Here is a 229317-nt window from a genome sequence, read left to right as displayed (position 1 = left end):
TGATGTATGCTACTGACCTAAATTCCTGCCACAAAGGTTCCTTTGCTGATCAGGTTATCGCTAAGTCTGAAAATATATCTTCACCACCCAATTCCGATGCCAGTTTTTTATTTTAGGGTTCATGTCGACGTGTGCCCTTTTTCCTCATCATGCGTAACTGCAAGTACCCAAAATTTACCTGCTTTGTTGAGAGGATGCTTGTTGGCTGAACTAGCTATAACTCAACAAATAACACAGCGATCGCAGTGACTGTTATAGGCTGTGTAGCCTATGATTTTTTTCTGGAAATAGAGGCATGTCAGAACGTTCATGCTTACATTAACGCCGTTAACGTAGAAATGACCGAGTACTGGAATCACGGGTACAACATCCTTAGTAAAAGCGGGTGGTAATCAGCCTGCAATTTGATTCCAAATCTGATGACGGTTTCGGACCCCTATGCGGCGGCGATTTACAGAAACAGCCATTATTATGTATGTAATGCTGGTTCATTATCTGTTTGCGGCCTTAACCACGTCTTCTTTCTCACACCGTCTGTTAGAGTTACCAGGCAGACTTTCATCACAAGAAGCTTGCAGCACAATCCATCTCAGTTGTAAAGATTGTAAAACGTTAATTCATCGCTATAATTGCGTAAAATCTACCGATGGATAAAAAATCAATGCAGAGTAGGAAGCTAGACTCTATACAGTTCCTCCGTGGAATAGCTGTGCTATTAGTGGTTGCTTTCCATTTTAGGCAGTACATAAACTCGATTTATGCGCAGTCTGATCTCGGAGACAGATTGTTTGGCCTTGGAGAGGTTGGTGTAGACATCTTTTTCGTTATTAGTGGATTTATAATTGTCTACTCTTCAAAAAATAAAGAGAATAATACTGTTTCTGAGTTTTGCATAAAGAGATTTTTTAGATTATACCCTGTGTATTTTCTCGTTTTGATGCTTCTTGTTTACCTAGATTCTGCGCAGTCATATTCATTTTCTAAAATAGCAAAGAGTTTGTTCTTAATCCCAAATGACTACAATTCTATTGGTCCGTGGTATGGATTTAGTATTAACTTACCGGCATGGACGCTTACATATGAAGTGATGTTTTATACTCTCTTTGCTGTTTCTATAGGAATCAGCCATAAGTATAGAACTTTACTATGTGTATTTCTGATGGTAGCTATCGTCAGCGCAAGTCAGCTTTACTTCCGTGGGCATCTGCAGATAGACCCGATTACAAGGGATGCTGGCCCAGACGCTTTGTTGCGAAATCTTACGTTTCTTTCCAGCCCGATTGTTTATGACTTCATATTTGGTATGTTTATTGCTGAATTTTACATGCGGGTAAACGATAAGTTAACAGGAAATAAAGCATTTATCATGTTTATGGTATGCATATTCTGGATTTCTGTTGCGTTGATAATCTCTGGGTATAACAGAGGCGGCGGCATTGAACGGTGGGGGCTTTATTCTTTCGCTCTGGTCGGCTCGCTTGTCATGTTAAGCAAGCACATTGATATCAGATTTGGCGGTTTCTGGATTATGGTGGGAGAGATGTCCTACTCTATTTATATAAACCATATGGTTGTGAAGAAACTGTCTGGTATTTATTTAAGAGGTTTTGGAATATATAAGGCTAACGGCGGTATAACCTTGTTCCTGATTCTTTTTATTTTAACTTTTGTGATGTCATACCTTACTTATAGCCTTATTGAAAAACCAAGCGTAAGCATTGGGCATAAACTCGCAGAAAGCATAAAGCGCAATAGATTACGCAAGATGAAATCTGCCAGCACGGCATGATTTATAATAAATCCACGGCTATGGGGCACCCTGTACCACGCGGGCTACAGGGTGAGGGATTAAGGTTGATTGAGTGACCTTTAATATGAGCATTGAGACATGAAATGGTGGGCTGAAAAATTATATTAGCTCTGTTGAGGCTAACATTCTGTTTAGTGAGTTGCACATCGCAGGTGAATCTAATTATATGGTTAAAGCCCCTAGTGGGGCTTTAATCAACGCCTACGAAAATAAATAAAAGAAAAAGAAAAAAGGCTTGCCAAAGATAAAATAAACGGTGCTAGCGTGAGCAGTTTGCTATAGCTTAACTCTATAGTACCCTGCGCAGGACCATCAATAGTAACTATTCCATTATCAGAGGTGCCAACAGAAACATCCCTGCCATTATACTTAGCATTATATCCAGGATAATACATCACTGGGAGTTTTATTTTTCCATTTTCAGGGTGACTAATATCAAAATTCAATGATGACCAAGACGGTTTTATTGATTTTATATAATCCATTTTTTTAATGGATTGAATCTCTTTTATATTATCGTGTTTAGCATCTTCGAAAGATGTATTCATATAATCGTGAAACTCGTGATGCTGGATTTCGCTTGCTCTTTTTTGAATGGCCGCCTGCATAGGCGAAAATGAAAATATAAATGAAAATATCAAAGCGAAATAGTTTATTAATGAAAGGTTAATGCTTTTTAAATATGAAACAGATAGCAGTACTATGGCTGGGACGGCCATTAACATAAGTCGCCAGGGAAACTGTATAAACCTCAGTACAGGAGTCTTTTCACTTATCATATACCATGGAAATAGCTGAGTAGATGCAATCAAAAATAGTGTCGCAATAATGAATATTGAAGTGGTCTCTAAAGAATCAAGTATGACCCTTTTTNAAAGAAAAAGTATATTTAAAACTACTCCTGATGAAATAACTAGTCCTTTTGTAGTCATTCCCGAGGTCAATAACTCCGCAAATAACATCTCATTCAAACTGACGCCAAATTTCCCTATGGTATTATAGGATACAGCCAATGCTTGGAAAGCAAAAACCTCGCCTTTAATAAAATGATAGATTAATGGGATTGTGAAGAAAAGTGAAGATAAAACTACGAAAATGATGCTTTTAGCTAAAAGTATCAGGACTCTCTTCGTTAATGATTTTTTAATGTTTATGAGGAAGTAAAGCACTGCATATATTAAGCAAACAATAAAAGACGGTATATTTGAGAGAAGAATGAAAAGAACGCCGGCAGGGAATAACGCCTTGCCTGGTCGGTCTATTAGGATAGCTCGCGCCCCAACTATAACCATTGGGGCGAATGCCATTGCCATCAACTCGCCAATATCAATGCGTATATACGCATCATTTAGAAAATAGCCAGAAAATATAAATAGTATTGATGCTATTGAAGCATAGTATCTCGACTCAAGCAGCTTAAGTGATGCGAAATACATAGAGATGAATGCGATTATAATTATTATGCCAACAGTAGCTTTGAATTGGTTTGCATCACTTATTGAATATAGTGTTATCAACTTCACTACTCCCGTTAAGTAAGCACTTAAGGGTGGGTAGAAAAGGTTCCATGAGTACCCATACCAATTGTCACTATAGTAATCGAACAAAGGCAGTACGTTGAAATGGGAGATTTGATTGTTGATATCTTTCATTCTCTGATAGTGAGCCATAGCATCATAGCTGTAAAAGGTCCCCTCCATAAAGCAAGGGTATAAAATAATAGCTATTGCTATCCCAGCCAACAAAAAAACATGACTTCTACTTTCCATTTTGAAACGCCCTCCGAAATTATGTGTTTATGCCTATCTTTTCAAGTGAACTTATTGGCTTGATAAATATCTCAGGTGTCATTTTAAATTTATTGCGTTAGTTTTACCTGAAGATATAGTAAAGTATTTGCTTTCTTTTAAAGTAATTAATTCTTTTTCATTTTGACGGCTTCCCATCTCAGCTTTGACGCCATAATGGCTAAGCATTATCATTCCCGACCAACTATACAGAGGTATTACCATCCATTTAAGGGAGGGGAACCTTTTAAACTCCATCTCTGTGGCTGCGTTTGTAGATAGTTGACCATTAATATATATCTTTTCTCCACCCCATGATTCTGGAATTGAAGAAGCTATGTCATAAAAGACTTTATCTTCAAGTGTCCTTTGCGCCTTGCTAGCGTTTCCGTAAGCCGAAGCATAAGATAAAGAGAAGACTACTGGAATAATGCAAGTAATAGCCGTTATATTTTTGAGGTTTGTCATTGTCGCAAGATAGCCAATAAGCAGCATCAGTCCAGGAATTCCCATCATTACACGAGGTGCAACGACTGTTTTATCGACTAGTATAAATGGCCCAGTTACAGAAAAAACAGCAATCAGAACACCGATAGCAATAACCAAAACCCCAGTAATTTTAGAAGATGGCGCTTCTTCGGTTTTGAAGATCTTTATAACGAGGATGACTAATCCAATAATGGCTACAATTAAAGCCAAAATCCAAGCCATAAAAAAAGACTGATTTATTAGGCTATCGGCAATGCTCCAAAATCTGTCAAGGTTATACATCAGACTTTTAGTAGGATTTTCAGCTTTAGTTATTAAATCTGAATGAACATTCTTTGAAAGATAAAAAGGGGTTACACCCTTCATGTAAATCAACATTGATATGGCTGCGGATAAAGCCCTTTCAATGGAGAGCTTTAACACTTTGATGCCATTATAAGACGAAGAAAGTAAATAGATTATTTCGATGGAACAGAGAGATAAGAAAACATTTATGGTCGCCTGATAGAGACTCAAGGCCATCACCAGACAAGCTGCGCTAGTTGCTATGCGTAGCCAAGCGCGCATAGACGTTACTAGAATAGAGTAGGGCAATGTTGCAAGAAAAACACCCAACATCATAGGAAAACAGTCAAAATGGTAAGATAAGTTTTGCAGGAAAAAAGGGCTAAGGGAGAATAGAGAAAATACGATCCCCGAGGATATACCTCTTTTTAAAGCAAATCGTGAATATAAAGTTAATGAAGAAGCGCCAAGTAATGCACCAGCAATGATCAGTGATAAAGGGAAAGCATCAATAACATAGTGACTTCCAAATCCCAGCGCCATTATTACAAAATCTGAAAGCGGACGACCTAGCGCACCCCAATACGGCTCACCATTGGCAGAACGCAGAATATCATCCTGATAAAGGATTCCGGAGAGCATTATCGGTAAAATAAACAATGCGGTAACAGTCACAATGACCCAACTACCGTTATCAAACTTATTAATTTTGAACATTCCCATTCCCTTGCTTAAGTATAAATCGTGGCCTTTGCTTTGTTTCCACGTAAATTCTTCCAATGTATTCACCCAACACCCCTATCCCAATAAGCTGCACGCCCCCAAGGAACAGAATGGAAACCAGGATAGATGGATATCCCCTTACCGGGTTACCAAAAAATACTGTGTCAAATATCATCCACGCGCCATACAGAAATGATACTGCTGCGACAAACAAGCCGATATAAGTCCACATACGCAGCGGGAAGGTTGAAAAGCTTGTAATGCCCTCCAGAGCCAGATTCCACAGCTTCCAGCCATTAAACTTTGATGTGCCGGCCACGCGCTCAGCCCGGGTGTATTCAACCACATCTACACGGCCGCCTACCCAGGACAGGATACCTTTCATAAACAAGTTGCGCTCCGGAAGGAGTTTGATGTGCTCGACCGTTTCACGCGACATGAGGCGGAAGTCACCAACATTCTCTTCAATCGTTGGCGAGCTGATTTTGTTATGCAGGCGATAGAACCACTCCGCTGTTTTCCGCTTCATATGCCCGTCTGTACTGCGATCTGCACGCTTCGCCAGTACCACATCAGCCCCTGCCTGCCAGCGTTCAATCAGCTGCGGAATGACATTGATGGGATCCTGCAGATCAACATCAATCGGGATAACCGCATCACCAGTTGCATGCTCCAGGCCAGCGAACAGTGCTGGTTCCTTACCAAAATTGCGCGTAAATGAGAGCGCTTTAACCAGAGGATCTGACACCGCCAGGGCATTGATAATTGCCTCAGTTCCGTCTTTGCTGCCGTCATTAATAAACACGATTTCTATCTCATGCGCGGTGAGTTCCCGGCGTACTTCCTGATAGAAAATAGGTATCGCGTCTTCTTCATTAAAAACGGGGACTACAAGGGATATCTTCATTTTGCTTCCCTGAAAACGATGTATTTTGAATAGATGAAGCCACAGAACAGGCTTATCGCGGAGAAAACTACCAGGGTAATCAGTGGCGACAATCCCGACTTATCCGCCGCCCAGCCGACAGCAGAGGCCAGAGAGCCCATAAAGGCGACATAAATCATGTAGCGGAGGGTTGTTGTCTCAGAGTTGAACGTCCAGCGGGCATTTGCAAAAAATGAGAACGTTACTGCCACGCAAAAGGCGCCGAAGTTAGCAAGCGACTGAGTAGCATCAGAGGTGCAGAGGATCAGATAAAAGACTGCCCAGTGGATAGCGGTGTTCAGTACGCCGATACTGAGATAGCGCGAAAATAGTTTGAGCATAACGTTTAGCTTAAGTTAAGAGTTGCACGATCTTATACATCGTGAAACAGACTGCAACCCTTTAGGAACAATCGCATAAAAAAAGCTTTGGTAACAGGGTAATCACAACAGCGCCACTAAGCGTGAACCATCAGGCCTGCCCAGTGGCTACGCCTGCTACACAGAAGCGTTGAAGCGCGTTAACTGACACGTCGCATCCAGAACGGTGAAGCAGCTACTCAGGCCGGGTAGCATGAATCACCGCAGCCTGACAACAGAAAAACGAAAGAGAGTGCGCCATTAAATTTGGCCGTTGCACTACAGAAAATAATCAGCGGGATATGATACGTATATAAGATAAACAGTGTCTTTCTTTTCGATATATAGAACAGCGTGATGTGACTTTTATGGAAAGCAGGATAGCGAACAATTAAAAAATAATGCCTGCACATCTTTAAGCCAATAGCCTGTGCTGGACATGGATTTTAAAGCTGAGACTCATCCTTTCTGATTACACAATAAAAAGCTTAACGTTACCGCTGTTTCTTCAGGAAAACACAATGCACTGTAGATTAAAACCCGCCGGTAAGCGGGTTTTCAGGCTTTGCCATTACGCGGCCATCTGACGGCACAGTTCTGCACAGTGATGACACGCTTTCGCGCATGCCTGGCAGTGATCGTGCTGATGCTGGCCGCACTCATCGCCGCATTTCTGGCAGATCTCAGCACACAGCTGGCAGAGCGCGGGTGCAAATTCGCTCTTCAGCGTCATAAATTGTGCCGCGAGACGACAGATATTCGCGCACTGCATATCCATGCGAATGCACTCGCGCATCATCTCCAGGTTTTCCTCTTCAAGGCATGAAGCGGCACAGTTATCACAGGCGGCTGCACACAGGTAGCAGGCTTCAAGGCACTGTTTGTATTGATCCAGCATATCTTCTCCTTAGTCAGGGTTACCTGTTAAGCCTGGAAAAAATATTCGATTATGCAAATTGCGAATACGTTAATAATTTTTTCAGCACTGCGCTTATTTTATGATTCTGCCCGCGCGCCAGATAGCCAGCTGCGTGAACATTCATCGATTAACGCCTGTAATTCACTCAATTTGTCTTATCCGCTCAGGCTTTACAAAAACATCAGGCGTATTTGCTTGATCGTTTACGGGATCTGCTATTACTGTATTTATATACAGTAATCATTTTGAGACCATGGATATGGAGCTTTTACACCCGGCGGACATCCGCGCCATCCTTGAATTACCGCTTTACGTCAGCCGCGTTCCGTGCGGTTTTCCTTCGCCGGCTCAGGATTACGTCGAGCAGCGAATCGACCTGAACAGGCTGCTGGTGCAGCATCCCAGCGCGACATATTTCATTAAGGTCAGCGGTGACTCAATGATTGAAGGGGGCATCAACGACGGCGATATGCTGGTGGTAGACAGCTCAATCAACGCCGGACACGGTGATGTGGTAGTTGCTTCAGTTTGTGGCGAATTTACGGTTAAGCAGCTTATGCTGCGCCCGTTCCTGCATCTCAGGCCCATGAATGCGGCGCACGCGATCATTGCGATTGAGGACGCCGATCAGTTTGAGATTTTTGGTGTGGTCAGACACGCCATCAAGACGATAGGCCCGTAAATGTTTGCGCTGGTGGACGTTAACGCGTTCTATGCGTCGTGTGAAAAGATATTCCGGCCAGATTTGAAAGACGAGCCGGTTGTGGTGCTGAGTAACAACGATGGCTGCGTGATCGCCCGGTCGGCTGAGGCCAGAAAGCTGGGTATCAAAATGGGCGCGCCCTATTTTAAAATGAAAGATGAACTGACGCGGCACAATGTGCGGGTGTTCAGCTCGAACTATGCGCTCTATGCCGATATGAGTGACCGGGTCATGACCACGCTGGAGGAGATGGCAACCGCCGTTGAAATCTACTCGATTGATGAAGCGTTCATGGATCTGACCGGTTTCGGACGTTATAAGCCGCTGGAAGCGTATGGCAGAGAGATCCAGCAGCGGATATACCGGGAAATGCATCTGCTGACCGGAGTGGGTATTGCTCAGACTAAAACGCTGGCAAAACTGGCTAACTATGCGGCCAAAAAGTGGACCAAAACCGGCGGGGTGGTGGATCTGTCGGATGCAGAGCGACAGCGCAAGCTTATGGCGCTGGTGCCGGTAGAGGAGGTATGGGGCGTGGGCGGCCGGATCAGTAAAAAGCTGAACGCCATGGGCGTGATGACGGCTAAAGATCTGGCTGACCAGAGTCCCTGGGTTATCCGCAAACACTTCAGCGTGGTGCTGGAGCGGACGGTCAGGGAGCTGCGTGGTGAATCCTGCCTGGAGCTGGAAGCGTTAGCGCCTGACAAACAGCAGATAGTGTGCTCGCGCTCTTTCGGCTCACGCATCACTGATTATCGCGATATGCGCGAGGCTATCTGCAACTTTGCGGTGCGGGCCGCAGAGAAGCTGAGAGCAGAGCGCCAGTACTGCCGGCAGATAGCGGTGTTTATCCGTACCAGTCCGCACGCCGGCGATGAGATATTTTACGGCAATCAGGCGCTCGGCAGGCTGGCGATCCCGACCAGCGACAGCCGGGATATTATCCGTGTCGCGACAGACGCACTGGATCGTATCTGGCTGGATGGCCGGAGATATATGAAAGCGGGCGTGATGCTGGGCGATTTTTTCAGTCAGGGCGTAGCGCAGCTCAACCTATTTGATGAGTTTCAGCCGCGTGCAAATAGCGCAGCCCTGATGCAGGTGATGGATAAGGTAAACCAGGAAGGCAGGGGGCAGCTGTGGTTTGCAGGGCAGGGGGTCGCGAAACCCTGGGCGATGAAGCGGGAAATGCTGTCTCCGTTTTACACGACGCGCTATGCCGATCTGCCGGTCGCGAAATAACGTCCCTGTTCATCTGTCCTGCGCTGGCTTTCAGTTGCCCATATCTTCAGGCGTACGCTGGATCACAATCTCCAGCGCGTTGCGGTAGATATCCTGCTTCACAATATCCTGTTCCGCCTCAAGCCGCATGATCAGTGCCAGAATGATATCTTTGTTGGTCACGCGGATTTTGCGCGTGGTCAGTTCAAGCCGGATTTCAGAGATGATAACGCGTTCACTCAGATACTGTTCACCGGTAGTTTTAAAGTAGTCGCTGAGCTGAGACTCCGGGGTAGCAAGCTGTTTCATATTAAGCCTCACAAAAAAGGGGAAATCGTCTGTGTTATTGTCTGGCAGTGGAAGCAATGCATGACCACCGCGTTGCAATAAACTTATACAAGATTTCTATAGTTGTACAACTAACTCGCCGCCCTTTTGTGTGGTCGTACGTGTAGATGATATGCATCAAAACAGTTGCGCTATTTTTTAGAACGATCATTTCCTTTATAAGCAGCAGGTTAGCCAGGGGCAAATCAAAACGTGCAGCCTGCACGCGAGCGCGGCTGAAAGAGAAATTTTACGAGCTGGTCACCAGGCAGGAGCGGGCAACGATTATGCGCTCATTTTATTTTGCTAAACGCAGCGCGAAATCTGCAAGTCAGGCTACTTTTAATGCTCAGACCAATAATCAACAGAGGTGCGCATGCACTCACAACAGGTCAGTATCAACGTGTACGCTTTGGCAATCCGTAAACTTGCTGCTGCTCACCAGACAGGGGAAGATCTTAGCGACGTAAAACATCAGGTCGATGCAGTTATCCAGGCGATGAAGGAGGAGATGGCCGTTGATAAAATGGTGCAAATCGAAATGTGGGGTGAGCTGCTGACGATCCTCGATAGCTGCAGCCGCAATACGGCTCATCCTTCGTGGATCACGGTGATCAACCACGCGCGTTACCGGGTAAAGAGCAGAAAAAACACCGCAGTACAGTATTACCGGCAAATCAGCGCCTGATAAAACACTGCCGATCGTTGCGATCGGCAGTTATTTTTCAGCCTGGTATCAGGGTTCATCAATGCGGGCGACTTTCAGGTGCGCGCTGTCGCCTTTGCCATAGACTTTACCGCTGACGCGGATTTTGTCCGTGGCGTCATAGGTTTTACCTTTGAAGGTTTCAGCAGGGGCATCGATACGTACGGTGCCTGAGCTGTCGCGGAACTGATAGCTGTGATCGCCCACTTTTTTGATAATATAACCTTCAAGCGTTACATATCCGCCCTGACGGAAATCGCGGATCAGCGACACGCGCGTCTGACCGGTATCTTCCGATCCTTTATAGCCTGCATCTTCTTTATGCTGCGGCGGTGGCGTTTCACCCGCTTCAAATCCCCCTTTTTCAGCGTAAGCGCCAAAGCTCAGACACAGCATCACAGCAGCCCATGTAGTTTTGTTCATGTCACTCTCCTTGAAGTCAATCGACCCGTTAAGCCTGGCACAGGTTTCGCCAGGGAGCAGGGGCGCAGTCAAATTAATAGAGCAGCAGAACAAAAGGTATACAGCAGAGGGGAAGCGTTACAGGGCTGCTTTTGCGCGGCCATAAAAAAGCCAGCACCCGGTCTGGCTTTTTTATGGCGCTGAGCAGCCGTCTGGTTATGCTCAGCGCATTCAGGTCAGCGAGAGCCGGTTACTGATAACCCGATAACCTGAACCGGCAAAGGCATCAGCATCGAGCGGCTCTTTTTTGCCTGGCCCAAACCACTGCCGGTTATGTTCTCCCGCGTAATACCACACTTCCGGTTCCGTTGTGGCTGACTCCACCCAGTAATAGCCTTCCTGCATCGTCTTATCCTCCTGCGAGGAATATAGTCCAGCTGCGCTGCGCTTAAAAGTATTGCGCGCCGTTCTGCACAGAAAAATGTGCCGTCAGCGCTCTTCAGGAGGCGTCAGTTTCTCGCTGAGAAGGACAAAGCCCGCAGATTTAAAGCGCGCCAGAGAGAGAGGTATCGGCTCCATAGGCCGGTAAAAGCCGCGCCCCGCATCCCAGAACCAGACCTCTGGCTCAGTTGTTCTGCTACCCACCCAGTAAAAACCCGTTTCCATTAGTGCTCTCCAGAAATGAATGAAGGCACGCCTTCTTAAATTTCCGCAAAATGATGTATCAGGTAAAGTCGATAATCAATCTTGTTTACCGCTTCGCTTATTTTACAACTTACCTTTTGAGGCGCCGAATATCCTCTGCCTCTGCGCAACATACGTATCTGCATTAATCGAAACCGGGCTCCTGTTCATTATGAATCTGAATTTCATTTATCAGACACGGCACAGCAGAAACCTGTTATCCGGCTTTTACGGCCACTCTGTACAGGCTGCCCGATTAACGGCAACGCAGCACCAGAACAGCGCAAGCGTTATCCGGCAGACCTGAATTTAGCGGCCGAAATCGATTTCACACTTTACACAAAGTCAGGCTAAGTTGTACAGTTTTTCAAAGTTGTACAGGTTTGCGCTGGCTGTATAGAAGCGTCTGACATCCTGCTTCTCTCAGCCTAAATGCATTGTCTTTCGTCTTATTTTTATACAAAAGAGAAAGGTCTGAGCAGAGTAAGCTCATGACGGGCAGAACAAATTCGGGATTCCTGAAAACAGATGGGGTTAAAGTAAAAATGCAGAATCTCATCCGACCACATAAAATGTCAAAATATAACTTATACAGATAGAAGGCTCCTGTATAAGTTAGAGGGTCAGGCGTGACGCTATCCCAGACGTATTGTTATCGTGCGGGCTCAGCCTGAGCAGGGCGCTGAATCAATGAATAAGCGATGCAGCTAAATAATTAACAGCGTAATAATGTATGAAGAACTGCAGCAATAAAACGTTGCAGGGTTGAAGGTAATTTATAACAGCTTATTGCCGCAGCAGATTATTCTCTGCGCTTTAAAATTAAATGTATTTTGCAGATAGCTGACAGGACGACGAGCAGAATATCAATATATCCCGTCCGGAGTGACAGCTGCTACACTTAATGATGTCGCGAACGGCGGCGGTGAATGTCAGTTCTGCAACAGAGGCGACAGGCTTATGAAAGATGGATATTACTGGGTGAAAGATGGCGAACGCTATCCGGAAGTATGGTTCTATCAGCGGCAGTTTGGCTGGTTTCGTCCCTGCAGCGCGGTGCCGATGACGCAGCGCACCTTTGAAATGATGAAATATGTCATTCTGAGCGAGCGGCTTGATGCGCCTGCAAAGCAGCTGCAGGCGCAGTAAATCGTCGTCAGAGATACGCTTCTGACTGAGGCTATCTGATTTCAGGCCACGCAATTGACGGGAATCCATTCAGCGCCGGTCGCGCAAACAGGTAGCCCTGGAACTGATTAATGCCGGCTGCCTCAAGCCACATCCACTCTTCCGCTTTTTCCACGCCCTCGGCAACCACGGCAATTTCCAGTGAGGCGCAGCATTTAATAATCGCGTGGACGATTGCCTGCTTTGGTCCGCTTTTATGGACGTCGCAGATAATTTCACGATCGATTTTTATTTTATCAGGCTGAAACTTTGCCAGCAGGGAGAGGCCGGCAAAGCCGGCACCGAAATCATCCAGCGCCAGACTGATACCGGCCGCTTTTAACTTCCGCACCTCTGCTGTAAACGCATCAGCGCGTGAAATAATTTCATTCTCCGTGACTTCAACCACGATCTGTTCAGGAATAAGGCCGCTGGCATGGATCTCTGCGAGCAGAAAATCCACGGCATCAGGCACGGTGACCAGCGACATCGGCAGCAGATTGATGGTAAGCGTATGCTGCCCCAGGCCGAGTTTACTGGCGAGATTAAAAGCCAGGCTTTTTGACTGAATATCTGCCCGGTAAATAGCATCACCGCCGAAAGCAGCAAAATACTCCTCCGGCGCACCGCCGGTGGGGGTGCGGATTAGCGCTTCATAGGCAGCAATGCGGCGTGAAAAAGGATCAACAATAGGCTGGAAAGCAAAGCGGCAATCCTGAATCGAGTGCTGAAAGTCATCCAGTTCACACTGCGTCGACTCATCCGCGACAAACTCCCACGTGTTCGCCGGCGGGATTTCAAAATAGTTCTCTTTTTCACGCGCTTCCACAAAGGTGCGTAAAAACTGCAGCGCACGATCGTCGTAGGTCAGCTGGTGACGCGAGGTGCCTTTATCCAGTACGGCCTGCAGCACGCGGCTTCTCTCATGCTGACGCAGATCAAACAGCTCCATACCGGTATTACCAAAGCGGCGCGCTGGCGCGAAATCATGCATCAGCTCGACCAGATTATGATGACGGGCATCCTGGCGAATACGATCATAGATATGTCTGACAGCGCGATCGGGTCCTTCCAGAAGCTGAAAGAAATGCCGGCCGTCAAATAACAGAATGCCGGTGATGTCCGACAGCGCATTTTTGGTGTTGGCGCGGGCCACGATATCTTCAAGAACTCTGACGGGAACGTGTTCATCGAGATGGCTGCGATAAAGAATAGTGGTCAGCATGCAATTGTCCTGCCGGAACGTTATTTAAGCTCTTACATTAACCGTCGAACAGACCAGGATGTCCAGTGCACAGAAGCTAAATCAGCATAATATTTACCGATTTATCTGGTAAGCGTAGCGGCAAGACAGGGGTCAATTCAATTTATCAATCGGTCGAAATGAATCTGCATCAACGATAAATATTTTCGATTGAATGGATTAACAAAAAGCGTATCTTAAGCCGCTTTAGCCGGAGGAATAAAATGTTACGTGATTACCTGAAACTGGAAGCAGAAGATCGTCTTGTTGAGCAGGAGAAACAGGCAGCCCGGGACGATCGGGAAGCCATTACCCGCTGGCAGATCACAGACAGCCAGGGCAGGGCAAAAGGGAGCGTTGTGCTGAGCGACAAGTTCAACACCCGCCGCTCATGGAACGTGAACTACCGTATTACCCAGATGGATGCAGCCGGCCGCATCGTTATCGATCGCCTGACCGATACGCTGTAGCGGGCCGGTGCGGGGTTTTACTGGCCGCCAGCGTAATAGTGCCGGCGCATTTCAGCCAGTACGCCAATAATCTGCACCTCATGTTTGTCCGTGCTGAGTACAGGATAATCTTCATTCACCGGGCGCAATAAAAAATTCTCTTCATTCTGCGAAGGGGAACGCACGCGCAGTGTTCTGACCAGCGCCTGCCCGGCATACAGCGCCAGCACCACCTCACCGGGCGCTGCAGAGCGCTGTGGTTCAAATATCAGCAGATCGCCGGGCAGAAAAGCTGGCTGCATGGAACGATCGTCCAGCTGAACGGCGACGGCGCTGTCGCTTACCGCACTGTCACAGTAGAGAAAGCGATCGGCTTCCCGCTGCAGCTGCAGGCGGGTTTCATCCAGCCAGCCGGTAACCTGCTGCAGCGTCAGCAGTGGCACAGCCCGCACGCTGCTGTGGCTGCTGACAACCGCAAAGGGTTCCCCCTCACCATCAAACAGCCATGCCGCCGGACACTGCAGCAGCTCTGCCAGCCGGAGCAGATGTTCGCCGCGCGGCAGCGTCTCATTTTTTTCCCATTGTGAAATAGCCACGTGCGAGACGCCGACGTCTGCCGCCAGCTGCTGCTGGGTCAGTTTCAGCATTTTACGGCGTTCGCGAATGCGCTGGCCTGGCGTTTCCTGATTCTGCATCTTGACAACTCCTGAAAGGTTTACTTAAGTATACTTAAATTAAATGGTTAAAGTAAACTTAAAATACACTGATCGTATGACTGGCAAGGGGAGGTCAGTGTATTCCGGGCGGAGCCCTTGCCAGTACTGAGAGGTAAGGCATGGAGAGTAGTCTCATCACCAGCGTTGGCGCACTGCTTCTCGGCGGTGGTGCAGCAGCGGTGTTCTGGAAACCATTACTGGCCGGCATTGCAACCATCGTAACCAGCAATCGTGCAGGCGGGGAGATTATCACCAGTTACAAAGAGCAGGTGATGTTACTGAAAGAGAGTCATGCGCTGATGCGGCAGGAGAATGATGAGTTGCGCATTCGCCACGATCGCAATTTGCGCCGCATCTCTTCGCTGGAGACCGATCTGCGCCTGATAAAAAATGCGCTGGGCATTTTGCTGGCAACGACTGAAACCGATCACAGCGATAAATTTCGCAGTCAGATCAATCAACTGATTACCACGCTTGAGGAGAACCGTGATGGTGCAGATAAACAGTGAATTCACGATCAGAAATCACCGGCGTCAGCTGCTGCTGGGGGGAATGATGCTGCTGTTATCGCTGATATGCATTGCCATGACCGCGATGTTTATCTACGTCAGCAACGAGGCCAACCAGCGCGTTGAAAATATCCGGGAAGAGTACCGGCAAATCTCTGACCGCCGCGAAGCGCGGGTGGCCGAACTGACAGAACAGCTCTCAGAGCTGCAGCTGAAACTCGACGGCATACTGGTGCGCGAAAAGGCCAGACCGGCTAAACGCAGCAGCTAGCGGCAGGGAGGCAGTGATGAGTATTACCCGTCAGATCGCAGTATGGCTACGGCAGCGGCGATCGTTAACCCGAAAGAAGGAGAGTACCATGAGCGAACAACAGAGCATTAACCCGGCAGCAGCAGTGGATCCACACGATGTTTCTCCGCTGGAGAACTTTGCTAACGAGACGGCACCGGCCAGCCCGGCGGTAACGGAAGAGGTGGCGACGAGCGCAGAGGCTTCCGCGACAACAGAGGAGAGCGTACCGGCTGACGCAACGGCACAGCCTGTGGCAGACGCTCCCCTGACAACGGCATCCGCCAGCGCTGATGCTGCGCCGGCAGAGGTGGCAGCACCTGCTCAGACAGAGAGTGCGTCACCAGCCGCGGCGGCGCTGGATGCCGGGGTGAAAGATTTTGTCCAGGCGTTTACGTTTGTTGAACATGGCGTGAGCCAGCTGGGAGAGGCAGCCAAAGCGGAACTGATGACGCTGGCGCGCAAATACCTCTGATGCGCAGCCATCTGTACTGACAGGGATGTCAGCCCCGGCCTGAAACCCACTTCCGACTATTCTTAATGCGGCTTCGCTATTATCGACTATCTTTAATCACTCAGACGTTATTTTAACGGGCAAAACAAGCAAAAAGGAAAATAGCATGAGCGATTCAGAAGCGATTAAAACCAAACCTGAGTACCTGCGCGATGTTACCTCACAGCTTAAAGAGATGCGTCACTACGCGCAGACCAATACTGAAACGCTCTCTGCACACTGGCTGGCGTTTGATGCCGGCGAGTACAAAGATAAAGTGTATGCGGGGCGATTTGAGCAGCTGATCAATGAGCAGAGCAAACTGCTGGAGAATATCGATCAGACTATTCAGGATTTAGAGATTGCGGTTAACCATATTGAGCAGGAGAGCTAACCGCACACGGCAGGGTGGCCTAGTCGGCCACCAGCCACATATCCGCCTCATCAAACATCTCTTCGACAATGCGCGCAACGGTCGCTTTATCGTTTTTGCTTAAATCGGTATCGATTCCGTTGCGCTCCATCGGTTTTACCCGCACTTCAGCCTCCGGAAATACGCGCTGTACCCGCTTTTCGAGCTCAGCCTGAATCATCTCGCGCGCGCCGGGCAGGCCAGCGACATTACGCTTGTCATAAATCAGCTCTACAAACATCAGAACCATCCATCAAATAAGGTCAGGGCATCATATTACTGTAAATAAAAACAGTAGCAAGGGGTGCGGGTGGTGCAGGCGGAAAAAAGTGTACGCATCGGCGAAGTGAGGAAAAGCGCTGGAAAAAGCCGGGGAAAAAATGAACCTCTGGAAGTGGAAAACCAGCACCACTTCCAGAGGTGGCGCAAACGCACCATTCGTTAAGGGACAATCCTTGACGGTTGTCATGCTGCGTAACTTATACAAAAACGGGTCTTTGTACAACTATATTCTTCGGTTTGTACAACTTTTTGGGCTATAACTCAGCGTTACAGCTCATTCTTTATACAAAACTCTTCCCACGTCATACCCAGCGCCTCAGCGTGCGTCTTCAGATAGGCTTCAATCGCCTCTGCGGCAACCGCTTTATCCGGCTCGGCGAGCTGAATAGAGAACAGAATACCATCCAGTTTTTTCTGCCGGATAAAGGCCGCGTAGATTCGTTCGGCGTGCCAGTCGCGCAGTTCACGCAGTGACATATTCGCCGCGCGGGCGTCGCTTTCGCTCAGCTCATCCAGCGCGACCTGAAAGGTGGGGTGGGCGGTGAAAAACAGGCTGCGCGCCAGGCTATAGTACTCTTCAGGGGTTTTCATGCTCGGTTCCGGGTCGTTAACTCGGCGCATAGTGTAACTGCAACCTGCCGCGTTGTCAGGCGCGCCGGGTTTTGCTGCAGATCGCTTGCCTTACGCCTGAGAAAAATTATACCGTAGCCGCCATTAACGCGAGGACAGGGAATCAAAATGAAAAAGTGGATCGTGCTGGCCGCCGTCGCACTCAGCGGATGTGCGCAGATTAACAGCTACAGTGATGCGGTAAAAACCCCGGCGCCGGCCGCGCTGCAGGGCAACTGGCAGACCGTCGGGTCGCAGAGCAAGCTGATCAGCGGCCAGGCGCTGGGGAGTCTGATTATCACTGCCGACGGCGATACGCTGGATTGTCGTCAGTGGCAGCGCGTCATTGCGAAACCGGGCAAGCTGACCCGTCTGAGCGACAACTGGGTCAACGTCAATCGCCAGTCGCGCGTGATGCCGCTGGTGCTGGAAAACGGTGAGCTGCAGTATGATGGTCTGCGCCTGCGCAAAGTGGAACAGCCTACCGTGGAGTGTCAGCAGGCGCTGGAGGAAGTGGCGCAGCGGCCCGATGAGGCGGTGATTCAGGATATTGAGCCAGAGCTGATGAAACCGGTTGCGGCGCACACCGCGCAGTAACGCAGTAAGAGACCCTCTCCCGGCGGGAGAGGGCAGGCATTCAGCCCTGCGGCAGCCAGACGTCGCCCTGCTGACCGTAAGCGCGCATCACCGATTTTTGTACTGATGACTGGCTGACCAGCCGCGTCAGCTCATCCATCCGCGCCTGCAGCAGGCGTTTAACTTCGCTCTCATTATCCAGAATATGACGCAGGACCGGACGCAGCTGCTCCTGCAGCTGGCCTGACGGCGGCGTGGTTTCCGTACTCTGCGCCAGACGCTCCACCGCACTGACGTAATCCATTTCGTGAGTAATTAAATCGTCCCACTCGCCGCGGCTGGCGTGGCGCAGCATGCCGTGGCTGAGGGTGAGGATCTGCTGATAGGCCAGCATCAGGTGCGGTGCAGTATTCATAACATAGCGTCCTAAGAATTAAGATTAAGCGACTTCTTTCCAGGCATCAGCGATATTGCGCAGTAGCGTTTCAACCTCTTCCAGCGCTGGCACGTCGTTGCGGATGTTTGCCTCAACCAGACGGCGGACCATATAGGAGTAGAGGCCGATAAGGTTCAGCGTCAGCTCATCGCCTGAGGCTTCGTCCAGGCCCTGTTTCAGGCCCGCTTCAATAATATTGATCGCTTTCGAGATGGCGCTGCCTTTGCCCGCAATGTTGCCCTCCTGCATAAACAGACGCGCGCGCACCACGGCGCTGATAGCGCCATCAAACAGCAGCGTCAGCAGCTGCGGCTGAGTGGCGCTCATTACGGCGCTCTCAACGCCAATTTTTGCATAGGCCTGCGTGCCATTTGCTCCGTACATGGTCACTCCTTATTTTTTCGAGCTGCTGGTCATGCTGTCAAACTGCTGCGTCAGGTAGTCGCTGGTGCTGTTGAGCTTGCTGACGGCGAGATCCAGCTGGGTAAACTGGGTTTTATAACGCGCAATCTGATCGTTGATGCGCGTGTTCATATCGTTGTACTTCTGCGTCAGCTCATTCAGCGTTTTGCTGACGCCATCTTTGGCGGTCTGGATCGGACCTTTGGTGGCGAGCCAGCTGGTAAGGTTTTCAGCGAGGCGCGTGGTGATGCCGGTTTTTTTGCCATCACCAATAATCATCTCTTTAATGCCGTCCGGATCTTTCGCCAGCTCGGTTTTGAGTTTGTTTGCGTCCAGCGTCAGCGCCCCGGAGGTGGGATCGGAGGTAATACCAATCTGCGCCAGCGTTTTATAGGCGGAGCTGCTGGCGGAGTTGGTCAGCAGCCCCTTGATCTGCGTCTGAATGCTGCGCAGGGTGCTGTCACCGACCAGCGCGCCGTTGCTGCTGTCCTGCGCGTCGGCCCCTTTTTCCACCGCGGTGTATTTGGTCAGCGAACTGAACTGATCGAGCAGCGTGTTATAGGCGTTAACAAAATTGGTTACCGCAGTGGTGGCTTTTGATGTGTCCTGCGCCACGGTGAGCGTCTGGCTGCCGCTGGTGGTCGCGGTCAGATTCAGGGTGATCCCTTCCAGCGCGTCGCTGATGCTGTTGCTGCTATTGACGATCGGAATATTGTTCACGGTGAGCTGCGCGTTTTGCGCCGCGACGCTGACGCTGAGCTTGTTGTTCGCTGCGATATCATTTTCATCAAAGCCGACCACTGCCTGCAGCGTGTCGTCGCCGCTGACGCTGACCGCCGAGACGGCGTTTGCCTCACCGGTTTTGGTCGCGGTCAGCGACAGGCGGTACTCGCCCTCGTTGCTCTTAATGATGCTGGCAGAGACGTCAGCGTTCGCTTTATTGATCGCATCGCGCATGCCGGTGAGCGAGGTCTGGTCGCTGGTGAGCGCAATATCTTTGCTGCTGCCGTCGGCAAGCTTAATGGTCAGGGTGCGGCTGGCGGCGCTGTCGCCGAGCGCGCTGCTGTTGCTGCTCTGCGCCGCGGAGGTCAGCGTCTGCGCCTGCGCCAGCTGCGTCACGTTGATACTGTATTTACCTGCCACCACGCTGCCGGAGGTCGTGGCGCTGAACGCCGTGCTGCTGCTGGTTGCGGTGGTGGCGCTGAAGACATCGGCACTGTTAAGCGCGCTATTGGCGGTCTGGAACGCGGTCAGCGCGCTCGAGAGCGTGCCGTAGGCGCTGAGTTTCGCGGTATAGGCGCTCTGCTGGGTGGTAATCGGCTTTAAGCTCGCTTTTTCTGCGCTGGTTAAGCTATCGAGAATATCGCCAAGCTGCAGGCCTGAGCCGACGCCGAGTGAAGAGATGCTGGCCATGTAGTGTCCTTTTCCTGTCGGTGCGGAGAGTGAATAGCGCAATTATCGGCGTCAACGCGGCAAAGTTTAGAATTAATAACCGGTGAGTGATAAACGGAATAGAGGGGCGTAAAGGAGGTAATTCGGGCGCTAAAAAAAAGGTAAGCGGGGCTAAAGAAGTGCAAACGGGTGGCGATAACCAGAAGCATGGCAGGTGAAGCGAAAAAATTCACCCGGTCCTAAAAAAAATCTAAAGGTTGTTCAGGGGCAGACGATAACAACTTTGACGGCGATGAAGCCGACGGGTTGAAGCCCACACCTTAACCGAAAGACTTGATTAAACAGGAAACTTTATCATGGCCCAGGTCATTAACACTAACAGCCTCTCGCTGATCACTCAGAACAACATCAACAAAAACCAGTCTGCTCTCTCTACCTCTATGGAGCGTCTGTCATCTGGTCTGCGTATCAACAGCGCGAAAGATGACGCAGCAGGCCAGGCTATCGCTAACCGTTTCACGTCTAACATCAAAGGCCTGACTCAGGCAGCCCGTAACGCCAATGACGGTATCTCAGCTGCGCAGACCACTGAAGGCGCGCTGTCTGAAATCAACAACAACCTGCAGCGTGTACGTGAACTGACCGTACAGGCACAGAACGGCACCAACTCAAACTCAGACCTCTCTTCAATCCAGGACGAAATCAAATCCCGTTTGGGCGAAATTGACCGCGTATCGGGTCAGACCCAGTTCAACGGCGTAAACGTGCTGGCGAAAGATGGCAGCATGAAGATTCAGGTTGGCGCGAACGATGGCGAAACTATCTCTATCGACCTGAAAAAAATCGACTCATCTACTCTGGGCCTGAGCGGTTTCTCTGTATCAAACAACAAGCTGGAAACAAGCGCACCAATCACTCAGATCCCAAGCGGCGCTGGTGCACCAATCGCAGTGAAGATGGATGCTTCAGTAGCAACCGACCTGGGCGTTACTGATGCCAGCGCACTTACCCTGCGCAACGTCACTAAAGATGGCGCAGCGACTTCAACTTACGTGGTACAGAATGGTGATAAGAGCTATGCGGCTTCTGTTGCTCAGGACGGTACCGTTAAGCTGAACAAAGCAGACGTCACTTATAACGACAAAGCGAACGGCGTTGCCGACGCTACTCAGACTGGTAGCCTGGTACAGGTTGGCGCTGATAAAGATGGTAACGCGGTTGGTTTCGTTACCGTACAGGGCAAAAACTTTGCCGCAACCGGTTCACTGGTAAACGCTAACGGTGCAACCAGTGCAGCGGCGGCCACCAAAGTCACTATTGATGGTGATACTGGTAACCAGGCTAAAATCGAGCTGAGCCAGAACGGCGCTACTGCGGCAACGGCTGAATTCGCTGGTGCAGCAAGCAACGATCCACTTGCGCTGCTGGACAAAGCTATCTCATCTGTAGATAAATTCCGTTCAAGCCTGGGTGCGGTGCAGAACCGTCTGAACTCTGCTATCACCAACCTGAACAACACCACTACTAACCTGACCTCAGCGCAGTCTCGTATCCAGGATGCGGACTACGCAACTGAAGTGTCAAACATGTCTAAAGCGCAGATCGTTCAGCAGGCGGGTAACTCCGTGCTGGGCAAAGCGAACCAGGTTCCACAGCAGGTTCTCTCTCTGCTGCAGGGCTAATCGCTCTCCGCGTAAGCAGCAAAACCCCGCTCCGGCGGGGTTTTTTTTGCCTGTAAAACCGGTATCACCTGCTACAGCCTGCCGCCGCGCGGCCGATAATCTGTTACAGAACCATTCCGTTATCGATCACGTTTTCCACTCAGGGAGGGGCGATGCGCTTCAACTACGATCTGCTACCGGGTGAGCTGCTCTCATTTGAGGAGATCGCGCTGCGTTATGCGCAGCAGCATCCCGGCGAAAAAACGCTTACCGCACGCGGTCTGCTGAGCCCCCCGGTGAGCTATCGGCAGCTGACGATCCGCGCGCTGTTTGCGCAGCAGGCGCTGAACAGTCCGCTCGACGAACTGCTTTTCATCAGCGACGACAACGAGCACAAAAACTACCTGCGCCGCTTTGAGCACTACCTGAAAACGCAGCAGGCGTTTCTCTATTTTCGCCGCAGCGACGACGCCAGCCAGGCGGGACGCTGGAAAGTGATGGGCGAGAGCCGGGTCTATGCGATGCTCGATCCGCACTCGGCGGCGGCGCAGAACCTGCTCACCAGCCGGGGCTACCGGCTGGTGCTGATGCGTCAGCAGGGGGAGGAGGCGTACTGGCAGCTGTTTGACGCGCAGGCGCACCCCTGTTTTCCGCTGTCGCGCGCGGTGCAGTTTATCGTGGTGCTGAGCACGCCACAGCAGCCGGCGCCCGCCGCCGTGATGCCCGGCACCGAAGTCGGGCGGCGGGTGAAAACCCGCGTGCTGCAGCACGCCAGCCAGGCGGCGTTTCTGGCGGCGGTAAAAGCGCGCTACGGCGCCTGCGTCATCACCGGCACGCCGCTTACAGAACCACACGGCTGGCCGTGGGTGGAGGCGTGCCATATCAATACCGACGAGAGCGAGGCGGGGCTGCTGGCGGATAACAGCGTCGATAACGGCCTGTTTTTACGCAGCGATCTGCAGCGCCTGTTCCGCAATAAACTGATTAGCATTGATGGTGAAACCGGGCAGGTGATGCTCAGCGCGGCGCTGGAGAGTGAAGCGGAAGACGGCTTCGCTTATCAGCCGCTGGCGGGCAAAATCTGCGCGCTGTGGCCCGCGGTGCCGCCTGCCACAAGGCAGCGGTTGCAGCAGCGCAACAGATAGCGTCCGCAACGGCGGTGCACGCCACCGCCATCCATCACTAATTTGAAATAACCTCGCTTTTGCCCGCCTATTCTGCCAATCGAAACCGCTACAGAATTGGATAATCATGCCGATAACTTAATTAACGCAGGGTAGTCAACGTGAACGATCTCTATACCGCCGGCGGCGTGATGGATAAACATTCGCTCTGGCAGCGCTACGTTCCCCTCGTGCGGCATGAAGCGCTGCGTCTGCAGGTGCGCCTGCCGGCCAGCGTGGAGCTTGACGATCTGCTGCAGGCTGGGGGCATCGGACTGCTGAATGCCGTGGAGCGCTACGACGCGCTGCAGGGCACCGCCTTTACCACCTACGCCGTGCAGCGTATTCGCGGCGCCATGCTGGACGAACTGCGCAGCCGCGACTGGGCACCGCGCAGCGTGCGGCGCAACGCGCGCGAGGTAGCCGGTGCCATGCACCAGGTGGAGCAGGCGCTCGGCCGCTCAGCCTCGGAGCAGGAGGTGGCGCAGCAGCTGAACGTGTCGCTGGAGGAGTACCGGCAGATCCTGCTGGATACCAACAATAGCCAGCTCTTCTCCTATGACGAGTATCGGGAAGAGCACGGTGACAGCGCAGAGCTGGTGACAGAGGGCCATGAAGAGGCGAATCCGCTGCATCAGCTGATGGAAGGGAATCTGCGTGAACGCGTGATTGACGCAATCGAGGCGCTGCCCGAACGCGAAAAGCTCGTGCTCACACTGTACTACCAGGAAGAACTGAACCTGAAAGAGATTGGCGCGGTGCTGGAGGTGGGAGAATCCCGCGTCAGTCAGCTGCACAGTCAGGCGATTAAACGCCTGCGTGCCCGGTTAGCGGGAGCGCGCTGACAGACTCAGTCCTGGGGAAACAAAAATAAAAAACCGGGGACTCAGCGATGGGAGCCAAAATTAAAGTCAGGCCATTAAGTCGTTATCTTAAAGACTATAAACATAGCCAAAGCAACTGTTCACACTGTGGCAAAGTATTAGATCGTATGGCGCTGGTATTTCGTGGCCAGATTATCAATAAAGAGGCGATAGCCCGCATGGACCAGATGATTGACGATCAGGTCTGGATGAAGCTGCAGCCCGAACTGACAGCGCTATGCCGTTTCTGCAGCGATATTTTTTGTAATACCCATCCGAACTACTTCGACATCATGGCGTTTAAACAGTATCTGTTTGAACAGACCGAGATGAACCACAGTACGATTCGGGAGTATGTGGTGCGCCTGCGTCGACTTGATGACATGCTGAAAGCGAGAAATTTCCCGGCAGAAAATCTATCCGGCAACAGCTGGCATGAGTGCCTGCAGCACGATCTGCCCGATGCCGGTAATAACAACTACCGTATTGCGCTGCGCAAATACGATCAGTTCCTCGGCTGGCAGCGCGGCTGATCAATGATTCATGTCCGCTGCGGCGATCGGTGCCGCAGCGGGCTGCTGCTATCCCGCAATTCCGGATGCGCCTCAGCGCATCTTCTGCAACACTACAGGGACATCTGCACACTGCCCTGGAGGCCTGTATTGTCCCTACATCTTCTGCATCAGTTCCCGCGTCTTGAACTGCTTGGCGCACCTACGCCGCTGGAGCATCTGCCGCGTCTGTCCGATTACCTTGGCCGCGATATTTTTATCAAACGCGATGACGTTACGCCGGTCGCGCTGGGCGGCAACAAGCTGCGCAAGCTGGAGTTTCTGGCCGCGGACGCACTCCGCCAGGGGGCGGATGTGCTGCTGACCGCCGGCGCGATCCAGTCCAATCACGTACGCCAGACGGCCGCAGTGGCGGCGCGACTCGGCCTGAAGTGCGTGGCGCTGCTGGAAAACCCGATTAGCACTACGGCGGAAAATTATCTCTCCAACGGCAACCGCCTGCTGCTGGATCTGATGGACGTGGAAATTGAGATGGTGGCGGCGCTGGATAATCCGCCGCAGCAGCTCAGCGACTACGCAGAGCGTCTCGAAGCGCAGGGGTATCGCCCCTATATCGTGCCGGTCGGCGGCTCAAATGCGCTGGGGGCGCTGGGATATGTAGAGTGTGCTCAGGAGATCGCCCATCAGAGCGAGGGCGTGGTGGATTTCGCGGCGGTGGTGGTGGCATCCGGCAGCGCCGGTACCCATGCCGGTCTGGCGATAGGCCTGGAGCAACTTTTACCGGAGAGTGAGCTGGTTGGCGTGACAGTGTCACGTAGCGTGGCCGCGCAGCTGCCGGTGGTGGAGCGGCTGCGCAGCGCGCTGGCAGAGGAGCTGGAGCTGAAGCCGCAGGCGGCGATCACGCTCTGGGATGAGTACTACGCGCCGCGCTATGGCGAACCCAGCGAAGAGGGCATGGAAGCAGTGCGCCTGCTGGCACGGCTGGAGGGTATCATGCTGGATCCGGTCTATTACCGGTAAAGCGATGGCCGGTCTGATTGACGGTATCAGCCAGAAGCGCTTCCGGCGCGAAGGGCCGCTGCTGTTTGTGCATACCGGCGGCGCACCGGCGTTATTTGCTTATCATCCTTCGGTATGAGACAGGCTGACGAAACGCTTTATAATCGCTGCCACAGAGAGGCGTAACGTCACCACGGAGATGCAATTTCTGTGGCGTTCATAATAAGACTACGCTATCTGTTACAGGGTGCGTCACGCGACGCACCTGCACTGACACACACAACAGATAATAACGGGGTAAACATGGCTTTCTCTCTGATTCGTCGCCCGCTGGCGATGGGAATGATGGCGGTGGCGCTGCTCGCAGGCATCAACGCAAAAACCTTTGCCGCTGAAGATTTGCTGGCACAGATTAAAAATAAAGGCGAGCTGCGCGTGGGCCTTGAAGGCACCTATCCGCCGTTCAGTTTTCAGGATGAGCGCGGCAAACTGACCGGCTTTGAGGTGGAGTTTGCGCAGGAGCTGGCGCAGCATCTCGGCGTAAAAGCAGCGCTGAAGCCGACCAAGTGGGACGGCATGCTGGGGTCGCTCGATTCAAAACGTATCGACGTGGTGATAAACCAGGTCACTATCTCCGATGAGCGTAAAAAGAAGTATGACTTCTCCACGCCGTACACCATCTCGGGCGTGCAGGCGCTGACGCTGAAGAAAAACGCCGGCACCATTACCAAACCTGAGGACCTGGCGGGGAAAAAAGTGGGCGTCGGCCTCGGCTCCAACTATGAGCAGTGGCTGCGTGATAACGTCAAAGGCGTCGATATCCGCACCTATGATGACGACCCGACAAAATATCAGGATCTGCGCTCCGGCCGCCTGAACGCCATTCTGGTCGATCGCCTGGCCGCGCTCGATCTGGTGAAGAAAACCGGTGACACCATGGCCGTCGCAGGTCCGGCGTTCTCGCGCCTGGAAGCAGGCGTGGCGGTGCGTAAGGGTAACGACGATCTGCTGAAAGCGATCGATCAGGCGATGGCAGAGATGCAGAAAGATGGCTCGCTGAAAAAACTCTCTGATAAATGGTTTGGCACGGACGTGACGAAATAATGCTGGAGAGCGTACATCTGGTGCTGGATTCAGCACCTTTTTTACTTAAAGGGGCACTGTTTACGCTGCAGCTCAGCATCGGCGGGATGTTCTTTGGTCTGCTGCTGGGCTTTATCCTTGCCCTGATGCGCCTGTCGCGCTTCTGGCCGGTGAACTGGCTGGCGCGCATCTATGTCTCGGTGTTCCGCGGCACGCCGCTGATCGCCCAGCTGTTTATGATCTACTACGGCCTGCCGCAGTTTGGCATCGAACTCGATCCCATTCCCTCTGCGATGATTGGCCTGTCGCTGAACACGGCGGCCTATGCGTCAGAGTCGCTGCGCGGTGCTATCGCCTCTATCGAGCGCGGGCAGTGGGAAGCGGCAGCCAGCATTGGCATGACCCCGTGGCAGACGCTGCGCCGGGTGATCCTGCCGCAGGCGGCGCGGACTGCGCTGCCGCCGCTCGGTAACAGCTTTATCAGCCTGGTCAAGGATACCTCGCTGGCGGCCACTATCCAGGTGCCGGAGCTGTTTCGTCAGGCGCAGTTAATCACCTCACGCACGCTGGAGGTGTTTACTATGTATCTGGCCGCCTCGCTGATCTACTGGATCATGGCGACCGTGCTCTCCGCGCTGCAGAACCGTCTTGAAGCGCACGTTAATCGTCAGGATCGGGAGGAGAAATGAGTGCAATTGAAGTCCGCCAGCTGGTGAAAAAATTTCACGGGCAGACGGTGCTGCACGGCATCGATCTCAACGTGGCTGCCGGAGAGGTGGTGGCGATTATCGGCCCCAGCGGCTCGGGAAAAACCACGCTGCTGCGTAGTATCAATCTGCTGGAAGTACCGGATCAGGGCAGCGTGACGGTAGGCGGCATCACCATTGACGCCAGCCTGAGTCTTAACAAGCAGAAAGAGAAGGTGCGTCAGCTGCGCCAGCAGGTCGGGTTTGTGTTTCAGAACTTCAATCTGTTCCCGCATCGTTCGGTGCTGGAAAACATTATTGAAGGACCGGTGATCGTTAAAGGTGAGCCGAAAGCAGAAGCGCAGGCGCAGGCACGTCAGCTGCTGGAGAAGGTCGGGCTGACGGGTAAAGAGGCGAGCTTCCCACGCCGGCTTTCCGGCGGACAGCAGCAGCGGGTGGCCATTGCCCGCGCGCTGGCGATGCGCCCGGAGGTGATTCTGTTTGATGAACCGACCTCTGCGCTCGATCCGGAGCTGGTCGGCGAGGTGCTGAACACCATTCGCGCCCTGGCGCAGGAGAAACGGACCATGGTGATCGTCACGCATGAGATGAGTTTTGCGCGTGACGTGGCTGACCGCGCTATCTTCATGGATCAGGGGCGCATTGTGGAGCAGGGGGAAGCCAGAACCCTGTTCAGCAATCCGCAGCAGGCTCGTACCCGACAATTCCTGGATAAATTTCTTAATCAGTAATATTCAGGGCCGGTTCGCTGGCCCTTATTTATTACGCTGTTATCATATCCTTCCGCGTTTCTCTTATCCTTTTGGTGCATCGTCATATAATTGTCTTATTGCTAAATTATTAACTGGCTTCTCTGTTTACAGATTGCTCTTAATTAAACAGCAGCTTTTCTTACTGATTATTTTTCCTGAATCACAGTTTACAACTCCCGACGCTGCTTCAGGCAGATGTAAATGCATTTTGATTAACGTAAAGTCTTGTTGCATCAGGGCCAGGAAAGACAATTTAGGACTTTCGCCAGATACACTCCCCGCAGTGCTGTTGAATAATCGTTTAATAACCATAACTCACGAACTGATTATTAATGCGTTTACCTCTTACAGACCTACACAGCTTTAGGAGTCAACCTGATGAAAGATAACGGGAAAAATGATATAGGCTGGATAAATACACTGAAAGGTGCCTGTATTTTGCTGGTGGTTCTCTATCACACCGTATTACCGGGATTTGAAACAACAATAAAATATTTGAGTGCCGGATGGTTTCCGGCGGAAATATGGGTGCAGTTTAATACGGTACTGTCGCCATTACGTATGCCGGCATTCTTTTTTGTTTCCGGCCTGCTGGCGACTAATGGTATTTTAAATCGTTCATGGAAACAGGTATTTACCAGCCGCATTACCAATCTGTTTTATCTCTATATTTTGTGGGGCTTTATTCAGTGGTGGTCAATTGTCGGCATTTCCACCGAGATTACCGGGCAGCGCATTTCGCAAAATCTTAATGCCGCCTACGCCGGTTCACTGCTGGAGTTTCTCAAGCTGACGTTTATGGCGATGAGTACCTCCTGGTATCTGTATGGCCTGGCGATCTACTTCCTGTGTGCAAAAATTTTCCATCAGCAGAAAATCGCGCTGCTGGTTGTGGCGGTGGTACTGAATTATCTGGCAGTGGAAAAAATCATTCCTTACTGGGGGCCGCAGAGCGTCGCGCAATATTTCCTGTTCTTCCTGCTGGGCGCATTCTGGAGTCCGGTGATGCTGCGCCTGAGCGAGCTGCGCCGTGAAAACCTGCTGCCGTGGGCGGCACTGGCGGCGCTGACGGGACTTCACGTGATTATGGGCCTCGATAAGAGCCTGTTTATGTGCGTCATCGCCGTGCTGGTAAGCGTGGCGGCCTGCCGCTGGCTTAATCAGCATTTCAGTATGCGTTTTTTCAACTGGGTAGGGCGTAATACGCTGCAAATCTACGTTATTCACCGCATCTTTATTGAGTTTTTCGGGATGTCGGCGATTCTGTTTGCCCAGCGTCATCACCTGTTTGAGCAGGCGTGGTTCTCCGTGCTATGGGCCTGTTTCTATCCGCTGGCAATCGTCGGGATCTGCTCGCTCTGTTCAGTAGCGCTCTGGTCACTGACCAACCGCGGCCTGGGTCAGTCGCTGTTCCTGTTCCCGACGCTGATCGGCATGAAGCGTCGCAAAGCAGCGTAGGTAAATACAGGCGCAACAATTCCAACCGCAGGGGACGCATTCATGCGTCCCCTGCTTATTTATGCGCCGACGGTGGTGTTTGGGCGCCATTAATGGCGCCCCTGTGGGTACAATAATTCCCGTCGTAGGGGACGCATTCGTGCGTCGATGCTGGTTTCCGGGCGCCATTAATGGCGCCCCTACGGGTACAGTAATTCCCGTCATAGGGGACGCATTAATGCGTCCCTGGCCACATTGATGCGTCGATGCTGGTTTCCGGGCGCCATTAATGGCGCCCCTACGGGTACAATAATTCCCATCGTAGGGGACGCATTGATGCGTCCCTGGCCACATTGATGCGTCGATGCTGGTTTCCGGGCGCCATTAATGGCGCTCCTGCGGGTACAGTAATTCCCGTCATAGGGGACGCATTAATGCGTCCCTGGTGATGTTCGGGCGCCATTAATGGCGCCCCTGTGGGTACAATAATTCCCACCGTAGGGGACGCATTAATGCGTCCCTGGCCACATTGATGCGTCGATGCTGGTTTCCGGGCGCCATTAATGGCGCCCCTACGGGATAACAGTTCCCATCGTAGGGGACGCATTAATGCGTCCCTGGCCACATTCGTGCGCCGATGCTGGTTTCCGGGCACCATTAATGGCGCTCCTGCGGGATAACAGTTCCCATCGTAGGGGACGCATTCATGCGTCCCTGGCNCGATGCTGGTTTCCGGGCACCATTAATGGCGCTCCTGCGGGATAACAGTTCCCATCGTAGGGGACGCATTCATGCGTCCCTGGCTACATTCATGCGTCCCTGGCAAACCCGCAATAAAAAAGGGCCCGCAGGGGGCCCTTTACTGTGATGAAACGGGGATTAACCGATGGTCATCAGGCTGGCGTTGCCGCCCGCTGCTGCGGTGTTGACGCTCAGCGAGCGTTCAATCAGCAACCGCTCCAGCAGCAGATTGGTTTCTCCGCGGGCAAAGCCCTGGACGGAAACAATCGCGCCCTCGCGTGCCGCGATATCGGCACACAGCGTACGCAGCTGATCGGCATCACCGTGGTAGATCACCGCATCAAACTCACCGGACAGGGCATCTTTGGCCAGCCGGATGCGCTGCTGTACTGCCGGCGGCAGCGCTTTCAGCAGGGCGCGATGCAGCTCATCATCCTGCCACAGCGCCTGACTGCCGACGCTGGTTACCGCGGCCAGCTGGATCAGTGCATCCTGCTCATTATCGGCCAGGCAGAGCACGCGTTCGCGCGGCAGCAGGCTGAAGGTGTTACGTTCGCCCGTCGGGCCCGGCAGCAGACGCACCGTGCCCGCCTGCGACAGCTCATCGTAACGCTGGCACAGCGCCTGCAATGCTGGCTTATCCTGCGCCCAGTGCTGCAGTGCCTGGTGTGCGCCCATCAGCGTTGTACGCACGCTGCTGTCGACCGGCTGCTCCGCATCCTGACGATCGAAGGTCAGGCGCAGCGCGCCATCCGGACGATGTGCCAGCAGGCGATAAAGATAGAGCGGGCCACCCGCTTTCGGGCCGGTACCGGAGAGGCCTTCGCCGCCAAACGGCTGCACGCCTACTACGGCACCGACCATATTACGGTTCACATAGAGGTTGCCGACGTGCGCGTTTGCAGTAACCTGAGCGATGGTTTCATCAATACGCGTATGTACGCCAAGCGTCAGGCCATAGCCGGTGGCGTTGATCTGCTCAATCAGCTGCGGCAGGCTGCTGCGTGAGAAGCGCACCACGTGCAGCACCGGTCCGAAGATCTCTTTATCGAGATCGCTGACCTGATCCAGCTCAATCAGCGTGGGTTTGATAAAGGTGCCGCTCTCCCACTCTTTACGGTCCTGCGCATTCTCCTGCACCGCCTGATAAACGGTAAAGCCTTTGTTACGCATCGCCTGAATGTGACGCTCAATGCCCGCTTTCGCTTCCTGGTCGATAACCGGACCGATATCAGTTGAAAGACGCTCCGGGTTGCCCATGCGGCACTCCGCCATCGCGCCGCGCAGCATTTTAATGGTGTGATCGGCGGCATCTTCCTGAATACAGAGCAGACGCAGCGCCGAGCAGCGCTGGCCGGCGCTGTCAAACGCGGAGGCAACGATATCCACCACCACCTGTTCGGTGAGGGCCGAGGAGTCAACGATCATGGCGTTCATGCCGCCGGTTTCAGCGATCAGCGGCGTTGGACGCCCCTGCGGATCGAGACGACCGGCAAGATTACGCTGCAGCAGCGTCGCCACGGCGGTTGAGCCGGTGAACATAACGCCGCGCACGCGCTCATCGCTGGTGAGCTGTGCGCCCACGGTTTCACCCTGGCCGGGCAGCAGCTGCAGCACGCCGGCGGGAACGCCTGCATCCAGCAGGATCTGCACCGCCTGCGCGGCGATAAGTGGCGTCTGCTCGGCTGGTTTTGCCAGCACGCTGTTGCCGGCGGCAAGCGCGGCGGCAATCTGGCCGGTAAAGATCGCCAGCGGGAAGTTCCACGGGCTGATACAGACTACCGGACCCAGCGGACGATGCGTTTCATTGTCAAAATCATCGCGTACCATGCCCGCATAGTAGTAGAGGAAATCGACCGCTTCGCGCACTTCGGCGATGGCGTTATTGTACGTTTTGCCCGCTTCACGCACCAGCAGACCAATCAGCTGCTGCATCTGCGCTTCCATCGCCTGACCGGCACGATCGAGGATCGCCGCGCGTTCGGCTGGCGGAGTCGCGAACCAGATTGGCCCGGCGCTGACCGCCGCATCCAGCGCAGCAGAGACTTCGGTTTCGGTGGCTTCACGCACGCTGCCGACCACGTCAGCCGGCGCCGCCGGGTTCAGTACCGGCTGGCTGACACCTGTTTCCAGGGTGCCCTCGATCATCGGCTGAGCCACCCACGGCTGGCTGGCGCTGTTCAGCAGGGCGCTGGAGAGTGAGGCGAGGCGATGTTCATTGGCGAGGTCGAGACCCGCTGAGTTCGGACGCTTGTCGCCATAGAGATCGCGCGGCAGCGGGATTTTCGGATGTGGCAGACCCACGGCGCCTTCGGCTGCGCCCATTTTTTCAACCGCTACCACCGGGTCGGCAACCAGCTCATCTATCGGCAGGCTCTTATCGGCGATCCGGTTAACAAAGGAGGTGTTGGCGCCGTTTTCCAGCAGACGACGTACCAGGTAAGCCAGCAGCGTTTCGTGCGTGCCTACCGGCGCGTAAATACGGCAGGGGCGGCTGAGTTTGCCATCGGCCACTTTGCCCACCACCTGTTCATAGAGCGGCTCGCCCATGCCGTGCAGGCACTGGAACTCATACTGACCCGGATAGTAATTATTACCCGCCAGGTTGTAGATAGCGGCCAGCGTGTGGGCGTTATGGGTGGCAAACTGCGGGTAGATCTGGCTCGGTACCGCCAGCAGTTTGCGGGCGCAGGCGAGATAGGAGATATCGGTGTATACCTTGCGGGTATAGACCGGATAGCCTTCAAGGCCTTCCATCTGCGCGCGCTTGATTTCGCTATCCCAGTAAGCGCCTTTCACCAGACGGATCATCAGGCGGCGACGGCTGCGCTGTGCCAGATCGACCAGCGAGTCGATCAGCATCGGGCAGCGTTTCTGGTAAGCCTGAATCACAAAGCCAATCCCGTTCCAGCCTTCCAGCTCAGGCTCAAAGCAGAGTTTTTCCAGCAGATCCAGCGACAGCTCAAGGCGATCGGCTTCTTCGGCATCGATATTGATGCCGATATCATATGAACGCGCCAGCAGCGTCAGCGATTTCAGGATCGGATAGAGCTCTTCCATAACGCGATCGTACTGGGCGCGGCTGTAGCGCGGATGCAGCGCAGAGAGCTTGATCGAGATCCCCGGGCCTTCATAGATGCCACGGCCGTTAGAGGCTTTACCAATCGCATGGATCGCCTGCTGATAAGAGAGCAGATAGGCTTTAGCATCAGCGGCGGTCAGAGCCGCTTCACCGAGCATATCGTAGGAGTAGCGGAAGCCTTTCTCTTCCAGCTTACGGGCGTTGGCCAGCGCCTCAGCGATGGTCTCGCCGGTAACGAACTGCTCGCCCATCAGGCGCATGGCCATATCCACGCCTTTGCGCACCAGCGGCTCGCCGCTTTTGCCGATAATACGGTTCAGCGAGCGGGACATGCTCGCTTCGTTATGGGTTGAGACCAGGCGTCCGGTAAACAGCAGGCCCCAGGTCGCGGCGTTAACAAACATCGATGAGCTGCGGCCCAGGTGCGACTGCCAGTTACCGTTACTGATTTTGTCGCGGATCAGCGCGTCACGGGTCGGTTTATCCGGAATACGCAGCAGCGCTTCTGCCAGGCACATCAGCGCCACGCCCTCCTGCGAGGAGAGGGAGAACTCCTGCAGCAGGCTTTGCACCATTCCGGCGCGTCCGGTTGCACCTTTCTGGTGCCGCAGCTTGTCAGCGAGGCTATAAGCCAGCTGATGAGTTTTCTCTGCCAGCGGAGCGGGCAGGCGCGCCTGCTCCAGCAGCATCGGCACCGCTTCTGTCTCAGGCCGGCGCCATGCGGCGGTAATCGCGGAGCGGGTAACCGACTGCGGCAGAATATGTTCAGCAAAGTCGAGGAACGGCTGCAGACTCTCTTCAGGCAGGTTCTCTTCCGCCGTGGTTTCACTGGTCTGCAGGGGAATTTCCGGCAGGGTTTCGCCCGCTTCAAGCTGGGTTAAGTAATTGAAAATAGCCTGCTTAATCAGCCAGTGAGATGTGCGGTCAACCTTCTGTGCTGCCAGCTTAATGCGCTCGCGGGTGGCTTCATCCAGCTTCACCCCCATGGTAGTTGTTCCCATGAATTCCTCGTCTTGAAAAATAAATCAACATCAGCGTGGGCTGCACTATCACTCATGTTGCAACTTTGTGCAACCGTGTTAAATGTGACCCAGGTGGCATGCCTGAAAGCCGTTTGTTTGTTAACTGTAAAGAAACGGCACGTTTCTTGCTGCAAGAATCTCGCCAGAGTTGCAACCAGGTTCACTAAACTGCAAAAAATGGCGTTTCTGGTGCAACCAAAAGTTTGAACGGGCGCAACCTTTGAGCAAAGAAATGAGAAAGAGAGGTGAAACTCAGGTAACAGCTGTGTTAAATCCATTGTGCGCATCGCACCTTTGCGGCAGGATACCGCGCCTTAAGAGAAATTTGCTTCTCTGGCGGCGGTAACGCGCAGTGGCCACCCCGTTCCGGTGCTGCCGTGTGTTTGATTGCCGTCACAAAGATGGGTAAGTGATACGTCGTGCCAGGGAGACGTCCGGCTACCGCTTTAAGGCAGGACGGGCAAACAATTTCTCTTAAGCAATTACATAATAAGTGGAGAGAGTATGAGTATAAGTACACCAATGCTGGTGACCTTTGTTGTTTATATCCTTGGGATGGTGCTGATAGGGTTTATCGCTTACCGGTCAACAAAAAACTTTGATGATTATATTCTGGGCGGCCGCAGCCTGGGCAGTTTTGTTACGGCTCTCTCAGCCGGTGCCTCCGACATGAGCGGCTGGCTGCTGATGGGCCTGCCTGGTGCCATCTTCCTGTCCGGTATCTCTGAAAGCTGGATCGCTATCGGCCTGACAATTGGCGCCTGGCTGAACTGGAAAATTGTGGCGGGTCGTCTGCGCGTGCAGACCGAGCATCACGATAATGCGCTGACGCTGCCTGACTTCTTTACCAGCCGCTTCGAAGACAAAAGCAAACTGCTGCGCGTGATCTCCGCGGTGGTTATCCTGATTTTCTTCACCATTTACTGCGCTTCAGGCGTGGTGGCCGGTGCGCGCCTGTTTGAAAGCACCTTTGGTATGGATTACCAGACCGCTATCTGGGCGGGCGCAGCGGCCACCATTCTCTATACGCTGGTGGGCGGCTTCCTGGCCGTAAGCTGGACCGATACGGTGCAGGCGACGCTGATGATTTTTGCGCTGATCCTGACGCCGGTGATTGTCATTATCGCCGTGGGCGGCTTTGATGATTCACTGACGGTGATCCGCGAAAAGAGCATCGAAAACCTCGATATGCTCAAGGGGCTCAATTTTGTCGCGGTCATCTCGCTGCTGGGCTGGGGGCTGGGCTATTTCGGCCAGCCGCATATCCTGGCACGCTTTATGGCGGCAGACTCCCATCGCTCTATCCGCACTGCGCGTCGCATCGGCATGGCGTGGATGATCTTCTGCCTGGCGGGCGCGGTGGCCGTAGGCTTCTTTGGTATCGCTTACTTCCAGAATAACCCGGCGCAGGCCGCGGGCGTCACAGAGAATGGAGAACGTATCTTTATTGAGCTGACGCGTATTCTGTTTAACCCGTGGATCGCCGGTATTCTGCTTTCGGCCATTCTTGCTGCGGTCATGTCCACTCTGAGCTGCCAGCTGCTGGTCTGTTCAAGTGCGCTGACGGAAGATCTCTATAAGGGCTTCCTGCGTAAAAATGCCGGCCAGCAGGAGCTGGTATGGGTCGGACGTGCCATGGTGCTGCTGATTGCACTGATTGCTATTGCGCTGGCATCCAATCCGGATAACCGGGTGCTGGGCCTGGTGAGCTACGCCTGGGCTGGCTTTGGCGCGGCGTTTGGTCCGGTAGTACTGTTTGGTGTCTGCTGGAAACGCATGACGCGTAACGGCGCGCTGGCGGGAATGGTCATTGGTGCCGCGACGGTGCTGCTGTGGAAACAGTACGGTTACGCTGAGCTGTATGAAATTATTCCAGGCTTCATCTTTGCCAGCATCGCGATTGTGGTCTTCAGCCTGATGGGCAAAGCTCCTTCTGCCGCCGCGCAGCAGCGGTTTGCCGCTGCGGAAGCGGAATACCAGGCAGATTAAGGTATTCGCGCGGTGCGTTGCGGCACCGCTATCAAAAAGGAGGCACATTACTGTGCCTCCTTTTTACGTTGAGGCGTCAGGCAACGCGAGCCCGACGACTTTTCTGAACCGTAATCCTCTGGCTTCTCCCCCGTGCAGCAAAATAATTTCCCGCAGTGACTTGTTTTTTTTACGGCGATAATGATAATCGATATCGTTCGCACTTTACGTTTTTTTACGACGGATTTACCCTGCTAAACACTTAAGAGGCAAACGATGTTTGTTCCGTTTCTCATTATGCTCCGGGAAGGCCTGGAAGCGGCGCTGATTGTCAGCCTGATCGCCAGCTATCTGAAGCGCACCGGACGCACCCGGTGGTTCCCGGCGATGTGGGGCGGGGTAATAGCGGCCATTGTGCTCTGCGCGGGACTGGGTATCGCCATCAATGCCACGACCGGTGAGTTTCCGCAGAAGCAGCAGGAGCTGTTTGAAGGTGTGGTAGCGCTGATTGCGGTTGTGATGCTGACCACCATGGTGTTCTGGATGCGCAAAGTTGCGCGCAGCATGCGCCTGACGCTGGAGAAGTCAGTAGATCAGGCTCTGGCAAAGCGGGGCGGCAGCGGCCTGCCGCTGGTGATTATGGTGTTTCTCGCCGTAGCGCGCGAGGGGCTGGAGTCAGTGTTCTTTCTGCTGGCAGCGTTTACGCAGGATGTGGGCTACGCCCCGCCCGCGGGCGCGCTGCTCGGCCTGCTGACCGCAGCGCTGCTCGGTACGCTGATCTACTACGGCGGCGTCCGGCTTAATCTGGCCCATTTTTTCCGCTGGAGCAGCCTGTTCATTCTGTTTGTTGCCGCCGGGCTTGCGGCCGGCGCAATCCGCGCTTTCCATGAGGCGGGATTGTGGAACCACTTCCAGGCAACGGCGTTTGATATAAGCAGCGTGCTCTCTGTGCACTCTCTGGCCGGTACGCTGCTTGAAGGCCTGCTCGGCTATCAGGAAGCGCCCAGCGTCAGTGAGGTTGCAGCCTGGCTGCTCTACCTGGTGCCGGCACTGCTGCTGTTTTTTTTCCCGGCGCCTCCTGCTCCGGCTGCCGCACGCAGCCTGCGCTAATCCCTGTTTTTTTAATCTGACTCTTTAACACGGATACCATCATGAATACCACGTTACGCGCTACCGCCTCTGTCGTCGCGCTGCTGCTTTCCGGGGCTGCAGCCGCTGCAGAGATCCCGCAGTTCACCGTCACCGTTACGGATAAACAGTGTGAGCCTATGACGCTGAACGTGCCGGCGGGTAAAAGCCAGTTCATTATCAAAAACCATAGTCAGAAAGCGCTGGAGTGGGAGATCCTGAAAGGGGTGATGGTGGTCGAGGAGCGGGAAAATATCGCGCCGGGCTTTACGCAGAAGCTGACGGCAAATCTGGAAGCGGGTGAGTATGAGATGACCTGCGGTCTGCTGAGTAATCCGAAAGGCAAACTGACGGTGGCCGGATCGGGGCAGTCATCAACGCCAGAGCAGAAAGCGCTGCTGCAGCTGGCTCAGCCTATCGCCGACTACAAAGCGTATGTTCTGAATGAAGTTAACGCGCTGGTAAGCAGCACCAAAGCGTTTACGGCAGCGATTAATGCAGGCGACGGTGATAAGGCGAGAGCGCTCTATGCGCCGACCCGCGCCCACTACGAGCGTATTGAGCCTGTTGCTGAACTCTTCTCCGATCTGGATGGCAGTATCGACGCGCGCGAAGATGATTTTGAGCAGAAGGCGGCGGATCCTAAATTTACCGGTTTCCACCGGCTGGAGAAGCTGCTGTTTGCCGATCGCACAACGACCGGTGCCGCGCCATTCGCCAGTCAGCTGAATGACGATGTTAAAGCGCTGCAGGCGCGGATCAGCGCACTGGCATTTGCGCCGGTTAAAGTCGTGGGCGGCGCAGCGGGTCTGATTGAAGAGGTGGCTTCGAGCAAAATTTCCGGCGAGGAAGATCGTTACAGCCGCACTGACCTGTCTGATTTCCGGGCAAACGTCGACGGCGCGCAGAAAATTGTGTCGCTGCTGCGCCCGCTGTTGCAGCAGCGAAATCCGCAGCTTCTGGCGAAAATCGATACTAATTTCAGCAAAGTTGACGCAATACTGGATAAATACCGTACGGCTGAGGGTTATGCATCCTATGAGAAGCTGACCGCGGCCGATCGCAATGCGTTAAAAGCACCGATTACCGTGCTGGCTGAAGATCTCTCTCTGCTGCGCGGCACGCTGGGCCTCGATTAACCATGGCTAAACAGCATGATGCCATGCAGCCGGCACGTCGTCGGTTACTGCAGGGACTGGGTGTGCTGGGCGGTGCGGCTGCGCTCGGGGGCAGCTGTCCGTTTCACGCTGGCGCAGCAGCAGAGCATTTTTCTCCGGGCACGGTTGCACCTGATGCGCGTCAGCAAGTGCAACCATTTTACGGTAAGCACCAGGCGGGTATCCTGACGCCGCAGCAGGCCGCCATGATGCTGGTGGCGTTTGACGTGCTGGCCGACGGTAAAGCGGAGCTGACGCGCCTGTTACGGCTGCTGACGGAGAGATTCGCGTTTCTGACGCAGGGCGGACCCGCACCTGCGGTGACTAATGCGCAGCTGCCGCCGGCTGATTCCGGTATTCTCGGTACCACTATTGCACCAGATAACCTGACGCTGACGCTGTCCGTGGGCAGTTCGCTGTTTGACGAACGCTTTGGGCTGGGCGCGCACAAGCCTGCACAGCTGCAGGCCATGACGCGCTTTCCCAATGACTCGCTTGACGCCAGCCAGTGCCACGGGGATTTACTGATTCAGATCTGCGCCAATAGTCAGGACACCGTGATCCACGCACTGCGCGATATCATCAAACAGACCCCCGATCTGCTGGCAGTACGCTGGCGGCGCGAAGGGTTTATTCCTGAGCACGCAGCGCGCAGTAACGGGCAGGAAACCCCGATTAATCTGCTGGGTTTTAAAGACGGCACGGCGAATCCGGATGCGCAAAACGGCGCGCTGATGAATAAAATGCTGTGGGTCACGGCCGACCAGCAGGAGCCCGCATGGACATACGGCGGCAGCTATCAGGCGGTGCGGATTATTCGTTTCCGCGTTGAGCAGTGGGATCGCACGCCGCTGGGTGAGCAGCAGACTATTTTTGGCCGGGAAAAGCTCAGCGGAGCGCCGCTTGGCGGGCATCATGAACATGATGAGCCGGATTACGCCAGCGATCCGGATGGAGATGTGATAGCGCTGGATGCCCATATCCGGCTCGCTAACCCGCGTACGCCTGAGACGGCGGACAGCCTGATGCTGCGGCGCGGCTACAGCTACTCCGCCGGGATCACCGGGGCAGGGCAGCTTGATATGGGGCTGCTGTTTATCTGCTATCAGCACGATCTCACTAAAGGTTTTATCACCGTGCAGCAGCGACTTAACGGCGAGGCGCTGGAGGAGTATGTCCGGCCCACCGGCGGCGGCTACTTTTTTGCGCTGCCGGGCGTCGCCAATGCCACGCACTACCTTGGCCAATCGCTGATTGAAGCCTGAACCTGCTCTCTGGCAACGCTGATTACGCCTGATAAGCGTTCCGCGTCATAAAAGGATCCGCCAGGGATCCTTTTTTATTTTGTATACCACATTGTTTTGTATGCAGTTTTTACGGGATGCGCCTGATGCGATCGCCGCAACAAATCTTAATTTGCATCGAAAAGTAAAAATAGTGTTGCAAATTTTCGGCGCTATGTTTCACTTTACTCATAAGCGTTGTCAGTTTTGTGGCATCAGCCACTGGAGTTCGCGCATGAGGCGTTCCATTCCGGAACCAGCAGGTGTAACACAGCAAGCGCAGTTCTCTGCGGGAGAGAGCCTCCTGTCAGCGTTTTACTCTTCTTTCATCCACTATCTACATTATCCAGTTTGTTTTTATCCGGTGCGCTGCGGCGTTTCGGCGCTGTTGTACACCCCGTTTTGTGTATCAGTACGGCTAAAAGGAAGCCAACGTAACCTCTAAAGCGTTCAAGTCATCGCCGCGGGTGATCCGTCGCGATTCATGAAACCAACTGTAAGGTGCCACTATGGGAAGACAGAAAGCAGTGATCAAAGCGCGTCGTGAAGCTCGTCGTGTGCTTCGTAATGACTCCCGGAGTCATCGTCAGCGCGAAGAAGAATCGGTCACTTCGCTGGTGCAGATGGGCGGGTTAGATGCTATTGGCATGGCGCGCGATGTGCGCGATCGGGCACCAATTGCAGCCCGGAATGAAGCTCAGGCGCACTATCTCAACGCCATAGAAACGAAACAGCTGATATTCGCAACCGGCGAGGCTGGCTGCGGTAAAACCTGGATTAGCGCTGCAAAAGCAGCTGAGGCCCTGATCAATAAGGATATCGAAAGGATTATCGTGACGCGCCCGGTACTGCAGGCGGATGAAGATCTCGGTTTCCTGCCCGGAGACATTTCCGAGAAATTCGCCCCCTATTTTCGTCCGGTTTATGACGTTCTGGTTAAACGTCTCGGCGCTTCCTTTATGCAGTACTGCCTGCGGCCTGAAATCGCCAAGGTAGAGATTGCGCCCTTCGCCTATATGCGTGGACGTACTTTTGAGAACGCAGTGGTTATCCTCGACGAGGCACAAAACGTCACCGCTGCGCAGATGAAGATGTTTCTGACCCGCCTGGGGGAAAACGTCACGGTTATCGTTAACGGTGACATTACCCAGTGCGATCTGCCCGCCAGCGTCCAGTCCGGTCTTGCCGATGCGCTGGCACGCTTCGAAGAGGATGAGATGGTGGGCGTGGTGCGCTTTGCGAAAGAGGACTGCGTTCGTTCAGCACTCTGCCAGCGCACGCTGCACGCCTACGGCTGATAGCGTCCCACTCCGTTGACAAACCCGGCTCCGGCCGGGTTTTTTTCTGTCCGTGACTTTACCGGCAGAGCCTGATGACCTTTCAGAGTGATGAGAGTTGCAGCGGTTCGCTAACGCGGTAAAATTGATCTTTTTTCAGGGAGCACAACCAGTGAAAAACGTCGTCCTGAGTATGCTGGCAAAAATATCGCACATTGATGCGGACATGAAACAGCTGACCGCCCGGGTTGAAGCACAGTCGCTGCTGATTAGTGCGCTGGTCCTGGCCGTCAGCAGGCAGGGTGGAGTGACGGAGATGATTGATGCGGCTAATAAAGCGATCAATACGGTTATCGACTCTGCTGAAAACGATGAGGTACTGAGGTCCGATGCCGCTATTCTGCTAAGCGAACTGCAGAATCTGCTGACTATCTCTCAGGCTGTGGATAAGGCAGATGACGAAATTAACCATGAAGGATTAAGTGGACTGACCGGCGTTACGGCTGCTGAACCCGCTTTACCCGCTAAAAAGTAACGCAATCAGATACAGCAAATAATCAAGCCTGAACGCGCGTTCAGGCTTGTTTTAGCAGACATTTCCCGCCCCGGCTGGCTTATTCGCCGTTGATACGCTGTTTCATTTCACGCTGGTGCTTGTGATAGTCCTCTCCGCACTCTGCAGAGCAAAATGCAGTATCGGCCACAACGCTTTCATCCCTGCACCAGATACAGTTGCCCGTTGTGCTCACCAGGCGTGGTTTGCGGGCAAACAGGGCGCTCTCAAGATGAGCGGCTTCCCGTTCCTGTGCCAGATCTACATCATCCATAATTTTTTCCTTAATAAAACATATGTTTCTTCAGGCCTTACGGCTCTGAGCATTTTGGTCACAATATAAAAGGCGTTCGCAAAGCGGCATCGCTTTCAGCAGGGTTAAACGAAAGAGGTAGCTGTTACCCGCATCCGGTTTATGCCCGCTGAATGTTGCTGTCAGGTCAGTTTAGCAGAGGTGAAGCAGGGCTGCGGCCTGAGTTTACTGATGATGGTTCATGGCGGTCAGGAGTGGGCACCTGAATCCAATAATATGCATTGCACAAATCTGCCAGGGACGCATAAATGCGTCCCCTACAGGCAACACCGGGGGTGTGTCGTTTAACGTGTTTGGGCACAAATCTGTAGGGGCGCCATTTATGGCGCCCTGACAATCGGGTATGGGGCATAAACGAGGCCAGGGACGCATAAATGCGTCCCCTGCGAGTGGTGCCGGAGGTGTGTCCTTTAACGTATTTAGATACGAATCTGTAGGGGCGCCATTCATGGCGCCCTGACAATCGGGTATGGGGCATAAACGAGGCCAGGGACGCATAAATGCGTCCCCTGCGAGTGGTGCCGGAGGTGTGTCCTTTAACGTATTTAGATACGAATCTGTAGGGGCGCCATTCATGGCGCCCTGGCAATCGGATGCGGGGCATAAATGATGTCTGGAATGCATAAATACGTCCGGAAACTATGAAAGACACTATACCCGTGCGTTTTACGCCGCAATAACGTAAGGAAAGCTCTTTAAGAGCCCTCAGCTGATGAATTTTTTCGGCAAGAGATAACGGTTAGCCACATAGTGAACCCCGATAAAAGCTGCTAACGCGGCATTATCTATCTTTTCAAAGGAGATGATGTACCAGCTATAGATTTGTGGCGGTGAAAGGGGGATTGATTCGCTTCGCTCACCCTGCGGGCAGCGTCGCAGGCTCCGCTGTCCGGTGAACAGGGTTCACCGCCGAACCCGGTCGGGGGTTCTCATACCCTCTCACTGTGCAATTTGCAAAAAAAAGCCTGAACGCGGGTTCAGGCTCTTCTTCAAATTTGTGGCGGTGAGAGGGGGATTCGAACCCCCGATACGTTGCCGTATACACACTTTCCAGGCGTGCTCCTTCAGCCACTCGGACACCTCACCACATATTTTTTTTGCTAACCGCACTGGGTCAACGGGGCGCTACTATAGGGAGTTAGCTGAAAAGGGTCAAGCGCTATTTTCTCCTTTTTTTCTATCTGCTTAAGCTCTGCGCAGATTGTATTAACCCTGTTCGCTTCGCGGCGATTGTCATCGAAACGTTGCACGTCTGACACAAAAATGTCATCCCTCTGACGCAGACTTGGCAGCGAAAATAACCGGGTTGTCTCACTGATAAGGATGCTGAAGAATGAAACACTTACCTCTGCTGACGGTTTCACTGCTGGCTTCGCTGATCGCTACCGCTGCGGTGGCTGATGTTACAACATACAATAGAGCAGCAGCTGGCGATTTGACGCAGCATGGTGGCGCACGTCGGCTGAGCAGCGATCAGACTGAGGCGCTGAAAGCCTCGCTGAGTAATCAGACGGCGAAAAATGTCATTTTGCTGATTGGCGACGGCATGGGTGACTCTGAGATCACCGCGGCACGTAATCTTGCGATGGGTGCGGGCGGCTTTTTTGCCGGTATTGATGCGCTTCCGCTTATCGGGCAGTACACGCACTATTCGCTGGATAAAAAAACGCATAAACCCTCTTACGTCACTGACTCTGCCGCGTCCGCCACCGCGTGGGCCACAGGCACCAAATCCTATAACGGGGCGATTGGCGTCGACGTTAATGGGCAGGATCAAACCACGCTGCTTGAGCTGGCCAAAGCGGCCGGCAAAGCAACCGGCAATGTCTCTACCGCCGAACTGCAGGATGCTACGCCAGCGGCGCTAATGGCACATGTCACCTCGCGCAAATGCTATGGCCCGGAGAAAACCAGCGAACTCTGCCCGGGCAACGCCTTAGAGCAGGGCGGCCGCGGCTCAATTACCGAGCAAATGCTGCTGACCCGGCCGGATGTGGTCCTGGGCGGCGGTGCAAAAAGCTTTAACGAGGTGGCTAAAGCAGGCGACTATAAAGGCAGAACGCTGTATGAACAGGCGCAGGCGCGCGGCTATCAGCTGGTAGAAAACCTGGACGCAATGAACGCGGTCCGGCAGGCCACCCAGCAGCAGCCGCTGCTGGGGCTGTTTGCGCCGGGCAATATGCCGGTGCGCTGGCAGGGTCCCAAAGCCAGTTATCATGGCAACATCGATAAACCGGTGGTGACCTGTGAGGTTAATCAGGATCGTCCGGCATCGGTGCCGACGCTGGCGCAGATGACGACAAAAGCGATCGACCTGCTGAGCAAAAATGAGAAAGGGTTCTTCCTGCAGGTTGAGGGCGCGTCAATCGATAAACAGGATCACGCGGCTAACCCGTGCGGCCAGATTGGCGAAACGGTGGATCTCGACGAAGCGGTCCAGGTGGCGCTGGCTTATGCCCGCGAACATGGCGATACGCTGGTGGTGGTCACCGCCGACCACGCGCACAGCAGTCAGATTGTTGAGAACGGCACCAAAGCGCCGGGCCTGACCCAGGCGCTGAACACGAAAGATGGTGCGGTAATGACCATCAGCTACGGCAACTCGGAAGAGGATTCGCAGGAGCATACCGGTGCTCAGCTGCGCATTGCTGCTTACGGACCGCACGCGGCAAACGTGGTAGGGCTGACCGATCAGACCGATCTGTTCTTCACGCTGAAAAATGCGATGGCGCTTAAATAAGCGGATAGCAGACAGAAAAAATCCACGCTGCGGCGTGGATTTTTGTTTTTACCGGAGCAGTCTCACCCCAGCACTTTGCTGAGAAACGCCTGAGTACGCGGATTTTGCGGCCGGGTGAACAGCACATCCGGCGTGTCCAGCTCCTGAATGATCCCCTGATCCATAAACATCACGCGATCTGCCACTTCGCGTGCAAACCCCATTTCATGTGTGACAATCACCATGGTCATGCCTTCCTGCGCCAGCATTTTCATGACGCTCAGCACTTCGCCGACCAGCTCAGGATCGAGCGCGGAGGTCGGCTCATCGAACAGCATGATCTCCGGCTCCATCGCCAGCGCCCGTGCAATAGCAACGCGCTGCTGCTGGCCGCCGGATAAGCTGTTTGGCCAGGCGTGTATCTTATCGGTTAGGCCCACCTTCTCCAGCAGCGCTTTAGCCTGCTCAGCGGCCTGCTGGCGCGACAGTTTGCGCACATCCATCGGCGCCATAATCAGGTTTTCCAGCACGGTCATATGCGGGAACAGATTAAAGCGCTGAAACACCATACCCACGTGTTGACGCAGCGTATTGATGCGGGTTTTGGGATCCTGTACCTCAAATCCGTTCACCACCACGCGACCGCCGTCAATGCTTTCAAGCCCGTTCAGGCAGCGCAGGAAGGTGCTTTTACCTGAGCCGGACGGACCGATAACGCACAATACTTCCTGCGCCGGAATGTCACAGCTGATGCCGTTCAGGACCTGGTTTTCACCAAAGTTTTTCTGCAAGTTTTCAACGTGGATCACTTTTGCCAAACCTCATTTCCATGTAACGAACCAGCAGCGACAGCAGGAAGGTAAATACCCAGTACACCAGCGAAATCACCAGATAGGGTTCCCAGTAAGTTGCATAGGCGCCTGAAACCGTACGGGCAGCATACGCCAGATCGGCGAGGCCGATCGCTGACGCCAGCGATGAATCCTTAACAATAGCGATCGCGTTGTTGCCGAGCGGCGGCAGCATGCGGCGAAACGCCTGCGGCAGGATCACTCTGCGCATGGTGCGACCATATGGCATGCCGAGCGATCGCGACGCTTCCATCTGGCCGCGATCGATCGACTGGATCCCGGCGCGAAAAATCTCCGATACGTAAGCGCCTGCATTAAGAGTGATGGCCACAACGCAGGAAAGAAAAGCGCCATAGTTAGCGCGCAGCTCGCGGGCAAACTCTGCCGGCATAATGCCGTTCGCCACCAGCACGCCGTCGCGCGGATTGATAAATAGCGGGATTAGCGCAAAGTGCACGACCATAATCTGCACGAACAGCGGCGTGCCGCGAAAAGCGCTGATATAGATGCGCACCGGCCACTGAATGCCGTAATGCAGTAGATATTTCCACGGGCCGTGCGGCGCCGACGCCAGGCGGCCTAAGCCGAGCGTCAGGCCCCACAGGGTACCCGTGATCACACAGATAAGCGTGCATTTGAGGGTCATCATCGCGCCGTCGATAAACAGCGGCATATATTCCCCGATGATTTCCCAGCGGAAGCCAGTCATAAAAACGTCCTTATTGTGCCGCGCGAGCGCGCGGCGACGGGAAAATTACTGCGCGGGAAGAGCAGGAACGTTGCTGTCGAACCAGGTCGCGTAAATTTTCGCATAGGTGCCGTCGGCAATGATTTTCTGCAGGCCGGCGTTGATCTTGCTGCGTAATTCATCGTTGCCTTTCGCTACCGCGATGCCGAAATACTGGCGCTCAAACTTATTATCAGAAACCAGTTTAAACTGCTTCTCCGGATGCGTTTTTATGTAATATTTCACCACGCCGACATCTCCCACGGCGGCGCCAATACCATCTTCATACAGCTCCTGCAGCATCAGCGGCGTATTATCAAAACGTTTAATCGCCGTGCTGTTTTTGCCCAGCACATCGGAGACCACAATGTCGCCGGTACTGGAGTTCACCACGCCTACGTTCAGGTTTTTCAGCGACGCCAGTGATGATACGCTGGCGTTTTCCGGCACCACAATAGCCTGTTCAGCCGGGAAGTAGGGCGCGGAAAAATCCACCATCTGTTTGCGCTTATCGGTGATGGTAATGCCGGAGATAATGATGTCGCGATCGCCCGAATTGAGTGTGGCAAAGATGCCCTCCCACGGGGTATTGACCAGCTTAATATCAAAATTTTCCGCTTTGGCGACGGCCTTGATAATGTCGATATCAAACCCTTCCAGCTGCTTCTGCGCGTTTTCAAATTCGAACGGACGGTAAGTGCCGCCAGAGCCGACAACATAGGTAACGGCCTGCGCCGCCGTGGCTGACAGCGCCAGCACTAAGCCCAGCAGGGCTGAACGGATAAACATAGTGATTCTCCTGGAGAGGGAACAAGATGCGTAATTTATGCAAATTTAATGCATAAAAATACACATTGCCGTATGCTCTGGCAAGCGGAATAGTCAGCGCTGAGGACAATATTCATCAAAGCGTGAAGGGGGCATCCGGCCGTTGTGGCACAGTGCGGAACGCAGGAGAGCAGCGCGTCCGGCCGCAGGTTACGCTTTGCGCAATGGCGCACAGATAATGCGCATGGCAATTGCGCTGGCGAGAGGAAACAGCGCCAGCAGCAGCCACGGCAGCCGTGCTGCTTCTGAAGGTTCGCGCGCCTGTTCCAGCACGCCTCCCAGCAGGACGTTACCCAGCAACACAGCCACGCCACCGGCAGTGGCCAGGGCGCCATAGTGCGCGCCGAGCGATGACGGCTCCGCAAACCGCGGCACCAGGTCTTTTGCAGCGGGCACCAGCAGCATCTGTCCCAGCGTCAGCAGCGTAACAAAAGCTGCCGCAGGCAGCAGGCGCAGCCAGCCCGCAGCGGGAGCAGCGTCAGCGCACAGCGCCACGCTGAGAAATGCCACGGCAATCAGCGCAAAGCCCCACGGTACAACTCGTGCCGCGCCGGTGCGGCGGGCGAGACGCGCCAGCGGCAGCTGCAGCGTAATAATCAGCAGCGAGGCCAGCATAAACAGCGGTGCCAGATCGCTCTCCTGACCGCCGGCGCGCTGGATCTCCACCGGCAACGCCAGATAGAGCTGGTTATAGCTGAGCAGCCAGCTGCTGTAAGCGATAATAAATGCCACAAAGCGCGGCTGGTGAAAGGTGCGCCACCACGGCGCGATCTGCAGCGCGGCGCGGCGCACTGGCGCGGCGGGCAGGGTGAAAAACAGCACAATCATCGCCAGCACAAATACCACCGCGCCGGCAAAGGCGATCTGGCGAAAACCGTAGCCGGTCAGCAGCGCCCCCGCTGCCGGACCGATAACGGCACCCAGTTCACCGCAGACGGCAAACAGGGCAAACCACTCCGCCCGGCTGCGTTTACCTTCAGCTTCACTCTGCGTACCCGCCTTCGCCAGCAGCGCTTCAATCGAGGGTGAAAACAGCGCGCCGCCAATACCGGTCAGGCAGGCACCTATGATAACCGGCGTTAAAGATTCGCCGCCTGCCAGCAGCAGATAGCCGCTGATACGCACCATGCAGCCTGCCAGCACCACGCGTCGGGCGCCAAAGCGATCGGAGAGCGCGCCGCCGAGCAAAAACATACCCTGTTGACAGAAGGTGCGCAGCCCCAGTATCAGCCCGACCAGCGTGCCGGAGAGCGCCAGATCGTCGCGCAAAAAAATGGCCAGGAAAGGCACTACGGCGTAAAAGCCGAGGTTGAAAATAAACTGGCAGCCCGGCAGCAGAGGCAGCCAGAGCCGCGGGCCGGGCCGGGGCACAGACATGAATGGTTCCGTCAGGCTATATAGTGTATGTGTTTACCGCTGTGGTAAGGGGAGTTGTCGATTTTTGCCCGCACGCGGAATACATCCCACAGCAGATCCTCATTCAGAATCGCCTGCGGCGTGCCGGTGGCAACAATCTCTCCCTGCTGCATGACAATCAGCGTATCGCAAAACATCGAGGCGTGATTGAGATCGTGTATTGCGACGATGCTGGTCACCGGCAGTTCGCTGATCAGTTTCATTAGCTGCATCTGGTGGTGAATATCGAGATGGTTGGTTGGCTCGTCCAGCAGGATTTCGCTCGGCATCTGCGCCAGCGCCCGCGCAATATGCACCCGCTGCCGCTCACCCCCGGAGAGGCTCTGCCAGCCCTGTTCGCTTTTCTCCACCATATCCACGCGCTGCAGCGCCGCCAGCACCGCCGCGTCATCCTGCGCGCTCCAGCTGGAGAAAGGGGAGTGATGCGGGATACGTCCCAGCTTCACCACGTCGCGCACGCGCATATTGGCATCCGTCATCCCGTGCTGCTCAACAAAGGCCACCCGGCGCGCCAGCGCTTTTTTGGCGATAAAGCGGATATCGTTGCCATCCAGCGTGACCTGTCCTGCATGCGGACGCCGCAGGCCCGCCAGCACGCGCAGCAGCGACGATTTACCGGAGCCGTTTGGCCCCAGCAGGCCCACGGTCTCTCCGCGCGCGACGTTCAGCGAGACATCATTAACAATGACCTTCCTGCCCACTTTCCACGTAATATTTTCAGCGCAAATACTCATGATTTATTTCCTGAGCGGTAAATGATGATAGCGAAGAAAGGAACGCCGACCAGCGCAGTAACCACGCCCACCGGCAGGCTTTGCGGCGCAATCAGCAGGCGCGAGGCGATATCCGCCAGCACCATCAGAATCGCCCCCGCCAGCGCGCACGCAAGCAGCAGGGTGCGATGCAGCGGACCGAAGAAAAAGCGCATCACGTGCGGCACGACCAGGCCGACAAAGCCAATTGAGCCGGCCATGCTGACAATGGTGGCGGTGATCAGTGCGGTAGTGGTAAACAGGATCAGGCGCACCCGCGGTACGGCGATACCCAGCGACGCGGCGGCATCATCACCAAAGGTAAACGCATCCAGCGCGCGCGCGTACCAGAGACAGATCGCCAGCCCCAGCAGCACCACAATCAGCACCAGCTGAAATTCCGGCCAGCGTACGCCGCTGAAACTGCCCAGTAACCAGAACATCACGTCACGCGCCTGCTGGGCGCTGGCTGACGTGCTGATGGTGTAGGCGGTGACGGCATTAAACAGCTGAGAGGCCGCGACGCCGGCGAGGATGGTGCGTTCATTGCCGCTGCGCGCGCCCTTAGTGAGAAAAGCGACAAACGCAAACGCGGCAAAGGCGCCGGCAAACGCCCCTGCCGAGAGCGAAACGGCGCCGGTGCCGAGACCCAGAATCACAATAGCCACCGCGCCGGTAGAGGCGCCCGCCGATACGCCCAGCACGTAAGGCTCCGCCAGCGCATTTTTCAGCAGGCTCTGCAGCACCGCGCCGCAAATGGCGAGACCCGCGCCGCAGCAGGCGGCAACCAGCGCCCGGCTGAGCCGGAAATCCCAGATCACGCTCTCATAGATTCGATTGAGCGGCTCCGCCGTCAGGCCCAGACGGTTGCTGAACGCGTAAAACACGCTTCTGAGCGGCACCGGGAGTTCACCCACGCTGATCCCCAGCGCAATGACCAGCGTCAGAAGCAGCAGCGCCGCTGCAGTGGTCATGCTGAGCATCAGCCTCTGCCGCACGGCGGTAACAGCGGTGGTCATTAATTCAGCCCTAGCTTACGCAGCTGCTCTGCCACCTGCTCAGCACCGTAGATGGTGCGGATAGTCGGGTTCATCGCCTGGCCATCCATGACCACGATATGTCCTTTTTTCACCGCATCAAGCTGGCTCACCGCCGGGTCGCTCTTCAGAAATTTAATCTTCTCTGCGGCGCTGTCCAGCGTCCAGCGGTTACGATCGAGGCTGGAGACAACAATCACATCCGGGTTGGCAGCGATAATGCTCTCCCAGCCCACGGTAGGCCACTCAGTCTCGGTAGTAATGGCGTTATGCCCGCCCAGCACGCTGGCAATAAAACCGGACGCGCTGTTTTTGCCGCCAACATAGGCGTCTGCCGCAGGAGAGGCGCTGGAGAACCAGAAGACAAAAGAGAGGTTACGTTTATTTTTACTGAAGGCCTCGCGCAGTGCGGCTTCACGCTGTCTGAAATCCGCAATCAGCGCCTGACCGCGATCTTCCACATTGAAGATGCGTGAGAAATCGTCAATCTCCTGATACAGATAAGTCATGTCCCACAATTTCTGACGACTGCCGTACATATCGCCCGCGCCTTTTTTGGTAGCGCACATGCCGGGAGACATATAGCTGTTCAGCCCCAGCGTGGCAAAGTCTTCACGCTTTGCGACCTTGCTTTCCGGACCGAGCAGCAGCGGCGCCTGCGCCGGTACAAAGTCCGGGTTCTGCGCCAGGATTGATTCCAGCGTCGGGATCTCCACGGTCAGCGTTTTGATTCCGGCATTCTGCTTCGCCAGCTGCGGCAGCACTTTTGTCGGCCAGAAAGCGCTGGCAACAATCTTATCCTGCAGCCCGAGCAGCAGCAGGATCTCTGTGGTGTTCTGCCCCAGCGCGACCACGCGCTCTGGCGCTTTAGTAAACGTCTCTTTATAGCCACAGTTTTCGATGGTCAGCGGGTAGGGGGCAGCAGCGGCGTGACTGGCGGCAGTAAACAGTAAAGCAAATGCACAAATGACGTTTTTCATCTAACCCTTTCTCGTTTAAAAAGCGCTGATCCATAAAAAATTCCTGCCCGCGATAATAATGATAATGAATTACATTATCAACGGTTGCCTGTCGCCGGTAACTGCCTTCTGGCAGGCATAAGCCGCCATAAAAAAATCCACGCCGGAGCGTGGATTCTAAAGCGTTTGCTTAGCTTCGCGAGATTAACGGTGATCCCGCGAACCAGCCGCGGTCATCAGACGTTGAACAGGAAGTTCATCACATCGCCATCTTTAACGATGTACTCTTTGCCTTCAGAACGCATTTTGCCTGCTTCTTTGGCACCCTGTTCGCCTTTATAGGTGATGAAGTCATCAAAGGCGATGGTCTGCGCGCGGATAAACCCTTTTTCAAAATCGGTGTGAATTTTACCGGCGGCCTGCGGTGCAGTAGCGCCCACCGGGATGGTCCAGGCGCGCACTTCTTTAACGCCAGCGGTGAAGTAAGTCTGCAGGTTCAGCAGCGCGTAACCTGCGCGGATCACGCGGTTCAGGCCCGGCTCTTCCAGACCCAGCTCAGCCATAAACTCATCGCGCTCTTCATCATCCAGCTCCGCGATGTCAGATTCAACGGCAGCACACACCGGCACCACTACCGAGCCTTCTGCTTCAGCAATAGCGCGTACCTGGTCAAGGTACGGGTTGTTCTCAAAGCCATCTTCATTGACGTTGGCAATGTACATAGTAGGCTTCAGCGTCAGGAAGCTCAGGTAGCGGATAGCGGCTTTTTCATCGGCATCCAGTTTCAGGGCACGCAGCATACCGGCATTTTCCAGATGCGGCAGGCACTTCTCCAGCGCAGCCAGCTCCGCTTTCGCGTCTTTATCACCGCCTTTGGCTTTTTTCTGGCAGCGCTGAATGGCGCGCTCACAGGTATCGAGGTCAGAAAGCGCCAGCTCAGTATTGATGATATCAATATCCTCCGCCGGGTTAACTTTGCCTGAGACGTGAATAATGTTCTCATTCTCAAAGCAGCGCACTACGTGACCAATCGCTTCAGTTTCACGGATGTTGGTCAGGAACTGGTTGCCGAGGCCTTCGCCTTTCGATGCGCCTTTAACCAGTCCGGCGATATCCACGAACTCCATGGTGGTAGGCACCACGCGCTGGGGTTTAACAATCTCGCTCAGCTGATCAAGGCGCAGATCGGGCATCGGTACTACGCCAGTGTTTGGCTCGATGGTGCAGAACGGAAAGTTCGCTGCTTCGATACCCGCTTTGGTCAGCGCGTTAAACAGGGTAGATTTACCAACGTTTGGCAGACCCACGATACCGCATTTAAATCCCATGATCTGATTACCTTTCTCACTGAGGGTGGCGCACCGCCGGGCGGTACGCCTGATTCAAAAAATTTCGCGCATTATACACAGAATTGCCCGGCGCGGCGCGGGAATTGCCTTAGCCCGCTTTGAAAGCGTGCAGACGATTCATCGCTTTAATTTTATCCTCTTTCAGCCACAGCTCCGTGCAGCGCACCGCTTCATCAACCGCGTCATCAATCAGCTTCTGCTCGCTGGCAGGCGGTTTCCCCAGCACAAATCCGGTTACCTTGTTGCGATCGCCCGGATGACCGATGCCTACGCGTAAACGGTGAAAGTTATTGTTGTTACCCAGTTTGCTGATAATGTCTTTCAGGCCGTTATGCCCGCCGTGCCCGCCGCCCTGTTTAAATTTGGCGACGCCCGGCGGCAGATCCATCTCATCATGCGCCACCAGGATCTCTTCAGGCGTAATGCGGTAAAACGTCGCCATTGCCGCCACCGCTTTACCACTGAGATTCATATAGGTGGTCGGCACCAGCAGCCGCACATCATTCCCGGCCAGAGCCAGGCGCGCCGTATAGCCAAAGAATTTGGGCTCCTCTTTTAGCGCCTGATTATGGCGGCTGGCCAGCAGATCCAGATACCACGCGCCGGCGTTATGACGCGTTGCCGCATATTCGGCGCCGGGATTTGCCAGTCCCACAATCAGTTTAATGCTGCTCACAATAGTTATCCTGTTCTCCTGCAGAAAGGTGGCTAGTTTACTGTCTGCTGGCAGGGATGACAAAGATTGTCAGGTGAAAGTAGTGTCAGGCTGTGATTAGTCAATTTCTATATAAAACAAGATGCTGCAGGTAAATTTTTGTCATTTGTACATCGAGTTGTGTGATCCTGGACGCAAAATGTCCCGCTATCATTGCCTAAACTTATGACAGGTTAACGTTATGTGCGGTTTTTTCTTTGCTCATAAGGATGGAGGTGATTCATGAAACGTCATCAATGCCGCGTTATCGGTAATAGCCTGATGTGTCTGGGACTGCTGACCATGGTTGCGGGCGTCGCCTCATCCGTGGTCAATCAGCTGCCGTCAGTGAATATGCCACCTCTGCTGGCCAGCGGGGCCATGTTTGGCATCTTTATCGGGGCGCTGTTGTGGCTGGCGGGTGCCCGCGTCAGCGGTCGCGAGAAGATTGAAGATCGCTATTACTGGCATCGTCACCATGGCGACGTCCGCTGTCGTCGCAATCATACGCCACATTAAATCGCCAGCTCAGCAACCGGCTCTGGCCGGGCAGTGTAGCACTCTGTCCGGTTGCGGCCGTGGGCTTTGGCACGATAAAGGGCTTCATCAGCCAGCGCCAGCAGCGTCGGAAACTGGCTGACAGCCGGATCGGCCGGGGCATAGCCAATGCTGACGGTATAACCGATGCCAGCCGGCTGTGACCGCTGCGTTGCCACGCGAATAGCTTCGCATACGCGCTGCACCTGCGCACTGTCGCCTGTCACCAGCGCGGCAAACTCCTCGCCGCCGAGCCGGGCGAAATAGCTCTCTGCCGGCATTTGCGCTTCAGCTATCTGACAAAAGTCGATTAACACCCGGTCACCCTGCAGGTGGCCGTAGCGATCGTTAATACTTTTAAAGTGGTCAAGATCAAACAGCACCGCGCTAAACCCGGCGGCAGAGGAGACTCTGGCCCGCCGCCGCAGCACGTTATCCGCCTGCTCAAACAGCGCGCGCCGGTTCCATGCGCCGGTCAGCGGATCGCGCAGCGACGCCAGACGGTGTGCCACCTGCGACCGTTCATTAACCATCGCCAGCAGGGTAAAGGTCAGGCCAATCACAAACAGAATCGACTCAAGGATAACGTAGATCGAGAAACCCGATCCGCCGATAGCGCCCGGCAGGCGACTGGCGACGGCATCATCAAGAAAAATCCGCGCGAGATGAAAGCCGAGATGGATCCACAGCAGCGTCTGCGCAGGCCAGAAGGTCACTTTCAGCATGCCGCGCGCGCGCCACAGCAGGGTGATAAAGGCTGCGGTGTAGAGTATGCAGAGCAGGCAGAGCACCAGCACCCGCAGTGGCTGACCGTGATAAAAATCGGGCAGCAGACAAAGCAGCGCCCAGAGCAGCGCGCCACCGGGCCACAGCAGGCCAGTAGGGCGTTTACAGAAAGTACGAAATGCGCACAGCAGCGTACCGTAAGCCAGCATAACCATGACGTTGCCCAGCGCAACCGGAAGAAACTGCAGGCCGGCACTGCGCAGGCTGCTGAGAAACACCGCACACAGCGTCAGTATCAGGGTCAGCGTGGTAAAGCCCAGCACGCGATCGTACTGAGCGCCAACCCAGGCAAATATCATAATGATGCTCAGGAACCCCAGCACATAAAGCTCGCAAACAAACAGCGTATAAATATCGAGCGTCATGGCGGTGGGCGTTCCCGGAAAAAAGTGGAGCTGAAAATAGCACTATTTCCGGGGCTGCTGAAGCGCCGGACAGCGCGAAAGTGAAAAAGAGCAGAAGGCAGGGGAAATAGTGCACAGACTGAAAATTTATCGGGCGAAGCGCGCGGAAAAAAGCAGCTTCAGCAAGGCAGGAGGAAGCGGATAAGCATAAAAAACCGGGCGCAAGGCCCGGTTAAGTGTGAACAATTAATGTTCAAACATAGCAGAGATAGATTCTTCGTTACTGATACGACGAATAGCTTCAGCCAGCATGCCGGAAAGCGTCAGCGTGCGCACGTTTGGCAGCGCTTTCATCTCTTCCGAGAGCGGGATGGTATCGCAAACAATCACTTCATCAATCACGGACTTGCGCAGGTTTTCAACCGCGTTGCCCGAGAAGATAGGGTGAGTCGCATATGCAAATACGCGCCTGGCGCCACGCTCTTTCAGTGCTTCAGCCGCTTTGCACAGCGTACCGCCGGTGTCGATCATATCGTCGACCAGCACGCAGTCACGGCCTGCGACATCACCAATAATATGCATAACCTGAGAAACATTCGCGCGCGGGCGACGTTTGTCGATGATAGCCATATCCGTGTCATTAAGCAGTTTGGCAATCGCGCGGGCGCGCACCACACCACCAATGTCCGGGGAAACCACGATAGGGTTTTCCAGACCAAGCTGCAGCATATCTTCCAGCAGAATCGGGCTGCCGAAGACGTTGTCTACCGGCACATCAAAGAAGCCCTGAATCTGTTCGGCATGCAGATCAACGGTCAGCACGCGATCCACGCCGACGCTGGAGAGGAAGTCAGCCACTACTTTAGCGGTGATCGGCACACGCGCTGAGCGCACACGGCGATCCTGACGGGCATAACCGAAATAGGGGATAACAGCGGTAATTCGACCAGCAGAAGCCCGACGCAGCGCGTCGACCATCACAACCAGCTCCATCAGATTATCGTTGGTGGGGGCACAGGTGGACTGGATGATGAAAATATCGCCACCGCGTACATTTTCGTTAATCTGTACACTTACTTCGCCGTCGCTGAAACGACCGACAGCGGCGTCTCCGAGGCTGGTGTAAAGGCGGTTGGCAATACGTTGTGCTAGTTCCGGGGTGGCGTTACCAGCAAATAGCTTCATATCAGGCACGAGAAGAACCTCAGGCTTGGACGTCCAGAGAATGAACCGCTCAAACATAACCGGCGAATATGTTTGAGCCTGTTCATACGGTGTGTTAATGCGCAACGTGCCGTATCTGGAACGGGTAATACGGTCACGTAAACGCTTAAAGCCCGGAAAGGGTTTGCTGCAACGGCGAGAGGTTAAGCCCGCGCGCCACAAATCCGCGAATCCATTTCGGGGCAAGCTCCAGCACCTGACGAGCGTCGGACTCGGTGTCAAATTCAGCAAACACGCAAGCGCCGGTCCCGGTCAGGCGCGACGGCGCGTATTCTAGCAGCCAGGAAAGCAGCGCATCAACCTCACGAAAACGTTTTCTTGCCACAGCTTCACAATCATTGTGAAAAGGCAGGCTCAACAGTTCATCTAATGTGCGTATCGGTGAATTGCGCGTCAGATCGGGATCGCGGAAGATGTCGGGCGTGGCGATACTTACGCCCGGATGCGCCACCAGATACCACTTTTCTGGCGGCGAGGCGGGCTGCAGCTGCTCCCCGACGCCTTCGGCAAACGCAGCGTGGCCGCGCACAAATACCGGGACATCGGCGCCCAGCGTGACGCCCAGCGCAGCCAGTTCATCTGTGCTCAGCCTGCACTGCCACAGGTGGTTCAGCGCCACCAGCACCGTGGCGGCATCTGAGGAGCCGCCGCCCAGCCCGCCGCCCATCGGCAGCTTTTTTTCCAGCGCAATCTGCGCGCCCGCGCGCTCGTCAAGCGTGCCTTTTGCCATCGCCGCCTGCTTCAGCGCCCGCGCCGCGCGTACAATCAGATTGTCAGCGTCCGCCACGCCTGCCAGCGGCGTCAGCAGGCTGATACGCCCGCTGCGATCCGGCGCCATCTCCAGCGTGTCGCCGGCATCGAGAAACTGAAACAGCGTTTGCAGATTGTGATAGCCGTCAGCGCGCTGGCCGGTAATGTAGAGAAACAGATTAAGTTTTGCCGGAGCGGGCCAGGTGGTCATCATTGCAGGGTCCAGCTATCCATACGCAGTTTGATACGCTGGTCACCTTCGGTCAGCTCCAGATTAGCGGGCAGAGAGGGCGTGACTTTCGTGTCGTAGTCACCGATAGCGACGTGCCACTGCTGGCCGTTGCGGCTGTAGCTCAGGCTTTTCAGCTGGTAGCTATTATTGAGCTGGTAATCGGTGGCATCACCCGGCAGGCCCATCATCCACTGCCGCAGGTTGGCCAGCGGAATATCCATGCCGGTGAGCTGCGAAATCATTTTCTCAGCATCATTGCTGGTATAGCGCTTGCCCTTGTTGTCAACAATCTGCACCACGGAGCCCTGCGCATCCAGCTGGAGTTCGGTGCTGCCCAGCGGGTTGGTCAGCAGCAGACGATAGCGGTCAGGGGCGGTCTGCTGCCAGTTGAAGCGGGCGTAGACCTTCTGTTTATCGGACAGATAAGCAAAGGCGCCGCGCGTCTGATAATGGCTGATACCGGCTACCTGCTGCTGGTGCTGTTGCCACTGCGGTGCGGTGGTAGCGGGCCCCGCACCCTGCTGCGGTTTGTTGACGCTACAGGCTGCCAGCAGAACGCTGGCAAGGGGTAAAAGGCGCAACAGTTTGCGCGTGGGCAATGGCATCACGTGGTCATCTCCTCAGACACGTTTTTAATTCGTAACCGATAACGCTAACTGCCCGCCTGAGAACCGTCAATGCCGGCCAGCGGAAAATTGCGCACGATCAGTTTAATCTTATCACTGTCATAGCCTTTGTATGGCTTTCCATGATCTGCCGCATCTTGTAGAATGCGCTTCACAAAACCAGACAATCAATGGGACTTCCCAGCCGCAATCACATGACGCTCCTGGCACTCGGAATCAATCACAAAACCGCTCCTGTCGCTCTGCGTGAACGCGTGTCGTTTACGCCGGACACGCTTGACCAGGCGCTGAACAGCCTGCTGTCTCAGCCAATGGTACAGAGCGGGGTGGTACTCTCTACCTGTAACCGCACCGAACTCTACCTCAGTGTAGAGCAGCAGGCGGATTTGCAGGAGAAGCTGGTGCGCTGGCTATGTGATTACCATGATTTGCCGGAAGCGGACGTGCGCAACAGCCTTTACTGGCACCAGGATAACGCTGCGGTCAGCCATCTGATGCGCGTAGCCAGCGGTCTCGATTCGCTGGTACTGGGTGAGCCGCAAATCCTCGGTCAGGTGAAAAAGGCGCATGCCGACTCCTCACGCGACCGGGCGCTGACCAGCGAGCTGGAGCGTATGTTTCAGAAAACCTTCTCCGTGGCCAAGCGCGTGCGGACCGAAACCGAAATCGGTGCCAGCGCGGTTTCCGTTGCGTTTGCCGCCTGTTCGCTGGCGCGGCAGATATTTGAGTCGCTCAGCACCGTTAATGTGCTGCTGGTCGGGGCGGGCGAAACCATTGAGCTGGTCGCACGCCATTTGCGCGAGCACAGCGTAAAAAAACTGATGATCGCGAACCGCACCCGCGAACGTGCTCAGCTGCTGGCTGACGAGGTGGGGGCCGAGGTGATCAACCTCGCTGAGATTGAAACCCGTCTTTCTGAAGCTGATATCATTATCTCCTCTACCGCCAGCCAGCTGCCAATTATTGGTAAAGGCATGGTGGAGCGTGCGCTGAAGGCGCGACGTAATCAGCCGATGCTGCTGGTGGATATCGCCGTACCGCGCGACGTTGAGCCTGAAGTGGGCAAGCTGCCGAACGCTTACCTCTACAGCGTCGACGATCTGCAGGCGATCATTGAGCAGAATATGGCGCAGCGTAAAGCGGCAGCTCTGCAGGCGGAAAGCATTGTTGTGCAGGAGAGCGGGGAGTTTATGGCGTGGCTGCGCGCGCAAAGCGCCGGCGAATCGATCCGTGAATACCGCATGCAGGCAGAGCAGGTGCGCGCTGAACTGCAGGAGCGCGCGCTGGCTGCGCTGCGGCAGGGAGCAGACGCAGAAAAAGTGCTGCAGGAGCTGGCACATAAACTTACCAACCGCCTGATCCATGCGCCAACCAAATCACTTCAGCAGGCCGCCCGCGATGGCGATGGCGAACGCCTGCAGATCTTACGCGACAGCCTCGGTTTAGAGTAATCTCCGCTGTCACGACCTACCACCGGGATACCTACAATTAGATGAAAAGCTCGATTATTGCCAAGCTGGAAGCGTTACAGGAACGCCATGAAGAAGTGGAAGCGTTACTGGGCGATGCCGGCGTGATTGGCAATCAGGAACGTTTCCGCGCGCTGTCACGCGAATATGCCCAGCTGAGCGATGTGACCCGCTGCTTCCGCGACTGGCAGCAGGTGCAGGATGATGTGGATACCGCTGAAATGCTGCTTGAGGACCCGGAAATGCGCGAAATGGCGCAGGACGAACTCAGACTGGCGCGCGACAAACGCGAGGTGCTGGAGCAGCAGCTGCAGGTGCTGCTGCTGCCGAAAGATCCGGATGACGAACGCCCCTGCTTTATTGAGGTGCGTGCCGGAACCGGCGGCGACGAAGCGGCGATTTTTGCCGGCGATCTGTTCCGCATGTACAGCCGTTACGCTGAAGGGCGGCGCTGGCAGGTAGAGATCATGAGCGCCAATGAAGGCGAGCATGGCGGCTATAAAGAGGTGATCGCGCGGGTGACGGGCGAGGGCGCTTACGGGCGGATGAAGTTTGAGTCAGGTGGTCATCGCGTTCAGCGCGTGCCGGAAACTGAATCGCAGGGGCGCATCCACACCTCGGCCTGTACCGTGGCCGTTATGCCGGAGCTGCCGGAAGCGGAGCTGCCGGATATAAATCCATCCGATCTGAAAATAGATACCTTCCGCTCCTCAGGTGCGGGCGGACAGCACGTCAACACCACCGACTCCGCTATCCGCATCACCCACCTGCCTACCGGCATTGTGGTTGAGTGTCAGGATGAGCGTTCACAGCATAAAAACAAGGCCAAAGCGCTGGCGGTGCTCGGTGCGCGTATTCACGCAGCTGAGATGGCAAAACGCCACGCGGCTGAGGCATCAACCCGGCGCAACCTGCTTGGCAGCGGCGATCGCTCTGACCGTATCCGCACCTATAATTTCCCGCAGGGACGCGTGACCGATCACCGCATCAACCTCACGCTTTACCGGCTGGATGAAACCATGGAAGGCAAGCTGGATACGCTGATCGAGCCGATCGTTCAGGAGTATCAGGCCGATCAGCTCGCCGCGCTGGCCGGACAGGATTGATGGAGATCCGCCGCTGGCGTCAGCTGGCTATGACGGCGCTGAGCGGAGGCGAAAGTCCGAAGCGGGACGCTGAGATCCTGCTCAGCTTTGTGACCGGCAAAACGCGCAGCTGGCTGCTGGCTTTTGATGAGCACGCGCTGAGCGACGCGCAGCTGACACAGCTGGAGCAGCTGCTGGCGCGCCGTCAGCAGGGTGAACCGATCGCTCACCTGACGGGCGAGCGGGAGTTCTGGTCGCTGCCCCTGCGCGTCAGTGACGCCACGCTGATCCCGCGTCCGGATACTGAAGTACTGGTGGAACAGGCGCTGCTGCGCCTGCCTGCAGGGCCCTGTCACGTGCTTGACCTGGGCACCGGCACCGGTGCTATTGCGCTGGCGCTCGCCAGTGAACGACCTGACGCGCAGATCACCGGCTGCGATCGCATTCCCGCTGCCGTTGCGCTGGCGCAGGAGAATGCGGCACGGCTGGGTCTCACCAACGCCCGCTTCCAGCTCAGCCACTGGTTTGACAGCCTGCCTGCGACCCGTTATCACCTCATCGCCAGCAACCCGCCCTATATCGACATGGACGATGCGCATCTGCTGCAGGGTGACGTGCGTTTTGAGCCGCGCAGCGCGCTGGTAGCCGATGACGCCGGACTGGCCGATATTCGTTTTATTATCCACAGCGCCCCGGCGTGGCTCCAGCCGCAGGGCTGGCTGCTGCTGGAGCACGGCTGGCAGCAGGATGCCGACGTGCGTACCCTGATGCATGAGCAGGGCTATCAGCAGGTTACTACTCTCAACGACTACGGCGGCAATCCGCGCGTGACGCTTGGGCAATATGCATAAAAAAGGGGCACAGGATGGCCAGCTGGTATCCGCAGATTAAGCAGTTTCATATTTTTATCGTGGTAGTCAGCGTCAGCCTGTTTCTGCTGCGCTTTTACTGGCTGACGACCGCTTCAGGCCTGCTGCAGCAGCGCTGGGTGCGGATTGTGCCGCACCTGTGTGACACGTTTTTACTGCTGAGCGGCGCGCTGCTGGTGATAATTACTCACTTTTATCCCTTCACACCACAAGGAAGCTGGCTGACGGAGAAGCTGTTAGCGGTTATTATCTACGTCGCCTTGGGTTTTGTGGCACTGAGTCGTCGTCCGCGGAAGCTGAGCACGCGCTGGATCGCCTGCCTGCTTGCGCTGGTTGCTCTGCTGTTTGCAGGCAAACTGGCGATGACCAAAATGCCGATTTTGGGGATAGTATGACCTCATCAGTAGAATTTGATTTTAATGAATCACCGTTAAGTGAAGCGGTCATCGGCGCAACCTGCGCCATCCGCGACGATTTTTCCGCGCCTTCGGTTCAGCAGCAGCTGTCAAAACTGGTGGAAGAAGCGCGCGACTATATCAGCAGCGCCACAGATGCCGATCTGCGGCTGGAAAAGCTGCTGGAGCTCTTCTATCGCGAATGGGGCTTTGGCGGCGCCAGCGGTGTCTACAACCTTTCAGATGCGCTCTGGATTGATAAGGTGCTGAAAAGCCGTCAGGGGACGGCGGTGTCGCTCGGCGTGATACTGCTGCATATCGCCGAGCAGCTGGAGCTGCCGCTGATGCCGGTGATTTTTCCGACTCAGCTGATTCTGCGCGCAGACTGGCTGGATGGCGAAATGTGGCTGATCAATCCGTTTAACGGTGAAACGCTCGATACCCATACGCTTGAGGTCTGGCTGAAGGGTAATATCAGCCCCACGGCCAAACTCTATACCGACGATCTGGACGAAGCCAAAACGCTCAGCGTAATGCGGAAAATGCTCGACACGCTGAAAGCGGCGCTGATGGAAGAGAAGCAGATGGAGCTGGCGCTGAATGTCAGTAAAGTACTGCTGGAGATCGATCCTGACGACCCCTATGAAATCCGCGATCGCGGGCTCATCTACGCCCAGCTGGAGTGTGAGCATATTGCGCTCACTGACTTAACCTATTTTGTTGAGCAGTGCCCGGAAGATCCGGTGAGTGAAATGATTAAAGTTCAGATCCACGCAATCGAACAGAAACAGGTCACGCTACATTAAGCGTTGCCGGCATAAGGAAAGGTCATGACAGAGAAAGTAGTTAAAATTGGCGATATCGATGTCGCAAACGATCTGCCGTTTGTGCTGTTTGGCGGCATGAACGTACTGGAATCACGCGAGCTGGCGATGCGCATCTGTGAGCACTACGTGAAGGTTACCGACAAGCTGGGCATCCCTTACGTTTTCAAAGCCTCTTTTGACAAGGCAAACCGCTCCTCGATTAAATCGTATCGCGGTCCGGGTCTGGATGAGGGGATGAAGATTTTTCAGGAGCTGAAGCAGACGTTCGGCGTGAAGATCATCACCGACGTGCATGAATCCTGGCAGGCGCAGCCGGTTGCCGATGTGGTTGATGTTATTCAATTGCCGGCGTTTCTGGCACGCCAGACGGACCTGGTAGAGGCGATGGCAAAAACCGGCGCGGTAATTAACGTTAAAAAACCACAGTTTGTCAGCCCGGGCCAGATGGGCAATATCGTGGATAAGTTTGCAGAAGGCGGTAACGATAAAGTTATCCTGTGCGATCGCGGCAGCAACTTCGGTTATGACAACCTGGTTGTGGATATGCTGGGCTTTAACGTGATGAAGAAAGTCACTAACAACAGCCCGGTCATTTTTGACGTGACGCATGCGCTGCAGACGCGCGATCCGTTTGGTGCCGCATCGGGCGGTCGCCGTGCTCAGGTCGCTGAGCTGGCGCGTGCCGGCATGGCCGTGGGTATTGCCGGCCTCTTCATCGAGGCGCATCCGGAGCCAAACAGCGCAAAATGCGACGGTCCTTCCGCGCTGCCGCTGGATAAGCTGGAGCCGTTCCTGGCGCAGATGAAAGCGATTGACGATCTGGTCAAGAGCTTCCCGGCGCTGGACACCAGCAACTGATAGCTTCTGGCAAATAAAAAGGCACCCGTGAGGGTGCCTTTTTTGTTTTCGCGGTGTATCCGGTCAGAGCATGATTGTCAGCAGATAACCGGCGAACAGCGCCAGATGTGCCGCACCGTTAAGCACATTCGTTCGGCCGGTTGAAAACGAAATATGACACAGGATCAGAACGGCGATCAGCATGACCATATGCGGTGGCTCCAGGCCAAAAATCAGCGTCTGGCCCGTCAGTGTGGCGATGATACTGACCGCGGGCACGGTAAGTGAGATTGTCGCCAGCACGGAGCCAAAAAACAGGTTCATGGCGCGCTGCACCTGGTTGGTCAGTACCGCCCGGATGGCACCCAGCCCTTCCGGTGAGAGGATCAGCAGCGCGACGAGGAAGCCGGTAAACTGTTCCGGAGCGTTAAGTTCTGTGAGCAGCAGCTCAAGCGGGTTAGCGTTCATTTTTGTCACGCTGATAACCGCAATCAGATGAACGATCAGCCAGAACGTATGCCACATTGAGCTGTGCGCAGAGGGTTTACCGTGGTGCGGATCGTCCCCCTCATCCTCATGCTCATAGACAAACAGGCTCTGGTGCGTTTTGGTCTGGATCAGCAGGAAAACGCCATACATCGCCGCAGAGATAGCTGCGATAATCAGTGCCTGAGCGGTGGTGAAGTTGCCGCCCGGCAGGGCGTTGGGGAATACCAGTACCAGAATGGCAAGCGGGAAGATGGCAATCATATACTGTTTGACGCCAGCCAGATTGACATACTGAGTAGCGAACTTTCTGCCTCCCAGCAGCAGCGCGCAGCCTACCAGCCCGGATGTGACGATCATAATGATGGAATAGAGCGTGTCGCGCATCAGTGCCGGTGCGGCGTCGCCCGTTGCCATCAGCGCAGAGATCAGGCTTACCTCTAGAATCACTACAGAGAGGCTGAGGATCAGCGAGCCGTAAGGTTCGCCCAGCCGGTGAGCCAGCACGTCAGCATGGCGCACAACGCTGAAGGCGCTGCTCAGAATAGCCACCAGTGCCAGCAGGTTAATACCGATAACCGGCAGAAGCGCTGTCTGATTACCAAAAAAGGCCAGCACCGTCAGCGCAGCAACCGGAAGAATCAGCGAAAATTCGCTGTGTCGGGTTTTCTCATGTCCAGGCATTCACCATCCCCATTAGCAAAATGTTTAAAAACCGGCGTCATTGCCTGTTAACTATACGCATTAATTACACTGGCGCAGTGTAGCTTTTCATCACTCGCTGAACAGATTTTTTACGCGACTTTACTTTTTGTAGTTTATTGCTCCTGGTGGCTTAAACAGAGGGTTATTGGGATATTTATATTTCAATTCAGTTAAATATAAACTTATAATAAGCAGGAAGAGAGCAGAAAATGTTGTTTAACGGCTGCGATGTCAGGCGGTTTTTTNATTCGATTTAACCATGAGCGGCAAAAGAGAGGGTTTGCATTTTAGCTAAGCTGTTCCAGACTTTAAGAGATAACTGCCACCGGAGGAGCTATGCCTTATTCATCAACCAGTGAACTGCCGGACAGCGTGCGTCATGTGCTGCCGGCTCATGCTCAAACCATTTACCAGAACGCGTTTAACAGCGCCTGGGATCAGTACAAAGATAAAGAGGATCGGCGGGGCGATGCCTCACGGGAAGAGGTCGCACACAAGGTCGCCTGGGCGGCAGTGAAGCATGACTACGTGAAAGGTGACGACGACAAGTGGCATCCGAAAAAGTAGTTTCCGCTGCGGGCCTGAACAGCCCGCATCATCCCCGGTTTTAATCCTCTCATTATTTTTTCCCGCCAGCCGATACTCTGAAACAGTTCTTTATGTGAAAAGCGTCAGGACAATCTTGAAACCGCAGCAATGAATGCATTACTGTTTCTGACTGTGCCGAGGCGCGTCGTTTTCAGGATACCGGTTCGGGATCCAGGCGTGCGGGATGCCAGGGCAGTAGAGGAGATCGCAGTGTTAACCCGGGAATTCTTACTTAAAGCCGATTGCAAAACATCCTTTGGTGATATCGATGAGGCGCTACTGTGGAGCTGTGAAAAGCGCGCCGCTTCGCTTTCTGCTACGCTCGCCTGCCGGCCCGATCAAAGTCCGGTGTGGATTTTTGGTTATGGTTCGCTGATGTGGAACCCGGTGTTTGACGCGGAGGAGGTGGCTTCAGGGCGCCTGGAAGGGTGGCATCGCGCGTTCTGTCTGCGGCTCACCGCCGGACGGGGCACCGAGGCCGCGCCTGGACGCATGCTGGCGCTGAAAGAGGGCGGCAGCACCAGCGGCCTGGCCTTTCGTCTGCCGGAGGCGCGCCTGCATGAAGAGCTGGAGCTGCTCTGGAAGCGTGAGATGATCACCGGCTGCTATCTGCCCACCTGGTGTGAGCTGCAGCTGGAGGATGAACGCCGCGTTACGGCGTTAGTGTTCATCATGGATCCGCGTCATCCGCTGTATGAGGATGACTCCTGCCGAAGTACCATTGCACCGCTGATTGCGCAGGCGAGCGGGCCGCTCGGCACCAATGCGCAGTACCTTTTCTCACTTGAGCAGGAGCTGGTCAGACGCGGCATGCAGGAAGCCGCGCTGACGCGTCTTGCCGCTGAGGTAAGGGCGCTGCAGCAGCGCACCGCACCTCAGGCTTAATTGCCGGGGTTAATGAGCCAGGTACCAGGCTGCTTGATCGTCAGGGCCTGGCTGCGCACCTGATCACCATGCCGCACCTCAAGACGATAGCTGCCGGCAGCGAGATTGAGTGACGCAAAACCGCTGCTGGCGGCTTTCACATCCTGTACTTCACCATTCAGCACGACGCTTTCGCCTGCCTGCAGCTGCAGATAGAGCGTGGCAATGGCAGGCGCACTGGCCGCCGCCGGTACCTTCGTCGCTGCCGGCGCAGCGGCTTCCGGCGCGGCTGCGACAGGCGGCGTCTCACTGTGACGCACTGTCTGCCACACGACCAGACCCACAGCCAGCAGCGCCACAGCAGCCAGCGCCACTATACCCGGCGAGACGCGCCGGCCTGCTGCACCGCCAGCGATCGGCTCAGCGGCGGCAGCGGCGGGATTAATCGCCACCAGCGGAGGTTCCGGTTCTGCGGCGGTATCCGGCAGCCCGGCGGGCAGGGCTACAACCGGCAGCGGCGTGCTGAGCGCTTCGGCATCGCTCACCGGCAGATCGATTAGCTGCGCAAAGGCGTCGATGGTCTGCGGACGCTCCTGAGGCTTCATCGCCAGCGCACAGTCGATGGCGTGCAGCAGCGGCAGGGAATAGCCTTCAGGCCGGGTGACGGCAAGCGGCTGATAATTATCCTCAATGCAGCGCACTACGCTGACCGGCGGCGCATGGCCGGTAATCAGCGTGTGTAATACTGCACCCAGCGCGTAGATATCGGTCCACGGACCCTGTTCGACTTCACCCTCTTCGCTATATTGCTCAATGGGTGCAAAGCCCGGTTTCAGCATGATTTCAGTTTCATCTGACAGATTGCCGATCTCTTTGCGCGCTGAACCAAAATCGAGCAGTACCGGCAGCTGGTTATCCTGAATCTGAATATTATCCAGCGAGATGTCGCGATGCAGATAGCCGGCAGTATGGATGGTGTTGATGGCTCCAAACAGCGGCGGAAGCAGGCGACGGATCCAGGCTTCATCAACGGCGTCAGACTGGCTTGCCTGCCACGCTTTCAGCGTCATGCCGCTATAGAACAGCGTGCCCATATAGGCGGTGCCGTTCTCTTCCCAGAAGCGCAGCACGTGCAGCAGCCCCGGATGATTGAAGCGTGCCAGCAGGCGTGCTTCCTGGATAAAGCTGTTGCGGCCCGCGTTGAATAATTTCTGAAAGCGCTCACCACGCAGTTCAAGCGACATGTCGGCAGCACGTACGGCCAGCGACTGCGGCATATACTCCTTAATGGCGATAAACCGTTCCAGCTGGTGATCCCAGGCGCGATAGACGATACCAAAGCCGCCCCCGCCCACGACGTCCCTGATTTCAAACTCGTTAAACCGGTAGCCCGCAGGCAGGGCATTAGGGATATGATTTTCGTTTGCCGACATAGTGAGTTCTCTGAACACATCCTGTAGTGCCTGTTGCCGCAGGGCAGCAGGCAGCGATCGCTGATTAATTAATGTTACGCCAGGCACCGATAGCCGGATCGGCGAGATCCGCATGCAGGGTGTCAATGAGTAACACTGTCACTTTTTGCTGTGGCATAAACTGCGGCGACCAGATGCCGCGTAAACGATCGACCTGTGCTTTTACCGTGCTGCTGTCACTGCCAGCTTTTTTATCCATCTGAATCAGCAGGGTACCGCCAAAGCGCCAGACATGCTCTCGCGCATCAAACGGCAACACCAGCCAACTCCCGGCAGCATCCGGCCGGGTCACAATCATTCGCTGTTTATTGACCGCGACAATCTCCAGCGGTTTGGTGCCAGCTGCGAGGCTGGCGACCGGATATCCCTGATAAAAGGTCACCGGCAGCGTCGCAGGTTCGCCTTTACTCAGCAGGGTTATGCTGGCTGCGCCTTCCAGCCAGCCTTCCGTTGAGCAGCGCTGTGCCGGCGCATCAGGAATAAACAGCGAAGCGCCTTTGTCATCCCACCAGGTGCGGAAATGACAGCCTCCGGGCAGCGCAAAGTGCTGCAGCGGCGTGTTGTCCGCCGGTCGGGAGAGATCCAGCGGTGCGGCGGTGGTACTGCTGGCGCTGGCGGTTGCGTCATTCAAAATAATCGGGCGCCAGTTCTGCAGTTTTGCTGCGCTGCCGTTCGCCAGCACGCTGCCTTCTTTGGTCGTCATCTGCCACGGCAGCTCGTCAAGGCTGCCGCACTGGTTCGCCAGTAGTGTGCCTACCCGGGGCAGAAAGCTGGCAAGAATGCGCGTGTCGCTGCTTTTACCCGATACAATCCGCAACGGCAGCGTCTCTTTGCACCAGTCGTCGGGCGCTTTACTGGCAACATTGTCGATCCAGACCTCCAGCGCCAGGCTGGGCGAATAGACCACACGATAATCTTCTGCCTGTGCATTCTGGGCCAGCAGCAGGGCGGCAATACCCGACAACCACACTTTCATAGGGATCCTTGCAAATCAATAGTGAGGCGGCACAAAGCGCGCCGCATCAGCCTGAGAGTAAAGCAGCGTGGCATCCTGCGGTTCGCCAATCCAGATCGCCAGCGCGCTCAGGTTATCCTGCTTCTCGCTGCGATTGACCGCCTGTTCCATCAGCGTCAGCCACTCTTCACAGGCGTTAACCATGCGTAACGCCTGTTCCATCTCCTGCGTGGTCAGGTTGAGCCAGAAGCCATCCGTGCAGACCAGAAACGCATCGCCGTCGTTCAGGTCAATCGCGCTGCTGAAGGTCACCGGGCGTACCGGCTCAGTGCCGAGGGCATTATAAAGTAAATTACTGTTAATGCCGGAATTTTCATAGCCTGCCTCTTGCAGATGCTGGGCCAGACTATGGTCCCGGGTTACCTCACATAGCGTGCCATGACGAAAGTGATAAACCCGGCTGTCACCAGCGTGCGCCCACCATGCACGCTGTTTTTTCCGGTCAATAAACAGCGCCGCGAGCGTGGTGCTCATGCGGGAAAATTTCGGATTCTTCCCCTGCTCTGTCGCCAGCGTTTGCTGACAAAGGGTGACAGCTGCCTGGGTGGTGGCAGGCGTAAAGCTGCGGCTGTTTTGCACCGCGCTGAGAAGCGTATCGCGCACCAGCTGCGCTGCATAGTCGCCACCGGGTAATCCGGCTACGCCATCACACACCAGAAAGCAGGCGCGCTCGTCGTCGAGTTGCGCACCGGTGCGATCCTGATTTTCGTCACGCCGGCCCTGCTGACAGCGGCTGGCAAACATCATTTTCATGTCTCATCCGTCCGCGTCTGTGAATCTTTGTACTGATTAACTTCCATGTCATACGCGTTGAGAAACGCTTCGCCAAACAGCGTATGGAAGTCATCCTCGATTTCGCCGGCGGTGCGCTGATAGTGTCGCGTAAAGGCGTCCCACAGGGCAGCCTTGCGCCCGCTGCTGAAGGCGATTTTAGGCAGAGCGCCATCCTCACGCGCGCGATCTTCCAGCCGCTGCGGATTAAACGATTGCAGCATGGCAGCAATGATCGCCCGGATACCGGCGATCATGCCCAGCTGATGCGCCTGCAAATCTACCAGCGCATCGCGCACTGCGGCTTCAGGCGGCATAAAACCCGGCATCTGGCTCTGATACATCTGCATCAGCACGGTTTTGCCGGACGGCAGGATCTTAAACGGATTGTTGGCTTCGTTCAGAATCATGGTCATATCCGCTTTCACGCCGCGCTTAAGAATTGAACGCGAGGAGAGCAGGGCAACGGTTCCCTGAGAAAACAGGCTGAGCATACGGCCGGTAACGCGCATCTGCTCTTCACCGAGCGATGTCTGATGACCATTATTGAGCCCCATTCCCTCCAGCAGAGCGGCGATAAGCTTCTCCTCTCCGGCTTCTGCAGGCAGACGGGTTTGCGGTGCGCTGTCGCGGGCAGGATCGATAGCCAGCCGCGGATCGGGCCGCCGCTCCGGACGTACCGGGGCAGGGGATTCGGGCATCAGCTCAGCGCTCAGGACCGCCTCCTGCTGCATGCCAAGCGGATCGCTGGCGTCCTCGCTAAAAAACGCCAGCGGATCGTCCTGTAGCGCGGGCTGATGCGCAGGATCGGTAATTTCCAGCCTGTATTGACCAATCTGCAGCCGATCGCCATGCTGCAGCAGGGCCTGGGCACCCCGCTGCACCACCTGACCATTCAGCTCAATCGCCGTCACGCTGCCCTGTGCGGTCAGACGGCATTCCCCTTCGGCAGAGAGATGAATAAGCGCCTGCAGGCGTGAGATGGCGCGCGTCTCATCAGGCAGGATCAGATCGTTATCCTGACTGCGGCCAATGGTGCCGCCAGGCGGCATAAAGGTGACGCTTCTGGCGGGCACATCCGTATCGCACTGCACAAAGGTAAATTGCATGAGTCATCCCGTTAACAAGGCAAACGCGCCGGCTTATTCAAACATGGGTGGATAGAGGCCATTACGTCCCGGCTGCGCACCCGCCGCCGGGTTAAATAACAGTGAAAAAAGCTCTGCGGTCAGCGGGCCGCTGTGTTTATGGGTGGCGTGGGCAAAGCCGTCACTGCGGTTGCTCCACCAGTAGCTGATATGCTGCTGCGGTTCAAACCGCTCTGCCACTTCCTGCCAGCTCAAAGTGCAGGGAAGATCCGCAAACCCGATGACATCCATAATATCGCTGCGCTGATTGCCGGGCACCAGCAGGGGTGAGAGCTGCTGCATCTCTGCTTCCAGGCTCTCCGGCAGAGTGCAATCGCGTACCGCTGACCAGAGCAGCCCGCCCAGTTCGCGAAACCAGTCGCCGGAGATAGTCAGCTGCGCCGGATGCCACTCGTTCAGCGTAAACGTGCGCAGAGCCAGCAGCGGCCAGGCGCGTCCCACGCGATCGCACGAGGGCAGCAGGCAGCCCATCTGCACCTGCTGACGCAGCGGCGACAGCGGCAGAACAAAGTTCCACACCGGCGCGCGCAAAAAGAGCTGCGTGCTGGCGTGCTGCTGCTGATGCCAGTGGGTGAGCCCCTGCTGAAACCAGTGACTCCAGGGGGAGACCGTGGCCTCGCTCAGGCGCTGCCGCAAAAAATCACCGGTAGCAGGAAGTTTGCCATACCAGCCCGGCACGCTGTGGTTCGCCATGATTACCTCACCGTCATTCACTATAGCGGGTGCTGTCCGGCAGAGGCCTCTGGCGCGGTCGCCAGCACGCTGCTCTCCTGACCCGCCCGTTTCAGGTTTTCTGCAAGCTTGCGCATCATCAGCGCGTTATCACGTGCATAGGGTGAAGATTGTATCTGCTGATCGAGCAGCTGACTGAGATGCCAGTCGAGCTGCTGCAGATCGCGCACGCTGACATCGGCCGGCAGCGTCCGCTGCAGATTTTCGATTAGCCAGCTGCGCAGAAACGTGCCGTCGTAATTACGTGGCTGATAAAGCATCTGATAGGCGCGCAGCGCGTTGCGGCTGTAAGCGTTATCGGTGCCGGGATCGTCGCGCAGCAAATGCGTGATCTGCTGCGCTACCCGCGGCAGCAGCAGAGACTTAAGCGCATTTTGATAAAGCACCCAGGCCGCGTCGCTGACCTGCGTGCCGCGATAGAGTCCGGCGCGCATAGTAAGCGGCGGATTGTCCAGCGAAAAGCGTTCGGACAGCGGCAGCTTTACCAGGTTATTTAAGAAGGGTAGCAGATCAAAAATATTATCAACGGGCTGATGTGTAACCTGCTGACTCTGCTGCGTCAGGGGCGCAATACGGCTTGCCACCTGATCAAGATAGCGCTGATTTTGCACATAGCTGGTAAGCCACAAGCCGCACAGCAGGATCAGCGCACCCGCCAGCGCGCCATAGCCGATCCAGTGCAGCAGACGATTGCGGTATTCCCAGTGGCGGTTGCTGCCGGCAAGGCCGCTTTCGCGAAAAACCAGTTCGCTGAGCAGATCGCGGATAAAGTAGCTCTGGCCTTTATTGCCCGGAATAGGATTACTGCGGTTAACGCTGTCCCAGGCTGCCAGGGTGTGGTCACCGCTCTGCGGCAGCTGAAGCTTGCGATTGAGGGCGCCCATAATGCGGTCAAACGGCAGGCCTTCCTGAGTCCCGCTGGTAAAAAACAGCCCGCGGGCGGACCAGGCAATATCCTCTTCATGACGGGAAAAGATCACGTCCAGATACTCATTAAGCAGCGGGCGCAGGGAACCAAACTCCTGCGGAAAGAGAAAGCTGTCAGCGCGCTGCGTCAGATCGCGGTCGGCCGCCATGCGCTCCGCCAGCTGCTGCCTGAGCTGCTGCTCAAGCCGCTGAAAACGTGCCGTAAAACTGCTCTGCCACTCATCTTTGTGAGGTTTGCCCGGCTCCCAGGGAAAAGTAAATCCCCAGATGGCATCCCGCTGCGGCTTACTGAGGCCCGCATGAAAGCTCAGAAATCCCTTCAGCAGATCCGTTTTGGTGACCATGATATAGACCGGAAAATGGATACCGGTTTGCTGATGCAGCTCAGCCATGCGGCAGCGCAGCGCCGTGGCCTGCGCATGACGCGCCTCTGCGGTGTCGGTCAGCAGGTCAGCCACGCTGATGGTCAGGATCACACCATTAATTGGCTGACGCGTGCGGTAGCGCTTCAGCAGGTTAATAAAGCTCTGCCACTCGGCGCTGTCGCGCGCGCGCTGGCTCTCCTGCAGCGCATAGCGCCCGGCGGTGTCGATTAGTACAGCACTGTCGGTAAACCACCAGTCGCAGTGACGGGTGCCGCCTACGCCACGCACCGCGCTATTGCCGTGCGTATCCGTAAGGGGAAAAGCGAGGCCGGCGTTCAGCAGCGCGGTGGTTTTGCCTGCGCCCGGCGCGCCGACAATCAGATACCACGGAAGCTCATAAAGGTAGTGACTCTGAAAACGCGCCAGCCAGCTTTTCTGATGATGGCGACCAAACTGCGTGCGTTTCAGACGCAGCGCGGCTTCGCTGAAGCGCTGTGCCAGCACCTGTTCGGTGGAGTGACGATCGGAGAGCTCTTCCTGACTCATGCTCTGCAGGCGATTCAGCAGCTTGCTATTGAACCAGCCGCGCCATATTGCCGGAATAAGCTGAAACAGCGTCCAGCAAAAAAAGAGCAGGGCCACGGCCAGCTGCCGGGAGAAGATCGGCTCCAGCGGGCGGGCCTCACCCCAGACCCAGAGCGGGCCAAGCATCCACACCAGGCAGCTGAGGGCGGTAACACCAATCAGACTCCAGAGCAGGCGATGAGTCAGCAGGTGACGAACAGATGTGCGCATCAGCGTTTGCCCTCCGGGGTAGCCGCAGCTTCCGGCGCGGCAAAGAGTGTGATCTCAACCCGGCGGTTGCGGGCGCGGTTTTCACTGCTGTCGTTAGGCAGCAGCGGATTGCTGTCACCGCGCCCCTCAGCTTTAACGCTCTGCCCCGACGCCAGCTGCGTTGTCAGCAGCTGCGTAATGGCGCGCGCGCGGGTCAGTGAAAATTCATAGCTGGAGGCGAAACGGCCATCGACGGCACGGTTATCGGTATAGACCGAAACCAGAACGGTTCCCTTGACGCTTTTCATGGCGCTGGCGACGTGTGCCAGCAGCGCGCGGCCGACCGGGTTTACAACGGTGCCGTCCGGAACAAAAAGTTTGTCGGCGGGGATAATGACTTTGCTGCCAAAAGCGCCATCGCTGACTTCCAGCTGGCCGGCGGCAATCACATCATTCAGGCGCTGGCGCAGATCGAGCAGCGCCTGCGGTGAAGCGGGGCGTCGTCCGGGCATGATCTGCGGCAGGGGAGTCTGATAGATATCGCGCAGCAGCGGTTCAGCCGCATTGCCGAGCCGCCAGTTGAGCATGCTGTAAACCATGCAGGCGATAAGCGCCGCCACGGTGGCGCAGGCCCAGAGCGGAACCATCGGGCGCGTCAGGCTGTTCACTAACGGATGCACTTCGACCAGCGGCGTTGCGGAGCTACTCTCTGCAGCGCGCGCGTCGTGGATCAGCTGCGCCAGACGTTTGCGGATCCCTTCACACTGCGTACGGCCGCTTTCGCTGCCGCGGTAGCGACCCTCATATCCCAGCAGCAGACAGTAGTGAATAACTTCCAGCAGCCAGAGATGCTGCTGCGGGCTTTGTGAAACGCGGGAAAGAAGCTGAAAGAATTTTTCACCCCCCCAGCTCTCATTGTGAAAGCTCACCAGCATGCCGTTGCCTGACCAGACGCCGCGCGTCCCCCATGGCGTCTGTGCCGCCGCTTCATCCAGCACGCTGCAAAGACAGTAGCGCGCGCCGATGATCATCTCAAACGGCAGGCCAGCCTGCTTGCAGCGCTGTTCAAACAGCCGGATCTCATCAATCAGCAGCTGGCGCAACCCGGCCGGATCGTCATGCGTGGCAGCCTGCCGGATGCGGACAACAGCATTCAGCACCGGGGCGGCGGCGTTCAGCAAAAGGTTATCGTTGCCCGCGCTGATATCCTCGCGGGCAATGGGATCCTGCATCATTAACTCTCGTTTTTCCTGGCGATGACGGCGCTATTTTGCCATAAACTGCGGTATGACTGTCGCCAATATGCGCCAGATTGTTGACTCAATCCAGGATCCAGGTCGCGGTATCAGTGGTGCGGCACGCCTTACTGGCACCGCCTACTGCCACGCACACCTGTTTAGCACGACGCGGTTTCGGGCGATCGCTGCGCAGCGTGGCGTCATAGCGGCTGGTCTCAACGGCCGCTTTGGGGGGGATATAGCCTATCAGCTGGCCTTCAGGCTCTTCAGCAATCGCCAGCCAGTTATGCTCAACCCGGCCAAGCACTTCAAAGCGCTGGGCGTTATCAAGGTAGCGCACAACTTTACCGCCGTAGTCAGGGGTGGTCATAACGGAAGCGGCGTAGAGTGCGCGCCAGGATGCGTTGACGGGGGTGAACTCTGCCGGCGCGGCAACCGCATAACGATGCGTCAGGGTAACGCCGTTAACCGTACTGGTTACCAGCGTATCCTCTGTCACTGCCGGCGGCGGGGTTTTGCACCCGGCCAGCGTCAGGGTCGCCAGCAGCGTAAGCATAAGCGTTTTTTTCACCATCATCCTTATCATTCCATCAGATTAATTGCAGAGTAACAGTGGGCGTACCCGGCGAATATGAACACAGTGTGTTGCGAAAAAACCACGAAAAACAGCCAGATCTCTTCAGGACAACGTGCGTCTCAGTCTACCTAAGACTTTTGAGAATTCAAACTATTGCATCGTGGTAAATTGCGTGTTAGCGCGATGACATCGCGCCTGAAGCCGCAAAGGTGGTCTGCAAAGGGCTGTAACAGTTAAGCGACCTTTACGCTTCATCCGGTATCGTGCAGGACGGGTGGCGAAGAATCTTTTGGGATAAAAGCGTGTCCGGGATAAATAATTAGGAAAATTTATGTTTTGCGGTGAGATTAATAATGTGAAGCCTTTGCAGAAAATTCTCATTTTAAGATTTTCCGCGCCTGTTCAGATCCCTAAAACGCCGATCGCGTCACGTCTTTTATACGCCGTTTCTGCAGATAAAACAGACAGGACACAACAACGATTTTACTTATGACGCAATAAGCAGGTTATTTCGTCGTTTAATCCGCGCTTCACTCCCGGGTAAGTTTGTCATCCTGTACTCAGAATTTATGCCGGCTGAGGTGTGCTGTGTCTGAAGAGAGTAGCAGCGAGGACAAAACAGAATCGCCCACCCCCCACCGACTTGAGAAAGCGCGGGAAGAGGGGCAGATCCCGCGATCGCGCGAGCTGACATCGGTGCTGATGCTGCTGACCGGGCTGATGATCCTCTGGCTTGGCGGTTCCCACATGGCCACGCAGCTTGCCCGTATGGTGGCAACCGGCTTTCGCTTCGATCACGGTATGGTGAACGATGACAAAATTATCGTGGCGCATATCGGCAATCTGGTCATGCAGGCGGTGGTTGCGCTGCTGCCGCTGATGGGCGGGCTGGTGATTGTTGCCATGGCGGCTCCAATGGCGCTGGGCGGCATTCATATCAGCGGTAAGTCGATCAAACTCGATTTTAAGAAGCTCAACCCGCTGCCAGGCATAAAACGCCTCTTTTCCGGCCAGAGCGCGGCTGAACTGGTTAAGGCGATCCTCAAGGCGGTGCTGGTAGGGGTGGTAGCGGGCTGGTATCTCTGGAGCCACTGGCAGGAGATGCTGCGGCTGATCGCGGAATCGCCCGTTAACGCGCTGCATCACGGCCTGAGCATGGTCGCCACCAGCTGCGGGCTGGTGATGCTGGGTCTGTTTCCGATGGTCGGTTTTGATGTGTTCTGGCAGCTCTACAGCTATTTCAAAAAGCTGCGCATGACGCGTCAGGAGATCCGCGACGAACATAAACAGAATGAGGGCGACCCGCACGTGAAGGGGCGGATCCGCCAGGCGATGCGCGCGGCGGCCCGTCGCCGCATGATGGCTGATGTACCGAAAGCTGACGTGATTGTGACGAACCCGACGCACTACTCGGTGGCGCTGCAGTATCAGGAAGGCAAGATGAATGCGCCAAAAGTGGTGGCGAAAGGCGCAGGTGACATTGCGCTGCGCATCCGTGAAGTCGCAAAAGAGCACCGTGTGCCGATCCTTGAAGCGCCGCCGCTGGCACGAGCGCTCTATCGGCATACTGAAATTGGTCAGTTTATCCCCGGTGCGCTTTACGCTGCCGTAGCGGAAGTGCTGGCCTGGGTCTGGCAGCTGCGGCGCTGGAAGCGCGAAGGCGGCCTGATCCCGACCAAACCTAAGCATCTGCCGGTCCCGGCAGAGATGGACTTTGCAGGAGAGAACAGAGACGATGGCTAATCTGGCCGAAAAGCTGCGTTTACCGGGCAGTTTTAAAGAGACGCAATGGCAGGTGCTGGCAGGACCGGTGCTGATAATGTTGATCCTGTCGATGATGGTGCTGCCGCTGCCCGCTTTCATCCTCGATCTGCTGTTTACCTTTAATATCGCGCTATCGATCATGGTGCTGCTGGTGGCGATGTTCACCCAGCGCACCCTGGAGTTTGCGGCGTTCCCCACCATACTGCTGTTCTCAACGCTATTACGCCTGGCGCTGAACGTCGCCTCCACCCGTATCATTCTGCTGGAAGGGCATACCGGGGCCGACGCAGCGGGGCGCGTCGTGGAAGCGTTTGGCCACTTTCTGGTCGGTGGTAACTTTGCCATCGGTATCGTGGTCTTTATCATTCTGGTGATCATCAACTTCATGGTCATCACCAAAGGCGCCGGACGTATTGCGGAAGTTGGCGCCCGCTTTGTACTGGACGGAATGCCCGGCAAGCAGATGGCGATTGATGCCGATCTTAACGCCGGTCTGATTGGCGAAGATGAGGCCAAGCGTCGCCGTTCAGAGGTGACGCAGGAGGCCGATTTCTACGGTTCAATGGATGGTGCCAGCAAGTTTGTGCGCGGGGATGCCGTCGCCGGTATTCTCATCATGGTGATCAACGTCATCGGCGGCCTGCTGGTGGGCGTTGTGCAGCATGGAATGGATGTTGGCCACGCCGGTGAGACCTATACGCTGCTGACCATCGGTGATGGCCTGGTGGCGCAGATCCCGGCGCTGGTGATCTCGACGGCGGCAGGTGTCATCGTCACCCGCGTCGCCACTGACCAGGATGTTGGCGAGCAGATGGTCGGGCAGCTGTTTAATAATCCGCGCGTGCTGATGCTCAGCGCCGGAGTAATCGGCCTGCTTGGTCTGGTGCCCGGTATGCCTAACTTTGTCTTTCTGCTGTTTACCGGCGCGCTGCTCGGGCTTGCCTGGTGGCTGCGCGGCCGCGAGATGCAGCCGAAGAAGCAGCCTGAATCAGCCAGCCTGATGAAAACCCAGGAGACGCCCGCCACGGTTGAGGCCTCCTGGACCGACGTTCAGCTGGAGGATTCGCTGGGAATGGAAGTGGGCTATCGCCTCATTCCGATGGTTGACCATACCCAGAATGGCGAGCTGTTGGGCCGTATCCGCAGCATCCGTAAAAAAGTGGCGCAGGAGGTTGGCTTTCTGCCGCCGGTGGTACATATCCGCGACAATATGGAGCTGCCGCCTGCACGCTATCGCATTCTGATGAAAGGCGTGGAGATTGGCAGCGGTGACGCCTACCCTGGCCGCTGGATGGCCATCAACCCCGGCACCGCGGCCGGCAGCCTGCCGGGCGAGCCTACCGTTGACCCGGCATTTGGCCTGGCGGCGATCTGGATCGACAGCGCCCTGAAAGAGCAGGCGCAGATTCAGGGTTATACCGTGGTCGAGGCAAGCACCGTGGTGGCAACGCACCTCAACCATCTGATTGGGCAGTACGCCAGCGAGCTGTTTGGCCGGCAGGAAGCGCAGCAGCTGCTGGATCGCGTTACCCAGGAGATGCCGAAGCTGACGGAAGATCTGGTGCCGGGGGTAATCAGCCTGACCACGCTGCATAAAGTGCTGCAGAACCTGCTGACCGAGCGGGTATCAATCAGGGATATGCGCACCATCATCGAAACGCTGGCGGAGCATGCGCCGGTGCAGAGCGACCCACAGGAGCTGACCAGCGTAGTGCGCGTGGCGCTGGGGCGAGCGATCACCCAGCAGTGGTTCCCGGGCAGCGGAGAGGTGCAGGTTATCGGCCTGGATGCCATGCTGGAGCGTCTGCTGCTGCAGGCGCTGCAGGGCGGCGGTGGCCTGGAGCCAGGGCTGGCCGATCGTCTGCTGATGCAGGCACAGGCGGCGCTGCAGCAGCAGGAGATGAGCGGTGCGCCGCCGGTCCTGCTGGTGAACCATCCGCTGCGTGCGCTGCTGGCGCGCTTCCTGCGGCGTAACCTGCCGCAGCTGGTGGTGCTCTCCAATCTGGAGCTGAGTGACAATCGCCAGATCCGTATGACCGCCACGATTGGAGGCAAATAATGCGGCGCTGCTATCCGTTAATGCTGCTGCTGCTGCTGCTGCTCACACCGCTGGCGGGCATAGCCGCTACCGGTGCGTGGAGCGCCAGCGTCAGCGGTCCCGGACTCGGGGCACGCGGCAGCTGGCTGTTATCGCCAGCGCTCAGGGCGCCTTCTGCGGCACCCGGCAACATCGCCGTGGTGAACTGGCGCTATCAGCTCAGTCGTCCGGCACCGTCCGGGCTGGTGGTGCGCCTCTGCGCCAGCCAGCGCTGCGTGGAGCTGGATGGCGCCAGCGGATCCACGCGCGGTCTGGCGCTGATCCCGGCCGAAGAGCCGCTCTATCTGGCGTTTGGCTTTCAGGGGCAGGGAGCGCTGCCGCCGGGTCTGCGGGTGCTCAGCAGTGAAGTGACCGTAAACTATCGGTAATAACAAAAAACCCGCACAAGGCGGGTTTTTTATCAGCTGCCGTCATTACATCCGTTCGACGGTTTTGATCCCCAGCGTATCCAGCCCCTGTTTCAGGGTCTTCGCAGTGAGAGCCGCCAGCTGCAGGCGGCTATTGCGTACGGACGCCTCTTCAGCCGCCAGAATCTGGCAGTGCTCATAGAAGCCGGAGAAGAGTCCGGCCAGGTCATACAGATAAGCACACATAACATGCGGCGTACCATCACGCGCAACCTGCGTGATCACCTCTTCAAACTGCAGCAGGCGCGTGGCCAGCAGCGCTTCGCGCTCATCCGTCAGCGTAATCTCACCGCTCAGAGTCTCTGCATCCAGACCCGCTTTACGGAACACCGACAGGACGCGGGTATAGGCATACTGCATATAAGGCGCGGTATTGCCCTCAAATGCTAGCATGTTGTCCCAGTCGAAAATGTAATCTGTGGTACGGCTCTTGGAGAGATCGGCATATTTAACCGCGCCGATGCCAACAATTTCCGCCAGATCGGCCAGTTCCTGCGGCGACATCTCCGGATTTTTAGCGCTGACCAGCGTGTGGGCGCGTTCAACGGCTTCATCCAGCAGATCCGCCAGCTTGATGGTGCCACCGCTGCGGGTTTTGAACGGACGGCCATCTTTGCCCAGCATCATGCCGAAGGCGTGGTGCTCAAGCGGCACCGAAGCTGGCACATAGCCCGCTTTACGCACGATGGTCCATGCCTGCTGCAGGTGCTGATGCTGGCGCGAGTCGATATAGTAGAGCACGCGATCGGCGTGCAGCGTTTCATAGCGATATTTCGCGCAGGCGATATCGGTAGTGGTATAGAGATAGCCGCCATCCTTTTTCTGGATGATAACGCCCATCGGTTCGCCTTCCTTGTTTTTATACTCATCAAGGAAAACCACCGTCGCGCCTTCGCTGGTGACTGCCAGACCCTTTTCACGCAGGTCAGCGACAATGCCTGGCAGCATATCGTTGTAGAGGCTCTCTCCCATGACATCATTACGCGTCAGGGTGACATTCAGACGGTCATAAACCAGCTGATTCTGACTCATGGTGATATCAACCAGCTTTTTCCACATGGCGCGACAATACTCATCGCCGCCCTGCAGCTTGACGACATAGCTGCGCGCGCGCGCGGCGAACGCTTCATCCTCATCGTAAGTACGCTTTGCTTCGCGATAAAATGCTTCCAGATCGGCGAGAGCAATATCAGCATGATCTTCATTCTGCTGCTTTTCCAGATAGGCGATAAGCATGCCAAATTGCGTACCCCAGTCGCCGACGTGGTTAGCCCGGATCACATTGTGACCCAGAAACTCCAGCGTCCGCACCGCCGCATCGCCGATGATGGTGGAGCGCACGTGGCCCACGTGCATCTCTTTCGCCACGTTGGGTGCCGAATAGTCAATAACAATGGTTTGCGGTTCAGGTTTGCTGACGCCGAGATCGGGCTGCTGCAGCGCCTGCGCGGCCTGCTGTGCCAGCCACTGGCGATCAAGGAAAATATTGATAAAGCCAGGCCCTGCAATCTCGGTATGGCTGGCAATGCCGGTCAGATCCAGATGCTTCACCACCTGTTCAGCCAGCTGACGCGGTGCCTGGCCCAGCCGTTTTGCCGCGCCCATGATGCCGTTCGCCTGATAATCACCAAACTGGACTTTAGCTGACTGACGAACCAGCGGTTCGCAATCGTCGGGCGCACCCGCTGCACGCATCGCCTGACTGACTTTATCGGAAAGAAGAGCCTGAATATTCACCGCGTTACCTTCATATGCTGAAAAGGCCCGTCAGCAGAGGACGAGCCGATACCATCATCCCGCGCTTGTGTCGGGACGGAAAAAAAGAGAGGGGAAGTATACGTGAAATGTTAGGATGCGTCAGCAACAGCAGTCGGCCCGGACCGGTCGGCTGACGGCAAAACCGCGCGCCGATTAACGGCGGCGCGGGTGACGACGAGGGTTTTTGACGCTTTTGTCTTCACGCACCTTCCAGTGGCGGGAAATAGCGAATCCCGTTAAGGCGATGAGAACCGCGACAACAATGAGCATAGACATAGAGCCGTTCCTTGTGAGGTAGAAACTCAAATTTATAAGAAAGGGGGGTTATCTGCAATTCATTGGCGGCCAAATAAGAGTTATCTCATTGTGTAAAGATTCGTCAATTTAATCATAAGCTTAGCTTGTTTTTATAAAGTTAAGCCTGGCCCTGATTGAGCGAATAATCTGAATGTAAGCCTGTTTTTATCCGGTTTTGACGGTTTTTATTGGCTAAATCGGATGAATCCGAAGGTTTTGCCTGGCTGAAAAAGCTGGCATATTGATTTTAATGATTAATTTCACTGAACAGACATAGAGGTTTCAGGTAATGAAGCTGGACTTTCCCCCGGAGCTGGACGACTTAACAGAAGATTTTTGCCGTTTTGAGCAGGCGCTGCAGGCTTTTTCTGCGCGACTCGGACTTTCACTGCAGGCAAAGGAGATTGATCATCTGGCCGTGCGCTGTCATCAGTTCGCTACCGCCGAACGCTGGAAGCGCGGTTTTTTGCAGATTGGTGAACTCTTTTCAGAAGCGATGATTAACGGTCGCCCGATCTGTCTGTTTAAACTGCGGCAGCCGGTTACGCTGGCAGGGCAGCAGATTGATGTGATTGAGTTGCCCTGGCCGGGCGCGAAGCTTTACCGGCACGAGGGCTGGGAACATATCGAAATCGTGCTGCGCGGTGAGCCGGAAACGCTGGGCATGCGCGCGATGGCACTGCTTTCTGATGCGGCATTGACGCAGCCCGATATCTCTTTTAAAACCAGCGCGCCGCAGGGCGAGAATGAACGCCTGCCTAATCCTGTGCTGGCCGTCACCGATGGTGAAACCACGATTAAATTTCACCCCTGGCGACTTGAAGAGATTGTCGCCAGCGAGCGCGATTAACGCCGGGCTTCCACCGCCTGTTTCAGACGCGCTGCCGCTTCCTGCAGGGTGGCGCGCGTACAGCCAAAATTGAAGCGGACAAAGCGGTCATCGCCAAAATCGCCTCCGGGCGAGAAGCCGAGCCCGTACTGCTCAAAATAGCGCGCCGGGTTTTCACTCTGCAGGCCGCTGGCGTCAATCCAGCCGAGATAGGTCGCGTCCGGCACAACCATATCGAGGCCGGGCAGAGCATCAATGCGGCTCGCCAGCCAGTCGCGGTTTGCGCGCAGATAGGCAATTTGCGCCTGCAGCCACGCATCACCCTCGCGCCACGCCGCTTCGGCGGCAACCAGTGCCAGAATATCCACGCCCGGCACGATCCCCTCACGCACCTGCTTAAAACGCCGGCGTAACGTATCATCGGGAATAATGGCCATAGAGGCTCCCAGACCGGCGATGTTGAAACTTTTAGAGGGGGAGATAAGCGTTATGCTGCGCTGTGCGGCATCCTCACTCAGCGCGGCAAACGGCGTATGCTGCACGCCCGGCGTAAGCACCAGATCGGCGTGGATCTCATCTGAACAGACGATAAGATCGTGGCGCTGTGCAAACGCGAGCTGGCGGGAGAGTTCATCGCGCCGGTACACCGTGCCGCCGGGATTTTGTGGGTTGCACAGCATCAGCAGTCGCTCGTTGCCCGTCATCTCCGCCCGATCGATGTCCATGACCCAGCGATCTTCTGTCCGCTGCAGCGGCAGACTGAGCTGCGCACGATCGGCCAGTCGGGAAGCGCCGCGAAACGGCGGATAAATAGGCGCAGGCGCCACGGTACGTTCTCCGGCAGCGGTAAAAGCACGCACGGCAATGTTAAGCCCGCTTACGACACCCGGCAATATCACTATCCATTCCGGCCTGATACTCCAGTTATAGCGCTCTGCCATACGCTGCACGATAATCTCTGTCAGTCCGGCAGGCGTGACACCGTAACCGAATACGCCGTGTGCTACTCGCTTTTGAATGGCCTCAATAATACAGGGTGGCGAGCGAAAATCGGTATCTGCAATCCAGAGTGGCAGCACATCACGGTCACGATATTTGTGCCATTTAAGACTATCACTGTGACCGCGGTCTATCCGTTGATCAAAATCGAATACCATAGTGCGCTTTCCACGTAAAATGAGTGAGTAACAGGTTAACCTAAGCTACCCCCTCTGAGCCAGCAGTCGTGATAAGGAGAGACCGATGACGAAATTGGAAATTTGTTGCTACGGCATTGATTGCGCAGTGACCGCCCAGCGCGCCGGTGCCGATCGCGTAGAGCTTTGCAGCGCCCCGCGCGAGGGCGGGTTGACGCCGTCAGCGGGCATGCTGCAGGCCGCGCTGCGCGAGCTGACTATTCCGGTACATCCCATCATCCGGCCACGCGGCGGCGATTTCTGCTACTCCCGTCTGGAGTTTGACATTATGAAATCGGATATCGCGCAGATACGCGAATGGGGCTTTCCCGGCGTCGTTGTGGGCATTCTGGATGAAGATGCGCATATCGATGTGCCGCGTATGCAGCAGATTATGCAACTGTGCGATGGCCTGGCCGTGACGTTTCACCGGGCGTTTGATCTGTGCCACAGCCCCAGGCGGGCGCTGGAGGTGCTGACCGATCTGGGTGTCGCGCGCATCCTTACGTCAGGCCAGCAGCAGAGTGCAGAAACAGGAATTGCACTACTCAGGGAACTTAATCAATTAAGCACGGGTCCAATCATTATGGCCGGTGCTGGTGTACGCCTGAGCAATCTGCAGAAGTTTCTGGATTGCGGCTTGCAGGAGGTGCACAGCTCAGCCAGTCGCGCTGTCGCTTCGCCTATGCGCTACCGCAAAGCAGGCGTTTCAATGTGCGCCGAAGCAGAAACCGATGAATTCAGCCGTTCCTGCGTTGATGGTGATGTAATAGAAGCCATGAAAAGCATGATGCAGATGAACGTCAACCGGGTCGCCTGATCCGCTATCGATTTTGCCGCACAGCACGCCACCAACCCTGACGTGATGTTTGCAAGTACCACGCCCCAGTCATTTGCTGGGGTTTTTTTTATGCCGTTAAGAACGCGCAGGTGAGCCGGCTGCCGGCAAACCTGGCCTGTTCTGCGGTTGATTCACTCCCTTTATATTTGCTACACCCGGCATAATTTTCTCCTCCGCCCGCCATCACCATAGCGATCTGGCGGAAAAGGTGCTTTGCTTAACAGATGGCTCCATGCGGATAACCCTATGAAATGCCACCTTTGTGCCACGCTGTTGCTGACATATTTAGCTGCCTGCCCGACGCAGGCGGCCACCGCTCCCTGTCCGCCGCTCAGCCACAACATCAGCAGCAGCAACCTCTGGATCCTGCTTGGCGGCGCGGCAAAAGGGGCGGTGCGGCAGGTTATTGCCGGGGAATTTGGTAAAGACGTTGACTCCCAGAAACGCGTGCTGGGCCAGTTTGACCGCTGCGGCGACCTGATGGTGGCTGATATCAGCTACGATAAGCGCGAGGGGAATATTGTGCTGAGCATGGAGCAGCATATTGCCCGCGTGCAGCGCGGCTGGGTAGCGGATTACGCCTGGCGGGTTACTGCGATTAAGGCGGGGCGTGAAGAAGTGGTGGATCAGCGACAGGGTACGCTAAGCTGGCGTAAAGGGCCGCAGGGAAACATCATCAGCGCCACCGACAAATTTGTGAATATGGGCAGTAAGGGTTCCGCAGCGATCGCCTATCATTACGACCCGCGACTGCGGGTGCAGAAGAGCGTCACGCGCGGCAGCGATAAACAGAATAACGGTGAAAACCGCTGGCGCTGGAATGCGCAGGATCGGGTGGTTGAGACGCAAAGCGCGCGCAGTCGGGAGATCTGGCGTTACGATAAGCAGTGGCGCGAGCTGGGATTAAGCGGGCTGGCGACCACATCGGTCAGTACGCTTCACTCCACTGACACCTGTCAGCTCTGGGATGAAGCCGGCAACTGTACGCTGAGTTTTTTGCACGAAAAAGAGGTGTTTGCTAAAGGCACTATCGAGCGTCATCTTACCTCCGCCTATAAATATCAGTACTGGGATCGGTCAGCGAACGAGCAGTAGCAGGATAATGTCTGACGCGCCGCTTTGTAGGGGCGGCATTTATGCCGCCCTGGTTTCAGGCGCATCGAAACGTATAACCGCGATATATGATTCGGTCAGGGGCGCATGAATACGTATAGCCGCGGTATAAGGTTCGGCCAGGGGCGCATGAATGCGCCCCCTACGTCATGTNTTTGTAGGGGCGGCATTTATGCCGCCCTGGTTTCAGGCGCATCGAAACGTATAACCGCGATATATGATTCGGTCAGGGGCGCATGAATACGTATAGCCGCGGTATAAGGTTCGGCCAGGGGCGCATGAATGCGCCCCCTACGTCATGTTGATGCCGTCGCGGCGCGGATTTTCAGGGCTTGCGGGCCACCAGCACGGCGCGCAGCGGCGCAGGGTATCCCTCAACCGTTTTGCTGCTATCGGCCGGATCGAGAAACTCTGCCAGCGACTCGCTGGTCATCCAGCTGGTGCGGCGCTGCTCTTCCACAGACGTGACCGCGTAGTCGGCAATGCGTACATCAACAAAACCGCACTTCTCCAGCCAGCCTTTCAGCGCTGCCGCAGAAGGAATAAAGTAGACGTTGCGCATCTGCGCATAGCGCTCACCCGGGACCAGGACAGCGTTTTCATCGCCCTCAATTACCAGCGTCTCCAGCACCAGCTCACCCTCGCTCACCAGCTGATTTTTCAGCTGCAGCAGATGATCGAGCGGTGAACGGCGGTGGTAGAGCACGCCCATTGAGAATACGGTATCAAACGCCTGCAGCGCGGGCAGCTGTTCAATGCCGAGCGGCAGCAGATGCGCGCGGCGATCGTCACCCAGCAGCTTGCGTACCGCTTCAAACTGGCAGAGAAACAGCTGCATCGGGTCGATGCCCACTACCATCTGCGCGCCAGCGCCCAGCATACGCCACATGTGATAGCCGCTGCCGCAGCCAACGTCCAGAATCGTCCGCCCGGCAAGCGGAGAGATATGGGGTAACACCCGGTCCCACTTCCAGTCAGAGCGCCATTCAGTATCGATCGCCGTGCCGTAAAGCGCATAGGGGCCTTTACGCCACGGCATCAGATTACGCAGCAGCTTTTCGATACCGGCGCGCTGACGATCGGTCAGATCGTCACGCTGCGCGCTGACGCTGTGCACCAGATCCAGCGTTTGCGGCGTCAGCAGCGGCAGATACTCCACCGCTTTTTCCCAGTTGCGAAAATGTCCGTGCAGATTGTCACGCTGCCAGGCCGCGATTTGCGCCGGCAGCACTTCCAGCCAGCTCGCCAGCGGGCCGGTGGCGATTTGCTGATAAAAACGGCCAAAGTCGATCATTTCAGCGCCACCAGTGAACCGAAGTTGAAGCACTGGAACCAGAGCTCTGCATGCGCAAAGCCCGCCGCTTTAAGACGGGCTTTATGCGTTTCCACGCTGTCGGTCAGCATGACATTCTCCAGCATGCTGCGCTTCTGGCTAATCTCCAGTTCACTGTAGCCGTTGGCGCGCTTGAAATCGTGATGCATGTTAAACAGCAGTTCGCCAACCTCAGCATCTTCAAAGCTGAATTTTTCTGACAGCACCAGGGCGCCACCGGGATTCAGGCCGCGGGCAATTTTTTCCAGCAGCGCAATGCGGGCGTCAGGCGCCAGAAACTGCAGCGTAAAGTTGAGCACCACCAGCGAAGCGTTCTCAATTTCGATATCGCGGATATCAGCCTCCAGCACCTGTACCGGCGTATCGGCACGAAAGGCGTCGATATGGCGGCGGCAGCGCTCAACCATCGCCGGCGAATTATCCACGGCAATAATCTGGCAGCCGGGTACGCGGATGTTACGGCGCACCGAAAGAGTGGCGGCCCCCAGTGAACATCCGAGGTCATACACCTGGCTGTCGGGCTGTACAAAGCGTTCTGCCAGCATACCAATCATCGAAATAATGTTGGAGTAGCCGGGCACCGAGCGCTGAATCATATCGGGGAAGACTTCAGCCACGCGCTCGTCAAAGGTCCAGTCACCCAGCTTATCGATAGGTGCGGAAAATAGCGTATCGCGGTCAGACATAATGGAAAATCCGAAGAGAAAAACGGAAAGGGCGCTATTCTGGCAGAAAGTCGCCTCTGCTGCACCCGTTTCCCTGCTCAGAATAGCGCGCTCTGCTGCGGCCACGCTGGCAGGTCGCACAGACCGGGTTCCAGCGCCTGCAGCTGTGGCCAGAGCGCCTGCACCAGCGGAAACACCTCTCCCATATCCGGCGTATGAATAAACAGCAGCGGATCGCTCTCTGTCTGCCACGCTGCCAGCTTGCTGCGCCACGGCGGAAAGAGGGCTTCGCTCTCAGCCACGCTATCGCTGCCGATAAACCGGACCATCGGCTGAGTGCCGGTGCGCACCGCATGCGGCGGCACGCGCGGTTTTTTCGCCCGCGCGTCGATAGCGGCAGCCGATTGTGAGGCAGAAGCGTGCACCGGCCGGCTGTCGAGCACCACGCGGTTAACGCCGCGCGCGTGCAGGCCGCGGTTTAACTGGCGCTCCGCCTCGCCACGGGCAAAAAATGCCTGATGACGCACTTCAACGCCATAGCTGAAGCTGCGCGGCAGGCTATCCAGAAAGCGCCACAGATCGTCAAGCTGCGCCGGCGAAAAACTGGCGGGCAGCTGCAGCCAGTATTGCCCCAGGCGCGTGCTGAGCGGATCCAGCAGGCGAAAAAAATCGCTGGCTAAATCATCACAATTGCGCAGCGCCGCCTGATGGGAGATGGTGGCGGGAAATTTAAAGCAGAAGCGGAAATCGTCATGCGTCATGTCGCGCCAGCGCTGCACCACCTCAGGTTTCGGCAGCGCATATAGCGTCGTATTTCCTTCTACGCAGCTAAACAGACGCGCATAATCTTCCAGCGTGTGCAGACCAAACTGTTTCCACTGCGGGTGATGCCATTGCGGTAAACCTATACGAAGCGTCAAAACGGACTCCGGATGCCGGTTAAAAGAGAAAGCGGGCAGAGGATAGCGCATAAATGCCGATGAATTAGCTGCTTTGCAGCAGCTCTACTTATCCTGCCTGGCTTTTTCCATTATAATAGCTGCCTTTTTTGCGGCAGCATCTTCAGAGGTTATGCGCCCTGATGCTGCCTGGCAGCAGCGGCGAAGTTAAAAGGATACGTTATGCGTACAGAATATTGCGGACAGCTCAACCTGTCTCATGTGGGTCAGCAAGTTACTCTCTGCGGCTGGGTTAATCGCCGTCGCGATCTCGGCAGCCTGATTTTTATCGATATGCGTGACCGCGAAGGGATCGCTCAGGTGTTTTTTGATGCCGACTATCAGGAGGCTTTCCAGCTGGCGTCTGAGCTGCGCAACGAATTCTGCATCCAGATCACCGGTACGGTGCGCGCACGCGAAGAGAAAAACCGCAACAGCGATATGGCGACCGGCGATATCGAAGTGTTTGCGCACGCGCTGACCATCATTAATCGCGCGGAGCCGCTGCCGCTGGACTCCAACCAGGTCAATAGCGAAGAAGCGCGTCTGACCTATCGTTACCTCGATCTGCGTCGTCCGGAGATGGCACAGCGCCTGAAAACGCGCGCCAGAATCACCAGCTTTGTCCGCCGCTTTATGGACAGTGAAGGTTTCCTGGATATTGAAACGCCGATGCTGACCAAAGCAACGCCGGAAGGCGCGCGCGACTATCTGGTGCCAAGCCGCGTACATAAGGGTAAGTTCTATGCGCTGCCGCAGTCGCCACAGCTGTTTAAGCAGCTGCTGATGATGTCCGGCTTCGATCGCTACTATCAGATTGTAAAATGCTTCCGTGATGAAGATCTGCGTGCCGATCGCCAGCCTGAATTTACGCAAATCGACGTTGAAACCTCCTTTATGAGCGCGGAAGAGGTGCGGGAGAAGATGGAACGCCTGATCCGCGAGCTCTGGCTTGAGATCAAAGGCGTTGACCTCGGTGATTTCCCGCTGATGACGTTTGCAGAAGCGATGAACCGCTACGGCTCTGATAAGCCCGATCTGCGTAACCCGATGGAACTGGTAGACGTTGCCGACCTGCTGAAGAACGTCGAGTTTCAGGTCTTCGCCGGACCGGCCAATGACGCCAAAGGACGGGTTGCTGCGCTGCGCGTGCCGGGCGGTGCGACGCTGACGCGTAAGCAGATTGATGAATATACAAAGTTTGTTGAGATTTATGGCGCACGTGGCCTGGCATGGATGAAAATCAACGCCCGCGCCAGTGGCGCTGAAGGCGTGCAGAGCCCGGTGGCTAAATTCCTGACGCCTGAGATCGTGGAAGCGATTCTGGATCGCACCGGCGCGCAGGATGGCGATCTGATCTTCTTTGGTGCCGATCGCGCTAAAGTTGTGGCGGATGCGCTGGGTGCACTGCGCCTGAAAGCTGGCCGCGACCTGCAGATCACCGACGAGAAAGCCTGGGCGCCGCTCTGGGTCATCGACTTTCCGATGTTTGAAGAGGATGACGAAGGCGGGCTGGCAGCAATGCACCATCCGTTTACCTCGCCTAAATCGCTTACGGCGGAGCAGCTGGCAGCGGAGCCGACGCAGGCAGTGGCTAACGCCTACGATATGGTGATCAACGGCTATGAAGTGGGTGGCGGCTCTGTGCGTATCCACAACGGGACGATGCAGCAGACCGTGTTCAGCATTCTCGGCATTACGGCCGAAGAACAGCAGGAGAAGTTTGGCTTCCTGCTGAACGCGCTCAAATATGGTACGCCGCCGCACGCCGGTCTGGCGTTTGGCCTTGATCGTCTGACGATGCTGCTCACCGGCACCGATAATATTCGTGACGTGATCGCTTTCCCGAAAACCACGGCGGCAGCCTGTATGATGACGGAAGCACCAAGCCTGGCAAATCCAGCTGCGCTGAGCGATCTGGGCATTCAGATTGTCGCGAAGAAAGAAAAGCCAGAGCAGCAGTAATGGGCTTTAAACATCCGGTATCGGTGCTGGTGGTGATCTTTGCGCGAGATACCGGCCGGGTGTTGATGCTGCAGCGGCGCGATGATCCCTGCTTCTGGCAGTCGGTTACCGGCAGTCTGGAGCCGGGTGAAACGCCGGCTCAGGCTGCTGCACGCGAGGTGGCGGAAGAGCTGGCGATCGATATCTGTGCCGAAGGGCTGCAGCTTGAAGATTGCCAGCGGCAGATTGAATTTGAGATCTTCCCGCATTTTCGTCACCGCTATGCGCCAGGCATAACGCATAATCGCGAGCACTGGTTCCGGCTGGCGCTGCCGGCTGAACGGATGCCGCCGCTGAGTGAGCATCTGGCTGCCCGCTGGCTGATCGCTGAAGAGGCTGCGGCGTTAACCAAATCCTGGAGCAATCGCCAGGCGATTGAAGAGTTTATCTGAGCGAGCGTCGCCGCGTGTTTTCCGGTGGCGACCAGGGTAAATTCCACACATTCGACGAAGCGTATTCCCTTCGTCCAACTATCGTGTGCTGTTTTATCAAACCGCACCGCTAACATTAGGCAGTCAGGCGTTATCGGCGCAGCGCAATTGTTCACCGTCAGCGCTGCCACCGCCGCGCAGATCTCTGCGTGCGGATAGTGCGGATGCTGCCGGGGATAAGAGCGCAGGCAAGATAGCCTGCACCCGTAAAAGATCGGAGAAAATGTAAGATGGCTGGTCACAGTAAATGGGCGAACACAAAACATCGTAAGGCGGCACAGGACGCCAAGCGCGGCAAGATCTTCACTAAAATCATTCGCGAGCTGGTCACTGCCGCGAAGCTGGGCGGCGGCGATGCGGGTTCCAACCCGCGTCTGCGCGCAGCGATGGATAAAGCGCTCTCAAATAACATGACGCGCGACACCATGAACCGCGCCATTGCACGCGGCGTCGGCGGCGAAGATGATTCCAATATGGAAACCATCATTTATGAAGGCTACGGTCCGGGCGGCTCTGCGGTAATGATCGAATGCCTGAGTGACAACCGTAACCGTACCGTCGGGGAAGTGCGCCACGCCTTTACCAAAACCGGCGGTAATCTGGGCACTGACGGATCTGTCTCCTANAAAAAAGGGGTGATCTCCTTTGCACCGGGTCATGATGAAGACGCGGTGATGGAAGCGGCACTGGAAGCGGGTGCGGAAGATGTGGTGAGCTATGATGACGGCGCCATCGATGTCTTCACGGCGTGGGAAGAGCTGGGCAACGTGCGCGATACGCTGGAAGCGGGCGGCCTGAAGGCTGACAGCGCTGAAGTCTCCATGATCCCGTCAACCAAAGCGGAACTGGATGCGGAAACGGCACCAAAACTGCTGCGGCTGATCGATATGCTGGAAGATTGCGACGACGTGCAGGAGGTTTATCACAACGGTGAGATCTCTGACGAGGTGGCGGAAACGCTGTAATGGCGTGGCTATCTTTCCGGCAACCGGGGGCGTGCTGTGGCGATTATTCTCGGGATTGACCCCGGCTCGCGCATTACCGGCTACGGCGTGATCCGTCAGACCGGCCGTCAGCTGAGCTACCTGGGCAGCGGCTGTATCCGCACCAACGTGACTGATTTACCGGGACGCTTAAAGCTGATTTACGCCGGCGTCTGCGAAATCATTACGCAGTTTTCGCCTGACTACTTTGCGATTGAGCAGGTGTTTATGGCGAAAAATGCCGATTCGGCACTGAAGCTTGGCCAGGCGCGCGGCGCAGCGATTGTGGCCGCGGTCAATGCTGATTTGCCGGTGTTTGAATATGCGGCGCGGCAGGTCAAACAGACGGTTACCGGCACCGGCGGGGCGGAGAAGAGTCAGGTGCAGCATATGGTTCGCACGCTGCTGAAACTGCCGGCCAACCCGCAGGCGGATGCGGCGGATGCGCTGGCTATCGCTATTACCCACTGCCACGTGAGCCAGAATGCGGCGCGCATGAGTGACAGTAAACTGGTCATGACGCGCGGACGACTGCGCTCGGGTTAATCTGCCATCAGACGCGCTAACAGGCTGGATATGCATCCAGCCTTTTTTATGTTATACATAGCCGCTATCACACCGCCAGCGGCTGCGCTGGCCACAGGGAATACCCTGCACCGCTTACTCACAGATTAAGGAATTGCTCAGGTGATTGGTCGTTTACGAGGCAACATTCTGGAAAAACAGCCGCCGCTGGTGCTGCTTGAAGCGCACGGCGTCGGTTATGAAGTGCATATGCCAATGACCTGCTTCTACGAGCTGCCGGAGATCGCCCAGGAGGCGGTCATTTTTACCCATTTCGTGGTGCGTGAAGATGCCCAGCTGCTGTTTGGTTTCAACAGCAAACAGGAGCGCGCGCTCTTTCGCGAGCTGATCAAAGTCAACGGCGTTGGCCCCAAGCTGGCGCTGGCGATCCTTTCGGGCATGTCAGCACAGCAGTTTGTGACCGCCGTTGAGCGTGAAGAGGTCGCCTCGCTGGTGAAGCTGCCGGGTGTCGGCAAAAAAACCGCTGAGCGCCTGGTGGTTGAGATGAAAGATCGCTTTAAAGGCATGCATGGCGATCTCTTTGGCGGCGACTCAGCCTTTACGCTGACAACGCCAGCGGCCGCGCCGGAGAGCAACGACGCTGAAGCAGAAGCGGCTGCTGCGCTGGTGGCGCTGGGATATAAACCGCAGGAAGCCAGCCGCATGATCAGCAAAGTGGGCAAACCTGACGCAGACTGCGAAACCCTGATCCGCGAAGCGCTGCGTGCAGCTATCTGAGGTAACACATGATTGAAGCCGATCGCCTGGTCTCGGGCAGTTCATATAATGAAGAAGAGAGCCTGGATCGCGCTATTCGCCCGAAGCTGCTCGCGGAGTATGTTGGTCAGCCGCAGGTGCGCGAACAGATGGAGATCTTTATCCAGGCGGCAAAGCTGCGCGGCGATGCACTTGACCATTTGCTGATTTTCGGCCCGCCGGGGCTGGGAAAAACCACGCTGGCGAATATCGTGGCGAATGAGATGGGCGTCAATCTGCGCACGACGTCAGGGCCGGTGCTGGAGAAAGCGGGCGATCTGGCGGCGATGCTCACCAATCTCGAACCGCACGACGTCCTGTTTATTGATGAGATCCACCGTCTCTCCCCGGTAGTGGAAGAGGTGCTCTATCCGGCGATGGAAGATTATCAGCTGGATATCATGATCGGTGAAGGGCCGGCCGCCCGCTCAATCAAGCTTGATCTGCCGCCGTTTACCCTGATTGGTGCGACGACGCGCGCCGGGTCGCTGACTTCACCGCTGCGCGACCGTTTCGGCATTGTCCAGCGGCTTGAGTTCTATAACGTGCCGGATCTGCAGCACATTGTCAGCCGCAGCGCGGCCTGTCTCGGCCTGACGCTGAGTGAAGAGGGGGCGCTGGAAGTGGCCCGTCGCGCACGCGGCACCCCGCGTATCGCCAATCGCCTGCTGCGCCGCGTGCGTGATTTTGCCGATGTCCGTGCCGCAGGCAACATGAGCGGTGACGTGGCGGCCAGCGCGCTGGATATGCTGAATGTCGATACCCAGGGCTTTGATTACATGGACCGCAAGCTGCTGCTGGCGATTATCGATAAGTTTATGGGTGGCCCGGTAGGGCTGGATAACCTGGCGGCGGCAATAGGCGAAGAGCGCGAAACGATCGAGGATGTCATCGAGCCTTTCCTGATCCAGCAGGGGTTTATTCAGCGTACGCCGCGCGGCCGTATGGCAACGCAGCACGCTTACCGGCACTTTGATATCGTACGTGAAGAGTAGTGTACAGCACGCGGGCAGACTAAAAACGGGCACCTCAGGTGCCCGTTTTGCATAGCTGAACGGATAACTCAGACAGCCGGTTTTTTTATCATGCTGAGTATAAACAGCACGGCGGCGCAGAGCACCACAGAAGGTCCGGCAGGGGTATCATAGGTGGCGGAGAACGTCAGGCCACCGGTCACGGCGATCAGTCCGGCGAGTGTTGCACAGCCCGCCATTTGTTCCGGAGAGCGCGAAAAGCGGCGCGCCGTTGCGGCAGGGATAATCAGCAGTGAGGTAATAATCAGCGCGCCGACAAACTTCATTGCAACGCCAATCGTCAGGGCGGTCACCAGCATCAGCATCAGCCGGGTACGCTGAATATTCACGCCGTCAACCTGCGCCAGCTCCGGACTGATGGTCATAGAGAGCAGGGCGCGCCACTGCCACGCCATCACCGCCAGTACAATGGCAACGCCGCCGCCCATCAGCCAGAGATCGTCTGGCGTAATCGCCAGCAGGTCACCAAACAGGTAGGCCATAAGATCAACGCGGACCCCCTGCATCAGGCTGACCACGACCAGCCCAAGCGAAAGCGCGCTGTGCGCCATGATCCCTAACAGCGTATCAATGGCCAGATGCGGGCGACGTTCCAGCCATACCAGGCCGAGCGCCAGACAGATTGTCACCAGGATAACCGCGTAGTAAGGGTTAACGTTCAGCAGCAGGCCAAAAGCCACGCCCAGCAGCGAGGCGTGCGCCAGGGTATCGCCAAAATAGGACATGCGGCGCCAGACCACAAATGAGCCGAGCGGTCCGGCCGCCAGCGCCAGCAGCGCGCCGCCGAGCCAGCCGGGAAGTAATAATTCAATCATGACGGGCTGTTTCCTTTGCGTAAAACGATGCGTCCCTGTAAGTCGTGACGATGGTTGTGCTGATGCCGGTAAATGGCCAGCTGCTGCGCGCCGCGCGGACCAAACATGGCGATAAACTCAGGATGCTGTGACACCGCTTCCGGCGTACCGGAGCAGCAAATATGGTGGTTAAGGCACAGCACTTCGTCGGTTTTCGCCATCACCAGATGCAGATCGTGCGAAACCATCAGCACGCCGCAGTTAAGTTCGCGCCGCAGCTGATCGATCAAATCGTAAAGTGCCACCTGACCGTTTACATCAACGCCCTGGGTCGGTTCATCCAGCACCAGCAGCTGCGGCTGGTTCAGCAGGGCGCGCGCCAGCAATACGCGCTGCGTTTCACCACCGGAGAGTTTCTGCAGCGGCGCCTGCAGCAGATGCCCGGCCTGTACCCGCTTCAGCGCCGGCAGAATATCGGCACGCCTGCTGCCGCCTGTCAGACGCATAAAGCGTTCTACGGTAACCGGCAGCGTAGGATCAATATGCAATTTTTGCGGCACGTAGCCAATACGCAGCCCCGGCGCGCGCTGTACGCTGCCGCGGTCCGGCGTCAGCAGACCTAAAACCGTTCGCACCAGCGTTGACTTGCCGGCGCCGTTAGGGCCCAGCAGGGTCAGAATCTTACCAGGCTGAAGCGTCAGCGAGATACCAGCCAGCACACGGCGCTGAGCAAAGGTCACTGAAATATCGTCAAGTGTAACAAGTGAAGACATATAATTTACGGGTTGCATTGAAATTAGAATGTTATAATATCACATTCCATCACCCTGTCACGATGGAATGACGCATTATGTTACACAATAAGCAGCGCCTGTTTTTTAGCCTTTCTGCCACCGCCGTTTTAGCCGCGCTTGCGCTTCCGGCCCACTCAGCGGTCGTCGCATCAATCAAACCGTTAGGATTTATCGCAGCGGCGATTTCAGAAGGCATTACGCCGGTTGAAGTATTGCTGCCGGATGGCGCCTCGGAACACGATTACGCACTCCGTCCTTCTGATGTAAAACGCATTAAAAACGCGGACTTAGTTGTCTGGGTCGGGCCTGAAATGGAGGCTTTCCTGACCAAACCTGCCGCCGCTCTGCCCGCCAGCAAGAACCTGGAAATTGCCGCGCTGCCGGCGGTGAAATCTCAGCTGATTCGGGGCGGAGAAGAGGAGGATGAGCACGAAGAAGGACACGCCTCAGATAAGTCTGAAGATCAGGACTCCTCTCATACTCACCATCATCATGGTGAATATAACATGCACCTGTGGATGTCACCGAAGATTGCACAAGAATCCGCTGTTGCAATCCACGGAAAATTATTGGAACTTATGCCCGAAAGCAAAGCCAAACTTGACGCCAATCTGCAGCAGTTTGAAGCAGCACTGGCCGAGACGGACAAACACATTGGCGCGCAGCTTGCGCCGGTGCGGAACAAGGGTTATTTCGTTTTTCACGACGCGTATAGCTATTTTGAGAAACAGTACGGTTTGTCCCCCGCGGGACATTTTACCGTCAATCCTGAAATCCAGCCTGGCGCTCAGCGTTTACATCAAATACGAACACAGTTGGTTGAGCAAAAAGCCGTATGCGTTTTTGCTGAGCCACAATTCAGGCCGGCGGTCATCGATGCCGTGTCACGTGGCACCAGCGTACGCAAAGGCACGCTGGATCCATTAGGCATGGGGATCAGCTTAACCAAAGACAGTTATGTGAAATTCCTCTCACAGCTGTCAAGCCAGTATGCGAGCTGCCTGAATGGAGCATAGAGGAAAAGATAAAAGTGCAGCAGATAGCCCGCTCTGTCGCCCTCGCATTTAATAATTTGCCGCGCCCCCACCGCGTTATGCTGGGGTCATTAACCGTTGTCACACTGGCCGTCGCTGTCTGGCGGCCGTATGTCTATCATCCCCATGACGTTGCGCCGATTGTCAAAGAGATTGCGCTGGATAAAAACGCATTGCGCACTCTGCTGCCGGAAGCCAGCGAGCCTATCGATCAAACCACGGCCGAACCGGAAGAGGATTTGCCGGCGGACGACATCGACAAAGATGTGCCTGACAATCCCGATCAGCATGACTACACCATTTCATCTGGCGATACATTAAGCAGCGCGCTGAATCAGTATGGCATCGATCTCAGCGACATCAATGCGCTGGTGGCCAGTGATAAAGCGCTGCGCAATCTGCAGGTGGGCCAGCAGCTAAGCTGGACGCTGGATGCAGAAGGACAGCTGCAGGCGTTTAGCTGGGAAATTAACCGCCGTGAAACCCGTACCTATGCGCGCCAGCCAAATGGCAGCTTCAGCATGCAGCAGGAGATGCAGAAAGGCGAATGGCAAAATAGCGTGCTGAAAGGGGAAGTGCGCGGCAGCTTTGCTGCCAGTGCGCAGCGTGCCGGTCTGAGCAGCGCTGAAACCAGCAACGTCATCAAAGCGATGCAGTGGCAGATGGATTTCCGCAAACTGCGTTCGGGCGATGAGTTCAGCGTGCTGATGTCGCGCGAGATGCTGGATGGCAAAAGTGCCCAGAGCCAGCTGCTGGGCGTGCGCGTGCGCAGCGGCGGCAAAGATTACTACGCTTTCCGCGCGGAAGATGGCAAGTTTTACGATCGCAGCGGTTCGGGTCTGGCGCGGGGCTTTATGCGCTTTCCAACGGTTAAGCAGTATCGCGTCTCGTCAAACTTTAACCCGCGCCGCCTTAACCCGGTAACCGGGCGCATCTCACCGCATAAAGGCGTCGACTTTGCGCTGCCGGTGGGGACGCCGGTGCTGGCCGTCGGCGATGGCGAAGTGGTGGTGGCTAAAAACGGCGGGGCTGCGGGCAACTACGTGGCGATTCGTCACGGCCGTCAGTATATGACGCGCTATATGCACCTGAGCCGTGCGCTGGTTAAGCCGGGGCAGAAAGTTAAACGCGGCGATCGCATCGCGCTCTCGGGTAATACCGGGCGCTCAACCGGTCCTCACCTGCATTACGAAGTGTGGATTAATAATCAGGCTGTTAACCCGCTGACGGCGAAAATGCCGCGTATGGAAGGGCTGACCGGGAAAGATCGCAGCACCTACCTTGCGCAGGTGAAAACCTGGCTGCCGCAGCTGGCGTTCTAAAAGCCCCGCGGCAAATAAACGAAAAACCGACGATTAATTCGTCGGTTTTTTGCTTTCAGGCGCGTGAAGATTGCAAAAATAGCTGCCGTCACTATTATTGAGCCGTCATTGTCAGAGGCGAGTGCATGGAAACCCGAAAAAAAAATAACAGCGAGTTTATTCCCGTTTTTCAACGTTCTTTTTTAAAACCTAAATACTGGGGAAGCTGGCTGGCGGTTGGTGCGCTGGCGGGCATGGCAATGCTGCCGCCACGCCTGCGCGATCCGGTACTGGGTAGCTTAGGCACCTTTGCCGGTAAGCTGGCAAAAAGTGCGCGACGTCGTGCGCTGATCAATCTCTATTACTGCTTGCCGGAACTGAGTGAAGCGCAGCGCGAAGAGATTGCTGACCGCATGTTTGCTACCGCGCCGCAGGCGATGGCAATGATGGCAGAACTCGGTATGCGCAACCCGGAGCGGGTGCGTCAGCGGGTAGAGTGGCACGGCCGTGAAATTATTACTGACTTACAGAATAACAATGAGAATGTGATCTTCCTGGTGCCGCACGGCTGGGGCGTGGATATTCCCGCCATGCTGCTGGCGTCGGAAGGGCAGATGATGGCAGCGATGTTTCACAATCAGAGCGATCCGCTGATGGATTATCTGTGGAACACCGTACGCCGCCGGTTTGGTGGCCGTATGCATGCGCGCAACGACGGGATTAAGCCCTTTATCGCCTCAGTACGTCAGGGCTACTATGGCTACTATCTGCCGGATCAGGATCACGGTGCTGAGCACAGCGAGTTTGTCGATTTCTTTGCAACCTATAAAGCGACGCTGCCGGCAGTAGGACGACTGATGAAAGTCTGCCGGGCGCGGGTAGTGCCGCTGTTTCCGGTATACAACAGTAAAACGCACCGTCTGGAGATCTACGTGCGGCCGCCGATGGACGATCTGGTGGATGCGGATGACACCACGCTGGCACGCCGGATGAATGAAGAAGTGGAGATTTTTGTGCGGCCGCATCCGGAGCAATATACCTGGATCCTGAAGCTGCTGAAAACGCGTAAAGAAGGGGATATCGAGCCTTACCGGCGTAAAGATCTCTATCCGCGTAAGTAGTTCAGTATGCTGCCGCTATGCACAGTGCGTAGCGGCAGCGCGCATTTATACGACCTCTTCGACCCTGCTCAGGCGCCTGCGCTCACGCAGAAACAGCGTAACCAGCGCAAACCAGAGCAGACCCGCAGCAAAATTCAGCGTACTGAACCACGGTGTCCCGCCGTGAAAATAGCCCGCCTTAGCCAGCTCAATGCCTGCCGCCAGCGTCAGGATACTGATCATTCCCAGCATGGCGGCAATACTGCCTTTGCCTTCACTGCTGGCGTAAAGCGTCAGGCGATAGAGACCGGCATTCACCATGCCAGCGCCGAACGCGTAGAGACTGAGTCCCGCGGTCAACAGCAGATAAGTATGGCTGTTCATCAGGTTGGCAATCAGCGCTATGCCGAGTCCGGTTAAGATGGGCCAGGCGGCCAGTTTTACCGGCTGTTCAATCGGTACGCGACCCGCCAGCTTGCCCAGCGTCAGATTGCCGGCAATCATAGCCAGAAATACCGGCAGCTGGAGCAGGGCGTAGTGCATGCGCGACAGGCCCTCATCGTGCATCAGGATCACCGGCGACAGCGCCACCCACGTCAGAATGGGAATAAACACCAGGCCAATAGCAAAGGAACCGTACATCACCTGTTTATCGCGTGCCAGACGGCCATAGCCGCGCGCCAGTACCGGCAGCGCCACGGAGCGACTGCGATCGCCTGCCGTTTCCGGCATAATGCGCCACAGCAAAATAAACGCTATCACGCTGCAGATCGCAAACAGCCAGAACATACTGCGCCAGCTGCCTGCGGTGAGCCATGCCGCCCCTGCCAGCGGACCGGCCAGCGGCGCCAGCAGCGCCACATTTGCCATCAGGGCCATGACCCGCACCGCAAGCGCCTCTTCAAACGCTTCCTGTACCGCTGCATAGCTGACGGCGCCAATAAAACAGAGGCTGATACCCTGAATAAAGCGCAGCGTGACAAACTGCTCAATCGTGCTGACCCAGGTGGTGAGGATGCAGGCGAGCACAAAAAACAGGATGCCGGAGAGCAGCACCGGACGCCGGCCATACTTATCCGATAGCGGACCCAGTAGCCACTGCAGCACCACGCCGCCCATCAGATAGGCAGTCAGAGAGGTGGAGACCCACTGCGGGCCGACTGCAAACTCCTGCGTGACCAGCAGCATGCCGGGCTGAATCATGTCATGAGCAATATAAGTAGCGAATTCAAACAGAACCAGCGCCAGTGGAAACAGCAGCGTGCGTCCGGTTAACCGGGCAATAGGTTGGTAGCGGGCCATCAAGCCTCCCTGAAAATGCAAAATAAAACGCGACCGCCAGAGCAGTCGCGTTTGTCCATTTTTACAGCCGCTACGCGTAACGCGTCGGGATTAGTCGACGCGCAGCACGCGGCTGGTGTTGGTGGTACCGGTTGCGCCCATCACATCACCCTGGGTGACAATCACCAGGTCGCCTGAGACGAGGAAACCTTTATCGCGCAGCAGATTTACCGCGTCGTGGGCGGCAGCCACACCGTCGTTGTTGCTGTCAAAATAGACCGGCGTCACGCCGCGGTAGAGAGCGGTCAGGTTCAGCGTCCGCTCATGGCGCGACATCGCAAAAATCGGCAGACCTGACGTGATACGCGACGTCATCAGCGCGGTGCGGCCTGATTCGGTCATGGTAATAATGGCAGAAACACCCTGCAGATGGTTTGCCGCATACATAGCTGACATCGCGATCGCTTCTTCGACGTTATCAAACTGTACGTCCAGGCGATGTTTGGAGACGTTTACGCTTGGGATCTTTTCAGCGCCGAGGCAGACTTTCGCCATCGCAGAAACGGTTTCCGCCGGATATTGCCCGGCTGCGGTTTCCGCTGACAGCATCACGGCGTCAGTACCATCCAGCACGGCGTTGGCCACATCCATCACTTCCGCACGGGTTGGCATGGGATTGGTGATCATCGACTCCATCATCTGCGTGGCGGTAATGATGGTGCGGTTCAGCTGACGGGCGCGACGGATCAGCGCTTTCTGAATACCCACCAGTTCCGGATCGCCGATTTCAACGCCCAGATCGCCGCGCGCCACCATGACGACGTCAGACGCGAGGATAATATCATCCATTGCTTCCTGTGTCGCAACCGCTTCTGCGCGCTCCACTTTTGCCACCAGCTTTGCATCACAGCCGGCGTCGCGAGCCAGACGACGGGCGTAGTTCATATCTTCGCCATTGCGCGGGAATGACACCGCCAGATAATCAACGCCGATTTTTGCCGCCGTCACGATATCCAGCTTATCTTTTTCGGTCAGCGCTTCAGCAGACAGGCCACCGCCCAGCTTGTTGATACCTTTATTATTAGAGAGCGGCCCGCCGACGGTAACTTCAGTGAAGACTTTCACATCCTGCACCTCCAGCACCTTCAGCTGTACGCGACCATCATCAAGCAGCAGAATGTCGCCCGGGACGACATCTTCCGGCAATCCTTTGTAATCGATGCCGACTTTTTCTTTGTCGCCTTCACCTTTGCTCAGGTTCGCATCAAGCAGAAAACGATCGCCGACGCTGAGAAATACTTTCCCTTCTTTAAACGTAGAAACGCGGATTTTTGGCCCCTGCAGGTCGCCGAGAATAGCAACGTGACGCCCCAGCTTGGCGGCTATCTGACGCACGCGATCGGCGCGCTGCTGGTGATCTTCGGGTGTGCCGTGGGAGAAATTAAGGCGTACTACGTTAGCGCCTGCCGCGATGATTTTTTCAAGGTTATTGTCGCGGTCGGTAGCCGGGCCGAGGGTGGTAACAATCTTGGTTCTTCTGAGACGACGTGACGGGGATTTTGAGATGAAAGCTGTAGGGCTGGTCATTCGGTGATCCTTTTATTCTATCTGATTGATTGGCATTAAATTTACAATGCGCGTGTCTCTGTTTGGCTATTGATACTGCTTTCGGGATGGTGACGCAAAAGGGCTTGAAGTATTAACGCCAGGTAAACGCTTACACCTAAGGTACACCAAATGTCTTACCCTGTTAAGATGGGTCTGCTCAGACAAAGTCCGGAGTGATTCACCTCGCTAAAACGCGGCGCAGAATAACCTTGGTTTTCCTTTCGCAGTTTTAGCATGAGTGATAGCACAGCAGAGCAAAAATGCGCCTGAACGGCATCACTCTGGCATGAAAGCGCTTACATCAGGACAGTTTAGTAAAAATAGATTCTGCGAAGCACGCATACGCGCAGCGGCAGATAAATGTGAGGGTGAATTCTTTGTCATACTTCTGCAGCCCCCGTCTGTAACGACTGACGTCAACCCTGGTAAAGGGACGCCAGTTTGCCGGTTACGCAATGTCGCCATGAACAGCGGGACGCTCGCTTGTCCTGGCGCGGCGAAAAAAGTACATTGTGCCGTAAGAACATGACAATAAAGGTCCGGGATGGTGAGGATGCACATCCGGGAGATCCTGCAACGAGGAGAGGAAAATGGCGGTAACACAAACAGCCCAGGCATGCGATCTGGTGATTTTCGGTGCCAAAGGCGATCTTGCACGCCGTAAACTGTTGCCTTCGCTGTATCAGCTGGAGAAAGCTGGTCAGATCCACGATACCACCCGTATTATCGGAGTAGGACGTGCAGAGTGGGATAAAGCGGCTTACACCAAAGTGGTACGCGAGGCGCTGGAAACCTTCATGAAAGAGAAGATTGATGAAGCGCTGTGGGATAAGCTCAGCGGCCGTCTCGACTTCTGCAACCTCGATGTGAACGATACGACGCATTTCACCAAACTGGGTAAAATGCTCGACCAAAAAGAGCGCGTAACCATTAACTACTTCGCCATGCCACCGAGCACGTTCGGTGCCATTTGTGAAGGGCTTGGCGCAGCGAAGCTGAACGCAAAACCTGCCCGCGTGGTAATGGAAAAGCCGCTGGGTACCTCGCTGGAAACCTCGCGTGAAATCAACGACAGCGTGGGTAAATTCTTTGACGAGAGCCAGGTATTCCGTATTGACCACTATCTGGGCAAAGAGACGGTGCTGAATCTGCTGGCGCTGCGCTTTGCTAACTCAATCTTTGTGAATAACTGGGACAACCGCACCATCGACCACGTGCAGATCACCGTGGCAGAAGAGGTGGGGATTGAAGGCCGCTGGGGTTATTTTGATAAAGCGGGCCAGATGCGCGACATGATTCAGAACCACCTGCTGCAGGTGCTGACCATGATTGCTATGTCACCGCCCTCCGATCTCAGTGCAGATGCAATCCGCGATGAGAAAGTAAAAGTACTGCGTTCACTGCGCCGGATCGATCAAACCAACGTGCGTGAAAAAACCGTACGCGGACAGTACACGGCAGGATTTGTACAGGGTAAAAAAGTACCGGGCTACCTGGAAGAGGAGGGCGCTAACAAGCAGAGCGCAACCGAGACTTTCGTGGCTATTCGCGTTGATATCGATAACTGGCGCTGGGCGGGCGTACCTTTCTATCTGCGCACCGGCAAACGTCTGCCTTCTAAATGCTCTGAGGTTGTCGTCTACTTCAAGAACCCGGAGATGAACCTGTTCAAAGACTCCTACTCTGAACTGCCGCAGAACAAACTCACTATTCGTCTGCAGCCGGATGAAGGTGTGGATATCGAGATCCTTAACAAGGTGCCGGGGCTGGATCACAAGCATAAGCTGCAGACCACCAAGCTGGATCTCAGCTATTCAGAAACCTTTAACCAGTCACATCTGGCGGATGCCTATGAGCGTCTGCTGCTGGAATCGATGCGCGGCATTCAGGCGCTGTTTGTCCGTCGCGATGAGGTAGAAGCTGCATGGAGCTGGGTGGATTCGATTATCGAGGCCTGGAATGCGGATGGCGACGCCTCTAAACCGTATCAGGCGGGTACCTGGGGTCCGGTGGCTTCCGTTGCGATGATCACCCGCGACGGCCGTTCATGGAACGAATTTAGCGAGTAATCGCCCGTCGTACGGATGCGCTATTCAAACTCAGCCAATACCTCTGCCATGCAGGGGTATTTTTTTGCGCCGCGTGCGGCAACGCCCATAGCAGAGAGAGTCCACAGCAGCATCGTCACGTGGTGCTGCATAGACGCAAAGCCGTTTTATCTTGTATGGTAAAGCGCTAATGATGAGAACGCAGCCGTCGGGGCTGCGGTGACCAGGGAAACCTCATGAAGAACTGGAAGATAAGTGCAGAGCAGGTGCTGAGCACCGGACCGGTCATGCCGGTCATTGTGGTGAAGCAGCCTGAGCACGCTGTGCCGATGGCAAAAGCGCTGGTCGCAGGCGGTATCCGGGTGCTGGAGGTAACGCTGCGTACGCCGGTTGCGATGGATGCGCTGCGCGCCATTATTCGTGAGGTGCCGGAAGCGATTGTGGGCGCCGGTACGGTTATTAATGCGCAGCAGCTGAAAGAGGTTACGGATGCAGGCGCACAGTTTGTGATAAGTCCGGGACTAACGGAATCGCTGCTCCGGGCCGCAACAGAGGGGCCGGTACCGCTGATCCCGGGGGTCAGCACCGTATCAGAGCTGATGATGGGTATGGATCATGGCCTGCGCGAATTCAAATTCTTTCCGGCTGAAGCCAGCGGCGGCGTAAAGGCGCTTTCCGCGCTTGCCGGACCTTTTCCGCAGGTACGGTTTTGCCCGACCGGCGGCATTTCACCGGCAAACTATCGTGACTATCTGGCGCTGAAAAGCGTGCTGTGCATTGGCGGCTCGTGGCTGGTGCCGGATGAGGCGCTGCAGCAGGGGGACTGGGAGCGGATTACGCAGCTGGCGCGTGAGGCGATAGCGGGCGCGCGGTAGCTCAGGAAGCTGATATCTGGCAGCAGGCGTATGGCCTGCTGCCAGCGCTGTCAGCCTTCGGCAGTTATCGCGGCTGCGCTGGCGACGGCGCGCGCCACCGCCTCTTCCGTGCTCTCTCCGGTTGCCAGCGCGACGCCCAGGCGACGCTGTCCGCTGATCTCCGGTTTACCAAACAGGCGCAGCTGCAGGCCCGCGCCCAGCGCGGCATCAACGTGTGCAAAGCGCACATCCTGACTCTCCAGCTGCGGCAGGATCACGGCTGACGCCGCCGGACCATACTGGCGAATAGCGCCAATCGGCAGGCCGAGAAACGCCCGCACGTGCAGAGCGAACTCAGAGAGATCCTGAGAAATCAGCGTCACCATCCCGGTATCATGCGGACGCGGCGACACTTCGCTGAACACGACCTCATCACCGCAAACGAACAGCTCGACGCCAAACAGGCCATATCCACCCAGCGCGTTTACCACGCTGGCCGCAATCTCCTGCGCCCGTGCGAGGGCAGCGGCGCTCATCTGCTGTGGCTGCCAGGATTCGCGATAATCGCCCTCCTCCTGGCGATGGCCGATCGGGGCGCAGAAGTGGATGCCGTCAACGGCGCTGACCGTCAGCAGCGTAATTTCGAAATCGAATCTGACCACGCCTTCAACAATCACCCGGCCGGCACCAGCACGGCCACCCTGCTGGGCATACTCCCACGCCTGCTGCAGTGCGTCCGCGCTGCGAATAAAGCTCTGACCTTTGCCGGACGAACTCATCACCGGCTTAACGATGCAGGGAAATCCTATCGCTTCCGCTGCGGCAAAAAAGTGCGCCTGGCTGTCGGCAAACTGATAGCGTGAGGTGGGCAGGTTCAGTTCTTCAGCGGCCAGACGTCGGATCCCCTCCCGGTTCATGGTCAGGCGTGCGGCGCGTGCGGTCGGCACCACTTTCTGCCCCCGGGCTTCAAGCTCAACCAGCGTATCGGTGGCAATCGCCTCAATCTCCGGCACTACAAAGTGCGGCTGTTCACGGGCGATCAGTGCAGCCAGCGCTTCGCCATCCAGCATATTGATTACGTGGCTGCGATGCGCAACCTGCATTGCCGGAGCATCCGCATAGCGATCGACGGCGATCACTTCCACCCCTAAACGCTGGCACTCCAGCGCGACCTCTTTACCCAGCTCGCCTGAGCCCAGCAGCATAACGCGCGTGGCACCGGGTCGCAGTGCCGTTCCGAGAGTTGTCATACCTGTCACCTTAGCAGTCAAAAAGCGCCGGCAGTATATACGAAAACGTTTGCGCGCTCACGTTTTATGCCCGTAAAGATTTTCCGTACTTTGCCCGTTCTGACATTTTCTGACGCAGGTTGCGCCAGGATAAAGCGGGCTAACGTAAACGGGAGTTAAACAATGAATCAGTGGCTGCAGCAGCTTCAGACGATTCTGGTAAAGAAAAAGCACGGCACTTCCGGGTTGGGTGACCTCCTGGGACCCGGAGCACTGGGCGGGCTGGCAGGCGTGCTGGCGGGCAGCAAATCGTCACGTAAGCTGCTGACAAAATTTGGCGGCAAGGCGCTGCTGCTGGGCGGCGGTGCGGCAGCCGGTGCGCTGTTATGGAATAAATATAAAGATCGTCTCCGCACCGCGTATCCGCCCGCATCCGGTACTGACGGGCAGCAGACGCCGCCCGACCAGCGCGCAGAACGATTGATCGCTGCGCTGGTATTTGCGGCTAAAAGTGATGGTCATATTGATGAAGCTGAACAGGCTGCAATTGAGAAACATATTCAGCAGGCGGGATATGGCGCACAGGCAGAGAGACTGATTAAGCAGGCGATGGCGCGTCCGCTCGATCCGCAGTGGCTTGCGGCCGGGGTAAAAAATGAAGAGGAGGCGCTGGAACTCTATGTGCTCAGCTGTGCAGCTGTCGATATCGACCACTTTATGGAGCGCAGTTATCTCACCGCGCTGGGCGATGCGCTGAATATTCCGCAGGATGTGCGTGACGGGATCCAGCGAGACATCGCTGCAGAATCTGCTGGCTGAGAGGTCGGAAATAGCTGCGCCTGCGGCAGTTCTGGCATTCCCGCCTGATTGGTGCCACGCTTGCATAAAACGATTTCTCCGGGAGAAAACGCGTTATGAAACAGCCGCAGGCAAAAAAAGTTCCGCATGTCATGACGTTGCATGGCGATACGCGCACCGATAATTACTTCTGGCTGCGCGACGACGATCGTGAAGACCCCGGCGTGCTCGCCTATCTGCAGGAGGAGAACCGCTACGGCAGGGCGATGATGGCGTCGCAGAATGCACTGCAGGAGAAGGTGCTGAAAGAGATTGTCGATCGTATTCCGGGTCAGGACTATTCCGTGCCCTATACCAAAAACGGCTTTCGCTATCAGCGCCGCTATGAGGCCGGTAACGAATATGCAGCGTTTTATCGTCAGCCGGTTGAGGGGGGAGCGGACGCACCCTGGCTGCTGCTGCTTGACGGCAACAGGCGCGCTGCGCACAGCGACTTCTACACCATGGGAGCGCTTGATATCAGCCCGGACAATCAGGTTATGGCACTGGCGGAAGATTTTTTATCGCGCCGTCAGTATGGTATTCGCTTTCGTAACCTGCAGAGCGGCAGCTGGTATCCTGAAGTATTACATAACGCCTCATCCAGCGTAGCCTGGGCAAACGACTCGCGTACGCTTTACTATGTGCGCAAACATCCGAAAACGCTGCTGGCGTATCAGATATGGCGCCATGAACTGGGCCATCCGCAGAGTGATGACCAGCTGGTGTATGAAGAGAAAGATGAGAGCTTTCATCTTAGCGTGCATAAAACCACGTCAGAACACTTTATTCTGATTGCGCTCTTCAGCACCACCACCAGCGAGATCCTGCTGCTGGACGCGGAGTATCCTGACGCACAGCCGCAGGTATTCTGCCCGCGCCGGCGCGATCACGAATACAGCATCGACCACTATAACCACAATTTTTATATCCGCTCGAACCGCGACGGCAAGAACTTCGGTCTCTACCGCAGCGCCTGGCTGGCGGAGCAGCGCTGGGAGACGCTGATACCGGCGCGCGAGCACGTGGTTCTGGAGGATTTCCAGCTGTTTCGCAGCTGGCTGGTGGTGGAGGAGCGCCAGCGCGGCGTCAGTACGTTGCGACAGATTAACCGCGCCAGCGGCGAGAGCTATGGTATTGCGTTTGACGATCCCGCCTATGTGACCTGGCTGGCGTTTAACCCCACGCCGGAAAGCGATACGCTGCGCTACGGCTACTCCTCAATGACCACGCCCGATACGCTGTTTGAACTGAATATGGAGACCGGGGAGCGGCGCATACTCAAACAGACGCCGATACCCGGCTTTGATCCGGATGAGTATAAAAGTGAGCACCAGTGGATCAAAACGCGCGACGGTACCGAAGTGCCGGTGTCGCTGGTTTATCATCGGAAATATTTTCAGCGCGGTAAAAATCCGCTGCTGGTTTATGGTTATGGCGCCTACGGCAGCACAATGGAGGCGAACTTTAGCGCCAGCCGCGTCAGCCTGCTGCAGCGCGGTTTTATCTATGCCATTGTGCACGTGCGCGGAGGGGGCGAGCTGGGCCAGCAGTGGTATGACAGCGGCCGTCTGATGCATAAGATGAACAGCTTCACCGATTTCATCGACGTGACGCAGGGGCTGGTGGCCAAAGGCTATGGCGATCCGCAGCGTCTTTACGCCATGGGCGGTAGCGCTGGCGGGCTGCTGATGGGCGCGGTTGTCAACATGGCACCGACTCTGTTTCACGGCGTGGTAGCGCAGGTGCCGTTTGTGGATGTGGTGACAACTATGCTCGATCCCACTATCCCGTTAACCACCGGCGAGTATGATGAGTGGGGCAATCCGGAACAGCCCGACGCCTATCACTACATCAGCCGTTACAGTCCCTATGATAATGTGACCGCGCAGGCGTATCCGCATCTGCTCATCACCACCGGGCTGCACGATTCACAGGTGCAATACTGGGAGCCCGCCAAGTGGGTGGCAAAGCTGCGCGAATATAAAACCAGTGACGCGCTGCTGCTGCTCTGTACCGACATGGACTCCGGCCACGGCGGTAAGTCGGGACGCTTTAAATCCTATGAGGGCGTTGCGCAGGAATTTACCTTCCTGATTGCTCTGGCGCAGGGCAGCCTGCCGGATCGGGTAGATTACTGATCGTCTTTGACATATTTACGCAGCGCCTGCCGCAGCGGCGGGCGCAGATCGCGGACATTGTCCAGTACCCAGCGCAGATAACCCGGATCGCGGCGCGCAATAGCGCTGATACTCTGTCCGCGATATTTGCCAAACGGGAAGGTATCTCCGGAGAGCGCAGCCGGTTCAGTCCGGCTTACCATCTCTGCCGGACTCCAGCCGGAGATCTCCATAATACGGATCAGCAGGGCGGCAGTGACGTAGCAGTCATAAAGCGCGCGGTGTGCATGCAGGTCTGCAGGCGGCGTCACCTCAAGTTTCAGGCTGTGCCGCAGCGCCTGATTACCATATTTAATGCCGGGCCACAGTTTGCGCGCCAGCGTCATGGTGCAGATCCATTCGCCCGGCATGGCGGGCAGCATGCGGCGGTCAAAGCTGGCGTTGTGTGCCACATAGTGCGGGCTGCCGTGATAGCGGCTGATGATCGCTTCTATCGGGGGTTTATCCGCCACCATCGCTTCTGTAATGCGGTGCACCATCATCGCCTGGCGGCTGATAGGGCGATCCGGGCAGACCAGATCGCTCATCGGATTGACAATCTGCCCGTCAATAACATCCACGGAGGCGATCTCTACCACGCCGCCCTGCAGGCCGCAGGTTTCTGTATCTATCACGCGTAACATAGATTATTTCTGCTTAGGTTCGTAGGGCAGGCGGGAAAGGCTGAGCGAAGCCTGGCGATAGTGCATCAGGCGCTGACGAAACCAGTCGCGCAGCGCTTCCGGCTGCTCGCGTTCAACCATCTCCGCCACCACCGGCATATTGTAGCGCTCTTTAAACGCGACGCCTGCTGCTGCCAGCTCAACGTTGACTTTGTCTTTCTCGTCCTGCGACAGCTGTGCAAGATTATAACGCATGCTTTTCTCCTGATAATCAGCGGCAAAAATAATGGTTTCATGCAGCAGGATCAAGGGCAACCGGATCGCACTGCAGGTCTCGACACGCTGAATCGGGCGGCGTATCCTGCTGCCACATCAGCGGCAGCGCCGGAAAACCCGCCGGGTAATCTGTCTGCCTGCCGTGTCAGTGAAGATGAAATGAGGTCAATATTTTGCTGAAAAAAGTGATCCCTGCCTGCCTGCTGCTGGCGCTCTGCAGCCAGGCGCTGGCGGGCGAAATTATTACGGTCAGTCGTTTTGAAATCGGTAAGGCAAAGTGGCCCTTCACGCGTGAAGAGGTGATGCTGACCTGTGAAAAGGATGGCGCACTGTTTGCCATTAACCCCAGCACGCTGCTGCAGTACCCGCTGAATGAAAAAGCGCTGGCGCGTGCCGATGCGGGGCAGGGCACGCTGCAGTCGATTAATACTATTCTGGCAGATGATAAGGCGCATCCCGGCAGTAAAATGTCGCTGCAGCCGATTATCGATCGCGCGCAGCAGCTGTGCGTTAAGTAAAAGCCGGCAGACGCCGCCGTCAAAAAGCGTTGCAGGCGTCTGGTAGTGCCAGCGCGATCACAGAGTTGGCAGCTTTCCGGCTCGCCTCAGGCTGCTTGCTGGACAATGTTCGCCGTTGGACTACCTTTAAAAGGCAAGGCACCTCGCCTTCAAAAATGCCAACTTTTAGCGCACGGCTCACTACGAGCCATTTCCCTGGACCCGATACAGGAATCGTATTGGGTCTTTTTTTAACTAATTGTTATTGAAAGATAACTCAGTGATTTCCCGGCATTTACCCGACATCTCACTCCGGACGGCACTCTCACCGGTTCTGAACAGGTAAATTAAGGCGTTAGCAGATAGTCAGTCAGCTACCTGACAGAACAGAAGCGTTATCCCTTTCCCTGATCCACTATTTTATAAAACAGTGGAACGATTGCTCGCCGGAAACGATGTTTTAACCTGGCTTTTAACGGTCGCGATGACATAAGTTTTTTCCAGATAACCTTTTTTTGCCGGGCAATCTCACCCATATCATTATTACTGTTTATTGTAGACTGGCTGGCCTCTTCGGAGAGCTGAACCGGATGCGGGACCACTGAAAAAACGCTTACAAACGCATGCTCTTCAAAAAGCGTCCATTTATCTGCAGTGATCCAGACAGGATGCAGGTTTTTTAAGAGTGATTGCGCGGCTTTGTGGTTAATTACGTATGAGTGAGTGGTGGTTGCCTGCAGCGTTTTATGCAGAGCATGTTTATGGGTTAAATGAGAGACAGGGGATGATAAATAACTGTTTGCACGGCTAAAAAGGATCACTTCTGGTCTGTGGCTGGCGGGCTTTATTTTTTCCAGTACGTCCCTGGCTTCGCGAGTGAAAATAATGTCATCTTCCAGAATCATTGCCGCTTGAATATTGCTGTCGACGATTTTCTGGTAAATTTTTTGATGACTTAATGCGCACCCAATCTCTCCGGGTAAAAATGCGTAATTAATCGGTGCACTTGCGGCAGCTCTTTCATCGGCTGTCATGAGCGTGCCATCGACCGCTTCGACAAATTCGTAATCAAGATTAAGTGCATCAAGCTGGGATGCAATTTTATTCCGTCTTTCAATCGATCTTTTTAAGTTTACAATAAAAATTTTCATTATCTGCCGGGCACGATGTGCGTTTCCTTTGCATTCCTGACCTGAATAATGCAGATATTATCATATAAACAATCTTGCTGAGTATAAGGCCTCAGCCGGTAACTGGCTCCGTTGAGTAGTTAATAAACCGGATAAACAGGTTAAAAGTTTGCCTTGTTGCTAAAACAGTCTATGCTTAAAGAGTAACAACTCAATGCGCCGCATCTAACGACGGACTGTTTGCTAATCAATGATGATCAACAGGCGCACCAATTCAGGGCTCTGCTTCGGCAGGGCCTTTTCTTTGCCCGCTGCTGGCCTGAATGTACAGGCAGTAGCGGGCAAAGCGCTCACTCCAGCAGATAAATACCCGCAACGAGTGTGCCAACAGAAATAATATGCAGTAGCTCAGTCATGATTCGCCCTCCCGGATATGTACAGACAAAGTCAAGGACGGATATCACACTTCGTCAAATTTAATCATGGCGGGTGATTATTCTGAAACAGCGCTATCGTCCTGCGTTTTGTCTGAATTCAGCGTGACGGCGGTGATGCCGACAGATCGCTAACTGATTAACTTCAGAGAATAAAGTGGCTTGCCTGCCGCACTAACTTCGGGTTGCGTTGTCTCGAGTACAGATGTTTTAGTCCGTATCGATCTTAAAAACACAGCAAAACTCTTTTTTTGTACTATATTGTTATAGCAAAGGGTGAGTTTTGTAAAAAAGTCATGCTGTACCTTCAACAATAAACAGACAGGCCGCGGCAGGCCGTTTTAAACCAAAGGATATAAAATTATTTCAGTTTCAATTTCTATGCGTTGTCCACACTGTCTGGGCTCGCAGTATCGCAAATCCGCATTTGACGTTTCTGAGAAGAATCCGGCGGGTGCTAAGTGCATATTCTGCAAAACAGCGATGGTTGCTCTTAACCCTGCGGCGATGAATACGTTAGCTAAGCTTAAAACAAATAACGATATGCTTCACAGATAACCGATCTCTGCCACGCAAAAGGCCACCCCAGGGTGGCCTTTTTACGTTTTGCTGACGGCAACATATATACCGATGGCTACAGAATAATCCAGCGCCTGGCAGGCGCTCAGGCTTCAGGCTGGCCTGCCGGGCCTTTGCTCATCGGCCCACCGGGCACCGGATGCTCCATCGGCGGAGCAGGGCGGCCATCCGGACCCAGCGGGCGTTCCGGCTGCTGACAACCGGCCAGCATCAGCAGACTGGCAGAAATAATTAATCCACTAAAAAACAGCTTCATCAGAGACTCCTTGATTAACAGGCAACCCGGCGTTGCACATTAATCCTGGCTGATAAATCTGTGTGATGACAGCAGCGGCTGGCTTAATTTCATCGCCCTGATTAAAACAGCTGTAAGGCCAGATTTTTATCTCAGACGTCGCCATTCATGGCGTCATTGCTTCTGTTGCCTATACTTAGGTTCTTAATGACAGGAGGCGAGCATGTTCAAACATAACAGTAATGACGAGCGTAAACATGAGGGCGATGTAGCCAAAGGATTGCCTGAAGCGGCTCCCTCTGCCGGGAATGCATATGAAGAGGATGACCATCCGGTTCAGGACGCGCCGGATGAGCATGGCGAAATTCCCCGTACGCGCGACAGCAGTGAAGATGAAAAGAAAGATCCCTGGGAAGATAAAGGGAAATAACGCGTAGACGCTAAATAAGCGTGGTGTGGCATTTATCTTTTTTTCTGCGGCTGGCGCACATATTCCTCAGGCTGCCGCAGAGTGTTACACAACAGTGCCTATACTGAACATACCCAACCCAGGGTCAGGAGGTAAATATGTCAGAACGTCCAGAAGATATTCAGCCTATCCCCGATGATGGACAGGCACCCGGTGCAGATGAAGATTTGCCCATGGATGATGGTGCCGTACCCAATGATGACGCGCTTCCTGTGGATGACACGCGTAAAATCTGATCGGGATGTATTTACCACTCAGTTAACCCGTATGGCCTGACGCTATACGGGTTTTTTATGAGCAATTTTCTGGCTGTATTGGAGATTAAGAAAGAGTAAAGCAGCGTTATACCGCCTGAAATGCTATAAAATGCCCGGGTTTCTTATATTTCAGGACAGATCATTAATGGCAGATACACACTATTTACTTTGGGTCATGACAGGGACGCTGACGATTCTCAGCCTGTTTATTGGTGCAATTGTCGGACAGGCGAAAACCCGCCGGCTGGGTATCATGACCTTTGCCGGCCTCTGGACATTTTTTATGCTGGCAATATTTTTGATAACCCGCTAACCCACTATCAGCAGATGCACCAGCCGGGCCAGCGATTCCAGCAGCAGCAGGCTGCCGGTCACCAGCATAATCAACACAATGATAAACTGCTTACGGCCCTTCATGCTGTGCTCTCCATGGGCGACGCCATACCGGCATTACACTATGCCGGTTGGGTTAAACTGACGCTAAACCATCAGATTATGAGCCGCAGCCCGCTAGCGAAACAGCCGGCCGTCACGTACCAGCTCGCGCGGATAGCTGTTTTTAATGCGGTTGCCCACTTTTTTAGCCAGCCCAAGCGGTTGCTGTTGCCAGGTGACGATGACCTCATCCCGGTCAGGCAGCGTCTCCGGATGGATATCCTGTCCGCGATACCAGCTCTCCGCTTCCGCTTCATTCAGCGCAAACGCCAGCGATGCATCAGGCCGGGCCAGCGCCATCACCGCCTCATGCTGCCAGCGGTAGCCTTTAGGAAAGGTTTCAGCCAGTTTCAGACCGATGCGTGAGAAGCGCACCTTATTCAGCCACTGCTCGGCGCTGGCAGGAAACAGCCACAGCTCTTTATCACGCTGCCAGAGCGTCAGGCTCTCATCCCACTGCAGGCCCACTTTAGCCGCTGCCTGCATTACATCCGCGCTAAATTTTCGGCTGGCGGGCGCAAACGGCAGTTTACCGAGTTTATAGCCTGGCGCCGGCAGTGGCGGCACGCTGGCGGTTTTACGCAGACGCGCGACGAAAAATCCTTCGCTGTCGAAGCGGTGCGGAAACACGTGCAGATAGCCTTCCGGCGTCAGGGCAGCCTCTGCGCCGGCAAACAAATCCTGCAGCGACAGGATCTCAATGGCGTCGGGATAGCGTGCCAGCAACCAGGCTATGACCTGCTGATTCTCAATAGTGTTAAGGGTACAGGTGGAGTAGATCAGCACGCCGCCAGGTCTGAGCGCGTGAAAAGCGCTGTCGATAAGATCGCGCTGGGTCGCCGCAATCGCCTCGGTGCTGGCCAGCGTCCAGTTGCGCAGCGCATCCGCATCTTTACGCACCACGCCTTCGCCTGAGCAGGGGGCATCAAGCAGGATGGCGTCGAACTGTTCCGGCAGCGCTGCGCCAAACACCCGACCATCGAAATGCGTCAGCGCTACGTTGCTGACGCCGCAGCGGCTGATATTGGCATGCAGGACTTTGACCCGGCTGGCGGAGTATTCATTGGCGAGGATCGCGCCGCGATTATGCATCAGCGCCGCCAGCTGCGTGGTTTTGGACCCGGGTGCCGCCGCCATATCCATAACCTGCTGTGCGTCCGGCGCGGCGGCAAACAGCGCCGTCACCGGCAGCATCGAGCTCGCTTCCTGAATGTAGAACAGACCGCTGAGATGTTCAGCCACGCTGCCAAGCGGCAGGCTCTCATCATCGCGCTCGATCCAGAATCCCTCTGCACACCAGGGAACCGGCGTCAGCCGCCAGCCATACTGTGCCGTGCGGGCAAGAAAATCAGCTACGCTGATCTTCAGCGTATTCACGCGCACACTTTTACGCAGCGGCTGCTGGCTGATAGCAAGAAAGCGTTGCAGGTCAGCTTCATCAGAGAGGCTGGCACGCATGAGGGTAATGAACTCTTCAGGAAAACGACTGGACACAACAATTTACCGCGCTGACAAATGATGGGCGCAGTGTAGCACGCGCAAAGAGAACGGGCAGCCTGCTGGCTGCCCGGTTGTTTAGCGCGGAGCCGGGATAGCGGTACCCCAGTCACGCCACGCTTTCGGCGCTTCATCCTGCAGCAGGAAGTGTTTGTTGGCGCCTGCCTGCGGTGCCAGCGGCACGGTTGGCGGCGTAGCGAACTGAATGCCGCCGCGAATAAACTGCTGGAAGGTGCCGGTTTTCACCACGCCGCCAATCAGGCCAAAATCGAGGTTATAGCCGGATGCCAGCCAGAATACTGAGTTATTCCGCACCAGATGCTGATACTTTTTACTGATGCGCAGCGCAATCTGCACCCGATCGGCCATATTACCCAGCGAGGTGCCGGTGACCGTACCGACCTCAACGCCGCGGAACAGAACCGGCGTGCCCAGGGAGAGCGAGCCCGCCTCGGCGGCATCGACATAAATGTTCAGGCCGTTCAGGTAGCGCGAGTCGGTAATTGTGCTTTCCTGCAGCTCGAAGCTGCGCGCCATCGCACCTTTGCCGGGATCGACGTTGACATAGGGCTGCAGAATCGTCTCCAGATGGTTGACACCTGCCGCAGAAATTTCCGGCGACACCACTGAGAAACGGCTGCCCGTGCGGGCAAAGTCCTGCACATACTCCGGATAGAGCACGGCTTTAGCGACCACCTGATTGTTATCCTGACTCAGCGCCAGCGACTCCACCTGACCGACGTTAATACCGAGATAGCGCACCGGCATGCCTGCTGCCAGCTTACTGCCGTCGTAGGTGTGCAGGGTGATCTGGCTGCCGACGGCGCGCGCTGCGGTTTCTGACGCATAGAGCACGCGCTTAACGCCTTTTTTCGCCTGCGCACCGGTCAGATTGTCAAAGCTGATGGCGCCTTTCAGCGCCCGGTTAATCGGCGACGCCTGCACGGTGAGACCGCTGCCGTTAAGCTGCACTTTTGCACCACCTTCGGCCCAGAATACGCTTTCGCTGGTCAGCAGCTTGCGATACTGCGGCTGGATATGCACTGCAATATCAAACGCATCCGCACGCGGCACCACATCGACCACTTCACCGACTTCAAACTTACGGTAGAGCACCACCGAGCCCGCCTGCACGTCCGGCAGGCTGGTTGCCGTCAGCGTCAGCGTGGCAGGTGGCTGATTGCCGGTGATCCCTTCAGCAGCACGCTCGGCGTCTGCATAAAGCGGGTAGCGGCTGGAGGCTTTCCCTTTTGCGCCGGGATCGAGACGAATACCGCCATCCACCCATTCACGTGCGCTGGCACCCAGCACCTGCATACCATCCAGGCCAAATTTTACGTTCAGGCGGCTATTGACGATAAACTTGCTGTCAGCGTGCACCAGCTGACGATATTCAGGATTAATCGCCACCACGAAATTGATGCCGTTCTCGTCCAGTTTACGCGAGATCACCTGACCAATCTTCATGCCATAGATCACCAGGGGCTGACCGGCATCGATACCGTAGGTCTCGGGCGCGCTAAGCTGTACCGTCAGGACATCCGGTTTCTGCAGCAGCGTTTCGCTGGCGGGCAGCACGCTGAAATGGTCCTGCGGTTCGCCGTCACCGGGCACCAGCTCCAGCGTGTTACCGGTGAGCAGGCTGCTCAGGCTGGTGTCAGTGAGGCTGAGTTTTGGTGCGCGCATCTCAATACGTGTTCCGCTGCGCATCAGTCCGGTCACTGAGGGATCAATCGTCAGTTCGCCAGAGACTTTGCCGTCAGGCAGCAGCGTAAGTTTGGTCAGGGTGCCTACTTCCAGTCCCTGATACATCAAAGGGGTACTGTTGGCTTTGAGGTTGTCGCCGCCAGGCAGATCGAGGTTGATCAGCACGCCGCGCTGGCTGTGCGCCAGATCCGGATAGAGCTGATAGTTCTGCTCGCTCTCGGCCGGCTCGCCTTTTTCCGGTGAATCAAACGCAATAGCGCCGTTTACCAGCGCGGCCAGACTCTCCAGTTTCACCTTCGCGCCGCTCAGGCTGACATCTGCATCAATACCGGAAACATTCCAGAAGCGGCTCTGCTTTTTGATCAGATTGATAAAGCGCCGCTCGATCAGCACATCAATGGTGACGCCATCAGTATTGCTATTAAGGCTGTAGTCATAGACGTGACCCACCGGGATTTTCCGGTAGTAGACCAGCGAGCCGGTATTAAGCGAACCGAGATCGGGCGCATGCAGATGGATGAGCAGCTCGCCGGTATTAACCCGGTATTTAGGCTGCGTATCAAGCGCGGTGAAATGGTCGCGCTCTTTGCCATCGCCAGGCATCATACCGATGTAGTTACCGCCCACGAGCGCATCAAGACCGGAGACGCCGGCAAGGGAGGCTTTTGGCGTCACCAGCCAGAATTGCGTATTCTCGCGCAGGGCGTCGCGCATATCGCTTTTGATGCTCGCTTTGATACGAATACTGCGATAATCATCACTCAGCTCAATGCCCTGCACAGTACCGACCTCCACGCCCTGATAGCGAATCGGCGTGCGGCCCGGCACAATGCCGTCCGCCGTCTGGAAGTTAATGGTAATGGTGGTACCGCGCTCCTGATAATTAGTCCATAAAAGCCAGCCGGCAATCAGCAGGGCGATAACGGGCAAAAGCCAGAATGGCGACAACTTACGTTTGTTACGCACGGTTGCGCTAGTCGGTGTAGTCGGCGTTTCCTGTTGCATGTGCATCCCAGATCAGGCGGCTATCCAGCCACTCAACAGCCATAATAGTCAGGATTACCGCAGCGCCGAAGTAAAACGCGGCAGGTCCCATGGTAAAAGCCAGCAGCTGATCGCGATTGACCAGCGACATGGTTAAAGCAATAACGAACAGATCCAGCATCGACCAGCGTCCCACCCAGGTCACTACGCGCAGCAGCCGGATGCGGGTTTTCAGCCCCTGTTCGCATTTGAAGTGAATGCTGAGCAGCAGCGTCAGCATCACCAGCACTTTGGTGAAAGGCACCAGGATACTGGCGATAAATACCACCGCAGCGATGGGAATATTGCCTGAGCCCAGCCCAAGGATACCGGAGAAAATAGTGTCTTCGCGCCGCGAACCGTTCACAAACACCACGGAAATTGGCAGCAGGTTGGCCGGTATCAGCATCACAATCGACGCAATCAGTGCCGCCCAGGATTTTTGCAGACTGTGGCGACGGCGAAAATCAAGCGGCGTGTGGCAGCGGGTACAGCGACCACGCTCATCGGGCATACCGGTGTGATGACAGTTGAGGCATACCTGCCAGTGCTCCGGTGGCGCGGTTGGGGTGGTCTGGGGATAGTAATGCTCCCAGAGCTCTTCCACATTAAGATGAATAATAGTGAGCAGGCTTAACAGGGTCAGGGCTACGTAAGCGGCCAGACCGTAACCCAACGCCAGCGAGGCGTAATCCTGAACTTTGATAGAGGCTACGCCGATACCCACCAGGTAGATATCCAGCATCACCCACTCTTTCAGCCGCTCAAGCATCAGCAGCACCGGTCGCAGATTCATGCCCAGCCGGTTGCCAATCCACAAATAGCTGATGCCGGCAACCAGCGTCACCGGAGCCCCGATAGTACAAAACGCGACCATGGCGGCCGTCAGCACGTTACCCTGCTGCGCCATCTGCAATACGCCTTCCAGCAGACTGGCGTTTATGCGCATGCCAAGCAGGCGGATTTCAACCAGGGGCAGGCTGAAAGCAAAGGGCATCAGCACCAGCATTGTCACTGCCATCGCGGTCAGACGACGCATTGACCAGTCACGGCCATTCTGAATTTTGGCGTGACAGCGCGGGCAATAAGCCGTTTGATGCGATTTCACATCCGGTAAGGAAAAAAGGGTATCGCATTGGGGGCAACGCTGATAACGTGCGTGGGGCAAGCTCTGGCTGATAGCGTGAATTTTCATAAGTGACGCGAGTGGCCCATCATTCGTTACGGTTGCCGGCAGTCTGAACAGAACATGCAGCCTGCACTATCTTGTGGTACGAGATCAGTCTCAATCATAGCGTGCTAAGGGTATAGCAACTTATTCAATGATTCACCTTGTTGGGCTGGATTATTAGTGCTTATTTTAACAACTGAGGGAAAACTGATACCTCTCAGTGATGAATTATGGTTGATCAATGAACAAAAAAGCCTTTTACGAGGAATTAAATCGTGATGCCCGGGCGCTGCTGGCGGGCGAAACCTCTTTTCTTGCCGCGCTGGCTAACTGCAGTGCGCTGCTGTTTGAGCGTCTGGAGGGGGTTAACTGGGCAGGCTTCTATCTGCTGACTGAAGAGAATACGCTGGTCCTGGGTCCGTTCCAGGGCAAGATTGCCTGCGTGCGTATCCCGGCAGGTAAAGGCGTTTGCGGTACGGCAGTGGCTGAAGAGCGCGTGCAGCGCGTGGATGACGTTCATGCGTTTCCCGGTCATATCGCCTGTGACGCCGCCAGTAACGCAGAAATCGTGATTCCTCTGAAAGTGAATGGCCTGCTTGCGGGCGTTCTTGATATCGACAGTACGCTTTATTCCCGCTTTGATAGTGAGGATGAAGCAGGGCTGACAGCCCTTGCCGACGGGCTTTGTGAGGTGCTGGCGAACAGCAACATCGAAAAATTTATTGCGCTGTCGCATAGCTAATCGTCTGGATTGCATGGCATTTGGCGATGTTGTCATTATAATGTCGCCTGTTCATGCCCGCTCTGGTCGGCAAATCCGTTGTAATCAGGAAATTTCATGGAAAATCAACCTAAGTTGAATAGCAGTAAAGAAGTCATCGCCTTTCTGGCGGAACGTTTTCCGCACTGCTTTAGCGCTGAAGGTGAAGCGCGTCCGCTCAAAATCGGTATCTTTCAGGATCTGGTCGAGCGCGTTCAGGGCGAAGATAGTCCGAGCAAAACGCAGCTGCGTTCAGCTCTGCGTCTTTATACCTCCAGCTGGCGTTATCTTTACGGTATCAAAGCCGGCGCAACGCGTGTCGATCTCGATGGCAACGCCTGTGGCGTGCTGGATGAGCAGCACGTAGAGCATGCGCGGAAGCAGCTGGAAGAGGCAAAGGCACGCGTTCAGGCGCAGCGTGAGCAGCAGCGGGCGAAGAAGCGCGAGGCGGGAGAGGAGAGTGCAGAGCGTCGTCCGCGTAAGCCAGCACCGCGTAAAGCAGCTGAAGGTGAGACGCCGCGTAAGCCGCGCCCTCAGACGCCACGCACCGGTGCTGCAGAACGCAACGCCGCACCACGTCCGCCGCGGGCAAAACCCGTTACCGACACCTCAGCTTTGCAGCCAGGCCAGAGTATTAAAGTCAAAGCAGGCAAAAGTGCTATGGACGCCACCATTCTTGAAATCACTAAAGATGGCGTTCGGGTACAGCTTGCTTCAGGCCTGGCAATGATTGTGCGCGCAGAACACTTGCAGTTCTGAAACGGAGGCCCGACCCTGGCATGAACAGCTTTTTTAAGATCGGTATGATCGCGGGCCTGCTGCTGGCAGGCCCCTCCGTTGCCGCAGACAATATCACGCGTGCAGACCAGATCCCGCAGTTACATGAAGAAGCGCAGCATCCCACGGTCAGTGAGCGGGTTACATCGCGCTTTACCCGCTCTCACTACCGTCAGTTCGATCTGAATCAGGATTTCTCAGCAAAAATTTTTGATCGCTATCTGAACCTGCTGGATTACAGCCATAACGTGCTGCTGGCATCAGACGTTGCGCAATATGCGGACAAAAAAACCACGCTCGGCGACGAGCTGCGCAGCGGCAAGCTGGATCTGTTTTACGCGCTCTATAACCTGGCACAAAAACGCCGTTTCGAGCGCTATCAATATGCGCTGACGGTGCTGGATCGTCCGATGGATTTCAGTGGCAATGACACCATTGATATCGACCGGGCGAAAGCACCGTGGCCAAAGAGCACCGCAGAGCTGAACGCGCTCTGGGATGCCAAAGTTAAATATGATGAGCTCAGCCTGAAGCTGGCGGGCAAAGATGACAAAGAGATCCGCGAAACGCTGACCAAGCGCTACAACTTTGCCATCCGTCGCCTGGCTCAGAGCAACAGTGAAGATGTCTTCCAGCTCGCAATGACCGCCTTTGCTCATGAGATCGATCCCCACACCAACTACCTCTCCCCGCGCAATACTGAGCAGTTCAACACCGAGATGAGCCTGTCGCTTGAGGGGATTGGTGCCGTGCTGCAGATGGATGATGACTACACGGTCATCAACTCTATGGTCGCTGGCGGTCCGGCAGCAAAAAGCAAATCGATTACCGTTGGCGATCGCATTGTCGGCGTGGGTCAGCCAAGCAAGCCTGTTGAGGATGTTATCGGCTGGCGGTTGGATGATGTGGTATCGAAAATCAAAGGACCTAAAGGCAGCAAAGTACGCCTTGAGATCCTGCCTGCCGGTAAAGGCACCAAAACCCGGACCGTAACGCTCACGCGTGAAAAAATCCGTCTGGAAGATCGGGCGGTCAAAGGCACGGTGCATAACGTCGGCAAAGAAAAAGTGGGCGTGCTGGATATTCCGGGCTTCTATGTCGGTCTGACTGACGATGTCAAAGTGCAGCTGCAGAAACTGCAAAAGCAAAATGTGGACAGCGTTGTTATCGACCTGCGAACCAACGGCGGCGGTGCACTGACTGAAGCGGTCTCTCTCTCCGGACTCTTTATTCCGGGCGGCCCGGTGGTCCAGGTCAGGGATAACAATGGACGGGTGCGTGAAGACAGCGATACCGACGGCATTGTTTACTACAAAGGCCCGCTGGTAGTGCTGGTCGATCGGTTCAGCGCGTCAGCCTCGGAAATCTTTGCCGCGGCGATGCAGGACTATGGCCGGGCTCTGATTGTTGGTGAACCGACCTTCGGCAAGGGGACCGTGCAGCAGTATCGTTCTCTGAACCGCATTTACGATCAGATGCTGCGTCCGGAGTGGCCTGCGCTGGGTTCTGTTCAATATACCATTCAGAAATTTTATCGTATCAATGGCGGCAGCACGCAGCGTAAAGGGGTGACCCCCGATCTGCTGATGCCAACCGGCGTTGAAGCGGCAGAGACCGGCGAAAAATTTGAAGACAACGCGCTGCCGTGGGACAGCATTAATGCGGCAACCTATACCAAAACCGGTGATATCACCGCGCTGGTGCCGAAGCTGACGCAGTCCCATGCCGATCGCATTGCGCAGGATCGTGAGTTTCAGTACATCATGAAAGATATTGCGCGTTTCAATGCGATGAAAGATAAACGCAATATCGTGTCGCTCAATCTTGCCCAGCGTGAGAAAGAGAGTCACGAAGAGGACGCGCTGCGTCTGGAGCGTATTAACGCGCGTTATCAGATGGAAGGGAAAAAGCCGCTTAAGAATCTTGAGGCGCTGCCAAAAGATTATAAAGAGCCCGATCCCTATCTGGATGAGACGGTGAAGATCGCTAACGATCTGGCGCAGCTGTCCTCTTCTCAGCCCGCTGCCACTCCGGCGAAGTAATCCTGAAGCCGGTCACAAAACACCGCTACGGCGGTGTTTTTTTTTGCACTATACTCGCTAAATAAGTGGTCTGAGCAGTTTGCAACCGATCGCCTGGGCAGAATGTAAAGTTTTGTTTTTTTAGACACTTAAAGATTAAGGTCGCTTGAAAAGCCGCGCAATGAACATAGGATATATATCCGCGTACAAGCGCGTGAACAACTGAGGAAGATTAACATTTATGATGCGTATTGCTCTTTTCCTGATCACCAACCTGGCGGTGATGTTGGTATTCGGACTCATCCTGAGTCTGACAGGAATCCAGTCAAGCAGTGTTCAGGGCCTGATGATTATGGCGGGTCTGTTTGGCTTTGGCGGTGCGTTCGTTTCACTGCTGATGTCCAAATGGATGGCGCTGCGCTCCGTTGGCGGGGAGGTGATTACACAGCCCCGTAATGAGACCGAGCGCTGGCTGATGGAGACTGTGGGTCGCCAGGCGCAGCAGGCTGGCATTGCGATGCCGCAGGTCGCGATTTATCATGCGCCCGATATCAATGCCTTTGCGACCGGTGCACGCCGCGACGCGTCCCTTGTCGCTGTCTCAACCGGTCTGCTGCAGAACATGAGCCGCGATGAAGCTGAAGCCGTGCTGGCGCATGAGATCGCGCATATCGCCAACGGAGATATGGTCACCATGACCCTGATTCAGGGCATTGTGAACACCTTTGTTATCTTTATCTCGCGCATTATTGCGCAGGTTGCATCGGGCTTTCTGTCCGGCAACCGGGATGGTGAAGAGAGCAGCAACGGTAATCCGCTGGTCTACTTTGCAGTTGCAACGGTGCTGGAACTGCTTTTTGGTATCCTCGCCAGCATCATTACCATGTGGTTCTCACGCCACCGCGAGTTTCACGCTGATGCAGGATCGGCAAAACTGGTTGGCCGTGAAAAAATGATCGCCGCGCTGCAGCGTCTGAAAACCAGCTACGAGCCGCAGGAGCCAGGCAGCATGATGGCGTTCTGCATCAACGGTAAAAACAAGTCGTTCAGTGAGCTGTTTATGTCTCACCCGCCGCTTGATAAGCGCATCGAAGCGCTGCGCAGCGGGCAGTATCTGAAATAATCCGCTCAGCCGACGAAAAGAAAAGGCATCACCCTGGTGATGCTTTTTTTATTTGCGTGCGGGCAGCGTCAGGCCGCCGCGCGTGACTGGGTCAGCCGCACCAGACTTATCGCAGCGGCTGCGGAAGCAAAGCCTCCGGCAAGGATCAAAGAGGCGTGCGTGCCGCTGTCGCTGAACAGGTTAAACATCAGGGCCACCAGCGCTGCACCGGCACTTTGTCCTGTCAGCCGGGCGGTGCCCAGCATCCCGCTGGCTCCGCCGCTGCGGTTGCGCGGGGCAGCAGAGATAATGGTGTGATTATTGGGTGACTGAAACAGGCCAAAACCGGCACCGCACAGCATCATACGCCAGATGATATCTGCATCAGCAGGCTGCGCCGGGAGCATGGCCAGCAGAAACAGCCCGGCGGCAAACAGCGCCAGCCCCAGCCCACCCAGCAGGCCGGCGTGGTACTTCTCAATCAGACGTCCGGCAATCGGCGCCATCACCATTGTTGCCAGCGGCCACGGCGTCAGCAGCAGGCCGGTTGCCACTTCATCCCGGCCAAGCACGTTCTGCAGGTAAAACGGCAGCGATACCATCGCCAGCATCTGCGCGCAGAAAGAGCAGACGGAGGTGCCGATGGAGAGCGAGAACAGCGGCAGACGCAGCAGATCAACCGGTAGCAAGGGCACCGGCAGAGTTAGCTGACGCCGCACAAAGATAATACCGGTAACGATCAGCGCCGCCAGCTCGGTCACGATCAGGCTGGCAGGCTGCCCCTGCGAAAAGCCGCTCAGGGCAGTGATAAGTAACCCAAAAAACAGCGCGTTCATCACCGCGCTCGGAATATCGAACTTCTGCTGACGCGCTTTTTGCGGATTGTCAGGCAGAAAGCGCAGCGCCAGCCAGAGTGCGGCAAGGCCAAACGGGATATTAATTAAAAAGAGCCACTGCCAGCTCGCCACGGCCAGAATAGCCGCGGCAATAGTGGGGCCGGCGGCACTGGAAACCGCCACAATAAGTGAGTTGATCGCCATACCGCGTCCGAGAAACCGCTGCGGATAAATAATCCGGATTAGCGCGGTGTTGACGCTCATCAGCGCGGCGCCACCAAATCCCTGCAGCACGCGTGCCACGGTTAGCGTCGTCAGCGTGGAGGAGAGGGCGCAGAACAGCGATGTCGCGATAAACAGGACCAGGCCGGCCTGATAGATACGGCGGTATCCCAGCATATCACCCAGAAAGGAGAGCGACAGCAGCGAGATCACTATTGCGATCTGATACGCGTTAACTATCCAGATTGATTCAGCCGGGCTGGCGCTGAGATCGCGCGCTATCGTCGGCAGCGCTACGTTAGCGATAGCGCCATCGAGTACCGCCATCATAATACCCAGCGCAATCGTGATGATTGCGCCATAGCGCTGCGGCAGCGGAAGTCCATCCTGAGGGGCAATTGAAGGCATAATAGTGGTAAGTAAAGGAAGTGAATATCATCATGCTAATCAATTTAGCGCCGGAAAGCATCGCCGCAGGCGTGAAAAACCTCTATTTCGCTGATGCCGGCATAGCGAAAATGAAAACGGGCTCGCGCTGAGCCCGGAAGGGTTACTGGTTATCAATGACATCGCCGCTTTTTTTCAGCAGCGGACAGGCCGTTACACCGACAATTCCGCTATCGGTATGCAGATACCGGGCGGTCATCACGCCGCGTGCGGTCAGGTAGTTACACTCCAGGCCAAGACCCGCCGCTTTCTCAGCGCTGCCGGTCAGAACACCATAGCCGGTGAAGAGCAGCGCCAGCCACAGCAGGGCGAACAGCATCACCAGACGAATAAAATATTTCATTACTATCTCCCGAAATTGAAAACGCGCCGCATCCGTTTGGCAATAAGCGCGACAGGCGTACCATGCCGTGCTTTACACGCCAATACGATCGGAGATAGCTGAAAGCGCTGCGGCAGGCAACTGCATTTGTAGCAGAAGATATCTTTTCCTGGCGCAACGGGTAGAATTAGCGCCGTTAAATCCTTACTGATAGTCACCTGAGGCAGTTATGAACGAATTAGCCGCAAACACCAGCCCGCTGCTGCACTATGGCATCGTGGCGCTCATTATCCTTGTGGCCTTTATCGTCTGGTTTTTTGTTAATCGCGCCAGCGTGCGAGCCAGCGAGCACCTGCAGCTGCTGGAAATGCTGGTGGAAGAGCAGAAAAAACAGACCGCACTGCTGCGTCGTATTGCGGAGGCGCAGGGAGAAACGTCGTCCGCTGTGCAGGATGACGAGGGCACGGCTTCACGCGACTTTATCCGGCTGATCCCGGAGCGCTGAGAGTAAAAACGGAGAGGGCATGAGCCGCAGAAATCCCTGGTACGACGCCTCAAAAGCACACCATACTCCTGACGGGTTTTGCAATCCTGAAGGAGAACAGCGTAAGCCAGGTGATTTACAGCGCTGGCGTCGCGAACGTAAAGCGCAGCATCTCCCGCCGCCGCCTGCCAGCGGCTATGCTGATTTCAGCGCTCGCTGGTATCAGCAAGCCGATCTGAGCGGCAGCGACGATCGCATCTGGTGGCTGGGCCATGCCGCGCTGCTGCTGCGCCTTAAGCAGCGCTATATCCTGATTGACCCGGCTTTATCACCGCGCGCTTCGCCGCTGCCCTTTGCCGGTCCTGAACGCCGGGTACCCTCACCGCTTGATGTGGCCCGGCTGCCGCAGCTCGACTATGTACTGATTTCACATAACCACTACGATCATCTTGACCGGGACACGATAAAGCGCCTGCTGCGCTGTTTTCCGGAGGTAAAGATGATGGTACCGCTTGGCCTGGGCGCATGGTGCCGGAAGCGGGGGGCCCGCAACGTCACCGAGATGGACTGGTGGGAGTCAGCAGATAGTCAGGATCTGAGCATTACTGCAGTGCCGGCGCGCCACTGGAGTATGCGCACGCTATGGGATCGAAATCGCTCGCTATGGTGTGGCTGGGTGGTGCGCTGCGGCACGCTCAACTTCTGGTTTTCCGGCGACAGCGGTTACAGCGATAGTCTGCTGCAGATCGCGCAACGGCTGGGGCCGTTTAATCTGGCCGCCTTGCCGGTTGGCGCGTATGCACCAGAATGGTTCATGAGCAGCCAGCATATGAACCCGCAGCAGGCCGTAGAATTATGGCAGTATGCCGGGCATCCATTAACGATACCTATACACTGGGGCGTGTATGAACTGGCTGATGAGGCGCTGGACGCGCCTCCTGCTGAACTGCAGCGTGTACTGGACGCAGCCGGAACGCCTCTGGCCGGACGATTCAGCCCGTGGCGGATAGGGGAGAGCCGGACGCTGTCAGATATTGAATGAGATTTTTCTTACCGACGATGAATAGGGTGTACAGTTTTCTTAACCTGTCCGGGTTTGCGAGCTTATAAAAATAACAGATAAGTTCAGCAGGTTAATGCTTATATCCGGAGCGGCCGGATAATAATTTTCCCGGTTTTGGTGCAAAAGCGTTTTATAACCTTTACCCCGCTGGTTTAATTGTACAGTTTGTACATTAAGAGAAGCAGGCGCTGTTATTTTACAATGCAGGAATAAATAATCTTTTTCTGCCATAAAAGTGCAACACGTTTAACGTAGCGTTTCACGCCTGACGCAAATCGATGCGCTGCCGCTGCGCTTGACGTAGCTGTCGAAAACCGCTAGCCATCAAGGGTTTTGTGCGCCATTTCGTGTTTGCAGTTCCTGTTTTCGGGCGACGGTGCGCGGGTCTCAGATAATAATGTGCGACAAGTCGACCACTGTTTAAAAATGGCTTGCCATTATTTAGCGGATGTGTGATAACCATCAGCGGGTCAAACGAGGTACAGTTCTGTTTATGCATGGCATTTTCAGTAAAGAAGTTTTGAGTAAAGACGTTGACGTTGAATACCGCTTCCTTGCCGAACCTTAAATTAGTGCCTCATTCAGTAACGTCTCTGTTTCTCAGCAATACTGCCTCCGGGCAAAATAAACATTTAAAGGAATTTGCAAAATGGCAAAGATTAAAGGTCAGGTTAAGTGGTTCAACGAGTCTAAAGGTTTTGGCTTCATTACTCCTGCTGACGGCAGCAAAGATGTGTTCGTACACTTCTCTGCTATCCAGGGTAACGGCTTCAAAACTCTGGCTGAAGGCCAGCAGGTTGAGTTTGAAATTCAGGATGGCCAGAAAGGTCCTGCAGCGGTTAACGTTACCGCTATCTGATTTTTCGCTCAGCCCGGGTCACTGTACCTGCTGAAACGAATCCTAAGCCCTGCTCTCTGAGCGGGGCTTTTCTTTATCCTTTTTGTTACTCCTGCTTCAGGGTAAACTGCGCCGCTTATTGTTGAACCGGAGTCTGCTATGTCCCTGATCTGTCCCCTGTGCCGCCAGCCATTAACCCAGCAGCCGGGCGTGTTTCGCTGTGACGCTGGTCATCAATTTGACCGGGCCAGAGAAGGGTATGTCAATCTTCTGCCGGTGCAGCACAAGGGTTCGCGAGAGCCGGGTGACAGCCTGGAGATGCTGCAGGCGCGCCGCGCTTTCCTGGATGCCGGGCACTATCAGCCGCTGCGCGATCGCGTGGCAGCGATACTGGCGCAACGCCTGACGCGACCCGCGGCTCAGGTTCTGGATATCGGCTGCGGTGAGGGGTATTACACCAGCGCCATGGCCAGCGCGCTGCCTGACGCTGAAATCTATGGGCTGGATGTTGCCAAACCGGCTATCCGGATGGCGGCAAAACGCTATACGCAGGTACGGTTTTGCGTTGCCTCCAGCCAGCGGCTGCCGTTTGCCAGCGCGGTGCTGGATGCGGTGGTGCGCATCTATGCGCCCTGCAATGAAGAGGAGCTTAGCCGGGTGGTAAAGCCAGGCGGTTATCTGCTGACCGTTACGCCGGGTCCGCACCATCTGCAGCAGTTCAAGGCGCTAATCTATTCGCAGGTGCAGCTGCATGCTGCAGAAGAGAAAACCTATACCGGCTTTACGCTCTGTGAGTCGCAGTCTCTCAGCTATGACCTGACGCTCAGCGGCGCGGAAGCGGTAAGTCTGCTGCAGATGACGCCCTTTGCCTGGCGTGCAACGGAAGCGGTATGGCAGACGCTGGCAGAGGCAGAGGCAGAGCAGTTCCGCTGTGACGCTGATTTTACTCTCTCTCTGTGGCAGCGCGATTAGCGGGCGGCGAGGAGCGTATGCCAGATACGCTCCAGGTCATCCAGCGTATGCACAGCAATAAGCAGCCGGCGCCGCTCCAGCTGTATTACTAAAACCCCCTCCTGCGAAAGGTTAATCGCGGCAATGCGCGCATAGCGGATCCAGATCCCGTTATCAAACAGGCCCTCCTGTTTCATCAGCAGCACCGGGCGACGCAGCCAGAATACCCAGAGCGTCAGGGCGCACAGCACCATGATAAGCGTTGTCGTCAGCATCGGCCCTGCATCGCTGATATTTTTCCACAGCAGGATCAGCAGCAGTCCGATAAATATCGCGCTGTCGGGCAGGTGACGTCGTCGCAGTGCGACGCGCAGCAGGGTGACGCCTTTGCGGCGCGGCAACACCACATCATGATAAATAGCAAACAGCAGCAGAGCGGCGATGCAGAACATCAGCAGCAGATCGGTCAGCGCCATTACCTCTCCTTTTTACACTCTGCCCATGTTACGCGTCCGGCCGGAGGGCGGTTTAGAGTCCCAGCAGGCCAATCGCGTAACCAATAATCCCGAGCGCAAAGAAACCGATGATGATCCACAGCGCGTTAACTTTGCGACGCAGCAGCCACATACAGCCAAATGTCAGCAGCAGCGGGATCAGGCCCGGCATAAGCTGGTCGAGAATCGACTGCACGGTGGTTACCGTGGTTTTCCCGGTCTGGTCGGTAATGCTGGATACCACCAGCGGCACGTTAACGTGGGTCCATTTATTGACCAGTGCGCCCATCACAAACAGGCCGAGGATCGAAGCGCCTTCGGTGAGCTTCTGCAGAAAACCGCCGCCCATATCGCTGACGATATCAACGCCTTTGCGATAGCCGTAAGCAACGCCGTAGTAGCGGGTCAGCAGGCGCACAACGTTAAACAGCACAAAAAACAGCAGCGGGCCCAGCAGGCTGCCGCTCATGGCAATCCCTGCACCAAGCGCGGCAAATACCGGCCGTACGGTGCCCCAGAAGATAGGATCGCCTACGCCTGCCAGCGGCCCCATCAGACCCACTTTAATGCCGTTGATGGCACCATCATCTATGGCGGCGCCGTTTGCCCGCTGCTCCTCCATCGCCATGGTGACGCCCAGTACCGGCGCGGCGACATAGGGCTGCGTGTTGAAAAACTCCAGATGACGCCGGATCGCCTGTTTACGAGCGTCGTCGTTTTCCGGGTAGAGGCGTCGGATCACCGGCACCATGGAAAAACAGAAACCGAGCGCCTGCATACGTTCAAAGTTCCATGACCCCTGAAGCAGGTTAGATCGTATGAACACGGCGCGGACATCACCGGAGGTGAGCTTTTTAGCTATTCGCGTGCTGTCAGCCATAGTGGCACCTGCTCCTAGTCAAGTTCATTATCAAGGTCGTTTTGCGAGGCACCTGCCGGCGCTGCGCCTGCGACCCGGTTATATTTCGGGGCGAGCTGGATATAGAGAATCGCCATCACGACGCCGATAACGCCCAGCGCAACCAGATTGAAATCAGTAAACGCGGCGGTGACAAATCCGAGATAGAAGAACGGCATCAGATAACCGGCGCGCATCATATTGATGACCATTGCGTATCCGACTACCACAATCATGCCGCCGGCGATGTTAAGGCCGTTAGTGACCACCTCCGGAATGGAACTCAGCAGCGTATGCACGGCGCTGGTACCGACAGAGATAGCGACAATCAGCGCCGGGATGGCGATGCGCATCGCCTGCAGCAGCAGGGCAGAGACATGGATCCAGGAGATAGCGGTGAGGTTACCTTTTGCGGCCGCGTTATCTGCCGCATGCTGAAACGCCACGGTCAGCGTTCGCACAAGAATGGTCAGCACCTGACCCGCTGCGGCCAGCGGGATCGCCAGAGCGATACCGGCACCGACGCTCTGGCCGCCGGCAATCACCAGAATGGTGGATATGATGGAGGCGAGAGCCGCATCGGGCGCTACCGCCGCCCCGATATTCATCCAGCCCAGCGCAATCATCTCCAGCGTGCCGCCGATAATAATGCCGGTTTTCATGTCACCCAGCACGGCACCAATCAGGGTACAGGCCACAAGCGGACGGTGAAACTGAAACTCATCCAGGATAGAACCCATACCGGCAATACAGGCCACGATAAATATCAGCACAATCTGTAGCGTGGTTATTTCCATGTTGCATCTCCTCAGCACGCCCGCCGTAATGGCCGGGCGATAGCAAGTCAGGCGGTGGCCTTCGCAATCAGGTCCATCATAGTGAGTTTTTGATCGGTAGAGACTTTGCGTACCTCAAGCTCAATCCCGCGGGCGTTGAGCTGACGAAAAGCGGCAATATCTTTTTCATCTACTGAAACCGCATTATTGACCTGCGTTTTACCCTGACGAAACGCCATGCCGCCGATATTCACAGAGGTAATATTGACGCCCTGCGCAACCACGCGCTCAACGTCGGTGGGATTGGTAAACAGCAGCATGACGCGTTCGCCCGCATATTTGGGGTTATTCCAGACGCGGATCATTTTTGCGATATCGACCACGTGTGCGGTAACGCCCGGCGGCGCCACCTGGGTCAGCAGGGTTTTACGCACATGATCGTTTGCCACTTCATCACTGATCACAATAATGCGACTGACGCCGGTCTCTTTAGTCCAGCGGGTCGCTACCTGGCCATGGATCAGACGATCGTCTATGCGCGCCAGGCCGATTTTCATATGCTGGCCCGAAGCCAGCGGCGGGGGCGCAGATTTAACCGGCGCTGCGGCAGCGGAAACAGGTTCCGCCTTTAGCGCTTTTACGCCCTGACGCCCGGCGTCGGTGGCGACCTGCACCAGCGCCGCCAGTTCAGGATTATCATCGCGGGCCATCAGCGTTTCGACCAGCATCGGAATATTCACGCCAGCAATGACCTCCTGATCCGGGCGATCCGTGACGAGACGGCTGGCGGCATTAAACGGGCTGCCTCCCCATGTATCGACCAGAAACAGGACTCCCTGAGCGGTATCAAGTTCGGCCAGCCGGGCACGATACTTCTCCATCAGCGTTTCGGCGTTTTCACCGGGTGCAAAATCGATACAGGCGACATTGTGCTGTTCGCCCAGCAGCATCTCTGCTGTTTTCAGGAGCGGCTCTGCTGCCCAGCCGTGTGTACCAATGACTAATGCGATGGTCACCTGCTACCTCCGTTTATGACGAAACCCTGTCATTAAAGGACGTAGACAGGAATAAAGGATGCGGCCGGGCCCGTCAGGCAATATAAGCCTGAGCCGCACCGATGGAGCGCCCATCGGTTTGCGTTGAGGTCGCCGTTTATTTTAGTTAGCGAAAGAAGAAAGAGTGTGACGCCTGTCGGTTATCTGGTGTAACGGCGGTTCAGCGGACTTTTTTATGCCGTTTTTATGCGCCAGCGCAGCTATGTGTAAATGTAAGAAAATTTTTTGATCTTGTTGAGGTAACTGATACATTAACTTTCTGTTTATTACTCAGGAGTACCGGGCTCAAGCTCACCCTTATGGACCGTCACCGACGTCGCTTCTTATCCTTACTGTGCCAGCCGGCGCAGATCGCCACGCCGTTCAGCGTTATTTCGCCTTCGACTCTTCAGCTGTCTCACTTACCGGTGCAGGCTGATTTTCGTGCGTCTACTTTCTTAGCAAGGAGTCACTAATGGAGTTTCTCTTGGATCCCTCGATCTGGGCGGGGCTGTTAACGCTGATCGTGCTGGAAATTGTGCTGGGTATCGATAACCTGGTCTTTATCGCCATTCTTGCTGACAAACTGCCGCCAAAGCAGCGCGATAAAGCGCGACTGATCGGTCTGTCGCTGGCGCTGGTGATGCGCCTCGGCCTGCTCTCCCTGATCTCCTGGATGGTCACGCTGACCCGTCCGCTGTTCAGCGTCATGGATTTCAGCTTTTCCGGCCGCGATCTCATCCTGCTGTTTGGTGGCCTGTTCCTGCTTTTCAAGGCCACGATGGAGCTGCATGAGCGTCTGGAAAATAAAGGGATAGAGCAGCAGGGTAACCGCAACTATGCCAGTTTCTGGGCGGTGGTCGCACAAATCGTGGTGCTGGATGCCGTCTTCTCACTGGATGCCGTGATTACCGCAGTGGGGATGGTTAACCACCTGCCGGTGATGATGACTGCGGTGGTGATCGCAATGGGCGTGATGCTGCTGGCGTCGAAGCCGCTGACTAATTTTGTCAACGCTCATCCGACGGTTGTCGTGCTCTGCCTGAGCTTCCTGCTGATGATCGGTTTGTCGCTGGTAGCAGAAGGGTTCGGTTTCCATATTCCGAAAGGTTATCTCTATGCGGCGATCGGCTTCTCAATTTTGATTGAGCTGTTTAACCAGATCGCGCGCCGTAATTTTATGCGCCATCAGGCGCGCCGGCCGATGCGTGAGCGTACGGCAGAAGCTATTTTGCGCCTGATGGGCGGGCGCAATCGTCAGCAGCAGCCTTCAACGGATGAGCACACGCTGAATAACGCTATGCCGCAGGAGGCGTTTAAGGATGAAGAGCGCTATATGATTAACGGCGTACTGACGCTGTCGCAGCGCTCTATTCGCAGCATCATGACGCCGCGTGGCGATATCTCATGGGTTGATGTGACGCGTCCGCTGGATGAGATACGGATGCAGCTGCTGGATACGCCACACAGTCTGTTTCCGGTGTGCCGCGGTGAGCTGGATGAGATTATTGGCGTGGTGCGCGCAAAAGAGCTGCTGGTGGCGCTGGAGCACGGTATGGACGTGGCCACGTTCGCATCAGGCTCGCCGGCGATTGTTGTCCCTGAGACGCTGGATCCTATTAACCTGCTGGGTGTGCTGCGCCGGGCGAAAGGCAGCTTTGTTATCGTAACCAACGAATTTGGTATGGTGCAGGGTCTGATTACACCGCTGGACGTGCTGGAAGCGATTGCCGGTGAGTTCCCGGATGAAGATGAGACGCCGGATGTGATCGCCGATGGTGATGGCTGGCTGGTTAAAGGCGGTACCGATCTGCATTCGCTCCAGCAGCTGCTCGACTACCATGAGCTGGTTAAACAGGAGGACGATCACGCTTCGCTGGCGGGTCTGCTGATTGAGCAGAAAGGTCAGCTGCCGCAGCCTGGTGAGGTGATCGATCTGCCGCCGCTGCACTTTGAAATTGTTGAGGCGACAGATTACCGTATCGACCTGGTGCGGGTGACCAAAGATGCGCCTCACGATGAAGATGAAGAAAACGCGTAATCGCGCGTAGCTGTTCAATCAGGGCCGTCGTGAAGACGGCCCTTTTTTTAACCCGCTGTTTCCTGATGCTGAGCCAGCCATGCCGGAAAATCTTCGATTGGCATAGGGCGCGCATAGAAGTAACCCTGCAGATGATCCACCCCGCGTTCACGGAGATAAGAGGCCTGTTCAGCGGTCTCCACGCCTTCAGCCACCAGCGCAATTTTCAGCCGCTGCGCCAGTGAAATCACCATATCGGTTACCGTGGCGTTGATCGCGTCAGTGCCGATCGCCGCGGTGAAAATCTTGTCAATTTTCAGCACATCCGGCTGCAGATCTTTGAGGTAGGCCAGCGAACTGTGCCCGGTGCCAAAATCGTCTATCGCCAGGCGTACGCCAATGTTATGCAGCTGCGCCACGACCGACTGATCGATAACCGGCAAGGCGTCGCGCTCTGTCAGCTCCACAACCAGCTGCGGATGGGGGTTAGCAGGCCACCAGATCTGTTGCAGATCTTCCACAATGGCGCGATCGTGAAAATGGCTGGCGGCGACGTTAATCGCAATATGGAACGCGCTGCTTTGCGGCAGCTGCGGCAGCGCTTCTACGGCCCGGGCAATCACGAAGCGGGTAAGGGGAGCGATCAGGTTTTGCCGTTCCGCCAGAGGGATAAAGACGTCAGGCGCAATCCATCCCTGACGCGGATTATGCCAGCGCAGCAGAAGCTCAATACCTTCACACTGTTCGCTGCGGGCATTAATCAGCGGCTGACAGTAAACCATAAACTCACTGGCGGTGATGCCGTAGCTGATCTGCCAGCTGAGGCTCATGCGGTTGGCCGTTGCCAGCCAGACAATATAGCCAATCAGCAGGCTCAGCATCACCGCCAGCGGCAGCTGGGAAGGCAGCGTATTTAACGCCAGACGTGCTGGCGAAGGGCCGTAGAGCGTAATGGTGAACGGGTAGCGTAAAGATGCCTGATCGTAAGCGACCTCGTCATCCGAGGGCAGCGTATGTTCAATCATCGGGTTACCATACTCAAGGCTCTGACCGCCCACGTTGAAAATAGCCCGCTCCACCCACGGCAGCTGAGGCTCAAGCAGATAATTGCTCATCAGTTCAACATTCACTACCTGCAGCAAGCCATCACGATTATTCAGCGATTTAGGCGTCCAGAGCAGCAGTACCGGTGAACCTTTAAGCAGATAATCATCGGTAGTGAGCATCATACGCTGATTATTGAGCGCCAGCTCCGGATAGGTCTGACTAAAGGAGATATCGCGTGCGCCATAGATGCTGGAGCAGTAGATGGTGTCATTCTGCACCAGCAGCACCGTGCGTACCGTCTGCAGCGCAGCGATCTTTTCAATCAGCGGATAACGCACCAGCGAACAGGGCAGGCCCACCAGTCCCAGCGTGTTATTAGCGGAGACGTCCAGCGGCGAGAACATACGGTCAAAGCGCTCAATCGCGCGGCTGGCAAAGTTAAGAGACTGCTGCTCAATACGTGACTTCTCTTCGATATAACGAAAAGTCAGGGTAAGGATCAAAACCAGCGTCGCGATCACTAACGCAATAAGCAGCCGCTTACGGCGAAATTGACCCACAAATTGCTGGGGAATGAGCATCAGTAACCACCTTGTTAAGACACAGACCAGGAGCAAATTAACGTGAAGGTTATCGGCATCGGGACGGCCAGGTTTAGCGCTGCCCGGTAAAAAAGCGGGCAATAAAAAATTGCGTCCTGCCGGATCCGCGCAGGAAAATTACAATATCTGGTTTGGCAACGCCGAGGTAGGTAAAAAAGCAGAAATCAGTATGAGTGCGCTGATTTTAACCAGCGCACTCCGGAAAGGTATCAGTCACACTGAACTTTGATGGCCAGACCGCCACGCGAGGTTTCGCGATATTTAGCATTCATATCTTTGCCGGTCTCATACATGGTCTCAATGACTTTATCCAGCGAGACGCGCGGGGCGCTGGTCCGGCGCAGCGCCATGCGCGCTGAGTTGATGGCTTTGACCGATGCAATAGCATTGCGCTCAATACAGGGCACCTGCACCTGACCGGCAACCGGATCGCAGGTCAGGCCCAGGTTATGCTCCATACCAATTTCCGCGGCTACGCAAACCTGCTCCGGGCTGGCGCCCAGCAGTTCCGCCAGCCCCGCCGCCGCCATAGAGCAGGCCACGCCCACTTCACCCTGACAGCCCACTTCGGCACCAGAGATAGAGGCGTTCATTTTGTAGAGAATACCGATAGCGCCTGAGGCGAGAAAATAACGGATAAAAATATCGGGCGTGACGCTTTCGATAAAGTGATCGTAATAGGCAAGCACCGCCGGCACGATGCCGCAGGCTCCGTTAGTCGGAGCCGTTACCACGCGTCCGCCTGCCGCATTCTCTTCGTTTACCGCCAGGGCAAACATATTGACCCAGTCGATGACGTTCATTGGATCATTAGAGTGCTTGGTCGATGAGACCAGCAGGCGACGCAGAGAGGCGGCGCGGCGCGGAACGCGCAGCGGCCCCGGCAGCACGCCTTCGGTGTTCAGACCGCGGTCAATACACGCCTGCATGGTCTGCCAGACATCGGTAAAATAGCGGGTGATCTCTTCACGGCTGTGCAGCGCCAGCTCATTTTGCATCACCAGCCCTGAAAGCGACATGCCGGTCTCGCTGCAGTGGCTGAGCAGCTCTTTTGCCGAGTGAAACGCATAAGGTACCGCGACTTCATCCAGTACCGGCTGACCAAAATGCGCTTCATCCACGATAAACCCGCCGCCAATGGAGTAGTAGGTTTTCGTCAGGATCAGCAGATCGCCGGCAAACGCATACAGCGTCATACCGTTTTCGTGCAGTGAAAGATTCTCACTGCGGAACACCATGCCGCCCTCGCGCGGAAAGTCGACCTCATGCGCGCCCTTAGCCAGCAGCAGGCGCTCGCGCGTTTCCGTGTCTTTAATAAATGCCGGGATCGCATCGATATCCACGGTCGCAGGTTCATAACCCGCCAGACCCATAATGATAGCGATATCCGTATGGTGACCTTTACCGGTCAGCGAGAGAGAGCCATACACATCCACCGCTACGCGCGTGACAGCCTGCAGTTTGCCCTGCTCAGCCAGCAGATCCACAAACTGTTTGCCCGCTTTCATCGGACCTACGGTATGTGAACTGGATGGGCCGATGCCCACTTTGAACATGTCAAAAACACTAATCAACGGTAACGCTCCTCACAAATACGGGGTTCTGCGGCCTGAGCCGTAATTGCGGCTAATAGTAATCGCCACGGCGGGCGAAAGAACAGCTTTTCGCATGAAATAATCTAATTATAAACCGCAGAAATAGTTATCAATCCATGCCTTTGTGAAGTGGATCGATTTTCAGCCACGAGTTTACACACGGCATTCAGGGCAGCGCGATCTGCTGACCAAGCGCGCGAATAATTCCGGCCGTCATGCCCCAGATAAAATAATCGTTATACCAGGAGAGCCATATCCGGTGCTGACGCTGGCCGCGATATAACGTCAGCGGATGATAGCGGGCCAGATGCAGTGCTTCACGCAGCGGCATGGTAAACGCGCTTTCCACTTCATCTGGGTTCAGCCGCAGCGGCATGGCTGGCAGGATCCCCACCACCGGCGTGACGGCAAAACCGGTACTGCTGGTGACCGCCGGCAGTACACCGGCTATCTGCACCTGACGGGGATCGATCCCGACCTCTTCCTGTGCTTCACGCAGCGCGGTATCGATTAGTGACGTATCGCTGGCATCCTGCATCCCGCCCGGAAAAGCGACCTGGCCGGCGTGTTTACGCAGCAGCGCCGAGCGCCGCGTCAGCAGCAGTGCCGGCTCGGCGCTGTTGATAATCGGCACCAGCACTGCCGCATGACGTCCGGCAGGGGCCGGCAGGCGTGCGGGCGGCGGGGGCTGCAGCATAAAACGCGTCAGAAACTGGCTGAGTTCGGCAGTCATATTACTTCTCATCGCTGAGGCAGGGCAGAATGCGGTTAACCTTATGAAAGGTCTCTTCATATTCAGACTGCATATCGCTGTCGGCTACCAGTCCGCCACCGGCGGCGCAGTAGAGAGTACTGTTTTCAGCGATCAGCGTACGAATGGTAATACTGCTGTCCATACGGCCACACAGGCTGATATAGCCTATGCTGCCACACCAGGCGTTGCGACGATGGGGCTCCAGCTCTTCAATAATCTCCATCGCGCGGATTTTAGGCGCTCCGGTGATTGAGCCGCCCGGAAAGCAGGCGCGCAGCAGATCGGTGGCGCGCAGCCTATCCGGCAGGCGGGCCCGCACGGTGCTCACCAGATGATGCACTGCCGGAAAGGGTTCAACCACAAACAGCTCAGGCACGCTCACGCTGCCGGGTTCAGCCACCCGGCCGATATCATTGCGCATCAGATCCACAATCATCAGATTCTCCGCACGATCTTTCGCGGAGTGCGCCAGCTTTTCCGCCTGCAGACGATCGGCCTCCGCATCGGCCAGACGCGGCAGCGTGCCTTTGATCGGGCGCGTTTCAATAACGTTTTGCTGCAGAGAGAGAAAACGTTCCGGCGACAGGCTGAGCAGCGCGCTGTCCGGCAGACGCAGAAAGGCGCTAAAGGGCGCGCGATTGGCGCGCGTTAGGCGCAGAAACGCCTGCCACTCATCCCCGCTATAGCGCGCCTCGAAACGCTGAGCAAGATTGACCTGATAGCAGTCGCCTGCCTGAATATACGCCTGTACGGCATTGAAGCGGGCTGCATAGGCCTCGCGCGTCAGGTCAGAGCGCCACGCGCTGGTTAAGTGAAACGCACGCGGCAGCGGGAGCGCCTGCGCCTGCAGCCAGCGCCAGCGCGCGTCAGCATCGCTGAGAGAGACCAGCGTAAGCCGCTGCAGGTGATGATCGGCAATCAGCGCCCAGTCATAAAGGCCCACCGCCATATCAGGCGTCTGCAGATCCTGCTGCGCTACCGCCGGCAGCTGTTCAAACCGGCGGCCGAGATCGTAGCCAAACAGCCCCAGCGCACCGCCCTGAAAAGGCAGATCGGGATGGGCGGCGGGCTGCAGGTCCAGCCGGTCAATCTGCCGCTGCAGCAGCTGCAGCGGATCCTCTTCAGAACGCTGAATGCCGGTGCCATCATCGGTTTCGGTATACCCGCCGCGCGTGGTGAGCGTGACGCGCGGATCGGCGGTCAGAATATCAAAGCGGTTATCAGCGTGATCGGCCTGACCTGAGGTCAGCAGCATGGCCCACGGGCGATGCGCCAGCGTGGAGAAGCGGTTCAGCAGAGCATCGGGACTATAGGTAAGCGTGAGGGTTTTCGCGATCATGGGTTCAGCAGCATTCAACAGGCAGAGGCGTAGCCTGGCATATTTTTTTGCCACTGGCACCTGTTTGTTCCGCGTGGGATAATGCCCGTCCGATTTAATCTGGAGTAACGTATGTTTACAGGGCTTCCGGCACTATCTCATGAGCAGCAGCAGCAGGCGGTTGAGCGAATTCAGGAACTGATGGCGGGCGGCATGGCCAGCGGCCAGGCGATTGCGCAGGTGGCGCAGGAAATTCGTGAGACCTTTACCGGGGAGGCGATTCGGGCACGCTTCGAAGATGAAGATGAAAACGAATAGTGCCCGTGCCGCTTAACGTGCGGCGATAATTTTTATTTCTACTTTATATTTCGGGTTCATCAGTCCGGCCTGTACGGTGCAGCGTACCGGCGCGTTGCCCGGTGATACCCATGCGTCCCAGGCGCGATTCATCGCCGCAAAATCCGCTTTATCCACCAAAAAAATTGTGGCGTCGAGAATATTGCTCTTGTCCGATCCGGCGCGCGTCAGAATACGATCGATGACTGCCAGCGCGTTGGCCGTCTGCGCCTCCGCATCGGCATCCAGATTTTCCGGGACGCTGGTGTAGTAGATCGTATTATCGTGTATCACGGCTTCGGACATACGATGTTCGGGATCGATACGCGTAATAGACATGCTGTTCTCCTCTGTTTTTTGCTGCGCCAGCCTGCCATAACCGGGCTGCGATGTCATCTGTTGTGGTCGCGTCTGCGGAATCCTGACATAATTACAGTGTTTTTCAGGTTACAGGTGAGGATGTGTGGCAGACGATTTTGCAGCAGATGGCGCGTTAGCGCAGGCAATTCCGGGTTTTAAACCGCGTGCGGCCCAGCATGAGATGGCACAGGCGGTCACGGCAGCGGTAACGCACGGCGGTGAACTGGTAGTAGAGGCGGGCACCGGAACCGGTAAAACCTACGCCTATCTGGCGCCTGCACTGCGCGCAAAAAAGAAAGTCATTGTCTCTACCGGCTCCAAAGCGCTGCAGGATCAGCTCTACAATCGCGATTTGCCTACTATTGCCCGGGCGCTCAAATTCAGCGGAAAAACTGCGCTGCTGAAAGGCCGCTCTAACTATCTCTGTCTCGAACGTATGGAGCAGCAAAACCAGAGCGGCGGCGATCTTACCGTACAGGCGCTGGGCGATCTTATCCACGTGCGCAGCTGGTCATCAGAGACCAAAGATGGCGATATCAGCAACTGCGCCGGCGTCGCTGAAGATAGCCCTGTCTGGCCTTACGTCACCAGCACCAATGACAACTGTCTTGGCAGCGACTGCCCGCTCTATAAAGAGTGTTTTGTCGTAAAAGCGCGCAAAAAAGCGATGGATGCTGATGTTGTGGTGGTGAACCATCATCTGTTTCTGGCCGACCTGGTGGTGAAAGAGGGCGGGTTTGGCGAGCTGATCCCGGAAGCGGACGTGATGATCTTCGATGAGGCGCATCAGCTGCCCGACATCGCCAGCCACTATTTTGGCCAGCAGCTCTCCAGCCGCCAGCTGCAGGATCTCGCCAAAGATATCATTCTTGCCTATCGCACCGAGGTGCGTGATGTGCAGCAGCTGCAGAAATCGGCCGATCGGCTGGCGCAGTGTGCGCAGGATTTTCGCCTGACGCTTGGCGAGCCCGGCTTTCGCGGTAATCTGCGCGATCTGCTCAGTGATAACAACGTCATGCGCATGTTTACTCTGCTGGATGATGCGCTGGAACTCTGTTACGACGTCATCAAACTCTCCCTGGGACGCTCAGCGCTGCTTGATGCGGCCTTTGAGCGCGCGGCGCTCTATCGCACCCGCCTGAAGCGATTGCGCGCCATCAGCGAACCCGGTTTCAGCTACTGGTATGAATGCACCAGCCGGCACTTTACGCTGGCGCTGACGCCGCTTTCAGTTGCGGAGCGCTTTCGCGAAGTGATGGATACGCGTAAAGCGGCCTGGGTGTTTACGTCCGCCACGCTGGCGGTGAATGAACAGGTCGGCCATTTCGCCAGTCGTCTCGGGGTTGAGCAGGCGCAGACGCTGATCCTCGACAGTCCGTTTGACTACGCCCGGCAGGCGCTCCTGTGCGTGCCGCGCAATATGCCGGAGCCGAATGCGCCCGGCGGTGCCCGGCAGCTGGCGCGGATGATGAAGCCGCTGATTGATGCCAATAAAGGACGCTGCTTTTTTCTCTGCACCTCACACAAGATGATGCGTGAGCTGGCGGCCGAGTTTCGTGCGTCGATGACTCTGCCGGTGCTGCTGCAGGGTGAAACCAGCAAAGGGCAGCTGCTGAAGCAGTTCCTGGAGGCGGGTAACGCGCTGCTGGTCGCGACCAGCAGCTTCTGGGAAGGCGTCGACGTGCGTGGTGATGCCCTGTCGCTGGTCATCATTGATAAACTGCCCTTTACCTCGCCAGACGATCCGCTGCTGAAGGCGCGCATGGAGGATTGCCGGCTGCGCGGCGGCGATCCGTTCAGTGATGTGCAGCTGCCGGATGCGGTGATTACCCTCAAGCAGGGAGTGGGGCGTTTGATCCGCGACACTGCCGATCGCGGCGTACTGGTAATTTGCGATCAGCGTCTGGTCGCGCGCCCCTACGGCGAACTCTTTCTCAGCAGCCTGCCGCCCACGCCGCGCACCCGCGATCTGGCGCGTGCGATCGACTTTGTCCGGCAGGCTGAGGAACACTAATTCATGCCGCTTTGTGATAAGATGCGCGCCATTTTGATTCTCTGAGGTTGTTATGTCCGCCCGAATTTTAGCACTGGACACGGCGACAGAAGCCTGTTCTGCCGCGCTGCTGAATCAGCAGCAGATCGATGCCCGTTTTGAAATTGCTCCGCGCGATCACACGCAGCGCATTCTGCCGCTGGTGCAGTCGCTGCTGCAGGCGCAGCAGCTGGACCTGACCGCGCTGGATGCGCTGGCGTTTGGGCGCGGGCCGGGCAGTTTTACCGGCGTTCGCATTGGTATTGGCATTGCGCAGGGACTGGCGCTGGGCGCGAATTTACCCATGATTGGCGTCTCTTCGCTGGCAACGATGGCGCAGGGAGCCTGGCGGCTGACCGGTGCCACTTGTGTGCTGGTGGCGATTGATGCACGTATGGGTGAAGTCTACTGGGCTGAATATCAGCGCGATGATGCGGGTCACTGGCACGGCGCCGACAGCGAAGCGGTACTGAAGCCAGAGGCTGCTGCCGCCCGCATCGCGGCGCTGAGCGGCGAGTGGGCGACCGCAGGCACCGGCTGGCAGGCATGGCCTGAGCTGATGACCACGCCGGGCGCAACGCTACTGGCTACCCCGGTTACGCTGCCCGCGGCTGAAGATATGCTGCCGCTGGCGCTGCAGGCGTGGCAGCGAGGCGACACCGTAGCGGTGGAGCATGCAGAGCCGGTTTATCTGCGTAACGAAGTGGCGTGGAAAAAGTTGCCCGGACGCTGAGTCGCCACGCAACTTATTTTTGCACCTCCAGTCTAAATTAAAAATTACAGGAGATGTGCTTATGCCAGGTTATCGTGCTGGAATCGCTGGTGGCGTACTGGCGTGTGTATTGCTGCTGAGCGGCTGCGTCAGCGTACCCGATTCTATTAAAGGAAGCTCGGCGCTTCCGCAGCAGGATTTATTGCGCGTGATGAACGCTCCCCAGCTCTATACCGGGCAGGAGTCACGCTTTGGCGGTAAAGTAGTCCGCGTCACAAACCTCAACGGGCTGACGCGGCTGGAGATAGCCACGCAGCCGCTGGATGAGAGCGCCCGGCCCCGGCTGGGGGCTGCATCAGTCGGACGGATATATGCGGATCTCAAAGGATTCGTCGATCCGGTTGATGTGAATAACCAATATGTTACGGTGCTGGGTACCATCAAAGGCACCGAAAAAGGTGAAATTGGCAAGGCCAGTTATAACTTTGTTGTGATTGATGTGCGCGGCTATCAGCGCTGGCATCTGACTCAGCAGGTAATGACGCCGCCGCAGCCAATCGATCCCTGGATCGGATATGGCCCGACGCGGCATCATCCGGGTTACTGGGGACCAAACCCTTACTGGGGGATGAACCTGGGGGGGCCGGCTCAGGTACAGACTATTCTGACCGAGTAGCCGCCACATACTTTTCCGGCCCGGTTGCGGTGCACGCAGCCGGGCTTTTTTATTGGGCGCGTAACCGGCGCGCGAAATTTAGTGATGGGCTTCGCAACCTGAAAATGCCATAACCGGCAAACTGGTACAATCAGTTAATGTATTGTTAATAACACTGATTGCAGAGGCGGCGATGGCTACGCAACAAGAATATCGGGGTGACTCTTTGACCAAAGTTTGGCTGAAACGCTATCCGCCAGATGTGCCAGCAGAAATAAATGCCGACCGTTATCCCTCTCTGGTCGATCTCTTTGAACATGCGGTGTTGCACTATGCCGACCACGTTGCCTTTATCAATATGGGGCAGCCGCTGACCTATCGCCAGCTCGACGCGCAGAGCCGCGACTTTGCCGCCTGGCTGCAGCAGGGGCTGGGACTGCAGCAGGGCGATCGCGTAGCGCTGATGATGCCTAATCTGCTGCAGTATCCGGTGGCGCTGTTTGGCGTACTGCGTGCCGGCATGGTGGTGGTAAATGTTAACCCGCTCTATACCCCGCGCGAGCTGAAACATCAGCTCAATGACAGCGGTGCCAGTGCCATTGTTATTGTCTCCAATTTTGCTCACACGCTGGAAAAGGTTGTGGCAGAGACGGCGGTGAAGCATGTAATGCTGACGCGGATGGGCGATCACCTGGCGCCGGTCAAAGCGACACTGGTGAACTTTGTGGTCAAATATGTCAAAAAGCTGGTGCCGAAATACCATTTGCCCGGTGCTGTACCGCTGCGGCATGCGCTGCAGCAGGGGGCACGCATGGCTTATCAGCGTCCGGCGCTCAGCAATGACGATCTGGCATTTCTGCAGTATACCGGCGGCACCACCGGCGTCGCCAAAGGCGCGATGCTCACCCATGGCAACATGCAGGCAAACCTGGAGCAGACAAAAGCCACCTACGGCAAACTGCTGCGCGCCGGGCAGGAGCAGGTGGTAACGGCGCTGCCGCTCTACCATATTTTTGCGCTGACGGTTAACTGTCTGCTGTTCCTCGATCTGGGCGGCACTAACCTGCTGATCACCAATCCGCGCGACATACCCGGATTCGTTAAAGAGCTGGCTAAGTTTCCGTTTACCGCCATTACCGGCGTAAATACGCTGTTTAACGCACTGCTGAATGATGAAAACTTTAATAAACTCGACTTCTCCACGCTGCGGCTCTCCGCTGGCGGAGGCATGTCGGTCCAGAAAGCGGTAGCGGAGCGCTGGGAAAAGCTCACCGGGCACTATCTGCTTGAAGGCTACGGCCTCACCGAATGCTCCCCGCTGGTATCGGTTAACCCTTACGATATCACCTGCCATACCGGCAGTATCGGCCTGCCGGTGCCCTCTACTGATGTACGGGTTATTGACGATCAGGATAACGATGTGACGCCGGGTGAGCCGGGAGAGCTCTGTATCCGCGGCCCGCAGGTGATGGCGGGCTACTGGCAGCGTCCTGATGCCACGCTGGAAGTGCTGAAAAATGGCTGGCTGCATACCGGCGATATTGTTACCGTGGACAGCGAAGGGTTTATCCGGATTGTCGATCGTAAAAAAGATATGATCCTGGTGTCCGGCTTCAACGTCTATCCCAACGAAATTGAAGATGTGCTGATGCAGCATCCAAAAATTCGTGAAGCTGCAGCGATTGGCGTGCCAAGCGAACTCTCGGGGGAAGCGGTGAAGGTCTGTATTGTTAAAAAGGATCCCGGGCTGACTAAAGAAGAGGTGCTGGATCACTGCCGTCGTCAGCTGACCGGCTACAAAGTGCCGAAAATTATCGAGTTTCGTGAAGAGCTGCCAAAGACAAACGTGGGCAAAATTTTACGCCGCGAACTGCGCGATGAGGCGAAGCGGGAAGGGCAGTAGTGTCGCCATGCTTCCCCAGGTTAACGCCGGCTACGACCGGCGTTTTTATTGTTTTTAACATGGAGCGCTGCGCGGGGTTTGCGCAGCGGAAATAAATACGTGAATTACACCCTGATCGACCAAGACCACCAGCTGGCTGACGTGTGCCGCCTGGCTCGCCAGCATGATGCTGTTGCTCTGGATACTGAATTTGTACGTACCCGGACCTACTATCCTCAGCTCGGGCTGATTCAGCTGTTTGATGGCGAACAGCTGGTACTGATCGATCCACTGCCGATTAGTGACTGGGCGCCGTTTATCGACCTGCTGCAGGATACGCAGGTGATTAAATTCCTGCACGCCGGAGGCGAAGATCTGGAGGTCTTTCTGCATCGCTTTGGCTGCCTGCCGCAGCCGATGATCGATACACAGATTCTGGCCGCCTTTTCCGGGCAGCCGCTCTCCTGGGGATTTGCGGCGATGGTTAATCACTTTAACCGGATTGAACTGGATAAAAGTGAGGCTCGCACCGACTGGCTTGCGCGCCCGCTGACCGAGCGTCAGTGCCAGTATGCCGCAGCGGATGTCGCCTACCTGCTGCCTATTGCCCGTGAGCTGATGGCGCAGACTGAAGCCGCCGGCAACATGAAGGCCGCCCTGAGCGAGTGTGACATGCTGTGTCAGCGCCGGCTTGATATATTGCAGCCTGAAGAGGCGTGGCGCGATATTACCAACGCCTGGCAGCTGCGTCCGCGCCAGCTGGCCGCACTGCAGCGCCTGGCGGCCTGGCGCCTGAAAGTCGCGCGTCAGAAAGATATGGCGGTTAATTTTGTGGTACGTGAAGAGAATTTGTGGAAGGTCGCTCGCTATCTGCCCGGCAGCCTCGGTGAACTGGATCACCTTGGGCTCAACGGCCATGAAATCCGTTTTCACGGTAAAGCGATGATTGATCAGGTAGCTGAAGCGCAGGCACAGGATGAGGCAACGCTACCGGCACCGCTGCCCAATCTTATTGAGCATCCGCACTATAAGCAGGTCTTTAAAGCGATTAAAGCGCTGGTACAGCAGGTAAGCGAAGAGACGGGATACAGTCAGGAACTGCTGGCATCACGCCGTCAGATTAATCAGGTGCTCAGCGTGTACTGGGGGCTGAAATCAGCAAAACGCCCACCCGAGCTGCTGAACGGCTGGCGTGGCGAGCTGCTGAAGCCGGGAATCGACAAGATTCTGCAGGCACTTTAAGCGCGCTGTTTTCCCCTGCGCGATTACGCAGGGGAAACGCTGCGATCCGCCACACTCATTTCGGTGCGTCTTCCGTTTCCGGCAGCGTCACGTTCAGCTCCAGAATCGAAATATCGTCGCCTTTCTGATCGAGCTGTACTGTCACCATATCGGGATCGATTTTGACATATTTGCAGATCACTTCCAGGATATCGCGTTTAAGCTGAGGCAAATAGTGGGGCTCACTGTCACCCCTCCTGCGTTCAGCAACGATGATCTGCAGCCGCTCCTTGGCTATATTGGCTGTGCTCTTTTTACGGGATAAAAAGAAATCGAGTAAGGCCATTGGTTATCCCCCGAACAGGCGTTTCAGGAAACCCTTCTTCTCTTCTTCAATAAAGCGGAAGGGGCGTTCTTCGCCAAGCAGGCGTTCTACGGTATCAGCATAAGCTTTACCGGCGTCAGAATTGATGTCGAGGATCACCGGTTCGCCCTGGTTTGAGGCGCGCAGCACAGACTGATCTTCCGGGATAACACCGACCAGCGGAATACGCAGGATTTCCAGCACATCTTCCATGCTGAGCATATCGCCACGGGTCACACGACCTGGGTTGTAACGGGTCAGCAGCAGATGCTCTTTAACCGGATCCTGGCTGTTTTCAGCCCGGCGCGATTTCGAGGAGATAATGCCCAGAATGCGGTCAGAGTCGCGTACGGATGAGACTTCCGGGTTGGTTGTAATAATCGCTTCATCAGCGAAATAGAGCGCCATCAGCGCGCCGGTTTCTATGCCCGCCGGGGAGTCACAGACGATAAAATCGAACTCCATAGCGGCTAAATCGTTCAGCACTTTCTCTACGCCTTCGCGCGTCAGAGCGTCTTTATCACGCGTCTGTGATGCCGGCAGAATGTAGAGTTGCTCGGTGCGTTTATCGCGGATCAGCGCCTGATTCAGGGTTGCATCACCCTGAATAACATTCACAAAGTCATACACGACGCGACGTTCACAGCCCATAATCAAATCGAGATTACGCAGACCAATATCGAAGTCGATAACAACGGTTTTTTTGCCCTTTTGCGCTAACCCTGTCGCGATGGCCGCGCTTGACGTGGTCTTGCCAACGCCCCCTTTGCCCGATGTTACTACAATAATGCGTGCCATAAATGTTGATTTCCTTAACGAAAGAAAAGGGGCCTAATTAAGTGTCTGGATGGTAAGCGCGCCCTCTTTCAGACAGAGGCGCGCCGCTTTACCAAAAAATTCCGCCGGAATCTGATCCATGATCCAGTACTCACCGGCGATTGAGACCAGCTCAGCGGCAAGATGAGTACAGAAAATCTGGCAGTCGCGATCGCCACTGGCGCCTGCCAGCGCACGGCCGCGCATCATGCCGTAAATGTGAATATTGCCATCGGCAACCAGTTCTGCTCCGGCGCTAACGCTGCTGGTCACAATCAGGTCGGCGTTACGGGCATAAATCTGCTGGCCGGAACGCACGGGCGTATTCACCACGCGCGTTTTGTTGATGCTCTCGGTAACAACAGCGGGTGCAGTCACTTCTTCCGCAGACGGCGCTTCAGCCGGTTTGCGGTTCTCTTTGCCTTCTGACAGCACCGGTAAGCCCGCGCGGGCCACCATTTTTTTCTGGACGTCATCTTTGCAACCACTGACGCCAACGATACGCAGCCCGGTCGCGCTGATCGCCTGCTGCATCTGCTTCCAGTTAATATCGCCGGATAGCGCTGAGATGTTCAGGACGACCGGAGCGTTCTGTAAAAAGGCCGGCGCCTGATCGATCTTCTCCTGCAGCGCCTGACGAATCACGTCGGGTTGTGAATGGTGCAGATGAACAACTGACAGGGTAAAACTGCTTCCCTTGAATTCGATTGGCGATTGCGGCATCTGTCCTGGCTCAGTCCTGTTTTTTTTGACCCGGAGATGAACGTCGATAAAATCGCCATTAACATCGTCGGGTCAATATTCGAAGTTCTGCAAGCATGTTATAGTTACTGTAATATTCAGGCAAGTGACGCTAACAGTTAATTCGAGTAAAAAATATGTTTTGTGTGATCTATAGAAGCCCGCAACGCGACCAGACTTATCTTTATGTAGAAAAAAAGGACGATTTCTCCCGCGTGCCGGAAGCGCTGCTTAAAGGTTTTGGCAAGCCGCAGTTAGCGATGGTGCTGTCGCTGGACAAGCGTGAGAGACTGGCTAACGCCGACATTGAAAAGGTAAAGCAGGGGCTGCGTGAGCAGGGTTTTTATTTGCAGATCCCCCCGCCTGTAGAAAGTTTGCTCAACGTCCATCTTGAGCAGGGTAAAGAAGTTTAATTCAGATTCATCTGTAAAAAATATAGCCTGTAAATATATTCAGTGTTCATTGATTAATTAATTGCCCATCTTCCATTCTGTCGTGGGCAATTAATTTGTTTGCCCGCCGTCGTAAGAAAGATAAATCTCTTTTGACAATTTCTGTTACACCTGTCGCGATAACCGTTAATATTATCCTCACTGGCGCCCCGTTCCGGCCGCTACTCACAGAGCCTCTGTCATCCCGGCAGAGCGCAGACATAACTCAGGCAGGTGAAAAATATGTATCAGCATCGTAACTGGCAGGGTGCTCTGCTGGATTTTCCGGTCAGCAAAGTGGTATGCGTAGGCAGTAATTATGCAAAACATATTAAAGAAATGGGAAGTGCAACGCCGGATGAGCCGGTGCTGTTCATCAAACCTGAGACAGCCTTATGCGATTTGCGGCAGCCGCTCTCTATCCCGGCCGCGCTCGGCGAGGTACATCATGAGGTGGAACTCGCTGTCCTGATCGGCGCAACATTAAAGCAGGCCAGCGAAGAGCATGTAGCGAAAGCGATTGCGGGTTATGGCGTAGCGCTGGACCTCACGCTGCGCGATCTGCAGGCGGGATTCAAAAAAGCGGGTCAGCCCTGGGAGCGCGCAAAAGGGTTCGACAACGCCTGTCCGCTGTCCGGTTTTATTCCGGTCAGTGAGTACACGGGCGATCCGCAAAACAGCGAGCTGCAGTTGATGGTGAACGGAGAGCTGCGTCAGCATGGCTCCACGGCCGATATGATCCACAAAATCAAGCCGCTCATCGCCTATATGAGCCAGTTTTTTACGCTGCGTGCAGGCGATGTGATCCTGACCGGCACGCCAGAGGGCGTAGGCCCGCTGCGCTCAGGGGATAAACTTGAGATATCGCTGGCGGGTCACGGTATCAGCACGCGCGTGCTGTAATACTTGCATCACCGCATCTTAACCTTTATAAGGTGCGGTTTTGCTGAACAACCCGGACCGCAATGATGAGTGACCAACCTTTCTGGCAGACCAAACGTCTGGAACAAATGGACGACGCTGAGTGGGAATCGCTGTGTGACGGCTGCGGACAGTGCTGTCTGAATAAGCTGCAGGACGCTGATACGGATGAGATCTATTTCACCAATGTTGCCTGCAACCAGCTGAATATTAAAACCTGCCAGTGCCGTAACTACGAACGCCGGTTTGAGTATGAAGAAGATTGTATCAAGCTCACGCGTGAAAACCTCACAACGTTCAACTGGCTGCCGCGCACCTGCGCTTACCGGCTGCTTGGCGAAGGCAAAGCGCTGCCCGCCTGGCATCCGCTGCTGGCGGGATCAAAAAAAGCGATGCATGCCCAGCGGATCTCTGTACGCTACATCGCAGTACGCGAAAGTGAAGTACGCGACTGGGAAGATCACATTATTGATCGTCCCGATCGGAATGGCTGATTCTGCGTCCGTCAGCGGCCAAAAAGGTTGCGCTGACGCGGCCTGAATAGCTGAGCAACAAGCACGACTATCGCCACCAGCAGGTAGGCGGCAAAAATGGCGATCATCCACTGCGGCATGCTCCAGCCGAGGAGCGTCCAGCCGCGCTCAGCGCAGTCGCCGCTGGCAACAAATACCGCAGGCAGCCATTTGTCCAGCGGCAGCCATGCCGGAAAGCGTGCGGCAAAGTCGCAGGTGACAAACGGGTTAGGGTGCAGCTGCAGCATGGTGTGCTCCCAGGATAAGCGCAGGCCCTCAGCGGCGCTGTAGATCCAGGCGGCGAGGCTGGCCCAGCGCAGCGGAGTCTGCGGCGCAATAGCGCCCACCACGCCTGCCGCCATTACGCCAAACAGCGCACACCGCTCATAGATACACATCACGCAGGGTTTAAGCCCCATACCGTGCTGGAAGAACAGCGCCACCAGCTCCAGCGCCAGTGCGGTCAATGCCAGCAGCAGCCAGGCGCCACGCCCGCGCGAGCAGAGATTCAGATATCGCAACATAGTGGATTTCCCTTAGCTATCAGTGCCTGGCAGTGTAAACCAAAAGCCCGACGCTGCCAGCCTGCAATCAGGAATTCAGCGATAAAAATGACGCAGATCGTTTATGTGGCAGGTTGTCTGACCCGCCAGCCGCTTGCCCGGTACGGACCAGGTGAAAGCATTCAGCCCGCATGCTGAAATTTGCGCCAGGCCATGCTTTTAATCCGCCAGCAGACTATTTCCGCTATAGCCCCTCTGGTATGATGAGTGTAATGACGATTAAGAACGCAATGAGAACGTAACGCTATGGTTATCAAGGCGCAGAGCCCTGCAGGATTCGCAGAAGAGTACATAATTGAGAGTATCTGGAACAGTCGTTTTCCCCCCGGGTCGATTCTGCCTGCTGAACGTGAATTGTCTGAACTGATTGGCGTTACCCGCACCACCCTGCGCGAAGTGCTGCAGCGTCTGGCGCGTGATGGCTGGCTCACTATCCAGCACGGCAAGCCGACGCGCGTAAATGATTTCTGGGAAACCTCCGGCCTCAACATCCTTGAGACGCTGGCCCGGCTCGATCACGACAGCGTGCCGCAGCTGATTGATAATCTGCTCTCAGTTCGCAGCAACATCGCCTCTATTTTTATCAGCCGTGCGCTGCGTCACCATCCGGAAAAAGCCCGCGAAGTGCTGGAGAGCGCGCTGCATGAGCAGGATCAGGCGGATGCCTATGCTGAGCTTGATTACCGGGTATTCCGCGGTCTGGCGTTTGCTTCCGGCAATCCGATTTACGGTCTGATCCTCAACGGACTGAAAGGGCTCTATACGCGGGTTGGACGCCACTATTTTTCCAATCCTGAAGCGCGCGAGCTGGCACGCAGCTTTTATCAGCAGCTGGCGGATATGTGTTCGCAGCAGCCGACGCAGGAGCAGGTGGTTGAGTGCGTGCGTATGTATGGACGCCGCAGCGGGGAGATCTGGCACAGTATGCAGAAAAACCTGCCAGACGATCTCGGCAACAAGCGCTAAAGAAAACCGGACTCTTCAGTCCGGTTTTTTATGCTCAGAGTCCGGGCGAACGCGGCGGACAGCGGTCGAGCAGTTCTATACTGCCATCTTCGTTCTGCTGCTCCAGATGAATATCAAATCCCCAGAGCCGGTGAACATGTTTCAGCACATCGCGCCGGCTTTTATCCAGCGGCGCACGCTGCTGAGGAACATAGCGCAGCGTCAGCGATCGATCGCCGCGCAGATCCACGTTATAGACCTGAATATTGGGTTCCAGATTGCTGAGATTATACTGGGCAGAGAGCTGCTGACGGATGGCGCGATAGCCAGCCTCATCATGAATCGCCGCAATTTCCAGATAGTTATTGCGATCGTCATCCATCACGGTGAACAGACGGAAATCGCGCATTACTTTCGGCGACAGGAACTGACTGATAAAGCTCTCATCTTTAAACTCGCGCATCGCAAAATGCAGCGTTTTAAGCCAGTCGGAGCCGGCAATATCGGGGAACCAGTGGCGATCTTCTTCTGTCGGTGACTGACAGATGCGTTTGATATCCTGGAACATAGCAAATCCCAGGGCATAGGGGTTAATACCGTTATACCACTGGCTGTTATAAGGCGGCTGATAGATAACGTTAGTATGACTGTGCAAAAACTCCATCATAAAACGTTCTGATACTTTGCCCTCGTCATAGAGATGATTGAGGATCGTGTAGTGCCAGAAGGTAGCCCAGCCTTCATTCATCACCTGCGTCTGTTTCTGCGGATAGAAATACTGGCTTACTTTACGCACGATACGCAGCACTTCGCGCTGCCACGGCTCCAGTAAGGGAGCATTTTTTTCCATAAAGTAGAGCAGATTCTCCTGCGGTTCAGAGGGATAGCGTGCGGCCTCAACGTGTGACGCCTCTTTCTCTTTACGCGGCAGCGTACGCCATAGCGTGTTTACCTGACTCTGCAGATACTCTTCGCGACTCTTTTGCCGCGCTTTCTCCTCCTGCAGTGAAATTTTCTGCGGGCGCTTATAACGGTCAACGCCGTAGTTCATCAGGGCGTGGCAGGAGTCAACCAGGCGCTCAACCTCTTCGACACCAAAGCGCTCCTCGCAGTCAGCAATATAGTTACGCGCAAACAGCAGATAATCGACGATTGAACTTGCATCCGTCCAGCTGCGGAACAGATAGTTATTTTTAAAGAAAGAGTTGTGTCCATAGCAGGCGTGAGCCATCACCAGCGCCTGCATGGTCATCGTATTCTCTTCCATCAGATAGGCGATGCAGGGATTAGAGTTGATGACGATCTCATAGGCGAGCCCCTGCTGCCCATGCTTATAACGCTGCTCGGTTTCAATAAACTTTTTACCGAATGACCAGTGCGCATAATTGATCGGCATCCCCACGCTGGAGTAGGCATCCATCATCTGTTCGGACGTAATAACTTCAATCTGATGCGGGTAGGTATCAAGCCCGTAGCTTTTCGCCACGCGGTCGATTTCAGCCAGGTAGACATCAAGCAGTTCAAATGTCCAGTCGGGCCCGTCACTGAGTCGTTTACTGCTGCGGGTTGGCTCGTCAAACATTGTCGTCATAGCGCACCTCTGTTTTGCAGGCGGCAGGAAGACCCTGCCACACGGGTGAAGGCTTCGTCCTGAGAAAGAGCGCCCAAAAACTGAGCGAACAGATCAAGGATAGTTCACTGTCTCGCATCCGATAACGGAACTCAAACGATTTCTTTTGGCAGAAAATCATCCGGATAGCGCGATCCAACTATGCTATGAGATATTAATCCGGCTGCAAATAAAAATGCAGAATAATAAACTGAAAAAACAGCGGTCAGGCAGCAGCGGGTGATTCTGCTGAAAAAGGGAAAAAGCCCTGATTTTTTTCTGACAAAGCGCTCAGGTCAGCGCTTCAGATGCGGTAAAACTCTGATCTTTGCTAACAGCAAGGATTTAAGTGTGCAGAATGTTAAAAAAGATGTGAAATAGCCGGGTCAAATCTAAGATAAACAGAGCAGCCTGATTATTCTGACTCAGGTTCTCATACCAGTTAATTATGCTTTTGTCTCGAGGGGCCTATGCGTGTCGTGATTCTGGGGAGTGGGGTAGTGGGAGTGGCAAGTGCCTGGTATCTGGCGCAGGCCGGACATGAGGTCACCGTCATCGATCGACAGCCTGCCCCTGCTTTGGAAACCAGTGCCGGTAACGCCGGTCAGATCTCGCCCGGCTATGCGGCGCCGTGGGCCGCACCTGGCGTGCCGCTGAAAGCGATTAAATGGATGTTTCAGCGCCACGCACCGCTGGCGATGCGGCCCGATGGCAGCCGGTTTCAGCTTGAGTGGATGTGGCAGATGCTGCGTAACTGCGATATGCGTCACTATCAGGAAAACAAAGCCCGCATGGTGCGTATCGCTGAATACAGTCGCGACTGCCTGAAAACGCTGCGTGCAGAAACCGGGATCGCCTATGAAGAGCGGCAGGGCGGAACGCTGCAGCTGTTTCGCACGCAGCAGCAGTTCGACAGCGCCAGTAAAGACATCGCCGTGCTGAAAGAGGCGGGCGTGCCTTACGAGCTGCTGCAGGCTCATGAGCTGCAGCGTGCCGAGCCGGCGCTGGCAGCCACCGCGCACAAGCTGACCGGTGGCCTGCGGCTGCCTAATGATGAAACCGGCGATTGTCAGCTCTTTACCCAACGTCTGGCAGAAATGGCTATGGCAGCAGGCGTCACTTTTCGCTTTAATACGCCGGTCGATCGGTTACTGCGTGAAGGCAACCGCATCTATGGCGTGAAGTGCGGGGATGAGGTGATTAAAGCGGATGCGTACGTCGTGGCATTTGGCTCCTATTCGACCGCGCTGCTGAAAGATATTCTCGCCATCCCGGTTTATCCGCTGAAAGGCTATTCGCTGACTATTCCGGTAAAAGATGCTGACGCTGCGCCACGCTCTACGATCCTGGATGAAACTTATAAAGTGGCCGTGACCCGGTTTGATAACCGTATCCGGGTAGGCGGCATGGCTGAAATTGTTGGTTTTAACACCAAACTGTTGCCGGCACGGCGGGAAACGCTGGAGATGGTGGTGCGCGATCTCTATCCTGAAGGCGGGTTTATCGAACAGGCCTCTTTCTGGACAGGGCTGCGTCCGATGACGCCAGACGGTACGCCAATTGTAGGACGTACCCCGCTGACTAATCTCTATCTCAACACCGGACACGGTACGCTGGGATGGACCATGGCCTGTGGTTCCGGCCAGCTACTGGCTGATATTGTATCGGGTCAGAAACACGCGATTGCCGCAGACGATCTCTCTGTATTGCGCTATCTGCCGGGTTTTGCCTCGCACGCATCGCCTTTACGTCGCGCGGATATCGCACGCTAACACTCACGGAGAGTTAACACTATGTCACGTCCTGTGCGCGCGTCGGTTAACCGACAGGCGCTGCGTCATAATCTGTCTGTGGTGCGCCAGGCAGCGCCGCAGTCACACGTATGGTCAGTGGTCAAAGCTAACGCTTACGGGCACGGTATTGCCCGCGTCTGGCAGGCGCTGGAGAGCACCGACGGTTTTGCGTTACTCAACCTCGAAGAGGCTATTCTGCTGCGCGAGCAGGGATGGAAAAAACCGATTCTGCTGCTGGAAGGGTTTTTCCACGCAGACGATCTGGCGCTGATCGATCGCTACCGGCTGACCACCAGCGTGCACAGCAACTGGCAAATAAAAGCGCTGGCGACCGCGCAGCTCTCGGCTCCCGTGGATGTTTATCTGAAAATGAACAGCGGGATGAACCGGCTCGGTTTTCGCCCTGAGCAGGTGCATAACGCCTGGCAAAAACTGCGTGCGCTGCCGGGAATCGGCGAGATCACGCTGATGGCGCATTTCGCTGATGCCGACAATCCGGAGGGGGTCGCCGGACCACTGCAGCGCATTGAGCAGGCGGCTGAAGGCCTGGAGTGTCCGCGTTCGCTCGCCAACTCTGCCGCCACGCTGTGGCACCCGCTCACGCATTATGACTGGGTGCGCCCTGGCATCGTTCTGTATGGCGCCTCGCCCAGCGGTCGCTGGCAGGATATCGCCGGTACCGGGCTACAGCCGGCTATGACGCTGAGCAGTGAAATTATCGGCGTGCAGCAGCTGACAGCGGGCGACGGCGTCGGCTACGGCTATCGCTACCGGGCCAGCGGAGCGCAGCGGATTGGCATTGTGGCCTGCGGTTATGCGGATGGCTATCCGCGTCATGCTCCTACCGGCACACCTGTATCCGTTGGCGGCGTACGCACCCGCACGCTGGGAACGGTGTCGATGGATATGATGATGATCGATCTCGAACCTTGTCCGCAGGCGGGTATCGGCACCGCCGTTGAGCTGTGGGGTAATGACGTGAAGATAGATGACGTCGCTGCAGCGGCCGGCACGGTCGGGTACGAGCTGATGTGCGCGCTCGCCCCGCGCGTGCCGGTTGAGGTTATTTAAGCGCGGTCACGCTGCCGCGTATCTTACGGCTGCAGCGCCAGGCAATCAGCGCCAGCGCTGCGCCAGTCAGCATCATCAGAGCCAGTGACGATTTTTCCGCGACCGGCAGGGCAACAATCAGCATGCTGCCGCCAGCGCCTCCCGCCATCTGAATAAACCCCTGCAGCGCTGCGGCTACGCCCGCCTGCTGCTGATAGGGTTCCAGCGCATAGCTGGTGGCCGGGCCAACGGTAAAGGCAAGGCCTGCCACCGATACCGCCACCGGGATCATATAGAGCGCCCAGTGCGACTGCCATTCAGCAGGCAGCAGGTGAACGCCCGCCTGCAGCAATATTGCCCCCAGCAGCATCGTAACGAAGCCCATCGCCAGACAAAATGGCCGGCCCGCTTTGCGAATCGTTTTATTCACAAAGGCGCTGACCAGCATGATCCAGAAACCGTTGGCTCCAAAGGCAAACGAGAATTGCAGCGGCGTCAGGCCGCCTTCGGTCATCAGCACATGCGGAGCCAGAGAGACGTAGGTCAGCACCATGCCCAGTGCGCCTGCATTGGCAAACGCAAAAGCGAGAAAGCGCGGCTGGCGCAGAATCGCGCCATATTGCGCCAGCGGCAATCCCTTCACCCGCAGCGTATCCGCCGGCCGGGTTTCCGGTAAAGCCACGATCACCAGCAGGCCAATCGCCAGCGCATAGCTGCACAGGAACCAGAAAGGCGCACGCCAGCCATAGGCTTCCGCCAGAAGGCCGCCCAGCAGCGGTGCCAGAGCCGGAACGATGTTCAGCGCGCCATTCAGAAACCCGTAAGCGCGAGCCGCCTCATCGCCGCTCAGGCGATCGCGCACGCCGCTGAATGCCACCACCGCGCTGCAGCAGACGCCACAGCCCTGAATAATGCGCGCCAGGAAAAATACCGGCCAGAGCGTGGCGGTTGCCGCAACGGCGCTGCCCACGATATAGAGCAGCAGGCCAGCCAGCGCCACGGGCTTGCGGCCAAAGTTGTCCACCAGCGGGCCCGTCACCAGCTGACCTATGCCCATGATCAGCAGGAACAGCGGGATGGTAAGCTGGATCAGGCTGACCGGGGCGTTAAGGCCATCGGCAATCTGCGGCAGAACAGGCAGGTAGAGATCAATACCGAGCGGAGCCAGCAGCACCAGACTCAGCAGAATAAGCGTGAATTTTTGCATGAAGAACCAGAAACGTCCTGTTAAACAGGCGAGAAGGGTAATGAGTCTGCGGGCAAAAAGAAAGCGCTAAAGTGAAAAGGCGATGCCTGCCGCCGGACGGCGGGCATCGCACAGAGAGCGGTCAGTAGGCCCCGTCGCGGCGCAGTACCACGCCGGCGGTTTTAAACAGAATGGCAATATCGGTCCACAGCGCCCAGTTTTTTACATACCAGGAATCAAAATAGACGCGGGTGTCATAATCAATATCATTACGACCGCTTACCTGCCACAAACCGGTCATACCCGGTTTGGCCATCAGGTAGTAGTCAACGTCACCGGCATAGCGCTCCAGTTCAGCTTCGATGACCGGACGCGGTCCCACCAGGCTCATCTCTCCGCGGATCACGTTCCAGAGCTGCGGCAGCTCATCGAGGCTGGTTTTACGCAGGAAGCCGCCGATGCGGGTAATGCGCGGATCGTTTTTCAGCTTAAAGTCACGATCCCATTCTGCCCGCGCCTCTTCGCTGGTGGCCAGCAGCGCCTGCAGGACCTCCTGGGAGTTGGTGACCATAGAGCGAAACTTCAGGCATTTAAACTTTGCGCCATCCTGACCTACGCGCTCATGACCGTAGATAGCGTTACCGCCATCGCGTTTCACCATCCAGCAGAGCAGGCCAAATACCGGAGCGAGAAACAGCAGCAGCAGCGACGCTACCACAATATCAAAGGTGCGCTTCAGGAAGCGTGATGAGCGCTTGGCCAGATTATTGCTGACGCGCAGAATCATCACTTCATGACTAAAGATAAATGACATATCGGTACCGTAAAGCGGTACGCCCCGCAGCGTCGGGATCACTGAGACAGAGCGGCATTTCATTCTGGAAAGAAACTTCAGCCAGTGATCGCGTACCGCCTGCTGTTCATATTCAGTCGCCACGATAAACTGCGTGTTATCACGATCCATGGTCTGCCAGTTGATATCCTTGCGGGTGATAACCGGCACGCCGTTGAGTTTATCCGGGATGTTTTCATCATCCAGGGAGATAAACGCCTGCACGTTATAACCGAGGATCTCTTCACTCTGCAGCGCGGCATAGGCTTCAAGGGCATTTTTGCCTGAGCCGATGATAATGGTCTCTTTCTGCCACTGTCCTGCACGGCTGATCGCCCGTTTTACCATTGCGCGCATCAGCGGCAGCAGCAGCAGCGCCCAGCTCCAGCTGAACACCCAGACCATGCGTGAAAAATCCCATTTTGAAAAGGCAATCAGCGCCAGATCCAGCAGTGAAAAAACAAACAGCGTTTTGACCACTTCTTTCAGCTCAAACCAGAAAGGTTTGCGATAGGTGTAGTGCCGCATCCGGACCCAGAACCAGGCGGTACAGAGTACCGAGAGGCCAAGCTGCGCGATAAACCGGTACTCAATCTGCTGCGGCGGAATAAAGCTGTCCAGCTCTCCCCAAATTCCCTGGACGGTAGCCGCTGATAAAAACAGCGCCAGATTAAGTGCAATAAGATCGGAAAGACTTAATGCGACTTTAGCAATGAGATTTTTGCGCAGGCCGCTCCATGAGCGGGTTGCGTCATTCATTACAATTGTACTTGCCATAACACCTGCTCTCTTTTCTTAAGTAAAAGATGGCCTGACCAGAATCAAGTACGCGCTCAGGATTGGTGGCTGAGAGGCAAAATAACGTTCGCTATCAGCACACTAACCATTAGTTATTTCTCAAGCGCTGCACGGCAAGGGCCGGATAAGACGTGATATAAGTCACGAAAACAGCAGCAACGTTTACGAGTATGCAAGAGGAATCTGACAGAGTTAATATGGAATTACTCTTAAAAGGAAATTATTGACCCGAGGGATTATCAGCTATGTTATTGAATAAACAGAGATGGTGATGAAAAAGAGGACAAAAACAGCGCTTTTTTTCAGCGAATTTTAGGAATCACCGCCATACGCAGGTATGACGGTGTGATGAAATCAGGCAGGGCGATTGAGTACCCAGCGATCCTGCTCTTTGTCATAGTGACCAATTTTCAAATCAACAGGCTCGCCATCAATCCACGCCGGCACGCTGGTCTCATGGTCCCAGCCATCAAGCTGATAGCTCAGTCCCGGGTTAGTCTGACAGGGAATAGAGACGGTATCAGGTTTATCGCCTCCCATCTCCGCATCAACAATCTCATAGCGACCAATTTTGACTACCGTTCCCATTTTTTGCTCCCGTTTGCTGACTGATATGTAAGATCATAGTCGCTGCTGACCGCTTCAGGGGCGCTAAAACCTCAGATTATTCTCGCTCTTCGCTGACGCGCACGCCGACTTTCATGATTTTATTATCCTCTTTTTCTGCGACGGTCCAGGTCAGCTGCTTCCATTCTACCTGGTCGCCTACTACCGGCGTGCTGCCGAGCAGGCTCATCACCAGCTGCCCCAGTGACTGTTGATCGCTGGTTTCATCATCCAGCTCCAGGCCATAAATTTGCGCCACGTCCCGCAGGCGGGCATCGGCGTCGAGAATAAAGTCGCCGAAAAAGCGCTGGTCAAGGGCCACCGGCGGCGTCTGACTGAACATTTTACCCAGCGCCGGTAAATCGCGCTCGCGGCCTATTACGCACAGTACATCGCCCTCTTTTAGCCGGGTAGCGCCGCTGGGATGCATCAGCGTGTTATTACGGAACAGCGCCGCAATGCGCGTTTCACGCGGCATTTTGAGATCGCGCAGCGCCGCACCCACACACCATTTATCGGCATTAAGCTGATAGACAAACTGCTCCCACGGATTTTCCGGATGGATATCAAGCCCGATACGGCTGACAGGCGAGGCGAGCGGCGGAACAACCACTCTGGCGCGTTTCGCTGCGTAACCCAGCGACGTTCCCTGCAGCATCAGTGACACCAGCACGACAAAGAATGCGATATTGAAATAGAGCCTGGCATTCTCCAGTCCCGCCATCATCGGGAACACAGCCAGAATGATCGGCACGGCGCCGCGCAGGCCGACCCAGCTGATAAAAATACGTTCCCGACCGGTGAACCCTTTGAAAGGCAGCAGTCCGACCAGAACCGACAGCGGGCGGGCGACCAGAATCAGCCAGAGCGAGAGGATCATGGCCGGCAGGGCGATGTGCCACAAATCGGATGGCGTCACCAGCAGCCCCAGTACAATAAACATGCCGATCTGGCTGAGCCAGGCCATGCCATCAAACGTTTGCAGAATGCCGTGGCGGTTGCGGATAGGACTGTTGCCCAGTAAAAAGCCACACAGATAGACCGCGAGGATTCCGCTGCCTTCCATCACCGTGGTCAGTGCGAATACGATAATGCCACCGCTGAGCGCCAGCAGCGGATAGAGTCCCTGAGCCAGGCTGATACGGTTAACCAGCTGCTGCAGCGCCCATCCGCCGCCGAGGCCAAAGACGATGCCCAGACCAAACTGCTGTACCAGATGTACCACAAACATCCAGCTCAGACCGCTCTGACCCTGCTGGATCATATCAATCAGCGTGATGGTCAGAAACACGGCCATCGGGTCGTTGCTGCCCGATTCAATCTCCAGCGTGGAGCTGACGCGTTCGTTCAGGCCTTTATCACCCAGCAGAGAAAAAACCGCCGCTGCGTCCGTTGAGCCGATAATGGCGCCAATCAAAAATCCCTGCATCAGGTCGAGTTTAAACAGCCAGGCTGCGATTAAACCGGTCAGGCCGGCGGTGATCATGACGCCGATTGTTGCCAGCGACAGCGCCGGACCGAGCGCGACTTTCAGCGAGCTGGCTTTCGTGCGCATGCCGCCATCCAGCAGAATAACCGCCAGTGCAAGGTTGGAGACCAGATAGGCTACCGGGTAGTTATCGAAGGCGATACCGCCGATGCCATCCACACCGGTCAGCATACCGAGCGCGAGAAAGATCACCAGAATAGGGATGCCAAGACGCGAGGAAAACGAGCTCAGCAAAATGCTTGCAGCGACCAGCACGGAACCAATAATAAAAAGACTGTAAATCATGCTGGTATTCAATAGCATTCTCCTGCAACCGGGCCAAAACTGACAAGCACGAACAATTCGTACAAATAAGTTCAAAAGATAATGCCTTATCAACGGCTTGTCAGCGCTTAATTTCCTGTTTTTTGTTTATGCGAGCTATGATGACATTAAAGAGGAAAATCCTGCAACAGACGGGTCGTTTTGCGGGTAAACAGGTCGTAATCAGATATAAAAAAGCCGGTCAGTGACCGGCTTGCGATTCAGGCCTCGGCAGCCTGCTTGTGGAAAAGCTCCCGGAATACCGGGTAGATATCTTCAGGTTCGCGAATATGCTGGATAGCAAAATTGTCAAACATAGCCTGCAAGTGTTCATATTCGCGCCACAGCGTCTGATGAGCCCGCCGGGTGATCTCGATATAGCTGTAATAGCGTACCACCGGCAAAATATGCTTCGCGAGGATCTCGTGGCATAGCGGCGAATCATCTGCCCAGTTATCGCCGTCTGACGCCTGCGCCGCATAAATATTCCACTGGGACGGGTCATAGCGTTCTTTGACCACCTCATCCATCAGCTTCAGCGCGCTGGAAACAATGGTGCCGCCGGTTTCCTGCGAGTAGAAGAATTCCTGTTCATCCACCTCTTTTGCCTGCGTATGGTGACGGATATACACCACTTCAACGTTTTTGTAGGTACGACTCAGGAACAGGTAAAGCAAAATATAGAACCGTTTGGCCATATCTTTGGTGGCCTGATCCATTGAGCCGGATACATCCATCAGGCAGAACATCACCGCCTGACTGGAGGGTTCAGGACGTTTTTCAAAATTTTTGTAGCGCAGATCGAAGGTGTCAATAAACGGCACCCGTTCGATACGCGCGCGCAGTTCAGCAATCTCATGACGCAGCCGATCCTCTTCAAGCAGCTGCGCAGGCTCGCTGTTTTCTACCTCATGCAGGGCTGCTTCCAGCTCATGCAGCATACGGCGCTTGCCTGCTGTCATGGCCGTACGCCGGGCGAGTGAGTTCTGTAATGAACGTACCACGCTGATGTTGGCCGGAACGCCGTTTGAGGTAAACCCGGCACGATGCGTTTTAAACTCATTAAGCTGGCGATGCTGATTTTTACGCAGGTTTGGCAGCGCCAGGTCTTCGAATAGCAAGTCGAGATACTCATCTTTCGATATCTGAAAGACAAACTCATCCTGCCCCTCACCATCCTGACTGGCGTTGCCCTGACCGCTGCCGCTACCGCCCGCGCCGCCCTGAGGCCGCTCGACACGGTCATTCTGTACAAAGTGATCGTTGCCGGGATGAACACGATGGCGGCTTCCGCCGCGACCCTGATGAAAAACGGGTTCGTTGATGTCATCAATCGGAATCGACACCGACTCACCACTCTCTGTATCGGTTACCGAACGCTTGTTGATGGCCTCGGAAATCGATTGCTTGATTTGCGACTTATAACGGCGCAGAAAGCGCTGCCGGTTGACCGCACTCTTGTTTTTACCGTTGAGACGCCGATCGATAAAATAGGCCATGGTTTCCCCTCAACTGCAGTGTAAGCCAGGCCGGAAAGGGCTCTCCGGCCTGATTAACGGCGCGCCAGGCGCCGGGCTTACGGATCGATTATGACGATTTACGCACGCGGAGATACCACTCGCAGAGCAGACGCACCTGTTTGCGGGTATAGCCTTTCTCCATCATACGGTCGACAAAATCATCATGTTTTTTCTGCTCATCGGTAGACGTTTTGGTATTGAACGAGATAACCGGCAGCAGCTCCTCAGTATTGGAGAACATTTTTTTCTCAATGACCGTGCGCAGTTTCTCATAGCTGGTCCAGTTTGGATTACGGCCGCTATTTTGCGCCCGGGCGCGAAGAACAAAGTTGACGATTTCATTACGGAAATCTTTTGGATTACTGATGCCGGCTGGTTTCTCTATTTTCTCCAGTTCCGCATTAAGCGACTCACGGTCAAACAGTTGCCCGGTATCCGGGTCACGATACTCCTGATCCTGGATCCAGAAGTCGGCATAGGTGACATAGCGGTCAAAGATATTCTGACCATATTCAGAATAGGACTCCAGATAGGCGGTCTGGATCTCTTTACCAATAAACTCCGCATATTTCGGAATTAAATACCCTTTCAGATGCTCCAGATATTTCTCTGCCTGATCCTGCGGAAACTGCTCCCGCTCAATCTGCTGCTCCAGCACGTAAAAGAGATGAACCGGGTTCGCCGCCACTTCAGTGTGATCAAAGTTGAACACGCGCGACAGAATTTTGAAGGCAAAACGGGTTGAGAGGCCATTCATCCCTTCGTCGACGCCCGCATAGTCGTGATACTCCTGCCAGGATTTCGCTTTAGGATCGGTATCTTTCAGGCTTTCGCCGTCATACACCCGCATTTTCGAGTAGATGCTGGAGTTTTCCGGCTCTTTCATCCGCGACAGGATAGTGAAGCGTGCCAGCGTTTCAAGTGTGCCGGGAGCGCAGGGCGCAGTAGTAAGATCGCTGTGGTTAAGCAGTTTTTCGTAAATTTTGATCTCTTCTGAAACGCGCAGGCAGTAAGGCACCTTAACGATATAGACACGGTCGAGGAAAGCTTCATTATTCTTGTTGTTGCGGAAGGTAACCCACTCCGATTCATTGGAGTGCGCCAGAATAATGCCGTTGAAAGGCAGCGCGGAAATGCCTTCTGTACCGTTGTAGTTGCCTTCCTGCGTAGCAGTCAACAGCGGGTGCAGCACCTTAATCGGCGCTTTGAACATCTCTACGAACTCCATGATACCCTGGTTCGCACGGCAGAGTGCACCAGAGTAGCCATAGGCATCCGGATCGTTTTGCGCATGGTTCTCAAGCTTGCGAATATCAACCTTACCTACCAGCGCAGAGATATCCTGGTTGTTTTCATCACCGGGTTCGGTTTTAGCGATAGCCAGCTGTTCCAGGATTGATGGCCACACTTTTACCACTTTAAAGCGGGTGATATCGCCGCCAAACTCATGCAGGCGTTTTGCTGCCCACGGCGACATAATGGTGCCCAGGTAGCGCCGCGGTACGCCATACTCTTTCTCCAGAATATTGGCATCTTCCTGCGGGTTAAACAGGCACAGCGGATGATCGTTAACCGGGCTGCGTTCGCCATCGGCACTCAGTACATAGATAGGCACGCGCTGCATCAGCGCTTTTAAACGTTCAGCGAGAGAGGATTTACCGCCGCCCACCGGACCGAGTAAATAGAGGATCTGTTTCTTCTCCTCCAGCCCCTGCGCCGCATGTTTCAGGTAGGAGACGATCTGTTCAATCGCTTCCTCCATACCGTAAAACTCTTCAAATGCCGGGTAACGGCCAATAACACGATTCGAGAAGATACGGGAAAGGCGTGGCTCCTGAGCGGTATCAACCATAACAGGCTCACCAATAGCCGTTAACAGTCGTTCTGCCGCATTGGCGTATGCACTGCGATCCTGCTTACAGATAGTAAGAAATTCCTGCAGTGTGAACTCTTCGTCCTTGGCAGCTTCATAACGCTGACGATAGTGATCGAATATATTCATAGCGATGCCCGTCCTGTTAGAATTGTTGGGAACAATAAACGTAACCTTACAAACAGTGGTGCCAACCTCTCATTTTTAAGGATATAAATCTCTCTGCTTCTCTATTGTTATGAGCGTGTATCGGATAAAGATCAAGTAGTAAGTGGCGCAGGATTAAACGATTAGCGCACAAAAAACGCGCAAATTTCCGCATATTGTTTTAAGCCACGATCGTTTTGCGAAATATTCGCCTGTGAGGATGGGAGACGGCCTGTAAAGATGCCAACAACTCTGTTCGGCATAAGCTGCGTAAATTTCTGCAAGATGTGAAGAGTGGCAGAATTAGCCAATCCGGTTCACAGCAGATTGCCTCTGTTACAAAATATTCGCTAGACTGCAAAAGCAATTAGTGACTTAACAGGCAAAATATAGAGTGAACACATTTAAATTTTCTGCGTTTATGCTGCTGTCTCCCGCGCTGGCGACCGCATTTGCAGCTCATGCTGACCCGCTGTCGCTGGGCGCCTCTGTTATCTATGCTCAATCGCCTTATCGTGGCGGACAGGATCGCTATCTGCCCGTACCGGTTATCAACTATGAAGGAGAAAACTTCTGGTTTCGCAGCCTGCAGGGCGGCTATTACCTGTGGAAAGACCCGCAGAATCAGCTGTCGCTGACGCTGCTCGGTTCGCCACAGCAGTATGACCCGGATGATAACGATCTGGGCGATATGAAATCTCTGGATAAGCGCCGGATGACGCTGATGGCGGGTGGCACCTATCGTCATGTTGCAGAGTGGGGGATCCTGCGCACGGCATTACTGGGTGATGTGCTGAATAACAGTAATGGCATCATCTGGGATCTGACGTATCTCTACCGCTTTGAGTTTGGCGCATTCAGCCTGACGCCCGGTATCGGAGCCCTGTGGAATAGCGCAAATCAAAACCGTTATTACTACGGCGTCTCTTCGCATGAGAGTGCCCGTAGCGGTATCGCCACCTACCGGCCCGATGACAGCTGGTCGCCCTATGTCGAGCTGAACGCCAGCTACCAGCTTAGCCAAAACTGGAACGCCAGTTTTTCCGGGCGCTACACCCGCTTTGATGATGAGATTAAAGACAGCCCGATGGTTGATAAAAACGGCCAGGTCACGCTCTGGACCGGCCTCAGCTACAGCTTCTGATGCACTATCGCAACGCCTGATATCAGGCGTTGTTTTTTTATAGCCGTACCGCGCAGGAGGGATGATGCAAAATGTCTGGATCAATGGTGCTTCGCTGCCCGCTATCGGGCAGGGAACCTGGTATATGGGGGAAAACCCCGCGCTGCGTGCTCAGGAGATCGCTGCGCTGCAGGCGGGGCTTGCTGCCGAATTGCCGGTGATAGATACAGCCGAAATGTATGCTGACGGTGAAGCTGAGAGAGTGGTAGGTGAAGCGCTGCAGGGGCGGCGCGATAGCGCCTGGCTGGTTTCCAAAGTCTATCCGTGGAACGCCAGTGAAGCTGATATCACCGGAGCGTGTGAGCGCAGCCTGCAGCGACTCAAAACTGACTACCTCGATCTTTATCTGCTGCACTGGCGCGGTAATATCCCGCTGGAGGAGACCCTGCGCGGCATGGAGAAGCTGGTGGCGCAGGGAAAAATACGCAGCTGGGGCGTATCAAATTTTGACAGCGACGATATGGAAGAGCTGTGGGGAGAGGAGGGCGGCTTCTCCTGCGCGACGAATCAGGTGCTGTACCATCTCGCATCCCGCGGCATTGAGCATACGCTGCTGCCGCTCTGCCAGCAGCGCGCCATGCCGGTAATGGCTTATTGCCCGCTGGCCCAGGCGGGGCGGCTGCGTCAGGCGCTGTTTGATAATGCGCAGTTGCTGGCGCTGGCACGGGATAAGCAGATTAGCGTGGCGCAGCTGCTGCTGAGCTGGGCGATCCGGCATGAGGGTATAATAGCGATACCGAAAGCAGGCAGCGTCGCGCACGTTCAGGAAAACGCTGCAGCGCTGAACGTTATGCTCAGCGCCGAAGAGATCGCCTTGCTTGACCAGCTATTTCCTGCCCCGCAGCAGCGCGTGCCGCTGGATGTGGTTTAAGCGGGCTTGGCGCTCCGCACGCGTAAGGTTGTCCCCAGGCGGGCAGGTGTTTCGCCCGCGCTTTTCAGCGGTTTGGTAATGCGCGCTGTCTCGACGCAGACCATGCTCTTGTAGCCATCATTCGGCATATCTCCCATGCTGCAGGAGAGTTCAGGGCCCGGGTTCCAGGTGACAACGTCACTTTGATAGTGATGGTAGACCTCAATCTGCCGGCTGCCGCCGCTGTCTTTAATGACGCTGCACTCGTCAGGCGCGGTATATATACGGTCGATCCGTCCCGGGTAGCGCTGTACGCCGCTGCTGTTTTCGCCCGGTGAGTTATCCGCCACTTTATCGATAAACGTCTTACCCAGCCCGCTTACTGCGGTTTCAGCAATATCCGCCACGCTAAAATAAGCATGCAGCGCGGCTGTCGCGTCGAAATCGCCCCAGGCTTCAAGTTCAATCTCGCACTGGTCGGCCAGTCGGAAACGGGCCAGCAGAGTAAAGTCGTGAGGCCAGAGCTTTTTCGTCTGGCTGTTACTTTCCAGCGTGAAAGTCAGCATGACGGCATCGTCATTTTCATCGTGTGCTGTCAGCGTCCATAGCTGGGTACGGGCAAATCCGTGAGCCGGTTCACCGGCAGGGCCAAACCACGGCCAGCAGATCGGCACGCCGCCGCGAATCGCTTTACCTGCTTTAAACGCGCTTTTATCGCTCAGCCAGAGAACAGGCTGCTGACCGCTGGGCTGCCAGGCGAGCAGATGCGCGCCCTGAAGCGCGATAGCCGCACGAACTTTAGGATGACTGATAACCACGACCGGCAGCTCATCCTGCTGACGCAGCGACAGGTAAGGGGTTATCTGCTCTGTCACAGGCAGTGTAAAAAGCGTATTTGGCATCGTTCAGCCTCTGTTTATCTGGTCGAAAAAAAAGGGCGACCGAAGTCACCCTTATTGATATAGCCTGGTCGCTTATTTAGCTGCAACCAGAGCAATCAGATCGAGAACCTTGTTGGAATAACCGGTTTCGTTATCGTACCAGGAAACCAGTTTCACAAAGTTATCATTCAGCGCGATACCAGCTTTGGCATCGAATACTGAAGTCAGTACTTCGCCGTTGAAGTCAGTAGAAACCACGTCATCTTCAACATAGCCCAGTACATCTTTCATTTCGCCTTCTGAAGCCGCTTTGATAGCTTCACAGATCTCTTTGTAGGTTGCTGCTTTTTCCAGACGAACGGTCAGGTCAACCACAGAGACGTTAGGCGTAGGAACGCGGAAAGCCATACCGGTCAGTTTGCCGTTCAGCTCTGGCAGTACTTTACCAACCGCTTTTGCTGCGCCAGTTGAAGATGGGATGATGTTCTGTGCTGCACCGCGGCCGCCGCGCCAGTCTTTATGTGACGGGCCATCAACGGTTTTCTGGGTAGCAGTAGTAGCGTGAACGGTGGTCATCAGGCCTTCAACGATACCAAATTTATCGTTGATGACTTTTGCCAGCGGAGCCAGGCAGTTGGTGGTGCAGGATGCGTTAGACACGATATCCTGGCCAGCATATTTATCAAAGTTGGCACCGCGTACAAACATTGGGGTGTCATCTTTAGATGGACCGGTCAGAACCACTTTCTTTGCACCGGCAGAGATATGCTTACGTGCGGTTTCGTCAGTCAGGAAGATCCCGGTTGCTTCAGCAACAACGTCAACGCCTGCTTCGTCCCATTTGAGGTTAGCCGGGTCTCTCTCAGCGGTAACACGGATTTTTTTGCCGTTAACAATCAGCGCGCCATCCTGTACTTCTACGGTGCCGTCAAAACGACCATGGGTAGAATCGTACTTCAGCATGTAAGCCATGTAATCGGCGTCGAGCAGGTCGTTAATCGCGACGATTTCGATGTCTGAACGCTGCTGAGCAGCACGGAAAACGATGCGACCGATACGGCCAAAACCGTTGATACCTACTTTGATAGTCATATATTCCACCAGCTATTTGTTAGTGAATAAAAGGTTGGCTGTAAAATTACAAAAACCTTACCAGGCGTCAAGCGGAATCGTGTCAATTGTTGCGACAGGTCAATTCCAACGCCAGGAATAATCTGTATTGCAACCGCTTGCGTGCCGATTTTACAGCGCGTCTATCTTACGCTGATTAGCGTGTGAAAAGGGAAGTTTGTCACAAAGAGTGATCGTCATCACAAAACCACGCTGCAGCGACCAGGGCAGAAAAGTTCGCACAAAAAAAACGTCGGGCAATGTTGTCCGTTTGTTAGAATAGTAGCTGATTTCTACAGAAAGATACTCTGGAAGCAAAAATGGCAAAAGATACCGCATCTGAAGCAAAAATCGGCCAGCTGTCGGAAATGCAGCGCTACGTCACGCAGCATCGGGGTACTGAGCCACCCTTTACCGGCGCGCTGTTACACAACAAACAGGATGGCATTTATCACTGTCTGGTCTGTCAGGCACCGCTGTTTCTGTCAGAAAGCAAATATGATTCGGGCTGCGGCTGGCCAAGTTTCTACCAGCCGGTCAGCGATGAGGCGATACGCTACCTGGAAGATGATTCGCACGGCATGCACCGGGTTGAGATCCGCTGCGGCAGCTGTGACGCGCATCTGGGGCATGTTTTTCCGGATGGTCCGCAGCCAACCGGTGAGCGCTACTGCGTTAACTCCGCCTCGCTGAGCTTTACTGACGAGCAGGGCAAGCAGCAGGAGGGATAGAATGAAGCAGGAACTGAATGCGATGCTGGATGCGATGACGCCTGAGATCTATGCCCGTCTGGCAACCGCAGTTGAAACGGGTAAATGGCCGGATGGGGTGGCATTAACGCAGGAGCAGCGCGAACACTGTCTGCAGCTGGTCATGCTGTGGCAGGCGCGTCACAACGATTCACCTCAGCATATGAGCATTGCCAAAGGGGGAGATATTGTGACGAAGTCTAAAAAGCAGCTGAAAGAAGAGTTCGGCATTGAGCCGGATGTCACGCGCATCAATCTGCACTAAGAAAACAGGCTGGAATAACCAGCCTGTTTTTCAGATTATTTCCGCACCCTGCGCCTGCATTTGCGCCAGTGCTATGTCACTGTCTTCCGGGTTGAGATTCACGCCGCGGCAGCCCTCTTTAACGACCTGAACGTGATATCCGAGCTCCAGCGCATCCAGCACGCTATATTTCACACAGTAGTCAGTCGCAATTCCCAGCATAACCAGATGCGTAATATCGCGTTCGCGCAGCCAGTTATCCAGTTCAGTTTTGCGCCGGTGTCCGTTATCGAAAAAGGCGCTGTAACTGTCGACATCCACGTCTCCACCTTTATGAAATATTGCGTCAATCAGGGAGCGATCGAGGTCGGGATGAAAATCTGCGCCCGGGCTGTTTTCTATACCGTGGTCCGGCCACCAGATTTGCGCCAGCCCGTTAAGCTCACCCAGCGTATAGACCGGCTCGCCGGACACTGAAGCAAAGCTGCCGTGATTTGCCGGATGCCAGTCCTGCAGGGCCACAACACACTCGCCGCGCTGGTGAAACTCACGCGCATAGCGATTCGCTACCGCCACAGTATGATCGCCTTCGCGCACGGCCATCGGACCGCCGGGGCAAAAGTCATTCTGGATATCGATAATTACCAATGCCCGCTTCATATCATTCTGCTCCGTTCAATCTTCTGTCAGTTCGCCACGTAAGTTCTGCTGCATTCTGGCACGAATTTCATCGGGACTAAGGTCCTGACTTAATAAATAGTGCAGTTTTGTTAACGTGGCCTCAACGGTGAGATCAAAACCGCTGATTACGCCAGCATGCTCCAGCGCATTGCCGGTGGCATAGCCGCCCATATTCACTTTGCCGGACATGCACTGCGTCAGGTTAACTACGATAATCCCGCGCTCGCTCGCCTGCTGCAGCTCATGCAGGAACTCCGCATTTTGCGGCGCATTGCCCACGCCATAAGAGCGCAAAATCAGCGCTTTAACCGGCTGGCGCAGGAAATTTCGCACCACGTCTGCAGAGATGCCCGGATAAATGGTAACCACGCCAATAGGCTGCGGTGTGATGGGATGAACCACCAGCTCGCCCGACTGCTGTGGCGCGAGAGACGTATTCAGACGGCGGATATGGATCCCCGCTTCCAGCAGCGGCGACAGATTTGGCGAGGCGAAGGCGTTAAAGCCGTCGGCGTGCGCTTTAGTGGTACGGTTGCCGCGGAACAGGGTGTTATTGAAAAACAGCGCTACTTCATTAATCGGATAGTTAGCCGCCACATAGAGGGAATTAAGCAGATTCTGCTGACCGTCAGAGCGCAGTTCCGCCAGTGGGATCTGCGACCCGGTTACGATCACCGGTTTTGCCAGATTCTCCAGCATAAAGGAGAGAGCTGATGCGGTGAAAGCCATGGTATCGGTTCCATGCAGAATAACAAAACCGTCATAGGCGTCATAATTCTGGCGGATATCATCTGCAATTGACTGCCAGTCCTGCGGCGTCATATCAGAAGAGTCGATGAGCGGGGCATATTCATGAATTGTAAAATCCGGCATCTCCGGCCGGTGAAACTCAGGCATATTGGCCAGCTGCTGCTGAAGGTGGCCTGATACCGGAACATAGCCCTGCGCAGAACGCTGCATCCCGATAGTACCGCCCGTGTAGGCTACATAGATATTTTTCTTTTGCATGAGTGTACTCAGACTTGCCGTAAAACGCGCAGTATAAGGGGATTGACAGGGAAAAGCAGCCCGACCAGCGGCCGAGCTGTAAAATTAGCGAACGCTGCCGCAATTCAGACAAAAGGCGTAACGATTTTGCGGATCGTTAAGCTTACCGAGCAGGCCCGGCTGCGACTGCATAGCGCTGACAACATCCTGCACCGGTGCGGGCAGCCAGATTTTCAGCGCGTCGGGCAGCACCGCCTGCGCCGAGGCGTTCATCTGATTGAGCAGCAGATCAAACATACCGGGTTCATCCTGATACCAGTTCAGCGCAGGCTGTTTCACGCTGGCCAGTGAGGCAGCTTTCGCCACGGCGTCGTCAAAATCACCCAGTGCGTCAACCAGACCATTGTTTTTGGCATCGCTGCCGGTCCAGACATGGCCCTGTGCAATCGCATCAATCTGCTCAGGCGTCTTGTGCCGCGATGCAGCGACCAGACCGATAAAATTGCGATAGCCATTCTCAATCGTCAGTTGCATCAGCTGCTGTACCTCTGCAGGCAGCGTTTTGGTGGTCGCTACGTCAGCGAGCGGGGAGGTGGCTACGCCATCCGTATGTACGCCGATTGCGTCCAGGCTGTTTTCGACCGTATTAATCACGCCAAAGATGCCAATAGAACCGGTCAGTGTAGAAGGTGCGGCGATGATGTAATCTGCCGGCGTTGAAATCCAGTAACCTCCCGATGCGGCCATGCCTCCCATGGAGACCACCACCGGCTTACCGGCTTCATGCGCGGCGGCCAGCTCTTCACGAATCGCTTCCGATGCGGTGACGCTGCCGCCCGGGCTGTTTACCCGCAGCACGATAGCTTTGATGGCGGGATCGAGGCGCGCTTCACGGATCTGTGCGGCCGTTGTGTCACCGCCGACATTGCCTGCGCTCTCTTCTCCATCCATGATCGCACCGCTGGCGAGGATCACCGCGATGTTGCCTTTTTGCTGCGCCGGCTGTTTCAGACGGTAGTCATAGATGCTGACATAGCGGTAGTCATTATTCGCTTTGTCCCAGCCAAAGGTTTTCGCCAGCGCCTGGTCAGCCGCCGCGCGTGAGCTCAGCGTATCCACCAGTTTATTATTCAGCGCATATTTAGCGGTGTCGCCCTGTACTGCCTCCAGCCCGCTGATCACGCCTGCCGCGCCGGGAAAGAGCTGCTCTGGCGTAATCTGACGGTTAGCTGACACCGTATTCAGATAATTTTGCCATAGCTGGGTGATCCAGCGGCTGTCCGCCTCACGTGCATCCGGTGACATGTTGTCACGCAGGAACGGTTCAACGGCTGACTTGTAAGTGCCTACGCGGAAAACGTGGGAAGAGACCTTCAGCTTTTCCAGCAGCGTTTTGTAATAGAGGCCGTTGGTCGCAAAGCCGTGCAGGTCAACCGTGCCCTGAGGCGAGAGCCAGATTTTATTCGCAAAGCTGGCCAGGTAATACTGTGCCTGACTGTAGCTGTCACCCAGCGCATAAACTGGTTTTCCGGTGTCGCGAAACTCCCGCAGCGCTTTACCAACATACTGCAGAGAGGGCTGATCGCCGCCGGCAAAATCGCGCAGATCCAGCACGATACCGGTGATATTGCTGTCAGTTTTAGCCTGGCGAATCGCATCAACCACATCAAACAGGGAGTTTTCCTGCAGGCGATCGCTGTTCGCACCCAGCAGCTGACGGCTGATGCGACTCAGACGGTTATTCACCGAAGGTTTATCCACCAGCATACCGCTGAGATCGACTTTTAACGCTCCCTGCTGAACCGGTTCACTGTTGCCGGCGCTCGACAGCTGCAGCCAGATGCCGACACCGGCCAGGATCAGAACAATGAGAAACAGGTTAAGGATAAACTCCCGGATAAAATTCAGAACGCGCCAGCTCCAGCGGAACAGACCGGTAATCATTCGCCACAATGTGCGCATAAACTCTCCATATTCACGTAGCCAGGGCCGGCAGCAGGCTTGCGGACCCCGATATCGGCATCATCCTAAAGAGCAGCGGCTGAAAAGTCAGCAGGAATTCGCACCAGACTGTTACAAAAGATCGCGCTGTGCCAGGATTAGCACATCATCAAAAGGCACAGGAGAACCCTTATGGATGCACTGGAGTTATTGACTAACCGCCGCTCAGCTTCGCGGCTGACTGAACCCGCTCCGGCGGGTGAGGTGCTGCAAAACATTCTGCATGCCGGTATGCGGGCTCCCGATCACGGTACGCTTCGCCCGTGGCGTTTCGTTATTGCGGAGAATGAGGGACGGGACCGGCTAAGCCGCGTGCTGGAGCAGGCCGCCCGCGAGAGCGCGCTGGATGAAAAAGCCATCGCGAAAGCGGCGGCGGCGCCGTTTCGTGCGCCCATGGTGATAACGGTAATTGCAGACTACAAGCCCTCTGAAAAAGTGCCGCAGTGGGAGCAGGTTGTCTCTGCGGGCTGTGCCGTTATGGCGATGCAGATGGCTGCGCTGGCTCAGGGATATAACGGCATCTGGCGCAGTGGCCCCTGGACCGACCATCCTCACGTGCGGGCGGCGTTCAACTGCAAAGAAAAAGATGCCATTGTGGGCTTTCTCTATCTCGGCACGCCGCAGCTTAAAGCCAGCACCACGGTTGTCGCGCCGGATACCACAGAGTTTGTCTCCTGGTTTTGATTCTCCCGCCTGCAATTTGGCAGAATTGCAGGCGTCGTGCGCAAAAGCACCGCATCCGTGCAGAGAAAGCTTACCTGCAGCAGGCCGCCAGGCTACCATCGCTTCACTGTTTTCGTTAAAGATAAAAGAAAGGATTTGCGCCTTCCATGCGTCTATTTATTGCTGAAAAACCGAGCCTGGCGCGTGCCATCGCAGATGTTTTGCCAAAGCCGCATCGCCGCGGAGAGGGCTATATCGCCTGCGGTAACGATCAGGTGGTGACCTGGTGCGTCGGGCATTTGCTGGAGCAGGCGCAGCCTGATAGCTACGACAGCCGCTATGCCCGCTGGAACCTGGCCGATCTGCCGATTATTCCTGAAAAGTGGCGTCTGCAGCCGCGCCCCTCGGTAGCGAAACAGCTGAAAGCCATAGAAGGCTTACTGCAGCAGGCCAGCGAAATCGTGCACGCTGGCGATCCGGATCGCGAAGGTCAGCTGCTGGTGGATGAGGTGCTGGACTATCTGCAGCTGCCGGCCGGGAAGCGCCAGCGGGTGCAGCGCTGCCTAATCAACGATCTTAATCCGGCGGCCGTTGAGCGTGCGGTGAGCCGGCTGCGCGAAAACCGCGAATTTATCCCGCTCTGCGTCTCAGCGCTGGCGCGTTCACGCGCTGACTGGCTGTATGGCATTAATATGACGCGCGCCTGGACCCTGCTAGGGCGTAACGCCGGCTATGATGGCGTGTTGTCGGTGGGGCGCGTCCAGACGCCGGTGCTCGGGCTGGTTGTGCGGCGGGATGAAGAGATTGAGCACTTTGTGCCCAAAGACTATTTTGAAGTGAAAGCGCATGTCATCACGCCAAAAGAGGAGCGCTTCGTTGCCAGCTGGGTGCCAAGCGACGCCTGTGAGCCCTGGCAGGATGAAGAGGGGCGCGTGCTGCACCGGCCGCTGGCAGAGCATGTACTGGCGCGTATTGAGGGACAGCCCGCGCAGGTAACCGGCTATAACGACAGGCGTGAATCGGAAACCGCACCGCTGCCGTTTTCGCTCTCCAGCCTGCAGATTGAAGCCGCAAAGCGTTACGGGCTGAGCGCGCAGAGCGTGCTGGAGTGCTGTCAGCGCCTCTATGAGACGCATAAGCTTATTACTTATCCGCGTTCGGATAGCCGCTATCTCCCTGATGAGCATTACGCCGGCCGTCATGCGGTGCTGAAAGCGATCGCTGTGCATCAGCCCGATCTCACGCCGCCTGCTGATTTCAATACGGAACAGAAAAACCGCTGCTGGGACGATAAAAAGGTCGATGCGCATCACGCCATCATTCCCACCGCGCGTACCGGCAAAGTCGCACTCAGCGACAATGAGGCCCGGATCTATGCGCTGATTGCCCGGCAATATCTGATGCAGTTCTGCCCGGATGCGCAGTTCCGCAAATGCGTTATCGATCTGGAGATCGGTGGTGGCCGGTTTGTGGCAAAAGCGCGGTTTCTGGCGGAAGCGGGGTGGCGCGCGCTGCTCGGGAATAAAGAGCGTGACGAAGAGAACGACGGCACGCCGCTGCCGGTGGTCGCTAAAGGCGACACCCTGCTGTGCGAGCGCGGTGAACTGCTGGAGAAGCAGACTCAGCCGCCGCGGCCGTTCACGGATGCCACGCTGTTATCCGCCATGACCGGCATTGCGCGCTTTGTGCAGGATAAAGAATTAAAGAAAGTGCTGCGTGCGACCGATGGTTTAGGAACGGAGGCGACGCGGGCCGGCATTATTGAGCTGCTGTTTCGCCGGACTTTCCTGGTTAAAAAAGGGCGCTATATCCACTCGACGGAGGCGGGCAGAGCTCTGATCCATGCGCTGCCGGAAATGGCGGCGCGGCCAGATATGACGGCGCAGTGGGAGTCAACCCTGACGCGCATCAGCGAAAGAAGCTGCCGCTATGATGAGTTTATGCAGCCGCTGGTGTCAACGCTGACCACGCTGATTGGCGAGGCGCGGCAGCGGCCTTCTTTGCAGGCGTTCAAGGGGCTGGCGGCCGCTTCGCCAGCGCGCGCGAAAGCCAAAAAACAGCGGCGAAAGCCAAAGGAGACGCAATGAGCAGGTATACAACGGGAGTGGCGCTGGCGCTGCTGGTCTGCAGCACTAGCGCGCTGGCAAACCGGATGCCGGAGCCGGGGCGGATGGGTAATACGGATGTGGTGGTGGATATGCCGGCGGAAGTCTGGACGCAGGGCCAGAATCGTCAGCAGAACAGCTGCCTTCAGTGCTGCATTTATGAAAACCGCAGCTATTCAGAAGGCGCAGTGGTCAAGGCCGAAGGGGTACTGCTGCAGTGCTCGCGGGATGAAAAGGTGCTGGGCACCAATCCGCTGCTGTGGAAAATCATTAAATAGTTAAGCGTGGCGCACAGGCGCCACGCTTAACGTTTACAGATCGAACGTCGCCCAGACGGGAGCGTGGTCAGAAGGCTTCTCCATGCCACGAATAGCGTAATCGATACCGGCATCGACGCAGCGTGCGGCCAGCGGCTGACTGGCCAGCAGCAGATCGATGCGCAGTCCGCGGTTGTCATCGAATCCGCGCGAGCGGTAGTCGAACCAGGAAAAGCGATCGTTTGTCGTCGGGTTTCTGGCACGCCAGGTATCGGTGAGGCCCCACTGCAGCAGCCGATCCATCCACTCACGCTCTTCCGGCAGAAACGAGCATTTTCCGGTACGCAGCCAGCGCTTGCGGCTCTCTTCACCAATCCCGATATCCAGGTCGGTGGCGCTGATATTCATGTCGCCCATGATCAGCAGCGGCTTGTCAGCGGCAGCGTGTTCCATCAGATAGCTCTGCAGATCGCGGTAGAATTTCTCTTTAGCCGGGAATTTAAGCGGGTGATCGCGGCTTTCACCCTGGGGGAAATAGCCGTTGATAACGGTGATGTTACCTGCCGGGCTCGGTATCTCCGCCATAATCAGGCGTCGCTGAGCGTCATCGTCATCGCCCGGAAAACCGCGCATAACCCGTACCGGTGCGTTTTTGGTAAGTAGCGCAACGCCGTAGTGACCTTTTTGCCCATGATAGAAGACGTGATAACCGAGCTGGCTGACCTCTTCCAGCGGGAACATCTCATCGTGAACCTTGGTTTCCTGCAGGCCGATAACCTCAGGCTGATGCTGTTCCACCAGCGCGGCCAGCTGATGAGGGCGTGCGCGCAACCCGTTGATGTTGAATGAAACAAATTTCATATCGCTGCCATTTTAATAACCTGTATGCGGCGCGATGGTAACGGCTTTTTGGCAAAAAGTCATGCCCGAAGCGGAGCAGGCAGCGCAGTATCAGAGGGGAGGAGTAAACGAAGCGTTTTCAGGATGTAGCGAACGGAACAGGAGATGGTGGCGGGAGAAGGATTCGAACCTTCGAAGTCGATGACGGCAGATTTACAGTCTGCTCCCTTTGGCCGCTCGGGAATCCCGCCTGGGATATAAAGCTCAGATTCAGGCACTGCAGAGTGATTCAGATGGTGGCGGGAGAAGGATTCGAACCTTCGAAGTCGATGACGGCAGATTTACAGTCTGCTCCCTTTGGCCGCTCGGGAATCCCGCCACTTGCCTGAATCTTTGTGCCTGAAGGCGGGGCGCATCATACCAAATGCGTTCCGCCTGTAAAGCACCGGATGTAAAAATAAAACCTGTTTGCCCGTTTTTTACGCGTAGCGCTGAAGAGTTAGACAGTTCAGCGCACTGGCGCGAAAACGCGCTTAAAGAATAATCGTGCGGTTGCCATAAACAAACACGCGCTGGCCGAGCACTTTATAGAGCGCGCGACTCAGTACGTTTTTTTCCACATCGCGTCCGGCACGCATCATCTCTTCAGCGGTATAGCTGTGATCCACGTTGATGACATCCTGCATAATGATTGGACCTTCGTCCAGGTTGTCATTGACGTAGTGCGCCGTTGCGCCAATGATTTTTACGCCGCGTTCATACGCCTGATGATAAGGGCGCGCGCCGATAAAAGCTGGCAGGAACGAGTGGTGAATATTGATGATCTGGTTCGGGTAGCGCTGCACAAAAGCAGGCGTCAGCACGCGCATATATTTTGCCAGCACCACGTAATCAGGCTGATAGCGATCGATCTCTTCCGCCATGCGATTGTCGTGCTCTTCGCGCGTCTTGCCTTCATGGCTGACCAGCACAAAAGGAATATCAAAACGTTCTACCAGCGAGCGCAGCGTATCGTGATTGCCGATAACCGCAGCGATCTCCATATCCAGACCACCAAACGCGCTTTTCATCAGCAGGTCACCCAGGCAGTGCGCCTCTTTTGTGACCAGAATAACAACGCGACGGCGACCGGCAGTGTGCAGCTCACGCACGGAACCGGCCGGCAGAGCGCTATCGAGATCGGCCAGCAGCGTATTGTCGTTAAAAATGCCTTCCAGCTCGGTGCGCATAAAAAAGCGGCCGGTGCGGTGATCGACAAACTCATTGTTTTGTACAATGTTGAGTTCATGCTTGTAGCAAATGTTGGTGATCTTGGCGATCAGACCTTTAGCATCAGGGCAAATGGTCCGTAAAACTTTTCGTTGCAGTGTTTGCGCTTGCATCTCAATCAAGGTCCTGTCAAAGCGATAAGGGTATTACCATTGCGGCGAAGCGGATATCAGCCACAACATTTTTTGTATTTTTTGCCAGAGCCGCAGGGGCAGCGATCGTTACGCCCGATTGCTGGCGCTGTTCCATCCACATAGTACCAGCGACCCTCCTCCCGAAGAAAGCGTGAACGTTCAGCGATCGCTGACTCGTGCTCTTTTTCGCGGTAGCGCGCAAAAAAGGTCACAAAGGCTTCGTTCTCATGGATGGCATGATTACAACAGGTTACATTTAGTCCGAGCCACGTTGTACCGGCAAAACTTTCAGATAAACGCGCCATTAGATCGACGCTGCGCTGGCTGGCGTGCCAGGTTTCTGTCAGATAAACTGCATTACCCGTGGCGTAGGCCGTATAGCGAGATCGCATCAGCTGTTCAGCACTTAGCGGGATGGCCTCGCCGTTTAAAAAGGGCTGACAACATAAGCTATACTGCTTCCCGCTGCAGCAGGGGCACTTTTCGGACACATCATCTCCTGAGAGTGGTTAACGTTATCATAGGCGTGCGCTATGGTAGCCGACTGCGTGGCATGATGCTACGTACCAGCGGCATCACGAGGTAAGATGAGAAAGGTCAAAATTGGACTGGCTCTGGGATCGGGCGCCGCAAAGGGCTGGGCGCATATCGGCGTTATTAATGCGCTGGAGCGTGCCGGTATTGAAATTGATGTGGTAGCGGGCTGTTCAGTCGGCGCGCTGGTTGGTGCCGCCTACACCAATGGTCACCTGGCAAACATGGAGAAGTGGGTCAGCGCGTTTCGCTACTGGGATGTTATACGCCTGATGGATCTCTCCTGGCAGCGCGGGGGGCTGTTGCGCGGCGATCGCGTTTTTAGTCATATTCGCCAGCTGATCCCGCATGACCAGATTGATGGCGGCCTGAAACCTTTTGGCGTGGTTGCCACAAACCTGAGTACCGGCCGTGAGCTCTGGCTGACTGAGGGCGATCTGCATCAGGCCGTGCGCGCTTCCTGTAGTATGCCAGGCTTATTACCACCCGTTGGCTACAATGGATACTGGCTGGTGGATGGCGCGGTGGTAAACCCGGTGCCCATCTCCCTGACGCGTGCGCTCGGCGCGGACATTGTTATTGCGGTCGATCTTCAGCATGATGCGCATCTGATGCAGCAGGATCTGCTGTCGGTAACGCCGGAAAACGGCGATGACGCGGCAGAGGCGCTCTCCTGGGGTAAAAAATTGCGTCAGCGTCTGATGGGATTTACCCGCCAGCGCGCGGTGCAGTCACCTGGCGCAATGGAGATCATGTCGACCTCAATTCAGGTGCTGGAAAACCGCCTTAAACGCAACCGTATGGCGGGCGATCCGCCGGATGTGCTGATTCAGCCGTTTTGTCCGCAGATCTCAACGCTGGACTTTCATCGTGCTGAAGAGGCGATGGCTGCCGGTAAGGCGGCCGTAGAGAAAAAAATGGATGAACTATTACCACTGGTCCGTAGCAGATAGTCAGTTGTTCATTCAGGGGGGTTGTCGCTGATGACAATAATTAAAGGCGCAACTGCATTTTATGAACCACTATTGCAATATCTGGTACGCAGGGGGAGAGAATGGAAAAACCACTACTCGGCAAAAAGATACTCATTGTCGAAGATGAGGTCGTTTTCCGTTCATTGCTGGAAAATGTACTGACCAGCCTGGGGGCAATAGCCCTGCAGGCTGGCGACGGGCTGGAAGGTCTCGACGTTCTGTCGTCGCACAGCGCCGATCTGGTGATTTGCGATCTGGAAATGCCCCGGATGGGCGGTATTGCGTTTGTTGAGCATCTGCGCAGTCAGGGGAATATGGTGCCTGTGCTGGTCATATCCGCCACCCAGAATATGGCTGATATCGCGCATGTGCTGCGGCTTGGCGTGCAGGATGTATTACTGAAACCGCTAAAAAATATCGAACGCTTCCGCGAGGCTGTGTTTGAGTGTCTTTATCCCTCGATGTTCACCTCCAAAGTGGAGGAGGATGAGCAGCTGTTTCAGGACTGGGATGCGCTGGCCCGCGATCCGATCGCCGCGGCAAAACTGCTGAAGCAGCTGCAGCCGCCGGTGCAGCAAACCATTGCGCACTGCCGCATTAACTACCGACAGCTGACCATGGCGGAACAGCCAGGACTGGTACTGGATATTGCTGCGCTCTCTGATAAAGATCTCGCCTTTTACTGTCTGGATGTTACCCGGGCGGGCGACAACGGCGTGCTGGCCGCGCTGCTGCTGCGGGCGCTGTTCAACGGTTTGCTGCAGGAGCAGCTGTCCGGACAGCATCATCGGCTGCCAGAACTCAACGGCCTGCTGCGTCAGGTGAATATGCTGCTGCGCCAGGCAAACCTTACCGGGCAGTTCCCGCTTCTGGTGGGATACTATCATCGCGAATTGCGTAAATTAATTCTGGTTTCAGCAGGGCTTAATGCCACGCTGCACATGGAAACGCAGCAGCTGCAGTTAAACAGCGGTGTACCGCTGGGCACGATGGGGGGGACCCATCTTAATCAGATTTCTCAGCATACGGGCGCCTGGCAATGCCACGTATGGGGCGCCGGAGGGAGGCTCCGTCTGATGTTATCGGGTGAAGAATAAGCAGTTAAACAGCGGGTTAAATCAGTTGAGCGACAGCGCCAGACCTATCCTTTACACTTGGGTAAAAGTCTTAAATTCCATGGATTAACTTTATCCAGGATAATTCCGCCTGATACTAACTGATATACTCATTTCGTTTTTTAAACCGACATATCAAGTATTAACTTGAGCGGCCTATTAAGAGAGGTATTTGATGTCTGCCTATAAGTCAAAAGTAAAAAAAGCGGTAATCCCGGTTGCAGGTTTAGGTACGCGTATGCTGCCAGCGACCAAAGCTATTCCAAAAGAGATGTTACCGCTGGTCGATAAGCCGTTGATCCAGTATGTCGTAAATGAGTGTATTGCTGCGGGCATTAACGAAATTGTGCTGGTTACGCACTCTTCTAAAAACTCAATCGAAAACCACTTTGATACCAGTTTCGAACTGGAAGCCATGCTGGAGAAGCGTGTAAAGCGTCAGCTGCTGGATGAAATCCAGTCTATCTGCCCGCCACACGTCACCATTATGCAGGTGCGTCAGGGTATCGCTAAAGGTCTGGGCCATGCGGTCATGTGTGCACATCCGCTGGTAGGCGATGAGCCGGTAGCGGTCATTCTGCCAGACGTTATCATCGACGAATATGAGTCAAACCCGACTAAAGACAACCTGGCAGAGATGCTGGCGCGTTTTGAAGAAACCGGTCACAGCCAGATCATGGTTGAGCCAGTAGCAGACGTGACCGCATACGGTGTGGTTGACTGCAAAGGCGCCGAACTGAGCGCGGGCCAGAGTGCACCAATGGTTGGTGTTGTTGAGAAGCCAAAAGCGAGTGAAGCGCCTTCTAACCTTGCGGTCGTGGGTCGTTACGTTCTCTCTGCTGATATCTGGCCTCTGCTGGCTAAAACCCCTCCGGGTGCAGGCGGCGAAGTTCAGCTGACCGACTCTATCGCTATGCTGATGGAAAAAGAGACTGTAGAAGCTTATCACCTGACTGGCGTCAGCCACGACTGTGGTAACAAGCTGGGTTACATGCAGGCTTTTGTTGAGTACGGCGTACGTCACCCGGTGCTGGGCAAAGATTTTGCACAGTGGCTGGACAACGCAGTAGGCAATAAAAAGTAATTCATTAAGCACAGGATAATTTAATGAAAGTCACTGTATTTGGTATCGGCTATGTCGGTCTGGTTCAGGCTGCGGTGTTGGCCGAAGTCGGACATGACGTTCTCTGCATTGATGTCGACGCTAACAAAGTCGAAAACCTGAAAAAAGGTATCATCCCGATTTTCGAACCGGGTCTGACGCCGCTGGTGATGTCCAACTATGAATCGGGCCGCCTGAAATTCAGCACTGACGCCAAAGAGGGCGTTAATCACGGGGTGATGCAGTTTATTGCTGTTGGCACACCGCCTGATGAAGATGGTTCTGCCGATCTGAAATATGTGACCGCGGTTGCGCGCACGATTGCAGAACATATGAACGATCACAAAGTCGTTATCGATAAATCAACGGTACCAGTCGGCACAGCCGATCGCGTACGCAGTGTGATGCAGGATACGCTGAAACAGCGTGGTGCCAGCGTTGCTTTCGATGTGGTTTCCAACCCGGAATTCCTCAAAGAGGGTGCGGCCGTTAATGACTGCATGCGACCAGAGCGCATCGTTGTCGGTACTGACAATGAGGATGTGGTGGAACTGCTGCGCGAGCTCTATGAGCCGTTCAACCGTAACCACGATCGCATGATCCTGATGGATATCCGCAGTGCAGAGCTGACAAAATATGCGGCAAACTGCATGCTGGCGACCAAAATCAGCTTTATGAACGAGATCTCTAATCTCGCTGAGCTGCTGGGCGCTGACGTGGAGAAAGTCCGTCAGGGTATCGGTTCTGATTCCCGTATCGGCTATCACTTTATCTATCCGGGCTGCGGCTACGGTGGTTCCTGCTTCCCGAAAGATGTGCAGGCGCTGATCCGTACAGCAGAGTCTATTGGCTATAAACCACGCCTGCTGCAGGCGGTGGAAGAGGTCAATGACGCGCAGAAAAACAAACTGCCTGCCTTTATCAAGCGCCATTTTGGTGACGATCTGCGCGGCAAGACGTTTGCGCTGTGGGGCCTGGCGTTTAAACCCAACACCGACGATATGCGTGAAGCCTCCAGCCGTGTGCTGATGGAAGCGTTATGGGAAGCGGGTGCTACGGTTCAGGCTTACGATCCGGAAGCGATGGAAGAAGCGCAGCGCATCTATGGTCACCGTGACGATCTGAAACTCACAGGGACTAAAGAAGCGGCACTGCAGGGCGCTGATGGTCTGGTTATCTGTACCGAATGGCAGAATTTCCGGGCACCTGATTTTGACGTAATTAAAAATGCGTTAAAACAACCCGTGATTTTTGATGGCCGTAACCTGTATGATCCAGAGCGTATCAGCAAACGCGGTTTCGTTTATTATGCAATCGGCCGCGGAGCGTCTATTCAAATTGCGTAATAAATGAGGGATGTATGAATTTTCTGGTTACCGGCGCAGCAGGATTTATCGGTTTTCACGTAAGCCAGCGTTTGCTCGCTGCCGGTCACCAGGTTGTTGGTATCGACAACCTGAATGACTATTATGACGTCAGCCTGAAACAGGCTCGCCTCGATCAGATTTTACCGCATCCCGCGTTTACCTTTATTAAAATGGACCTGGCCGATCGCCAGGCCATTTCCTCCCTGTTTGAACAGCACGCGTTTGAGCGCGTTATCCATCTCGCCGCGCAGGCGGGTGTGCGTTACTCAATCGATAACCCGCACGCTTATGCAGATGCTAACCTCACCGGTCATCTGAATATTCTGGAAGGCTGCCGTCACCATAAGATTGGCCATCTTCTTTATGCCTCCTCAAGCTCAGTTTATGGGCTGAACCGCAAAATGCCGTTCTCCACCGATGACAGCGTTGATCACCCGGTTTCCCTCTATGCGGCGACGAAAAAAGCCAACGAACTGATGTCGCATACTTATTCGCATCTTTATCAGCTGCCGACAACCGGACTGCGTTTCTTTACCGTGTATGGCCCGTGGGGCCGGCCCGATATGGCGCTGTTTAAATTTACCCGTGCAATGCTGGCAGGCGAGGCGATAGACGTCTATAACCGCGGTGAGATGACGCGCGACTTTACCTATATCGATGATATCGCTGAGGCGATTGTTCGCCTGCAGGCGGTGGTACCACAACCTGACAGCGCATGGAGCGTGGAGCACGGCTCACCCGCCAGCAGCTCTGCGCCGTATCGGGTGTATAACATTGGCAACAGTCAGCCCACGCGCCTGATGACCTATATAGAGTCGCTGGAAAAAGCGCTCGGCATTGAGGCGCAGAAGAACATGCTGCCGATGCAGCCCGGCGATGTACTGGGCACCAGCGCAGATACGCAGCCTCTCTACGACGCCATTAATTTCCGGCCGCAGACCAGCGTTGAGCAGGGCGTACAGCAGTTTGTTGACTGGTATCGCGATTTTTATCAGAAGTAAGCGCATAAAAAAAGGAAGCCGCGAGCTTCCTTTTTTTTTACCTGGCGAAACGAATATTGCAGTAAAAGTGCAGACAGTAAAAACGAAGCGCGCGCGGATTACAGCAGGAAATCGTCCAGCTGTTTACCGTCTTCTTCGATCGCTTTTCTAATTACGGCAGGCGTGCGTCCCTGACCGGTCCAGGTGCGGTTTTCACCATTTTCGTCTACGTAGCTGTACTTGGCAGGACGGGCAGCGCGACGTGCTTTAGTCACCGTTTTGTTTTCTGATAACGCGTTCAGTAGTTCATTAGGATCGATGCCGTCAGCCAGCAACATTTCACGATACTGTTCCAGTTTGCGGCTGCGTTCAGCATTTTCAGCCTGAGCATGACTCTCTTCTTCACGGCGCTCATTAACCACTACGTCAAGTTTTTCCAGCATCTCTTCCAGGGTTTCCAGAGAGCATTCGCGCGCCTGAGCACGCAATGTACGGATATTATTAAGGATTTTAAGTGCTTCGCTCATTGTTCTTATCTCAGAATATAAAAAGGAGTGGTTAATCTGTTCCATAATAGTGGCGGGAATATATAACTGCAATAGTGAAACCTGAGTGAGGAGATTTATTTATTTTTTGGTTATGTCAGCAGAGTTAATTATCTATGGCTGAGCTGCATAAATTATCTGCGATATGTCTCATTGCGTGACGGCTATTCCATTTAACTGAGATTAATTTAACCGCTATTAGTGATTTAACCGCAGCGCACCGGCATTGATTTTCAGCGACCAGCAGCGTGGTTTTCTGCTGCGGTAAACCTGTCGTTTGTAAGGTGCTCTGCGGCAATACATTTGTGTTAAACTGCCGCCTTCTGAATTTAGTATCTCCGGAGAGACTGGTAAGTGGCTCAACTCTATTTCTATTATTCGGCGATGAATGCGGGTAAATCCACCGCGCTGCTGCAATCTTCTTATAACTATCAGGAGCGCGGCATGCGTACCCTGGTCTATACCGCAGAGATAGACGATAGATTTGGTGCCGGCGTGGTCAGCTCACGAATCGGACTCTCTTCGCCTGCCTGTCTGTATAATGACAAAACAGAACTGGCCGAAGCCATTGCGGAAGAGCATGCGCGCCAGCCCGTACACTGTGTGCTGGTTGACGAAAGCCAGTTTCTGACGCGTGAGCAGGTGTATGCGCTCTCTGACGTGGCGGACAATCTTGATATTCCGGTTCTCTGCTACGGTCTGCGCACTGACTTCCGCGGTGAGCTCTTCACCGGCAGCCAGTATCTTCTTGCCTGGGCCGACAAACTGGTTGAGCTTAAAACAATTTGCCACTGCGGTCGTAAGGCGAGCATGGTGCTGCGCCTTGACGGGGAGGGCAGACCGTTCAGCGAAGGTGAGCAGGTCGTAATTGGCGGTAATGAGCGCTATATATCCGTATGCCGGAAACATTACAAGCAGGCGATTAATCTGGGTACGCGTGAGGCCATATATGGCGCTAATCCGCCACCGGTTTAATCAGCCAGCCATAAAAAAACCCGCCGCGGCGGGTTTTTTATTTTCAGCGGACTATGCTTTCTTTACTTTTTTTTCACGGGCAGCGGACTGCAGCTCGCAGATTTCTGCAGAGGGTATGTCCGTTTCTGAATAATCACGTCCGTAGAACGTATCCAGCATAATCTGTTTTAGCTCAGCGATTAATGGATAGCGCGGATTGGCACCGGTGCACTGATCGTCAAAAGCGTCTTCAGCCAGCTTATCCACTTTCGCCAGGAAATCCGCCTCCTGCACACCTGCTTCCCGAATAGAAGCGGGAATACCGAGCTGCGTTTTCATTTCATCCAGCCACGCCAGCAGTTTTTCGATTTTCTGCGCCGTGCGATCCCCGGGCTGAGTCAGGCCGAGATGGTCAGCAATTTCCCCGTAGCGGCGCCGTGCCTGCGGCCGGTCATACTGGCTGAACGCCGTCTGTTTCGTTGGGTTATCATTGGCGTTATAGCGGATGACGTTACCGATAAGCAGCGCGTTTGCCAGCCCGTGCGGGATATGAAACTCTGAGCCAAGCTTATGGGCCATAGAGTGGCACACCCCGAGGAAAGCGTTGGCAAAGGCAATGCCGGCGATAGTCGCCGCGTTGTGTACGCGTTCACGCGCAACCGGATTTTTCGCGCCATCGCGATAGCTGGCGGGCAGATTCTCTTTAAGCAGCTTCAGCGCCTGCAGTGCCTGTCCGTCTGAGTACTCACTGGCAAGCACCGAGACGTAAGCCTCCAGCGCATGCGTCACCGCATCGAGGCCGCCAAAGGCGCAGAGCGAGCGCGGCATATCCATCACCAGGTCGGCATCAACGATCGCCATATCCGGCGTTAAAGCGTAGTCTGCCAGCGGATATTTTTGCCCGGTGGCGTCATCGGTGACAACGGCAAACGGGGTGACTTCTGAGCCGGTGCCCGAAGTGGTGGCGATCGCGACCATGCGCGCTTTCACGCCCATTTTCGGGAATTTGTAGATACGTTTACGGATATCCATAAAGCGCAGCGCCAGCTCTTCAAAATGCGTTTCCGGATGCTCATACATGACCCACATGATTTTCGCTGCGTCCATCGGTGAACCACCGCCCAGGGCGATAATCACGTCAGGCCGGAAACTGTGCATCTGCTCTGCACCCTTACGCACAATGCTCAGGGTCGGATCGGCTTCCACTTCAAAGAATATCTCGGTTTCGATTCCCTGTGATTTCAGCACCCGCGTAACCCGCTCGGCATAGCCGTTATTAAACAGAAAGCGATCGGTAACGATAAACGCGCGCTTCGCTCCCTCAGCAGCAACCTCTTCCAGCGCAATCGGAAGAGAGCCGCGGCGGAAGTAGATAGACTTCGGTAACTTATGCCACAACATATTTTCTGCTCGCTTAGCCACGGTTTTCTTATTGATTAAGTGTTTAGGGCCCACGTTTTCAGAGATGGAGTTACCCCCCCAGGAGCCGCAGCCCAGCGTCAGGGAAGGGGCAAGTTTGAAGTTGTAAAGATCGCCAATGCCGCCCTGTGAAGCCGGGGTGTTAATCAGGATGCGGGCCGTTTTCATTTTGTCGCCAAAATAGTGGATCCGCCCAGCCTCATTATCCTGATCGGTGTAGAGACAGGATGTGTGGCCAATGCCGCCCATTGCGACCAGCTTCTCTGCTTTTGCTACCGCGTCCGCATAATCTTTTGCCCGATACATCGCCAGCGTCGGCGAGAGCTTTTCATGGGCAAAAGGCTCCGATTCATCAACGGCTGACACCTCGCCAATTAAAATTTTGGTGCCCGGCGGGACGCTGATGCCGGCAAGCGCAGCAATATTGCAGGCGGGCTGGCCCACAATTGCCGCGTTCAGCGCGCCATTTTTCAGCAGGATATTCTGAACCGCGCTCAGCTCATGGCCCTGCAGCAGATAGCCGCCGTGGCTGGCAAAACGTTCGCGGACCGCGTCATAGACTGCATCAACAATAATGACCGATTGCTCAGAGGCACAGATCACGCCGTTATCGAACGTTTTAGACATCAGAATGGAAGCGACCGCGCGTTTGATGTCAGCGGTTTCATCAATCACGACCGGCGTATTGCCCGCGCCAACGCCAATCGCCGGTTTACCTGAGCTATAGGCCGCTTTAACCATGCCCGGGCCGCCGGTTGCCAGAATCAGGTTAATATCCGGATGATGCATGAGCTGACTGGAGAGTTCGACCGAAGGCGCATCGATCCAGCCGATAATATCTCTGGGAGCACCCGCAGCAATAGCCGCCTGCAGCACGATATCGGCTGCTTTATTGGTGGCATTTTTCGCGCGCGGATGCGGTGAAAAAATAATGCCGTTGCGGGTTTTCAGGCTGATAAGCGCCTTGAAAATAGCGGTGGAGGTGGGGTTGGTGGTAGGGATGATACCACAGATGAGGCCAATGGGTTCGGCAATGGTAATGGTGCCAAAGGTATCATCGCTTGCCAGCACGCCACAGGTTTTTTCATCTTTGTACGCGTTGTAGATATATTCTGAAGCGAAATGATTTTTGATCACTTTATCTTCAACAATACCCATGCCTGATTCCGCTACCGCCATCTTAGCCAGCGGAATGCGGGCGTCAGCTGCCGCCAGCGCCGCGGCGCGAAAAATTGCATCAACCTGCTCTTGGCTAAAACTGGCAAATTCGCGCTGCGCGCGTTTTACACGTTCAACCAGTGCATTGAGTTCGGCAACATTGGTTACGGCCATAATACTCTCCTGAGGAAGTTAAACTTTTTTAATAAACAGGCCGGTGCGGAGAAAGAAATCAGCTAAGGTTTGACAGGGCAGGCCCGTCTGTTTAGTAAAAAGGTCTGACGTGAATGATTTACTGCACCCAGCGTAGCGCTGGTGGCGGGGCGTAATCATGATGCAGATCAAGAGAGGCTGCAGCGGTTGGCGGTCAGCCAGATCGTTTACGACTAAAGATGCCGTTTTTTAGACGCTACTGTTCTGCAGGCGTATCTGAAAACAGCCAGATTTTTATGCCATCTATGCGGCGGACACATAGCAGATATTTCTGCCGTATCCGCTGTTTTTCAGCAGACATATGCACTACATTAAGCGCGTTTTTTTGACTTTTTCAGGAGCCTGTTGTGACCCCTGTGCTACTCGATCTCTCCGGCTACATAAAATTTTTTGTCGGCCTGTTTGCGCTGGTAAATCCGGTAGGCATTATTCCGGTTTTTATCAGCATGACCCGCTATCAGGCGGTGGCTGAACGCAACAAAACCAATCTTACAGCCAACCTTGCGGTCGCGATTATTCTCTGGACCTCGCTGTTTCTTGGCGATGGGATCCTGCATCTGTTTGGTATCTCAATCGACTCCTTCCGAATCGCAGGCGGCATACTGGTGGTGACTATTGCGATGTCAATGATCAGCGGCAAGCTGGGTGAAGATAAGCAAAACAAGCAGGAAAAATCAGAAACGGCTATTCGTGAAAGCATCGGTGTTGTCCCGCTAGCGCTGCCGCTCATGGCAGGGCCGGGGGCTATCAGCTCCACTATCGTCTGGAGTTCACGCTATCACAGCTGGCTTAATTTGCTGGGTTTTACGCTGGCGATTGCGGTTTTCGCCTTTTGCTGCTGGTTACTGTTCAGGGCGGCGCCGTTAATGGTACGGATATTGGGTCAGACCGGAATTAACGTCATTACCCGTATTATGGGGTTGTTATTGATGGCGTTAGGGATTGAATTTGTCGTCACCGGCATAAAAGCGATTTTTCCGGGATTACTAAATTAGTCTGACCTGTTTTTTGCTGAAAAAGATCTTCATGAACTAAAAAGGTGCATCACAACGTGCAGGTGCACCTTTTTGGTGAAATTATTTATCGGGCTACTTGCAGGCTCGTTTTTATCACTTTTACTACTCAGTCAGTTATCCCTGCTTAATATCCGCTTATTAATGTGATTATTGTCACAGATTTACCTGCTGCCAAACAGGCGCTGAAAGTGATTAGCTGTGCCTCTCTTGCAAAGAATTCGCTGAATATTCCGCTTTGAAGTGAAAATACAATACATTTGCGCAAAATGAGTTTTGCATTAAATTAATGCGCGCATAATCGCCAGAATCGAGACAATAATCATATTTATCAAAGTATTAACTGATATTTAGCAGAAATAATTAACGCTTTCAACGTTATCCCGGACATGATAAAAGAGAAATAGCTAACATTTTTCTGCATTGGCTTTGGCGCAACGGGATAGCTTCTGATAATTTCTGGCACTCTCAGGATTTTTATCGCTCTCTCAGCAAATGTGTACGGTTTTTGCTTATTAGCACGCGGACGCAGCTATATCGGCAACGCGGATCAGAAACTAACGGCTGAACGCTCTCTTTATCAAAAAAACAGTGAGTGAGTCGTCAGCAAATATCACTGCCCGCTGGCGGCTTGCTGAAGTCACCCGGAAGGGGACAGGGGTCTTCGCTCGAACGAAACGAAGATCGCCCGGTAAACGGGATACGTCAGGCGCGATAGCGTACCGACGACAATAATAAAACTGGAGCATAACAATGAATAACATCACGAAAAAAAGTCTGATTGCGGCCGGCGTTCTGGCCGCAATTGCCTCTCTGGCAGGGAACGCTGCGCTGGCTGCAACGGTACCGGCTGGCGTTGAGCTGGCTGCCAAACAGGAGCTGGTGCGCGGTAACGGTGACGAAGTTCAGTCGCTCGATCCGCATAAAATTGAGGGCGTACCGGAAGATAATATTGCCCGCGATCTCTATGAAGGGCTTATCGTCAGCGATGCCAGCGGCAAACCGGTTCCGGGCGTGGCAGAGAGCTGGGAAAACAAAGATTTTAAAGTCTGGACTTTCCACCTGCGTAAAAATGCCAAATGGTCTAATGGCGAGCCGGTTACCGCACAGGATTTCGTCTATAGCTGGCAGCGTCTGGTTGACCCGAAAACGGCGTCACCTTATGCCAGCTATCCGCAGTATGGCCATATCGCTAACGTTGATGAAATTATTGCCGGTAAAAAGCCGACCTCTGAACTGGGCGTAAAAGCGCTGGACGATCATACGCTGGAAGTTACGCTAAGCCAGCCGGTCCCTTACTTTTATAAGCTGCTGATCAATGCCGTGATGTCACCGGTCTATAAGCCTGCAATCGAAAAATCGGGCGATCAGTGGACGCAGCCGCAGAACTGGGTGGGTAACGGCGCGTTTAAACTGGAGGCGCACGTTATCAACGAGCGCGTCACGCTGGTACGCAACCCGCAATACTGGGATAACGAACATACGGTACTGAACAAAGTCACCTTCCTGCCCATCAACTCAGAAGTGAGCGATGTGAACCGCTACTTCTCTGAAAATGGCAGCGACATCACCTATAACAATATGCCGATTGAGCTGTTCAAAAAGCTGCAGCGCGATAATGGCAAAGAGCTGATGGTAAAACCGTATCTCTGCACCTATTACTACGAGATCAATAACCAGAAAGCGCCTTTCACTGATGCCCGCGTGCGCACCGCGCTGAAGCTGGGTCTGGATCGCGACATCATGGTGAATAAGGTACTGGCGCAGGGTCAGCTGCCCGCCTACAGCTATACACCGCCGGCAACCGATGGCATGGAACTGCTGCCGCCGGACTGGTTTAAATGGGATCAGAACAAGCGTAATGCAGAAGCGAAAAAACTGCTGGCTGAAGCAGGCTATACCGCAGATAAGCCACTGACGTTTAACCTGCTGTACAACACCTCAGACCTGCATAAAAAACTGGCAATCGCGGCGTCTTCTATCTGGAAAAAGAACCTCGGCGTGAATATCAAGCTGGAGAACCAGGAGTGGAAAACGTTCCTGGATACCCGTCATCAGGGCAACTACGACGTTTCACGTGCGGCCTGGTGCGCAGACTATAACGAACCGACCTCCTTCCTGAACACCATGCTGTCTGACAGCAGCAGTAATACCGCGCACTACAAGAGCGCTGATTTTGACAAAGTGATCCACGATGCCGTGAAAGCTGCCGATGAAAAAGCGCGCGTGGCTGACTACCAGCAGGCAGAGCAGATTCTGGACAAAGACAGCGCTATCGTGCCGGTCTATTACTATGTTAACGCCCGTCTGGTTAAGCCTTACGTCGGCGGCTACACCGGTAACGATCCGCTGGATAAAACGCTGGATAAGAACCTGTACATCATTAAGCACTAATAGCACACAGGCTATCGACAGTGGCGGTGCTGCGGCGCCGCTTTTTTGATTTTGTGAAGCAACAGCCTGGCAGGTACGGCAATGTTAAAATTTATTCTGCGTCGGCTTCTGGAAGCGATTCCGACGCTCTTTATTCTGATCACCATCTCGTTCTTTATGATGCGTTTAGCGCCGGGCAGCCCGTTTACCGGCGAGCGCACGCTCTCCCCTGAGGTGATGGCCAATATTGAAGCCAAATATCATCTCAACGATCCCATTGGCAAACAGTACCTGAGTTATCTGGGTCAGCTGGCGCACGGCGATTTTGGTCCCTCTTTCAAATATAAGGACTATTCGGTTAACTATCTGGTGGGGCACGCCTTCCCGGTCTCTGCGAAGCTGGGGCTGGCAGCCTTTTTCCTGGCGTTGATCCTGGGCGTAACCGCTGGCGTTATCGCGGCGCTGAAGCAGAACAGCCTGTGGGACTACGCCGTCATGGGGGTGGCGATGACCGGCATTGTTATCCCGAGCTTTGTTGTAGCGCCGCTGCTGGTACTGATCTTTGCCATTACCCTGCGCTGGCTGCCGGGCGGCGGCTGGAACGGCGGGCAGTGGAATTACATGCTGCTGCCGATGGTAGCGCTCTCGCTCGCTTATATCGCCAGTATCGCCCGTATTACACGCGGTTCCATGATTGAGGTGATGCACTCAAACTTCATTCGTACAGCCCGGGCAAAAGGGTTGCCGCTGCGTCGTATCGTGCTGCGCCATGCGCTCAAGCCAGCGCTTTTGCCGGTGCTCTCCTATCTGGGTCCTGCCTTTGTCGGCATCATTACCGGTTCAATGGTGATTGAGTCAATCTATGGCCTGCCCGGTATCGGCCAGCTGTTTGTTAACGGTGCGCTAAATCGTGACTACTCGCTGGTAATGAGCCTGACAATTCTGGTCGGCGTGCTGACTATTCTGTTTAATGCGATCGTTGATGTGCTTTACGCCGTTATTGATCCCAAGATTCGCTATTAAGGGTGGAGCACGCTCATGATGTTAAGCAAAAAAAACAGTGACGTGGTGGATGCCTTCAGCGAAAAGCTCGAGGTGGAGGGGCGCAGCCTGTGGCAGGATGCACGCCGCCGCTTTATTCACAACCGTGCCGCACTGATCAGCCTGCTGGTGCTGTTGCTGATTGCCCTGTTTGTGGTGTTTGCGCCGATGCTGGCGCAGTTTAAATACGATGATACCGACTGGGCGATGATGTCGTCGCCGCCGGATACGGTCTCAGGGCACTGGTTTGGAACGGACTCCTCCGGGCGCGATCTGCTGGTGCGGGTGGCGATTGGCGGACGTATCTCACTGATGGTGGGCATCGCCTCTGCACTGATAGCGGTGCTGGTGGGAACGCTCTATGGCTCGCTGGCGGGCTATCTCGGTGGCAAAACCGACTCGGTGATGATGCGTATTCTTGAGATCCTCAACTCCTTTCCGTTTATGTTTTTTGTGATCCTGCTGGTGACCTTTTTCGGCCGCAATATTCTGCTGATCTTTGTCGCCATCGGCATGGTCTCCTGGCTCGATATGGCGCGTATTGTGCGCGGTCAGACGCTGGGACTAAAACGCAAAGAGTTTATCGAAGCGGCTCAGGTAGGGGGCGTCTCCACGGCCAGTATTGTGCTGCGCCACATTGTGCCTAACGTACTGGGCGTCGTAGTGGTCTACGCCTCGCTGCTGGTGCCCAGCATGATTCTGTTTGAATCTTTTCTGAGCTTCCTGGGCCTGGGGACGCAGGAGCCGCTTAGTAGCTGGGGCGCGCTGCTGAGTGACGGAGCGAACTCGATGGAGGTTTCTCCGTGGCTCCTGATGTTCCCGGCCGGCTTTCTGGTGGTCACGCTATTCTGCTTTAACTTTATCGGCGATGGCCTGCGTGATGCCCTCGACCCGAAAGATCGCTAAGGAGTTTCCCGATGAGTTTTAAAACCACAACGCCAGCGCGTGCTGTGCCGGCGGGAAGCCCGGAGCTGCTGCTGAATGTGCAGGATCTGCGCGTAACCTTTACGACGCACGACGGCGACGTTACCGCCGTGAACGATCTCAATTTTTCACTGCGTGCCGGGGAAACCCTGGGCATTGTAGGTGAGTCAGGCTCCGGCAAATCGCAGACGGCGTTTGCGCTGATGGGGCTGCTGGCCAAGAACGGCCGCATTGACGGATCGGCACGGTTTAACGGGCAGGAGATCCTGAACCTGCCCGAAGGCAAGCTGAACACGCTGCGCGCGGAGCAGATTGCCATGATATTTCAGGACCCCATGACCTCGCTTAATCCCTATATGCGGGTAGGGGAGCAGCTGATGGAGGTTCTGCAGCTGCATAAAGGCATGAACAGCGCGCAGGCTTTTGAAGAGTCGGTACGCATGCTGGATGCGGTGAAAATGCCGGAAGCGCGGAAGCGGATGAAGATGTATCCGCATGAATTTTCGGGCGGGATGCGCCAGCGCGTGATGATTGCCATGGCGCTGCTGTGTCGTCCTAAGCTGCTGATTGCCGATGAGCCCACCACCGCACTGGATGTAACGGTTCAGGCGCAGATCATGACGCTGCTTAACGAGCTGAAGCGCGAATTCAACACCGCCATTATTATGATCACGCACGATCTTGGCGTCGTAGCCGGGATCTGCGACAAAGTGCTGGTGATGTATGCCGGGCGCACCATGGAGTATGGCCGCGCCCGCGATGTGTTTTATCAGCCGGCGCATCCGTACTCTATCGGGCTGCTGAATGCGGTACCGCGACTCGATGCAGAGGGTGAATCTCTGACGACCATTCCCGGTAACCCGCCAAACCTGCTGCGGTTGCCGCAGGGTTGTCCGTTCCAGCCACGCTGCGCTTATGCAATGGAAATTTGTGCCGCTTCGCCGCCGCTGGAGCCGTTTGCCGACGGACGTTTGCGCGCCTGCTTTAAACCGGTGGAGGAGTTAGTATGAGCACCGTTGCGGAAGAGAAAAAAGTACTGCTGGAGATAGCCGATCTTAAAGTGCATTTTGAGATCAAAGATGGCAAACAGTGGTTCTGGCAGCCGCCGAAGACGCTGAAAGCGGTGGATGGTGTCAGCCTGCGGCTGTATGAGGGCGAGACGCTGGGTGTGGTAGGCGAGTCGGGCTGCGGCAAATCGACGCTGGCGCGCGCTATCATCGGGCTGGTGAAAGCGACTGAAGGGCGTGTCGCCTGGCTGGGACGCGATCTGCTGGGGCAGAGTGCGGAAGAGTGGCGTCAGGCCCGCAGCGATATTCAGATGATTTTTCAGGACCCGCTGGCGTCACTGAACCCGCGTATGACCATCGGCGACATCATTGCTGAACCGCTGCGCACCTATTATCCAAAAATGCCGCGCCAGGAAGTCAGAGACAAGGTCAAAGCGATGATGATGAAAGTCGGCCTGCTGCCGAATCTTATCAACCGCTATCCGCATGAGTTCTCAGGCGGCCAGTGTCAGCGTATCGGTATTGCGCGCGCGCTGATCCTGGAGCCGAAGCTGATTATCTGTGATGAGCCAGTCTCAGCACTGGATGTCTCTATCCAGGCGCAGGTGGTGAATCTGCTGCAGAAACTGCAGCGCGAGATGGGGCTGTCGCTGATATTTATTGCGCACGATCTGGCGGTGGTGAAACATATCTCCGATCGCGTGCTGGTGATGTATTTGGGTCATGCCGTAGAGCTGGGTACCTATGATGCGGTGTACAACGATCCGCAGCATCCCTATACCCGGGCGCTGATGTCGGCGGTGCCGATTCCCGATCCTGACCTGGAGAAGAATAAGCAGATCCAGCTGCTGGACGGGGAGCTGCCTTCGCCCATCAATCCGCCTTCAGGCTGCGTGTTTCGTACCCGCTGTCCGATTGCCGGGCCGGAATGTGCCAAAACCCGCCCGCTGCTGGAGGGCAGTTTCCGCCATGCGGTATCCTGCCTGAAAGTGGATCCGCTCTGACGCCAGTCAGTAGGCGCTGAACAGTAAAACGCCGGGCAAAAGCCCGGCGTTTTTAATTCTGGTTTATTCGCGCCAGAGAATATGGCAGAGCTTATGATCCTTTTCACGGCAGAGCAGCACGCGGGCAAACACATCCGTGATAGGTTCGCCATCGGCTTCACCCAGACCAATCACAACCTCTGAGAAAAAGTCGGGATTTAAGTCAAAATCAACGTGTTCCTGCCAGTCTTCCGACGGGTCAAACAGCTCTGCGCCGCCACGCTCTTCAAACTGCAGGTTAAACAGAATAATATCAGCCGGATCGAGGTTATCGCCCGCCAGCTCCAGAAAAATATCGTAGGCCTGCTCCAGCGTTTCATCATCGGTCAGGCGGTTATCTAAATCCATGGTCATGTGCTTATCCTGCGGCGGTAATCTTTCCGCTCGTTTTACAGTAATGGACTAAAGAAGTAAAACAGTCGTTCAACGATGCGCTGCCACCAGGCACGTTTCGCCCAGCGGGCATTGTCCAGCAGGCGCGAGCGGGCAATATAGTCATCCTGCACGGTAGCGAGATCGCTGCCAAAACCATCATCATCTACCACCAGGGTTATCTCAAAATTGAGCCACAGGCTGCGCATATCAAGGTTCACCGTGCCCACCAGGCTGAGCTGCCCGTCAACCAGCACGCTTTTGGTATGCAGCAGGCCATCTTCAAACTGATAGATTTTTACGCCCGCTTCCAGCAGTTCCGTAAAGAATGCCCGGCTGGCCCAGCCAACCAGCAGTGAATCGTTGTGGCGCGGAACAATAATACTGACCTCAACGCCGCGCAGCGCAGCCGTGCAGATTGCGTGCAGCAGATCGTCGCTGGGAACAAAATAGGGGGTAGTCATGATGAGCTGCTCGCGCGCGGAGTAAACCGCGGTCAGCAGCGCCTGGTGGATCATATCCTCCGGGAAACCCGGCCCGGAAGCGATAACCTGAATAGTGTGGCCGCTCTCCTGTTCAAACGGCATGATGTTGCCGTCTGGCGCCGGGGGCAGAATGCGCTTGCCGGTCTCAATCTCCCAGTCGCAGGCGTAAACGATCCCCATTGTAGTGGCAACAGGTCCCTCCATCCGCGCCATCAGATCGATCCACTGCCCGACACCGGCATCCTGCTTAAAGAAACGCGGATCGACAAGGTTCATGCTGCCGGTGTAGGCGATATAGTTGTCGATGAGCACGACTTTGCGGTGCTGCCGCAGATCCATACGCCGCAGAAAGACGCGCAGCAGGCTGACCTGCAGTGCCTCAACCACATCGATCCCGGCGTTGCGCATCATATTCGCCCATGGACTGCGGAAAAAGGCGACGCTGCCGGCAGAATCGAGCATCAGACGACAGTGCACGCCCCGGCGTGAGGCTGCCATCAGCGATTCCGCCACATCGTCGGCCAGGCCGCCCGGCTGCCAGATATAGAACACCATTTCGATATTATGACGCGCCAGCTGAATATCGCGGATTAGCGCCTGCATCACCTCATCGCTGCTGGTCAGCAGCTGCAGCTGATTGCCTTTGACGCCGGCGATCCCCTGCCGGTGCCGGCAGAGATCAAAAAGCGAGCGTGCAACATCGCTATGCTCAGTGGCAAAAATATGCCGGCACTGCCTGAGGTCGGTGAGCCACTTAGCCGTGGAGGGCCACATGGTGCGGGCGCGCTCGGCCCGGCGCTTGCCAAGATGCAGCTCCCCGAACGAGAGATAAGCGATAATTCCGACCAGCGGCAGAATATAGATGATCAGCAGCCAGGCCATGGCTGAGGTCACTGCACGACGCTTCATCAGAATACGCAGCGTTACACCCGCAATCAGCAGCCAGTAGCCAAACAGCAGTAACCAACTGATCAGGGTATAAAAGGTGGTCATTGAGTGGACATCCTGTTCGCGCATTTGTAGGCAAAGTTTACGTGCTGATGCGCTGTAGCGAAACCTTAATCTGCCCTGAGATTTATCGATAAAGGTTTCGAATTGGCATTTCTGTGCAGATCACTATAATGCGTGCCGAAATATGCCGGACTGAGAGAGTGTCATGAGACGAAGCAGAAATGAAGTGGCCCGCTGGAGAATGTTACGCCAGGTGCATCGCCGTCGTGCCCGCTGGCTGGAAGGTCAGTCGCGTCGCTATAAGCGCATCCATGCCATTCGTCACCAGGTTGCGCAGCAGCAACGCCGTTCAATTCTGTTTATTACGCAGAATATGTGAGGCCGGCGCGGCTGGGTTCGTTAATGGCCGCGCAGCATCAGCGTAATGTTGACGATCTGCGCCGCCGCCGCCAGGACTATCAGCATGACAATCTGCTGGCGCGCCTGAAGCCAGCCCTGATGGCGCCAGATCCAGAGCGCGCGCCCGGTAAGCAGCAGCGCCACCACCAGCAGCAGCAGCGATAACATCACGGATTAAAACACCCGCTTAAACGGCTTAACGGTGACTTTTTCATAAACGCCGGCGGCAATGTAAGGATCGTCCTGAGCCCAGGATTGCGCCGCCTCCAGCGAATCAAACTCCGCAACAATCGCCGAGCCGCTAAAGCCGGCGGGGCCTGGATCGTTGCTGTCGACCACCGGTAGCGGGCCGGCAACAATCAGTCGTCCCTCATCCTGCAGCAGCTGCAGACGAGCAAGGTGCGCAGGGCGCACGCTGTTGCGTTTTTCCAGTGAATCTGCGGTATCTTCCGCGTAGATGAGGTAAAGCACGATGGGATACTCCCGTTAGACTGGCCGAAATTGCGAGACACGTTAAGGGATTGCCAGGCAGAGTGCAAACGAAACCTCAGGGCAATCGGCGCCAGCGCAAGCGGGGTTAAAAAAAAGAGGAAACGGGGCACTTTTACGCTGCTTATTGAAACTGATTGCTATTTGCATTTAAAATCATCTTCTCACTCGATGACCACAGCTGCTATGACGACATTGACTACGCCTTTTCCGACCCGTACGCCTGTTTCACTGATCCTCTCCGTGGTACTGCACGGGTCCGTTATTGCCGGCATTCTCTATGCCTCGTTGCATCAGTCCCGTGAGCTGCCTGCCGCGTCTCAGCCCATCGCCATTACCATGGTCGCGCCTGAGGTGCAGCCGGAACCTGCGCCGGCTGTGGTAGCACCGGCACCGCAGCCTGAGCCTGAACCCGAGCCGCAGGCCACCCCGGAGCCGCCAAAAGCAGAGCCGGTTCCTGTTGCAAAACCGGAGCCGAAGCCAAAGCCGAAACCAAAGCCAAAACCAAAAACAGAGAAAAAACCGGCGCCAGCACCCCGTCAGCCGGCACCGGATCGGGCCGATCCGTTCAGGCAGGATACCGCAGCAGCTCAGCCCCGGCCCGCCACTGCACCCAAAGCGGCTACTGCTCCGGCACCGGTTAAAGCGACCGGACCGAAAGCGCTCAGCATCAGCAAACCAGCCTATCCGGCACGCGCGGCCGCACTGCGTATTGAGGGTAATGTACGGGTGAAATTTGATGTCGACAGTGACGGCCGGGTTGGCAACGTCACTATTCTTTCGGCACAGCCGCGCAATATGTTCGAGCGCAGCGTAAAGGATCAGGTTAAAAAGTGGCGCTATCAGCCGGGTCAGCCGGGCCAGGGGATTACCATGAATATTGTCTTCCGTATTAACGGCGGCGCAAAAATCGAGTAGGGCGGAGAGCAGAGCGGCCGGAAAAACCGCTCTGCTTTTCATCGCTCAGTGGCTGCGGTTAGCGCGATCTGCTGGCAGCGGACGCGACTTGCCGCTGTTGTCTACTGCGACGTAAACAAATACCGCTTCGGTGGCGCAGTAAGTCTGACCTATCGGCTCTGATGAAACCTTTTTAATCCACACCTCAACATTGATGGTCATTGAGCTGTTTCCGGTGCGCAGGCAGTGCGCATGGCAGCTGACCACATCGCCTACCGCGACCGGCTTCAGAAAGCTCATGCCGTCGACGCGAACCGTGACCACGCGACCTTCAGCAATCTCTTTTGCCAGTATGGCACCGCCCATGTCCATCTGCGACATCAGCCAGCCGCCAAAAATATCGCCGTTGGCATTGGTGTCGGCTGGCATAGCCAGCGTACGCAAAACCATTTCGCCCGTAGGCTGCTTATGCTTATCGTTCATTGCTCAGTTCTTCTGCAGGTGAAAAAAAGCCCGGCTTGCCGGGCGATGGGAAACTTATTTTGATTCCTGCTGGGGCATCTGCCGCCAGATGTAGAGCCCGCTCAGCAGGGTAAACAGCAGCGTTAGTCCTGTCAGGCCAAACACTTTAAAGTTTACCCAAACGGGCTGTGGCAACCAGAACGCAACATAGACGTTGGCAAGGCCGCACAGCAGAAAGAACAGCGCCCAGGCAATGTTGAGCCGGCGCCAGACCGTGGCAGGCAGCTGTAGCTCTTTTCCCAGCATGGTCTGGATCAGGGGCTGCTGCATGAACCACTGGCTGTAGAGCAGCGCGAGCGCAAACAGCGAATAGATCACGGTGACCTTCCACTTGATGAATTCATCATTATGAAACACCAGTGTCAGGGTACCGAACACTGCCACCAGGACAAAGGTAAACAGGGTCATCTTTTCCAGCTTGCGATAGAGCACCCAGCTCACTACCAGCGCCAGTCCGGTAGCCACCACCAGCGCGCCCGATGCAACGTAGATGTCGTAGAGTTTGTAAAAAACAAAAAAAACGACCAGGGGGAGAAAGTCGAGTAACTGCTTCATAGCGTTTCCAGTCCGGACAGTAGCCTGTAGTTATGGCGCTCAGCGGAGCGCCGTAACCCTTAACGTAACAGCATATAGAGCCGATACAAATAAATAATCAAAACGGCAGAAACCAGATTGCCCAGCGCGTTAAGCACCACGGAGGCAATATTGGCGGGCAAAACCGTCAGCGAAGAGAAAAAGAACATCAGAATAATTTTCGCCAGCAGCCACAGCAAAATTGCGGGTGCAATCAGGCGGATATTTTTCCACGCCAGACGCAGGCTGGCGCGCATGGCACCGATTACGCCCATTTTTTCACTGACCAGCATCACCGGCGCCAGAGAGAGTAAAATAGCGAGCACGATGCCAGGCACCATCAGCACCATAAAGCCAAGCTGCACCAGCAGCGTGATCAAAAAGGTCTGCAGCAGCAGCTTAGGCAGCAGCGGTGCAGCGGTGCCGATAGCACGTAAGGCACTGACGCGCTGACCGCTGGAGACCAGCGGGATCAGGCAAAGCATGCCGCCGAGCAGCAGCGTATTACCAATCAGCGCCGCCAGGGTTCCGGCTGCGGAAGCGCGCAGCAGTATACGCTGCTGCTCCGGAGACATATTCTGTACCAGTTCAAACAGGGAGGATGCGCTGTTGTCACTCTGACTCAGCAGCGACAGCTGCTCATCATCAGGCGTTAAGGCATGCCCGATAATCACGGTAATGAACGAGGTCAGCAGTGCCATCAGCACTATAGTGACCAGCTGATGGCGCAGAAAATTTCCTGTGTCACGGTATAACGAGCTTGCCGTGATAGACATGTACACTCCTTGAAAAAAACCGGGTTAATTAACCCGGCGATTGTACATGCTAAGCGGTCAGGCTGGCACCCGGAATACCATAACTTTCTGTCATGTCAGGTAAAGAAGGGTGAAAAAGGGCAGGTAATCCATGGCGGGCGCGGGCACGATCGCAGGCCTCGTTAACGACGCCATTTTCGCCGGACATCGCAAATTCACGGCAGGGTGAGGGGCGCTGCTCATAGATACCGCATGAGACGCAGCTACCGGGCTCGCCCTGCAGAGCGACGCAGCGCGGCGTGCGATCGTTAGTACCGCGCATGTTGCGCATCAGCAGGCTTAGCGGCTCGGTGAGTTCGGCTGGCACTGCGCCACCCGCATCATCGGCTTCAGCCCAGTAAAAGGAAACGCGAAAATAGGCGCAGCAGGCGCCACAGGTCATACAAGGGTTGGTTATATCGCTCATCTGATCGCCCGCCACTCCTGAGGCATCGAACCAAAATCACTCGGGATCAGCAAAGTAATCACGTTATGAAACTTCAGCAACCTGTTTTTGATCTTTTTTCGCGCTGGCAAATTTGATCTTTGTCAATTCATTGTTAACTAAGCATTTATTCTGCCAGTCAGTTAATGAAATCTGCGCTGAAAACCGTTACATCTGTGCCGCGAAAATTTTAATTCAGGCAAAGGAGTGATGATGAAACTGGCAAACTGCGCACTGTTCATGGCGATGGCGATACCGCAGCTGGCGCTTGCTCATCAGGCGGGCGACTTTTTTATGCGCGCCGGTACGGCAACGGTCCGTCCGACTGAGGGATCCGATAATGTGCTGAACATGGGCGAATTCAGCGTCGATAATAATACGCAGCTGGGTCTGACATTCACCTGGATGGCGACCGATCATATCGGAATTGAGCTGCTGGCTGCCACGCCATTTCGTCATAAAGTCGGCCTTGGTCCGACCGGTAACCTGGCCACGGTGCGTCAGCTGCCGCCCACGCTGATGGCGCAATACTATTTCCTCGACAGCAACAGCGCGGTACGCCCTTATGCGGGCGTCGGCATCAACTACACCACCTTTTTTGACGCTACGCTGAATCAGACCGCCAGAGATGCACAGCTCAGCGATTTGAGCGTTAAAGACTCCTGGGGCATTGCGGGTCAGGTGGGGCTCGATTATCAGATTAACCGTGACTGGATGCTGAACGCTTCGCTGTGGTACATGGATATTGATACTGAAGTGAAGTTCAGGCATCAGGGCGTAGAGCAGAATATAAATACGCGTATCGATCCGTTTGTCTTTTTCTTTGGTGCAGGCTATCGCTTCTGAGGCAGAAGAAGGGCGACCTGCCGGCCGCCCTTTTGGTATTACTTGATCTGCATATTATTAACAACAGACTTCACGCCTGCCACGCTGCGCGTAACGGAAACGGCGCGGTTAGCCATCTGTGGCGAGCTGACAAATCCGCTCAGCTGAACCTTACCTTTAAACGTCTCAACATTGATTTCTGTCGATTTCAGCGCTTCATCATTCAGCAGCTGCGCTTTTACTTTCGTAGTGATGACGGTGTCATCAATATAACCGCCGGTGCCTTCTTTGGTTGGCGTTGGCGCACAGGCGCTCAGTGTCAGTGCCACAAATGCAGCCATAAAAATTCCCGCAACGACCTTGAACAATTTCATTTGGTTATCTCCCTGTCATAGATGGATTCACACCGTAACGCAACGGCGCAATTAAGTGTGGGTCGGCCCTGAATAATCGGCAACCTGCCGGCAGAGAAAAAGTGAAAAAAGCTGGCGCTCAGGCAGAAAGGAGGGGGATGGCGGGAAAAAGAGTGTGGCCCCGTCGGGGTGACGGAGCCACAGCGATTAGCGGGTGGCCGCTTTCAGGCCGCTGACAAAGGCTTTCAGCTCACGCAGCAGCGTTGCCGGGTCACGCTGGTTTTTCTCAATAATGCGTACAATGGCGGAACCGGAGATCGCCCCCGCTGCGCCTGCGGCAATCGCTTCACGTACCTGCTCAGGCTCGGAGATGCCGAACCCCTGCAGGGCAGGCGGCGCCTGAAACTCACGCAGTTTATCAATCAGATGGTGAAGCGGCTGACTGGCGCGGTTTTCAGCACCGGTCACCCCGGCGCGCGACAGCAGATACGTGTAACCGCGGCCATGCTGAGCCAGTTCACGCAGCAGGTCATCGCTGGCATTAGGCGGGCAGATAAAAATCGGCGCGATATTGTGGCGCAGTGCAGCCTGGCGGAAGGGCGCTGACTCTTCAACTGGCACATCAGCGACCAGCACCGAGTCGACGCCCGCGGCGGCACACTGCGCATAGAACGTATCGATGCCGCGGCTGAACACCAGGTTGGCGTACATCAGCAAACCAATTGGCAGATCAGGGTATTTCTGCCGCACTACCTGCAGCATTTCAAAGCATTGCGCTACCGTGGTGCCGGCCGCAAAAGCCCGCAGCGTAGCGCTCTGAATGGTGGGTCCATCTGCCAGCGGGTCGGAGAAAGGGATCCCCAGCTCCAGCGCATCAGCGCCGCCTTCAACCAGCGTATCGATAATCTGCAGTGAGAGCTCCGGAGAGGGATCGCCCAGCGTAACAAAAGGGACAAACGCGCCTTCCTGACGCGCTGACAGGCGTGAAAACAGCTGATTATAACGCTCCATCAAATCTCTCCTTTCGCTTTAAGCAGATCGTGAACCGTGAAAATATCTTTATCGCCGCGACCGGAAAGGTTAACTACCAGCAGCTGCTCTTTTTCCGGATTTGCCCGCATCATTTTCAGCGCATGGGCCAGCGCGTGAGACGATTCCAGGGCCGGAATAATTCCTTCTGCACGACACAATGTTTTAAACGCGTCGAGCGCTTCATCATCGGTAATGGAGACATACTCTGCGCGCCCGATGCTGTTCAGATGCGCGTGCTGCGGACCGACTGACGGAAAGTCGAGCCCGGCGGAGATAGAATAAGACTCTTCAATCTGTCCCTCTTCGGTCTGCATCATTGGCGCTTTCATACCAAAATAGATACCAACCCGACCGTGCTTCAGCGGCGCGCCGTGCTCGCCGCTTTCTATACCGTGGCCAGCGGGTTCGATACCAATCAGACCCACGCTGCTCTCTTCAATAAAATCAGCAAACATGCCAATCGCATTGGAGCCGCCGCCTACGCACGCCAGCACGGCATCAGGCAGCCGGCCTTCCGCTTCGAGGATCTGCGCTTTAGTCTCTTCGCCGATCATACGCTGAAATTCGCGCACGATGGTCGGGAAGGGGTGCGGACCTGCCGCGGTTCCCAGCATATAGTGTGCGGTCTCATAGCTGCCTGACCAGTCGCGCAGCGCCTCGTTACAGGCATCTTTCAGCGTAGCTGAGCCGCTGTGGACCGGGATCACTTCCGCGCCCATTAGCCGCATACGGAACACATTGGGAGACTGACGCTCAACATCTTTTGCCCCCATATAAATACGACACTTCATGCCCAGCAGCGCGCAGGCGAGCGCGGAGGCGACACCATGCTGGCCGGCACCGGTTTCCGCAATGATCTCATTTTTCCCCATTCGCTTTGCCAGCAGCGCCTGACCGAGTACCTGATTGGTTTTGTGCGCGCCGCCATGCAGCAGATCTTCGCGCTTCAGATAGAGGCGGGTTTTCGTTCCCTGAGTCAGATTACGGCACAGGGTCAGCGCAGTCGGACGACCAGCATAATTTTTCAGCAGATCGGTAAACTCCTGCTGAAACTCAGGGTCACGCTGCGCTTCAACAAAAGCAGCTTCCAGCTGGCGCAGGGCCGGCATCAGGATTTGCGGAACGTACTGGCCGCCAAATTCACCAAAGTAGGGATTCAATAACGTCGACATAATTGATCTTTCCTCAACGGCCCGCACAGGCGGGCCAGCAACATTAGTAAGCGCGTAATGTGGTAAATACCGCAGCAATTTTGCCGGCATCTTTTATGCCAGGAGCGGACTCAACGCCGGAGTTGAAATCAAGACCGGCGCAGCCAAGCTGCGCTGCCGTCACGCAGTTATCAGCGGCGAGACCGCCAGCCAGCAGCACATTGTCCAGCGATTCTCCCTGCAGCAGCGACCAGTCAAACTGCTGCCCGCTGCCGCCCTGGCCATTATCAAACACGTAGCGATCAACGTGCGGCCAGTCGCGCGCCGGCAGGCTCTCTTTAACACTCAACGCTTTCCAGATTTGAATCCGGGCCGGCAGCGCCTGACGCAGCGTGGCAACATAGTCGCGGTCTTCGGCACCATGCAACTGCACCGCTGCCAGATTCAGCTCTACCGCCAGTGTGACAACGTCACCAACCGGCGCGTTACGAAATACGCCCACATAGCGCAGCGGCGCTGCGGCCATCACGCGGTGTGCCTGGCCGGTATCGATTTTGCGCGGTGAGCCTTCAGCAAAAATCAGGCCGCCATACAGGGCTCCCGCTTCACTGGCGGCGCGAGCCGCTTCCGGCTGCGTCAGGCCGCACACTTTATTATCACCCAGCAGCACGCGACGTACCGCAGCTGCCAGGTCAGCCTCCTCCATCAGCGCCGAGCCGATGAGAAAACCGTTAGCAAAGCGGCTCAGCTCACGCACCTGCGCATAATTATGAATACCGGATTCGCTGATGACCGTGACGCCGTGACTGAGGCGCGGTGCCAGCTCGCGGGTGCGGTTAAGATCGATCGAAAGATCGCGCAGGTCGCGGTTGTTGATGCCCACCACCTGAGCGTCGAGGGCAATCGCCCGCTCCAGTTCCGCCTCATTACTGACTTCAGTCAGGATGCCCATATTCAGGCTGTGAGCCACTGCGGCGAGCTGCCGGTACTGTTCATCATCCAGCACGGAGAGCATCAGCAGGATGGCGTCCGCCTGATAGTGACGCGCCAGGTAGATCTGATAGGGGTCGATGATAAAGTCTTTGCACAGCACGGGCTGGGTCACCGCCGCGCTGACAATCGGCAGAAAGGCGAAGTCACCCTGAAAATATTTCTCATCCGTCAGTACTGAAATGGCAGACGCGTGATGACGATAGACGGCGGCGATGGCGGCGGGATCGAAGTCCTCGCGGATCACTCCTTTTGACGGTGACGCTTTTTTGCACTCAAGGATAAAAACGGTGCGGGTGCCGCGCAGGGCGTCATAAAAAGAGCGCGTTGCCGGCTGCAGTTCCGGGTGGAATGTCTCCAGCGGCTGCTGCTGCTGGCGCTCTGCTATCCAGATCGCCTTATCCTGCACAATTTTCTCTAATACGGTGCCTTTAATACTCATCTCATCCTCTCGCTGCCAGTGCAACCACGCGCTCATAAGCCTGTCCGCTACGAATCGCGGCAATGGCCCGCTCCGCGTTGTCGCGCAGGTCTTCGTGACCAAACACTTTCAGCAGCATCGCCACGTTAACGGCGACCGCCTGCTCATGCGCGGGCTCTCCTTTACCCTGAAGTAAACGGGTCAGAATGTCACGGTTTTCTTCCGGCGTGCCGCCAGCCAGCGCCTCTTTGTCATGCATGCCAAAACCAAAGTCATCCGGCGTCAGCTGATAACAGGTAATTTCCCCTTCGCGCAGCTCAGCTACCTGCGTAGCGCTGTGCAGAGCGACCTCATCCATTCCGCCGCCGTGAACCACAGCAGCCCGCTGATAGCCGAGCACCTTTAGCGTTTGCGCGATGGGCAGCACCAGCTCCGGGCTGTACACCCCGATCACCGCCAGCGGCGGTCGCGCCGGGTTGATCAGCGGGCCGAGCACGTTGAACAGCGTGCGCGATTTCAGCTGCTGACGCACCGGCATTGCGTGGCGAAAACCGGTATGGTACTGCGGCGCAAACAGGAAACAGACATTGAGATCGTCCAGCGCCTGGCGCGCCTGCTGCGCGGGCATGTCCAGATTTATACCGAACGCTGCCAGCAGATCGGAGGAGCCGGATTTACTGGAGACGCTGCGGTTGCCATGTTTGGCCACTTTGAGACCGCAGGTTGCGGCCACAAATGCACTGGCGGTCGAGATATTAATGCTGTTACTGCCGTCGCCTCCGGTGCCGACGATATCAGCAAACGCATAGTCAGGACGCGGGAAGGGTTTGGCATCAGCCAGCAGCGCCGATGCAGCACCGGCTATCTCCTGTGGCTGCTCACCGCGCACTTTCATGGCAATCAGCGCCGCAGCCAGCTGAGTGGGCTCCAGCTGACCGGTAATAATGGCGCTGAACAGCTGGTGGCTCTCCGCCTGGCTCAGCGTTTGCGCCTGATACAGTTTTTCCAGAATAGTTTGCATCTTTATCTCCCTGTTACTGCGCCAGCGCCCAGGCCAGCGTCTGCTCAAGCAGGCGTGCGCCCTGGGTGGTGAGAATCGATTCAGGATGGAACTGAAAGCCGCAGACGCGATCGGCATCATGCCGCACGGCCATGACCATGCCGTTGTAGCTGGCGTTAACCGTCAGCTCAGCGGGCGTATTACTCCCCACCAGCGAGTGATAGCGTGCCACCGGCAGCGGATTACTCAGGCCGCTGAACATCGCGCTGTCGTCATGCTCCACCGCAGACGCTTTACCATGCAGAATTTCACCCGCCTGGCCCACGTGGCCGCCGTACGCTTCAACGATAGCCTGATGACCCAGACAGATACCGATAATCGGCAGCTGCCCGCGCAGCGCCTGCAGCAGGACTGGCATGCAGCCCGCATCCGCTGGCGCGCCAGGACCGGGTGACAGCATCAGCACCGGATTTTCCATCTGCTGCAGCCGCGCAATCAGCGTCTCAGCCGGCACGCTGTTGCGGAAGATAACCACGTTGTGACCGAAGCTGCGCAGCTGATCCACCAGGTTATAGGTAAACGAGTCGATATTATCGAGCAGCAGGATATCAGCCATCAGAACATCTCCTTGCAGTGGTGCGCGGTTGCGATAGCGCGCAGAACTGCGCGTGCTTTGTTGCGGCTTTCATCCGCTTCAGCCTGCGGGATGGAGTCCAGCACCACGCCGGCACCCGCCTGCACGGTAGCCACACCTTCTTCAACCCAGGCGGAACGGATCACGATGCAGGTATCGAGATCGCCGGTCGCCGTGAAGTAGCCCACGGCACCGCCGTAACTGCCGCGCCGCGTGCCCTCTTTTTCAGCAATCAGCTGCATGGCGCGTACTTTGGGCGCGCCGCTCAGCGTGCCCATATTCATACAGGCGCGGTAGGCGTGAAGGACATCCAGATCGTCACGCAGCGTGCCTACCACGCGGGAGACCAGATGCATAACAAAAGAGTAGCGGTCAACTTTGGTCAGATCGGCAACGTAACGGCTGCCGGGTTGGCAGATACGGGCAAGATCGTTACGCGCCAGATCCACCAGCATCAGATGTTCGGCCAGCTCTTTATGATCGGTACGCATCTCCAGCTCGATACGGCTGTCGAGATCGCGATCCAGCGAGCCGTCGGCATGGCGGCCGCGCGGGCGGGTGCCGGCAATGGGGTAGATCTCAATCTGGCGCGACTGCGCGTCATACTTCAGCGAGCTTTCCGGTGAGGCACCAAACAGAGCGAACTCCCGATCCTGCATAAAGAACATATAGGGGCTGGGATTGCTGTTTTTCAGCGTTTCATAAGCGGCAAGCGGTGACGGACAGGGTAGCGAGAAACGGCGCGACGGCACGACCTGGAAAATTTCACCGATGCGGATGGCCTGCTGCAGCGACGCCACCACCTCGCAGTAAGCATCATCGCTCTGGCTGGTGCTGAGCGTCATCTGTTCCACGCGCTGCACCGGCAGAGCGGGCGCCGGCTGTGTCATCTGCCCGTGCAGCTGCTCAATACGGCTCTGCAGACGCTGAAACTCACTGGTTGATGGGGTAAACAGGCTCGCCTGCAGGCGGGCTGAACCCTGCTGGTGGTCGATAATCAGCAGCGTTTCTGCCAGATAGAAGCAGTAGTCGGGACAACGCTGGTCGTTGCGCAGCGCCGGCAGCGCTTCAAAGCCGGCGACCAGGTCGTAAGCAAAGAGTCCGCCTAGCAGCATCGCTTCGCGCTCATCGGCAGGTGTATTAATCAGTTGCGGAATCAGACGCAGCGCGTCAAACACCGAGAAAGCTTTTAGCCGTGAATCTTCATCCTGTACCTCATTCGCCGTAGCAAAATGCAGCTCACGGCCATCCGGACGAACGTCGATTTTTACGCTCTCAGGCAGAGCGGCATCCAGCAACGGCAGCAGGGCGCGGCCATTTTCAGAGAGCGCCTGTAAAGTCACGGTCTGACCAAGGGCGCTGATGCGCAGTGCACTATCAACAATCAGCAGGCTTTTCAGATTTTTTTTGCTGTCGATGTCCGCAGACTCAAGCAGCAGAGTGGCCGGACGTGCGCCGCACAGTTGATGAAACACCGCGGCCGGATCTTCGCGATAGGGTGCGTTTCCGGTAATCAACTTCAATGTAGGTTTCGCAATTGCCATGATAATTTCTCTGAAATTCGCTCAAAAAAAAGCCCGCATGGTGGCGGGCTCAGGTATCTGCACAGCAATCAGGCTTGTGCACAATAACGCCACCCGTGACAGGAAGACGTACGCCAGCTATCTGTTAACCGCATTGCTACCTGACTCATGGCAGATACCCATTGTGTGTGAACTTGTGTACTAGTTAACTGGTTCGGGCGAAAAATGTCAATACCCTTTCTCAGTTAACAACAAAATCGCTATCATGCCCGCAGATTTTTAGCCGTGCTCCGGAGTTACTTTGTCAGATATCAGCCGTTTCCCGCTTTACGATCTTCACAGCCATACCCGCGCCTCCGATGGATTGCTGACCCCAGCGGCCCTGGTTCAGCGCGCGGTTGATAAGCAAGTTGGCGTGCTGGCCATTACCGATCACGATACGGTCGCGGGCGTTGCTGAGGCGCAGGCGTTTGCACAGGAGCAGAAACTGCCGATAAAAGTGCTGGCCGGACTGGAAGCGTCCACGCTGTGGGAAAATCACGAAATTCATATCGCTGGCCTGAATATCGATTGCGATCATCCGGCACTCACGGCCTTTCTGGCAGCGCAGCACCAGTGTCGTTATGAGCGGGCGCTGCAGATTGCTGAACGGCTGGAGCGGGCCCGGATCCCCGACGCACTGGCGGGCGCACAGCGGCTGGCACAGGGGGGGGTGATTACGCGCGGTCATTTTGCCCGTTATCTGATTGAACAGGGTAAAGCTGAGAATATGGCGCAGGTGTTCAAACACTATCTGGCACGTGGCAAAACCGGCTATGTGCCACCACAATGGTGTACAATTGAACAAGCTATTGAAGCTATTCATCATTCCGGCGGCGTCGCGGTGCTGGCGCATCCGGGACGCTACGGCCTGTCAGCAAAATGGCTGAAGCGGCTGATTGCCTTTTTCGCACAAGCGGGAGGCGATGCAATTGAGGTGGCACAGTGTCAGCAGCCGCCTAATGAACGCACTCAGCTGGCAGGCTATGCGCGCGATAATCAACTGGCGGCATCGCAGGGGTCCGACTTTCACCAACCCTGTCCCTGGATTGAGCTGGGGCGTAAACTCTGGCTGCCGGGTGGCGTTGAACCCGTCTGGGAGCGCTTTCCCGCTCTGGCCCCCGCTTCAGCTGCCTGAGACAGATGACAAGAGGTTTTTATGAGTCAACGTTTTCACATTCATCCTGATAACCCGCAGCCGCGCCTGATTAATCAGGCGGTGGATTATCTCAATAAAGGCAGCGTCATTGTCTATCCCACCGACTCCGGCTATGCGCTGGGGTGCAGGCTGGAAGAAAAAAATGCGATGGAACGTATCTGCCGTATTCGTCAGCTGGATGGTAACCACAACTTTACGCTGATGTGTCGCGACCTCTCAGAGCTTTCGGTTTACTCTCAGGTCGATAACTCAGCCTTTCGTATCCTGAAAAACAACACGCCGGGTAATTACACTTTTATTCTCAAGGCGACGAAAGAGGTACCGCGCCGCCTGATGAATGATAAACGTAAAACCATCGGGCTGCGTGTACCTTCTCATCCGGTTGCGCTGGCGCTGCTTGAGCGGCTGAATGAGCCGATGATGTCGACATCGCTGATGCTGCCCGGTAATGACTTTACGGAATCCGATCCGGAAGAGATCCAGCACAGCATCGGAAAACTGGTCGATCTGATCCTCGATGGCGGCACGCTGGGGCAGCAACCGACAACGGTTGTCGACCTGACGGAAGACACGCCGGTCGTGGTTCGCGCAGGTGCCGGAGATACGCGGCCGTTTAGCTAATCATCCGGCCGGCCAGGTGTCGTTACGTGACCGGCACCTGGCTGAGATTGCGTTCAAGCCAGCGTTTAAAATCGCCATAGGGAATATAGAGTGACACATCTTTAAGAATCACTTTCCTGCTGCGCCTGTTCGCAATTTCATGACTGTATCCCACAATCACTCCGGCAATGGTTTCATCACTGTTATAGACCGCGCCGCCTGACATTCCCTGAGTCACGCCTGCATTAGACGCCATTGCCATACAGGGTTTTTTATTCCAGCGATTAGTAATAGCGGTGCGCGCCAGATTAACGCCGCTTGATTCAACCGGCATAGCGGAAATAAAACTATAGCCATACATTTTAATCGCTTCGCCGGGCGCGCTGGTGCGAAATCTGGCCAGCGTATCAGGATTGTTTTTGTGATAAATAATCGCGATGTCGCAATAAGGATGATAGGCCTTAACGCGCTGCACAGACGTTTTAGCAACGTGTGCCGCTGTCAGACTATACTCCGGCGTAAGAGGAATGGTTGTACCGAGAACACCTAAACCCAGCACTGTCGGCACGCCTGTCACGCTCATATCAACATGTTCAAGCGCCGCTTTGCTGTATTCAGTCTGTCCAACGGAACAACCGGTCAGCGCCAGCGCGAACAGCGTCGGGCAAAGTACGGTTATTTTCATTGTTACAATCTTCTTTAAGGCGCGTCAGTAACATCCCTGGTGAGGAGAGCAGACACGCTAATTAATTATGTCAGCATGTGCAGGCATATAAACGGGCTACTCTCCGTTAAAACAGCCGTCATGCAGAGTGACGTTAATAATTTGTTATAAACAGCTTCGGGATAATAAATATATTTCTTTGAATCTGAATCTGGCCTGCTGCTTTATTTTACACCGCTTTTATTTATGCACAAATTCAGTGCGCTAATAGATGGTAATAAAACAGAATATAGAGCCTTAAACCAACCTGTAGCGCGAATCATGCGCGAAACCTACTCAGGGCGAGGTGAAATTTTGTTTTAAGCTGGTTGAGTGGATGATTGTGTGGTTTTCTTGAGCGGTGGCACTATTTTTACGGGTAATCGGGGTCTGGACGGTTTTAGCGGACTCATCGCTTTAAAGCGATTTCTGCGGCTGGACTCATCAGACATCAATATAATGAGGGCTTCTTCGTCGCCAGGTCTTTGACCAGCCTGTAAATAGCAGAGCGTAAGAGATAACAACGCCTGTCGTCATGAATGGCAAAACCGGCAGAGGCGGGAAAACGCCGGCCGGCTATTATCGGCAGCAAAGTTAAAGGTGTTAACGCAACCTTAGCTGGTGTAAAATCGCAGGCCGTTTGCATCCGGTCAGATTGATGCGCAACGTTAACAGTTTCTGACAGAGGACGTGGTAATCCCGCTGTCATACCCATTCTTACCACGACGCCTGGGAAGGCGACAACGAGGCAGCTCCATGAGCGAAAAATTACAGAAAGTATTAGCGCGCGCCGGTCACGGCTCGCGCCGCGAAATCGAAACCATGATTTCCGCCGGACGCGTCAGCGTAGATGGCAAACTGGCCACGCTGGGCGATCGCATTGAAAATGACAAAAGCCTGAAAATCCGTATTGATGGTCACCTGGTTTCTATTGCTGAGTCCACTACGGAAGTGTGCCGTGTGCTGGCTTATTACAAGCCGGAAGGGGAACTTTGTACCCGTAACGATCCGGAAGGGCGCCCAACCGTGTTTGACCGCCTGCCACGCCTGCGCGGATCGCGCTGGGTGGCCGTGGGTCGTCTGGACGTTAACACCTGCGGTCTGCTGCTGTTTACTACCGATGGTGAACTGGCTAACCGCCTGATGCATCCAAGTCGCGAAGTTGAACGCGAATATGCGGTGCGTGTTTTTGGCGAAGTGGGTGACGATAAAGTGCGTCTGCTGAGCAAGGGCGTTCAGCTGGAAGATGGCCCGGCTGCCTTTAAAACCATTAAGTTTGCGGGCGGCGAAGGGATTAATCAGTGGTACAACGTTACCCTTACTGAAGGACGCAACCGCGAAGTGCGTCGGTTATGGGAAGCGGTAGGCGTTCAGGTTAGCCGCCTGATGCGCGTGCGTTACGGTGATATTCAGCTGCCAAAAGGCCTGCCGCGCGGCGGCTGGATGGAGATGGAGCTGCCCGCGGTAAACTACCTGCGTAAGCTGGTGGGTATGCCGGAAGAGACCGTCACCAAAGTTGCCGTTGAGAAAGATCGCCGTCGCACAAAAGCGAACCAGATCCGTCGCGCAGTGAAGCGTCACAGCAGCGCCGGCAACACCAGTCAGCGCCGTAGCAGCAAACGCAGCGCCTGATGCCTGTGTGCCGCTGCCCTGCAGCGGCTACCAGTCAATTCCCTGTTGCGCCTGGATGCCGGCATCGAAGGCATGTTTCACCGGGCGCATCTCAGTCACGGTATCTGCCAGCTCCAGCAGGCGCCGGTGGCAGCCGCGTCCGGTAATAATCACGCTTTGCGAAGAGGGACGCTGTTGCAGAGCAACTATCAGCGCCTCCAGATCCAGATAATCCATGCTCACCATATAGGTGATTTCATCGAGGATCACCAGGTCAACATCGCTATCAGCCAGCATACGTTGTGCCTGCTGCCAGACCTGCTGGCAGGCGATCGTATCCGTGCTGCGGCTCTGGGTCTCCCAGGTAAATCCGGTGGCCATTACCTGAAATTCAACCCCGTGCTGCGCCAGCAGATTACGCTCGCCGTTGGGCCACTCCCCCTTAATGAACTGTACCACCGCCACCTTTTTTCCGTGGCCGCAGGCGCGCAGCGCCGTACCGAAAGCCGCCGTGGTTTTTCCCTTACCGTTACCGGTAAACACCATAAGGATACCGCGATGTTCTGTCGCCGCAGCGATGCGCGCGTCGACCTGCTCTTTCAGGCGCTGCTGACGTTGCTGATGGCGATTGCTCATGCGCTGGCCGGGCCCGCTTTACGTCCGGGCTGAGCATCGAAGCTCATGCCCGTTTTACGCCGGCTATCATCACCCATCAGATAGAGATAAAGCGGCATTAAATCGGCCGGGGTCTTCAGCAGGTTTGCATCCTCCTCCGGAAACGCGCTGGCGCGCATCTTTGTACGCGTGCCGCCGGGATTAATGCAGTTTACGCGCAGGGCGTGGTTTTTATACTCATCGGCGAGCACCTGCATCATGCCTTCAGTGGCAAATTTAGAGACGGCGTAAGCGCCCCAGCCGGCGCGCCCGGTGCGGCCTACGCTGGAGGTAGTGAATACCAGCGATCCCGCCTCTGATTTCAGCAACAGCGGCAGCAGAGCCTGCGTCAGATAAAAGGTGGCATCCAGGTTGATCTGCATCACCTCGCGCCAGAGCGCCGGCTCAAGATCGGCCAGCGGAACAATTTCACCCAGAATACCGGCGTTATGCAGCACGCCGTCCAGACGCGGCACGTGCTCAGCAATCTGCGCGGCCAGCTGCTGACATGATTCAGGCGTGGCGGTCGCGAGATCCAGCAGGTATGAGCTGGCGGGCTGCTTGTTAAGCTGATTAATCGCCGCTTCTGTCTGCTGCAGGGTAACGGCGTTACGTCCGAGCAGGACAACGCGGGCGCCGTAGCGGGCATAAGTCAGCGCCGCTTCCCGGCCAATGCCGTCTGATGCGCCGGTAACCAGAATAATGCGGTTTTCGAGTAGATCGCCTTTAGGCTGATAGTGCACAGCAATCTCCTTCAGTCAGTGGTAGAGGTTTCTGGCTTTATGCCTGAATTCGCCAGCCGGTGCAATGCTACAGAGGAGCATTCTGTGCCGCCTGCGGGCTTTTCAGGCGACGAACCGGGTTAAAGCGGTTACACTCAGCTGATAATTGTAATTCACTGTTTAATAAGGCGGCAGAATGGATTTTTTCTCCAGCTATGGGCTCTTCCTGGCCAAGGCTGTCACGGTAGTGATCGCCATTGCGGCCGTAGTATTTATCATACTGAATGCTGCGCTGCGCAAACGTCATCACGCCGGGCAGCTGCAGGTAACGCATCTGGATGATGAGTATCGTCAGATAAAAGAGGATCTGCAGCTGGCTAAAATGAAGCCGCAGGTACAAAAAGTCTGGCTGAAACAGCATAAAAAAGAAGAGAAGCTGAAAGCGAAAACAGAGAAGCGCAACGCAAAAAGCGGCGTAACTGAAACCGCAAAGCCGGTGCTCTATGTGCTTAGCTTCAAAGGCAGCATGGATGCGGGTGAAGTCGCCTCCCTGCGTGAAGAAGTATCAGCGGTACTGGCCGTAGCGCAGCCGGGTGACGAAGTCCTGCTGCGGCTTGAAAGCCCGGGCGGGGTGGTGCATGGCTACGGTCTGGCAGCGTCGCAGCTGCAGCGCCTGCGCGACGCAGGTCTGCGCCTGACTGCCGCCGTAGACAAAGTGGCCGCCAGCGGCGGTTATATGATGGCCTGTGTGGCAGATCGCATTGTCGCCGCGCCGTTCTCCATTATCGGTTCAATCGGCGTTGTGGCGCAGATCCCCAACTTTAACCGACTGCTGAAGCGCAATGATATTGACGTGGAGCTGCATACTGCAGGCCAGTACAAACGTACTCTGACGCTGTTTGGTGAAAATACCGAAGAGGGGCGTGAGAAGTTCCAGCACGATCTGGATGAAACGCACCAGCTGTTTAAGGGCTTTGTGCAGCAGATGCGTCCGTCGCTGGATATGAACCGGGTAGCGACCGGCGAACACTGGTATGGACAGCAGGCGCTTGAACTGGGCCTGATTGATGAAATCGGCACCAGTGATGCCTTGATCATCCGGCACATGGAGCGCTTCACCGTGCTGGGCGTTCAGTATGCGCGTAAGAAAAAGATGATGGATCGTTTTACCGGCAGCGCCAGCCAGGCGGCAGAACGGCTGTTGCTAAAAATCTGGCAGCGTGGTGAAAGGCCGCTGCTGTAACAGAAACCCGGCTCCGGCCGGGTTTTTTATTTAGCGACTGACGAATCCCATTTACCTCCGCCGGGTTGTGAAACGAATTCCATTTTTACCCCGAATTATCTGACTTTTTTTGACAGCGCATTTTCTCCTTCTATATTACCTGCCATTCTGCTGCCACTTATCTGTGTTCACGCCAGCAGCTGGCGCAAAATTAAACAGAGTGCTATTTAAGTTGCGTATCAGATTTTATCAGGTAGAGTGTGGGCGATTCAGCTTTCAGGGAGTTCACACCAGGATGTGTGATGATGTCAGGCGGAAAAAGTGTAGTTAATCATAAGGTTGCGCACGCCGTTTTTAAACTGAATAGTGGCAGTCCCCGCCAGCTTGAAAATCAGATTGCTGGCAGCAATATTAAACCCACTGGGTTTTGGGGCATTAATCCTCTCCCGTTTATCAGGACGTTTCAATCAGGTAAAGGTACATATGGGTAAAGCACTCGTTATCGTTGAGTCCCCGGCAAAGGCCAAAACAATCAATAAATACCTCGGTAATGACTACGTGGTGAAATCCAGCGTCGGTCATATCCGCGATTTGCCGACCAGTGGTTCAACGACCCGTAAAAGTACTGACGGTGAGAAGGCAAAAACCGGGAAAAAAGTTAAAAAAGATGAAAAGGCAGCGCTGGTCAACCGAATGGGTGTTGATCCGTGGCATGGCTGGGAAGCTGATTATCAGATCCTGCCAGGCAAAGAGAAGGTCGTATCTGAACTCAAGAGTCTGGCCGCTGATGCCGATCATATCTACCTCGCAACCGACCTTGACCGCGAAGGAGAAGCCATTGCCTGGCATCTGCGTGAAGTCATTGGTGGCGACGACAAGCGTTTCAGCCGGGTGGTGTTTAATGAAATCACCAAAAATGCGATTCGCCAGGCGTTTGAGAAGCCGGGTGAGCTGAATATCGAGCGGGTTAATGCCCAGCAGGCGCGGCGTTTTATGGACCGCGTTGTGGGATATATGGTTTCGCCTCTGCTGTGGAAAAAGATCGCCCGCGGTCTCTCTGCCGGACGCGTTCAGTCGGTAGCGGTACGTCTGGTGGTTGAGCGCGAGCGCGAAATCAAAGCGTTTGTGCCGGAAGAGTACTGGGAGATCGACGCAGATTTTGCGACGCCAAAAGGCGATGCGCTGGCGATGCAGGTGACGCATCAGGGCGATAAAGCGTTTCGTCCGGTTAACCGCGAGCAGACGCACGCGGCGGTCGCGATCCTGGAAAAAGCGCGTTATGAAGTGCTGGATCGCGAAGATAAACCGACCAGCAGCAAACCTTCTGCACCTTTTATCACCTCAACGCTGCAGCAAGCTGCGAGCACACGTCTCGGCTTTGGCGTGAAAAAAACCATGATGATGGCGCAGCGGCTTTATGAAGCGGGCCACATCACCTACATGCGTACTGACTCCACAAACCTGAGCCAGGATGCAGTGACCATGGCGCGCGACTATGTCGCCAGCGAGTTTGGCAAAAAATACCTGCCGGATGCGCCAGTGACCTATACCAGCAAAGATAATTCGCAGGAAGCGCACGAAGCGATCCGACCGTCAGATGTCAACGTAAGCGCTGAGCAGCTGAAAGATATGGAAGCGGATGCGCAAAAACTTTACCAGCTCATCTGGCGCCAGTTTGTGGCGTGTCAGATGGTTCCGGCTAAATATGACTCCACCACGCTGACCGTCGGCGCAGCTGACTTCAGGCTCAAGGCAAAAGGGCGCACGCTGCGTTTTGATGGCTGGACGCGCGTTATGCCGGCGCTGCGTAAAAACGATGAAGACAGAACGCTGCCGCCAGTAGCGGTAGGGGAAATACTGGATCTGACCGCGCTGCAGCCGAGCCAGCACTTTACCAAACCTCCGGCGCGATTCAGCGAAGCTTCGCTGGTGCGCGAGCTGGAGAAGCGCGGTATTGGCCGTCCCTCAACTTACGCGTCTATTATTTCCACTATTCAGGATCGTGGCTACGTACGCGTTGAAAACCGTCGTTTTTACGCTGAGAAGATGGGTGAGATTGTCACCGATCGGCTGGAAGAAAATTTCCGTGAGCTGATGAATTATGATTTCACCGCTCATATGGAAAACAGTCTCGATCAGGTAGCCAACAATCAGGCGCAGTGGAAAGGCGTGCTCGACTCCTTCTTCAGTGATTTCAGCCAGCAGCTGGAGCAGGCTGAAAAAGATCCGGAAGAGGGCGGCATGCAGCCGAATCAGATGGTGCTGACCTCAATCGACTGCCCGACCTGCGGTCGCAAAATGGGCATTCGTACGGCCAGTACCGGCGTATTTCTCGGCTGTTCGGGCTACGCCCTGCCGCCAAAAGAGCGCTGCAAGCAGACTATCAATCTGATCCCGGAAAACGAAGTGCTGAACGTGCTGGAGGGTGACGACGCGGAAACCAACGCGTTACGTGCCCGTCGCCGCTGCGTTAAGTGCGGCACCGCCATGGACAGCTATCTGATTGATAACAGCCGCAAGCTGCACGTCTGTGGTAACAACCCGGAGTGCGATGGCTATGAAATTGAGCAGGGCGAGTTTCGCATCAAGGGCTATGACGGCCCAATAGTAGAGTGCGAAAAATGCGGGTCGGAAATGCACCTTAAGATGGGCCGCTTTGGCAAGTACATGGCGTGTACCAACGAAGAGTGTAAAAACACCCGTAAAATCCTGCGCAATGGCGAAGTCGCGCCGCCGAAAGAGGATCCGGTGCCGCTGCCTGAGCTGCCGTGCGAGAAGTCAGACGCCTATTTTGTACTGCGTGACGGAGCAGCCGGCGTTTTCCTTGCGGCTAACACGTTCCCGAAATCGCGCGAGACCCGTGCGCCGCTGGTGGAAGAGCTGAAGCGCTTCGCTGACCGTCTGCCGGAAAAGCTTAAATATCTGGCAGAGGCACCGGCAGCCGATCCGGAAGGAAATAAAACTCTGGTGCGTTTTAGTCGCAAGACAAAACAGCAGTACGTTTCGTCTGAAAAAGAGGGTAAAGCCACCGGCTGGTCAATGTTCTATATTGACGGCAAATGGCAGGAAGCAAAAAAATAACTCTCCGGGGCTGGCATCTGCCAGCCCCGTTTACTCTCCCCGCCTTATAACCTAACGTTCTTTATTCTGTTAAAAACTGATATAGTTGTTATAGTTTTTCTATTCTCAATTCGCTCTGTTACTCACATCTGCATTATGGGCGGCTGCCGGCACGCACGTGAGTCGCTAACGGGAAGATATAACTATGAAACTGCAGCAGTTGCGCTATATCGTGGAAGTGGTCAATCACAATCTCAACGTCTCCTCGACCGCTGAAGGTCTCTATACTTCACAGCCTGGCATCAGCAAACAGGTACGCATGCTTGAAGATGAGCTGGGGGTGCAGATATTCGCCCGCAGCGGCAAACATCTGACGCAGGTTACGCCAGCTGGCGAAGAGATTATCCGCATAGCACGTGAAGTATTATCAAAAGTTGATGCGATTAAATCTGTAGCGGGCGAACACACCTGGCCTGACAAGGGATCGCTTTATGTCGCCACCACGCATACGCAGGCGCGCTATGCGCTGCCGGGCGTAATCAAAGGATTCATCGAGCGTTATCCCCGCGTTTCACTGCATATGCATCAGGGCTCCCCTACGCAGATTGCTGAAGCGGTATCCAAAGGCAACGCTGACTTCGCCATTGCTACTGAAGCCCTGCACCTCTACGACGATCTCATCATGCTGCCCTGTTACCACTGGAATCGTGCGATTGTGGTAACGCCCGATCATCCGCTGGCAGGCAAAGACAACGTGACTATAGAGGAGCTGGCCGATTTTCCGCTGGTAACCTACACCTTTGGCTTTACCGGTCGCTCCGAGCTTGATACCGCGTTTAATCGTGCAGGGCTGACCCCGCGTATCGTGTTTACCGCAACCGATGCAGATGTAATCAAAACTTATGTACGGCTTGGCTTAGGCGTAGGTGTGATTGCGAGTATGGCGGTTGACCCGGTAGCCGATCCGGATCTGGTTCGCATTGAAGCTTCAGAGATTTTCACCAATAGTACGACCAAAATAGGCTTCCGCCGCAGCACTTTCCTGCGCAGCTATATGTATGATTTTATTCAGCGTTTTGCACCGCATCTTACGCGCGATGTGGTAGACACCGCTGTTGCTCTGCGTTCTAACGACGACATCGAAGCGATGTTCCGCGATATCAAACTCCCTTTCAAATAATTCGCTAAATCATGAATTTACCGGGGTGTCCAGTGGGCACCTTCAGGTTTCCCCTCTCTTAGCGCCATCAGTAGTTCAACAAAAGCTGACATTTTTCTGTAAATAAAACATGCATCACAGGTTTTTTCATTGTTATTAATTAATTGAGAAACAGTACACATTTTTCGGCTCACTTCTTTGCACACTGCCAGGATTATTCCCATACTCCAGTTAACACCTGATGAAGAAGGGCTTTATTACTGAGGTTTCTTATTTAACTCAAATTTAAAATGGTACTAATTGTCGTTTAACCCAAATTACTTTCGTCATTTTTTTATAAGTTCTGAGGTCTGTGTTTCAATAAGGCTAATCAGTTTTCGAAGCTTTGATTAATAGCGTTAATCGTTGTGCTCAATAAAAATAACTGGATTTTTGGACTTAAGAAGTTTAGGATTCATCCTAAATCTTAATCGTTGTTATCAATCGTTTTGTTGAGAGTGATTATCAAAAACTATGGCTACGAGAATAACTGTACAACCCGACTTCCGGGCTAAGAGCACCAAGGTTCAGCGTACCGGTAACACCCGTCGCAAAGCCTGGTTGGCTGTCTTCGCTGCTTCAGCGCTGTTCTGGGTAGTGGTGGCATTGATGATTTGGCGTTTATGGGGCTAAGCCATGTGGGCAAACTCACTCAGTCGTAAATATCCGGTCACTGCACGGCAGCCAAATACACCTGCGTGCAAAGCAAAAGAAGCTCCTGCTGCTGAGCAGTCTGTAGCGATTCCTGCTTCCTGGGATCTGAGTGACAAGCAGCGCAGCTTTATCGAATCTTTTATGGATCCAAAACTCAAATAATTGTTGTTTCACTTATTTTTAGCATCTGATGTTGCTTTGATTTTTTCCGGTTATTCCGGTGGGCCAGCAAAAAGCCCATGACCTTACACTGCAAAAAAGCGTCGACAGTAGATTACTGAAGATTATAGAAAATTTAGCCCGAGAACCGGGAAGGAGTGACGAATGAATACAACCACTTTTTCATGGCTTAGCGTTTATGCTTTCTCATTTGCCTTCTGGGCAGCGGCAGCCTGGGCTCTTATGTAACCGACGCTTCTTATCACCGAATTCATGGAAATGCCCCGACTCAGGTCGGGGCATTTTTGTTTGTGGCACCCTGTGCCTTTCAGTGTTGTTATCAAAACGTTAACGAAAATGTGGTCTATCTTTAAGCTAAACCTTGCACTCTCTGAGGTTTAGCCTAAGGAATTAAAGGAGGAGACATGTCGTTAACATTACGCGAGCAAAGTCAGGATACGCTGGCGGTCGGGACACATACCTATCATTATTACAGTCTGGCTAAAGCCGCACAGCATACCGGCAACATTGATCGCTTACCGAAATCGATGAAAGTGCTGCTGGAAAACCTGCTGCGCTGGCAGGATGGCGAGTCTGTTACCCTTGAAGATATTCAGGCGCTGGCAGACTGGCAGCAAACCGCGCACGCTGACCGGGAGATTGCATATCGTCCGGCGCGCGTGCTGATGCAGGATTTTACCGGCGTACCCGCTGTGGTTGATCTTGCCGCTATGCGCGAAGCAGTCGCACGTCTGGGCGGAGATGTGGCAAAAGTTAATCCTTTGTCTCCGGTGGATCTGGTTATTGACCACTCCGTAACCGTTGATCGCTTCGGTAACGATGACGCCTTTGGCGAAAACGTCAGGCTGGAGATGGAGCGCAACCACGAGCGCTATGTTTTCCTGCGTTGGGGACAGAAAGCGTTTAACCGGTTCCGCGTGGTGCCGCCGGGTACCGGCATCTGTCATCAGGTTAATCTGGAATATCTTGGTAAATCCGTCTGGCATGAAGAGCTGGAGGGTAAAAACGTTGCCTGGCCCGATACGCTGGTGGGCACAGACTCGCATACCACAATGATCAATGCGCTGGGCGTACTGGGCTGGGGCGTTGGCGGCATTGAAGCGGAAGCAGCTATGCTGGGTCAGCCGGTTTCAATGCTTATTCCCGATGTGGTTGGCTTTAAGCTGACCGGGAAACTGCGTCCGGGCATTACCGCGACCGATCTGGTGCTGACCGTTACTCAGATGCTGCGTAAGCATGGCGTTGTCGGCAAATTTGTCGAATTCTACGGTGACGGACTGGCCGATCTGCCGCTGGCCGATCGCGCAACGATCGCTAATATGGCGCCCGAGTATGGTGCCACCTGCGGTTTCTTCCCGATAGACGAAGTTACTCTGAGCTATATGACGCTGACCGGGCGCGATGAGCAGCAGGTTAAATTGACGGAAGCGTATGCGAAGCAGCAGGGCCTGTGGCGAAATGCGGGCGACGAGCCGATTTTTACCAGCACGCTGGCGCTGGATATGGCTGATGTCGAATCGAGTATCGCAGGACCTAAGCGCCCGCAGGATCGGGTGGCGCTGGGTGATGTGCCCGCCGCATTTGCCGCCAGTAATGAGCTGGAAATCAACCACGCACAAAAGCCGCATAAAGCGGTCAGTTACCGCGACAGTGAAACCCGCCAGTCGCATCAGCTTGATGATGGTGCGGTGGTTATCGCCGCGATTACCTCCTGTACCAATACGTCAAACCCCAGCGTGCTGATGGCCGCCGGCCTGCTGGCTAAGAAAGCGGTTGAGCGCGGGCTGAAGCGCCAGCCGTGGGTAAAAGCTTCCCTGGCTCCCGGATCCAAAGTGGTATCAGACTATCTGGCTACAGCCCGTCTCACGCCTTATCTGGACAAACTCGGTTTCAACCTGGTGGGGTATGGCTGTACGACCTGTATTGGTAACTCAGGGCCGCTGCCGGATGAGATTGAAAGCGTTATAAAAGAGGGCGATCTGACCGTTGGCGCCGTGCTCTCCGGGAACCGTAATTTTGAAGGCCGTATTCATCCGCTGATCAAAACTAACTGGCTGGCTTCACCCCCGCTGGTGGTGGCCTATGCGCTGGCCGGTAATATGAACATTAATCTGCAGAGCGAGCCCATCGGTCAGGATCAGACCGGCAAAGATGTTTATCTCAAAGATATCTGGCCATCACCGGAAGAGATCGCCGCCTCGGTGCAGCTGGTTAACAGCAGCATGTTCCGCAAAGAGTATGCGGAAGTGTTTGACGGGACGCCGGACTGGCAGCAAATCTCCGTAAGCGAAGCAGCAACCTACGACTGGGATGAAGGGTCGACCTATATCCGCCTTTCGCCTTTCTTTGATGACATGGAGAAAACGCCAAAGCCGGTTGAGGATATTCGCGGCGCCCGTATTCTGGCGATGCTGGGTGACTCAGTCACCACTGACCACATTTCGCCTGCGGGAAGTATCAAGGCTGAGAGCCCGGCGGGACGCTATCTGCTGGCGAAAGGCATAGAGCGTAACGACTTTAACTCGTACGGGTCGCGCCGTGGTAACCATGAAGTGATGATGCGCGGTACCTTTGCCAATATTCGTATCCGCAATGAGATGGTGCCTGGTACGGAAGGCGGCTACACCCGGCATTTTCCGGGTAATGAGACGCTGGCTATTTATGATGCCGCAATGAAATATAAAGAAGAGGGCGTGCCGCTCGCCGTGGTGGCCGGGAAAGAGTATGGTTCAGGTTCCAGCCGCGACTGGGCTGCTAAAGGGCCGCGCCTGCAGGGAGTACGTGTCGTAATCGCTGAATCTTTTGAGCGTATCCATCGTTCCAACCTGATTGGAATGGGGATCCTGCCGCTGGAGTTCCCGGCGGGCGTTACCCGTAAAACGCTGCAGTTAACCGGTGAGGAGCGGATAGATATTGCTGACCTGGCGCAGCTGACGCCTGGCTGCACGGTCAATGTTACCCTGATCCGCGCAGACGGCAGTCAGGAGCAGGTGGCCGCACGCTGCCGTATCGATACGGCAACGGAACTGACTTACTACCGCAATGACGGCATACTGCACTATGTTATCCGCAATATGCTGAACTAAAAAAAGCCGGGCTTGCCCGGCTTCTTTTCTCTCAGGATTTCGGCAGCAGATGCCCCATCTTTTCCGCTTTGGTATCAAGATAGTGGGCATTTTTTGGATTGCGCCCGACGACCAGCGGCACACGCTCGACAATATTGATGCCCGCTTCGCTGAGGATCTCCACCTTGCGCGGATTATTTGTCAGCAGGCGCACTTCATCGATACCCAGTAATTTGAACATATCTGCGCACAGGGTGAAGTCGCGCTCATCAGCGGCAAAGCCCAGCTGATGGTTCGCCTCTACGGTGTCATAGCCTTTATCCTGCAGCGCATAGGCGCGGATTTTGTTCAGTAAACCGATATTACGGCCTTCCTGACGATGATACAGCAGCACACCGCGACCCTCTTCGGCAATGGCTGTCAACGCCGCTTCCAGCTGAAAGCCGCAGTCGCAGCGCAGACTGAACAGCGCATCGCCGGTCAGACACTCAGAGTGGACACGCGCCAGCACCGGCGTATGATCGCTGATATCACCGTAAACCAGCGCCACATGATCGTGGCCGGTTGCCAGTTCTTCAAAACCTACCATCAGGAAATCTCCCCATGGCGTGGGCAGTTTAGCTTCTGCTACCCGTTTAAGCTGCATGTGATTCTCCAGAACCTTCAGAGGATGCGCTATCATCTTGATAACGCACGGGCCGACTGACCCGAAAACTGTGTCTATTGTGCCATATCCACAAGCAGCCCCGCTAATCAGTCAGAAAGATTGTAGTGATAAAGCACGATTATCCAAGCCGCTTTAGGTATGTTATTCTTTTTTCAGCTAAAGTTATTCAGCAAACGCATCATAACCCGCAGGATAAGCCAAAGTATGTTGAAAATAGTGCAGCGCACGACTCTGGGTGCCTTCTTATTAATCGCGATGCCACTCTGTGTCTGGCTGTCGGGCTGGCAATGGCAGCCGGGTGAAAGCGGGGGAGTGCTGCGCTTTTTGTTCTGGATGACGGAAACCGTGACCAGCCCGTGGGGGATTATCACCAGCAGCGTGCTGAGCGCCTGGATGCTGTGGTGTCTGCGCTTCCGCCTTAAGCCTGCTATCCTGCTGCTGATTATCATGAATGGCGCGATTCTGGCCGGGCAGTACACAAAGTCATGGATTAAAGAGCAGGTGCAGGAACCGCGACCCTATGTGGTCTGGCTGGAGCAGCAGCATGGCATCAGCAACGATGAATTTTATCAGCTGAAACGGCAGCAGCGGGGCGAGATGGTTAATGGGCTGCTGGCCAGCGATACGCAAATTCCCCGCTGGTTAAAGCAGCACTGGGCATTCGAAACGGGATTTGCTTTTCCTTCCGGCCATACTATGTTTGCTGCCAGCTGGGCGCTGCTGGCAATGGGCCTGCTCTGGCCGCGTCGCCGGGTGGTGACGCTGGTGGTGCTGTTCAGCTGGGCCATTATGGTTATGGGCAGCCGGCTGGTGCTCGGTATGCACTGGCCGCGCGACCTGGTTGTCGCAACGCTTATCTCCTGGCTGCTGGTGACCGTCGCGACCTGGCTGGCGCAGCGCTTTTGCGGCCCGCTTACGCTTCCGCCTGATGAACAGCGCGAAGTTAAAGCGCGTGACGACGGATTGTAATCAGCCGAACCGGCCCCATATAGCTGATTACGCTTGCGCAAAGCCAGCTAACTGATAACGTGAAAGCAGCACGGTACGCGCTTTTTTGGCATACTCTATTGGAAACTCTACGACAGGACGCATTGTGAAATATTTGCTGATTTTTCTGGTGGTACTGGTCATTTTCATCATTTCAGTGACGCTGGGTGCTCACAATGATCAGGTGGTGACATTCAATTATCTGCTGGCGCAGGGTGAATTTCGCATCTCCACGCTGCTTGCGGTACTGTTTGGCGCCGGTTTTTTACTGGGCTGGGCAATCTGCGGACTATTCTGGTTACGCATCCGCGTTTCACTGGCACATGCTCAGCGTAAACTGAAGCGTATGCAGGCGCAAAACGAACACGCTTCGGCAGCCACCACCGTATCGACTACAGGTCGTCGGGATTAATGTTCAATGCATGAATTGCTGTTTCTGCTTCTCCCGGTCGCAGCGGCCTACGGCTGGTATATGGGACGACGCAGCGCGTACCAGAATAAGCAACAGGAAGCGAACCGCCTGTCACGGGAGTATGTGGCCGGGGTAAACTTTTTGCTTTCCAATCAGCAGGATAAAGCTGTCGATCTGTTTCTCGATATGCTGAAAGAAGACAGCGGTACGGTTGAGGCGCACCTGACGCTCGGTAATCTGTTTCGCTCACGCGGCGAGGTGGATCGCGCTATACGTATTCATCAGTCCCTGATGGAAAGCGCCTCGCTTACCTATGACCAGCGACTGCTGGCGATTCAGCAGCTTGGACGCGACTATATGGCGGCGGGTCTCTACGATCGCGCAGAAGATATGTTCAGTCAGCTGACGGATGAAACCGATTTTCGCATTGCCGCTCTGCAGCAGCTGTTGCTGATTCATCAGGCGACCAGCGACTGGCAGAAAGCGATCGACGTTGCTGAGAAGCTGGTAAAGCTGGGAAAAGAGAAGCAGAAAGGCGAAATTGCGCACTTCTATTGTGAGCTGGCGCTGCAGGCAATGAGCAGTGACGATCTCGATCGCGCAATGTCGCTGCTGAAAAAAGGTGAATCGGCCGATCATCAGAGCGCGCGCGTTTCCATTATGATGGGGCGCATTCTGATGGAGCAGGGGGAGTATGCGAAAGCAGCACAGCGCCTGCAGCGGGTGCTGGATCAGGATAAAGAGCTGGTCAGCGAAACGCTGCCGATGCTGGAAACCTGCTATCAGCGGCTGGCACAGCCAGAGGTATGGACCAGTTATCTGCAGCGCTGTACCGAAGAGAATACCGGTGCCGCCGCTGAGCTCTATTTGTCAGATATTCTGGAGCAGCAGCAGGGACCGGAAGCGGCGCAGCTCTATATAAATCGCCAGCTGCAGCGTCATCCGACGATGCGTGTCTTCCACCGGCTGATGGACTTTCACCTCCATGAAGCGGAAGATGGCCGGGCAAAAGAGAGTCTGATGGTTCTGCGCGATATGGTCGGTGAACAGATTCGCACCAAACCGCGCTATCGTTGCCATAAATGTGGTTTTACCGCCTACGCACTTTACTGGCACTGCCCATCCTGCCGGGCATGGTCTTCAATAAAGCCGATCAGAGGTCTGGACGGGCAGTAGCGGTAATTTAAAAAAAACGCCTAAATAGTTACAACGTACTTTAATAATAACAGTATTAACGCTCGTCAGGCACCAGGATATGGCCCGACAGGCCACGTATCCCGGCCGTAAGATTGTTCTGCCGCAGCATGGCAGGTAGAATGCAGGCCGTTTGTTGCCCCTGTGCCTGCTTATGAGGAAACGTTATGTCTGTAACCCCTTCACCCATCCTGGTGGCGCTCGACT

The 229317-nt window shown here is 55.3% G+C and carries 221 protein-coding genes, 3 tRNA genes and 3 pseudogenes (1 of these 227 only partly in view); 117 read left to right on the top strand and 110 right to left on the bottom strand.

The features are described from left to right. Positions 1–646: 646 nt before the first annotated feature. Positions 647–1789 carry an acyltransferase gene (locus F3I15_RS02105; protein ID WP_150016372.1) on the top strand — a complete coding sequence of 381 codons (1143 nt, stop codon included), beginning with the start codon at positions 647–649 and terminating at the stop codon, positions 1787–1789. Between the two features lie 1868 nt (positions 1790–3657). Here the strand turns inward: F3I15_RS02105 and F3I15_RS02095 are convergent. From F3I15_RS02095 to F3I15_RS02080, 4 genes are all read right to left on the bottom strand, one after another. Then, entirely contained in the window at positions 3658–5088 is a 1431-nt protein-coding gene (locus tag F3I15_RS02095) for a glucosyltransferase domain-containing protein (protein ID WP_190314878.1), read from the bottom strand. After that, the gene (locus F3I15_RS02090) at positions 5075–6001 is read right to left on the bottom strand and encodes a glycosyltransferase family 2 protein (RefSeq protein ID WP_150016369.1); all 927 of its coding nucleotides are present in this window, start codon (positions 5999–6001) and stop codon (positions 5075–5077) included. Before F3I15_RS02090 ends, F3I15_RS02095 begins: the two co-directional genes overlap by 14 nt. Beyond that, positions 5998–6360: a GtrA family protein gene (locus F3I15_RS02085; protein WP_150016368.1), complete on the bottom strand. Its 363-nt coding sequence runs from the start codon at positions 6358–6360 to the stop codon at positions 5998–6000. The genes F3I15_RS02090 and F3I15_RS02085 overlap by 4 nt, the downstream gene beginning before the upstream one ends. Positions 6361–6949: 589 nt before the next feature. Next, positions 6950–7276 (bottom strand): four-helix bundle copper-binding protein, encoded by a 327-nt coding sequence (locus tag F3I15_RS02080; protein WP_150016367.1) that lies wholly within the window; start codon positions 7274–7276, stop codon positions 6950–6952. Positions 7277–7556: 280 nt separating this feature from the next. Between F3I15_RS02080 and umuD the strand changes: the two genes are divergently transcribed. Both umuD and umuC read left to right on the top strand, forming a co-directional pair. Next, the gene (gene umuD, locus F3I15_RS02075; protein ID WP_150016366.1) at positions 7557–7979 is read left to right on the top strand and encodes a translesion error-prone DNA polymerase V autoproteolytic subunit; all 423 of its coding nucleotides are present in this window, start codon (positions 7557–7559) and stop codon (positions 7977–7979) included. Next, positions 7980–9242, top strand: a complete 1263-nt coding sequence (gene umuC / locus F3I15_RS02070) for a translesion error-prone DNA polymerase V subunit UmuC (protein ID WP_150016365.1) — start codon at positions 7980–7982, stop codon at positions 9240–9242. Between the two features lie 30 nt (positions 9243–9272). On the opposite strand, the gene F3I15_RS02065 is transcribed toward umuC, so the two are convergent. After that, the gene (locus F3I15_RS02065; protein WP_065649031.1) at positions 9273–9530 is read right to left on the bottom strand and encodes a biofilm development regulator YmgB/AriR family protein; all 258 of its coding nucleotides are present in this window, start codon (positions 9528–9530) and stop codon (positions 9273–9275) included. A gap of 394 nt (positions 9531–9924) precedes the next feature. On the opposite strand from F3I15_RS02065, the gene F3I15_RS02060 reads away from it, so the two are divergent. Beyond that, a complete protein-coding gene (locus F3I15_RS02060) occupies positions 9925–10236 on the top strand; it encodes a hypothetical protein (protein WP_039385086.1) in 312 nt (103 codons plus the stop codon). A 48-nt stretch (positions 10237–10284) separates the two neighbouring features. Here the strand turns inward: F3I15_RS02060 and F3I15_RS02055 are convergent, their stop codons facing one another. The 3 genes from F3I15_RS02055 to F3I15_RS18135 all read right to left on the bottom strand — a co-directional run bounded on the left by F3I15_RS02055 (position 10285) and on the right by F3I15_RS18135 (position 11322). Next, the gene (locus F3I15_RS02055) at positions 10285–10677 is read right to left on the bottom strand and encodes a YgiW/YdeI family stress tolerance OB fold protein (RefSeq protein ID WP_094111339.1); all 393 of its coding nucleotides are present in this window, start codon (positions 10675–10677) and stop codon (positions 10285–10287) included. 210 nt (positions 10678–10887) lie between these two features. Continuing rightward, positions 10888–11061, bottom strand: coding sequence for a hypothetical protein (locus tag F3I15_RS18140; protein ID WP_190314876.1), 174 nt, complete (start codon positions 11059–11061; stop codon positions 10888–10890). An 84-nt stretch (positions 11062–11145) separates the two neighbouring features. Next, positions 11146–11322, bottom strand: coding sequence for a hypothetical protein (locus F3I15_RS18135; protein ID WP_158086436.1), 177 nt, complete (start codon positions 11320–11322; stop codon positions 11146–11148). A 978-nt stretch (positions 11323–12300) separates the two neighbouring features. Here F3I15_RS18135 and F3I15_RS02050 point away from each other — a divergent pair. Next, a complete protein-coding gene (locus F3I15_RS02050) occupies positions 12301–12489 on the top strand; it encodes a hypothetical protein (RefSeq protein WP_065649034.1) in 189 nt (62 codons plus the stop codon). Positions 12490–12520: 31 nt separating this feature from the next. Here the strand turns inward: F3I15_RS02050 and F3I15_RS02045 are convergent, their stop codons facing one another. Beyond that, the gene (locus tag F3I15_RS02045) at positions 12521–13732 is read right to left on the bottom strand and encodes a diguanylate phosphodiesterase (RefSeq protein ID WP_150016364.1); all 1212 of its coding nucleotides are present in this window, start codon (positions 13730–13732) and stop codon (positions 12521–12523) included. A 242-nt stretch (positions 13733–13974) separates the two neighbouring features. Between F3I15_RS02045 and F3I15_RS02040 the strand changes: the two genes are divergently transcribed. Beyond that, the gene (locus F3I15_RS02040; protein WP_150016363.1) at positions 13975–14220 is read left to right on the top strand and encodes a hypothetical protein; all 246 of its coding nucleotides are present in this window, start codon (positions 13975–13977) and stop codon (positions 14218–14220) included. Between the two features lie 17 nt (positions 14221–14237). On the opposite strand, the gene F3I15_RS02035 is transcribed toward F3I15_RS02040, so the two are convergent. Continuing rightward, a complete protein-coding gene (locus F3I15_RS02035; RefSeq protein ID WP_150016362.1) occupies positions 14238–14894 on the bottom strand; it encodes a helix-turn-helix domain-containing protein in 657 nt (218 codons plus the stop codon). A gap of 140 nt (positions 14895–15034) precedes the next feature. Here F3I15_RS02035 and F3I15_RS02030 point away from each other — a divergent pair, with 140 nt between their 5' ends. From F3I15_RS02030 to F3I15_RS02015, 4 genes are all read left to right on the top strand, one after another. Further along, positions 15035–15424 carry a hypothetical protein gene (locus F3I15_RS02030; protein ID WP_039385067.1) on the top strand — a complete coding sequence of 130 codons (390 nt, stop codon included), beginning with the start codon at positions 15035–15037 and terminating at the stop codon, positions 15422–15424. Continuing rightward, positions 15405–15695, top strand: coding sequence for a hypothetical protein (locus F3I15_RS02025; protein WP_150016361.1), 291 nt, complete (start codon positions 15405–15407; stop codon positions 15693–15695). Before F3I15_RS02030 ends, F3I15_RS02025 begins: the two co-directional genes overlap by 20 nt. 88 nt (positions 15696–15783) lie before the next feature. Continuing rightward, on the top strand, positions 15784–16188 hold the full coding sequence (locus F3I15_RS02020; protein WP_150016360.1) for a hypothetical protein: 405 nt from the start codon (positions 15784–15786) through the stop codon (positions 16186–16188). A gap of 145 nt (positions 16189–16333) precedes the next feature. Further along, positions 16334–16600, top strand: coding sequence for a hypothetical protein (locus F3I15_RS02015; protein ID WP_150016359.1), 267 nt, complete (start codon positions 16334–16336; stop codon positions 16598–16600). 19 nt (positions 16601–16619) lie between these two features. On the opposite strand, the gene F3I15_RS02010 is transcribed toward F3I15_RS02015, so the two are convergent. Both F3I15_RS02010 and F3I15_RS02005 read right to left on the bottom strand, forming a co-directional pair. After that, positions 16620–16859 (bottom strand): DinI-like family protein, encoded by a 240-nt coding sequence (locus F3I15_RS02010; protein ID WP_039385064.1) that lies wholly within the window; start codon positions 16857–16859, stop codon positions 16620–16622. Between the two features lie 308 nt (positions 16860–17167). Beyond that, a complete protein-coding gene (locus F3I15_RS02005) occupies positions 17168–17491 on the bottom strand; it encodes a DUF6388 family protein (protein WP_150016358.1) in 324 nt (107 codons plus the stop codon). A 147-nt stretch (positions 17492–17638) separates the two neighbouring features. Here F3I15_RS02005 and yedD point away from each other — a divergent pair, with 147 nt between their 5' ends. Then, positions 17639–18106 (top strand): lipoprotein YedD, encoded by a 468-nt coding sequence (yedD, locus tag F3I15_RS02000; protein WP_150016357.1) that lies wholly within the window; start codon positions 17639–17641, stop codon positions 18104–18106. Positions 18107–18146: 40 nt separating this feature from the next. On the opposite strand, the gene fliT is transcribed toward yedD, so the two are convergent. The 3 genes from fliT to fliD are packed head-to-tail and all read right to left on the bottom strand — an operon-like array spanning position 18147 to position 20336. Beyond that, positions 18147–18500: a flagella biosynthesis regulatory protein FliT gene (gene fliT / locus F3I15_RS01995; RefSeq protein ID WP_150016356.1), complete on the bottom strand. Its 354-nt coding sequence runs from the start codon at positions 18498–18500 to the stop codon at positions 18147–18149. A 24-nt stretch (positions 18501–18524) separates the two neighbouring features. Then, the gene (gene fliS, locus F3I15_RS01990; protein WP_104085127.1) at positions 18525–18905 is read right to left on the bottom strand and encodes a flagellar export chaperone FliS; all 381 of its coding nucleotides are present in this window, start codon (positions 18903–18905) and stop codon (positions 18525–18527) included. 9 nt (positions 18906–18914) lie between these two features. Continuing rightward, positions 18915–20336 carry a flagellar filament capping protein FliD gene (gene fliD, locus F3I15_RS01985; protein WP_150016355.1) on the bottom strand — a complete coding sequence of 474 codons (1422 nt, stop codon included), beginning with the start codon at positions 20334–20336 and terminating at the stop codon, positions 18915–18917. Positions 20337–20671: 335 nt separating this feature from the next. Between fliD and F3I15_RS01980 the strand changes: the two genes are divergently transcribed. The 9 genes and pseudogenes from F3I15_RS01980 (at position 20672) to F3I15_RS01940 (ending at position 29513) form a co-directional block, all read left to right on the top strand. Beyond that, positions 20672–21997: a FliC/FljB family flagellin gene (locus F3I15_RS01980; protein ID WP_150016354.1), complete on the top strand. Its 1326-nt coding sequence runs from the start codon at positions 20672–20674 to the stop codon at positions 21995–21997. A 152-nt stretch (positions 21998–22149) separates the two neighbouring features. After that, positions 22150–23121 carry an HNH endonuclease signature motif containing protein gene (locus tag F3I15_RS01975; RefSeq protein WP_150016353.1) on the top strand — a complete coding sequence of 324 codons (972 nt, stop codon included), beginning with the start codon at positions 22150–22152 and terminating at the stop codon, positions 23119–23121. A gap of 140 nt (positions 23122–23261) precedes the next feature. Then, positions 23262–23984, top strand: coding sequence for an RNA polymerase sigma factor FliA (locus tag F3I15_RS01970; RefSeq protein ID WP_039385048.1), 723 nt, complete (start codon positions 23262–23264; stop codon positions 23982–23984). A gap of 47 nt (positions 23985–24031) precedes the next feature. Beyond that, positions 24032–24535 (top strand): flagella biosynthesis regulatory protein FliZ, encoded by a 504-nt coding sequence (fliZ, locus tag F3I15_RS01965; RefSeq protein WP_065649049.1) that lies wholly within the window; start codon positions 24032–24034, stop codon positions 24533–24535. Between the two features lie 129 nt (positions 24536–24664). Next, a pseudogene (locus tag F3I15_RS01960) lies at positions 24665–25652 on the top strand (D-cysteine desulfhydrase). A gap of 164 nt (positions 25653–25816) precedes the next feature. Beyond that, positions 25817–26617 (top strand): cystine ABC transporter substrate-binding protein, encoded by an 801-nt coding sequence (gene tcyJ / locus F3I15_RS01955; protein ID WP_150016352.1) that lies wholly within the window; start codon positions 25817–25819, stop codon positions 26615–26617. Next, a complete protein-coding gene (tcyL, locus tag F3I15_RS01950) occupies positions 26617–27285 on the top strand; it encodes a cystine ABC transporter permease (protein ID WP_150016351.1) in 669 nt (222 codons plus the stop codon). Before tcyJ ends, tcyL begins: the two co-directional genes overlap by 1 nt. After that, complete coding sequence (gene tcyN / locus F3I15_RS01945) at positions 27282–28034, top strand: L-cystine ABC transporter ATP-binding protein TcyN (RefSeq protein ID WP_150016350.1); 753 nt, start codon at positions 27282–27284, stop codon at positions 28032–28034. The genes tcyL and tcyN overlap by 4 nt, the downstream gene beginning before the upstream one ends. A gap of 399 nt (positions 28035–28433) precedes the next feature. Beyond that, complete coding sequence (locus tag F3I15_RS01940) at positions 28434–29513, top strand: acyltransferase family protein (protein WP_150016349.1); 1080 nt, start codon at positions 28434–28436, stop codon at positions 29511–29513. 858 nt (positions 29514–30371) lie between these two features. On the opposite strand, the gene putA is transcribed toward F3I15_RS01940, so the two are convergent. After that, on the bottom strand, positions 30372–34316 hold the full coding sequence (gene putA / locus F3I15_RS01935) for a trifunctional transcriptional regulator/proline dehydrogenase/L-glutamate gamma-semialdehyde dehydrogenase (RefSeq protein WP_150016348.1): 3945 nt from the start codon (positions 34314–34316) through the stop codon (positions 30372–30374). A gap of 525 nt (positions 34317–34841) precedes the next feature. Between putA and putP the strand changes: the two genes are divergently transcribed. From putP to iraP, 6 genes are all read left to right on the top strand, one after another. Beyond that, the gene (putP, locus tag F3I15_RS01930) at positions 34842–36326 is read left to right on the top strand and encodes a sodium/proline symporter PutP (RefSeq protein WP_150016347.1); all 1485 of its coding nucleotides are present in this window, start codon (positions 34842–34844) and stop codon (positions 36324–36326) included. A 255-nt stretch (positions 36327–36581) separates the two neighbouring features. Next, positions 36582–37415 carry an iron uptake transporter permease EfeU gene (gene efeU / locus F3I15_RS01925; RefSeq protein WP_150016346.1) on the top strand — a complete coding sequence of 278 codons (834 nt, stop codon included), beginning with the start codon at positions 36582–36584 and terminating at the stop codon, positions 37413–37415. Positions 37416–37456: 41 nt separating this feature from the next. Continuing rightward, on the top strand, positions 37457–38572 hold the full coding sequence (gene efeO, locus F3I15_RS01920; protein WP_150016345.1) for an iron uptake system protein EfeO: 1116 nt from the start codon (positions 37457–37459) through the stop codon (positions 38570–38572). Positions 38573–38574: 2 nt separating this feature from the next. After that, positions 38575–39855, top strand: a complete 1281-nt coding sequence (efeB, locus tag F3I15_RS01915) for an iron uptake transporter deferrochelatase/peroxidase subunit (RefSeq protein WP_150016344.1) — start codon at positions 38575–38577, stop codon at positions 39853–39855. Positions 39856–40382: 527 nt separating this feature from the next. Next, the gene (phoH, locus tag F3I15_RS01910; protein ID WP_065649060.1) at positions 40383–41171 is read left to right on the top strand and encodes a phosphate starvation-inducible protein PhoH; all 789 of its coding nucleotides are present in this window, start codon (positions 40383–40385) and stop codon (positions 41169–41171) included. Positions 41172–41322: 151 nt separating this feature from the next. Then, positions 41323–41685, top strand: coding sequence for an anti-adapter protein IraP (iraP, locus tag F3I15_RS01905; RefSeq protein WP_150016343.1), 363 nt, complete (start codon positions 41323–41325; stop codon positions 41683–41685). A gap of 79 nt (positions 41686–41764) precedes the next feature. Here the strand turns inward: iraP and F3I15_RS01900 are convergent, their stop codons facing one another. After that, positions 41765–41977, bottom strand: a complete 213-nt coding sequence (locus F3I15_RS01900; RefSeq protein WP_150016342.1) for a hypothetical protein — start codon at positions 41975–41977, stop codon at positions 41765–41767. A 1037-nt stretch (positions 41978–43014) separates the two neighbouring features. Further along, a tRNA-Ser gene (locus F3I15_RS01895) sits at positions 43015–43102 on the bottom strand. 247 nt (positions 43103–43349) lie between these two features. Here F3I15_RS01895 and phoA point away from each other — a divergent pair. Next, a complete protein-coding gene (phoA, locus tag F3I15_RS01890) occupies positions 43350–44756 on the top strand; it encodes an alkaline phosphatase (RefSeq protein WP_150016341.1) in 1407 nt (468 codons plus the stop codon). Between the two features lie 62 nt (positions 44757–44818). Here the strand turns inward: phoA and F3I15_RS01885 are convergent, their stop codons facing one another. The 9 genes from F3I15_RS01885 to pth all read right to left on the bottom strand — a co-directional run bounded on the left by F3I15_RS01885 (position 44819) and on the right by pth (position 53330). After that, positions 44819–45544 carry an amino acid ABC transporter ATP-binding protein gene (locus F3I15_RS01885; RefSeq protein ID WP_150016629.1) on the bottom strand — a complete coding sequence of 242 codons (726 nt, stop codon included), beginning with the start codon at positions 45542–45544 and terminating at the stop codon, positions 44819–44821. Beyond that, entirely contained in the window at positions 45531–46295 is a 765-nt protein-coding gene (locus F3I15_RS01880) for an amino acid ABC transporter permease (protein ID WP_150016340.1), read from the bottom strand. Before F3I15_RS01880 ends, F3I15_RS01885 begins: the two co-directional genes overlap by 14 nt. Before the next feature lie 45 nt (positions 46296–46340). Continuing rightward, entirely contained in the window at positions 46341–47102 is a 762-nt protein-coding gene (locus tag F3I15_RS01875) for a basic amino acid ABC transporter substrate-binding protein (RefSeq protein ID WP_150016339.1), read from the bottom strand. A gap of 189 nt (positions 47103–47291) precedes the next feature. Further along, a complete protein-coding gene (locus F3I15_RS01870) occupies positions 47292–48518 on the bottom strand; it encodes an MFS transporter (protein ID WP_150016338.1) in 1227 nt (408 codons plus the stop codon). Positions 48519–48529: 11 nt separating this feature from the next. Next, complete coding sequence (locus F3I15_RS01865) at positions 48530–49291, bottom strand: ABC transporter ATP-binding protein (protein ID WP_150016337.1); 762 nt, start codon at positions 49289–49291, stop codon at positions 48530–48532. Then, positions 49288–50292 (bottom strand): iron ABC transporter permease, encoded by a 1005-nt coding sequence (locus F3I15_RS01860; RefSeq protein ID WP_223810659.1) that lies wholly within the window; start codon positions 50290–50292, stop codon positions 49288–49290. The genes F3I15_RS01865 and F3I15_RS01860 overlap by 4 nt, the downstream gene beginning before the upstream one ends. A gap of 35 nt (positions 50293–50327) precedes the next feature. Further along, entirely contained in the window at positions 50328–51326 is a 999-nt protein-coding gene (locus F3I15_RS01855) for an ABC transporter substrate-binding protein (RefSeq protein WP_150016335.1), read from the bottom strand. A gap of 215 nt (positions 51327–51541) precedes the next feature. Further along, positions 51542–52633 carry a redox-regulated ATPase YchF gene (ychF, locus tag F3I15_RS01850; protein WP_039384969.1) on the bottom strand — a complete coding sequence of 364 codons (1092 nt, stop codon included), beginning with the start codon at positions 52631–52633 and terminating at the stop codon, positions 51542–51544. Positions 52634–52742: 109 nt separating this feature from the next. Further along, a complete protein-coding gene (pth, locus tag F3I15_RS01845) occupies positions 52743–53330 on the bottom strand; it encodes an aminoacyl-tRNA hydrolase (protein WP_039384967.1) in 588 nt (195 codons plus the stop codon). A gap of 261 nt (positions 53331–53591) precedes the next feature. Between pth and ychH the strand changes: the two genes are divergently transcribed. Further along, entirely contained in the window at positions 53592–53867 is a 276-nt protein-coding gene (gene ychH, locus F3I15_RS01840) for a stress-induced protein YchH (protein ID WP_094111051.1), read from the top strand. Here ychH and F3I15_RS01835 read toward each other — a convergent pair. From F3I15_RS01835 to lolB, 4 genes are all read right to left on the bottom strand, one after another. Then, positions 53864–55036, bottom strand: coding sequence for a GGDEF domain-containing protein (locus tag F3I15_RS01835; RefSeq protein WP_150016334.1), 1173 nt, complete (start codon positions 55034–55036; stop codon positions 53864–53866). The genes ychH and F3I15_RS01835 overlap by 4 nt on opposite strands. A 225-nt stretch (positions 55037–55261) precedes the next feature. Then, positions 55262–56209, bottom strand: coding sequence for a ribose-phosphate diphosphokinase (gene prs / locus F3I15_RS01830; RefSeq protein ID WP_150016333.1), 948 nt, complete (start codon positions 56207–56209; stop codon positions 55262–55264). 136 nt (positions 56210–56345) lie between these two features. Continuing rightward, on the bottom strand, positions 56346–57203 hold the full coding sequence (gene ispE / locus F3I15_RS01825; RefSeq protein WP_150016332.1) for a 4-(cytidine 5'-diphospho)-2-C-methyl-D-erythritol kinase: 858 nt from the start codon (positions 57201–57203) through the stop codon (positions 56346–56348). Continuing rightward, entirely contained in the window at positions 57200–57826 is a 627-nt protein-coding gene (gene lolB, locus F3I15_RS01820; RefSeq protein ID WP_150016628.1) for a lipoprotein insertase outer membrane protein LolB, read from the bottom strand. Before lolB ends, ispE begins: the two co-directional genes overlap by 4 nt. 215 nt (positions 57827–58041) lie before the next feature. Here lolB and hemA point away from each other — a divergent pair, with 215 nt between their 5' ends. Genes hemA through kdsA form a run of 6 tightly spaced genes read left to right on the top strand, consistent with a single transcriptional unit; the run spans position 58042 to position 63350 of the window. Beyond that, a complete protein-coding gene (hemA, locus tag F3I15_RS01815) occupies positions 58042–59298 on the top strand; it encodes a glutamyl-tRNA reductase (RefSeq protein WP_150016331.1) in 1257 nt (418 codons plus the stop codon). Between the two features lie 41 nt (positions 59299–59339). Then, positions 59340–60422: a peptide chain release factor 1 gene (gene prfA, locus F3I15_RS01810; protein WP_094111054.1), complete on the top strand. Its 1083-nt coding sequence runs from the start codon at positions 59340–59342 to the stop codon at positions 60420–60422. Continuing rightward, positions 60422–61252 (top strand): peptide chain release factor N(5)-glutamine methyltransferase, encoded by an 831-nt coding sequence (gene prmC / locus F3I15_RS01805; RefSeq protein WP_150016330.1) that lies wholly within the window; start codon positions 60422–60424, stop codon positions 61250–61252. The genes prfA and prmC overlap by 1 nt, the downstream gene beginning before the upstream one ends. A 14-nt stretch (positions 61253–61266) precedes the next feature. Further along, positions 61267–61665, top strand: coding sequence for a SirB2 family protein (locus F3I15_RS01800; protein ID WP_150016329.1), 399 nt, complete (start codon positions 61267–61269; stop codon positions 61663–61665). Continuing rightward, a complete protein-coding gene (sirB1, locus tag F3I15_RS01795; RefSeq protein WP_039384942.1) occupies positions 61662–62471 on the top strand; it encodes an invasion regulator SirB1 in 810 nt (269 codons plus the stop codon). Before F3I15_RS01800 ends, sirB1 begins: the two co-directional genes overlap by 4 nt. Positions 62472–62495: 24 nt before the next feature. After that, entirely contained in the window at positions 62496–63350 is an 855-nt protein-coding gene (gene kdsA, locus F3I15_RS01790) for a 3-deoxy-8-phosphooctulonate synthase (RefSeq protein ID WP_150016328.1), read from the top strand. Positions 63351–63413: 63 nt separating this feature from the next. On the opposite strand, the gene chaA is transcribed toward kdsA, so the two are convergent. Continuing rightward, the gene (gene chaA, locus F3I15_RS01785) at positions 63414–64499 is read right to left on the bottom strand and encodes a sodium-potassium/proton antiporter ChaA (RefSeq protein ID WP_150016327.1); all 1086 of its coding nucleotides are present in this window, start codon (positions 64497–64499) and stop codon (positions 63414–63416) included. A 357-nt stretch (positions 64500–64856) separates the two neighbouring features. On the opposite strand from chaA, the gene chaB reads away from it, so the two are divergent. Both chaB and F3I15_RS01775 read left to right on the top strand, forming a co-directional pair. Further along, complete coding sequence (gene chaB / locus F3I15_RS01780) at positions 64857–65087, top strand: putative cation transport regulator ChaB (RefSeq protein ID WP_039384929.1); 231 nt, start codon at positions 64857–64859, stop codon at positions 65085–65087. A gap of 231 nt (positions 65088–65318) precedes the next feature. Further along, on the top strand, positions 65319–65993 hold the full coding sequence (locus F3I15_RS01775; RefSeq protein WP_190314873.1) for a gamma-glutamylcyclotransferase: 675 nt from the start codon (positions 65319–65321) through the stop codon (positions 65991–65993). On the opposite strand, the gene F3I15_RS01770 is transcribed toward F3I15_RS01775, so the two are convergent. From F3I15_RS01770 to F3I15_RS01735, 8 genes are all read right to left on the bottom strand, one after another. Then, positions 65990–67405 (bottom strand): serine/threonine-protein kinase, encoded by a 1416-nt coding sequence (locus tag F3I15_RS01770; protein ID WP_150016326.1) that lies wholly within the window; start codon positions 67403–67405, stop codon positions 65990–65992. The two genes, F3I15_RS01775 and F3I15_RS01770, sit on opposite strands and share 4 nt — an antisense overlap. A gap of 64 nt (positions 67406–67469) precedes the next feature. Next, positions 67470–68420 carry a hypothetical protein gene (locus F3I15_RS01765; protein ID WP_150016325.1) on the bottom strand — a complete coding sequence of 317 codons (951 nt, stop codon included), beginning with the start codon at positions 68418–68420 and terminating at the stop codon, positions 67470–67472. A 15-nt stretch (positions 68421–68435) separates the two neighbouring features. Continuing rightward, the gene (locus F3I15_RS01760) at positions 68436–69212 is read right to left on the bottom strand and encodes a PP2C family serine/threonine-protein phosphatase (RefSeq protein WP_150016324.1); all 777 of its coding nucleotides are present in this window, start codon (positions 69210–69212) and stop codon (positions 68436–68438) included. After that, complete coding sequence (gene tagH / locus F3I15_RS01755) at positions 69209–70339, bottom strand: type VI secretion system-associated FHA domain protein TagH (protein ID WP_150016323.1); 1131 nt, start codon at positions 70337–70339, stop codon at positions 69209–69211. The genes F3I15_RS01760 and tagH overlap by 4 nt, the downstream gene beginning before the upstream one ends. A 33-nt stretch (positions 70340–70372) precedes the next feature. After that, positions 70373–71071 carry a type VI secretion system-associated protein TagF gene (gene tagF, locus F3I15_RS01750; protein ID WP_150016322.1) on the bottom strand — a complete coding sequence of 233 codons (699 nt, stop codon included), beginning with the start codon at positions 71069–71071 and terminating at the stop codon, positions 70373–70375. A 20-nt stretch (positions 71072–71091) separates the two neighbouring features. Then, positions 71092–73197, bottom strand: coding sequence for a type VI secretion system membrane subunit TssM (gene tssM, locus F3I15_RS01745; protein ID WP_150016321.1), 2106 nt, complete (start codon positions 73195–73197; stop codon positions 71092–71094). Next, positions 73197–74411 (bottom strand): type IVB secretion system protein IcmH/DotU, encoded by a 1215-nt coding sequence (gene icmH, locus F3I15_RS01740; RefSeq protein ID WP_150016320.1) that lies wholly within the window; start codon positions 74409–74411, stop codon positions 73197–73199. Before icmH ends, tssM begins: the two co-directional genes overlap by 1 nt. A gap of 85 nt (positions 74412–74496) precedes the next feature. Continuing rightward, a complete protein-coding gene (locus tag F3I15_RS01735) occupies positions 74497–74985 on the bottom strand; it encodes a hypothetical protein (RefSeq protein ID WP_039385979.1) in 489 nt (162 codons plus the stop codon). Between the two features lie 594 nt (positions 74986–75579). On the opposite strand from F3I15_RS01735, the gene flhB reads away from it, so the two are divergent. Genes flhB through F3I15_RS01720 form a run of 3 tightly spaced genes read left to right on the top strand, consistent with a single transcriptional unit; the run spans position 75580 to position 79221 of the window. Then, the gene (gene flhB, locus F3I15_RS01730) at positions 75580–76734 is read left to right on the top strand and encodes a flagellar biosynthesis protein FlhB (protein WP_039384913.1); all 1155 of its coding nucleotides are present in this window, start codon (positions 75580–75582) and stop codon (positions 76732–76734) included. After that, positions 76727–78814 carry a flagellar biosynthesis protein FlhA gene (gene flhA, locus F3I15_RS01725; RefSeq protein WP_039384912.1) on the top strand — a complete coding sequence of 696 codons (2088 nt, stop codon included), beginning with the start codon at positions 76727–76729 and terminating at the stop codon, positions 78812–78814. The genes flhB and flhA overlap by 8 nt, the downstream gene beginning before the upstream one ends. Next, positions 78814–79221 (top strand): flagellar protein FlhE, encoded by a 408-nt coding sequence (locus F3I15_RS01720; protein ID WP_150016319.1) that lies wholly within the window; start codon positions 78814–78816, stop codon positions 79219–79221. Before flhA ends, F3I15_RS01720 begins: the two co-directional genes overlap by 1 nt. A 45-nt stretch (positions 79222–79266) precedes the next feature. On the opposite strand, the gene argS is transcribed toward F3I15_RS01720, so the two are convergent. Both argS and F3I15_RS18400 read right to left on the bottom strand, forming a co-directional pair. Beyond that, positions 79267–80997, bottom strand: coding sequence for an arginine--tRNA ligase (gene argS / locus F3I15_RS01715; protein WP_150016318.1), 1731 nt, complete (start codon positions 80995–80997; stop codon positions 79267–79269). Between the two features lie 174 nt (positions 80998–81171). Further along, positions 81172–81294: a hypothetical protein gene (locus F3I15_RS18400; RefSeq protein WP_255402039.1), complete on the bottom strand. Its 123-nt coding sequence runs from the start codon at positions 81292–81294 to the stop codon at positions 81172–81174. A 310-nt stretch (positions 81295–81604) separates the two neighbouring features. Between F3I15_RS18400 and F3I15_RS01710 the strand changes: the two genes are divergently transcribed. Continuing rightward, a complete protein-coding gene (locus F3I15_RS01710; RefSeq protein ID WP_150016317.1) occupies positions 81605–82165 on the top strand; it encodes a VOC family protein in 561 nt (186 codons plus the stop codon). On the opposite strand, the gene F3I15_RS01705 is transcribed toward F3I15_RS01710, so the two are convergent. After that, positions 82162–83301, bottom strand: a complete 1140-nt coding sequence (locus F3I15_RS01705) for a MalY/PatB family protein (RefSeq protein WP_150016316.1) — start codon at positions 83299–83301, stop codon at positions 82162–82164. The two genes, F3I15_RS01710 and F3I15_RS01705, sit on opposite strands and share 4 nt — an antisense overlap. Before the next feature lie 85 nt (positions 83302–83386). On the opposite strand from F3I15_RS01705, the gene cutC reads away from it, so the two are divergent. Then, positions 83387–84139: a copper homeostasis protein CutC gene (gene cutC, locus F3I15_RS01700; protein ID WP_150016315.1), complete on the top strand. Its 753-nt coding sequence runs from the start codon at positions 83387–83389 to the stop codon at positions 84137–84139. A 267-nt stretch (positions 84140–84406) separates the two neighbouring features. Next, positions 84407–85255, top strand: coding sequence for a hypothetical protein (locus F3I15_RS01695; RefSeq protein ID WP_150016314.1), 849 nt, complete (start codon positions 84407–84409; stop codon positions 85253–85255). A gap of 343 nt (positions 85256–85598) precedes the next feature. On the opposite strand, the gene cmoB is transcribed toward F3I15_RS01695, so the two are convergent. From cmoB to F3I15_RS01680, 3 genes are all read right to left on the bottom strand, one after another. Next, positions 85599–86567, bottom strand: a complete 969-nt coding sequence (cmoB, locus tag F3I15_RS01690; protein ID WP_150016313.1) for a tRNA 5-methoxyuridine(34)/uridine 5-oxyacetic acid(34) synthase CmoB — start codon at positions 86565–86567, stop codon at positions 85599–85601. After that, the gene (cmoA, locus tag F3I15_RS01685; RefSeq protein WP_039385978.1) at positions 86564–87292 is read right to left on the bottom strand and encodes a carboxy-S-adenosyl-L-methionine synthase CmoA; all 729 of its coding nucleotides are present in this window, start codon (positions 87290–87292) and stop codon (positions 86564–86566) included. The genes cmoB and cmoA overlap by 4 nt, the downstream gene beginning before the upstream one ends. A gap of 77 nt (positions 87293–87369) precedes the next feature. Continuing rightward, on the bottom strand, positions 87370–88191 hold the full coding sequence (locus F3I15_RS01680) for a DUF72 domain-containing protein (RefSeq protein ID WP_150016312.1): 822 nt from the start codon (positions 88189–88191) through the stop codon (positions 87370–87372). Positions 88192–88392: 201 nt separating this feature from the next. Between F3I15_RS01680 and aspS the strand changes: the two genes are divergently transcribed. The 6 genes from aspS (at position 88393) to ruvB (ending at position 93942) form a co-directional block, all read left to right on the top strand. Next, positions 88393–90174 (top strand): aspartate--tRNA ligase, encoded by a 1782-nt coding sequence (gene aspS, locus F3I15_RS01675; RefSeq protein ID WP_150016311.1) that lies wholly within the window; start codon positions 88393–88395, stop codon positions 90172–90174. Continuing rightward, on the top strand, positions 90174–90605 hold the full coding sequence (gene nudB, locus F3I15_RS01670) for a dihydroneopterin triphosphate diphosphatase (RefSeq protein WP_150016310.1): 432 nt from the start codon (positions 90174–90176) through the stop codon (positions 90603–90605). The genes aspS and nudB overlap by 1 nt, the downstream gene beginning before the upstream one ends. 269 nt (positions 90606–90874) lie before the next feature. After that, on the top strand, positions 90875–91609 hold the full coding sequence (locus F3I15_RS01665) for a YebC/PmpR family DNA-binding transcriptional regulator (RefSeq protein WP_150016309.1): 735 nt from the start codon (positions 90875–90877) through the stop codon (positions 91607–91609). A 36-nt stretch (positions 91610–91645) separates the two neighbouring features. After that, positions 91646–92173, top strand: coding sequence for a crossover junction endodeoxyribonuclease RuvC (ruvC, locus tag F3I15_RS01660; protein WP_039384890.1), 528 nt, complete (start codon positions 91646–91648; stop codon positions 92171–92173). 141 nt (positions 92174–92314) lie between these two features. After that, entirely contained in the window at positions 92315–92929 is a 615-nt protein-coding gene (gene ruvA, locus F3I15_RS01655) for a Holliday junction branch migration protein RuvA (protein WP_071668889.1), read from the top strand. An 8-nt stretch (positions 92930–92937) separates the two neighbouring features. Continuing rightward, positions 92938–93942: a Holliday junction branch migration DNA helicase RuvB gene (gene ruvB / locus F3I15_RS01650; protein WP_065649104.1), complete on the top strand. Its 1005-nt coding sequence runs from the start codon at positions 92938–92940 to the stop codon at positions 93940–93942. Between the two features lie 68 nt (positions 93943–94010). Here the strand turns inward: ruvB and znuB are convergent, their stop codons facing one another. Both znuB and znuC read right to left on the bottom strand, forming a co-directional pair. Then, the gene (gene znuB / locus F3I15_RS01645) at positions 94011–94796 is read right to left on the bottom strand and encodes a zinc ABC transporter permease subunit ZnuB (RefSeq protein WP_094111065.1); all 786 of its coding nucleotides are present in this window, start codon (positions 94794–94796) and stop codon (positions 94011–94013) included. Further along, positions 94793–95548: a zinc ABC transporter ATP-binding protein ZnuC gene (gene znuC, locus F3I15_RS01640; protein ID WP_039385977.1), complete on the bottom strand. Its 756-nt coding sequence runs from the start codon at positions 95546–95548 to the stop codon at positions 94793–94795. The genes znuB and znuC overlap by 4 nt, the downstream gene beginning before the upstream one ends. Before the next feature lie 77 nt (positions 95549–95625). Between znuC and znuA the strand changes: the two genes are divergently transcribed. From znuA to lpxM, 3 genes are all read left to right on the top strand, one after another. After that, positions 95626–96585 carry a zinc ABC transporter substrate-binding protein ZnuA gene (gene znuA / locus F3I15_RS01635; RefSeq protein WP_150016308.1) on the top strand — a complete coding sequence of 320 codons (960 nt, stop codon included), beginning with the start codon at positions 95626–95628 and terminating at the stop codon, positions 96583–96585. A 14-nt stretch (positions 96586–96599) separates the two neighbouring features. Further along, positions 96600–97925, top strand: coding sequence for a murein DD-endopeptidase MepM (gene mepM / locus F3I15_RS01630; protein ID WP_150016307.1), 1326 nt, complete (start codon positions 96600–96602; stop codon positions 97923–97925). A gap of 125 nt (positions 97926–98050) precedes the next feature. After that, positions 98051–99025, top strand: a complete 975-nt coding sequence (gene lpxM, locus F3I15_RS01625; protein ID WP_150016306.1) for a lauroyl-Kdo(2)-lipid IV(A) myristoyltransferase — start codon at positions 98051–98053, stop codon at positions 99023–99025. A gap of 45 nt (positions 99026–99070) precedes the next feature. Here the strand turns inward: lpxM and F3I15_RS01620 are convergent, their stop codons facing one another. Together F3I15_RS01620 and pyk are read right to left on the bottom strand one after the other, a co-directional pair. Further along, a complete protein-coding gene (locus F3I15_RS01620) occupies positions 99071–100306 on the bottom strand; it encodes an MFS transporter (protein ID WP_150016305.1) in 1236 nt (411 codons plus the stop codon). A gap of 90 nt (positions 100307–100396) precedes the next feature. Next, positions 100397–101872, bottom strand: coding sequence for a pyruvate kinase (gene pyk, locus F3I15_RS01615; protein ID WP_052246499.1), 1476 nt, complete (start codon positions 101870–101872; stop codon positions 100397–100399). Between the two features lie 611 nt (positions 101873–102483). Here pyk and zwf point away from each other — a divergent pair. Together zwf and F3I15_RS01605 are read left to right on the top strand one after the other, a co-directional pair. Beyond that, positions 102484–103962 (top strand): glucose-6-phosphate dehydrogenase, encoded by a 1479-nt coding sequence (gene zwf / locus F3I15_RS01610; protein ID WP_150016304.1) that lies wholly within the window; start codon positions 102484–102486, stop codon positions 103960–103962. A 215-nt stretch (positions 103963–104177) separates the two neighbouring features. After that, positions 104178–104816 carry a bifunctional 4-hydroxy-2-oxoglutarate aldolase/2-dehydro-3-deoxy-phosphogluconate aldolase gene (locus F3I15_RS01605; RefSeq protein ID WP_150016303.1) on the top strand — a complete coding sequence of 213 codons (639 nt, stop codon included), beginning with the start codon at positions 104178–104180 and terminating at the stop codon, positions 104814–104816. 50 nt (positions 104817–104866) lie between these two features. On the opposite strand, the gene purT is transcribed toward F3I15_RS01605, so the two are convergent. Beyond that, on the bottom strand, positions 104867–106045 hold the full coding sequence (gene purT / locus F3I15_RS01600) for a formate-dependent phosphoribosylglycinamide formyltransferase (RefSeq protein WP_150016302.1): 1179 nt from the start codon (positions 106043–106045) through the stop codon (positions 104867–104869). 162 nt (positions 106046–106207) lie between these two features. Here purT and F3I15_RS01595 point away from each other — a divergent pair, with 162 nt between their 5' ends. Beyond that, on the top strand, positions 106208–106843 hold the full coding sequence (locus F3I15_RS01595) for a tellurite resistance TerB family protein (protein WP_150016301.1): 636 nt from the start codon (positions 106208–106210) through the stop codon (positions 106841–106843). Between the two features lie 95 nt (positions 106844–106938). Beyond that, positions 106939–109002, top strand: coding sequence for a prolyl oligopeptidase family serine peptidase (locus F3I15_RS01590; RefSeq protein ID WP_150016300.1), 2064 nt, complete (start codon positions 106939–106941; stop codon positions 109000–109002). Here the strand turns inward: F3I15_RS01590 and exoX are convergent. Together exoX and F3I15_RS01580 are read right to left on the bottom strand one after the other, a co-directional pair. Further along, complete coding sequence (exoX, locus tag F3I15_RS01585) at positions 108996–109664, bottom strand: exodeoxyribonuclease X (RefSeq protein ID WP_150016299.1); 669 nt, start codon at positions 109662–109664, stop codon at positions 108996–108998. The two genes, F3I15_RS01590 and exoX, sit on opposite strands and share 7 nt — an antisense overlap. 3 nt (positions 109665–109667) lie before the next feature. After that, the gene (locus F3I15_RS01580) at positions 109668–109898 is read right to left on the bottom strand and encodes a DNA polymerase III subunit theta (RefSeq protein ID WP_150016298.1); all 231 of its coding nucleotides are present in this window, start codon (positions 109896–109898) and stop codon (positions 109668–109670) included. 191 nt (positions 109899–110089) lie between these two features. Here F3I15_RS01580 and F3I15_RS01575 point away from each other — a divergent pair, with 191 nt between their 5' ends. Next, a complete protein-coding gene (locus F3I15_RS01575) occupies positions 110090–110437 on the top strand; it encodes a YebY family protein (protein ID WP_039384858.1) in 348 nt (115 codons plus the stop codon). Between the two features lie 374 nt (positions 110438–110811). Here the strand turns inward: F3I15_RS01575 and F3I15_RS01570 are convergent, their stop codons facing one another. Then, positions 110812–111567, bottom strand: coding sequence for a glycosyltransferase family 25 protein (locus F3I15_RS01570; RefSeq protein ID WP_150016297.1), 756 nt, complete (start codon positions 111565–111567; stop codon positions 110812–110814). 794 nt (positions 111568–112361) lie between these two features. Between F3I15_RS01570 and F3I15_RS18260 the strand changes: the two genes are divergently transcribed. Next, the gene (locus F3I15_RS18260) at positions 112362–112538 is read left to right on the top strand and encodes a cold-shock protein (RefSeq protein ID WP_150016296.1); all 177 of its coding nucleotides are present in this window, start codon (positions 112362–112364) and stop codon (positions 112536–112538) included. 106 nt (positions 112539–112644) lie between these two features. Here the strand turns inward: F3I15_RS18260 and F3I15_RS18130 are convergent, their stop codons facing one another. Continuing rightward, positions 112645–112815 (bottom strand): hypothetical protein, encoded by a 171-nt coding sequence (locus F3I15_RS18130; RefSeq protein WP_039384855.1) that lies wholly within the window; start codon positions 112813–112815, stop codon positions 112645–112647. A gap of 202 nt (positions 112816–113017) precedes the next feature. Between F3I15_RS18130 and F3I15_RS01560 the strand changes: the two genes are divergently transcribed. The 3 genes from F3I15_RS01560 (at position 113018) to F3I15_RS18120 (ending at position 113833) form a co-directional block, all read left to right on the top strand. Next, entirely contained in the window at positions 113018–113224 is a 207-nt protein-coding gene (locus tag F3I15_RS01560) for a hypothetical protein (protein ID WP_150016295.1), read from the top strand. Between the two features lie 137 nt (positions 113225–113361). Further along, entirely contained in the window at positions 113362–113499 is a 138-nt protein-coding gene (locus F3I15_RS18125) for a hypothetical protein (protein WP_190314871.1), read from the top strand. Positions 113500–113665: 166 nt separating this feature from the next. Further along, positions 113666–113833: a hypothetical protein gene (locus F3I15_RS18120; RefSeq protein ID WP_190314869.1), complete on the top strand. Its 168-nt coding sequence runs from the start codon at positions 113666–113668 to the stop codon at positions 113831–113833. 197 nt (positions 113834–114030) lie between these two features. Here F3I15_RS18120 and rsmF read toward each other — a convergent pair whose 3' ends face one another. The 3 genes from rsmF to yebS form a co-directional block, all read right to left on the bottom strand. After that, positions 114031–115455, bottom strand: a complete 1425-nt coding sequence (gene rsmF, locus F3I15_RS01555; protein WP_150016294.1) for a 16S rRNA (cytosine(1407)-C(5))-methyltransferase RsmF — start codon at positions 115453–115455, stop codon at positions 114031–114033. A gap of 75 nt (positions 115456–115530) precedes the next feature. Next, entirely contained in the window at positions 115531–118164 is a 2634-nt protein-coding gene (locus F3I15_RS01550) for a PqiB family protein (RefSeq protein ID WP_150016293.1), read from the bottom strand. Then, positions 118133–119377: a membrane integrity lipid transport subunit YebS gene (gene yebS, locus F3I15_RS01545; protein ID WP_150016292.1), complete on the bottom strand. Its 1245-nt coding sequence runs from the start codon at positions 119375–119377 to the stop codon at positions 118133–118135. The genes F3I15_RS01550 and yebS overlap by 32 nt, the downstream gene beginning before the upstream one ends. Before the next feature lie 217 nt (positions 119378–119594). Here yebS and F3I15_RS01540 point away from each other — a divergent pair, with 217 nt between their 5' ends. The 4 genes from F3I15_RS01540 (at position 119595) to htpX (ending at position 124034) form a co-directional block, all read left to right on the top strand. Beyond that, the gene (locus F3I15_RS01540) at positions 119595–120095 is read left to right on the top strand and encodes a GAF domain-containing protein (RefSeq protein WP_150016291.1); all 501 of its coding nucleotides are present in this window, start codon (positions 119595–119597) and stop codon (positions 120093–120095) included. A gap of 96 nt (positions 120096–120191) precedes the next feature. After that, the gene (proQ, locus tag F3I15_RS01535) at positions 120192–120872 is read left to right on the top strand and encodes an RNA chaperone ProQ (protein WP_150016290.1); all 681 of its coding nucleotides are present in this window, start codon (positions 120192–120194) and stop codon (positions 120870–120872) included. Positions 120873–120892: 20 nt separating this feature from the next. Then, positions 120893–122932, top strand: a complete 2040-nt coding sequence (prc, locus tag F3I15_RS01530) for a carboxy terminal-processing peptidase (RefSeq protein ID WP_150016289.1) — start codon at positions 120893–120895, stop codon at positions 122930–122932. Positions 122933–123152: 220 nt separating this feature from the next. Next, positions 123153–124034, top strand: a complete 882-nt coding sequence (gene htpX, locus F3I15_RS01525; RefSeq protein ID WP_065649128.1) for a protease HtpX — start codon at positions 123153–123155, stop codon at positions 124032–124034. A 68-nt stretch (positions 124035–124102) separates the two neighbouring features. Here the strand turns inward: htpX and F3I15_RS01520 are convergent, their stop codons facing one another. Further along, positions 124103–125479: an MFS transporter gene (locus F3I15_RS01520; protein ID WP_150016288.1), complete on the bottom strand. Its 1377-nt coding sequence runs from the start codon at positions 125477–125479 to the stop codon at positions 124103–124105. A gap of 142 nt (positions 125480–125621) precedes the next feature. Beyond that, positions 125622–125861, bottom strand: a complete 240-nt coding sequence (locus F3I15_RS01515; protein WP_150016287.1) for a YobH family protein — start codon at positions 125859–125861, stop codon at positions 125622–125624. Positions 125862–126069: 208 nt separating this feature from the next. Here F3I15_RS01515 and F3I15_RS01510 point away from each other — a divergent pair, with 208 nt between their 5' ends. From F3I15_RS01510 to rlmA, 5 genes and pseudogenes are all read left to right on the top strand, one after another. Next, positions 126070–126345, top strand: coding sequence for a YebO family protein (locus F3I15_RS01510; protein WP_150016286.1), 276 nt, complete (start codon positions 126070–126072; stop codon positions 126343–126345). 19 nt (positions 126346–126364) lie between these two features. Beyond that, positions 126365–127366 carry an MBL fold metallo-hydrolase gene (locus F3I15_RS01505; RefSeq protein ID WP_150016285.1) on the top strand — a complete coding sequence of 334 codons (1002 nt, stop codon included), beginning with the start codon at positions 126365–126367 and terminating at the stop codon, positions 127364–127366. Positions 127367–127880: 514 nt separating this feature from the next. Beyond that, positions 127881–127952: pseudogene (locus F3I15_RS18435) on the top strand (DUF2627 domain-containing protein); the annotation flags it as partial. A gap of 84 nt (positions 127953–128036) precedes the next feature. Next, the gene (cspE, locus tag F3I15_RS01495) at positions 128037–128246 is read left to right on the top strand and encodes a transcription antiterminator/RNA stability regulator CspE (RefSeq protein ID WP_021510024.1); all 210 of its coding nucleotides are present in this window, start codon (positions 128037–128039) and stop codon (positions 128244–128246) included. 138 nt (positions 128247–128384) lie between these two features. Beyond that, entirely contained in the window at positions 128385–129197 is an 813-nt protein-coding gene (gene rlmA, locus F3I15_RS01490; RefSeq protein ID WP_150016284.1) for a 23S rRNA (guanine(745)-N(1))-methyltransferase, read from the top strand. On the opposite strand, the gene F3I15_RS01485 is transcribed toward rlmA, so the two are convergent. The 4 genes from F3I15_RS01485 to manX are packed head-to-tail and all read right to left on the bottom strand — an operon-like array spanning position 129194 to position 132360. Next, complete coding sequence (locus tag F3I15_RS01485) at positions 129194–129652, bottom strand: DUF986 family protein (RefSeq protein ID WP_150016283.1); 459 nt, start codon at positions 129650–129652, stop codon at positions 129194–129196. The two genes, rlmA and F3I15_RS01485, sit on opposite strands and share 4 nt — an antisense overlap. A gap of 52 nt (positions 129653–129704) precedes the next feature. Then, complete coding sequence (locus F3I15_RS01480; protein WP_150016282.1) at positions 129705–130550, bottom strand: PTS mannose transporter subunit IID; 846 nt, start codon at positions 130548–130550, stop codon at positions 129705–129707. 14 nt (positions 130551–130564) lie between these two features. Then, entirely contained in the window at positions 130565–131365 is an 801-nt protein-coding gene (locus F3I15_RS01475; RefSeq protein ID WP_108569380.1) for a PTS mannose/fructose/sorbose transporter subunit IIC, read from the bottom strand. 47 nt (positions 131366–131412) lie between these two features. Further along, positions 131413–132360 carry a PTS mannose transporter subunit IIAB gene (gene manX, locus F3I15_RS01470; protein WP_108569379.1) on the bottom strand — a complete coding sequence of 316 codons (948 nt, stop codon included), beginning with the start codon at positions 132358–132360 and terminating at the stop codon, positions 131413–131415. A gap of 493 nt (positions 132361–132853) precedes the next feature. On the opposite strand from manX, the gene F3I15_RS01465 reads away from it, so the two are divergent. Further along, the gene (locus tag F3I15_RS01465) at positions 132854–134419 is read left to right on the top strand and encodes a TerC family protein (protein ID WP_150016281.1); all 1566 of its coding nucleotides are present in this window, start codon (positions 132854–132856) and stop codon (positions 134417–134419) included. 47 nt (positions 134420–134466) lie between these two features. Here F3I15_RS01465 and F3I15_RS01460 read toward each other — a convergent pair whose 3' ends face one another. The 4 genes from F3I15_RS01460 to pabB all read right to left on the bottom strand — a co-directional run bounded on the left by F3I15_RS01460 (position 134467) and on the right by pabB (position 139735). Further along, positions 134467–136026: an EAL domain-containing protein gene (locus tag F3I15_RS01460; protein ID WP_150016280.1), complete on the bottom strand. Its 1560-nt coding sequence runs from the start codon at positions 136024–136026 to the stop codon at positions 134467–134469. A 230-nt stretch (positions 136027–136256) separates the two neighbouring features. Further along, positions 136257–137621 carry an L-serine ammonia-lyase gene (locus tag F3I15_RS01455; RefSeq protein WP_150016279.1) on the bottom strand — a complete coding sequence of 455 codons (1365 nt, stop codon included), beginning with the start codon at positions 137619–137621 and terminating at the stop codon, positions 136257–136259. A gap of 187 nt (positions 137622–137808) precedes the next feature. Further along, positions 137809–138375, bottom strand: a complete 567-nt coding sequence (locus F3I15_RS01450; RefSeq protein WP_150016278.1) for a CoA pyrophosphatase — start codon at positions 138373–138375, stop codon at positions 137809–137811. A gap of 1 nt (position 138376) precedes the next feature. Then, on the bottom strand, positions 138377–139735 hold the full coding sequence (gene pabB, locus F3I15_RS01445; RefSeq protein WP_150016626.1) for an aminodeoxychorismate synthase component 1: 1359 nt from the start codon (positions 139733–139735) through the stop codon (positions 138377–138379). 111 nt (positions 139736–139846) lie between these two features. On the opposite strand from pabB, the gene F3I15_RS01440 reads away from it, so the two are divergent. Further along, the gene (locus tag F3I15_RS01440; protein ID WP_039384746.1) at positions 139847–140032 is read left to right on the top strand and encodes a YoaH family protein; all 186 of its coding nucleotides are present in this window, start codon (positions 139847–139849) and stop codon (positions 140030–140032) included. Between the two features lie 12 nt (positions 140033–140044). Here F3I15_RS01440 and F3I15_RS01435 read toward each other — a convergent pair whose 3' ends face one another. Further along, complete coding sequence (locus F3I15_RS01435) at positions 140045–140389, bottom strand: RidA family protein (RefSeq protein WP_150016277.1); 345 nt, start codon at positions 140387–140389, stop codon at positions 140045–140047. A 124-nt stretch (positions 140390–140513) separates the two neighbouring features. Between F3I15_RS01435 and F3I15_RS01430 the strand changes: the two genes are divergently transcribed. From F3I15_RS01430 to rnd, 5 genes are all read left to right on the top strand, one after another. After that, positions 140514–142424: an ATP-dependent DNA helicase gene (locus F3I15_RS01430; RefSeq protein WP_150016276.1), complete on the top strand. Its 1911-nt coding sequence runs from the start codon at positions 140514–140516 to the stop codon at positions 142422–142424. Positions 142425–142476: 52 nt separating this feature from the next. After that, positions 142477–143175, top strand: a complete 699-nt coding sequence (gene tsaB, locus F3I15_RS01425; RefSeq protein ID WP_150016275.1) for a tRNA (adenosine(37)-N6)-threonylcarbamoyltransferase complex dimerization subunit type 1 TsaB — start codon at positions 142477–142479, stop codon at positions 143173–143175. A 61-nt stretch (positions 143176–143236) separates the two neighbouring features. Beyond that, positions 143237–143830, top strand: a complete 594-nt coding sequence (locus F3I15_RS01420; protein ID WP_150016274.1) for a Slp family lipoprotein — start codon at positions 143237–143239, stop codon at positions 143828–143830. 205 nt (positions 143831–144035) lie between these two features. Continuing rightward, positions 144036–145712, top strand: a complete 1677-nt coding sequence (fadD, locus tag F3I15_RS01415) for a long-chain-fatty-acid--CoA ligase FadD (protein ID WP_150016273.1) — start codon at positions 144036–144038, stop codon at positions 145710–145712. Between the two features lie 99 nt (positions 145713–145811). Beyond that, positions 145812–146933 (top strand): ribonuclease D, encoded by a 1122-nt coding sequence (gene rnd, locus F3I15_RS01410; RefSeq protein WP_150016272.1) that lies wholly within the window; start codon positions 145812–145814, stop codon positions 146931–146933. 55 nt (positions 146934–146988) lie between these two features. Here rnd and minE read toward each other — a convergent pair whose 3' ends face one another. Genes minE through minC form a run of 3 tightly spaced genes read right to left on the bottom strand, consistent with a single transcriptional unit; the run spans position 146989 to position 148815 of the window. Beyond that, positions 146989–147258 (bottom strand): cell division topological specificity factor MinE, encoded by a 270-nt coding sequence (gene minE / locus F3I15_RS01405; RefSeq protein WP_039384731.1) that lies wholly within the window; start codon positions 147256–147258, stop codon positions 146989–146991. 3 nt (positions 147259–147261) lie between these two features. Then, positions 147262–148074 (bottom strand): septum site-determining protein MinD, encoded by an 813-nt coding sequence (gene minD, locus F3I15_RS01400; protein ID WP_039384727.1) that lies wholly within the window; start codon positions 148072–148074, stop codon positions 147262–147264. Between the two features lie 33 nt (positions 148075–148107). After that, positions 148108–148815 carry a septum site-determining protein MinC gene (minC, locus tag F3I15_RS01395; protein ID WP_150016271.1) on the bottom strand — a complete coding sequence of 236 codons (708 nt, stop codon included), beginning with the start codon at positions 148813–148815 and terminating at the stop codon, positions 148108–148110. Between the two features lie 155 nt (positions 148816–148970). On the opposite strand from minC, the gene F3I15_RS01390 reads away from it, so the two are divergent. The 3 genes from F3I15_RS01390 to F3I15_RS01380 all read left to right on the top strand — a co-directional run bounded on the left by F3I15_RS01390 (position 148971) and on the right by F3I15_RS01380 (position 150679). Further along, positions 148971–149246, top strand: coding sequence for a YcgL domain-containing protein (locus F3I15_RS01390; RefSeq protein ID WP_039384721.1), 276 nt, complete (start codon positions 148971–148973; stop codon positions 149244–149246). 261 nt (positions 149247–149507) lie between these two features. Next, positions 149508–150167: a fumarylacetoacetate hydrolase family protein gene (locus tag F3I15_RS01385; RefSeq protein WP_150016270.1), complete on the top strand. Its 660-nt coding sequence runs from the start codon at positions 149508–149510 to the stop codon at positions 150165–150167. A gap of 65 nt (positions 150168–150232) precedes the next feature. After that, entirely contained in the window at positions 150233–150679 is a 447-nt protein-coding gene (locus F3I15_RS01380) for a YcgN family cysteine cluster protein (protein ID WP_039384718.1), read from the top strand. Between the two features lie 11 nt (positions 150680–150690). On the opposite strand, the gene dsbB is transcribed toward F3I15_RS01380, so the two are convergent. Continuing rightward, on the bottom strand, positions 150691–151221 hold the full coding sequence (gene dsbB / locus F3I15_RS01375) for a disulfide bond formation protein DsbB (protein ID WP_150016269.1): 531 nt from the start codon (positions 151219–151221) through the stop codon (positions 150691–150693). Between the two features lie 285 nt (positions 151222–151506). Between dsbB and fadR the strand changes: the two genes are divergently transcribed. Beyond that, positions 151507–152226, top strand: coding sequence for a fatty acid metabolism transcriptional regulator FadR (gene fadR, locus F3I15_RS01370; RefSeq protein WP_108569375.1), 720 nt, complete (start codon positions 151507–151509; stop codon positions 152224–152226). A 34-nt stretch (positions 152227–152260) separates the two neighbouring features. Here the strand turns inward: fadR and F3I15_RS01365 are convergent, their stop codons facing one another. Next, complete coding sequence (locus F3I15_RS01365; protein ID WP_150016268.1) at positions 152261–153796, bottom strand: SpoVR family protein; 1536 nt, start codon at positions 153794–153796, stop codon at positions 152261–152263. Positions 153797–154284: 488 nt separating this feature from the next. On the opposite strand from F3I15_RS01365, the gene F3I15_RS01360 reads away from it, so the two are divergent. Together F3I15_RS01360 and dadX are read left to right on the top strand one after the other, a co-directional pair. Next, the gene (locus tag F3I15_RS01360) at positions 154285–155586 is read left to right on the top strand and encodes a D-amino acid dehydrogenase (RefSeq protein WP_150016267.1); all 1302 of its coding nucleotides are present in this window, start codon (positions 154285–154287) and stop codon (positions 155584–155586) included. Positions 155587–155607: 21 nt separating this feature from the next. Further along, on the top strand, positions 155608–156678 hold the full coding sequence (gene dadX / locus F3I15_RS01355; protein WP_150016266.1) for a catabolic alanine racemase DadX: 1071 nt from the start codon (positions 155608–155610) through the stop codon (positions 156676–156678). Here dadX and F3I15_RS01350 read toward each other — a convergent pair. From F3I15_RS01350 to yeaG, 6 genes are all read right to left on the bottom strand, one after another. Next, a complete protein-coding gene (locus F3I15_RS01350) occupies positions 156671–157864 on the bottom strand; it encodes a multidrug effflux MFS transporter (RefSeq protein WP_150016265.1) in 1194 nt (397 codons plus the stop codon). The two genes, dadX and F3I15_RS01350, sit on opposite strands and share 8 nt — an antisense overlap. Positions 157865–157985: 121 nt before the next feature. Continuing rightward, positions 157986–159452, bottom strand: coding sequence for an undecaprenyl-phosphate galactose phosphotransferase WbaP (gene wbaP / locus F3I15_RS01345; RefSeq protein WP_150016264.1), 1467 nt, complete (start codon positions 159450–159452; stop codon positions 157986–157988). Positions 159453–159827: 375 nt separating this feature from the next. Beyond that, entirely contained in the window at positions 159828–160061 is a 234-nt protein-coding gene (locus F3I15_RS01340; protein WP_039384706.1) for a DUF1480 family protein, read from the bottom strand. A 76-nt stretch (positions 160062–160137) separates the two neighbouring features. After that, the gene (locus F3I15_RS01335) at positions 160138–161865 is read right to left on the bottom strand and encodes a potassium/proton antiporter (RefSeq protein WP_150016263.1); all 1728 of its coding nucleotides are present in this window, start codon (positions 161863–161865) and stop codon (positions 160138–160140) included. A gap of 227 nt (positions 161866–162092) precedes the next feature. Next, positions 162093–163370, bottom strand: a complete 1278-nt coding sequence (locus tag F3I15_RS01330; RefSeq protein ID WP_039384703.1) for a YeaH/YhbH family protein — start codon at positions 163368–163370, stop codon at positions 162093–162095. 88 nt (positions 163371–163458) lie between these two features. After that, complete coding sequence (yeaG, locus tag F3I15_RS01325) at positions 163459–165393, bottom strand: protein kinase YeaG (protein WP_065649162.1); 1935 nt, start codon at positions 165391–165393, stop codon at positions 163459–163461. A gap of 412 nt (positions 165394–165805) precedes the next feature. Between yeaG and F3I15_RS01320 the strand changes: the two genes are divergently transcribed. Then, the gene (locus F3I15_RS01320; protein WP_370513321.1) at positions 165806–166555 is read left to right on the top strand and encodes a MipA/OmpV family protein; all 750 of its coding nucleotides are present in this window, start codon (positions 165806–165808) and stop codon (positions 166553–166555) included. A 61-nt stretch (positions 166556–166616) separates the two neighbouring features. Continuing rightward, positions 166617–167465, top strand: a complete 849-nt coding sequence (locus F3I15_RS01315) for an aldo/keto reductase (RefSeq protein ID WP_190314867.1) — start codon at positions 166617–166619, stop codon at positions 167463–167465. Here the strand turns inward: F3I15_RS01315 and F3I15_RS01310 are convergent. Together F3I15_RS01310 and gapA are read right to left on the bottom strand one after the other, a co-directional pair. Beyond that, positions 167462–168346: a D-hexose-6-phosphate mutarotase gene (locus F3I15_RS01310; RefSeq protein WP_150016262.1), complete on the bottom strand. Its 885-nt coding sequence runs from the start codon at positions 168344–168346 to the stop codon at positions 167462–167464. The two genes, F3I15_RS01315 and F3I15_RS01310, sit on opposite strands and share 4 nt — an antisense overlap. A 72-nt stretch (positions 168347–168418) precedes the next feature. Further along, the gene (gene gapA, locus F3I15_RS01305) at positions 168419–169417 is read right to left on the bottom strand and encodes a glyceraldehyde-3-phosphate dehydrogenase (RefSeq protein WP_039384694.1); all 999 of its coding nucleotides are present in this window, start codon (positions 169415–169417) and stop codon (positions 168419–168421) included. A gap of 338 nt (positions 169418–169755) precedes the next feature. Here gapA and msrB point away from each other — a divergent pair, with 338 nt between their 5' ends. Beyond that, on the top strand, positions 169756–170166 hold the full coding sequence (gene msrB / locus F3I15_RS01300; protein ID WP_039384692.1) for a peptide-methionine (R)-S-oxide reductase MsrB: 411 nt from the start codon (positions 169756–169758) through the stop codon (positions 170164–170166). Between the two features lies 1 nt (position 170167). Further along, complete coding sequence (locus tag F3I15_RS01295; protein ID WP_150016261.1) at positions 170168–170449, top strand: YeaC family protein; 282 nt, start codon at positions 170168–170170, stop codon at positions 170447–170449. A gap of 30 nt (positions 170450–170479) precedes the next feature. Here F3I15_RS01295 and pncA read toward each other — a convergent pair whose 3' ends face one another. The 3 genes from pncA to sppA form a co-directional block, all read right to left on the bottom strand. Continuing rightward, complete coding sequence (pncA, locus tag F3I15_RS01290; protein ID WP_150016260.1) at positions 170480–171088, bottom strand: bifunctional nicotinamidase/pyrazinamidase; 609 nt, start codon at positions 171086–171088, stop codon at positions 170480–170482. 15 nt (positions 171089–171103) lie between these two features. After that, positions 171104–172117: an asparaginase gene (ansA, locus tag F3I15_RS01285; RefSeq protein ID WP_150016259.1), complete on the bottom strand. Its 1014-nt coding sequence runs from the start codon at positions 172115–172117 to the stop codon at positions 171104–171106. Between the two features lie 84 nt (positions 172118–172201). Beyond that, entirely contained in the window at positions 172202–174058 is a 1857-nt protein-coding gene (sppA, locus tag F3I15_RS01280) for a signal peptide peptidase SppA (RefSeq protein WP_150016258.1), read from the bottom strand. 171 nt (positions 174059–174229) lie between these two features. Here sppA and F3I15_RS01275 point away from each other — a divergent pair, with 171 nt between their 5' ends. The 3 genes from F3I15_RS01275 to F3I15_RS01265 all read left to right on the top strand — a co-directional run bounded on the left by F3I15_RS01275 (position 174230) and on the right by F3I15_RS01265 (position 177143). Further along, a complete protein-coding gene (locus tag F3I15_RS01275; RefSeq protein WP_039384682.1) occupies positions 174230–174781 on the top strand; it encodes an NAD(P)H nitroreductase in 552 nt (183 codons plus the stop codon). A gap of 146 nt (positions 174782–174927) precedes the next feature. Further along, a complete protein-coding gene (locus tag F3I15_RS01270) occupies positions 174928–176847 on the top strand; it encodes a DNA topoisomerase III (protein WP_150016257.1) in 1920 nt (639 codons plus the stop codon). Continuing rightward, positions 176844–177143, top strand: coding sequence for a YnjH family protein (locus F3I15_RS01265; RefSeq protein ID WP_150016256.1), 300 nt, complete (start codon positions 176844–176846; stop codon positions 177141–177143). The genes F3I15_RS01270 and F3I15_RS01265 overlap by 4 nt, the downstream gene beginning before the upstream one ends. A gap of 33 nt (positions 177144–177176) precedes the next feature. Here F3I15_RS01265 and xthA read toward each other — a convergent pair whose 3' ends face one another. From xthA to F3I15_RS01240, 5 genes are all read right to left on the bottom strand, one after another. Further along, positions 177177–177983: an exodeoxyribonuclease III gene (xthA, locus tag F3I15_RS01260; protein ID WP_150016255.1), complete on the bottom strand. Its 807-nt coding sequence runs from the start codon at positions 177981–177983 to the stop codon at positions 177177–177179. A 145-nt stretch (positions 177984–178128) separates the two neighbouring features. Next, positions 178129–178213, bottom strand: a tRNA-Tyr gene (locus tag F3I15_RS01255). 43 nt (positions 178214–178256) lie between these two features. Next, positions 178257–178341: transfer RNA gene (locus F3I15_RS01250), tRNA-Tyr, on the bottom strand. A 154-nt stretch (positions 178342–178495) separates the two neighbouring features. Continuing rightward, positions 178496–179344 carry a formyltetrahydrofolate deformylase gene (gene purU, locus F3I15_RS01245; RefSeq protein ID WP_065649176.1) on the bottom strand — a complete coding sequence of 283 codons (849 nt, stop codon included), beginning with the start codon at positions 179342–179344 and terminating at the stop codon, positions 178496–178498. Between the two features lie 56 nt (positions 179345–179400). Next, positions 179401–179856 carry a YchJ family protein gene (locus F3I15_RS01240; protein ID WP_150016254.1) on the bottom strand — a complete coding sequence of 152 codons (456 nt, stop codon included), beginning with the start codon at positions 179854–179856 and terminating at the stop codon, positions 179401–179403. A 96-nt stretch (positions 179857–179952) separates the two neighbouring features. Between F3I15_RS01240 and rssA the strand changes: the two genes are divergently transcribed. The 5 genes from rssA to F3I15_RS01215 all read left to right on the top strand — a co-directional run bounded on the left by rssA (position 179953) and on the right by F3I15_RS01215 (position 185458). Next, positions 179953–180852 (top strand): patatin-like phospholipase RssA, encoded by a 900-nt coding sequence (gene rssA, locus F3I15_RS01235; protein WP_150016253.1) that lies wholly within the window; start codon positions 179953–179955, stop codon positions 180850–180852. Positions 180853–180953: 101 nt separating this feature from the next. Next, positions 180954–181970, top strand: coding sequence for a two-component system response regulator RssB (gene rssB, locus F3I15_RS01230; RefSeq protein WP_150016252.1), 1017 nt, complete (start codon positions 180954–180956; stop codon positions 181968–181970). 193 nt (positions 181971–182163) lie between these two features. Further along, positions 182164–183072: a UTP--glucose-1-phosphate uridylyltransferase GalU gene (galU, locus tag F3I15_RS01225; RefSeq protein ID WP_150016251.1), complete on the top strand. Its 909-nt coding sequence runs from the start codon at positions 182164–182166 to the stop codon at positions 183070–183072. Positions 183073–183095: 23 nt separating this feature from the next. Further along, entirely contained in the window at positions 183096–184436 is a 1341-nt protein-coding gene (locus F3I15_RS01220) for a UDP-glucose/GDP-mannose dehydrogenase family protein (protein WP_150016250.1), read from the top strand. 14 nt (positions 184437–184450) lie between these two features. Continuing rightward, positions 184451–185458, top strand: a complete 1008-nt coding sequence (locus F3I15_RS01215) for an NAD-dependent epimerase (protein WP_150016249.1) — start codon at positions 184451–184453, stop codon at positions 185456–185458. Between the two features lie 98 nt (positions 185459–185556). On the opposite strand, the gene hns is transcribed toward F3I15_RS01215, so the two are convergent. Beyond that, a complete protein-coding gene (gene hns, locus F3I15_RS01210) occupies positions 185557–185964 on the bottom strand; it encodes a histone-like nucleoid-structuring protein H-NS (RefSeq protein WP_150016248.1) in 408 nt (135 codons plus the stop codon). A 372-nt stretch (positions 185965–186336) separates the two neighbouring features. On the opposite strand from hns, the gene tdk reads away from it, so the two are divergent. Beyond that, positions 186337–186957 carry a thymidine kinase gene (tdk, locus tag F3I15_RS01205; RefSeq protein WP_039384655.1) on the top strand — a complete coding sequence of 207 codons (621 nt, stop codon included), beginning with the start codon at positions 186337–186339 and terminating at the stop codon, positions 186955–186957. Between the two features lie 51 nt (positions 186958–187008). Here tdk and adhE read toward each other — a convergent pair whose 3' ends face one another. Continuing rightward, positions 187009–189687 (bottom strand): bifunctional acetaldehyde-CoA/alcohol dehydrogenase, encoded by a 2679-nt coding sequence (adhE, locus tag F3I15_RS01200; RefSeq protein ID WP_150016247.1) that lies wholly within the window; start codon positions 189685–189687, stop codon positions 187009–187011. A 386-nt stretch (positions 189688–190073) separates the two neighbouring features. On the opposite strand from adhE, the gene F3I15_RS01195 reads away from it, so the two are divergent. From F3I15_RS01195 to oppF, 6 genes are all read left to right on the top strand, one after another. Then, positions 190074–190721 (top strand): YchE family NAAT transporter, encoded by a 648-nt coding sequence (locus F3I15_RS01195; protein ID WP_039384649.1) that lies wholly within the window; start codon positions 190074–190076, stop codon positions 190719–190721. A 771-nt stretch (positions 190722–191492) separates the two neighbouring features. Next, complete coding sequence (gene oppA, locus F3I15_RS01190) at positions 191493–193133, top strand: oligopeptide ABC transporter substrate-binding protein OppA (RefSeq protein WP_150016246.1); 1641 nt, start codon at positions 191493–191495, stop codon at positions 193131–193133. Between the two features lie 81 nt (positions 193134–193214). After that, positions 193215–194135, top strand: coding sequence for an oligopeptide ABC transporter permease OppB (gene oppB / locus F3I15_RS01185; protein WP_150016245.1), 921 nt, complete (start codon positions 193215–193217; stop codon positions 194133–194135). Positions 194136–194150: 15 nt separating this feature from the next. Next, the gene (oppC, locus tag F3I15_RS01180) at positions 194151–195059 is read left to right on the top strand and encodes an oligopeptide ABC transporter permease OppC (protein WP_150016244.1); all 909 of its coding nucleotides are present in this window, start codon (positions 194151–194153) and stop codon (positions 195057–195059) included. Between the two features lie 11 nt (positions 195060–195070). After that, the gene (locus F3I15_RS01175) at positions 195071–196087 is read left to right on the top strand and encodes an ABC transporter ATP-binding protein (protein ID WP_150016243.1); all 1017 of its coding nucleotides are present in this window, start codon (positions 195071–195073) and stop codon (positions 196085–196087) included. Next, on the top strand, positions 196084–197088 hold the full coding sequence (gene oppF / locus F3I15_RS01170) for a murein tripeptide/oligopeptide ABC transporter ATP binding protein OppF (protein ID WP_150016242.1): 1005 nt from the start codon (positions 196084–196086) through the stop codon (positions 197086–197088). Before F3I15_RS01175 ends, oppF begins: the two co-directional genes overlap by 4 nt. Positions 197089–197151: 63 nt before the next feature. Here oppF and F3I15_RS01165 read toward each other — a convergent pair whose 3' ends face one another. Both F3I15_RS01165 and cls read right to left on the bottom strand, forming a co-directional pair. After that, positions 197152–197481, bottom strand: a complete 330-nt coding sequence (locus tag F3I15_RS01165; protein ID WP_199181676.1) for an HI1450 family dsDNA-mimic protein — start codon at positions 197479–197481, stop codon at positions 197152–197154. 35 nt (positions 197482–197516) lie between these two features. Further along, positions 197517–198977: a cardiolipin synthase gene (cls, locus tag F3I15_RS01160; protein ID WP_039384637.1), complete on the bottom strand. Its 1461-nt coding sequence runs from the start codon at positions 198975–198977 to the stop codon at positions 197517–197519. Positions 198978–199140: 163 nt separating this feature from the next. Between cls and F3I15_RS01155 the strand changes: the two genes are divergently transcribed. Further along, the gene (locus F3I15_RS01155) at positions 199141–199314 is read left to right on the top strand and encodes a YciY family protein (RefSeq protein ID WP_128083772.1); all 174 of its coding nucleotides are present in this window, start codon (positions 199141–199143) and stop codon (positions 199312–199314) included. A gap of 20 nt (positions 199315–199334) precedes the next feature. On the opposite strand, the gene F3I15_RS18115 is transcribed toward F3I15_RS01155, so the two are convergent. Both F3I15_RS18115 and F3I15_RS01150 read right to left on the bottom strand, forming a co-directional pair. Then, positions 199335–199505, bottom strand: coding sequence for a hypothetical protein (locus tag F3I15_RS18115; RefSeq protein ID WP_190314905.1), 171 nt, complete (start codon positions 199503–199505; stop codon positions 199335–199337). 3 nt (positions 199506–199508) lie between these two features. Then, a complete protein-coding gene (locus tag F3I15_RS01150; RefSeq protein WP_039384635.1) occupies positions 199509–199805 on the bottom strand; it encodes a YciI family protein in 297 nt (98 codons plus the stop codon). A gap of 204 nt (positions 199806–200009) precedes the next feature. On the opposite strand from F3I15_RS01150, the gene F3I15_RS01145 reads away from it, so the two are divergent. Then, positions 200010–200741, top strand: a complete 732-nt coding sequence (locus tag F3I15_RS01145; protein WP_150016241.1) for an energy transducer TonB — start codon at positions 200010–200012, stop codon at positions 200739–200741. Between the two features lie 45 nt (positions 200742–200786). On the opposite strand, the gene yciA is transcribed toward F3I15_RS01145, so the two are convergent. Genes yciA through F3I15_RS01125 form a run of 4 tightly spaced genes read right to left on the bottom strand, consistent with a single transcriptional unit; the run spans position 200787 to position 203036 of the window. Further along, positions 200787–201203 carry an acyl-CoA thioester hydrolase YciA gene (yciA, locus tag F3I15_RS01140; protein ID WP_150016240.1) on the bottom strand — a complete coding sequence of 139 codons (417 nt, stop codon included), beginning with the start codon at positions 201201–201203 and terminating at the stop codon, positions 200787–200789. Positions 201204–201257: 54 nt separating this feature from the next. Next, positions 201258–201797: a septation protein A gene (locus tag F3I15_RS01135; RefSeq protein WP_150016239.1), complete on the bottom strand. Its 540-nt coding sequence runs from the start codon at positions 201795–201797 to the stop codon at positions 201258–201260. 59 nt (positions 201798–201856) lie between these two features. Beyond that, positions 201857–202591 carry a YciC family protein gene (locus tag F3I15_RS01130; RefSeq protein WP_150016238.1) on the bottom strand — a complete coding sequence of 245 codons (735 nt, stop codon included), beginning with the start codon at positions 202589–202591 and terminating at the stop codon, positions 201857–201859. A gap of 49 nt (positions 202592–202640) precedes the next feature. Continuing rightward, the gene (locus F3I15_RS01125; RefSeq protein ID WP_150016237.1) at positions 202641–203036 is read right to left on the bottom strand and encodes a YkgJ family cysteine cluster protein; all 396 of its coding nucleotides are present in this window, start codon (positions 203034–203036) and stop codon (positions 202641–202643) included. A 231-nt stretch (positions 203037–203267) separates the two neighbouring features. Between F3I15_RS01125 and ompW the strand changes: the two genes are divergently transcribed. Further along, positions 203268–203900: an outer membrane protein OmpW gene (gene ompW / locus F3I15_RS01120; protein ID WP_150016623.1), complete on the top strand. Its 633-nt coding sequence runs from the start codon at positions 203268–203270 to the stop codon at positions 203898–203900. 38 nt (positions 203901–203938) lie between these two features. On the opposite strand, the gene F3I15_RS01115 is transcribed toward ompW, so the two are convergent. The 6 genes and pseudogenes from F3I15_RS01115 to F3I15_RS01085 all read right to left on the bottom strand — a co-directional run bounded on the left by F3I15_RS01115 (position 203939) and on the right by F3I15_RS01085 (position 211004). Next, a complete protein-coding gene (locus tag F3I15_RS01115; protein ID WP_039384615.1) occupies positions 203939–204253 on the bottom strand; it encodes a BON domain-containing protein in 315 nt (104 codons plus the stop codon). 186 nt (positions 204254–204439) lie between these two features. Further along, positions 204440–205243: a tryptophan synthase subunit alpha gene (gene trpA, locus F3I15_RS01110; RefSeq protein WP_039384612.1), complete on the bottom strand. Its 804-nt coding sequence runs from the start codon at positions 205241–205243 to the stop codon at positions 204440–204442. Then, positions 205243–206436, bottom strand: coding sequence for a tryptophan synthase subunit beta (trpB, locus tag F3I15_RS01105; protein ID WP_039384608.1), 1194 nt, complete (start codon positions 206434–206436; stop codon positions 205243–205245). Before trpB ends, trpA begins: the two co-directional genes overlap by 1 nt. A gap of 43 nt (positions 206437–206479) precedes the next feature. Then, positions 206480–207841, bottom strand: a complete 1362-nt coding sequence (gene trpCF, locus F3I15_RS01100) for a bifunctional indole-3-glycerol-phosphate synthase TrpC/phosphoribosylanthranilate isomerase TrpF (RefSeq protein ID WP_190314897.1) — start codon at positions 207839–207841, stop codon at positions 206480–206482. Positions 207842–207848: 7 nt separating this feature from the next. Continuing rightward, positions 207849–209442: pseudogene (gene trpD, locus F3I15_RS18250) on the bottom strand (bifunctional anthranilate synthase glutamate amidotransferase component TrpG/anthranilate phosphoribosyltransferase TrpD). Next, positions 209442–211004, bottom strand: coding sequence for an anthranilate synthase component 1 (locus F3I15_RS01085; RefSeq protein WP_150016235.1), 1563 nt, complete (start codon positions 211002–211004; stop codon positions 209442–209444). Before F3I15_RS01085 ends, trpD begins: the two are co-directional and overlap by 1 nt. Before the next feature lie 280 nt (positions 211005–211284). Here F3I15_RS01085 and F3I15_RS01080 point away from each other — a divergent pair, with 280 nt between their 5' ends. Both F3I15_RS01080 and F3I15_RS01075 read left to right on the top strand, forming a co-directional pair. Then, a complete protein-coding gene (locus tag F3I15_RS01080) occupies positions 211285–212160 on the top strand; it encodes a PHP domain-containing protein (RefSeq protein WP_150016234.1) in 876 nt (291 codons plus the stop codon). A gap of 21 nt (positions 212161–212181) precedes the next feature. Beyond that, entirely contained in the window at positions 212182–212802 is a 621-nt protein-coding gene (locus F3I15_RS01075) for an L-threonylcarbamoyladenylate synthase (RefSeq protein ID WP_039384591.1), read from the top strand. Positions 212803–212824: 22 nt separating this feature from the next. On the opposite strand, the gene F3I15_RS01070 is transcribed toward F3I15_RS01075, so the two are convergent. Then, positions 212825–213466, bottom strand: coding sequence for a serine protease (locus tag F3I15_RS01070; RefSeq protein ID WP_150016233.1), 642 nt, complete (start codon positions 213464–213466; stop codon positions 212825–212827). Positions 213467–214240: 774 nt separating this feature from the next. Between F3I15_RS01070 and rluB the strand changes: the two genes are divergently transcribed. Beyond that, the gene (rluB, locus tag F3I15_RS01065) at positions 214241–215116 is read left to right on the top strand and encodes a 23S rRNA pseudouridine(2605) synthase RluB (RefSeq protein ID WP_150016232.1); all 876 of its coding nucleotides are present in this window, start codon (positions 214241–214243) and stop codon (positions 215114–215116) included. 27 nt (positions 215117–215143) lie between these two features. On the opposite strand, the gene cobO is transcribed toward rluB, so the two are convergent. After that, positions 215144–215731 carry a cob(I)yrinic acid a,c-diamide adenosyltransferase gene (cobO, locus tag F3I15_RS01060; protein ID WP_150016231.1) on the bottom strand — a complete coding sequence of 196 codons (588 nt, stop codon included), beginning with the start codon at positions 215729–215731 and terminating at the stop codon, positions 215144–215146. After that, positions 215728–216492, bottom strand: a complete 765-nt coding sequence (locus tag F3I15_RS01055) for a YciK family oxidoreductase (RefSeq protein WP_150016230.1) — start codon at positions 216490–216492, stop codon at positions 215728–215730. The genes cobO and F3I15_RS01055 overlap by 4 nt, the downstream gene beginning before the upstream one ends. Before the next feature lie 175 nt (positions 216493–216667). Here F3I15_RS01055 and sohB point away from each other — a divergent pair, with 175 nt between their 5' ends. From sohB to acnA, 6 genes are all read left to right on the top strand, one after another. Beyond that, positions 216668–217714: a protease SohB gene (sohB, locus tag F3I15_RS01050; protein WP_150016229.1), complete on the top strand. Its 1047-nt coding sequence runs from the start codon at positions 216668–216670 to the stop codon at positions 217712–217714. A gap of 462 nt (positions 217715–218176) precedes the next feature. Continuing rightward, positions 218177–220774 carry a type I DNA topoisomerase gene (gene topA, locus F3I15_RS01045; RefSeq protein ID WP_150016228.1) on the top strand — a complete coding sequence of 866 codons (2598 nt, stop codon included), beginning with the start codon at positions 218177–218179 and terminating at the stop codon, positions 220772–220774. A 184-nt stretch (positions 220775–220958) separates the two neighbouring features. Beyond that, entirely contained in the window at positions 220959–221933 is a 975-nt protein-coding gene (gene cysB, locus F3I15_RS01040; RefSeq protein ID WP_039384577.1) for an HTH-type transcriptional regulator CysB, read from the top strand. A 492-nt stretch (positions 221934–222425) separates the two neighbouring features. Continuing rightward, positions 222426–222584 carry a YmiA family putative membrane protein gene (locus tag F3I15_RS01035; RefSeq protein WP_071668859.1) on the top strand — a complete coding sequence of 53 codons (159 nt, stop codon included), beginning with the start codon at positions 222426–222428 and terminating at the stop codon, positions 222582–222584. A 3-nt stretch (positions 222585–222587) separates the two neighbouring features. Continuing rightward, positions 222588–222767: a hypothetical protein gene (locus F3I15_RS01030; protein WP_039384574.1), complete on the top strand. Its 180-nt coding sequence runs from the start codon at positions 222588–222590 to the stop codon at positions 222765–222767. Positions 222768–223189: 422 nt separating this feature from the next. Then, entirely contained in the window at positions 223190–225871 is a 2682-nt protein-coding gene (acnA, locus tag F3I15_RS01025) for an aconitate hydratase AcnA (protein ID WP_150016227.1), read from the top strand. A gap of 31 nt (positions 225872–225902) precedes the next feature. Here the strand turns inward: acnA and ribA are convergent, their stop codons facing one another. After that, positions 225903–226496 carry a GTP cyclohydrolase II gene (ribA, locus tag F3I15_RS01020; RefSeq protein ID WP_150016226.1) on the bottom strand — a complete coding sequence of 198 codons (594 nt, stop codon included), beginning with the start codon at positions 226494–226496 and terminating at the stop codon, positions 225903–225905. 225 nt (positions 226497–226721) lie between these two features. On the opposite strand from ribA, the gene pgpB reads away from it, so the two are divergent. The 4 genes from pgpB to pyrF all read left to right on the top strand — a co-directional run. After that, a complete protein-coding gene (gene pgpB / locus F3I15_RS01015; protein WP_150016225.1) occupies positions 226722–227486 on the top strand; it encodes a phosphatidylglycerophosphatase B in 765 nt (254 codons plus the stop codon). 124 nt (positions 227487–227610) lie between these two features. Beyond that, complete coding sequence (locus F3I15_RS01010; protein ID WP_039384565.1) at positions 227611–227916, top strand: LapA family protein; 306 nt, start codon at positions 227611–227613, stop codon at positions 227914–227916. Positions 227917–227922: 6 nt separating this feature from the next. Then, complete coding sequence (gene lapB, locus F3I15_RS01005) at positions 227923–229092, top strand: lipopolysaccharide assembly protein LapB (RefSeq protein WP_150016224.1); 1170 nt, start codon at positions 227923–227925, stop codon at positions 229090–229092. Between the two features lie 185 nt (positions 229093–229277). Then, on the top strand, positions 229278–229317 hold the beginning of the coding sequence (gene pyrF / locus F3I15_RS01000) for an orotidine-5'-phosphate decarboxylase (protein WP_150016223.1). Its footprint extends 668 nt past the window's final position; the window shows 40 of its 708 coding nt (coding positions 1–40); the start codon lies at positions 229278–229280; its stop codon lies off the right edge, out of view.

Origin of the sequence: Pantoea sp. M_9, from assembly GCF_008631385.1 — a bacterium.
Taxonomy (GTDB): domain Bacteria; phylum Pseudomonadota; class Gammaproteobacteria; order Enterobacterales; family Enterobacteriaceae; genus Pantoea; species Pantoea eucrina.
This window is presented reverse-complemented; position numbering and strand designations above follow the sequence as displayed.

What these genes read in the sequence shown, in the direction of transcription:
- F3I15_RS01900 (WP_150016342.1), bottom strand. Translation starts at nt 41,977, where the DNA reads ATGGATGATGTAGATCTGGCACAGGAACGGGAAGCCGCTCATCTTGAG.
- F3I15_RS01330 (WP_039384703.1), bottom strand. Translation starts at nt 163,370, where the DNA reads ATGGCCTATTTTATCGATCGGCGTCTCAACGGTAAAAACAAGAGTGCG.
- minD (WP_039384727.1), bottom strand. Translation starts at nt 148,074, where the DNA reads ATGGCACGCATTATTGTAGTAACATCGGGCAAAGGGGGCGTTGGCAAG.
- sirB1 (WP_039384942.1), top strand. Translation starts at nt 61,662, where the DNA reads ATGACCTCATCAGTAGAATTTGATTTTAATGAATCACCGTTAAGTGAA.
- F3I15_RS01570 (WP_150016297.1), bottom strand. Translation starts at nt 111,567, where the DNA reads ATGAAAATTTTTATTGTAAACTTAAAAAGATCGATTGAAAGACGGAAT.
- F3I15_RS01800 (WP_150016329.1), top strand. Translation starts at nt 61,267, where the DNA reads ATGGCCAGCTGGTATCCGCAGATTAAGCAGTTTCATATTTTTATCGTG.
- F3I15_RS01220 (WP_150016250.1), top strand. Translation starts at nt 183,096, where the DNA reads ATGAAAGTCACTGTATTTGGTATCGGCTATGTCGGTCTGGTTCAGGCT.
- trpA (WP_039384612.1), bottom strand. Translation starts at nt 205,243, where the DNA reads ATGGAGCGTTATAATCAGCTGTTTTCACGCCTGTCAGCGCGTCAGGAA.
- F3I15_RS01310 (WP_150016262.1), bottom strand. Translation starts at nt 168,346, where the DNA reads ATGCCAAATACGCTTTTTACACTGCCTGTGACAGAGCAGATAACCCCT.
- F3I15_RS01580 (WP_150016298.1), bottom strand. Translation starts at nt 109,898, where the DNA reads ATGCGTTATAATCTTGCACAGCTGTCGCAGGACGAGAAAGACAAAGTC.
- F3I15_RS01365 (WP_150016268.1), bottom strand. Translation starts at nt 153,796, where the DNA reads ATGACGACAATGTTTGACGAGCCAACCCGCAGCAGTAAACGACTCAGT.
- F3I15_RS01460 (WP_150016280.1), bottom strand. Translation starts at nt 136,026, where the DNA reads ATGCTCATTCCCCAGCAATTTGTGGGTCAATTTCGCCGTAAGCGGCTG.
- ribA (WP_150016226.1), bottom strand. Translation starts at nt 226,496, where the DNA reads ATGCAGCTTAAACGGGTAGCAGAAGCTAAACTGCCCACGCCATGGGGA.
- F3I15_RS02020 (WP_150016360.1), top strand. Translation starts at nt 15,784, where the DNA reads ATGAGCGAACAACAGAGCATTAACCCGGCAGCAGCAGTGGATCCACAC.
- pgpB (WP_150016225.1), top strand. Translation starts at nt 226,722, where the DNA reads ATGTTGAAAATAGTGCAGCGCACGACTCTGGGTGCCTTCTTATTAATC.
- F3I15_RS02095 (WP_190314878.1), bottom strand. Translation starts at nt 5,088, where the DNA reads ATGTTCAAAATTAATAAGTTTGATAACGGTAGTTGGGTCATTGTGACT.
- cobO (WP_150016231.1), bottom strand. Translation starts at nt 215,731, where the DNA reads ATGAGCAATCGCCATCAGCAACGTCAGCAGCGCCTGAAAGAGCAGGTC.
- F3I15_RS02040 (WP_150016363.1), top strand. Translation starts at nt 13,975, where the DNA reads ATGTTACGTGATTACCTGAAACTGGAAGCAGAAGATCGTCTTGTTGAG.
- ispE (WP_150016332.1), bottom strand. Translation starts at nt 57,203, where the DNA reads ATGATGACCACCTGGCCCGCTCCGGCAAAACTTAATCTGTTTCTCTAC.
- F3I15_RS01590 (WP_150016300.1), top strand. Translation starts at nt 106,939, where the DNA reads ATGAAACAGCCGCAGGCAAAAAAAGTTCCGCATGTCATGACGTTGCAT.
- F3I15_RS01720 (WP_150016319.1), top strand. Translation starts at nt 78,814, where the DNA reads ATGCGGCGCTGCTATCCGTTAATGCTGCTGCTGCTGCTGCTGCTCACA.
- tssM (WP_150016321.1), bottom strand. Translation starts at nt 73,197, where the DNA reads ATGCGCACATCTGTTCGTCACCTGCTGACTCATCGCCTGCTCTGGAGT.
- cmoA (WP_039385978.1), bottom strand. Translation starts at nt 87,292, where the DNA reads ATGTCTGACCGCGATACGCTATTTTCCGCACCTATCGATAAGCTGGGT.
- F3I15_RS01385 (WP_150016270.1), top strand. Translation starts at nt 149,508, where the DNA reads ATGTATCAGCATCGTAACTGGCAGGGTGCTCTGCTGGATTTTCCGGTC.
- F3I15_RS01980 (WP_150016354.1), top strand. Translation starts at nt 20,672, where the DNA reads ATGGCCCAGGTCATTAACACTAACAGCCTCTCGCTGATCACTCAGAAC.
- F3I15_RS01155 (WP_128083772.1), top strand. Translation starts at nt 199,141, where the DNA reads ATGAGACGAAGCAGAAATGAAGTGGCCCGCTGGAGAATGTTACGCCAG.
- pncA (WP_150016260.1), bottom strand. Translation starts at nt 171,088, where the DNA reads ATGAAGCGGGCATTGGTAATTATCGATATCCAGAATGACTTTTGCCCC.
- fadR (WP_108569375.1), top strand. Translation starts at nt 151,507, where the DNA reads ATGGTTATCAAGGCGCAGAGCCCTGCAGGATTCGCAGAAGAGTACATA.
- F3I15_RS01485 (WP_150016283.1), bottom strand. Translation starts at nt 129,652, where the DNA reads ATGGCGCTGACCGATCTGCTGCTGATGTTCTGCATCGCCGCTCTGCTG.
- F3I15_RS01860 (WP_223810659.1), bottom strand. Translation starts at nt 50,292, where the DNA reads ATGCTCAGCATGACCACTGCAGCGGCGCTGCTGCTTCTGACGCTGGTC.
- fliZ (WP_065649049.1), top strand. Translation starts at nt 24,032, where the DNA reads ATGGGAGCCAAAATTAAAGTCAGGCCATTAAGTCGTTATCTTAAAGAC.
- oppB (WP_150016245.1), top strand. Translation starts at nt 193,215, where the DNA reads ATGTTAAAATTTATTCTGCGTCGGCTTCTGGAAGCGATTCCGACGCTC.
- znuB (WP_094111065.1), bottom strand. Translation starts at nt 94,796, where the DNA reads ATGATTGAATTATTACTTCCCGGCTGGCTCGGCGGCGCGCTGCTGGCG.
- efeO (WP_150016345.1), top strand. Translation starts at nt 37,457, where the DNA reads ATGAATACCACGTTACGCGCTACCGCCTCTGTCGTCGCGCTGCTGCTT.
- yebS (WP_150016292.1), bottom strand. Translation starts at nt 119,377, where the DNA reads ATGAAAATTCACGCTATCAGCCAGAGCTTGCCCCACGCACGTTATCAG.
- F3I15_RS01360 (WP_150016267.1), top strand. Translation starts at nt 154,285, where the DNA reads ATGCGTGTCGTGATTCTGGGGAGTGGGGTAGTGGGAGTGGCAAGTGCC.
- cysB (WP_039384577.1), top strand. Translation starts at nt 220,959, where the DNA reads ATGAAACTGCAGCAGTTGCGCTATATCGTGGAAGTGGTCAATCACAAT.
- F3I15_RS01435 (WP_150016277.1), bottom strand. Translation starts at nt 140,389, where the DNA reads ATGTCTATTACGCGTATCGATCCCGAACATCGTATGTCCGAAGCCGTG.
- F3I15_RS01390 (WP_039384721.1), top strand. Translation starts at nt 148,971, where the DNA reads ATGTTTTGTGTGATCTATAGAAGCCCGCAACGCGACCAGACTTATCTT.
- sohB (WP_150016229.1), top strand. Translation starts at nt 216,668, where the DNA reads ATGGATTTTTTCTCCAGCTATGGGCTCTTCCTGGCCAAGGCTGTCACG.
- F3I15_RS18135 (WP_158086436.1), bottom strand. Translation starts at nt 11,322, where the DNA reads ATGGAAACGGGTTTTTACTGGGTGGGTAGCAGAACAACTGAGCCAGAG.
- wbaP (WP_150016264.1), bottom strand. Translation starts at nt 159,452, where the DNA reads ATGGCAAGTACAATTGTAATGAATGACGCAACCCGCTCATGGAGCGGC.
- pabB (WP_150016626.1), bottom strand. Translation starts at nt 139,735, where the DNA reads ATGATCGCGAAAACCCTCACGCTTACCTATAGTCCCGATGCTCTGCTG.
- fliT (WP_150016356.1), bottom strand. Translation starts at nt 18,500, where the DNA reads ATGAATACTGCACCGCACCTGATGCTGGCCTATCAGCAGATCCTCACC.
- cutC (WP_150016315.1), top strand. Translation starts at nt 83,387, where the DNA reads ATGACGAAATTGGAAATTTGTTGCTACGGCATTGATTGCGCAGTGACC.
- prfA (WP_094111054.1), top strand. Translation starts at nt 59,340, where the DNA reads ATGAAAAGCTCGATTATTGCCAAGCTGGAAGCGTTACAGGAACGCCAT.
- F3I15_RS01510 (WP_150016286.1), top strand. Translation starts at nt 126,070, where the DNA reads ATGAACGAATTAGCCGCAAACACCAGCCCGCTGCTGCACTATGGCATC.
- nudB (WP_150016310.1), top strand. Translation starts at nt 90,174, where the DNA reads ATGGGCTTTAAACATCCGGTATCGGTGCTGGTGGTGATCTTTGCGCGA.
- ychH (WP_094111051.1), top strand. Translation starts at nt 53,592, where the DNA reads ATGAAACGTCATCAATGCCGCGTTATCGGTAATAGCCTGATGTGTCTG.
- gapA (WP_039384694.1), bottom strand. Translation starts at nt 169,417, where the DNA reads ATGACTATCAAAGTAGGTATCAACGGTTTTGGCCGTATCGGTCGCATC.
- tsaB (WP_150016275.1), top strand. Translation starts at nt 142,477, where the DNA reads ATGTCCGCCCGAATTTTAGCACTGGACACGGCGACAGAAGCCTGTTCT.
- chaB (WP_039384929.1), top strand. Translation starts at nt 64,857, where the DNA reads ATGCCTTATTCATCAACCAGTGAACTGCCGGACAGCGTGCGTCATGTG.
- znuA (WP_150016308.1), top strand. Translation starts at nt 95,626, where the DNA reads ATGTTACACAATAAGCAGCGCCTGTTTTTTAGCCTTTCTGCCACCGCC.
- purU (WP_065649176.1), bottom strand. Translation starts at nt 179,344, where the DNA reads ATGCAAGCGCAAACACTGCAACGAAAAGTTTTACGGACCATTTGCCCT.
- tcyJ (WP_150016352.1), top strand. Translation starts at nt 25,817, where the DNA reads ATGGCTTTCTCTCTGATTCGTCGCCCGCTGGCGATGGGAATGATGGCG.
- F3I15_RS18130 (WP_039384855.1), bottom strand. Translation starts at nt 112,815, where the DNA reads ATGAAGCTGTTTTTTAGTGGATTAATTATTTCTGCCAGTCTGCTGATG.
- F3I15_RS01480 (WP_150016282.1), bottom strand. Translation starts at nt 130,550, where the DNA reads ATGGCTGACAGCACGCGAATAGCTAAAAAGCTCACCTCCGGTGATGTC.
- aspS (WP_150016311.1), top strand. Translation starts at nt 88,393, where the DNA reads ATGCGTACAGAATATTGCGGACAGCTCAACCTGTCTCATGTGGGTCAG.
- F3I15_RS01880 (WP_150016340.1), bottom strand. Translation starts at nt 46,295, where the DNA reads ATGACTGGCTTCCGCTGGGAAATCATCGGGGAATATATGCCGCTGTTT.
- F3I15_RS01515 (WP_150016287.1), bottom strand. Translation starts at nt 125,861, where the DNA reads ATGAAATATTTTATTCGTCTGGTGATGCTGTTCGCCCTGCTGTGGCTG.
- efeU (WP_150016346.1), top strand. Translation starts at nt 36,582, where the DNA reads ATGTTTGTTCCGTTTCTCATTATGCTCCGGGAAGGCCTGGAAGCGGCG.
- efeB (WP_150016344.1), top strand. Translation starts at nt 38,575, where the DNA reads ATGGCTAAACAGCATGATGCCATGCAGCCGGCACGTCGTCGGTTACTG.
- F3I15_RS02050 (WP_065649034.1), top strand. Translation starts at nt 12,301, where the DNA reads ATGAAAGATGGATATTACTGGGTGAAAGATGGCGAACGCTATCCGGAA.
- ruvB (WP_065649104.1), top strand. Translation starts at nt 92,938, where the DNA reads ATGATTGAAGCCGATCGCCTGGTCTCGGGCAGTTCATATAATGAAGAA.
- cls (WP_039384637.1), bottom strand. Translation starts at nt 198,977, where the DNA reads ATGACCACCTTTTATACCCTGATCAGTTGGTTACTGCTGTTTGGCTAC.
- F3I15_RS01165 (WP_199181676.1), bottom strand. Translation starts at nt 197,481, where the DNA reads ATGACCATGGATTTAGATAACCGCCTGACCGATGATGAAACGCTGGAG.
- F3I15_RS01275 (WP_039384682.1), top strand. Translation starts at nt 174,230, where the DNA reads ATGGATGCACTGGAGTTATTGACTAACCGCCGCTCAGCTTCGCGGCTG.
- F3I15_RS18140 (WP_190314876.1), bottom strand. Translation starts at nt 11,061, where the DNA reads ATGCAGGAAGGCTATTACTGGGTGGAGTCAGCCACAACGGAACCGGAA.
- cspE (WP_021510024.1), top strand. Translation starts at nt 128,037, where the DNA reads ATGGCAAAGATTAAAGGTCAGGTTAAGTGGTTCAACGAGTCTAAAGGT.
- F3I15_RS01875 (WP_150016339.1), bottom strand. Translation starts at nt 47,102, where the DNA reads ATGTTTATCCGTTCAGCCCTGCTGGGCTTAGTGCTGGCGCTGTCAGCC.
- fliS (WP_104085127.1), bottom strand. Translation starts at nt 18,905, where the DNA reads ATGTACGGAGCAAATGGCACGCAGGCCTATGCAAAAATTGGCGTTGAG.
- F3I15_RS01130 (WP_150016238.1), bottom strand. Translation starts at nt 202,591, where the DNA reads ATGTCTATCACGGCAAGCTCGTTATACCGTGACACAGGAAATTTTCTG.
- pyk (WP_052246499.1), bottom strand. Translation starts at nt 101,872, where the DNA reads ATGACCAGCCCTACAGCTTTCATCTCAAAATCCCCGTCACGTCGTCTC.
- msrB (WP_039384692.1), top strand. Translation starts at nt 169,756, where the DNA reads ATGGCAAAAGATACCGCATCTGAAGCAAAAATCGGCCAGCTGTCGGAA.
- F3I15_RS01075 (WP_039384591.1), top strand. Translation starts at nt 212,182, where the DNA reads ATGAGTCAACGTTTTCACATTCATCCTGATAACCCGCAGCCGCGCCTG.
- sppA (WP_150016258.1), bottom strand. Translation starts at nt 174,058, where the DNA reads ATGCGCACATTGTGGCGAATGATTACCGGTCTGTTCCGCTGGAGCTGG.
- F3I15_RS01765 (WP_150016325.1), bottom strand. Translation starts at nt 68,420, where the DNA reads ATGAAAGTGTGGTTGTCGGGTATTGCCGCCCTGCTGCTGGCCCAGAAT.
- tagF (WP_150016322.1), bottom strand. Translation starts at nt 71,071, where the DNA reads ATGGCGAACCACAGCGTGCCGGGCTGGTATGGCAAACTTCCTGCTACC.
- F3I15_RS01465 (WP_150016281.1), top strand. Translation starts at nt 132,854, where the DNA reads ATGGAGTTTCTCTTGGATCCCTCGATCTGGGCGGGGCTGTTAACGCTG.
- F3I15_RS01145 (WP_150016241.1), top strand. Translation starts at nt 200,010, where the DNA reads ATGACGACATTGACTACGCCTTTTCCGACCCGTACGCCTGTTTCACTG.
- F3I15_RS02045 (WP_150016364.1), bottom strand. Translation starts at nt 13,732, where the DNA reads ATGCTGACCACTATTCTTTATCGCAGCCATCTCGATGAACACGTTCCC.
- F3I15_RS01175 (WP_150016243.1), top strand. Translation starts at nt 195,071, where the DNA reads ATGAGTTTTAAAACCACAACGCCAGCGCGTGCTGTGCCGGCGGGAAGC.
- F3I15_RS01710 (WP_150016317.1), top strand. Translation starts at nt 81,605, where the DNA reads ATGAAGCTGGACTTTCCCCCGGAGCTGGACGACTTAACAGAAGATTTT.
- F3I15_RS02025 (WP_150016361.1), top strand. Translation starts at nt 15,405, where the DNA reads ATGGTGCAGATAAACAGTGAATTCACGATCAGAAATCACCGGCGTCAG.
- F3I15_RS02065 (WP_065649031.1), bottom strand. Translation starts at nt 9,530, where the DNA reads ATGAAACAGCTTGCTACCCCGGAGTCTCAGCTCAGCGACTACTTTAAA.
- purT (WP_150016302.1), bottom strand. Translation starts at nt 106,045, where the DNA reads ATGACAACTCTCGGAACGGCACTGCGACCCGGTGCCACGCGCGTTATG.
- F3I15_RS01125 (WP_150016237.1), bottom strand. Translation starts at nt 203,036, where the DNA reads ATGAGCGATATAACCAACCCTTGTATGACCTGTGGCGCCTGCTGCGCC.
- F3I15_RS01340 (WP_039384706.1), bottom strand. Translation starts at nt 160,061, where the DNA reads ATGGGAACGGTAGTCAAAATTGGTCGCTATGAGATTGTTGATGCGGAG.
- lolB (WP_150016628.1), bottom strand. Translation starts at nt 57,826, where the DNA reads ATGCCATTGCCCACGCGCAAACTGTTGCGCCTTTTACCCCTTGCCAGC.
- umuC (WP_150016365.1), top strand. Translation starts at nt 7,980, where the DNA reads ATGTTTGCGCTGGTGGACGTTAACGCGTTCTATGCGTCGTGTGAAAAG.
- acnA (WP_150016227.1), top strand. Translation starts at nt 223,190, where the DNA reads ATGTCGTTAACATTACGCGAGCAAAGTCAGGATACGCTGGCGGTCGGG.
- F3I15_RS01605 (WP_150016303.1), top strand. Translation starts at nt 104,178, where the DNA reads ATGAAGAACTGGAAGATAAGTGCAGAGCAGGTGCTGAGCACCGGACCG.
- hns (WP_150016248.1), bottom strand. Translation starts at nt 185,964, where the DNA reads ATGAGCGAAGCACTTAAAATCCTTAATAATATCCGTACATTGCGTGCT.
- F3I15_RS01520 (WP_150016288.1), bottom strand. Translation starts at nt 125,479, where the DNA reads ATGCCTTCAATTGCCCCTCAGGATGGACTTCCGCTGCCGCAGCGCTAT.
- putA (WP_150016348.1), bottom strand. Translation starts at nt 34,316, where the DNA reads ATGGGAACAACTACCATGGGGGTGAAGCTGGATGAAGCCACCCGCGAG.
- kdsA (WP_150016328.1), top strand. Translation starts at nt 62,496, where the DNA reads ATGACAGAGAAAGTAGTTAAAATTGGCGATATCGATGTCGCAAACGAT.
- dadX (WP_150016266.1), top strand. Translation starts at nt 155,608, where the DNA reads ATGTCACGTCCTGTGCGCGCGTCGGTTAACCGACAGGCGCTGCGTCAT.
- F3I15_RS02055 (WP_094111339.1), bottom strand. Translation starts at nt 10,677, where the DNA reads ATGAACAAAACTACATGGGCTGCTGTGATGCTGTGTCTGAGCTTTGGC.
- F3I15_RS01475 (WP_108569380.1), bottom strand. Translation starts at nt 131,365, where the DNA reads ATGGAAATAACCACGCTACAGATTGTGCTGATATTTATCGTGGCCTGT.
- flhA (WP_039384912.1), top strand. Translation starts at nt 76,727, where the DNA reads ATGGCTAATCTGGCCGAAAAGCTGCGTTTACCGGGCAGTTTTAAAGAG.
- F3I15_RS01770 (WP_150016326.1), bottom strand. Translation starts at nt 67,405, where the DNA reads ATGTCGGCAAACGAAAATCATATCCCTAATGCCCTGCCTGCGGGCTAC.
- F3I15_RS01450 (WP_150016278.1), bottom strand. Translation starts at nt 138,375, where the DNA reads ATGACTGCCGAACTCAGCCAGTTTCTGACGCGTTTTATGCTGCAGCCC.
- ansA (WP_150016259.1), bottom strand. Translation starts at nt 172,117, where the DNA reads ATGCAAAAGAAAAATATCTATGTAGCCTACACGGGCGGTACTATCGGG.
- oppF (WP_150016242.1), top strand. Translation starts at nt 196,084, where the DNA reads ATGAGCACCGTTGCGGAAGAGAAAAAAGTACTGCTGGAGATAGCCGAT.
- F3I15_RS01975 (WP_150016353.1), top strand. Translation starts at nt 22,150, where the DNA reads ATGCGCTTCAACTACGATCTGCTACCGGGTGAGCTGCTCTCATTTGAG.
- oppA (WP_150016246.1), top strand. Translation starts at nt 191,493, where the DNA reads ATGAATAACATCACGAAAAAAAGTCTGATTGCGGCCGGCGTTCTGGCC.
- F3I15_RS01550 (WP_150016293.1), bottom strand. Translation starts at nt 118,164, where the DNA reads ATGCAACAGGAAACGCCGACTACACCGACTAGCGCAACCGTGCGTAAC.
- yeaG (WP_065649162.1), bottom strand. Translation starts at nt 165,393, where the DNA reads ATGAATATATTCGATCACTATCGTCAGCGTTATGAAGCTGCCAAGGAC.
- F3I15_RS01315 (WP_190314867.1), top strand. Translation starts at nt 166,617, where the DNA reads ATGATGCAAAATGTCTGGATCAATGGTGCTTCGCTGCCCGCTATCGGG.
- F3I15_RS02010 (WP_039385064.1), bottom strand. Translation starts at nt 16,859, where the DNA reads ATGTTTGTAGAGCTGATTTATGACAAGCGTAATGTCGCTGGCCTGCCC.
- umuD (WP_150016366.1), top strand. Translation starts at nt 7,557, where the DNA reads ATGGAGCTTTTACACCCGGCGGACATCCGCGCCATCCTTGAATTACCG.
- F3I15_RS01270 (WP_150016257.1), top strand. Translation starts at nt 174,928, where the DNA reads ATGCGTCTATTTATTGCTGAAAAACCGAGCCTGGCGCGTGCCATCGCA.
- F3I15_RS18260 (WP_150016296.1), top strand. Translation starts at nt 112,362, where the DNA reads ATGCGTTGTCCACACTGTCTGGGCTCGCAGTATCGCAAATCCGCATTT.
- F3I15_RS01560 (WP_150016295.1), top strand. Translation starts at nt 113,018, where the DNA reads ATGTTCAAACATAACAGTAATGACGAGCGTAAACATGAGGGCGATGTA.
- F3I15_RS02035 (WP_150016362.1), bottom strand. Translation starts at nt 14,894, where the DNA reads ATGCAGAATCAGGAAACGCCAGGCCAGCGCATTCGCGAACGCCGTAAA.
- tcyN (WP_150016350.1), top strand. Translation starts at nt 27,282, where the DNA reads ATGAGTGCAATTGAAGTCCGCCAGCTGGTGAAAAAATTTCACGGGCAG.
- hemA (WP_150016331.1), top strand. Translation starts at nt 58,042, where the DNA reads ATGACGCTCCTGGCACTCGGAATCAATCACAAAACCGCTCCTGTCGCT.
- ychF (WP_039384969.1), bottom strand. Translation starts at nt 52,633, where the DNA reads ATGGGATTTAAATGCGGTATCGTGGGTCTGCCAAACGTTGGTAAATCT.
- phoA (WP_150016341.1), top strand. Translation starts at nt 43,350, where the DNA reads ATGAAACACTTACCTCTGCTGACGGTTTCACTGCTGGCTTCGCTGATC.
- lpxM (WP_150016306.1), top strand. Translation starts at nt 98,051, where the DNA reads ATGGAAACCCGAAAAAAAAATAACAGCGAGTTTATTCCCGTTTTTCAA.
- yedD (WP_150016357.1), top strand. Translation starts at nt 17,639, where the DNA reads ATGAAAAAGTGGATCGTGCTGGCCGCCGTCGCACTCAGCGGATGTGCG.
- putP (WP_150016347.1), top strand. Translation starts at nt 34,842, where the DNA reads ATGAGTATAAGTACACCAATGCTGGTGACCTTTGTTGTTTATATCCTT.
- galU (WP_150016251.1), top strand. Translation starts at nt 182,164, where the DNA reads ATGTCTGCCTATAAGTCAAAAGTAAAAAAAGCGGTAATCCCGGTTGCA.
- F3I15_RS01760 (WP_150016324.1), bottom strand. Translation starts at nt 69,212, where the DNA reads ATGAAAATGATGTTTGCCAGCCGCTGTCAGCAGGGCCGGCGTGACGAA.
- fliD (WP_150016355.1), bottom strand. Translation starts at nt 20,336, where the DNA reads ATGGCCAGCATCTCTTCACTCGGCGTCGGCTCAGGCCTGCAGCTTGGC.
- minE (WP_039384731.1), bottom strand. Translation starts at nt 147,258, where the DNA reads ATGGCCTTACTCGATTTCTTTTTATCCCGTAAAAAGAGCACAGCCAAT.
- adhE (WP_150016247.1), bottom strand. Translation starts at nt 189,687, where the DNA reads ATGGCCGTAACCAATGTTGCCGAACTCAATGCACTGGTTGAACGTGTA.
- F3I15_RS02105 (WP_150016372.1), top strand. Translation starts at nt 647, where the DNA reads ATGGATAAAAAATCAATGCAGAGTAGGAAGCTAGACTCTATACAGTTC.
- F3I15_RS01030 (WP_039384574.1), top strand. Translation starts at nt 222,588, where the DNA reads ATGTGGGCAAACTCACTCAGTCGTAAATATCCGGTCACTGCACGGCAG.
- phoH (WP_065649060.1), top strand. Translation starts at nt 40,383, where the DNA reads ATGGGAAGACAGAAAGCAGTGATCAAAGCGCGTCGTGAAGCTCGTCGT.
- trpB (WP_039384608.1), bottom strand. Translation starts at nt 206,436, where the DNA reads ATGTCGACGTTATTGAATCCCTACTTTGGTGAATTTGGCGGCCAGTAC.
- F3I15_RS02090 (WP_150016369.1), bottom strand. Translation starts at nt 6,001, where the DNA reads ATGAAGATATCCCTTGTAGTCCCCGTTTTTAATGAAGAAGACGCGATA.
- lapB (WP_150016224.1), top strand. Translation starts at nt 227,923, where the DNA reads ATGCATGAATTGCTGTTTCTGCTTCTCCCGGTCGCAGCGGCCTACGGC.
- F3I15_RS02080 (WP_150016367.1), bottom strand. Translation starts at nt 7,276, where the DNA reads ATGCTGGATCAATACAAACAGTGCCTTGAAGCCTGCTACCTGTGTGCA.
- zwf (WP_150016304.1), top strand. Translation starts at nt 102,484, where the DNA reads ATGGCGGTAACACAAACAGCCCAGGCATGCGATCTGGTGATTTTCGGT.
- rssA (WP_150016253.1), top strand. Translation starts at nt 179,953, where the DNA reads ATGAGAAAGGTCAAAATTGGACTGGCTCTGGGATCGGGCGCCGCAAAG.
- icmH (WP_150016320.1), bottom strand. Translation starts at nt 74,411, where the DNA reads ATGATGCAGGATCCCATTGCCCGCGAGGATATCAGCGCGGGCAACGAT.
- F3I15_RS01070 (WP_150016233.1), bottom strand. Translation starts at nt 213,466, where the DNA reads ATGAAAATAACCGTACTTTGCCCGACGCTGTTCGCGCTGGCGCTGACC.
- F3I15_RS01295 (WP_150016261.1), top strand. Translation starts at nt 170,168, where the DNA reads ATGAAGCAGGAACTGAATGCGATGCTGGATGCGATGACGCCTGAGATC.
- F3I15_RS01085 (WP_150016235.1), bottom strand. Translation starts at nt 211,004, where the DNA reads ATGGCAATTGCGAAACCTACATTGAAGTTGATTACCGGAAACGCACCC.
- F3I15_RS01540 (WP_150016291.1), top strand. Translation starts at nt 119,595, where the DNA reads ATGAACAAAAAAGCCTTTTACGAGGAATTAAATCGTGATGCCCGGGCG.
- proQ (WP_150016290.1), top strand. Translation starts at nt 120,192, where the DNA reads ATGGAAAATCAACCTAAGTTGAATAGCAGTAAAGAAGTCATCGCCTTT.
- xthA (WP_150016255.1), bottom strand. Translation starts at nt 177,983, where the DNA reads ATGAAATTTGTTTCATTCAACATCAACGGGTTGCGCGCACGCCCTCAT.
- F3I15_RS01855 (WP_150016335.1), bottom strand. Translation starts at nt 51,326, where the DNA reads ATGAAAAACGTCATTTGTGCATTTGCTTTACTGTTTACTGCCGCCAGT.
- dsbB (WP_150016269.1), bottom strand. Translation starts at nt 151,221, where the DNA reads ATGTTGCGATATCTGAATCTCTGCTCGCGCGGGCGTGGCGCCTGGCTG.
- yciA (WP_150016240.1), bottom strand. Translation starts at nt 201,203, where the DNA reads ATGAACGATAAGCATAAGCAGCCTACGGGCGAAATGGTTTTGCGTACG.
- F3I15_RS01865 (WP_150016337.1), bottom strand. Translation starts at nt 49,291, where the DNA reads ATGAGTATTTGCGCTGAAAATATTACGTGGAAAGTGGGCAGGAAGGTC.
- F3I15_RS18400 (WP_255402039.1), bottom strand. Translation starts at nt 81,294, where the DNA reads ATGTCTATGCTCATTGTTGTCGCGGTTCTCATCGCCTTAACGGGATTC.
- F3I15_RS01350 (WP_150016265.1), bottom strand. Translation starts at nt 157,864, where the DNA reads ATGCAAAAATTCACGCTTATTCTGCTGAGTCTGGTGCTGCTGGCTCCG.
- F3I15_RS01835 (WP_150016334.1), bottom strand. Translation starts at nt 55,036, where the DNA reads ATGACGCTCGATATTTATACGCTGTTTGTTTGCGAGCTTTATGTGCTG.
- F3I15_RS01380 (WP_039384718.1), top strand. Translation starts at nt 150,233, where the DNA reads ATGAGTGACCAACCTTTCTGGCAGACCAAACGTCTGGAACAAATGGAC.
- F3I15_RS01595 (WP_150016301.1), top strand. Translation starts at nt 106,208, where the DNA reads ATGAATCAGTGGCTGCAGCAGCTTCAGACGATTCTGGTAAAGAAAAAG.
- znuC (WP_039385977.1), bottom strand. Translation starts at nt 95,548, where the DNA reads ATGTCTTCACTTGTTACACTTGACGATATTTCAGTGACCTTTGCTCAG.
- chaA (WP_150016327.1), bottom strand. Translation starts at nt 64,499, where the DNA reads ATGCCTGGACATGAGAAAACCCGACACAGCGAATTTTCGCTGATTCTT.
- F3I15_RS02015 (WP_150016359.1), top strand. Translation starts at nt 16,334, where the DNA reads ATGAGCGATTCAGAAGCGATTAAAACCAAACCTGAGTACCTGCGCGAT.
- F3I15_RS01215 (WP_150016249.1), top strand. Translation starts at nt 184,451, where the DNA reads ATGAATTTTCTGGTTACCGGCGCAGCAGGATTTATCGGTTTTCACGTA.
- F3I15_RS02085 (WP_150016368.1), bottom strand. Translation starts at nt 6,360, where the DNA reads ATGCTCAAACTATTTTCGCGCTATCTCAGTATCGGCGTACTGAACACC.
- rssB (WP_150016252.1), top strand. Translation starts at nt 180,954, where the DNA reads ATGGAAAAACCACTACTCGGCAAAAAGATACTCATTGTCGAAGATGAG.
- ompW (WP_150016623.1), top strand. Translation starts at nt 203,268, where the DNA reads ATGAAACTGGCAAACTGCGCACTGTTCATGGCGATGGCGATACCGCAG.
- F3I15_RS01870 (WP_150016338.1), bottom strand. Translation starts at nt 48,518, where the DNA reads ATGTCTGTGCCCCGGCCCGGCCCGCGGCTCTGGCTGCCTCTGCTGCCG.
- F3I15_RS01265 (WP_150016256.1), top strand. Translation starts at nt 176,844, where the DNA reads ATGAGCAGGTATACAACGGGAGTGGCGCTGGCGCTGCTGGTCTGCAGC.
- F3I15_RS18125 (WP_190314871.1), top strand. Translation starts at nt 113,362, where the DNA reads ATGTCAGAACGTCCAGAAGATATTCAGCCTATCCCCGATGATGGACAG.
- F3I15_RS02030 (WP_039385067.1), top strand. Translation starts at nt 15,035, where the DNA reads ATGGAGAGTAGTCTCATCACCAGCGTTGGCGCACTGCTTCTCGGCGGT.
- oppC (WP_150016244.1), top strand. Translation starts at nt 194,151, where the DNA reads ATGATGTTAAGCAAAAAAAACAGTGACGTGGTGGATGCCTTCAGCGAA.
- exoX (WP_150016299.1), bottom strand. Translation starts at nt 109,664, where the DNA reads ATGTTACGCGTGATAGATACAGAAACCTGCGGCCTGCAGGGCGGCGTG.
- F3I15_RS18120 (WP_190314869.1), top strand. Translation starts at nt 113,666, where the DNA reads ATGGCAGATACACACTATTTACTTTGGGTCATGACAGGGACGCTGACG.
- F3I15_RS01505 (WP_150016285.1), top strand. Translation starts at nt 126,365, where the DNA reads ATGAGCCGCAGAAATCCCTGGTACGACGCCTCAAAAGCACACCATACT.
- rlmA (WP_150016284.1), top strand. Translation starts at nt 128,385, where the DNA reads ATGTCCCTGATCTGTCCCCTGTGCCGCCAGCCATTAACCCAGCAGCCG.
- F3I15_RS01035 (WP_071668859.1), top strand. Translation starts at nt 222,426, where the DNA reads ATGGCTACGAGAATAACTGTACAACCCGACTTCCGGGCTAAGAGCACC.
- F3I15_RS01620 (WP_150016305.1), bottom strand. Translation starts at nt 100,306, where the DNA reads ATGGCCCGCTACCAACCTATTGCCCGGTTAACCGGACGCACGCTGCTG.
- cmoB (WP_150016313.1), bottom strand. Translation starts at nt 86,567, where the DNA reads ATGATCGACTTTGGCCGTTTTTATCAGCAAATCGCCACCGGCCCGCTG.
- rluB (WP_150016232.1), top strand. Translation starts at nt 214,241, where the DNA reads ATGAGCGAAAAATTACAGAAAGTATTAGCGCGCGCCGGTCACGGCTCG.
- F3I15_RS01705 (WP_150016316.1), bottom strand. Translation starts at nt 83,301, where the DNA reads ATGGTATTCGATTTTGATCAACGGATAGACCGCGGTCACAGTGATAGT.
- F3I15_RS01115 (WP_039384615.1), bottom strand. Translation starts at nt 204,253, where the DNA reads ATGAAATTGTTCAAGGTCGTTGCGGGAATTTTTATGGCTGCATTTGTG.
- F3I15_RS01440 (WP_039384746.1), top strand. Translation starts at nt 139,847, where the DNA reads ATGTTTACAGGGCTTCCGGCACTATCTCATGAGCAGCAGCAGCAGGCG.
- F3I15_RS01940 (WP_150016349.1), top strand. Translation starts at nt 28,434, where the DNA reads ATGAAAGATAACGGGAAAAATGATATAGGCTGGATAAATACACTGAAA.
- F3I15_RS02060 (WP_039385086.1), top strand. Translation starts at nt 9,925, where the DNA reads ATGCACTCACAACAGGTCAGTATCAACGTGTACGCTTTGGCAATCCGT.
- F3I15_RS01695 (WP_150016314.1), top strand. Translation starts at nt 84,407, where the DNA reads ATGAAATGCCACCTTTGTGCCACGCTGTTGCTGACATATTTAGCTGCC.
- htpX (WP_065649128.1), top strand. Translation starts at nt 123,153, where the DNA reads ATGATGCGTATTGCTCTTTTCCTGATCACCAACCTGGCGGTGATGTTG.
- tcyL (WP_150016351.1), top strand. Translation starts at nt 26,617, where the DNA reads ATGCTGGAGAGCGTACATCTGGTGCTGGATTCAGCACCTTTTTTACTT.
- topA (WP_150016228.1), top strand. Translation starts at nt 218,177, where the DNA reads ATGGGTAAAGCACTCGTTATCGTTGAGTCCCCGGCAAAGGCCAAAACA.
- F3I15_RS01135 (WP_150016239.1), bottom strand. Translation starts at nt 201,797, where the DNA reads ATGAAGCAGTTACTCGACTTTCTCCCCCTGGTCGTTTTTTTTGTTTTT.
- minC (WP_150016271.1), bottom strand. Translation starts at nt 148,815, where the DNA reads ATGCCGCAATCGCCAATCGAATTCAAGGGAAGCAGTTTTACCCTGTCA.
- prc (WP_150016289.1), top strand. Translation starts at nt 120,893, where the DNA reads ATGAACAGCTTTTTTAAGATCGGTATGATCGCGGGCCTGCTGCTGGCA.
- F3I15_RS01420 (WP_150016274.1), top strand. Translation starts at nt 143,237, where the DNA reads ATGCCAGGTTATCGTGCTGGAATCGCTGGTGGCGTACTGGCGTGTGTA.
- prmC (WP_150016330.1), top strand. Translation starts at nt 60,422, where the DNA reads ATGGAGATCCGCCGCTGGCGTCAGCTGGCTATGACGGCGCTGAGCGGA.
- F3I15_RS02005 (WP_150016358.1), bottom strand. Translation starts at nt 17,491, where the DNA reads ATGAAAACCCCTGAAGAGTACTATAGCCTGGCGCGCAGCCTGTTTTTC.
- tagH (WP_150016323.1), bottom strand. Translation starts at nt 70,339, where the DNA reads ATGCAATTTACCTTTGTGCAGTGCGATACGGATGTGCCCGCCAGAAGC.